The organism is Reyranella sp. (assembly GCF_965279625.1).
In the GTDB taxonomy this organism is placed as follows: Bacteria; Pseudomonadota; Alphaproteobacteria; order Reyranellales; family Reyranellaceae; genus Reyranella.
Genome location: NZ_OZ257251.1, coordinates 283,582 through 514,267 on the forward strand (window position 1 = coordinate 283,582; position 230,686 = coordinate 514,267).

202 protein-coding genes, 4 tRNA genes and 2 pseudogenes (2 of these 208 running past the window's edge) are annotated in these 230,686 nt (G+C 66.1%); 136 read left to right on the forward strand and 72 right to left on the reverse strand.

Features of this window, described 5'->3' with window-relative positions; all coding sequences use genetic code 11:
* Positions 1-1,079: the 3' portion of a flavin-containing monooxygenase gene (locus tag ACQY78_RS01270; RefSeq protein WP_428681999.1), read on the forward strand. Its footprint begins 421 nt before the window's first position; 1,079 of the gene's 1,500 nt are visible here — the last part of the coding sequence; its start codon lies beyond the left edge, outside the window; it ends in the stop codon at positions 1,077-1,079.
* Between the two features lie 34 nt (positions 1,080-1,113).
* Complete coding sequence (locus ACQY78_RS01275) at positions 1,114-2,370, forward strand: MFS transporter (protein ID WP_428682001.1); 1,257 nt, start codon at positions 1,114-1,116, stop codon at positions 2,368-2,370.
* Between the two features lie 159 nt (positions 2,371-2,529).
* Here ACQY78_RS01275 and ACQY78_RS01280 read toward each other — a convergent pair whose 3' ends face one another.
* The 5 genes from ACQY78_RS01280 to ACQY78_RS01300 all read right to left on the reverse strand — a co-directional run bounded on the left by ACQY78_RS01280 (position 2,530) and on the right by ACQY78_RS01300 (position 7,615).
* Positions 2,530-3,507, reverse strand: a complete 978-nt coding sequence (locus ACQY78_RS01280; RefSeq protein ID WP_428682003.1) for a Bug family tripartite tricarboxylate transporter substrate binding protein — start codon at positions 3,505-3,507, stop codon at positions 2,530-2,532.
* Positions 3,504-4,475: an NAD(P)-dependent oxidoreductase gene (locus ACQY78_RS01285; protein WP_428682005.1), complete on the reverse strand. Its 972-nt coding sequence runs from the start codon at positions 4,473-4,475 to the stop codon at positions 3,504-3,506. Before ACQY78_RS01285 ends, ACQY78_RS01280 begins: the two co-directional genes overlap by 4 nt.
* 11 nt (positions 4,476-4,486) lie before the next feature.
* Entirely contained in the window at positions 4,487-5,452 is a 966-nt protein-coding gene (locus tag ACQY78_RS01290) for a peptidyl-alpha-hydroxyglycine alpha-amidating lyase family protein (RefSeq protein ID WP_428682007.1), read from the reverse strand.
* A gap of 11 nt (positions 5,453-5,463) precedes the next feature.
* Positions 5,464-7,167, reverse strand: coding sequence for a GMC family oxidoreductase (locus tag ACQY78_RS01295; RefSeq protein WP_428682009.1), 1,704 nt, complete (start codon positions 7,165-7,167; stop codon positions 5,464-5,466).
* Between the two features lie 187 nt (positions 7,168-7,354).
* The gene (locus ACQY78_RS01300) at positions 7,355-7,615 is read right to left on the reverse strand and encodes a hypothetical protein (RefSeq protein ID WP_428686553.1); all 261 of its coding nucleotides are present in this window, start codon (positions 7,613-7,615) and stop codon (positions 7,355-7,357) included.
* Between ACQY78_RS01300 and ACQY78_RS01305 the strand changes: the two are divergent.
* The 4 genes and pseudogenes from ACQY78_RS01305 (at position 7,539) to pobA (ending at position 13,314) form a co-directional block, all read left to right on the forward strand.
* Positions 7,539-9,069 (forward strand): annotated as a pseudogene (locus ACQY78_RS01305) (N-acyl-D-amino-acid deacylase family protein). The gene ACQY78_RS01300 and the pseudogene ACQY78_RS01305 overlap by 77 nt on opposite strands.
* Before the next feature lie 110 nt (positions 9,070-9,179).
* On the forward strand, positions 9,180-9,896 hold the full coding sequence (locus tag ACQY78_RS01310) for a class I SAM-dependent methyltransferase (protein ID WP_428682011.1): 717 nt from the start codon (positions 9,180-9,182) through the stop codon (positions 9,894-9,896).
* Positions 9,893-12,058, forward strand: coding sequence for a hypothetical protein (locus tag ACQY78_RS01315; protein ID WP_428682013.1), 2,166 nt, complete (start codon positions 9,893-9,895; stop codon positions 12,056-12,058). The genes ACQY78_RS01310 and ACQY78_RS01315 overlap by 4 nt, the downstream gene beginning before the upstream one ends.
* Positions 12,059-12,132: 74 nt before the next feature.
* Complete coding sequence (pobA, locus tag ACQY78_RS01320; RefSeq protein ID WP_428682015.1) at positions 12,133-13,314, forward strand: 4-hydroxybenzoate 3-monooxygenase; 1,182 nt, start codon at positions 12,133-12,135, stop codon at positions 13,312-13,314.
* 177 nt (positions 13,315-13,491) lie between these two features.
* On the opposite strand, the gene ACQY78_RS01325 is transcribed toward pobA, so the two are convergent.
* Entirely contained in the window at positions 13,492-14,523 is a 1,032-nt protein-coding gene (locus ACQY78_RS01325; protein WP_428686308.1) for a 5-methyltetrahydropteroyltriglutamate--homocysteine methyltransferase, read from the reverse strand.
* Positions 14,524-14,590: 67 nt separating this feature from the next.
* Between ACQY78_RS01325 and ACQY78_RS01330 the strand changes: the two genes are divergently transcribed.
* Both ACQY78_RS01330 and ACQY78_RS01335 read left to right on the forward strand, forming a co-directional pair.
* Complete coding sequence (locus ACQY78_RS01330) at positions 14,591-16,381, forward strand: hypothetical protein (RefSeq protein ID WP_428682017.1); 1,791 nt, start codon at positions 14,591-14,593, stop codon at positions 16,379-16,381.
* A gap of 55 nt (positions 16,382-16,436) precedes the next feature.
* The gene (locus tag ACQY78_RS01335) at positions 16,437-16,697 is read left to right on the forward strand and encodes a hypothetical protein (protein WP_428682019.1); all 261 of its coding nucleotides are present in this window, start codon (positions 16,437-16,439) and stop codon (positions 16,695-16,697) included.
* Positions 16,698-16,705: 8 nt separating this feature from the next.
* Here the strand turns inward: ACQY78_RS01335 and ACQY78_RS01340 are convergent, their stop codons facing one another.
* The 3 genes from ACQY78_RS01340 to ACQY78_RS01350 are packed head-to-tail and all read right to left on the reverse strand — an operon-like array spanning position 16,706 to position 19,355.
* The gene (locus ACQY78_RS01340; protein ID WP_428682021.1) at positions 16,706-18,112 is read right to left on the reverse strand and encodes an amidase; all 1,407 of its coding nucleotides are present in this window, start codon (positions 18,110-18,112) and stop codon (positions 16,706-16,708) included.
* A gap of 11 nt (positions 18,113-18,123) precedes the next feature.
* Positions 18,124-18,486, reverse strand: a complete 363-nt coding sequence (locus ACQY78_RS01345) for a VOC family protein (RefSeq protein ID WP_428682023.1) — start codon at positions 18,484-18,486, stop codon at positions 18,124-18,126.
* Entirely contained in the window at positions 18,483-19,355 is an 873-nt protein-coding gene (locus ACQY78_RS01350) for a LysR substrate-binding domain-containing protein (protein ID WP_428682025.1), read from the reverse strand. The genes ACQY78_RS01345 and ACQY78_RS01350 overlap by 4 nt, the downstream gene beginning before the upstream one ends.
* Positions 19,356-19,449: 94 nt before the next feature.
* On the opposite strand from ACQY78_RS01350, the gene ACQY78_RS01355 reads away from it, so the two are divergent.
* Positions 19,450-20,523 carry an NAD(P)H-dependent flavin oxidoreductase gene (locus tag ACQY78_RS01355; protein ID WP_428682027.1) on the forward strand — a complete coding sequence of 358 codons (1,074 nt, stop codon included), beginning with the start codon at positions 19,450-19,452 and terminating at the stop codon, positions 20,521-20,523.
* 12 nt (positions 20,524-20,535) lie between these two features.
* On the opposite strand, the gene ACQY78_RS01360 is transcribed toward ACQY78_RS01355, so the two are convergent.
* Positions 20,536-21,516, reverse strand: coding sequence for a LysR family transcriptional regulator (locus ACQY78_RS01360; RefSeq protein WP_428682029.1), 981 nt, complete (start codon positions 21,514-21,516; stop codon positions 20,536-20,538).
* A gap of 80 nt (positions 21,517-21,596) precedes the next feature.
* Here ACQY78_RS01360 and ACQY78_RS01365 point away from each other — a divergent pair, with 80 nt between their 5' ends.
* On the forward strand, positions 21,597-23,201 hold the full coding sequence (locus ACQY78_RS01365) for an arylsulfatase (protein WP_428682031.1): 1,605 nt from the start codon (positions 21,597-21,599) through the stop codon (positions 23,199-23,201).
* Positions 23,202-23,283: 82 nt separating this feature from the next.
* Entirely contained in the window at positions 23,284-24,237 is a 954-nt protein-coding gene (locus ACQY78_RS01370) for a formylglycine-generating enzyme family protein (protein ID WP_428682033.1), read from the forward strand.
* A gap of 25 nt (positions 24,238-24,262) precedes the next feature.
* Here the strand turns inward: ACQY78_RS01370 and ACQY78_RS01375 are convergent, their stop codons facing one another.
* Positions 24,263-24,856, reverse strand: coding sequence for a TetR/AcrR family transcriptional regulator (locus ACQY78_RS01375; RefSeq protein WP_428682035.1), 594 nt, complete (start codon positions 24,854-24,856; stop codon positions 24,263-24,265).
* 45 nt (positions 24,857-24,901) lie between these two features.
* On the opposite strand from ACQY78_RS01375, the gene ACQY78_RS01380 reads away from it, so the two are divergent.
* Positions 24,902-25,369, forward strand: coding sequence for a VOC family protein (locus tag ACQY78_RS01380; protein WP_428682037.1), 468 nt, complete (start codon positions 24,902-24,904; stop codon positions 25,367-25,369).
* Here the strand turns inward: ACQY78_RS01380 and cutA are convergent.
* Positions 25,366-25,680, reverse strand: a complete 315-nt coding sequence (cutA, locus tag ACQY78_RS01385) for a divalent-cation tolerance protein CutA (protein WP_425065481.1) — start codon at positions 25,678-25,680, stop codon at positions 25,366-25,368. The genes ACQY78_RS01380 and cutA overlap by 4 nt on opposite strands.
* Positions 25,681-25,804: 124 nt before the next feature.
* On the opposite strand from cutA, the gene ACQY78_RS01390 reads away from it, so the two are divergent.
* Positions 25,805-26,257, forward strand: a complete 453-nt coding sequence (locus tag ACQY78_RS01390; RefSeq protein ID WP_428682039.1) for a nucleoside deaminase — start codon at positions 25,805-25,807, stop codon at positions 26,255-26,257.
* A 3-nt stretch (positions 26,258-26,260) separates the two neighbouring features.
* Here ACQY78_RS01390 and ACQY78_RS01395 read toward each other — a convergent pair whose 3' ends face one another.
* On the reverse strand, positions 26,261-27,691 hold the full coding sequence (locus tag ACQY78_RS01395) for a glutamine synthetase family protein (RefSeq protein WP_428682041.1): 1,431 nt from the start codon (positions 27,689-27,691) through the stop codon (positions 26,261-26,263).
* Between the two features lie 4 nt (positions 27,692-27,695).
* Positions 27,696-29,027, reverse strand: a complete 1,332-nt coding sequence (locus ACQY78_RS01400; RefSeq protein ID WP_428682043.1) for a Rieske 2Fe-2S domain-containing protein — start codon at positions 29,025-29,027, stop codon at positions 27,696-27,698.
* 115 nt (positions 29,028-29,142) lie between these two features.
* On the opposite strand from ACQY78_RS01400, the gene ACQY78_RS01405 reads away from it, so the two are divergent.
* The 6 genes from ACQY78_RS01405 (at position 29,143) to ACQY78_RS01430 (ending at position 34,522) form a co-directional block, all read left to right on the forward strand.
* Positions 29,143-29,754, forward strand: coding sequence for a hypothetical protein (locus ACQY78_RS01405; protein WP_428682045.1), 612 nt, complete (start codon positions 29,143-29,145; stop codon positions 29,752-29,754).
* A gap of 83 nt (positions 29,755-29,837) precedes the next feature.
* Positions 29,838-30,725: an alpha/beta fold hydrolase gene (locus ACQY78_RS01410; protein WP_428682047.1), complete on the forward strand. Its 888-nt coding sequence runs from the start codon at positions 29,838-29,840 to the stop codon at positions 30,723-30,725.
* Positions 30,722-31,741, forward strand: a complete 1,020-nt coding sequence (locus ACQY78_RS01415; RefSeq protein ID WP_428682049.1) for a zinc-binding dehydrogenase — start codon at positions 30,722-30,724, stop codon at positions 31,739-31,741. Before ACQY78_RS01410 ends, ACQY78_RS01415 begins: the two co-directional genes overlap by 4 nt.
* A 40-nt stretch (positions 31,742-31,781) precedes the next feature.
* Entirely contained in the window at positions 31,782-32,396 is a 615-nt protein-coding gene (locus tag ACQY78_RS01420) for a glutathione S-transferase family protein (protein WP_428682051.1), read from the forward strand.
* A gap of 22 nt (positions 32,397-32,418) precedes the next feature.
* Complete coding sequence (locus ACQY78_RS01425) at positions 32,419-33,579, forward strand: NEW3 domain-containing protein (RefSeq protein WP_428682053.1); 1,161 nt, start codon at positions 32,419-32,421, stop codon at positions 33,577-33,579.
* A 4-nt stretch (positions 33,580-33,583) separates the two neighbouring features.
* On the forward strand, positions 33,584-34,522 hold the full coding sequence (locus tag ACQY78_RS01430) for an ABC transporter ATP-binding protein (protein WP_428682055.1): 939 nt from the start codon (positions 33,584-33,586) through the stop codon (positions 34,520-34,522).
* A gap of 61 nt (positions 34,523-34,583) precedes the next feature.
* On the opposite strand, the gene ACQY78_RS01435 is transcribed toward ACQY78_RS01430, so the two are convergent.
* Positions 34,584-35,507, reverse strand: a complete 924-nt coding sequence (locus tag ACQY78_RS01435) for an IS110 family transposase (protein WP_428686309.1) — start codon at positions 35,505-35,507, stop codon at positions 34,584-34,586.
* 298 nt (positions 35,508-35,805) lie between these two features.
* Here ACQY78_RS01435 and ACQY78_RS01440 point away from each other — a divergent pair, with 298 nt between their 5' ends.
* On the forward strand, positions 35,806-36,786 hold the full coding sequence (locus ACQY78_RS01440) for an ABC transporter permease (RefSeq protein ID WP_428682057.1): 981 nt from the start codon (positions 35,806-35,808) through the stop codon (positions 36,784-36,786).
* Entirely contained in the window at positions 36,783-37,445 is a 663-nt protein-coding gene (locus ACQY78_RS01445) for a hypothetical protein (protein ID WP_428682059.1), read from the forward strand. The genes ACQY78_RS01440 and ACQY78_RS01445 overlap by 4 nt, the downstream gene beginning before the upstream one ends.
* On the opposite strand, the gene ACQY78_RS01450 is transcribed toward ACQY78_RS01445, so the two are convergent.
* The 3 genes from ACQY78_RS01450 to ACQY78_RS01460 form a co-directional block, all read right to left on the reverse strand.
* Positions 37,417-38,172: an RluA family pseudouridine synthase gene (locus tag ACQY78_RS01450; protein ID WP_428682061.1), complete on the reverse strand. Its 756-nt coding sequence runs from the start codon at positions 38,170-38,172 to the stop codon at positions 37,417-37,419. The genes ACQY78_RS01445 and ACQY78_RS01450 overlap by 29 nt on opposite strands.
* Positions 38,157-39,578: an amidase gene (locus ACQY78_RS01455; RefSeq protein ID WP_428682063.1), complete on the reverse strand. Its 1,422-nt coding sequence runs from the start codon at positions 39,576-39,578 to the stop codon at positions 38,157-38,159. The genes ACQY78_RS01450 and ACQY78_RS01455 overlap by 16 nt, the downstream gene beginning before the upstream one ends.
* A 155-nt stretch (positions 39,579-39,733) precedes the next feature.
* On the reverse strand, positions 39,734-40,909 hold the full coding sequence (locus tag ACQY78_RS01460) for a fumarylacetoacetate hydrolase family protein (RefSeq protein ID WP_428686310.1): 1,176 nt from the start codon (positions 40,907-40,909) through the stop codon (positions 39,734-39,736).
* A 19-nt stretch (positions 40,910-40,928) separates the two neighbouring features.
* Here ACQY78_RS01460 and ACQY78_RS01465 point away from each other — a divergent pair, with 19 nt between their 5' ends.
* The 3 genes from ACQY78_RS01465 (at position 40,929) to ACQY78_RS01475 (ending at position 43,191) form a co-directional block, all read left to right on the forward strand.
* The gene (locus tag ACQY78_RS01465) at positions 40,929-41,870 is read left to right on the forward strand and encodes a dihydrodipicolinate synthase family protein (RefSeq protein ID WP_428682065.1); all 942 of its coding nucleotides are present in this window, start codon (positions 40,929-40,931) and stop codon (positions 41,868-41,870) included.
* Between the two features lie 213 nt (positions 41,871-42,083).
* Positions 42,084-42,539, forward strand: a complete 456-nt coding sequence (locus ACQY78_RS01470; protein ID WP_428682067.1) for a GNAT family N-acetyltransferase — start codon at positions 42,084-42,086, stop codon at positions 42,537-42,539.
* A 133-nt stretch (positions 42,540-42,672) separates the two neighbouring features.
* A complete protein-coding gene (locus ACQY78_RS01475; protein WP_428682069.1) occupies positions 42,673-43,191 on the forward strand; it encodes a hypothetical protein in 519 nt (172 codons plus the stop codon).
* A gap of 3 nt (positions 43,192-43,194) precedes the next feature.
* On the opposite strand, the gene ACQY78_RS01480 is transcribed toward ACQY78_RS01475, so the two are convergent.
* Positions 43,195-43,839: a glutathione S-transferase family protein gene (locus ACQY78_RS01480; RefSeq protein WP_428682071.1), complete on the reverse strand. Its 645-nt coding sequence runs from the start codon at positions 43,837-43,839 to the stop codon at positions 43,195-43,197.
* Between the two features lie 118 nt (positions 43,840-43,957).
* On the opposite strand from ACQY78_RS01480, the gene ACQY78_RS01485 reads away from it, so the two are divergent.
* The gene (locus ACQY78_RS01485; protein ID WP_428682073.1) at positions 43,958-44,311 is read left to right on the forward strand and encodes a cupin domain-containing protein; all 354 of its coding nucleotides are present in this window, start codon (positions 43,958-43,960) and stop codon (positions 44,309-44,311) included.
* Between the two features lie 93 nt (positions 44,312-44,404).
* Here ACQY78_RS01485 and ACQY78_RS01490 read toward each other — a convergent pair whose 3' ends face one another.
* Both ACQY78_RS01490 and ACQY78_RS01495 read right to left on the reverse strand, forming a co-directional pair.
* Positions 44,405-45,937 carry an acyl-CoA synthetase gene (locus tag ACQY78_RS01490; protein WP_428682075.1) on the reverse strand — a complete coding sequence of 511 codons (1,533 nt, stop codon included), beginning with the start codon at positions 45,935-45,937 and terminating at the stop codon, positions 44,405-44,407.
* 52 nt (positions 45,938-45,989) lie between these two features.
* Positions 45,990-47,495 (reverse strand): acyl-CoA synthetase, encoded by a 1,506-nt coding sequence (locus ACQY78_RS01495; protein ID WP_428682077.1) that lies wholly within the window; start codon positions 47,493-47,495, stop codon positions 45,990-45,992.
* Positions 47,496-47,555: 60 nt separating this feature from the next.
* Between ACQY78_RS01495 and ACQY78_RS01500 the strand changes: the two genes are divergently transcribed.
* From ACQY78_RS01500 to ACQY78_RS01520, 5 genes are all read left to right on the forward strand, one after another.
* A complete protein-coding gene (locus tag ACQY78_RS01500) occupies positions 47,556-48,791 on the forward strand; it encodes a cytochrome P450 (protein WP_428682079.1) in 1,236 nt (411 codons plus the stop codon).
* Between the two features lie 30 nt (positions 48,792-48,821).
* Positions 48,822-49,529: a PP2C family protein-serine/threonine phosphatase gene (locus ACQY78_RS01505; protein WP_428682081.1), complete on the forward strand. Its 708-nt coding sequence runs from the start codon at positions 48,822-48,824 to the stop codon at positions 49,527-49,529.
* Entirely contained in the window at positions 49,526-50,527 is a 1,002-nt protein-coding gene (locus tag ACQY78_RS01510; RefSeq protein WP_428682083.1) for an asparaginase, read from the forward strand. Before ACQY78_RS01505 ends, ACQY78_RS01510 begins: the two co-directional genes overlap by 4 nt.
* Positions 50,528-50,558: 31 nt before the next feature.
* On the forward strand, positions 50,559-51,812 hold the full coding sequence (locus ACQY78_RS01515) for a class I SAM-dependent RNA methyltransferase (protein ID WP_428682085.1): 1,254 nt from the start codon (positions 50,559-50,561) through the stop codon (positions 51,810-51,812).
* Positions 51,813-52,484: 672 nt separating this feature from the next.
* Positions 52,485-55,373, forward strand: coding sequence for a DUF4114 domain-containing protein (locus ACQY78_RS01520; RefSeq protein ID WP_428682087.1), 2,889 nt, complete (start codon positions 52,485-52,487; stop codon positions 55,371-55,373).
* Between the two features lie 114 nt (positions 55,374-55,487).
* Here ACQY78_RS01520 and ACQY78_RS01525 read toward each other — a convergent pair whose 3' ends face one another.
* Positions 55,488-56,618: an alpha/beta fold hydrolase gene (locus ACQY78_RS01525; RefSeq protein WP_428682089.1), complete on the reverse strand. Its 1,131-nt coding sequence runs from the start codon at positions 56,616-56,618 to the stop codon at positions 55,488-55,490.
* A gap of 284 nt (positions 56,619-56,902) precedes the next feature.
* On the opposite strand from ACQY78_RS01525, the gene ACQY78_RS01530 reads away from it, so the two are divergent.
* Both ACQY78_RS01530 and ACQY78_RS01535 read left to right on the forward strand, forming a co-directional pair.
* Entirely contained in the window at positions 56,903-57,484 is a 582-nt protein-coding gene (locus ACQY78_RS01530; RefSeq protein WP_428682091.1) for a TetR/AcrR family transcriptional regulator, read from the forward strand.
* Between the two features lie 132 nt (positions 57,485-57,616).
* On the forward strand, positions 57,617-58,384 hold the full coding sequence (locus ACQY78_RS01535) for an SDR family NAD(P)-dependent oxidoreductase (RefSeq protein WP_428682093.1): 768 nt from the start codon (positions 57,617-57,619) through the stop codon (positions 58,382-58,384).
* A 107-nt stretch (positions 58,385-58,491) separates the two neighbouring features.
* On the opposite strand, the gene ACQY78_RS01540 is transcribed toward ACQY78_RS01535, so the two are convergent.
* Positions 58,492-59,280: an exodeoxyribonuclease III gene (locus tag ACQY78_RS01540; protein ID WP_428682095.1), complete on the reverse strand. Its 789-nt coding sequence runs from the start codon at positions 59,278-59,280 to the stop codon at positions 58,492-58,494.
* A gap of 105 nt (positions 59,281-59,385) precedes the next feature.
* Here ACQY78_RS01540 and ACQY78_RS01545 point away from each other — a divergent pair, with 105 nt between their 5' ends.
* On the forward strand, positions 59,386-59,826 hold the full coding sequence (locus tag ACQY78_RS01545; RefSeq protein ID WP_428682097.1) for a hypothetical protein: 441 nt from the start codon (positions 59,386-59,388) through the stop codon (positions 59,824-59,826).
* Positions 59,827-59,838: 12 nt separating this feature from the next.
* Here ACQY78_RS01545 and ACQY78_RS01550 read toward each other — a convergent pair whose 3' ends face one another.
* The 3 genes from ACQY78_RS01550 to ACQY78_RS01560 all read right to left on the reverse strand — a co-directional run bounded on the left by ACQY78_RS01550 (position 59,839) and on the right by ACQY78_RS01560 (position 62,314).
* Entirely contained in the window at positions 59,839-60,819 is a 981-nt protein-coding gene (locus ACQY78_RS01550) for a Bug family tripartite tricarboxylate transporter substrate binding protein (RefSeq protein ID WP_428682099.1), read from the reverse strand.
* Positions 60,820-61,036: 217 nt separating this feature from the next.
* On the reverse strand, positions 61,037-61,369 hold the full coding sequence (gene erpA, locus ACQY78_RS01555) for an iron-sulfur cluster insertion protein ErpA (RefSeq protein ID WP_298309269.1): 333 nt from the start codon (positions 61,367-61,369) through the stop codon (positions 61,037-61,039).
* Positions 61,370-61,426: 57 nt separating this feature from the next.
* Entirely contained in the window at positions 61,427-62,314 is an 888-nt protein-coding gene (locus ACQY78_RS01560) for a DMT family transporter (protein WP_428682102.1), read from the reverse strand.
* 72 nt (positions 62,315-62,386) lie between these two features.
* Between ACQY78_RS01560 and ACQY78_RS01565 the strand changes: the two genes are divergently transcribed.
* From ACQY78_RS01565 to ACQY78_RS01575, 3 genes are read left to right on the forward strand one after another with little or no spacing between them, the layout of a single operon-like run.
* Positions 62,387-64,630, forward strand: coding sequence for a CHASE2 domain-containing protein (locus tag ACQY78_RS01565; RefSeq protein WP_428682104.1), 2,244 nt, complete (start codon positions 62,387-62,389; stop codon positions 64,628-64,630).
* Positions 64,611-65,531, forward strand: a complete 921-nt coding sequence (locus tag ACQY78_RS01570) for a glutamate cyclase domain-containing protein (protein WP_428682106.1) — start codon at positions 64,611-64,613, stop codon at positions 65,529-65,531. Before ACQY78_RS01565 ends, ACQY78_RS01570 begins: the two co-directional genes overlap by 20 nt.
* A gap of 10 nt (positions 65,532-65,541) precedes the next feature.
* The gene (locus ACQY78_RS01575) at positions 65,542-66,708 is read left to right on the forward strand and encodes an acyl-CoA dehydrogenase family protein (RefSeq protein ID WP_422013636.1); all 1,167 of its coding nucleotides are present in this window, start codon (positions 65,542-65,544) and stop codon (positions 66,706-66,708) included.
* Between the two features lie 179 nt (positions 66,709-66,887).
* Here ACQY78_RS01575 and ACQY78_RS01580 read toward each other — a convergent pair whose 3' ends face one another.
* The 4 genes from ACQY78_RS01580 to ACQY78_RS01595 are packed head-to-tail and all read right to left on the reverse strand — an operon-like array spanning position 66,888 to position 69,947.
* Complete coding sequence (locus tag ACQY78_RS01580) at positions 66,888-68,000, reverse strand: aromatic ring-hydroxylating oxygenase subunit alpha (RefSeq protein ID WP_428682108.1); 1,113 nt, start codon at positions 67,998-68,000, stop codon at positions 66,888-66,890.
* Positions 68,000-68,626, reverse strand: coding sequence for an exopolysaccharide biosynthesis protein (locus ACQY78_RS01585; protein ID WP_428682110.1), 627 nt, complete (start codon positions 68,624-68,626; stop codon positions 68,000-68,002). Before ACQY78_RS01585 ends, ACQY78_RS01580 begins: the two co-directional genes overlap by 1 nt.
* A complete protein-coding gene (locus ACQY78_RS01590) occupies positions 68,623-69,486 on the reverse strand; it encodes an HpcH/HpaI aldolase/citrate lyase family protein (protein WP_428682112.1) in 864 nt (287 codons plus the stop codon). Before ACQY78_RS01590 ends, ACQY78_RS01585 begins: the two co-directional genes overlap by 4 nt.
* A 5-nt stretch (positions 69,487-69,491) precedes the next feature.
* Positions 69,492-69,947, reverse strand: a complete 456-nt coding sequence (locus ACQY78_RS01595; protein WP_428682114.1) for a MaoC family dehydratase — start codon at positions 69,945-69,947, stop codon at positions 69,492-69,494.
* A 106-nt stretch (positions 69,948-70,053) separates the two neighbouring features.
* Here ACQY78_RS01595 and ACQY78_RS01600 point away from each other — a divergent pair, with 106 nt between their 5' ends.
* Complete coding sequence (locus tag ACQY78_RS01600) at positions 70,054-71,031, forward strand: NADPH:quinone oxidoreductase family protein (RefSeq protein WP_428682116.1); 978 nt, start codon at positions 70,054-70,056, stop codon at positions 71,029-71,031.
* Between the two features lie 16 nt (positions 71,032-71,047).
* The gene (locus ACQY78_RS01605) at positions 71,048-71,803 is read left to right on the forward strand and encodes an SDR family NAD(P)-dependent oxidoreductase (protein WP_428682118.1); all 756 of its coding nucleotides are present in this window, start codon (positions 71,048-71,050) and stop codon (positions 71,801-71,803) included.
* 310 nt (positions 71,804-72,113) lie between these two features.
* Here ACQY78_RS01605 and ACQY78_RS01610 read toward each other — a convergent pair.
* Positions 72,114-72,293 (reverse strand): annotated as a pseudogene (locus tag ACQY78_RS01610) (helix-turn-helix domain-containing protein); the annotation flags it as partial.
* A 482-nt stretch (positions 72,294-72,775) separates the two neighbouring features.
* Here ACQY78_RS01610 and ACQY78_RS01615 point away from each other — a divergent pair.
* The 9 genes from ACQY78_RS01615 (at position 72,776) to pcp (ending at position 84,535) form a co-directional block, all read left to right on the forward strand.
* On the forward strand, positions 72,776-75,196 hold the full coding sequence (locus ACQY78_RS01615) for a hypothetical protein (protein ID WP_428682120.1): 2,421 nt from the start codon (positions 72,776-72,778) through the stop codon (positions 75,194-75,196).
* On the forward strand, positions 75,177-75,989 hold the full coding sequence (locus ACQY78_RS01620) for a hypothetical protein (RefSeq protein WP_428682122.1): 813 nt from the start codon (positions 75,177-75,179) through the stop codon (positions 75,987-75,989). The genes ACQY78_RS01615 and ACQY78_RS01620 overlap by 20 nt, the downstream gene beginning before the upstream one ends.
* 301 nt (positions 75,990-76,290) lie before the next feature.
* Complete coding sequence (locus tag ACQY78_RS01625) at positions 76,291-77,388, forward strand: M14 family metallopeptidase (protein ID WP_428682124.1); 1,098 nt, start codon at positions 76,291-76,293, stop codon at positions 77,386-77,388.
* Positions 77,389-77,451: 63 nt separating this feature from the next.
* Positions 77,452-79,383, forward strand: coding sequence for a hypothetical protein (locus tag ACQY78_RS01630; RefSeq protein ID WP_428682126.1), 1,932 nt, complete (start codon positions 77,452-77,454; stop codon positions 79,381-79,383).
* A 22-nt stretch (positions 79,384-79,405) separates the two neighbouring features.
* Positions 79,406-79,867, forward strand: a complete 462-nt coding sequence (locus tag ACQY78_RS01635) for an SRPBCC family protein (RefSeq protein WP_298316623.1) — start codon at positions 79,406-79,408, stop codon at positions 79,865-79,867.
* Positions 79,868-80,134: 267 nt separating this feature from the next.
* On the forward strand, positions 80,135-80,620 hold the full coding sequence (locus ACQY78_RS01640) for a (2Fe-2S)-binding protein (protein WP_428682128.1): 486 nt from the start codon (positions 80,135-80,137) through the stop codon (positions 80,618-80,620).
* 3 nt (positions 80,621-80,623) lie between these two features.
* Positions 80,624-83,008 carry a xanthine dehydrogenase family protein molybdopterin-binding subunit gene (locus tag ACQY78_RS01645; RefSeq protein ID WP_428682130.1) on the forward strand — a complete coding sequence of 795 codons (2,385 nt, stop codon included), beginning with the start codon at positions 80,624-80,626 and terminating at the stop codon, positions 83,006-83,008.
* 15 nt (positions 83,009-83,023) lie between these two features.
* Complete coding sequence (locus tag ACQY78_RS01650) at positions 83,024-83,821, forward strand: FAD binding domain-containing protein (RefSeq protein WP_428682132.1); 798 nt, start codon at positions 83,024-83,026, stop codon at positions 83,819-83,821.
* Between the two features lie 72 nt (positions 83,822-83,893).
* Complete coding sequence (pcp, locus tag ACQY78_RS01655; protein ID WP_428682134.1) at positions 83,894-84,535, forward strand: pyroglutamyl-peptidase I; 642 nt, start codon at positions 83,894-83,896, stop codon at positions 84,533-84,535.
* A 92-nt stretch (positions 84,536-84,627) separates the two neighbouring features.
* On the opposite strand, the gene ACQY78_RS01660 is transcribed toward pcp, so the two are convergent.
* Positions 84,628-87,732: an efflux RND transporter permease subunit gene (locus ACQY78_RS01660; RefSeq protein ID WP_428682136.1), complete on the reverse strand. Its 3,105-nt coding sequence runs from the start codon at positions 87,730-87,732 to the stop codon at positions 84,628-84,630.
* A gap of 40 nt (positions 87,733-87,772) precedes the next feature.
* Entirely contained in the window at positions 87,773-88,927 is a 1,155-nt protein-coding gene (locus ACQY78_RS01665; protein ID WP_428682138.1) for an efflux RND transporter periplasmic adaptor subunit, read from the reverse strand.
* 110 nt (positions 88,928-89,037) lie between these two features.
* Here ACQY78_RS01665 and ACQY78_RS01670 point away from each other — a divergent pair, with 110 nt between their 5' ends.
* Positions 89,038-89,700, forward strand: a complete 663-nt coding sequence (locus ACQY78_RS01670; protein ID WP_428682140.1) for a TetR/AcrR family transcriptional regulator — start codon at positions 89,038-89,040, stop codon at positions 89,698-89,700.
* A 3-nt stretch (positions 89,701-89,703) separates the two neighbouring features.
* On the opposite strand, the gene ACQY78_RS01675 is transcribed toward ACQY78_RS01670, so the two are convergent.
* The 4 genes from ACQY78_RS01675 to ACQY78_RS01690 form a co-directional block, all read right to left on the reverse strand.
* Entirely contained in the window at positions 89,704-90,888 is a 1,185-nt protein-coding gene (locus ACQY78_RS01675; RefSeq protein WP_428682142.1) for a TMEM43 family protein, read from the reverse strand.
* A 202-nt stretch (positions 90,889-91,090) separates the two neighbouring features.
* Positions 91,091-91,900, reverse strand: coding sequence for a phytanoyl-CoA dioxygenase family protein (locus tag ACQY78_RS01680; RefSeq protein WP_428682144.1), 810 nt, complete (start codon positions 91,898-91,900; stop codon positions 91,091-91,093).
* Positions 91,897-92,199: a putative quinol monooxygenase gene (locus tag ACQY78_RS01685; protein ID WP_298315586.1), complete on the reverse strand. Its 303-nt coding sequence runs from the start codon at positions 92,197-92,199 to the stop codon at positions 91,897-91,899. The genes ACQY78_RS01680 and ACQY78_RS01685 overlap by 4 nt, the downstream gene beginning before the upstream one ends.
* A gap of 31 nt (positions 92,200-92,230) precedes the next feature.
* Positions 92,231-93,916: an N-acyl-D-amino-acid deacylase family protein gene (locus tag ACQY78_RS01690; RefSeq protein ID WP_428682146.1), complete on the reverse strand. Its 1,686-nt coding sequence runs from the start codon at positions 93,914-93,916 to the stop codon at positions 92,231-92,233.
* 115 nt (positions 93,917-94,031) lie between these two features.
* Between ACQY78_RS01690 and ACQY78_RS01695 the strand changes: the two genes are divergently transcribed.
* Positions 94,032-95,099, forward strand: coding sequence for a tartrate dehydrogenase (locus tag ACQY78_RS01695; protein ID WP_428682148.1), 1,068 nt, complete (start codon positions 94,032-94,034; stop codon positions 95,097-95,099).
* Between the two features lie 35 nt (positions 95,100-95,134).
* Positions 95,135-96,121, forward strand: coding sequence for a tripartite tricarboxylate transporter substrate-binding protein (locus ACQY78_RS01700; protein ID WP_428682150.1), 987 nt, complete (start codon positions 95,135-95,137; stop codon positions 96,119-96,121).
* 107 nt (positions 96,122-96,228) lie between these two features.
* On the opposite strand, the gene ACQY78_RS01705 is transcribed toward ACQY78_RS01700, so the two are convergent.
* A complete protein-coding gene (locus tag ACQY78_RS01705; protein ID WP_428682152.1) occupies positions 96,229-97,164 on the reverse strand; it encodes a hypothetical protein in 936 nt (311 codons plus the stop codon).
* A gap of 137 nt (positions 97,165-97,301) precedes the next feature.
* On the opposite strand from ACQY78_RS01705, the gene ACQY78_RS01710 reads away from it, so the two are divergent.
* Complete coding sequence (locus ACQY78_RS01710; RefSeq protein ID WP_428682154.1) at positions 97,302-101,606, forward strand: M10 family metallopeptidase C-terminal domain-containing protein; 4,305 nt, start codon at positions 97,302-97,304, stop codon at positions 101,604-101,606.
* A 24-nt stretch (positions 101,607-101,630) separates the two neighbouring features.
* On the opposite strand, the gene ACQY78_RS01715 is transcribed toward ACQY78_RS01710, so the two are convergent.
* Complete coding sequence (locus ACQY78_RS01715; protein WP_428682156.1) at positions 101,631-102,680, reverse strand: alkaline phosphatase D family protein; 1,050 nt, start codon at positions 102,678-102,680, stop codon at positions 101,631-101,633.
* A gap of 45 nt (positions 102,681-102,725) precedes the next feature.
* Here ACQY78_RS01715 and ACQY78_RS01720 point away from each other — a divergent pair, with 45 nt between their 5' ends.
* On the forward strand, positions 102,726-103,235 hold the full coding sequence (locus ACQY78_RS01720; RefSeq protein ID WP_428682158.1) for a hypothetical protein: 510 nt from the start codon (positions 102,726-102,728) through the stop codon (positions 103,233-103,235).
* Here the strand turns inward: ACQY78_RS01720 and ACQY78_RS01725 are convergent.
* Positions 103,232-104,137 (reverse strand): LysR family transcriptional regulator, encoded by a 906-nt coding sequence (locus ACQY78_RS01725; protein ID WP_428682160.1) that lies wholly within the window; start codon positions 104,135-104,137, stop codon positions 103,232-103,234. The two genes, ACQY78_RS01720 and ACQY78_RS01725, sit on opposite strands and share 4 nt — an antisense overlap.
* A 103-nt stretch (positions 104,138-104,240) precedes the next feature.
* Between ACQY78_RS01725 and ACQY78_RS01730 the strand changes: the two genes are divergently transcribed.
* The 4 genes from ACQY78_RS01730 (at position 104,241) to ACQY78_RS01745 (ending at position 108,557) form a co-directional block, all read left to right on the forward strand.
* The gene (locus tag ACQY78_RS01730; RefSeq protein WP_428682162.1) at positions 104,241-105,596 is read left to right on the forward strand and encodes an arylsulfatase; all 1,356 of its coding nucleotides are present in this window, start codon (positions 104,241-104,243) and stop codon (positions 105,594-105,596) included.
* Positions 105,593-106,555 carry a Bug family tripartite tricarboxylate transporter substrate binding protein gene (locus ACQY78_RS01735; RefSeq protein WP_428682164.1) on the forward strand — a complete coding sequence of 321 codons (963 nt, stop codon included), beginning with the start codon at positions 105,593-105,595 and terminating at the stop codon, positions 106,553-106,555. Before ACQY78_RS01730 ends, ACQY78_RS01735 begins: the two co-directional genes overlap by 4 nt.
* 95 nt (positions 106,556-106,650) lie before the next feature.
* Entirely contained in the window at positions 106,651-107,490 is an 840-nt protein-coding gene (locus ACQY78_RS01740; RefSeq protein ID WP_428682166.1) for a TauD/TfdA dioxygenase family protein, read from the forward strand.
* A gap of 92 nt (positions 107,491-107,582) precedes the next feature.
* On the forward strand, positions 107,583-108,557 hold the full coding sequence (locus ACQY78_RS01745; RefSeq protein ID WP_428682168.1) for a hypothetical protein: 975 nt from the start codon (positions 107,583-107,585) through the stop codon (positions 108,555-108,557).
* Here the strand turns inward: ACQY78_RS01745 and ACQY78_RS01750 are convergent.
* On the reverse strand, positions 108,554-110,290 hold the full coding sequence (locus ACQY78_RS01750; RefSeq protein WP_428682170.1) for a serine aminopeptidase domain-containing protein: 1,737 nt from the start codon (positions 110,288-110,290) through the stop codon (positions 108,554-108,556). The genes ACQY78_RS01745 and ACQY78_RS01750 overlap by 4 nt on opposite strands.
* A gap of 150 nt (positions 110,291-110,440) precedes the next feature.
* Here ACQY78_RS01750 and ACQY78_RS01755 point away from each other — a divergent pair, with 150 nt between their 5' ends.
* From ACQY78_RS01755 to ACQY78_RS01775, 5 genes are read left to right on the forward strand one after another with little or no spacing between them, the layout of a single operon-like run.
* Positions 110,441-110,692, forward strand: coding sequence for an acyl carrier protein (locus ACQY78_RS01755; RefSeq protein ID WP_428686311.1), 252 nt, complete (start codon positions 110,441-110,443; stop codon positions 110,690-110,692).
* Positions 110,689-111,849, forward strand: a complete 1,161-nt coding sequence (locus ACQY78_RS01760) for an acyl-CoA dehydrogenase family protein (protein ID WP_428682172.1) — start codon at positions 110,689-110,691, stop codon at positions 111,847-111,849. Before ACQY78_RS01755 ends, ACQY78_RS01760 begins: the two co-directional genes overlap by 4 nt.
* On the forward strand, positions 111,846-112,769 hold the full coding sequence (locus ACQY78_RS01765; RefSeq protein WP_428682174.1) for an amino acid--[acyl-carrier-protein] ligase: 924 nt from the start codon (positions 111,846-111,848) through the stop codon (positions 112,767-112,769). The genes ACQY78_RS01760 and ACQY78_RS01765 overlap by 4 nt, the downstream gene beginning before the upstream one ends.
* Positions 112,753-113,724: a DUF1839 family protein gene (locus ACQY78_RS01770; RefSeq protein ID WP_428682176.1), complete on the forward strand. Its 972-nt coding sequence runs from the start codon at positions 112,753-112,755 to the stop codon at positions 113,722-113,724. The genes ACQY78_RS01765 and ACQY78_RS01770 overlap by 17 nt, the downstream gene beginning before the upstream one ends.
* Positions 113,724-116,144 (forward strand): glycoside hydrolase family 2 protein, encoded by a 2,421-nt coding sequence (locus ACQY78_RS01775; RefSeq protein WP_428682178.1) that lies wholly within the window; start codon positions 113,724-113,726, stop codon positions 116,142-116,144. The genes ACQY78_RS01770 and ACQY78_RS01775 overlap by 1 nt, the downstream gene beginning before the upstream one ends.
* On the opposite strand, the gene ACQY78_RS01780 is transcribed toward ACQY78_RS01775, so the two are convergent.
* Genes ACQY78_RS01780 through ACQY78_RS01795 form a run of 4 tightly spaced genes read right to left on the reverse strand, consistent with a single transcriptional unit; the run spans position 116,141 to position 120,093 of the window.
* Positions 116,141-117,334, reverse strand: coding sequence for a CaiB/BaiF CoA transferase family protein (locus ACQY78_RS01780; protein WP_428682180.1), 1,194 nt, complete (start codon positions 117,332-117,334; stop codon positions 116,141-116,143). The genes ACQY78_RS01775 and ACQY78_RS01780 overlap by 4 nt on opposite strands.
* Complete coding sequence (locus tag ACQY78_RS01785; protein ID WP_428682182.1) at positions 117,331-118,254, reverse strand: hypothetical protein; 924 nt, start codon at positions 118,252-118,254, stop codon at positions 117,331-117,333. Before ACQY78_RS01785 ends, ACQY78_RS01780 begins: the two co-directional genes overlap by 4 nt.
* 37 nt (positions 118,255-118,291) lie before the next feature.
* Complete coding sequence (gene glnA / locus ACQY78_RS01790; RefSeq protein ID WP_422036081.1) at positions 118,292-119,698, reverse strand: type I glutamate--ammonia ligase; 1,407 nt, start codon at positions 119,696-119,698, stop codon at positions 118,292-118,294.
* Positions 119,699-119,754: 56 nt separating this feature from the next.
* A complete protein-coding gene (locus ACQY78_RS01795; RefSeq protein WP_324504790.1) occupies positions 119,755-120,093 on the reverse strand; it encodes a P-II family nitrogen regulator in 339 nt (112 codons plus the stop codon).
* A 199-nt stretch (positions 120,094-120,292) separates the two neighbouring features.
* On the opposite strand from ACQY78_RS01795, the gene ACQY78_RS01800 reads away from it, so the two are divergent.
* The 33 genes from ACQY78_RS01800 (at position 120,293) to ACQY78_RS01960 (ending at position 150,690) form a co-directional block, all read left to right on the forward strand.
* Positions 120,293-121,456, forward strand: coding sequence for an aminotransferase (locus ACQY78_RS01800; protein ID WP_428682185.1), 1,164 nt, complete (start codon positions 120,293-120,295; stop codon positions 121,454-121,456).
* Positions 121,457-121,617: 161 nt separating this feature from the next.
* Complete coding sequence (locus tag ACQY78_RS01805; RefSeq protein WP_428682187.1) at positions 121,618-122,277, forward strand: TetR/AcrR family transcriptional regulator; 660 nt, start codon at positions 121,618-121,620, stop codon at positions 122,275-122,277.
* Positions 122,274-122,891: a TetR/AcrR family transcriptional regulator gene (locus ACQY78_RS01810; protein WP_428682189.1), complete on the forward strand. Its 618-nt coding sequence runs from the start codon at positions 122,274-122,276 to the stop codon at positions 122,889-122,891. Before ACQY78_RS01805 ends, ACQY78_RS01810 begins: the two co-directional genes overlap by 4 nt.
* Positions 122,888-123,529 carry a TetR/AcrR family transcriptional regulator gene (locus tag ACQY78_RS01815; protein WP_428682191.1) on the forward strand — a complete coding sequence of 214 codons (642 nt, stop codon included), beginning with the start codon at positions 122,888-122,890 and terminating at the stop codon, positions 123,527-123,529. The genes ACQY78_RS01810 and ACQY78_RS01815 overlap by 4 nt, the downstream gene beginning before the upstream one ends.
* A 55-nt stretch (positions 123,530-123,584) precedes the next feature.
* Positions 123,585-123,661: transfer RNA gene (locus ACQY78_RS01820), tRNA-His, on the forward strand.
* A gap of 32 nt (positions 123,662-123,693) precedes the next feature.
* Complete coding sequence (locus ACQY78_RS01825; RefSeq protein ID WP_428682193.1) at positions 123,694-125,187, forward strand: NAD(P)H-hydrate dehydratase; 1,494 nt, start codon at positions 123,694-123,696, stop codon at positions 125,185-125,187.
* A gap of 88 nt (positions 125,188-125,275) precedes the next feature.
* Positions 125,276-125,360: transfer RNA gene (locus ACQY78_RS01830), tRNA-Leu, on the forward strand.
* Between the two features lie 18 nt (positions 125,361-125,378).
* Positions 125,379-126,725, forward strand: coding sequence for a trigger factor (tig, locus tag ACQY78_RS01835; protein ID WP_428682195.1), 1,347 nt, complete (start codon positions 125,379-125,381; stop codon positions 126,723-126,725).
* Positions 126,726-126,801: 76 nt separating this feature from the next.
* Positions 126,802-127,452 (forward strand): ATP-dependent Clp protease proteolytic subunit, encoded by a 651-nt coding sequence (locus tag ACQY78_RS01840; protein WP_428682197.1) that lies wholly within the window; start codon positions 126,802-126,804, stop codon positions 127,450-127,452.
* Positions 127,453-127,597: 145 nt separating this feature from the next.
* Entirely contained in the window at positions 127,598-128,869 is a 1,272-nt protein-coding gene (gene clpX / locus ACQY78_RS01845; RefSeq protein ID WP_428682199.1) for an ATP-dependent Clp protease ATP-binding subunit ClpX, read from the forward strand.
* 175 nt (positions 128,870-129,044) lie between these two features.
* A complete protein-coding gene (gene lon, locus ACQY78_RS01850; protein ID WP_428682201.1) occupies positions 129,045-131,444 on the forward strand; it encodes an endopeptidase La in 2,400 nt (799 codons plus the stop codon).
* A 149-nt stretch (positions 131,445-131,593) separates the two neighbouring features.
* Positions 131,594-131,866 carry an HU family DNA-binding protein gene (locus ACQY78_RS01855; RefSeq protein WP_425066057.1) on the forward strand — a complete coding sequence of 91 codons (273 nt, stop codon included), beginning with the start codon at positions 131,594-131,596 and terminating at the stop codon, positions 131,864-131,866.
* A 34-nt stretch (positions 131,867-131,900) separates the two neighbouring features.
* Positions 131,901-131,975, forward strand: a tRNA-Val gene (locus ACQY78_RS01860).
* 634 nt (positions 131,976-132,609) lie between these two features.
* Positions 132,610-132,686: transfer RNA gene (locus ACQY78_RS01865), tRNA-Asp, on the forward strand.
* A gap of 45 nt (positions 132,687-132,731) precedes the next feature.
* Positions 132,732-133,097 carry an NADH-quinone oxidoreductase subunit A gene (locus ACQY78_RS01870; protein ID WP_068198877.1) on the forward strand — a complete coding sequence of 122 codons (366 nt, stop codon included), beginning with the start codon at positions 132,732-132,734 and terminating at the stop codon, positions 133,095-133,097.
* On the forward strand, positions 133,088-133,621 hold the full coding sequence (locus ACQY78_RS01875) for a NuoB/complex I 20 kDa subunit family protein (protein ID WP_428682204.1): 534 nt from the start codon (positions 133,088-133,090) through the stop codon (positions 133,619-133,621). The genes ACQY78_RS01870 and ACQY78_RS01875 overlap by 10 nt, the downstream gene beginning before the upstream one ends.
* Positions 133,621-134,250, forward strand: coding sequence for an NADH-quinone oxidoreductase subunit C (locus tag ACQY78_RS01880; RefSeq protein ID WP_428682206.1), 630 nt, complete (start codon positions 133,621-133,623; stop codon positions 134,248-134,250). Before ACQY78_RS01875 ends, ACQY78_RS01880 begins: the two co-directional genes overlap by 1 nt.
* A gap of 1 nt (position 134,251) precedes the next feature.
* Positions 134,252-135,436: an NADH-quinone oxidoreductase subunit D gene (locus ACQY78_RS01885; RefSeq protein WP_428682208.1), complete on the forward strand. Its 1,185-nt coding sequence runs from the start codon at positions 134,252-134,254 to the stop codon at positions 135,434-135,436.
* An 11-nt stretch (positions 135,437-135,447) separates the two neighbouring features.
* Positions 135,448-136,029: an NADH-quinone oxidoreductase subunit NuoE gene (gene nuoE / locus ACQY78_RS01890; RefSeq protein WP_428682210.1), complete on the forward strand. Its 582-nt coding sequence runs from the start codon at positions 135,448-135,450 to the stop codon at positions 136,027-136,029.
* A 4-nt stretch (positions 136,030-136,033) separates the two neighbouring features.
* A complete protein-coding gene (gene nuoF / locus ACQY78_RS01895) occupies positions 136,034-137,317 on the forward strand; it encodes an NADH-quinone oxidoreductase subunit NuoF (RefSeq protein WP_428682212.1) in 1,284 nt (427 codons plus the stop codon).
* A gap of 19 nt (positions 137,318-137,336) precedes the next feature.
* A complete protein-coding gene (gene nuoG / locus ACQY78_RS01900; RefSeq protein ID WP_428682214.1) occupies positions 137,337-139,385 on the forward strand; it encodes an NADH-quinone oxidoreductase subunit NuoG in 2,049 nt (682 codons plus the stop codon).
* A gap of 16 nt (positions 139,386-139,401) precedes the next feature.
* On the forward strand, positions 139,402-140,427 hold the full coding sequence (nuoH, locus tag ACQY78_RS01905; RefSeq protein WP_428686312.1) for an NADH-quinone oxidoreductase subunit NuoH: 1,026 nt from the start codon (positions 139,402-139,404) through the stop codon (positions 140,425-140,427).
* Positions 140,428-140,439: 12 nt separating this feature from the next.
* Positions 140,440-140,928, forward strand: a complete 489-nt coding sequence (gene nuoI / locus ACQY78_RS01910) for an NADH-quinone oxidoreductase subunit NuoI (protein WP_298308953.1) — start codon at positions 140,440-140,442, stop codon at positions 140,926-140,928.
* Between the two features lie 23 nt (positions 140,929-140,951).
* Positions 140,952-141,566 carry an NADH-quinone oxidoreductase subunit J gene (locus ACQY78_RS01915; RefSeq protein ID WP_428682216.1) on the forward strand — a complete coding sequence of 205 codons (615 nt, stop codon included), beginning with the start codon at positions 140,952-140,954 and terminating at the stop codon, positions 141,564-141,566.
* Positions 141,566-141,874 (forward strand): NADH-quinone oxidoreductase subunit NuoK, encoded by a 309-nt coding sequence (gene nuoK / locus ACQY78_RS01920; RefSeq protein ID WP_422013753.1) that lies wholly within the window; start codon positions 141,566-141,568, stop codon positions 141,872-141,874. Before ACQY78_RS01915 ends, nuoK begins: the two co-directional genes overlap by 1 nt.
* Before the next feature lie 12 nt (positions 141,875-141,886).
* Positions 141,887-143,854, forward strand: coding sequence for an NADH-quinone oxidoreductase subunit L (nuoL, locus tag ACQY78_RS01925; protein WP_428682219.1), 1,968 nt, complete (start codon positions 141,887-141,889; stop codon positions 143,852-143,854).
* A 7-nt stretch (positions 143,855-143,861) separates the two neighbouring features.
* Entirely contained in the window at positions 143,862-145,376 is a 1,515-nt protein-coding gene (locus tag ACQY78_RS01930; protein WP_428682221.1) for an NADH-quinone oxidoreductase subunit M, read from the forward strand.
* A 19-nt stretch (positions 145,377-145,395) separates the two neighbouring features.
* Positions 145,396-146,838: an NADH-quinone oxidoreductase subunit NuoN gene (gene nuoN, locus ACQY78_RS01935; RefSeq protein WP_428682223.1), complete on the forward strand. Its 1,443-nt coding sequence runs from the start codon at positions 145,396-145,398 to the stop codon at positions 146,836-146,838.
* A 5-nt stretch (positions 146,839-146,843) separates the two neighbouring features.
* Complete coding sequence (locus tag ACQY78_RS01940) at positions 146,844-147,569, forward strand: biotin--[acetyl-CoA-carboxylase] ligase (RefSeq protein ID WP_428682225.1); 726 nt, start codon at positions 146,844-146,846, stop codon at positions 147,567-147,569.
* An 11-nt stretch (positions 147,570-147,580) separates the two neighbouring features.
* Positions 147,581-148,351, forward strand: a complete 771-nt coding sequence (locus ACQY78_RS01945) for a type III pantothenate kinase (protein WP_428682227.1) — start codon at positions 147,581-147,583, stop codon at positions 148,349-148,351.
* Positions 148,348-150,000, forward strand: coding sequence for a ribonuclease J (locus tag ACQY78_RS01950; protein ID WP_428682229.1), 1,653 nt, complete (start codon positions 148,348-148,350; stop codon positions 149,998-150,000). Before ACQY78_RS01945 ends, ACQY78_RS01950 begins: the two co-directional genes overlap by 4 nt.
* Before the next feature lie 26 nt (positions 150,001-150,026).
* Positions 150,027-150,431 (forward strand): methylmalonyl-CoA epimerase, encoded by a 405-nt coding sequence (gene mce, locus ACQY78_RS01955; RefSeq protein ID WP_428682231.1) that lies wholly within the window; start codon positions 150,027-150,029, stop codon positions 150,429-150,431.
* 13 nt (positions 150,432-150,444) lie between these two features.
* Positions 150,445-150,690 (forward strand): DUF1467 family protein, encoded by a 246-nt coding sequence (locus ACQY78_RS01960; RefSeq protein WP_428682233.1) that lies wholly within the window; start codon positions 150,445-150,447, stop codon positions 150,688-150,690.
* Positions 150,691-150,946: 256 nt separating this feature from the next.
* Here ACQY78_RS01960 and ACQY78_RS01965 read toward each other — a convergent pair whose 3' ends face one another.
* Positions 150,947-152,239 (reverse strand): NCS2 family permease, encoded by a 1,293-nt coding sequence (locus ACQY78_RS01965; RefSeq protein WP_428682235.1) that lies wholly within the window; start codon positions 152,237-152,239, stop codon positions 150,947-150,949.
* A gap of 140 nt (positions 152,240-152,379) precedes the next feature.
* Between ACQY78_RS01965 and proS the strand changes: the two genes are divergently transcribed.
* The 17 genes from proS to gloA all read left to right on the forward strand — a co-directional run bounded on the left by proS (position 152,380) and on the right by gloA (position 172,116).
* Complete coding sequence (gene proS / locus ACQY78_RS01970) at positions 152,380-153,693, forward strand: proline--tRNA ligase (protein ID WP_428682237.1); 1,314 nt, start codon at positions 152,380-152,382, stop codon at positions 153,691-153,693.
* A gap of 19 nt (positions 153,694-153,712) precedes the next feature.
* The gene (locus ACQY78_RS01975) at positions 153,713-155,023 is read left to right on the forward strand and encodes an ABC transporter permease (protein WP_428682239.1); all 1,311 of its coding nucleotides are present in this window, start codon (positions 153,713-153,715) and stop codon (positions 155,021-155,023) included.
* Positions 155,016-156,275 (forward strand): lipoprotein-releasing ABC transporter permease subunit, encoded by a 1,260-nt coding sequence (locus ACQY78_RS01980; protein ID WP_428682241.1) that lies wholly within the window; start codon positions 155,016-155,018, stop codon positions 156,273-156,275. The genes ACQY78_RS01975 and ACQY78_RS01980 overlap by 8 nt, the downstream gene beginning before the upstream one ends.
* The gene (locus ACQY78_RS01985) at positions 156,268-156,951 is read left to right on the forward strand and encodes an ABC transporter ATP-binding protein (protein ID WP_428682243.1); all 684 of its coding nucleotides are present in this window, start codon (positions 156,268-156,270) and stop codon (positions 156,949-156,951) included. Before ACQY78_RS01980 ends, ACQY78_RS01985 begins: the two co-directional genes overlap by 8 nt.
* A 31-nt stretch (positions 156,952-156,982) precedes the next feature.
* Positions 156,983-160,429, forward strand: coding sequence for a DNA polymerase III subunit alpha (gene dnaE / locus ACQY78_RS01990; protein WP_428682245.1), 3,447 nt, complete (start codon positions 156,983-156,985; stop codon positions 160,427-160,429).
* Positions 160,426-161,445: a DUF72 domain-containing protein gene (locus ACQY78_RS01995; RefSeq protein WP_428682247.1), complete on the forward strand. Its 1,020-nt coding sequence runs from the start codon at positions 160,426-160,428 to the stop codon at positions 161,443-161,445. Before dnaE ends, ACQY78_RS01995 begins: the two co-directional genes overlap by 4 nt.
* Positions 161,446-161,608: 163 nt before the next feature.
* Positions 161,609-162,397, forward strand: a complete 789-nt coding sequence (rpsB, locus tag ACQY78_RS02000) for a 30S ribosomal protein S2 (protein WP_428682249.1) — start codon at positions 161,609-161,611, stop codon at positions 162,395-162,397.
* Positions 162,398-162,472: 75 nt separating this feature from the next.
* On the forward strand, positions 162,473-163,399 hold the full coding sequence (gene tsf, locus ACQY78_RS02005) for a translation elongation factor Ts (RefSeq protein WP_428682251.1): 927 nt from the start codon (positions 162,473-162,475) through the stop codon (positions 163,397-163,399).
* A 66-nt stretch (positions 163,400-163,465) separates the two neighbouring features.
* Positions 163,466-164,191 (forward strand): UMP kinase, encoded by a 726-nt coding sequence (gene pyrH, locus ACQY78_RS02010; protein WP_298308890.1) that lies wholly within the window; start codon positions 163,466-163,468, stop codon positions 164,189-164,191.
* Positions 164,192-164,193: 2 nt separating this feature from the next.
* Entirely contained in the window at positions 164,194-164,748 is a 555-nt protein-coding gene (gene frr, locus ACQY78_RS02015) for a ribosome recycling factor (protein WP_298308887.1), read from the forward strand.
* Positions 164,748-165,488 carry an isoprenyl transferase gene (locus ACQY78_RS02020; protein ID WP_428682253.1) on the forward strand — a complete coding sequence of 247 codons (741 nt, stop codon included), beginning with the start codon at positions 164,748-164,750 and terminating at the stop codon, positions 165,486-165,488. The genes frr and ACQY78_RS02020 overlap by 1 nt, the downstream gene beginning before the upstream one ends.
* Positions 165,457-166,161, forward strand: a complete 705-nt coding sequence (locus ACQY78_RS02025; RefSeq protein ID WP_428682255.1) for a phosphatidate cytidylyltransferase — start codon at positions 165,457-165,459, stop codon at positions 166,159-166,161. Before ACQY78_RS02020 ends, ACQY78_RS02025 begins: the two co-directional genes overlap by 32 nt.
* A gap of 8 nt (positions 166,162-166,169) precedes the next feature.
* Positions 166,170-167,360: a 1-deoxy-D-xylulose-5-phosphate reductoisomerase gene (locus ACQY78_RS02030; RefSeq protein WP_428686313.1), complete on the forward strand. Its 1,191-nt coding sequence runs from the start codon at positions 166,170-166,172 to the stop codon at positions 167,358-167,360.
* A 30-nt stretch (positions 167,361-167,390) separates the two neighbouring features.
* On the forward strand, positions 167,391-168,770 hold the full coding sequence (gene rseP / locus ACQY78_RS02035) for an RIP metalloprotease RseP (RefSeq protein ID WP_428682257.1): 1,380 nt from the start codon (positions 167,391-167,393) through the stop codon (positions 168,768-168,770).
* Positions 168,771-168,894: 124 nt separating this feature from the next.
* Positions 168,895-171,186, forward strand: coding sequence for an outer membrane protein assembly factor BamA (gene bamA / locus ACQY78_RS02040; protein ID WP_428682259.1), 2,292 nt, complete (start codon positions 168,895-168,897; stop codon positions 171,184-171,186).
* 17 nt (positions 171,187-171,203) lie between these two features.
* Positions 171,204-171,680, forward strand: coding sequence for a 3-hydroxyacyl-ACP dehydratase FabZ (gene fabZ, locus ACQY78_RS02045; RefSeq protein ID WP_428682261.1), 477 nt, complete (start codon positions 171,204-171,206; stop codon positions 171,678-171,680).
* Positions 171,681-171,702: 22 nt separating this feature from the next.
* Complete coding sequence (gloA, locus tag ACQY78_RS02050) at positions 171,703-172,116, forward strand: lactoylglutathione lyase (RefSeq protein WP_428682263.1); 414 nt, start codon at positions 171,703-171,705, stop codon at positions 172,114-172,116.
* Positions 172,117-172,495: 379 nt separating this feature from the next.
* Here the strand turns inward: gloA and ACQY78_RS02055 are convergent, their stop codons facing one another.
* From ACQY78_RS02055 to gltX, 4 genes are all read right to left on the reverse strand, one after another.
* Complete coding sequence (locus ACQY78_RS02055; RefSeq protein WP_422013803.1) at positions 172,496-173,794, reverse strand: citrate synthase; 1,299 nt, start codon at positions 173,792-173,794, stop codon at positions 172,496-172,498.
* 121 nt (positions 173,795-173,915) lie between these two features.
* Positions 173,916-174,815: a DMT family transporter gene (locus tag ACQY78_RS02060; protein WP_428682266.1), complete on the reverse strand. Its 900-nt coding sequence runs from the start codon at positions 174,813-174,815 to the stop codon at positions 173,916-173,918.
* 82 nt (positions 174,816-174,897) lie between these two features.
* Positions 174,898-176,595 (reverse strand): glutamine--tRNA ligase/YqeY domain fusion protein, encoded by a 1,698-nt coding sequence (locus ACQY78_RS02065; RefSeq protein WP_428682268.1) that lies wholly within the window; start codon positions 176,593-176,595, stop codon positions 174,898-174,900.
* Positions 176,596-176,609: 14 nt separating this feature from the next.
* Positions 176,610-178,013 (reverse strand): glutamate--tRNA ligase, encoded by a 1,404-nt coding sequence (gene gltX / locus ACQY78_RS02070; protein ID WP_428682270.1) that lies wholly within the window; start codon positions 178,011-178,013, stop codon positions 176,610-176,612.
* An 85-nt stretch (positions 178,014-178,098) separates the two neighbouring features.
* Here gltX and ACQY78_RS02075 point away from each other — a divergent pair, with 85 nt between their 5' ends.
* Positions 178,099-180,228 (forward strand): ComEC/Rec2 family competence protein, encoded by a 2,130-nt coding sequence (locus tag ACQY78_RS02075; protein ID WP_428682272.1) that lies wholly within the window; start codon positions 178,099-178,101, stop codon positions 180,226-180,228.
* Between the two features lie 12 nt (positions 180,229-180,240).
* Here ACQY78_RS02075 and lexA read toward each other — a convergent pair whose 3' ends face one another.
* The 7 genes from lexA to trpD all read right to left on the reverse strand — a co-directional run bounded on the left by lexA (position 180,241) and on the right by trpD (position 186,705).
* Positions 180,241-180,990 (reverse strand): transcriptional repressor LexA, encoded by a 750-nt coding sequence (lexA, locus tag ACQY78_RS02080; RefSeq protein WP_428682274.1) that lies wholly within the window; start codon positions 180,988-180,990, stop codon positions 180,241-180,243.
* A 135-nt stretch (positions 180,991-181,125) separates the two neighbouring features.
* Positions 181,126-181,995 carry a sterol desaturase family protein gene (locus ACQY78_RS02085; protein WP_428682276.1) on the reverse strand — a complete coding sequence of 290 codons (870 nt, stop codon included), beginning with the start codon at positions 181,993-181,995 and terminating at the stop codon, positions 181,126-181,128.
* Positions 181,996-182,045: 50 nt separating this feature from the next.
* Positions 182,046-183,140, reverse strand: coding sequence for a helix-turn-helix domain-containing protein (locus tag ACQY78_RS02090; protein WP_428682278.1), 1,095 nt, complete (start codon positions 183,138-183,140; stop codon positions 182,046-182,048).
* 28 nt (positions 183,141-183,168) lie between these two features.
* Complete coding sequence (locus ACQY78_RS02095; RefSeq protein ID WP_428682280.1) at positions 183,169-184,383, reverse strand: molybdopterin molybdotransferase MoeA; 1,215 nt, start codon at positions 184,381-184,383, stop codon at positions 183,169-183,171.
* Between the two features lie 8 nt (positions 184,384-184,391).
* Positions 184,392-184,898 carry a cyclic pyranopterin monophosphate synthase MoaC gene (gene moaC / locus ACQY78_RS02100; protein ID WP_428682282.1) on the reverse strand — a complete coding sequence of 169 codons (507 nt, stop codon included), beginning with the start codon at positions 184,896-184,898 and terminating at the stop codon, positions 184,392-184,394.
* Positions 184,895-185,695 carry an indole-3-glycerol phosphate synthase TrpC gene (trpC, locus tag ACQY78_RS02105; RefSeq protein WP_428682284.1) on the reverse strand — a complete coding sequence of 267 codons (801 nt, stop codon included), beginning with the start codon at positions 185,693-185,695 and terminating at the stop codon, positions 184,895-184,897. The genes moaC and trpC overlap by 4 nt, the downstream gene beginning before the upstream one ends.
* On the reverse strand, positions 185,692-186,705 hold the full coding sequence (trpD, locus tag ACQY78_RS02110; RefSeq protein ID WP_428686314.1) for an anthranilate phosphoribosyltransferase: 1,014 nt from the start codon (positions 186,703-186,705) through the stop codon (positions 185,692-185,694). Before trpD ends, trpC begins: the two co-directional genes overlap by 4 nt.
* A 70-nt stretch (positions 186,706-186,775) precedes the next feature.
* Between trpD and ACQY78_RS02115 the strand changes: the two genes are divergently transcribed.
* From ACQY78_RS02115 to ACQY78_RS02130, 4 genes are all read left to right on the forward strand, one after another.
* Entirely contained in the window at positions 186,776-186,994 is a 219-nt protein-coding gene (locus tag ACQY78_RS02115; protein ID WP_428682286.1) for a heavy-metal-associated domain-containing protein, read from the forward strand.
* Between the two features lie 117 nt (positions 186,995-187,111).
* A complete protein-coding gene (locus ACQY78_RS02120; protein WP_428682288.1) occupies positions 187,112-187,579 on the forward strand; it encodes a MarR family winged helix-turn-helix transcriptional regulator in 468 nt (155 codons plus the stop codon).
* Complete coding sequence (locus tag ACQY78_RS02125; RefSeq protein ID WP_428682290.1) at positions 187,572-188,762, forward strand: HlyD family secretion protein; 1,191 nt, start codon at positions 187,572-187,574, stop codon at positions 188,760-188,762. Before ACQY78_RS02120 ends, ACQY78_RS02125 begins: the two co-directional genes overlap by 8 nt.
* Before the next feature lie 85 nt (positions 188,763-188,847).
* Positions 188,848-190,380, forward strand: coding sequence for a DHA2 family efflux MFS transporter permease subunit (locus ACQY78_RS02130; RefSeq protein ID WP_428682292.1), 1,533 nt, complete (start codon positions 188,848-188,850; stop codon positions 190,378-190,380).
* 9 nt (positions 190,381-190,389) lie between these two features.
* On the opposite strand, the gene ACQY78_RS02135 is transcribed toward ACQY78_RS02130, so the two are convergent.
* Genes ACQY78_RS02135 through ACQY78_RS02145 form a run of 3 tightly spaced genes read right to left on the reverse strand, consistent with a single transcriptional unit; the run spans position 190,390 to position 193,732 of the window.
* Entirely contained in the window at positions 190,390-191,367 is a 978-nt protein-coding gene (locus ACQY78_RS02135; RefSeq protein WP_428682294.1) for a Bug family tripartite tricarboxylate transporter substrate binding protein, read from the reverse strand.
* Positions 191,368-191,387: 20 nt separating this feature from the next.
* Positions 191,388-191,993 (reverse strand): anthranilate synthase component II, encoded by a 606-nt coding sequence (locus tag ACQY78_RS02140; RefSeq protein ID WP_428682296.1) that lies wholly within the window; start codon positions 191,991-191,993, stop codon positions 191,388-191,390.
* A 56-nt stretch (positions 191,994-192,049) separates the two neighbouring features.
* On the reverse strand, positions 192,050-193,732 hold the full coding sequence (locus ACQY78_RS02145) for an AMP-binding protein (RefSeq protein ID WP_428686315.1): 1,683 nt from the start codon (positions 193,730-193,732) through the stop codon (positions 192,050-192,052).
* Positions 193,733-193,820: 88 nt separating this feature from the next.
* Between ACQY78_RS02145 and ACQY78_RS02150 the strand changes: the two genes are divergently transcribed.
* From ACQY78_RS02150 to ACQY78_RS02165, 4 genes are all read left to right on the forward strand, one after another.
* Positions 193,821-194,705: an EamA family transporter gene (locus tag ACQY78_RS02150; RefSeq protein ID WP_428682298.1), complete on the forward strand. Its 885-nt coding sequence runs from the start codon at positions 193,821-193,823 to the stop codon at positions 194,703-194,705.
* A 32-nt stretch (positions 194,706-194,737) separates the two neighbouring features.
* The gene (locus ACQY78_RS02155) at positions 194,738-197,392 is read left to right on the forward strand and encodes a bifunctional acetate--CoA ligase family protein/GNAT family N-acetyltransferase (protein ID WP_428682300.1); all 2,655 of its coding nucleotides are present in this window, start codon (positions 194,738-194,740) and stop codon (positions 197,390-197,392) included.
* A gap of 153 nt (positions 197,393-197,545) precedes the next feature.
* Positions 197,546-198,571, forward strand: a complete 1,026-nt coding sequence (locus tag ACQY78_RS02160) for a divergent polysaccharide deacetylase family protein (protein WP_428682302.1) — start codon at positions 197,546-197,548, stop codon at positions 198,569-198,571.
* 53 nt (positions 198,572-198,624) lie between these two features.
* Positions 198,625-200,220: a gamma-glutamyltransferase family protein gene (locus tag ACQY78_RS02165; protein ID WP_428686316.1), complete on the forward strand. Its 1,596-nt coding sequence runs from the start codon at positions 198,625-198,627 to the stop codon at positions 200,218-200,220.
* Here ACQY78_RS02165 and ACQY78_RS02170 read toward each other — a convergent pair whose 3' ends face one another.
* Together ACQY78_RS02170 and ACQY78_RS02175 are read right to left on the reverse strand one after the other, a co-directional pair.
* Positions 200,221-201,912 (reverse strand): amidase family protein, encoded by a 1,692-nt coding sequence (locus ACQY78_RS02170; RefSeq protein WP_428682304.1) that lies wholly within the window; start codon positions 201,910-201,912, stop codon positions 200,221-200,223. It abuts the gene before it with no gap.
* 85 nt (positions 201,913-201,997) lie between these two features.
* Entirely contained in the window at positions 201,998-202,306 is a 309-nt protein-coding gene (locus tag ACQY78_RS02175; protein ID WP_428682306.1) for an EthD family reductase, read from the reverse strand.
* 165 nt (positions 202,307-202,471) lie between these two features.
* On the opposite strand from ACQY78_RS02175, the gene ACQY78_RS02180 reads away from it, so the two are divergent.
* The 4 genes from ACQY78_RS02180 to ACQY78_RS02195 all read left to right on the forward strand — a co-directional run bounded on the left by ACQY78_RS02180 (position 202,472) and on the right by ACQY78_RS02195 (position 205,541).
* Complete coding sequence (locus ACQY78_RS02180) at positions 202,472-203,443, forward strand: Bug family tripartite tricarboxylate transporter substrate binding protein (protein WP_428682308.1); 972 nt, start codon at positions 202,472-202,474, stop codon at positions 203,441-203,443.
* 37 nt (positions 203,444-203,480) lie between these two features.
* Positions 203,481-204,155: a glutathione S-transferase family protein gene (locus tag ACQY78_RS02185; RefSeq protein WP_428682310.1), complete on the forward strand. Its 675-nt coding sequence runs from the start codon at positions 203,481-203,483 to the stop codon at positions 204,153-204,155.
* Between the two features lie 82 nt (positions 204,156-204,237).
* Positions 204,238-205,098: an alpha/beta fold hydrolase gene (locus ACQY78_RS02190; protein WP_428682312.1), complete on the forward strand. Its 861-nt coding sequence runs from the start codon at positions 204,238-204,240 to the stop codon at positions 205,096-205,098.
* Positions 205,095-205,541 (forward strand): cupin domain-containing protein, encoded by a 447-nt coding sequence (locus ACQY78_RS02195; RefSeq protein WP_428682314.1) that lies wholly within the window; start codon positions 205,095-205,097, stop codon positions 205,539-205,541. The genes ACQY78_RS02190 and ACQY78_RS02195 overlap by 4 nt, the downstream gene beginning before the upstream one ends.
* A 126-nt stretch (positions 205,542-205,667) precedes the next feature.
* Here ACQY78_RS02195 and ACQY78_RS02200 read toward each other — a convergent pair whose 3' ends face one another.
* A complete protein-coding gene (locus ACQY78_RS02200; RefSeq protein ID WP_428682316.1) occupies positions 205,668-206,996 on the reverse strand; it encodes an NAD(P)/FAD-dependent oxidoreductase in 1,329 nt (442 codons plus the stop codon).
* 99 nt (positions 206,997-207,095) lie between these two features.
* On the opposite strand from ACQY78_RS02200, the gene ACQY78_RS02205 reads away from it, so the two are divergent.
* The 3 genes from ACQY78_RS02205 to ACQY78_RS02215 all read left to right on the forward strand — a co-directional run bounded on the left by ACQY78_RS02205 (position 207,096) and on the right by ACQY78_RS02215 (position 210,732).
* Positions 207,096-208,307 carry an acyl-CoA dehydrogenase family protein gene (locus tag ACQY78_RS02205; RefSeq protein WP_324504787.1) on the forward strand — a complete coding sequence of 404 codons (1,212 nt, stop codon included), beginning with the start codon at positions 207,096-207,098 and terminating at the stop codon, positions 208,305-208,307.
* A gap of 109 nt (positions 208,308-208,416) precedes the next feature.
* Complete coding sequence (locus tag ACQY78_RS02210; RefSeq protein WP_428682318.1) at positions 208,417-209,631, forward strand: acyl-CoA dehydrogenase family protein; 1,215 nt, start codon at positions 208,417-208,419, stop codon at positions 209,629-209,631.
* Positions 209,632-209,643: 12 nt separating this feature from the next.
* Positions 209,644-210,732, forward strand: coding sequence for a hypothetical protein (locus ACQY78_RS02215; protein ID WP_428682320.1), 1,089 nt, complete (start codon positions 209,644-209,646; stop codon positions 210,730-210,732).
* Here the strand turns inward: ACQY78_RS02215 and ACQY78_RS02220 are convergent.
* A complete protein-coding gene (locus ACQY78_RS02220; protein ID WP_428682322.1) occupies positions 210,713-211,684 on the reverse strand; it encodes a MerR family transcriptional regulator in 972 nt (323 codons plus the stop codon). The two genes, ACQY78_RS02215 and ACQY78_RS02220, sit on opposite strands and share 20 nt — an antisense overlap.
* A 139-nt stretch (positions 211,685-211,823) precedes the next feature.
* On the opposite strand from ACQY78_RS02220, the gene ACQY78_RS02225 reads away from it, so the two are divergent.
* Positions 211,824-212,846, forward strand: coding sequence for an aldo/keto reductase (locus tag ACQY78_RS02225; protein ID WP_428682324.1), 1,023 nt, complete (start codon positions 211,824-211,826; stop codon positions 212,844-212,846).
* A 324-nt stretch (positions 212,847-213,170) separates the two neighbouring features.
* Here ACQY78_RS02225 and ACQY78_RS02230 read toward each other — a convergent pair whose 3' ends face one another.
* Positions 213,171-213,581: a cupin domain-containing protein gene (locus tag ACQY78_RS02230; protein WP_428682326.1), complete on the reverse strand. Its 411-nt coding sequence runs from the start codon at positions 213,579-213,581 to the stop codon at positions 213,171-213,173.
* Between the two features lie 167 nt (positions 213,582-213,748).
* Between ACQY78_RS02230 and ACQY78_RS02235 the strand changes: the two genes are divergently transcribed.
* Positions 213,749-214,579 carry a hypothetical protein gene (locus ACQY78_RS02235; RefSeq protein WP_428682328.1) on the forward strand — a complete coding sequence of 277 codons (831 nt, stop codon included), beginning with the start codon at positions 213,749-213,751 and terminating at the stop codon, positions 214,577-214,579.
* Positions 214,580-214,586: 7 nt separating this feature from the next.
* Here the strand turns inward: ACQY78_RS02235 and ACQY78_RS02240 are convergent, their stop codons facing one another.
* The 4 genes from ACQY78_RS02240 to ACQY78_RS02255 form a co-directional block, all read right to left on the reverse strand.
* Positions 214,587-215,873, reverse strand: a complete 1,287-nt coding sequence (locus ACQY78_RS02240; RefSeq protein ID WP_428682330.1) for a hypothetical protein — start codon at positions 215,871-215,873, stop codon at positions 214,587-214,589.
* A 5-nt stretch (positions 215,874-215,878) separates the two neighbouring features.
* On the reverse strand, positions 215,879-216,757 hold the full coding sequence (locus tag ACQY78_RS02245) for a TauD/TfdA dioxygenase family protein (RefSeq protein ID WP_428682332.1): 879 nt from the start codon (positions 216,755-216,757) through the stop codon (positions 215,879-215,881).
* Between the two features lie 13 nt (positions 216,758-216,770).
* On the reverse strand, positions 216,771-217,541 hold the full coding sequence (locus ACQY78_RS02250; protein ID WP_428682334.1) for an SDR family oxidoreductase: 771 nt from the start codon (positions 217,539-217,541) through the stop codon (positions 216,771-216,773).
* A gap of 100 nt (positions 217,542-217,641) precedes the next feature.
* Positions 217,642-218,454 (reverse strand): enoyl-CoA hydratase/isomerase family protein, encoded by an 813-nt coding sequence (locus tag ACQY78_RS02255; protein WP_298319022.1) that lies wholly within the window; start codon positions 218,452-218,454, stop codon positions 217,642-217,644.
* Positions 218,455-218,563: 109 nt separating this feature from the next.
* Here ACQY78_RS02255 and ACQY78_RS02260 point away from each other — a divergent pair, with 109 nt between their 5' ends.
* Positions 218,564-220,138: an ABC transporter substrate-binding protein gene (locus ACQY78_RS02260; RefSeq protein WP_428682336.1), complete on the forward strand. Its 1,575-nt coding sequence runs from the start codon at positions 218,564-218,566 to the stop codon at positions 220,136-220,138.
* A 44-nt stretch (positions 220,139-220,182) separates the two neighbouring features.
* Positions 220,183-221,559 carry an amidohydrolase family protein gene (locus tag ACQY78_RS02265; RefSeq protein ID WP_428686317.1) on the forward strand — a complete coding sequence of 459 codons (1,377 nt, stop codon included), beginning with the start codon at positions 220,183-220,185 and terminating at the stop codon, positions 221,557-221,559.
* Positions 221,560-221,687: 128 nt separating this feature from the next.
* Here ACQY78_RS02265 and trpE read toward each other — a convergent pair whose 3' ends face one another.
* Positions 221,688-223,220: an anthranilate synthase component I gene (trpE, locus tag ACQY78_RS02270; protein WP_428682338.1), complete on the reverse strand. Its 1,533-nt coding sequence runs from the start codon at positions 223,218-223,220 to the stop codon at positions 221,688-221,690.
* Between the two features lie 11 nt (positions 223,221-223,231).
* On the reverse strand, positions 223,232-225,160 hold the full coding sequence (locus ACQY78_RS02275) for a peptidyl-prolyl cis-trans isomerase (RefSeq protein ID WP_428682340.1): 1,929 nt from the start codon (positions 225,158-225,160) through the stop codon (positions 223,232-223,234).
* Between the two features lie 139 nt (positions 225,161-225,299).
* Here ACQY78_RS02275 and tpiA point away from each other — a divergent pair, with 139 nt between their 5' ends.
* The 5 genes from tpiA to ACQY78_RS02300 all read left to right on the forward strand — a co-directional run bounded on the left by tpiA (position 225,300) and on the right by ACQY78_RS02300 (position 229,954).
* Positions 225,300-226,055: a triose-phosphate isomerase gene (tpiA, locus tag ACQY78_RS02280; protein WP_428682342.1), complete on the forward strand. Its 756-nt coding sequence runs from the start codon at positions 225,300-225,302 to the stop codon at positions 226,053-226,055.
* A 52-nt stretch (positions 226,056-226,107) separates the two neighbouring features.
* A complete protein-coding gene (secG, locus tag ACQY78_RS02285) occupies positions 226,108-226,488 on the forward strand; it encodes a preprotein translocase subunit SecG (protein ID WP_428682344.1) in 381 nt (126 codons plus the stop codon).
* Positions 226,489-226,587: 99 nt separating this feature from the next.
* Positions 226,588-228,216, forward strand: a complete 1,629-nt coding sequence (locus ACQY78_RS02290) for a CTP synthase (protein WP_425065980.1) — start codon at positions 226,588-226,590, stop codon at positions 228,214-228,216.
* 60 nt (positions 228,217-228,276) lie between these two features.
* A complete protein-coding gene (locus ACQY78_RS02295; RefSeq protein WP_428682346.1) occupies positions 228,277-229,038 on the forward strand; it encodes a hypothetical protein in 762 nt (253 codons plus the stop codon).
* 1 nt (position 229,039) lies between these two features.
* Positions 229,040-229,954 carry a peptidoglycan-binding domain-containing protein gene (locus ACQY78_RS02300; protein WP_428682348.1) on the forward strand — a complete coding sequence of 305 codons (915 nt, stop codon included), beginning with the start codon at positions 229,040-229,042 and terminating at the stop codon, positions 229,952-229,954.
* Positions 229,955-230,098: 144 nt separating this feature from the next.
* Here ACQY78_RS02300 and nthB read toward each other — a convergent pair whose 3' ends face one another.
* Positions 230,099-230,686: the 3' portion of a nitrile hydratase subunit beta gene (nthB, locus tag ACQY78_RS02305; protein WP_428682350.1), read on the reverse strand. The gene runs 30 nt beyond the window's last position; 588 of the gene's 618 nt are visible here — the last part of the coding sequence; the start codon falls outside the window, past its right edge; it ends in the stop codon at positions 230,099-230,101.

The window sequence follows — 230,686 nt, forward strand, 5'->3', positions numbered from 1 at the left end:
GCTTCACCGCCAATTTCCTCTGGATGTGCCAAGGCTACTACCGCCATTCGGTCGGCTACACGCCGGAATGGAAGGACATGGACAGCTTCAAGGGCCAGGTCATCCATCCGCAGACCTGGCCGGAGGATCTCGACTACACGGGCAAGAAGATCGTCGTGATCGGCTCCGGAGCGACGGCCGCTACGGTCATCCCGGCGATGGCGGACAAGGCGGGCCACGTCACCATGCTGCAGCGCTCGCCGACCTATTTCATCCCCGGCCGCAACGCCATCGAGCTCGCGGAGACGCTGCGCCAGCTCGAGGTCGACGAGGAATGGATCCACGAGATCGTGCGCCGCAAGATCCTGCACGATCAGTCGGTCTTCACCCGGCGCGCCTTCGAGGAGTCGGACAAGGTGCGGAGCGAGCTGCTGGCCGGCGTCCGCGCCCATGTCGGGCCGGACTTCCCGCTGGAGCCGCATTTCACGCCGAGATACCGGCCCTGGCAGCAGCGCATCGCCTTCGTACCCGATGGCGACCTGTTCAAGGCGATCCGCGGCGGCAAGGCCTCGGTCGAGACCGACGAGATCGACCGCTTCGTGCCCGAGGGCATCCTGCTCAAGTCGGGCAAGGTGCTCGAGGCCGACATCATCGTGACGGCGACGGGCTTCGACCTGTCGGTGATGGGCGACATTGCCTTCGCGGTCGACGGCAAGCCGGTCGACTTCGCCGATACCGTGACCTATCGCGGCATGATGTTCACGGGCGTGCCCAATCTGATCTGGGTGTTCGGCTACTTCCGCGCGAGCTGGACCTTGCGCGCCGACCTGGTCGGCGACTTCGTCTGCCGCCTGCTGGACCACATGGACAAGCACCAGGCCCGCAAGGTCGAGGTCGCCCTGCGGCCCGAGGACAAGGGCATGCCCTTGTTGCCCTGGATCGATCCGGAGAACTTCAATCCGGGCTATATGATGCGCGGCATGCATCTGCTGCCCAAGCGCGGCGACAAGCCGGAGTGGCAGCACACCCAGGATTACTGGAACGAGAAGAACGTCTTTCCAGCCATCGACCTGGAGGACAAGGCGTTCGTCTACGGCTGATCGTTCGGCCGATCTAAAGCTCGGGGGAGCGAAGATGGAGCAGGGGAATACGCGCCGGGTGATTGCAGCCGGCGCGATCGGCAACGTGCTGGAATGGTACGATTTCGCGGTCTACGGTTACTTCGCCGCCGCGATCGGTCGAGCCTTCTTCCCCAGCGAGGATCCGGTCGCCCAGGTCCTCTCGGCTTTCGGGATCTTTGCCGTCGGCTTCCTGATGCGGCCGATTGGCGGGGCGGTGATCGGGGCCATCGGCGACCGCCTGGGCCGCCGTGCGGCGCTGACCTTTTCCGTCGCCGCCATGGCCGTCCCGACCTTCCTGGTCGGCGTGCTGCCCGACTACCAGACGCTCGGCATCGCCGCGCCGATCCTGCTCACGCTGCTGCGCATGGTGCAGGGTCTGTCGGTCGGCGGTGAGTACACGACCTCGATCATCTTCATCATCGAACAGTCGCCGCCCAACCGGCGGGCCTTCGTTGGTGCGCTGGGCTGTTGCGGTGCGGTCGGCGGCATTCTGCTGGGGTCGGCCACGGGGGCTTTGCTGGCGTCGGTGATGTCCGAGCAGGCGCTCGAAAGCTGGGGCTGGCGGCTGCCGTTCCTGCTCGGGCTGCTGGTCGGCATCGCGGGAGTCGTGCTGCGCCGCCATGTTCACGAGGCGCCGCGTACGGTTTCGGCAGCACGCTCGCCGCTGCTCGACACGGTCCGCAACCACGGCCCGCTGCTGGCCAGGCTGGCGGCGCTCTCGGTATTCAACTCGGTCGGCTTCTACCTGATGTTCGTCTACATCGTGAGCTGGCTGCAGTTCGCCGACAACATCGCGCCCGCCACGGCGCTGGCGATCAATTCGACCAGCATGGCGGTGATGCTGCCGGTCATGGTCCTGATGGGCTGGCTGTCCGACCGGTACGGCAGACGCCCCATGATGCTGGGCGCCGCGGCGCTCGGGTTCGTCGGCGCGCTGCCCTTCTTCTGGTTGATGCACCAGGGGCAGCCCGAACTCGTCCTGCTGGGCCAGCTAGGATTCGTCCTGTCGGTCGGTGCCTTCATCGGCGGCCAGCCGGCGCTCATGGTCGAGTCGGTACCGGCTGAGATTCGCTGCACGGCGATTGCGCTGGGCTACAATGTGACCCTGGGTATCCTCGGCGGCTTCAGCCCGCTGGTTGCCACGTGGCTGGTCCACCGGACGGACAACGACTACAGCCCGGCCTTCATGATCATGGCCGCCGCCGCGGTCTCCTTCGCGGCGATCCTTAGGTTCGAGGAAACCTACAGGGTGAAGCTGCAGACGGCGTAACAACTTTCCTCACCCGTCATACGGGGGGAGGCGACCCGAGGGGCCGGAGGGGGAAGGCCGCAGACCGCGACGCCTCGAAAAACAAAATCCTCCGCGTTGCTTCCTCCCTCCCGGCCTCCTCCGTGTGACGGGGAGGTGGAAGAATTGAGAGGCAAACCGCTACTGCAGCTTGATGCCTGCCTCGGTGATCAGCTTGCCGAGCAGGTCGCGCTGGCCGGCGATCCAGATCTTGAACTCGGCCGGGGTGTTGGCGACGAGGTCGGCGCCGGTCGGATCGAGTCGTTCCTTCACCTTCGGGTCCTTGACCGCCTCGGCCACCACGGCCTGCATGCGGTCGATCAGGACCGGCGGCGTGCCGGTGACGGCGAACAGGCCGTTCCAGTCGTTGAGGTCGAAGCCCGGATAGCCGCTTTCGGCGAGGGTCGGCACGTCGGGGAAGGCCGAGGAGCGCTTGAGGCTGGTGACCGCCAGCACGCGGGCGCGTCCGGCCGCCACGGGCGGGCGGATCGAGTTGGTGGTGATGATTACCGAATCGACGGCGCCCGCGCCTATGTCGCGCGCTGCGTCGGCGCCGCCGCGATAGGGCACGTGGATCAGCTTGATGCCCGCCCGGCGCTGCAGTTCCTCGCCGGCCATGTGCGCCATGCCGGCCGCCGGCGGCGTGCCGTAGCTGATCGTGCCGGGCTTGGCCTTCGCGGCGGCGATGTATTGCTGGATAGTCTGCGACGGGAAATCGTGCTTCACGGCCACGACCTGCGGGAAGCTCGCGAGCTGCGTCACCGGCACCCAGGTCTGCGCATAGTCGAAGGGCAGGTCCTTCATCAGCAGGGTGTTGGTGATCTGGTTGGCGGCATCGACCAGGAAGGTCTGGCCGTCTCGCGGCGCCTGCAGCACGGCATTGGCGGCGACGACGGCGTTGCCGCCGGTGCGGTTGTCGATGATCACCTGCTGGCCGATGATCTCGGCCACACGCACGCCAATGTTGCGGGCCACCGTGTCGGCGGCGCCGCCGGCCGCAAAGGCAACCACCCAGCGGACCGGTCCCTTGGGCCAGTCGCCCTGCGCAAAGCCCTCGCGGGCGATGAAGGGGGCCGCGAGGCTCCCCACAAGGATGCTGCGCCTTGAAGTTCGGCTCATGTCTTCGGTTCCAGCAGTTCGGGCACCACCCAGAGCGCGGGCTCGCCGCGGGCAACCCTCTGGACGTTGTCGAAGCCGTTGCGCAGGCGGGTGATGTTGCTTTCGAAGGTCGGGCCGGCGAGGTGCGCCGTCAGGACGACGTTGTCGAGCTTCAGGAGTGGATTGTCCGGCGGGGTCGGCTCTTCGTCGAACACGTCGAGGCCGGCACCGAACAGGTTGCCGGCTGAGAGCGCGGCGGTCAGCGCCGTCTCGTCGATCACGGGACCGCGCGAGGTGTTCACGATGATCGCCGACTTCTTCATGGCGGCGAGTTCGTCCTTGCCGATCATGTGGCGGGTGGAAGCGTTCAGCGGCACGTGCAGCGACACGATGTCGGAGTGCTTCAGGATCTCGGGCAGCAGGCGGAAGCGGACGCCCAGCGCGTCTTCCTCTTCCTCCTTGAGACGGGCGATGTCGTAGTAGTGAACGGTCATCCCGAAGGCGAGCGCCAGCTTGGCGACCTTCTTGCCGATCGTGCCCAGGCCGATGATGCCCAGCACGCGGTTGCGCACCTCGTGGACGGTTGGCGGCGAATTTCCGTGCCAGCGTCCGGCGGTGACGTTCGAGTGCTGGGTGATCAGGCGGCGCGAGACCGCCAGCATCAGCAGCATCGCATGCTCCGACACGGCGACCGAGTTGGCGCCGCCATTGGCGCACAGCGGCACGCCGCTCGTGCGGGCCGCCTCGAGATCGGCGCGGTCGTAGCCGGCGCTCAGCATCTGGATGAGCTTGAGGTTCGGCGCATCCTTGAAGAGCTGCGGCGTCACGTATTGCTGGATGAAGCCCACGAAATAGTGGGTGCCGGGCAGGGCGGCCTTCTGTTCCGGCGAATTGTGCAGGGCCTTGATGATCTCGTAGCCCTTGGGGGCGAGATCGTCGACCATGGACAGGGTGTCCTTGGGCCCGACGACGAGTACGCGTTCAACCATAACCATTCTCCTCAGACGACTTTCTCGAGTTTCTGCAACGTGCGCAGGTATTTCGGCACCGGAGTGCCGGGGAAGGTGCTCGGCCAGTTGGTGTAGCTCACCTCGCCGACATAGATGTCGCCGCGCGAGTCGACCGCCAGGCCGTGCGGCGACAGGAACCGACCGGTCTCATGGCCGGGTCCATCCTGGCCGCCGAGCCGGGCCAGGGTCTTGCCTTTGCCGTCGACGATCGACAGGCGCGGGCCGAGATTGGTGTGCTTGGTGTTCACAGGCATGCCCGGGCCAAGCTCGCCGATGATGAAGGTCGGGTTCCTTGCGCCGCCGCAGCAATAGAGCGCGCAAGGCCGGTGCATGTTGTTCCATTGCGCCTCGTACTTGCCGTTGCCGTCGAACACCTGCACGCGATGATTCTCGCGGTCGGCGACATAGACCCAGCCGTCTTCGTCGGTGGCTATGTTGTGCGCGATGTTGAATTCGCCGGGATCGGTGCCGGTCGTGCCCCAGCACATCAGGTGCCTGCCGTCGGGCGAATACTTGTGAACGCGGCTGTTGCCGTAGCCGTCGGAGACGTAGATCTCGCCCTTGGGCGAGAGGGCGGTATGGGTGCAGCGGTTGAACGGCTTGCCGCTCAGGAAGGGGGCGGGCTGGTTGGGTACACCGATCGTCATCAGCACCTTGCCGTCGGCCGAAACCTTGCGGACCGTATGGTCCCCGTCGTCGGTGCAATAGAGATTGTCGTCGCTGTCGATGTGGAGGCCGTGGGCGCGGCTGAACAGGCCTTCGCCCCAGGAACGCAGGAAGTTGCCGTCCCTGTCGAACACCATCATCGGATGTTCGCCGCGGTTGAAGACGTAGACGCGGTCCTTGCTGTCACAGGCGACGGCGGCGACATCGCGGAACTCCCAGCCGTCGGGCAGTTTCGCCCAGTTCTCGACCACACGATAGCGGTGCTCGCCGCTGCCCAGCACGACCGACATGGAACTGCTCCTCAGTGTCCGGAGAGGACGGCTTCCGAGATCTTCTCGGCCGTCATCAAGGTTGGGAAATTGGTGTTCGCGCAGGGCACCACCGGGAAGATCGAGGCGTCGACCACGCGCAGCCCCTGCACCCCGCGCACCCGCCCCTGGGTGTCGACGACGGCCATCGGATCGTCGTCGCGGCCCATGCGGCAGGTACAGGACGCATGCCACACGCCGATCGCGGCTTTGCGCACGAAGGCCTCGAGCGCGTCGTCGTCGTTCAGCACCTGGTCGAAGGTGAAGCCCTCGACCACATAATTGTCGATCATGTAGCGGCGCAGGGCCGCCGGTCCGTCGAGCATCGTCGCGACCAGCCGGGTCAGCCACTTGTTCTTGTTGTTGACCACGCCGATCTGGCGCACGCGGTCGCTGTAAGAGGCTGGGAAGGGGACATCGGTCACCTTGCGCAGCGCATCGGTCATCTGCACCGCGGCCATCATCTTGAAGCCGCTCATCAGCCGATCGAGATCGCGCTTGTCGGACAGGAGGTTGAACTCGACGAGGGGCTCGCTGCGCCAGTCGCGCGACGTGAGCTTGACCTGCCCGGTCTCGGAATAGGTCTTGTTGATGAAGGTGAGCAGCGAGGCGATCTGTTCGCCCACGGCATGCCAGGCCGACTTGCTGACCACGGCTACGAACATGTCGCCCTTGGGAATACCGGGCAGGTTCGACGAATAGCGCAGGCCGACATGGATGTGCCGCCGCGTATGCTCGCGCAGGCGCGCGCCGCGCTTGATGAACGACGACAGCGCGATCGAGGGATGGTCCATCAGCCGCTGGCCGACGCCCGGCAGGGCGGACACGACGGGAATGCCGAGCTCGGCGAGTTGCCCGACGGGACCGATGCCGGCGCGCATCAGGTGCGCGGGTGAATGGATGGCGCCGCTCGACAGGATCACCTCGCGGGCGCGGAATTCCTGCTCCTTGCCGCCGACCCGAGCCGTGACGCCGACGCAGCGCGTGCCCTCGAACAGCAAAGAAATGACCTGCGTTTCTGTCGAAATCGTCAGGTTGGGTCGCTTGCGGGTCTCGGCATCGAGATAGCCCATCGCAGCAGAGACACGTCGTTCATCGGCATTGGAATGGGTGACGGGAAAATAACCATCGACGAATTCGCCATTCTGGTCGGGCAGGTATTTGAAGCCCTTTTCCTCGAAGGCGCGGCCGACCGCCTGAGCGTGGCCTGCCCAATGCTCGCGCGGGATGCGCCGGACGGGGATGCGGCCGTCCTTGCCGTGCAGCGGCCCGTCGAAATCGAGGTCGCGCTCGACCTTCTTGAAATAAGGCAGCACGTCGTTCCAGCCCCAGCCAGCGGCGCCGCGACTTTCCCATTCGGCGTAGTCGGTCGGCGCGCCACGGTTGGCCATCTGGCCATTGATCGAGGAGCCGCCGCCCAGGACGCGCGCCTGTTCGTACTTGCGCAGAGGCGGACGATTCTCCTGCGGATTGTTGTGGCTGACGACCTGGGTGTGGACCTTGAGGTCGGTCCAGTGGAAACGCGGATCGAAGTAAGCCGTGCCGGAATAGCTGTCGGCGATTTCCTTCGGTTCCTGCCCGGGCGGCGTATCCGGACCTGCCTCGCACAGCAGCACCCTGTTGGCGCTGCGGGCGGACAAGCGATGGGCCATGACCGAGCCGGCCGACCCGCCGCCGACGATGATGTAGTCGTACACTTGGCGTTTCCCCGTTTATTGCGGCCACGCTAGCACGGTTACGGGCGGTTGTGTCCGTCCGCTTGCGTGACACGAACAAGCCTGCAATCGTCGGCAAAAGCGTCGAGGGCGGTTTCGTATGCCGGACGTTGCGTCCGCGAATTACGCCTTCGCCGGAATCAATCGATCTGGGGAGGCTCGTGATGGCCTACGATCTCGTCATTCGCGGCGGCACGGTCGTCGACGGTTCCGGCGCCCGGCGTTTCACGGCCGATGTCGGCATCAAGGACGGAATGATCGCCGAGATCGGTCGCATCACCTCCACCGCGTCGCCGACGATCGACGCCGACGGGTTGATCATTTCGCCCGGCTTCATCGACGGCCACACGCACATGGATGCGCAGGTCGCGTGGGATCCGCTGGGCAGCTGTTCCTGCTGGCACGGCGTCACGTCGGTGGTGATGAGCAATTGCGGGTTCGCCCTGGCTCCCTGCAAGCCGGAGGATCGCGACCTCTATGCGCGCTGCCTCTCGGCGGTCGAGGATATTCCGACCGAGGCGATGGCCGCCGGCATCGACTGGACCTGGGAGACTTTCCCGGAATATCTCGCGACCGTGGAGCGCCTGCCCAAGGCGATCAACTACGGCATGTATATCGGCCACTCGGCGCTGCGGATGTACGCCATGGGTAAGCGGGCCTTCACGGAGAAGGCGACCGAGGGACGAGATGGTCCGCATGGCCGACCTCGTGAAGGAGGCACTGCGGGCAGGGGCCATGGGGTTCTCCAGCTCGCGGGCGTCGACGCACGTGACGCCCGACAACACGCCGGTCGCCAGCCGTATCGCCGAATGGGAGGAGATCGACCGTATCGTGGCGGCGATGGCCGAACTCGATGCCGGCATCTTCCAGGTCGGCCCCGACATTGCGAGCGGCGCGGCGCACCGCGCCTTCCTCGCGCGGCTGCGGGAGGTGGCGCTGGCCTACAAGCGGCCGGTCATGTTCGGCGTACTGGCGACCAAGCAGGGCGACGACCCGACGGGATGGGCCTATCAGACGCGCTACATCGACGAGACCGTCGCGGCCGGGGGACGCATGTTCGGCCAGGGCACGACGCGTTCGATCAACGCGATCTTCTCGCTGAAATCCTACCTGCCGTTCGACGTGCTGCCGGCGTGGCGCAAGGTCCGCGAGCTACCGATGCAGGAGCAGAAGCGGCGGCTTGCCGATCCCGAGGTGCGGCGAGACCTGGTGGCGGCCGAAGAGCGGATGAAGCCGCGCGACAACGTCTTCCAGGGTGGAGGGGCGGCGACGACTGATCCCCGCAAGCCGGACTATTCCAATCTGTACGCATTGAACGGTGTCGACTGGGACGACCCGACCGTCGAGCAACTCGCCAGGGCGCGCGGCCAGCATCCGGTCGAGGTCATGATCGACCTGTCGCTGGCCAACGAGAACCAAGTCTACGTCCAGCCCCTCGTCAACGAATCGCCGGACGACGTGCTCGGGATCCTGAAACACGACCGCACGCTGGCGACTTTCTCCGATTCCGGCGCCCATGTCGCGCAGGAGATGGGCTCGTCGCTGCAGACGCATCTGCTCAGCTACTGGGTCCGCAAGCGCGGCGCCTTCACGCTCGAAGAGGGGGTGAAGAAGATCACCCGCGACAACGCCCTCGCCTGGGAGCTGACTGACCGGGGCCTCGTCCGCGAGGGCTACCGGGCCGATCTCGTGCTGTTCGAAGAGGCTCGTATCCGGCCGGCATTGCCCACGGTCGAGCGCGACCTGCCGGGGGGCGCACGGCGCCTCGTCCAGAAGGCGGAAGGGATCAGGGCAACCCTGGTGAACGGCGCCGTGGCGTTCGAGAACGGGGAGGCGACCGGCGCTTATGCCGGCACGGTCCTCAAAGGACCGCTTGCCCGCTGACAGGCTCTTGCCACTTCGCCTGCCGAGGTCCAAGACGTTCGCGATGGTCTTGCAGGCGAATGTCCTGCAGCCCGTCTTTGTGCGAGGCCGCGAGACCCTGACAAGCAGCAATGGAAGACGCCGTCTACGACTATGAGAAGGGAATCCCGGCGGGATTCTACGACAAGGTCTACCGGCAGAAAATCGGCGTCCGCTATTGCTGGCACGACTTCAAGTTCCGGACGGTGGCGGCTCTCCTGGGGCGTCCCCGGCGCGTTCTGGACATCGGTTGTGGCCCCGGCACCTTCATCGGCAATTATCTGCCGGGCGTCGAGGCGCTCGGCCTCGACATCAGCGCCGCCCAGGTTGACTACGCAACCCGCACCTACGGAAGTGCGACGCATCGCTTTTCCATCCGATCGCCGGCCAGCCTGTCGGAGAGCGGTGAGCGTTTCGACGCGGTGACGGTGATCGAACTGATCGAGCATCTGGCGCCGGCGGCGGCGATCCGTCTCCTGTCCGAGGCGCGCGCCCTGCTGGCACCCGGCGGCCTCCTCGTCGTGACCACGCCCAACTATAGGTCCCTGTGGCCGCTCATCGAGCTGGGCGTCAACGCCCTCTCGCCGGTGAGCTATGTCGAGCAGCACATCAACAAGTACCGGCGGGGCCTGCTCGCCGACCATCTCTCGGCAGCCGGTTATCGCGACGTCTCGATCAGGACGGCGCTGGGCCTCGCGCCGTTCGCGGCCGTGTTCGGCCTCGGGACGGCCAATGCGCTGCACGCCGTTGAGACAAACATGTATCACTTCGGCGCCGGCAATCTGCTTCTGGCCACGGCCCGGCCGTGACGGTGCTGTACGGTCTGATCTGCCTCGCCGCGGCGGTGCTGATGGTCGTCGAGGTCGCCGTACTAGATTCTAGAGGGGGCTTTCTGATCGCCGGCCTTTTGACGGCGGCGGCGGCGCTCGCACTCGTCCACTGGGTGGCGAGGCGGCGCGGCGAGGGCAGCGGTCCGCTGCTCTATGCTGTGGGACTCCTCGGTGCCATCGGGGGCTACTGCTTCCTGGCGCTGGCGCCCTCGGGCGCGATCGCACCACAGGACGAAGTCATCGACTGGGGCCGGATGGACAAGCGGCCGCTGATTTTCGGCTATCTCGGCATCGCGGCCTTCATCGCCTTCCACTGGCTCTGGGTCGCTTTCCTGCGGGGCGCACCGCCGCCTGCTCGGCCGGCGAGCGCGGGTGCCCTGCGCAAATGGCCGGTCCGGCTTCTGGGCGCTCTCGGCATCGCGGTGCTGGCTTATTGCTGGCTCGGCCTGCCGGCGCTGCGGAGCGCCGGCATCGTCGGGGAAGACGGGCTGGCGACGTTCTACGACCTGCACTCGCACGTCCACCTGAGCGCGCTGCAGCAGATCAGGCTCGGCGCGATACCCTATCTGGAAGCGCAGACACAGTACGGACCGGGCAACCAACTCCTGATGGGCGCCCTCACGGACTTCGTCCACTTCAGCAATCACGGCTTCTTCGCCGCCAACCTTCTGCTCAACGTCGTCTGCGTCATCGTCTTCTTCGTCGTGGTGCAGCAGTTCCTGGGCTTCGGCTGGGCCGTCGCCGGGCTCGTCGGCTGGACGCTGTGGCCCAGCCCCGCCGAGAGGATCGATCTGGCGGGATGGGCCGTGCTCACGCGATGGATGGCGATTCCCATTCTGTCGCTGTGGGTGGCCTGGCTGCTGCTGGGGGCGGGGGCCGCGCGACGCGGCTGGCTGGCAGTTGTGCTGGCAGGAATGTTCTGGGGAACGGGTGGCTTCCTCAGTCAGGAGAATCTGAGCGGCGGCCTTCTCGTCTTCGGCTTTTCGCTCGCCCTGTTCGGCCCCGCGTCAGGGTTGTCGCTCCGACGGCTCGCGAGCTTCGCGGGCCTGTTCGTCCTCGCGGGCGGCGTGACCTTCGTGGCGCTGGTCTCGGCCTTCGTGGGACCGTCGCACCTCTTTGAGGTCGTAGCGCTCGCCAATGCAAAGTCGAGCCTTGTGATGGCCGGCGTCTCCAACTCGATATGGTCGGACAATCTTGGCCTGCAGTTCACCGGGAACATCGTGGACGGCCGGCTGGAAACGCAACTGCTGGCATCCGGCGAATTCAGGGACCTCATTCTCACCTACGCTCTGGTTTTGCCGCTCCTACTGGCGATTGGTCTGCTGGCGGCCTTCCTCGGTCGGCGGTGGAGAACCGCCGACGAGCCGACACGGGTGTTCTGTACGAAATTCGCGGGCGTGGCGGTCGGTGCCTTCGTGCTGCATCTCTTTTCGCTGCTGCGCTCAGACACCTCGCATCTGGCGGGACCGTCGTTCCTGCTGGCGCTGTTCCTGCTGATGCTCCCAGTCTTCCTCTGGCGCGGCCTCGCGTCCGGCAGGGCACGGACCGCGCTGATGGTCGTGTCGGTCGCCATCATCGCCGAGGCCGTCGTTTCCGGTCGGGTCGGGGTCGAGCGGGGTGTGGCCGGTCTCGGCAGCATCCGGCCGGATACTGTGGCGGTGCTCGATCTCTATCGGGAACTGCGCAGCCATCGGGGCGAGGTTTCCGATCTGGCGGCGCTCTATTCACCGCTTCCCCGGTTCCAGGCGGCCTTTCGCGATCACCGGGATTTTGCCGAGGCGGAAGAGTTTTTCGACCTGCTGCGCAAGCGCCTCGAGGGGCGGCGTGTCGAGCTGGGTTCGTACAAGTTCGACGACCTCGTGGCTCATCCCGACACGGCGTACTTCCTGGGCGGACTTCGGTCGCTCTCGGGCATCACCTCGCCGAAGAACAGCCTCTGGCTGCGTTCGGAGCAGCATGCCTGGATCGCCATGGTCGCCGGGGTGCGCAGCGGCTGCCTCTTCTTCAACGCCAATTCGAACCGGGAGCTGGTCGAGGCCTGGATGCGGTCGGTCAAGCCGCCCCAGACCATGGTGACGGAGCCGATCACAGGCCGGCGCGAGTACGGCATCCTTGCCTGCAAGTCGGGTGCCCGGTCGTAGGCCGTGCAGGACAGGCGCGGCTTCTCTTGGCAGACCGGATGCCCCATTCTGATCCCGGGGAAAAGAGGACGCGAATGGCACGTCAGCAGCGCACGCAAGTAGGGATCATCGGCGCGGGACCGGCAGGACTGCTGCTGGCGCGCCTGCTGAAATTGAACGGGATCGAGAGTGTCATCCTCGAGGCCAGGTCGCGTACCTATGTCGAGGCCCGCATTCGTGCCGGCGTTCTCGAACATGGCACTGTGAAGCTTCTGGAGGAAGCAGGCGTCGCGGAGCGCCTGCACCGCGAGGGGCTGGTCCACGAGGGGGTCGAGCTCGGGCTCGACGGCGGGCGCTTCCGCATCGACCTGGCCGGGCTGGCGGGCAAGACCATTACGGTCTACGGCCAGAGCGAGGTCGTCCAGGACCTGATCGCGGCGCGCCTGGCGGGCGATGGACCGATCGTCTGGGAGGCGTCGGACGTCGCCTTGCATGACATCGAGACGGACCTGCCGCGGCTGACCTACCGGGCCGACGGCGTCGAGCACGAACTCGCCTGCGATTTCATTGCGGGCTGTGACGGCTTTCGCGGCGCGAGCCGTCCCTCCCTGCCTGCATCGAGCCTCCGCACCTACGAGCAGGAGTACCCGTTCGGCTGGCTCGGTATCCTGGCCGACGTGCCGCCCTGCAGTGAGGAGCTTATCTACGCCAGCCATCCGCGCGGCTTCGCGCTGGCCTCGATGCGTTCGCCTACGAGAAGCCGTTACTACATCCAATGCGGCCGGCACGAGAAGCTGGAGGACTGGCCCGACGACAGGCTGTGGGATGAGCTGAAGCAGCGACTCGGCCCGGATGTCGCGCCGCACATCACGACGGGGCCCGCGCTCGAGAAGAGTGTTACGGGTCTACACAGCTTCGTCTGTCTGCCGATGCGACACGGCAGGCTCTTCCTCGCCGGCGACGCCGCCCACATCGTGCCGCCGACCGGTGCGAAGGGCCTCAACCTGGCGGCCTCCGACATCTACTATCTGTCGCGTGCGCTGGTCTCACACTATGCCCGCAACGACAGCACGCTGCTCGGCGCCTACAGCGACCAGGCCTCGGCCCGCGTGTGGAAGGCCGAGCGGTTCTCGTGGTGGCTCACCTTGTTGATGCACAAGGTGCATCCGGAGGGCAGCTTTGCCGAGCAGATGCAGCGGGCCGAGATCGACTACCTCCTGTCCTCGCCGGCCGGCCAGACGGTGTTCGCCGAGAACTACGTCGGCCTGCCGTTCTGAGAGGCCGGATGGTCCAACAGGCCGTTGAAAAGTCGGAGCCTGGGCGAATAAACGAAACAAACGAAATAAACGAAACAAACGAAGCGAATGTCGCAGCCCCTGAATCCCGTGCCGTGGTGAGCGTTCGCGCAATAATATTGCTCGTTGGTGCTTCTGGAGGTCTGTTTCAACAGCCTGCTAACCGAGTTCGCGGCGCACGATCGCGGCGCCTTCGCTCAAAGCCTTGAGCTTTCCGAAGGCGGTGGCGCGCGGCAGGTACTTCATGCCGCAATCAGGCGCCGGCAGGAGCTTGTCCGGGCCGACATGCTTCAGGCCGGCACGGATGCGTCCGGCGACCGTTTCCGGCGTCTCGACGGCGGGATCGCTGAGGTCGATCACGCCCAGCATCACCTTCTTGGGCGCCAGGTCCTTCAGCACGCCGAGGTCGAGCTTGGGCTGGGCGGATTCGATCGAGATCTGCTGCGCGATCGTGTCGGAGAGCTGGGGCAGGAAGGAATAACCGGTGGGCTTCAGGCCGGTTACCACGGCGGCATAACCGAAGCAGAGGTGGATGACGGTCGGCACGGTGATGCCCTCCAGCGCCCGGTTGATCGCCTTCACCGCGTAGCGCTTGGCTTCCTCGGGATTGTTGCGCAGCCAGGGCTCGTCGAGCTGGATCACATCGGCGCCGGCCTTGACGAGCGCGTGCGCCTCCTCGTTCACCGCGGCGGCGTAGTCCATGCACATCGCCTCGGCGTCCTTGTAGTACTCGTCCTGGACCTGCTGGCCCATGGTGAAAGGGCCGGGCAAGGTGATCTTGGCCAGCCGATCGGTGTTGGCGCGCAGGAACTGCATGTCGCGCAGCTCGACCGGCCCGGTTCTCCTGATCTTGCCGACGACGCGCGGCACCGGGGTCCGGCTGCCGCTGCGGTTCACGATCTCCGCCGGGTTTTCGTCGTCGATGCCTTCCAGCGCCGTCGCGAATCGGTTGGAGTAGCTCTCGCGGCGCATCTCGCCATCGGTGATGACGTCGATCCCGGCGCGCTCCATGTCGCGGATGGCGAGCAGGGTGGCGTCGTCCTGGGCCTGCTCAAGCCACGGTTCGGAGACGCGCCACATGTCCTTCACGCGGGTGCGCGGCACGCCCTTGCTCAACAGCTGGCGGTCCACCAGCCAGTCCGGCTGGGGGTAGGAGCCGACGACGGTCGTCTGGAGCAGCGTTTCAATCATCATGGGATCCTGTTTCTCGCGAAGCTGTGATTGCGCGTCAGTCTGGGACCCGATTAAGTCCCTGTCCATGTTCAGACGCTTCGTGTTGCTGCTGGTCCTGGCCATCGTCGGTTCCTGCAGCGGAGACCTGCCCAGCAGTGCGCTGACTGACAGCCAGGCCGAGCGCGATTTCGGCGTCCTGCGATCCTCCACCTCCATCGTCGGCCTCATGAAGGACCGCGATCTCCGGCCGCCCGATCTCTCGGCGCCCGACCCGCTGCAGCAGCTCGAGCGCGAGCTCGCCAAGAGCGACCCGGCCGGCGCTTTCGCCGGGATCACCTACGACCTGACACGCGGCAACAGCCTGGCGGTGGACTGGCTGGTCCAGACGCCGAACCGTTGGGGGCGCCGGGCCGACGATCTCACCTGGTTCGAGATGGGCTGCAAGGATTGCGAGGCCGACATCTCGCTGCCGGCCTGCAGTACGAATGCCGACTGTAAGGGCGGCACCTGCACAGCGATCTGGCCGCGCACGCCCGGGCTGCGGAAGGTCGCGCGGAAAGTGTGCCTTGGTCATTCGGATGCGCTGCCGCTGCGGATCCACGACCTGGTGGCCAGCGCCCGCCGGAGCGTCGACATCGTCGAACTGCAACCCGCGCCGAACGGAAGGTTTACCGCCGCGCTTCGGGCCGCCATCGCCGAGCTGGCGCTCAGCCGACGCCCGATCGAGGTGAGGGTCCTGATCGGACATTTTCCGCCCAAGGGCGTCGACGCGGCGGCGTTCCTCGACGAACTCGTCGAACCTGCTCGCACTATCTCAGGATCGCGCATCACCGTCAGCGTCTCGGCCATGAGGACCTGCACGGTCATGGAATCGTGCAACAGCTTCTCCTGGAACCACGGCAAGTTCATCGTGGTGGACGGCCGCGAAGCAATCGTCGGCGGCCACAATCTGTGGACGGAGGATTATCTCACCGACAATCCTGTTCACGACCTCTCCATGCAGGTGCGGGGGCCGGCGGCCGCCAGCGCCTCGCGCTTTGCCAACCGGCTCTGGAGCTACGTCTGCAGCAATCTGAGCTACAAGGACTCGATCTCGCTGGTGAGTTACTCGGCGGGCCAGCCCGCGCTCGGCCAGCGCTGCCCGGCGGCACTGGCGACCCGCCGCGCCGCGGGCGGCTCGGGAGGCGTCGAGATCATGGGCATCGGCCGGCTCGGCGCCGGAATCACCGAAGACTTCGCCAACCAGAGCGAGCTGGCGCGTGATCTGATGTTCGGTGCCGCACGCAAGACCATTCGTGTTTCGCAGCAGGATCTTGGGTTTCGGCTCGGTCGCTCCGACACCTTGTTTCCGGAGAACGCGCTCGACGAAATGATCGACCTGATGGAGCGGGGCGGGGACGTCTATGTCGTGTTGTCCAACCCGGGTTCGATCGGCAATGGCGGGAGCCCCTATCACAACGATGTGCCCCTGCGGGTGCTGTCGAAGCGCCTCAAGGACAATGTGCAGAAGCGCATCGACATGTCCGACCCCCGGTCGCGCTATGCCATCCGCACGGGCCCCGATCCGGTGAATGCGCTGCTGTGCCGCCGCTTCCACCTGGCGCCGTTTCGCTTCGGCCCGGACGATTCCTGGCCCGGTGGCAAGACCATCTCCAACCATGCCAAGCTGTGGATGGTCGACGACCGGATTTTCTACATTGGCTCCGACAACATGTACCCGGTGAACCTGCAGGAGTTCGGCTACATCGTCGACGACCGCAAGGCCGCCGACACTCTGATCGAGTCCTACTGGAACCCGCTTTGGCAATGGTCCAGCCGCGCCGCAGTCTCGGGCGAGGGGGTCGAGAAGTGCATCTTCCGCGACATAATCAAGTGAGCGAAGTCAGGCGTTCGTCAGGCAAAGCGCGCATTCTTGCGGGATGAAAAATCACATGAAGATTCTGATCTCCAGCCTGCTCCTGATCCTGCCGCTCGCCGCGTCGGCTGCCCCGGACGACGTGGCTTACTGCAAGTCGTTGGCCTCGACATACGAAACCCTCCTCATGAAGAGAGGCGCCGGTCGCGGCGGGATCCAAAACGGGCTCGAAACCAGCGTTGCACTCGACCAGTGCAAGAACGGCAACCCCGCGGGCATTCCCGTCCTCGAGCAGAAGCTGCGCGACCTGAAGATCGACCTGCCGCCGCGCAGCTGAGTTCGAGACTAGGCGCCGACCGGATCGATCGGCGTCACGATACCCTCGCAGGCCTCTATCACCTCGCCGGCATCGAGGCAGAGATCCTCGCGGTTGCGCATCGACATGATCTGAACGCCGGTGCGCAGCTTGCCGTGGCTCCCGACCGGCACCGCGAGACCGGGCAGGCCGAGCAGCGGGGCGATCAGCGCCGAGCGCATCGAGTCCAGCACCTCGCGCTGCCCGTCGGGCGTGATGTCGGCCACCTGCTTGGGCGGCAGATCGCACAGGGTCGGGAAGATGACCAGCGGCCATTGCTGGAAGAAGGTCATCCAGCGGAAGGCGAGCGCCTCGCGCTCCGTCAGCGCCGCAACATAGGTCGCGAGATCGACCGGCTTGTGGATCGCGAGCCAGGCCTGCATCGCGGCAATGCCGTCGGGATCGCCCATCTTCTGCATGGCGGGCCACAGCCCGCCGAACACGTCGGTGACGCAGATCTGGTGCCACAGCTCGACGCCACGCTCGATGTCCGGCGGCAGCACTTCCTCGACGACGTAGCCCGCGCCGCGGAGATGCTTGCCCGCCAGCCGCACCGCCTCGACCTGGGCGGGATGGCTCTTGCCGCCCGGCACCTCCGGCACGATCGCGACCCTGATGGGGCGCGCGGGCGCCGGGCCGCGCATCGGCACGTCGTTCCAGCGCCAGTCGCGCCGGTCGCCCCGCGCCATCGCTTCGAGGGCAAGCCGGGCATCGCGCACCGTGCGGGTATGGGGACCCTGCGTCGCCATCAGGATGGCTCCGATGGGACGGCCTGAGGCGACGCCCGTCTGATTGAAGGCGGGGATGCGGGCGAAGCCCGTGCGGAGGCCGACCACGCCATTGCAATAGGCCGGGATACGGACCGAACCGCCGATATCGTTGCCGTGGGCGATGGCGCCGATGCCGGTCGCCGTCGCCGCGCCGGCACCGCCGCTCGAACCGCCCGGCGTCACGCTGGGATCGCGCGGATTGAGTGTGCGGCCATGCAGGGCGTTGTCCGAGAAGATGCGCATCGAAAAGGCCGGCGCATTGGTGCGGCCCACGATGATCGCTCCGGCATGCTTCAGGTTGGCCACGACCGGGCTGTCTTCCTGCGCGATCAGGTCCTTCAGCGGGATGACGCCGTTGTCGGTGGGAAGGCCCGCCTGGTCGACGTTGATCTTGGTGGTGACCGGAACGCCGTGCAGCGGCGGCAGGGCATGGCCGCGCGCGCGGGCGGCGTCGGCTGTCTCGGCCTCGGCGCGGGCTTCGCTCTCCAGCACGCGAACCACGGCGTTGATGGCGGGATTCACCTTGTGCAGGCGGCCGAGGACGGAATCGACCGCCTCCCGTGCCGAGGCCTGTCCGGTGCGGATCAAACGCGCCAGGTCGGTCGCGTCGTACTGCCAAAGCTCCATGATACCCTCGCTCAACTCTTACCCAGTTCCATGGCGAAGAAGATCATGTTGCCGTCGATATCCGCAATGCCGAAGTCGCGCAGTCCGTAATCCTGGTCCTTCGGCGCATTTAAAATCTTCGCGCCGCGTGTCACGAGATCGGCGTGCAGTGCATCGACATCATCGACATGGATGCTGACCGCGCCCTGACCGGGCGGGCGCGGGGCCTGCGCCGCCGCGATCAGGTGCAGCGACACCTCGCCCGAGCACAGGCCGACATAGGAGGTCGGCGTGCCGTACTCGAAGGCGACATCGAAGCCGACACAGTCGCGGTAGTAGGCGAGGCTCGTGGCCACGTCCTTGACGGTGAAGATCGTGGTGCTGCCACGCATCATTTCGTTTGCCCCTTTGTCACGTGTTTCTGGAAGGCGAGGAGGGCGCTGGAGGGGAGGATGTCGCGCCGGCGCACGAAGACGGTCTGCACTTGCGCTTCGGCCGCGGGAAGCCGGTGCGCGCGGATCTGCCCGCCCCGCCAGGCCGGCCCGATCAGGGCGCCGGGCATCAGCGTGATGCCAAGGCCGGCGGCGACGGCGCCCAGGATCGCCTCGAGCGTGCCGAACTCCAGCCGCCGCAGTCCGACCACGCCGCGCCTTGCCAACAGCTCCTCCAGCCGCTGGCGATAGGAGCAGCCGGCCCGCAGGATGACGAGGCGCAGGTCGGGCCGCCGCAGCGCCGCCGCCAGCGTCGTTTCCGTCGGCGCGCTGAGCAGGGCAAGCTGCTCGGTAAAGGCCGAAGTCGAGACCAGCTGCGGATGCACGACCGGGCCGCAGACAAAGGCACCTTCCAACTCGCGTCCCAGCACGCGCTCGACCATTTCGGCCGTCGTGCCGGTTCGCAACACGAGGTCGACACCGGGATGGGCCTGGACATAGGAGGCGAGCAGGGGCGAGAGCCGCAGCGCCGCCGTCGTTTCCAGCGACCCGACGGTGAGCGTGCCGCGGGGCGCGCCATCGTCGCGGGCGGCGCGACCGGCTTCGTCGAGCAGCGCATCGACCCGCGTGGCATAGGGCATCAGCCGTTCACCGGCCGGAGTCAGGCGGGCCCCGGCGCGGCTGCGCTCGAACAGGGAAACGCCCAGCGCCTCTTCGAGGCGTCGCACGCGTTGCGTGACGTTGGATTGAACGGTGTTGAGTTCGCGCGCGGCACGACCCATGCCGCCCAGGCGCGCGACGGCTTCGAACGTGGCGAGGTCCTTGGCATCCATATCATCAGAATATCAGATGACGTCGATTAGGATAAATCGCTGATTGGAATGGTGGAGGATGGCCTAGACTGCAGGCATAGCAAGGAGAACAGCCATGAAATGGCAGGACCGCCGCCTTCTCGACCTCTTCGGGATCGATCATCCCATCCTCCAGGCGCCGATGGCGGGCGTGACGTCGCCGCAAATGGCGATCGCGACATCGGAGGCTGGTGCGCTGGGGTCCATTGCCGGCGCGATGCTGACCCTGGAAGGCCTGCGTCAGGAATTCCAGATGGTGAAGCAGGGAACCTCTCGACCCCTCAACGTGAACTTCTTCGTGCACAAGCCGCCGACGGTCGACGAGGCGCGTGACGCGGCCTGGCGCAATAAGCTCGCGGGCTACTACGACGAGCTGGGCGTGGCGGCCGGGACCAAGGGTCCGTCGCGCGCCGCCTTCGACGCGGCGGCCTGCGACCTGGTGCTGGAGTTCAAGCCCAGGGTCGCCAGCTTTCATTTCGGCCTGCCCGACAAGTCCCTGATGCAGCGGTTGAAGGGGGCCGGCATCCTGGTCATCGCCTCGGCCACGACGGTCCAGGAGGCACGCTGGCTGGAGGCCGAGGGCGTCGATGCCGTCATCGCCCAGGGCGCGGAGGCCGGCGGCCATCGCGGCATGTTCCTCGTGGACGATGTTTCACGTCAGGCCGGGACGATGGCGCTGGTGCCGCAGGTCGTGGACGCGGTGAAAGTGCCGGTGATCGCCGCGGGCGGCATCGGCGACGGTCGGGGCATCGCGGCAGCGCTGGCGCTGGGTGCGGCGGGAGCCCAGATCGGCACGGCCTTCATGTTGACGCCCGAGGCGAAGACGGGGGCTTTGCATCGTGCGGCGCTGAAGATGGCCAACGACAACAGCACGACGCTCACCAACGTGTTCACCGGCCGCCCTGCGCGCGGCATCGTGAACCGGATCGTGAGCGAGGTGGGACCGATGAGCGCGGAGGCGCCGGCTTTCCCGTTGACCGCGGAGGCGACCCAGCCGCTGCGCGGGCCGGCAGAGGCCAGGGGCTCGACCGACTTCACGCCGCTGTGGAGCGGGCAGGCCCCGACCCTGGCGCGCGAGATGCCGGCCGGCGAGCTGGTGAAGACGATGGTGCGTGAGACCGCGTCCTCTCTCGGCCGCTTGGGCGGCTGACCGTCGTCGCAGTCAGGGGCGTCTGGAGGGTCGTCTGCCGGTTTTGGGTGCCACGGACGATTCTGCGGCCTGCGCATTGCGGACGTGTTTGCGAATCAGATCGATGAAGGTGCGCGCGGCCGGCGGCAGCGTGCGCTCTCTCTTCCAGGCTACGCCCATTTCGACCGAGGGCAGCTTCCTGATCCACGGCAGACGCAGGAGCGCGAAGCGCCCGGCGGCGATGCCGGCAGCAATCTGCGTCGCATGGCCGAGGCTGATCGCGTCGGTTTCGGCCACGATGTCACTGGCGCTGCGGAACGACGACACGGCGATCGACGGCAGAACGCCGCCGCCGCGCTCGTCGATCCTCATGCCGCTGTCGATGTCGGCGATGAAGGACATGCGGGACAACGACATGCCCGGCATCACGAGGGGGTAGGTGCGCAGGTCGGCGGGCTGCGGATCGGGCTTCGCGAGCAGCGGATGGCCGGCGCGGCAGAAGTAAACGCCCTGGAGTAGGCCCAGGCTATCGACACGGAGCGACGGCATTTCCCGCAGGGCAAGCACATCGACCACGGCGAAGTCCGCCTGGTCCGACATCAGGGACGACAGCGCCGCCGTCCACTCGCGTTCCAGGATCTCGAGACGGATCGAGGGATTGGCCCTGATGAGTTCGATCGCCGCGGGCTGTACCGCGATGTCATCCATATAGGCGCCGGCGACGACGCGCAGCCGACCGCCGCGACCGTCGCGCAGGAGCTCGAGGCGATTGGACAGCGACTCGGCGCGACCGACCAGTTCCTCGGCCATCCTGAGCACGTCTTCTCCCGCCGGTGTCGGCAACACGTCGCGATGCGAACGCTCGAACACCTTCATGCCGAGCTGCTTTTCGAGGGCGGCGATGTTCCGACTGAGCGTCGGCTGGCTGATGTTCATGGCTGCGGCGGCCTGTCCGAAGTGGCGGTGCCTCGCAAGCACGACCGCGTGATGCAGCAACTTCAGATCTATGTTCATTCAAGAACTGTATCGTTCCGGATATTGTTTTGCATCGTCAATGAGAACAGTTTTCCGCTGATCACCAAAAGGGGGAAGCTATGGCCGGAAACAAGATCGGGCGTCTGTTGTCGGCGGCTGCGCTCCTCGTCGGACTGGCGGGCGGGGCTGTCCCGGCACGAGCCCAGACGCAAGCGAAGCCCAACATCCTCGTCATCATGGGCGACGACATCGGCTACTGGAACATCAGCGCCTACAATCGCGGCATGATGGGCTACCGCACGCCCAGCATCGACCGCATCGCCCGCGAAGGCGCGATCTTCACCGACTATTACGGCCAGCAATCCTGCACCGCCGGCCGCGCCGCCTTCATCACCGGCCAGTCGCCGATCCGCACCGGGCTGCTGAAGGTCGGCCTGCCCGGCGCGCCCGAGGGGCTGTCCGAGAAGGATCCGACCATCGCCGACCTGCTGAAGCCGCAGGGCTACATGACCGGGCAGTTCGGCAAGAACCATCTGGGCGACCGCAACGACTTCCTGCCCACCGTGCACGGGTTCGACGAGTTCTTCGGCAACCTCTACCACCTCAACGCCGAGGAGGAGCCCGAGAACATCGACTATCCCAAGGATCCGACCTTCAAGGCCAAGTACGGCCCGCGCGGCGTGTTGAAATGCGTCGCCACCGCCACCGAAACGCCGGGCGAGGATCCGCGCTTCGGCAAGTGGGGCAAGCAGAAGTGCGAGGATACCGGTCCGCTGACGAAGAAGCGCATGGAGACGGTGGACGAGGAATTCGTCGCGGCGTCCCTCGACTTCATCGACCGCGCCAATCGCGACAAGAAGCCGTTCTTCGCCTGGGTCAATTCCAGCCGCATGCACATCTGGACGCATCTCAAGCCGTCGTCCGAGGGCAAGACCGGACTCGGCATCGTCGCCGACGGCATGGTCGAGCATGACGGCCAGGTCGGTCAGCTCCTGAAGAAGCTCGACGATCTCAAGATCGCCGACAACACCATCGTGATCTACACGACGGACAATGGCGCCGAGGTCATGAGCTGGCCCGACGGCGGCACCACGCCATTCCGCGGCGAGAAGAACACCAACTGGGAGGGCGGCTATCGCGTGCCCGCCATGGTGCGCTGGCCCGGCCTCGTGAAACCCGGCACCGAGATCAACGAGGTGTTCTCGGCCGAGGACTGGCTGCAGACCCTGCTGGCCTCGGTCGGCGAGACCGATCTCGCGGCCAAGCTGAAGCAGGGCGCGAGCTTCGGGCCCAAGAACTTCAAGGTCCATCTCGACGGCTACGACCAGCGCGAGCTGCTGAAGAACGGCACGGGCAGCGCCCGCAAGGAGTTCTTCTACTGGACGGACGATGGCGGCCTGGCCGGGCTGCGCTACGACAAGTGGAAGCTGGCTTTCATGGAACAGCGCAAGCACGGCTTCGACGTATGGCAGGACCCGATGGTGACCTTGCGCGTGCCCAAGCTGTTCGACCTCAAGGCGGATCCGTTCGAGCGCGCCGACCATGATGGCATGGGCTACGGGCGCTGGCGCATCGATCGCATCTACCTGCTGGTGCCGGCGCAGGCCTACGTCACCAACTTCATCAAGACGCTGGTCGAGTTCCCGCCGCGCCAGAAGCCGGGTTCGTTCAACCTCGAAGGTGTTCTGAACAAGCTCACGTCTCCGCCGCAGGGCGCGAACTAGAGAGGGTCAATCCCGGGGAGAGGGCGCCCGGCCGTCCGCGTCGCATAGCGGACGGCCGGCGAGGCGTGTAGGACTGGGGACCATGAATAGCGTCGCTGGAGCCGTTTCGCCGCACCCTGGGCTGGTCAGGATTCCCGGCGGCACTTTCCGTATGGGCTCCGACCATCACTATGCCGAGGAGAAGCCGGCTCACACCGTGACGGTCGGCGGCTTCTGGATCGATGCCACACCGGTCACCAATGCGCAGTTCAAGGCCTTCGTCCAGGCGACGGGGCACGTCACCTGGGCCGAGATCGATCCCGATCCGAAGGACTATCCCGGCTCGCGCCCCGGGATGCTCAAGGCCGGCGGGCTGGTCTTCACGCCTCCCTCGAAGCCGGTCGATCTCACCGACTGGAGCCAGTGGTGGCGGTTCACCTTCGGCGCCACCTGGCGGCGGCCCTACGGCAAGGGCAGCCATATCGGCGGCCTCGACGATCATCCCGTGGTGCAGATCGGGTTCCGCGACGCCGAGGCCTATGCGAAATGGGCCGGCAAGGAACTGCCGACCGAAGCGGAATGGGAGTTCGCGGCGCGCGGCGGGCTCGACGGCGCGGAATTCGCCTGGGGCGATGAGCTGACCCCGGGAGGCCGCCACATGGCCAACACCTGGCAGGGCCGCTTCCCGGCCGAGAACACCCGCGAAGACGGTTTCGCCCGCACCTCGCCGGTGCACGCCTTCCCGCCCAACGGCTACGGCGTCTACGACATGATCGGCAATGTCTGGGAATGGACGGCCGACTGGTATGCCGCCAAGCACGCGCCCGATGCCGCCAAGGCCTGCTGCGTGCCAGAGAACCCGCGCGGCGCGACGCTCGAGCAGAGCTACGATCCGCGCGACTCCGTGCGCATCCCGCGCAAGGTGCTGAAGGGCGGCTCGCATCTCTGTGCCCCCAGCTACTGCAAGCGCTATCGCCCGGCCGCGCGCCACGCCGAGCAGATCGACACGACGACGAGCCATGTCGGCTTCAGGTGCATCGTGAGGGATGCACCGTAGGGCGGCCTCTTAACCGACCCGGATCTCAACCGCGGACGCGGATGACCGTGTCGAGGAGTTGATCGACGAAGCCGCGCGTGATCGGCGCGTGGCCCATCAGCAGGCGGTAGAAGAGGGGACCGAAGACGAGATCGAGCGTGAGTTCCATGTCGTCCGGCGCTTCGATCGCCCCGTCGGCGATGCAGCGCTCCAGCAGGGCGCGCGTGGCATCTCGGTTGCGCGCGATGAACTCGTTGCGGAAGGCCTTCGCGAGTTCGGTCTCCGATTGGGCCGCCGCCACCATGGCCGCGACGCTGCGTCCGGTGGGCGCGGCGAAGGCATCGGCCAGCGCATGGAGCTGGGCGCGCAGGCCGGCGAGCGCGGTTCGGGGTGACTTCGCGGCCTGCTCCGCCCCGGTCGCTTCCAGAAACGCCGCCATCGCGACCGCGGGCGCGTTCGGCCAGTAGCGATAGATCGTCGGACGACTGACTCCGGCCTTCTGCGCGATCGCTTCGATGGTGACGGCCGTCAGCCCGCCGCGTGTCAGCAGATCGCGGGCCGCGACCAGGATCGCGGCTCGGGTGCGTGGATCGCGGGGACGGCCGCGCACCGGTGGGGCTGAGGTAGCTTGACGGGACATCTATTAACGTTACGATACGTAACGTAATATAACACAGGTGATGCCATGGCCGCAAAGACCGCGACATCGGGCCAGACAGTCAAGGCCCACATGACCGTCCACGATGCGAAGGCGGCGATCGATTTCTACGTGAAGGCTTTCGGGGCCGTGGAACTGTTCCGCCTGGTCGAGCCGGCGGGCCGTGTCGGCCATGCCGAGATCCGCATCGGCGACACGGTGCTGATGATGAACGACGAGTATCCCGATTTCGGCGCGCGCAGCCCGGGCGCCATCGGCGGTTCTCCCGTGGCCTTCCACATCGCCGTGCCCGACGCCGACACCGCCGTCGAGCGCGCGGTAGCCGCCGGGGCCACCCTGGTGCGGCCGGTGCAGGATCAGTTCTACGGCGACCGCTCCGGCATGATCGCCTGTCCCTTCGGCTATCGCTGGTTCCTCGCCTCACCGAAGGAAGTCGTGAGCCCGGAGGAGATGCAGAAGCGCTGGACGAAAATGCTGGAGGGCGGGCAGGGCTAGGCGGCCACGCTCTCCTCGATCCAGGCGGCATAGGCTGGCGCGACGTGCATCATCGGGAAGGCGTGGATCGCCGGCACCTCGTAGGGATGCAGGTCGAGGATCGCGCGCTCGACGGCGGCATAGTGCTCGTCGAGTGTCTTGAACAGGATGCGGTACTCCTTGCCGGTCTCGAGGGCGCCCTTCCAGGTGTAGACGCTCTCGATCCGCGAGATCTGGGCGCAGGCGGCGAGTCTGGCTTCGACGATGGCCCGCGCGAGCGAACGGGCATCCTTGCGGCTGGCGACGGTGGTGACGACGGCAATGGCGGTCATGGCAATCTCTTCCGATCCCGGCGTTACGCTTATGGGCGGGCTGACATAAACTGAGAGAGGCATTGGGTAGACCATTTTCCGCTCGGGCGGAAACGGTGCAGCGGGACGCAGGCGGAGAAATCCCATGGTGAGTTCGGTCGAGCTGGAACTGTTCGAGACAGCGCTGGCCGAGGCGCAGCAGGGCTTCGACGAGAAGGGGATCCCCATCGGCTCGATCCTCGTCGAGAATGGTCGCATCGTCGGTCGCGGTCACAACAAGCGCGTCCAGGAGGGCGATGCCATTGCCCATGGCGAGATGGATTGCCTGCGCCAGGCCGGCCGCCGCCGGAGTTACCGCAACACGACACTGTTCACGACGCTCAGCCCCTGCATGATGTGCTCTGGCACGATCGTGCAGTTCAAGATTCCGAGGGTGGTGATCGGCGAGAACCAGACCTTCGGCGGGAACGAGGACTTCCTGCGCTCCCGCGGCGTCGAAGTCGTCGTCCTGAACGACCTGCGCTGCATCGGCCTGATGAAGCGCTTCCAGGACGAGTATCCGGACATCTGGGCCGAGGATATCGGCGAGGACGGCTGAGTCTCAGAACAGCGAGAAATACTCGCGCTGCTCCCAGTCGCTGACCTCGAGTTCGAAGCGGGCGATCTCTGCCTGCTTGAGATGGAGATAGTAGTCCACGAAGAAGTCGCCGAGTCCGGCGCGCAGCACCGCGCTCTCCTTCAGCGCCGCCAGCGCTTCGCCGAGCGACCGTGGCAGCAGCGGCGCCTTGGTCTCATAGGGTTTGTCGGCCGATGGACCGGGATCGAGCTTGCGCTCCAGCCCGTCGAGGCCGCAGACGATCTGGCTCGCCATGTAGAGATAGGGATTGGCGGCGGGCTCGCCGACGCGGTTTTCGAGATGGGTCGCGGGATCGCCGGGGCCGCCCAGCACCCGCACCATGACACCGCGATTGTCGCGGCCCCAGATGGCGCGGTCGGGCGCCAGCGAGAAGGGGCGGTAGCGCTTGTAGCCGTTGAGCGTCGGCGTGCTGAAGGCCGCGGCGGCGCGGGCGTGTTCCAGGAGGCCGGCCATGTAGTGGCTGCCGGTCGCCGACAGGGGCTCGGCCGCATCGGCGAAGGCGTTGGTGTGGCTGCTGCGGTCGGTCAGCGACTGGTGAAGGTGCCAGCCGCTCGACATCACGTTGGCGAGCTTCGGCCGGCACATGAACGAGGCGTGGAAGCCGTTGCGCTGGGCGATCTGCTTGGTGGCGCTGCGGAACAGCACCATCGTGTCGGCCGGATCGAGCCCGGTGCCGGTGCGGAAGGTGAACTCGACCTGGCTGGGGCCGAACTCGACTTCCAGCGTGCGCAGCGGCAGGCCGAGATCGACGAGGTTGGTGCGCAGGATCTCCAGGATCGGGTCCATCTCGTCGTAGCGCTGTTCGGTCAGGTACTGATATCCCTGATTGAGCAGCGACACCTCGGGCGGTTCGCCCGGCTGGCCGGCATCGCCGACACCGAGCCTGGCTTTCTCCAGCTTGAATAGATGGAACTCGACCTCGAGGCCGGCGACGAAATCGTAGCCGCGCCCAGCCAGCGCCCCGAGGGTCCTGCGCAGGACCTGGCGCGTGCAGAGCGGCATCGGCCGGCCGTCGGCGAAGTAGATGTCGCACAGCATCCAGCCGGAATGCGGCGCCCAGGGGAGCGCACGGAAGGTGGTCGGATCGGGCAGCATGACCACGTCGGCCGCGCCTTCCAGCTCCTTCATCCCGAAGCCGCCGCCCGGCTGCCAGACCGGGAAGACCGTGCGGTGCGACGTGTCCTTCAGCAGCATGGTGGTGGTGAAGCCGACGCCGTTCTTCAGCGCCGCATCGACCTCCGAGGCCATCAGCGTCTTGCCGCGCAGGATGCCGTGCTGGTCGGCGAAGGCCAGGCGCACGACCGACATGTCGCCGGCCTTCATGCGCCGCTCGGCCTCGCGAGTCGCGGCCTTGCGGTCCTCGGTCCAGAGGCCCGCGCGTTCGACCAGGCTCATCGGCTCACGCGACCAGTGGCGGGACGGTGTCGGCCGCCCAGCTCGAGGCGCGGCGGCGGCGCACGTCGACATCCTTCCAGTAGGCTTCCCAGCCTTCGGTCGGCCCCATGCCGTCGATCGCCACGGGACCGCGGATCGCGGCGGCGCGCTGCGGGTCGAGCCACATGATGGGCCGTTCGCCGTTGCCGACTTGTCCAATGGCCGACAGCAGCATGCGGCGGTAGGCGACGATCGCCTTGTCGGTCGTGCCGAGATGCTCGCGCGTGCGGTCCTGGATGCGGCCCTGGCTCTCGACCGCCCATTGGTCGTGCACGTTGATGTCGAAGCCCATGCCGGTGAAGGTCTGGTTCTTCTGTTCGGCGACGCTGTAGCCGTAATCGTTGTGACGGCCGATCAGCGGCCGGTAGTCGGGAAGCTGGTAGAGCTTCAGCCGCTGCTCGCGCATCGCGGCATGGTCGACCGGTTTCCCGAAGCTGGTAAAGATCGCGTACCAGTAGCAGCTCGTATCGTCGATCGGCACGTGCCACTGCGTGATCGTCATCTCCGCGCTCATCGGGATCACGAAGGCGTAGGGGAAGACGAGGTTGGTCACCCGTACATGCGTGTGCTGCTCGTTGAGCTTGCGCAGCGCAAACAGGCGCAGGCCGTAGTCGGTGGCTTCGACGTCGAGCTTGGGCCGCGGGAACTCGCGCAGCAGCCGCGTCATCGGGATGTCTGAGTCGGAGGAGGCCGAGCGGAACTGCTTGCCGTAGGCCGCACCGGTGTCCTCGTCCTCGTAGAAGCGGTGCAGGTAGGAGGCGTGGGCGGGATCGATCCCGACCTCCAGCGCCTGCAGCCAGTTGCACTCGATCAGCCCCTTGAAGGCGAAGGCGTGCGTGCCGGGCGCGAGGAAGCAGTCGAAGTCCGGGAAGGCGGGGGCTTCGCCGTCACCCAGATAGGCGAAGATGATGCCGTTCTTCACGACGACCGGATAGCTGCGCTGGCGCACCCTCTGGCACAGCACGCTGCCTTCCGGCTCGGCGGGCGTCTCCAGGCACTTGCCGTCTACATCGAACAGCCAGCCATGGAACAGGCAGCGCAGGCCGCCATCTTCCAGCCGGCCGAAGGCGAGGTCGGCGCCGCGATGCGCACAGTCGCGGTCCAGCAGACCGTGCCGGCCGCGCTCGTCGCGGAACAGCACGAAATCCTGGCCCAGCACGCGCACCGGCTTGGCCGGCCGTTCGGCGGGCAGTTCGTCGGCGAGTGCCACGGGATGCCAGTAATGGCGCATCAGGGCGCCGCATCGCGTGCCCGGACCGACGCGGGTCATCAGCTCGTTCTGCTCGGGGCTCATCATGCACAAAAGATTGGCGTAATCTGGAGACTCGTGGAAGGCCTGATTTATGGGTCTCGAAGCTTTCTGGATGCGGCTAGGATGTAGCTGGCCGGTTTTCGGCAGCAGGTCGACGGATATGCTCAAGCTTGGACCAGAACTCTTCAGGCTATTGAACGAGAAGCAAGTTGTCGGGAATCGGGAACCGGTCATCTACGGCGAAGGTGGCCTGTCGCCCACGGAAATTGCGGCTATCGAAGGTCAACTCGGTTTCCGACTGCCACTAGACTTCGCATATCTCCTGGAGAACGTTCTGGATCCCGGAGCGGTTTTGTTTCCTTGGGCAAACTTCAGAAAGCAGGACTATGACAAGGCGATTGAATGGATTCAGAAGGGAGTCGAATTCGATGTCGGCAACGGCCTGTGGCTGGAGCGTTGGGAGGCGCGGCCAGCGACGCTGCATGCAGCAATTCGAGTAGCCAAGAGAGACTTCGCTACATGGCCGAAACTCTTGCCGCTCTTTGGACATCGTTTCTTGGCGGCGGAGCCGTACCGCTCAGGCAATCCTATATTCTCGATAATGCAGACTGACATCGTCTGCTATGGAGCCAACTTGGCTCATTATCTGGTTAATGAATTCGTCAGCAGTGATCAGCAACGCTACGTTTCCTCTCACGCAACTCAAAAGATCGAAATCTGGAGCGACTTTGCGGACGGCAGCGCAGGAATTAACTGGCTCCGGCCATTTTAGGGGCCAGACCGAGCAAAGGCGGCGCACGGGAGCGTCATTGTCCTCCATTGTGCCGGTGCGACCGTAGCCGGTAAATTGAGACCATGAACCCCTCTCTGAACGGCATGCCGGGGCCCACTTCCCGCGTCTTCTTTTCCCAGCGTCTGCGTTTGCACTATGTCGACTGGGGCAATCCCGAAGCGCCGCCGCTCCTGCTGGTCCATGGCGGGCGCGACCATTGCCGGAACTGGGACTGGGTTGCACAGGCTCTGCGCAAGGACTGGCACGTCATCTGCCCGGACCTGCGCGGGCATGGCGACAGCCAGTGGTCGCCGGACGGCAATTACTCGATGGCGGCCTACATCTACGATCTGGCGCAGCTGATCCATCAGCAGAACCTGGCGCCGGTGACGATCGTGGCGCATTCGCTCGGGGGCAACATCTGCCTGCGCTACACCGGTATTCATCCGGACAAGGTGCGCAAGCTGGTGGCGATCGAAGGGCTGGGACCGTCGCCCAAGGTGATCGAGGAGCGCGGCCACAAGTCGATGAGCGTGCGCATGACAGACTGGATCGACGAGCAGCGCAAGCTGTCGGCCCGCGCGCCGCGCAAGTACCCGACCATCGAGGATGCCTTCAAGCGCATGCAGGACGAGAACAAGCATCTCTCCGCCGCGCAGGCGCGTCATCTGACGGAGCAGGGCGTCAACCAGAACGAGGATGGCACCTACAGCTGGAAGTTCGACAATTATGTGCGCGTCAACCAGCCGTATGACATGAGTTACGAAGCGATCGAGGAACTGTGGTCGCGCATCACCTGTCCGACCCTGCTCGTCTACGGCAAGGAAAGCTGGGCCTCCAATCCGGAGAAGGACGGCCGCATCAAGCACTTCAAGACCGCCAAGGTGGTTGAGTTCGAACGTGCAGGCCACTGGGTCCAGCATGACCGGCTCGACGATTTCGTGGCGACGACGCGGGAGTTCATCAAATGAAGGCGGCGGTTCTGCGTGGCGGCGACATGGTCGTGGCCGAGGTGCCGGAGCCCGTGCCGGCGGCCGGGCAGGTGCTGGTCAGGACGTTGTGCTGCGGCATCTGCGGCTCGGACCTGCACTATGCCAAGCACGCGCCGCACATGGTCGAGATGTCGAAGCGCATTCCCGGCCGCCAGCCGCTCGACCTGTCGCGCGACGTCGTGTTCGGCCATGAATTCTGCGGCGAGGTGCTGGATTACGGTCCCGGCACGGAGCGCAAGCTGAAGCCCGGCACGCTCGTCTGTTCGATGCCGGTGATCCCGCAGGCCGACGGCCATCGCACGGTCGGCTACTCGAACGAGTTTCCGGGCGGCTATGGCGAGCGGATGGTGCTGGCGGCCCCTCTGCTGCTCGAAGTGCCGAATGGCCTGTCGGCCGAGCACGCCGCCCTCACCGAACCGCTCGCGGTCGGCATCCACGCCGTCGAGAAGGCGGCGCTGCAGGACAACGACGCGCCGCTGGTCGTGGGCTGCGGCCCGGTCGGGCTCGCCGCGATCGTCGGGCTGCGGCTGAGGGGCATCCATCCGATCATCGCCGCCGATTTCTCGCCCAAGCGGCGTGAGCTGGCGGCGAAGATGGGCGCCGACATCGTGATCGATCCCAGGGTCGAGTCGGCCTATGCGAAACTGCCGCCGGGCCGGCGCGCGGTGATCTTCGAATGCGTCGGCGTGCCGGGCCTGTTGCAGCAGGTCTTCGAGGCGGCCCCGCGCGACGCGCGCGTCGTCGTCGCCGGCGTCTGCATGGAGCCCGACCGCATCGAGCCGCTGTTCGGCATCCTGAAGGAGCTCTCGCTCCAGTTCGTGCTGGGCTATACGCCCGAGGAGTTCGCGCGCTGCCTTCGCCTGCTGGCGGACGGCCAGGTGAATGCAGACGCGCTGATCACCGGCAAGGTCGGGCTCGACGGCGTGAAGGCGGCGTTCGCGGAACTCGGCAATCCCGAGAACCACACCAAGATTCTCGTGGAGCCGTGGCGCTGACTTTGATAGCGCTTCAGGCCTTCGAGGGAGGAAAAGCAAAGTGAAATTCTATAATTCGGTCGGCCCCAACCCGCATATGGTTCGCATGTTCATGGCCGAGAAGGGTTTCGACGTGCCCAAGGTCGAGGTCGACCTGCGCGGCGGCGAGAACCGGCGCGAGCCCTTTCTCAAGCTAAATCCGTCCGGACAGTGTCCCGCGCTCGAACTCGACGACGGCACCGTGCTGGCCGAGATCACCGCGATCTGCGAGTACATCGACGAGATCAAGAAGGACACGCCGTCGCTGATCGGCGACACGCCGGAGGAGCGCGCCAACACCCGCATGTGGGTGCGCCGCATCGACCTCAACATCCTCGAGCCGGCGGCCAACGGCTTCCGCTTCTCGCAGGGGCTGAAGATCTTCCAGGACCGGGTGCACTGCATTCCCGAGGCCGCCGACGGTCTCAAGGAATCGGCGCGGAAGAAGTTGGTCTGGCTCGACGAGCAGATGGGCTCCAAGCCCTTCGTCACCGGGAACAAGCTCACCATGGCCGACATCCTGCTGTTCACCTTCCTCGAGTTCCTGGCCAAGGTCGGCCAGCCGCTCGATCCGGCGAACAAGAACATCGTGGCCTGGATGGAACGCATGAAGGCCCGGCCTAGCGCCGCGGCCTGATCGCAAGGGCAGGAACACCACGATGCGCACGCTGCTGGCTCTGTTGTTCCTGCTCCTTCTGCCAAGCGTGGGAGCGTATGCCCAGGCCGATCCGCCGGGGGTGAAGGGGCTGTTCCTGCTGACCGACTATCCGTCCCAGACCGTGCGGGCGGGGGAGGTCACGACCATCCGCGTGAAGGTCAACAATGCGGGCCAGATGCCCGAGCCTCTGGCCCTCGCGCTGAGCGGCGTTCCCGCCGGCTGGAAGATCGACCTGCTGGGCGGCGGCCAGCCGGTCGGTGCGGTGATGGTGGGCATCAACCAGGACGTCACCGTCCAGCTCCGCGTCGAAGTTCCGAAGGACGCGCCGATCGGCGCGCAGACCGTCACCCTGACCGCCAAAGGGCCGATGCAGCAGGCCAGCCTGCCGCTCACGCTGAGCGTCGGGACCGAGGCGCCGGCCAAGCTCAGCCTGAAGGCGCGCCTGCCGTCGCTGCGAGGCACCCCGCGCTCGACATTCGAGTACACGCTGACCGTCGGCAACGATTCCGGCAAGGATCTGACCGTGGCGCTGGCGGCGCAGGGGCCGGCCAATTTCCAGAGCAGCTTCGCCGAAGGTTTCGGCTCGAACGAGATCAGCTCGATCCCCATCGAGGCCGGCCAGACCAAGGACATCAAGCTCAAGGTCACGCCGCCGCGCGACGTGAAGGCCGGCGACTATCCCGTGCTGGTCAGGGTCGCGGCCGAGGGCGGGACGGCCGAAATGAGGGTCGCTTTGCAGGTGAGCGGGCAGGGCAAGCTCGCCCTCTCGACCAAGGACGGCCGGCTGAGCGGCGAGGCCGAGATCGGCAAGACCTCGACCTACACGCTGGTCCTGACGAACGAGGGCACCGCGCCGCTCGACGAGGTCGAACTGTCGGGCACCGTGCCGGCCAACTGGAAGATCGAGTTCGACCCGAAGTCGATCGCTGCCATCGCGCCCAATGACCGGAAGGAAGTCCAGGTTATGGTGACGCCGGCCGACAAGGCGGTCGCGGGCGACTACATGGCCTCGTTCCGCGCCGCCGCGCGCGGCGAGCAATCCGCCGCCGACTTCCGCATCTCCGTGACCACCTCGACCCTGTGGGGCATCGTGGGCATCGGCGTCATCGCGGTGGCGCTGCTGGTGTTGCTGGGCGCGGTCGCGCGTTTCGGCCGCCGCTAGACCGATGGCCGACACGGTCATCGAGGCGCGCGGGCTGACCAAGGTCTACGGCAGCCATCGCGCCGTCGATGCGATCGACTTCAGCATCCGGCGCGGCGAGATCTTCGGCCTGCTTGGACCGAACGGGGCGGGCAAGACCACGACCATCCTGATGATGCTGGGCCTCACCGAGACGAGCGGCGGCTCGGTCGACGTGCTGGGCTTCGATCCGGTGCGCCAGCCGCTCGAGGTCAAGCGCCGCGTCGGCTATCTGCCCGATGCCGTGGGCTTCTACGATCACCTGACGGCGCGCGAGAACCTGCGCTACACGGCGCGCCTGCTCGGCCTCCCCCGGCGCGAGGCCGAGACGCGCATCGCCGACGCCATGGAAAGCGTGAAGCTGGCCGACGTGCTCGACAAGCGGGTCTCGACCTTCTCCCGTGGCATGCGCCAGCGGCTGGGCATCGCCGAGATCGTGATGAAGCGGGCCGAGGTCGCGATCCTCGACGAGCCGACCTCCGGCCTCGATCCGCACGCGACCTTCGAGCTGCTGGAGATGATCCGCGGCCTGAAGCGCGCCGGCGTCGCAGTGCTGCTCTCCTCGCACCTGCTCGATCGCGTGCAGAGCGTCTGTGACCGGGTGGCCCTGTTCAACAAGGGACGGATTGCGCTGATGGGCACGGTGGTCGAGCTGGCCAACCAGGTACTGGGGGCGGGACATGCGATCCTGGTCGAGGCCGCAGGCCTGGACATCGCCGCCACCTTGCGCGGCATCGAGGGCGTGCAGAGCGTCATGCCAGAAGGCGAGGGCGTGTGGAGGGTGGTGGCCGACCGCGACGTGCGCGCGGCCGTGGCCCATCGGATCGTCACGTCGGGCGGTGCGCTCACGCGGCTCGCCGACCTGCAGCCCAGCCTCGAAGAGGTCTATACGCGCTACTTCGAGGAGGCGCGTCGTGCCGCCTAGCGTCCTTCCGGGCAGAATGGAATCACACCCCCAACCTCATGCTGAGCGACCGTCGTGGCGGTCAAGCGTTTGCCCATGGCTTTCTGTCCCTGAGGATGGCGTTGAGGATGGTCACGAGCTTGCGCATGCAAGCGACGATGGCGACCTTGGCCGGCTTTCCGGCGGCGCGCAGGCGATGATAGGTCAGCGCCAAGGGCAGCTTGCGGCGGATGGAGACGAGGATGCTCATGTAGAGGGCAGCCCGTACGGCGGGTCGTCCTCCCGCGATGGTACGGCGGCCACGCAAGGTGCCGCTGTCGCGATTGAACGGGGCGACGCCGGTCAACGAAGCGATCTCTCGTCGGCCGAGACGGCCCAGTTCAGGCAGTTCGGCGATCAGGGTGCGAGCGATCCTGGGCCCGATGCCGGGAACGCTGATCAGAAGATCCTCGGCCTCGCGCCAGGCCGGTGTTCCCCGGACGGCGGTATCGATGTCGTCATCGATCTGTTCGAGCTGGGCCTTCAAGGTCGCAAGCACTCGATCGACGCTCTTGAGGGTGCGTCGGACGGTGAGCATGCGCCGGCGGTTGCTCTCGGCCCCGATCATCTCGATGAGCTGACGGCGGCGCGCCATCAGTTCGCCCAACAACCTGGACTGCTCGTCGGCGAGCGGCCGCGCCGGTGGGTTCACCGCCTCGGCGAAGTGAGCGATGACAGCAGCATCGAGGGTATCGGTCTTGGCCAGCCGTGCGGTGGCCCGGGCGAAGTCCCTGATCTGCCGAGGATTGACGACTGCCACGGGCAGGCCCGCCGCGCCCAGACCTGCCGCCACGATCGTCTCGAAGCCACCGGTTGCTTCGAGCACGATCAGAGCGGGCGCCATTTTACTCAACCGCCCAACCAAGTCCTCGATGCCTTCTCCGTCGCGGGCAACGGTGAAGGCTTCGCCGGCAGGGCGAACATGAACATCCAGGTGATCTTTCGCCACATCGATACCTACGAACATGGATCTTGGCTCCCATCCTTGCGCATGCGGGCTCGCGGTTCGGCCCAGGCGACCGTTCGGGATCACAAAATCAACGGTGGAGGCACCACGCTCAGCAACGGGCTTGTAGGCCCCAGGAGCCTCCGGGCTCTCCACCGAGACCGCACCCGCAACTCTACGCCGGCGCGGCCGTCCCTTGATACAAGGAGGCTGCGCAGCAGCCGTCTCGAAGCATGGGCACGAGCACCACGCTTGTTGCCCATCCTTCGAGACGGCGCTTCGCGCCTCCTCAGGATGAGGTCGTGTGTTTGAGGGCCGGATGGGATCGAGAGCGTCATTCGCCGGGCGCCGTCAGGGCTCGCCGTTCATCGGGATCGGCCCGGTCTTCATGAAGGAGCTGGCCGATCACCTGAGCAGCGTCCGCATGATGGTGCTGACGCTGTTCGTGATCGCCTTCGGCGCCTTCCCGGTGGCCTCGTCACTGCAGACCCTGCGCACCGTGGTCGACCCGAATTCGTTCCTGTTCCTGCGCATCTTCACCCTGGAGCCGGAACAGGTCGGCATTTCCTTCGCAGCGGCGCTGAACTTCATCATCCCGCTGCTGGCGATCGGGCTGGGCTTCGATTCGGTGAACAGCGAGTTCAACCGGCGCACCTTGAGCCGTGTCCTGTCGCAGCCGATCTATCGCGACGCGCTGCTGCTCGGAAAGTTCCTGGCAGGCCTCGCGACCTTTGCGGTGGTGCTCGTGGCCTTGTGGCTGATGGTGTTCGGCGCCGGGCTGCTGCTGCTCGGCGTGCCGCCGCGCGGTGTCGAGGTGGTGCGCGGCCTCGGGTTCCTGGTCGTGGCGATCGCTTATGGCGGAGTCTGGCTCGCGATCTCGATGCTGTTCTCGGTGCTGTTCCGCTCGACCGCGACCTCGGCGCTATGCGCGCTGGGGCTCTGGCTGTTCTTCTTCCTGTTGTGGCCGCAACTCGCCTCGGCGATCCTGTCCGGGGTGGCGCCCAGCGAGATCCGCAGTCTGGAGGACTATGCCGCCGTGCAGGATATCGCCATGGCCCTGATGCGCCTGTCGCCCGGCACTTTGTTCAGCGAGGCGGTGCTCGGTCTCCTGAGCCCGGAGACACGGACCCTGGGCCCGATGCTGCCGGCCCAGATGCGCGGCGCGATCATGGGAGCCCCGCTGCCGTTCGACCAGAGCCTGCTCTTGATCTGGCCGCAAATCACCGGTCTCATCGCCGCCATGATCGTGGTCTTCGCCGCCGCCTATGTCGTGTTCCAGCGTGTGGAAGTGCGCGCATGAAGGATTGGACCGTTGCGGCGGCTCTCAACAACGCGCGCTGGTGCGATGCGGTCTGCCGGGCGCATGGCCATCCCGGGCGCATGCTGCCGCACATGTGGGTCAACGCCGCGGTCGTGCCGCGCTTCTATCCCAACGCCGTCACCCTGGCGGTCGGGGAGACGGCGCTGGAAGAGCAGCGGACCACGATCGAGATCCTGCAGACATCGAATCTGCCCGGCCGGTGGTCGGTAAAGGACAGTTTCCACACGCTCGACCTGTCGCGCCGCGGCTTCGAGCTGCTGTTCGACGCGAAGTGGATCCGCAGCGTCATGCCCGCCGAAGGTCCCTCGACCGACATCGTCTGGCAGCGCGAGGACAAGGGCGGCGAAGGATTGCCGGTCGACGATCCGGACTTCGCCATGTTCAAGGGACGCCGCGGCTTCAAGGTCGTGGCCGGCTTCATGCTGTACCGCGCCGAGGAGGTGGTCGGCGTTTCCAACGTCGTCGCCGAGGCCGCCGATGCGCCGGCGGTCTGGCGTTCGCTCACCTTGCTGGCGGCGCAGACCTTTCCGCGCCTGCCGCTGGTCGGCTACGAATCCGGCCGCGAGCTGCAGGCCGCCGTGAAGTCGGGCTTCGAAGCCGGCGACAAGCTCAGAGTGTGGGTGACGGCTCGGGACTGAAGCCGCAGGCCGTCAGCGCGGCCAGCATATGGGCGGGTGGCGGCGCGGTGACGGAGATCGGCGGCTTGCTCTTCGACAGCGGCAGCACGATGCCATGCGACTGCAGATGGAGTTGGCTGTCGGGCACGGCGCGGCCGTAGAGCCGGTCGGCGATGACCGGGCAACCTGCGGCGGCGCAGTGGACGCGGATCTGGTGGGTGCGGCCGGTCTCGGGCTTCAGCTCCAGCCAGGTCATGCCGGGAGCGCGCCCGAGCACCTTGTAGCGTGTCACCGAAGGCTGGCCCTTGTCGGAAACCTTCACCGACCAGCCGGTGCGCGTGTTGAGCTTGAGCAGCGGCATGTCGAACACGCCTTCGTCGGCCGGCGGCGAGCCTTCGACCACCGCCCAGTAGGTCTTCTCGGTGTCGCGGCCGGAGAACAGGCGCCCCAGTTTGGCCAGCGCTTTGGGATGGCGGCCCAGCACCAGCACGCCCGCCGTGTCGGCATCGAGCCGGTGGGCCAGCGCCGGTGGGCGCGGCAGGCCGTAACGCAGATCGTCGAAGCACTCTTCGAGGTTGGGCGCGCCGCTCGGCCCGGCATGGACGGCGAGGCCGGCCGGCTTGTCGATCACCAGGATCAGCCCGTCGCGATGCAGCACGCGGGCCTGGATCTGCTCGGCCGTCAGCGGCGACGGCCTTTTGGGCGGCGCCCTTCGCGGTGCCGTCTGCGGTCTCAAAGGTCGGGCCATCGGTCGAGCCAGTTCTCGCTTGCTTCGTACAGTGCCGCCATGCGCAGCACCGAAGCCTCGTCGCGGAAGCGGCCGACGATCTGCAGGCTGGTCGGCAGGCCTTCAGAGTCGTAGCCGTTGCAGATGGAGAGGGCAGGGTGGCCGGTGATGTTGAACGGCATCGTGTAGGGGAACCAGTTGCGCCGCAGCTCGCCGGCCTCGACCCCGTCGATCGTGATCGGATCGAACAGGTCCTGGTCGATCGGCAGCGCGGTGCGCGACACGGTCGGCGTCACGAGAAAGTCGGCGGTCTCGAACCAACCCTGGACCATGCGGAAGAGATCGCTGCGCTGGAACATGGCACGCTGATAGTCGGCGCCCGACCAGTCTGCCGCCTCGGCCACCTGACGCACCAGCGAGGGCGTCATGCGGTTGCCGTCGCGCCGGATCATCTCGTCGAAGCGCGCCTTCCAGGTCGTGTGGTTGATCACCTTCCACGCCGAGCTGAGATCGGGCAGCTCCTCGGTGAGTTCGACCAGTTCGGCCCCCAGCTCGCGCAGCCGCGCCAGCGACTGCTCGAAGGCGGCGCGCACGTCCTTCGCCACCAGCGTGTTGCCGAGCGTGGCGCTGTAGAGGATGCGCTTGCCCTTGAGATCGCCTTCGGCGCGGGCCGCCGCCAGATAGTCCGGCGCCTCGATGCCGATCGACCAAGGGTCCGACGGATGCGGCCCGGCCATCGCCTGCAGCATCAGGGCGGTGTCCATCACGGTGCGCGTCATCGGTGTCACATAGGTGTAGTTGCCGAACGCGTCGGCCACCTGGCTGTGCGGGATCACGCCGTTGCTCTGCTTCAGCCCGACCATGCCGTTGATCGCCGCGGGAATGCGGGTCGAGCCGCCGCCGTCGGTGGCGATGCCGATCGGCCCGATGCCCGCCGCAACGGCGACCGCCGCGCCGCCGCTCGAGCCGCCGGACGTGTGTGCCGCACTCCAGGCATTGCGCGTGCGGCCAAACAGCGGCCCGTCGGTCAGCGACTTGTGGCCGAACTCCGGCGTCGTCGTCTTGCCGAACAGGATGCCGCCCGCGCCCTTCACGCGCGCCGCGCAGACCGCATCTTCCTTCGGCACATTGTTCTCGTAGAGCAGGGACCCGAAGGTGGTGCGCACGCCCGCCGTGTTCACGAGATCCTTGGCGGCGAACGGGATGCCGTGCAGCAGCCCGAGCGGCTCGCCGCGCATCACGGCGTCTTCCGCCGCCTTGGCCGCAGCGCGGGCCTGATCCGGCACCAGGGTGACGAAGCAGTTCAGCACCGGCTGCAGCCGCTCGGCCCGCGCCAGTACGGCATCGGTGAGTTCGACGGGCGAGATCTTTCTAGCGGCGATCTGCTCACGCAGGTCGGACGCAGGCAGGCGAGTGAGGTCGGTCATGGTCTTCCTTGGCTCGCGGCCCAAGAACCTCATCCTGGGGAGGTCGCGAAACGACCGTCTCGAAGGATGGGATACGCAGGCGCTGTCTGTTGCCCATCCTTCGAGACGGCCTTGCGGGCCCCCTCAGGATGAGGTTTTCATTTCGGTCACGGTTATTACCGCAGCAACCCTCGTGCCGCGAGGTTTCGCATCAAAGCTCCCGTACCGAAGGTCCAGGGCGCGATCTTGTCGCAATGGGCCACCCTGTTGGTCAGCGTGCCGAGCTTGGGCGAGCGGATCGAGACCAGGTCGCCCACCATGTGCGTGAAGCCGGTGCCGCCCGGCTTGCGCGGCTCGGTGGGCGCGAACAGCGTGCCGGTCATCAGCGCCATGCCGTCGGGATATTGATGCGCGCTCATCGCCTGGGCCACGAGATCGGTGGGATCGCGGCTGATCTTCGAGAGGTCGCTCGATCCGCGCAGGCGAAACTGGTCGGGGCCCGTCACTTCGAGATCGACCTTGGCCTGGCGCACGTCGTCCAGCGAGAAGGTGTCGTCGAACAGGCGGATGAAGGGACCGAGCGCGCAGGAGGCGTTGTTGTCCTTGGCGATGCCCAGCAGGAGCGCGCTGCGCCCCTCGATGTCGCGCAGGTTCACGTCGTTGCCCAGGGTCGCGCCGACGATCCGGCCTTTGGCGCTGACGATCAGCGTCACCTCGGGCTCGGGATTGTTCCAGTCGGAATCCGGCCGGATGCCGATCTCGGCACCGTAGCCCACCGCGGCCATGGGCGGCGCCTTGGTGAAGATCTCGGCATAGGGGCCGATGCCCACTTCGAGGTAGGGCGACCAGGCGCCGCGCGCCATCAGCGTCTTCTTCAGCGCCTCGGCCTCGGGCGAGCCGGGCTTGATGGCGCTAACATCGGCGCCGATGATCGCGTTCAACTCGCCGCGCACCTGCTCGGCGCGCGCGGGATCGCCCTTGGCATGTTCCTCGATCAGGCGCTCGAGCAGACTGACCGCGAAGGTGACGCCGGCCGCCTTGAGCGCCTGCAGGTCGACCGGGGCGAGCAGGTCGCCCACCAGTTCCTGCAGGGTGCCGATGCGCTCGCCAGGCGAATAGCGGGCAAGCGCCGTCGGATCGGGCGCGTTGCAGAGATCGGCCATCGTGGGGACGGTCGCTGAGAGATCGAAGACCCCGTCGCCCCGGATTGCGACGACCGAAGGCCCCGCCGGATTTCCCGCGCGCCAGACGCGACCGACCAGGGTTCCGGCCGTGCCGTCCTCGGGCAGGATTTCGCTGAGTGATGCTGACACTGGACGTCTCCGGCGCTTCGTTGCAGAAAGGCGCGCCATTCCCGGGAGAAATAAGATCATGGCCGCAGCACGGATCAAAGGCGTTCTTTCGCCCGTCGTCACGCCCTTCAAGCGCGACCTGTCGCCGGATGTCGGCCGCTTCATCGCCCACTGCAAGTGGCTGATCAGCCAGGATTGCGGCCTCGCGGTCTTCGGCACCAACTCGGAAGCCAACTCCCTGTCGGCGAAAGAGCGGATGAGCCTGCTCGAAGCCGTCGTCGCGGCGGGCGTGCCGACCGTTCGCATGATGCCCGGCACCGGCGCCTGCTCGATCACCGAGGCGGCCGAAGTGAGTGCGCATGCGGTGAAGCTCGGCGTCGGCGGCGTGCTGATGCTGCCGCCGTTCTACTACAAGGGTGTGCCGGAAGAGGGGCTGTTCCGCTTCTACTCGGAAGTCGTGCAGCGGGTCGGTGACGACCGCCTGCGCGTCTATCTCTATCATATCCCCGGGGTCTCGGGCGTGCCGATCACGCACAAGCTGGTCGAGCGGCTGATGAAGGCCTATCCGAAGCAGATCGTCGGCATGAAGGATTCGTCGGACGACTGGCCTCATACCAAGAGCATGATCGACGCCTTCGCCAAGGACGGTTTCGACGTCTTCTCCGGCAACGAGAAGCCGATCCTGGAGAACTTGAAGGCGGGAGGCGTCGGCTGCATCAGCGCCACGGCGAACATCAACCCGGGCAAGATCGCCGAGACGATCAAGGCCTACGGCACGCCGGAAGGCGACAAGCTGCAGGCCTGGATCAACGAGGTCCGCGGCGTCATGCAGGGCTATGTGATGATCCCGGCGCTGAAGTACGTGATCGCGCATTACGGCAGCGACCCGCACTGGAACCCGGTCCGTCCGCCGCTCGTCGAAATCGACGAGAAGACCGGCCGCGACATGATCGAGAAGCTCGACAAGCTCGGTTTCACCATGCCCGGCCTCAAGCAGGCGATGGCCGTCGCGGCGGAATAGGCGCGACGACTCAGCAACGCGTTGACAGGCTCACGAGCCGGAGCTTATAAAATGCACATGTTGAAAACCCTGTCCCACAACGCTTGGTATTTTACGCCCCTGACATAGGCGGCGCGAAGGGTCATGACTCAACGAAGCCGCCGCATCCCGGCGGCTTTCGTGTTCTAGGACTTGGCCTCCGGGCCGCGGCGGAACCCGCAACCGGAGGACGATATGTCGATCATCGAAGCAGAAATTGAACCGCAACACCTGCCGCTCGCCATCCGTGTGAGGCTGGCGGGCCCGCGCGATCTCGATGAACTCAGCGAACTTCTCGGCGACGGCGAATCCGCGCGCGAGCAGGTGCTGACCTGGCTCGAGACGCCCGGCACGACGCTGCTGGTCGCACAGAGCGAGATGGGAGTGCTCGCGGTCGCGGTGCTGATGACGCGGCTTGTGCCGCTCGAAGGCGTGGGCGCCCACAAGGTCATCGAGGTCGACAATCTTGTCGTACGCGCCGACCAGCGCGGCCGTCGGATTGGAAGGCGTCTCCTCGCCGCTGCCGTCGAATGGTCCCGCCAGCGCCGCGCGGTGCAGGTCGAAGCCGTGGTGGGTGAGGGCCCGGCCAAGCGCTTCTACGAGAATTTCGGCTTCGCGGTCGCCAACGATCGCCTGGTGCTGGCGGCCTGAGGGCCGCCACCCGCCCGCCGGGCCGGTCTGGCGGCTGGTTTTCGCGCTGTGAACAATCCGGTTGCACGGCGAACAATGTGGTATGGTGAATTTCTTGCACACCCAGTGCCGGACAAATGTGCAGGAGTTGCCCGTGGCAAAGCGTTCAACGAAGCGTACGAACGTGCCCGTCGAAAAGGCACCCGTCGCGCTGAAGCAGACGATGAGCAAGCCGATCTCCAGCTACACGGATCCGGAGCATCTGCGCACGCTCATGCAGAACGCAAAGCGCATGGGTCGCGAGGATATCTGGCGGCAGGCATTCGACCAGCTCTGCTCGCTCGAAGGGGCCACGCAGACCGACCCTCTCGACCGCGCCTTCTACAGCACGCTGGCGGCCTATGAGCAGTTGCTGACGCAGAAGAACGGTCGCGCCACCCGGGCGAGCCGCACACGCCTCAAGCTGAAGGGCAAGGGCGTGGTCGCCTGCCTGGAGGACTGGGCGAAGAGCAAGGAACCGCCCGAATCCTTCGAACTGCTGGTGGCCAACGGCATGGTCGAGATGACGGGAGAGCAGCTGGTGCTGACCTATCCCGACAGGTTTTCGCCGGAAGCGGTCGCGGGCGCCACGGCGCGTCTTGCGACGTTGACCAAAGCGGCGCCCGAGGCCTGATCTCTAGGCCGGCTCGGCGTCGCGCGCGGCCCACATCTTCTTGAAGGCCGGACGGGCCTGGCAGGCGGCGAGCCAGGCCTTCACGCGCGGCGCGGCTTCGAACAGTTCCGGGGCGGGCTGCGCATAGCGCACAATCTCTGCGGCGTTGAGGTCGGCCACGGTGAAGCGGTCGCCGACCAGCCAGCCGCTGTTTTCCAGCGCCTTGTCGAGCACGGCAAAGGGGCCCTTGAGCGCCTCGACCGCGGCATCGGCGATCTTCGGATCCTTCACGCCGCTCGGATTACCCAGGCGATGATAGAGCACGTTGATGGCGTGCGGTTCGACGCCCGTCGCGGCCCACAACGCCCACATCGCGATCTGGCCCTCCTCGGCGACAGTCGCGCCGGCGACCGGGCCGCCATGCTTGCGGGCGAGATAGAGGTTTATAGCCAGCGATTCGTGCAGCACCAGTCCGTCATCGTCGATCGAGGGGATCAGGCCGCTCGGATTTATCGTCAGGAACTCCGGCGACTGCGTATGCAGCATCCCGGCCGGCACGCTGCGATAGTGCTGGATGACCGCGACGTGCTTGAACGGAAGGCCCAGTTCCTCGGCCAGCCAGATGTTGCGCGAGGCGCGGGACCGGTAGACGCCGTAAATCGTGAGCATGGAAAATCCTCGTTCCTCGAACTGTCTTCTTGACGCGATCGCGCCCGTTCTTAAGGCTTGGTGCGTTCGCGGCACAGACAAAAAACCGGACCGGACACTCCAGCAAGGAGGATCGACGATGTCGCAACTCAGGACACGCGAAGCGGTAAAGGATGCCAGCCACCTCTACGAGGTCGAGCGGCGCGCCTACCACCTGCAGCGGCCGGGCTTCCGGGTCGCCGAGTTGCAGCTCTCGCCCACGCAGAAGGTGCCCTGGCATTTCCACAACAACATCAGCGACACGTTCTACGTGGTCGAGGGAACGATGCGGCTCTTCCTTCAGGGGCCGAAGGAAGAGGTGATCCTGAAGCCCGGCGAAAGTTTCGTCGCCGCGCCGGGAAGGCCGCACCTCGTGACCAACGGCGGCGACGCTTCGCTCACGTTCCTGATCATGCAGGGCGTGGGCGAGTACGACTACGTGCCGTTGGTTTGACCTTCATGTCATCCTGAGCGCAGCGAATCTCGCGCCCGCAACGTAGTCCGCTGATCGCTCCGCAAGGTCCTTCGCGCTGCTCAGGACGACAGCTCAACTGATCGCCGGCGCGTTCTGGCCGACGAACTGGACGCGCAGTTCGCGCTTCAGGACCTTGCCGGTGGCGTTGCGCGGCAGGGCGTCGACGAAGGTGACGGATTGCGGAACCTTGAACTTCGCGAGCCGGGCGAGGCAATGGCGGATCACGTCGCCCTCGGCGAGGTCCTGTTCGGGCTTGCGCACGACGATCGCCATGCCGACCTCACCCCAGCGCTCGTTGGGCACACCGATAATCGCGGCGTCGGCGATGGCAGGGATCTGGAAGAGCACGTTCTCGACCTCGGCGGGATACACATTCTCGCCGCCCGAGATATACATGTCCTTCCAGCGATCCACGATGTAGACGAAGCCCTCCTCGTCGAGCCGCGCGGCATCGCCGGTGTGCAACCAGCCGTCGCTGAAGCTCCTCTCCGTGGCCTCCGGATTGTTCCAGTAGCCCGGCGTGATGTTGGGGCCTTTGATCAGCAGCTCGCCGATGCCGCCCGCCGGCACGTCGTTTCCCTCGTCGTCGACCACGCGGATTGCGGTGTGCATCATCGCCTTGCCGGCCGAGCCCAGTTTGCGGATCGCATCGGCGGCATCGAGCATCGTGCCGGCGGGGCTTGTCTCGGTCATGCCCCAGCCCTGGACCAGCGGCACGCCGCGGGCGGTCCAGGTTTCGAGGATCGCGAGAGCGCAGGGCGCGCCGCCGACGCCGGCGATCCGCAGACGCGAGAGATCGGCCGTCTCGAACTTCGGATGTTGCATCATGAACTGGTAGGGCGCGGGCACGGCGAAGAAGTGGGTGATGCCGAGCGACGGATCGGAGAGGCAGTCGAGCGCCTGTCCGGGATCGAAGGTGCGCATGACCACGATCGAGCCGCCAGCATGCAGCACCGGATTGGCGTAGCAGTTGAGGCCCCCCGTGTGGAACAGCGGCAGCACCACGAGCTGCACGGTCTCGGGTGTGATCAGCGCGGGAATGCCGAGGTTCACGCAGTTCCAGAACACCATCCCGTGGGTGATGATCGCGCCCTTCGGGTGCCCGGTCGTGCCCGACGTGTACATAACCATGCCGATATCGTCGTGCGTCAGGGCCACGGAGGCTGGCGCCGGCCCGGCCTCGGCGAGCGCGCGCTCGTAGGCGCTGTCGGGCCGCTCAGGATCGATCTCCAGCAGGTCCTTCGAGAGGGCGGCGGCCGCTTCGGCAAAGCCCTTGTCGTGGATCAGCAGCTTCGGGCCCGAATCGCTCAGGATATATTCGAGCTCGGGCACCGTGAGCCGCCAGTTGAGCGGCAGCATGATGGCGCCCAGCCGGCCGCAGGCGAACTGAAGCTCGAAATATTCGGCGCAGTTGGGCGCCAGCAGGGCGATGCGGTCACCTTGGGCGATGCCGCGTGCCGCCAGCGCCGCGGTCAGCCGGGAGATGCGCGTATCGAGATCGGCGTAGGAGAGTTTCCGTCCCGTGTGCAGGTCGTGAATGGCGAGGTGACGGGGACGCCGGCCCGCATGGTGGGCGATCCAGTCGAAGTAGGGAATCGTCGGCATCAGTTCACGGCCTCGGTGAAGTTCTTCCAGTACGGCTCGCGCAGCTCGCGCTTCAGCACCTGCCGGCACCGGACAGCGGCAGGGGCATGTCGCGGACGTCGACGCTGCGCGGGCATTTGTAACCCGCGATCTGGTTGCGGCAATAGTCGATCACGTCGTCGGCCGTGAGCGAGGCGCCGTGCCGGGTGACGACGATCGCGTGGACACGTTCGCCCCATTGGTCGTCGGGCACGCCGATCACCGCCACCTCGGCGACACCGGGCATGGTCGAGATCGCATTCTCGACCTCGGCCGAGTAGACGTTCTCGCCGCCGGAGATGATCATGTCCTTCAGCCGGTCGACGATGAAGACGAAGCCTTCCTCGTCCATATAGGCGCCGTCGCCGGAATAGTACCAGCCGTCCTCCAGCACCGCCTCGGTCTCGGCCGGCTTGTTCCAGTAGCCCTTCATGACGTTGGCGCCGCGGACGCTGAGTTCGCCGGCGGTGCCGCGCGGCACTTCCAGCCGGTCGGCGTCGACGATCCTGACCTCGCAGGCGAGCGCCGCCTGGCCGCACGATCTCAGCCGCCCGGCATGGGGACCGTCGAGCACCGTGTAGCGCGGGTCGAGCAGGGTGACGATCGGCGAAGCCTCGGTCATGCCGTAGCCGTGCATCAGGCGAACCTGGGGCATTTGCTCGATGGCCTTGCGCACGATGCCTTCCGGCATCGGCGAGGCGCCATAGAGGATGAACGAGAGGGTGCCGATGTCGAACTCGTCGAAGCGCTCGTGGTTCACCAGCATGTTGATCATGGTCGGCACGAACTGCGCGTGCGTCACTTTCTCGGTCTGAATGGTCAGAAGAACCTCGACCGGTTCGAAGCGCGGCACGAAGGCGTGGCGTCCGCCGGACAGGGTGACGCCAAAGGTCGAGGCGCCGTCGGCAAGATGGAACATCGCCCCCGAATGGAGGTAGGCGGTATCGGAATCGAAGCCCATGCCGGCCACGCCGTTCAGCGCGTTCACCACCAGGTTGGTGTGGGTGAGCATGACGCCCTTGGAGCGGCCGGTCGTGCCGCCGGTGTAGAACAGGCCGGCGAGATCGTCGTCGTGCGCGCCCACATCCTCCATCGCCTCATAGCTCGTGAGGTCCTCGTAATGGAGGATGCCGTCGGGACTCGACAGATCGTCGAGCCAGATCACCTCGCGCACCGACGGTGTCCGGCCGTCGAGCGCCTTCAGATGATGTGACATGCCAGTGTCGACGAACAGCGCCACGGCGCCGGCATCGTTCAGGATGTATTCGATCTCGGGCGCGGCCAGCCGCGTGTTGACCGGCACCATCACCGCGCCCATCCAGGGCAGGGCGTACATAAGCTCGAGATAGCGGTCGGAGTTCAGGGCGAGGATTGCGACCCGGTCGCCGCGGCGCACGCCCAGTGCCGAAAGTGCGCCGGCAACCCGGCTGATCCGGTCGGCGCTCTGCTGCCAGGTCCGGCGGCGGCCGGCGAAGGACGTGGCGAGGCCGTTGGGGCGGGTCTGGACGGCGCGGCGAAGTCCCTGGGTGAGTGCAAACATGGGGCGATGCTAGGGGCTCGTTCGTTCGCGCGGCAAGGGGCTTCGTGGTAGAGGAGAAGGATGGACACCATCGCCCAGCCGACCGCCCCTGCGAAGGACCTCGAGTTCAATCCGCTCGACCCGGCCTTCATCGCCGATCCCTATCCGTTCTATCGCCGGCTGCGCGAGGCCGCCCCGGTGCTGAAGACGCCGCAGGGCTTCTGGCTGATCACGCGCTACGAGGACGTGGCGCTGTCGCTCCGCGACAGGCGCTTCGGCAAGGACTTCGAAGGCAATATGCGGCGCCGCTACGGCGCCGACCGCATGGACGAGCCGGCGGTGGCGAGTCTCGCGAAGACAATGCTGGTGCAGGACCCGCCCGATCACACGCGCCTGCGCGGCCTGGTCACCAAGGCGTTCACGGCGCGCCGCGTCGCCGACATGCGGCCGCGCATCGAGGCGTTGGTCACAGAACAGCTCGACCGGGTCGCCGACAAGGGCGAGATGGATGTGATGCGCGACCTGGCTCATCGCCTGCCGGTCATCGTGATCTGCGACATGCTGGGCATTCCCGAAGAGCATCGCGTCCCGTTCCTGGCGGGGAGCAACGTCAACGGCCGCATCCTCGAACCGGTTCCGATGACACGGGAGGAGCTCGACCAGGCCAACCGCAACACCCAGATGGCCGGCGTCTATTTCAACCAACTGTGCGAACTGCGCCGCCGCGAGCCGCGCGACGATCTCACCACCGAGCTGGTGAGGGCAGAGGAGGCGGGCGACAAGCTTTCGGCCGAGGAGCTGCAGGCAAACATCGGCCTGCTGTTCGGCGCCGGGCACGAGACGACGACCAACCTGATCGGCAATGGCCTGCTGGCGCTGCATCGCAATCCCGATCAGTGGGAGCGGCTCAAGGCCGACCCGTCGCTGATCCCCAACGCGGTCGAGGAACTGCTGCGCTACGACTCGTCGGTTCAGATCACCGGCCGTGTCACCCATGCCGAAGTCGAACTGGGCGGCGTGACGATCGGCGCGGAGCAGAGCATCGTCGCCCTGCTGGGCGCGGCTAACCGCGATCCGGCGCAGTATGCCGATCCTGACCGGCTTGATGTCGGCCGCGAGCATATCCGGCCGATGTCGTTCGGGGGCGGCATCCATCATTGCCTGGGCGCGCAACTCGCGCGGCTCGAAGCCGAATTGGTGTTCGCGGCGCTGATCGAGCGCATGCCGAACCTGACGCTCCCCGAAAAGGACACGCCCGCCTGGCGCCGCAGCTTCACCCTGCGCGGCCTCAGCACGCTCCCGGCGGTCTGGCACTAACTCGCGGCATCACAGGATTTGGCACTGGCTATGGCGACACGCTGGCGAGGCGAGGGCGACCAACATCAGGGCGCCCGCCCGTATCAAGAAGACAGTTGGCGTCTGGTGACGTTGGGCGACGGCTCCCTGCTCGCGGTGGTGGCCGACGGGATGGGCGGACATGCCGGCGGGGCGGTCGCGAGCCAGCTCGCGGTCGACGCCTTTATCCATGCGGTGGAGCAGGGCGGCGATCTGGACGACGGGCTGCACGACGCCAACCAGGCAGTCGGCCGGGGCGCTCTCGCCCGAGGCGAACTCACCGGCATGGGCGCCACCTTGGTCGCGGCTCATCTGCGCGGCGACGAGGTGCGCTGGATCAGTGTCGGCGATTCGCCCTTCTACCTGGTCGAGGCCGGCCGGATCGAACGCCTGAACGCCGATCATTCGATGGCGCCGCAGATCGACGCGCTGGTCGCCCGCGGCATGCTATCGGCCGAGGACGCCGAGCATCATCCCGGCCGGCATACCTTGCGCGAGGCGGTGATGGGCGAGCCGCTCACCCTGGTCGACCGGGGCCGCCGCCGGCTGGGGCCGGACGCGCGCCTGCTGGTGTGCAGCGACGGCGTCCACAGCCTGAAGAACGAACAGATCCTGGCGCAGGCGGCGCTGCCGGCGGACCGCATCGTCGCGGCGGTGCTGGCGACGGCCGCGGAGCATCAGGACAACATCACCGTCGTCAAGCTGGAGCGCGTGCGATGAGCCGGGGCCCTGTCGTCATCGAAGTCACGCGCGGACCGGTCGTCGAAAGCCGTCACGAGGGCATCGCCGCGGTCGTCAAGGCCGACGGCACCGTGGTCGAGTCCTGGGGCGACATCGAGGCGACGATCCTGCCGCGCTCGGCCAACAAGCCGATCCAGGCGATGGCCTTCGTCGAGAGTGGCGCGGTCGAACGCTTCGGCCTGGGCGATGAGCATGTGGCGCTGTCCTGCGCCTCGCACAGCGGCGAGACACGGCATGTAGAGACGGTGCGCGCCTGGCTGACGAAGGTTGGCCTTAGCGAGGCCGATCTCGAATGCGGCACCCATGCGCCGCGCCTGCAGTCGAGCATCGAGGCACTGGTTCGGGCTAACACCCTGCCAACGGCGGCGTTCAACAACTGCTCGGGCAAGCATAGCGGCTTCCTGACGACGGCCGTGCACTATGGCGAGCCGACCAAGGGCTACATCCAGTACGACCATCCGGTGCAGCGCCGGCTGCGCGAGACGATGAGCGCGCTATGCGGCCTCGACGCCAATGCCTTTCCGCACGGCACCGATGGCTGCGGAATTCCCACGCTCGCCACGCCGCTGAAAAGCCTGGCACAGGCGATGGCCTCGATGGCCGATCCGTCGGGCCTGTCGAGCAAGCGTGCCGATGCCGCGGTCCGCATCCGCAAGGCGATCAACGCCGAGCCGTTCATGGTGGCGGGCACGGGCCGCTTCTGCACCCGCATCAACGAGGCCGCGCCCGGCGTGATCCAGGTGAAGACCGGCGCCGAGGGCGTGTTCTGCGGCATGCTGCCGACGCTGGGCCTCGGTGTGGCGCTCAAGGTGTGGGACGGCGCGGGGCGGGCGGCAGAGGTCGCGATGGCGGCGCTGCTGGATCATCTCGGCGTGCTGCCGGCGGGGCAGCGCGAAGAGGTGCTGCATCCACAGATCAAGAATGTCGTCGGCCTGCTGGTCGGCGAGATGAGGCCGGCCAAGAGCTGGCTGGGCTGAGCCCGGCGCCAGAGCCCACAATGAGCCCATCATGAGTATCACGCTCGACATCCTGGAAGTCGGCGCCCGTGGCGACGGCGTCGCCGATCTCGAAGGCAAGCGCTACTTCGTACCCTACTGCCTGCCGGCCGAGACGGTCGAGGCCGAACCGCTCGACAAGCGCGGCGACGGCATCGCCTGCGACCTGCTCGAAGTGCTGGGACCGTCGCGTCACCGCGAGACGCCGCCATGCCCGCATTTCGGCACCTGCGGAGGCTGCGCGCTCCAGCACTGGCGGCGCGATATCTACACCGGCTGGAAGAGCGAGCTTATCGCCAAGGCGCTGACGCAACGCGGCGTGAAGGCCCCGCGCTTCGAGGCGCCCGTCACCTGCGAGCCGGGCGAGCGCCGGCGCGCCGACATCGTGCTGCGGCGCGAGGGCAAGCGGGTACTGGCCGGCTACCACGAACGGGCGAGCCAGAGCGTCGTCGACATCGACACCTGCGTCGTAGCGAGGCCGAAGATCAACGCGGTCCTTGCGTCCCTGCGCACAGCGATGGCCGCCATCCTGCGCGACGGCACCTCGGCCGATGCCGTGGTCAACGAGACCGACACGGGCCTCGACGTGCTGATCCGCCCGCACCGGCGCTTCGACCTGACCCTGCCGATTCGCGAGGCGCTGATCGCGCTGGCCGAAAGCGCCGACATGGCCCGCGTGAGCTGGGGCGATCGCGCGACGGCCGAGCCGGTGCTGGTGCGCCGCACGCCGCAACTCGTCCTGGGCGACGTCACGATCGAGCCGCCGCCGGGTGCGTTCCTGCAGGCGACCAAGCGCGCAGAGCTGGTGATGCGGGCCGGCGTCAACGCCTGGGCGGGGGAGGCCGCGCATCTCGCCGACCTGTTCGCCGGCATCGGCGCGCTGTCGCTCGGCAAGCCGGGCCGTCTCAGCCTGTTCGAGTACGACCGCCCGTCGGTCGCCGCCGTCGACGCTACGGCGCGCAAGCTGGGCGGCAACCGCGTGACCGTGCAACTGCGCGATCTGTTCCGCCGGCCGCTCAGCACCAAGGAACTCGAGGCCTTCGACGCCGTCGTGCTCGACCCGCCGCGCGCGGGTGCGACCGCGCAATGCGCCGAACTTGCCGCCTCGAAGGTCAAGCGCATCGTCTACGGCTCCTGCGACCCTGGCAGCTTCGCGCGCGACGTCCGCACCCTGCAGGACGGCGGCTACCGGCTGGAAAAACTCATGCCCATCGACCAGTTCCTCTGGTCCGCTCATGTCGAGTTGATTGCCCTGCTGACGCGCTAGGGCCCACCGGGCGAGATTGAACCAGGCGGGCTTCACACCAAGGACCTCAGGCGTGGTCGGCCGACGTTGCCCGCGTCTGTCTGATCGGCGGGGACGAGCCGTGACGCGGGGCGCTTCGGTCGAGACGACGGTTTGACCTGAGCCGCCATGTCTAGCTCGCACCAGACCGGCACGTGATCCGACGGGTCGGTCTTGCCGCGCTCGGCCTTTGCAATCGTCCCCGCATCCGGGCGGCCTCGTCCAGATCCCGGCTCTTTGCCGCCGCGCATTGGACCCAAGCGTTGGCCTGCTCGGTGACGCACTTCATGTCAGCCGCAGAAATCTGCGGGGGACGCGGCCGACACCAGCGGGTGGACCGGGGCCTGGGAGGTCGGTTTCGACTCGGGATTACAGGCTGCCACGCAAGCGTTCGATACCACCCACGGGAGAACGCCCAGGTGCATTTCCCTATCCCATTGCAGAAGTTAAACGCCCGGCGAGGGGTCAACGACAAGTATCCGGCTGGCGATCGGACCGCCCGGCGTGGAGCGGCAAGGAGGAGCGCCAGCCTCTCGAAACGCTGCCCCGGCACAAAGAGACTCTTCACTCGCATCGTACGATAAGTTACCCTTTATCGTGCAGTTTCGCTGCGAATAGAGTCCAGTAACCGCTTCCGATCCGCGAGTCTCCACCATGGCTACACAGGTCAACAATTCAACGTTTCTGCAGGCCACCAGCTACGGCCTGGTATCGGACAGCACTGCGGCGTCCAGCACCCTCGATCAGATCAAGGAGGCATTCAGGGCCGACCACTCCTATGACGATCAGAACGCGTCGCTGATCGTCGCCGTGGTGCTCAACCGCGCCGAGGACGCCTCTTCCGTCCTCAACGGAAGCTGGGGAGACCGGCAGACCGCCATCCAGGAAGCCGATCTCTGGACCAAGTACGGTGCCGACGCGACGACCTATACGACGGTCGAGAACGAGCTGGTCAGTCGCGGCGCGGTGGTTCTGGACACGGATGGCTACGTTTCCACGCCGGAATCGCGAACGATCTGGATCAAGGTCGACAGCCAAGCCTTCGAGAACATCTTCGGTACTGATCTCCACGTCCTGAAGGACGCGAACGACAAGAAGATCGCGACCGTCTGGGCCGGTTCGCTCACGCTCCCCGACAGCATCGCCACGGAGGTTGGCGGTTTCTGGGTGGACCAGAACGTGGCCGCCGTCCCGGTACAGGTCGGCGGCACCGGGGTGGTCCTCAATGAGGGGCAGCAGGGCACGGCCAATTACGACTACGGCCAGGACAAATATGGCGTCACCGGAACGCCGACCGCCGTCGCCGACTATTACAACTATCCGCTGAACGCCCAGAATCTGCTGACGACCGTCGAGACCCCGAACATCGGTCTCGTGGAGCCGCAGCTCGACGATGCGACCTACGAGTTGCTGCTGAAGGAGCTGAACGGCTACCGGACGGACATCCTGAACGTCGCCCCGCTGACCGAGGACGAACTGGTCCGAACCCAGTACGCGGACGGCAAAGGCTACACGAAGTCGGAGATGACCCTGGACGTCTCGATCGTCTCGGGCGCCGCGCCCACCAGCGACATGATTTTTTACAGCAAGCTGAAGGACGACGCGACCACCTTCGCGGCAACCCAGCAGGCGATCTGGGACGAGGTCAACAAACCGGTGGTGTTGACCTCTTCCTTCTCGGACGAGGTCCGTTACATCGGCGACAGCCCTTTCTCCTGGGCTTACGAGCAGCTCATGCAGGACGCGGCGCTGCGCAACGTCACCATCGCCATGTCGGCCGGCGACGGCGGCTCGGGGCAGGAATACGCCAACGGCGTCACCAATGGGCGCGACACCCATCTCAACCAGTGGTCGCTCGTGGTCAGCGCGACCTCGCTGTCGCCGATTAACACCGCGGTGCTCGATTCCAGCATATCGACGCTGGTGACCAATGCGCTGAACCTCGATCCCGGCACGTTGTTCGGGCTGGCGCAATCCGGCCTGAAGGTCCTGCCGACGCAACTGCCGTCGCTCGCCCTGATGGAGCCGCTCGGCAGCGTGGCGGCCCTGACCGAGGCGATCTGGAACCAGTATGTCATCACCAACGGCCAGATGGGGGCGCAGGATTATTCGAGCAACTATTCCGGCTCCGGCGGCGTCGACACCACCCAGTCCATTCCGCAGTACCAGATCGATTTCGGGCTGACGCCGGTCAACGTTTCCAACGGCAAGACCGGCCGCGGCATCCCGGACGTGGCGGCGCTAGGCGGCGGCAGCATGTTCTACTACGTGCTGTACTATCTCCAGGGCGACCCGCTCTACAGCGCCAATGCCGGCACCAGCTCAGCCACGCCGATGTGGGCGTCGCTCACGGCCCAGATGGACGCGATCTTCAAAGACATGGGCCTGCCCAATCTTGGCTACTACAACGACATGCTCTACCAGGCAGCCGCCATCTTGCCCGGTGCCTTCAACGACGTCACGCTGGGCAACAACATTTCCAGCTACTACATCGCCGACAAGGACACCCCGTACGCCATCTACGATCAGACGCTCGACAAGTACATCGTGCCGACCGGCCTCGGCTATCAGTCGGGCGAGGGATACGACCTCACCACCGGCCTCGGCACGCCCGACGGTCTGCTGCTCACCCGCGCCCTGGCGACCATTGCCAATCAAGAGCTATACGGCGTTGACGACCCTGTGCTGTCGTCCCACGGCACCATCTCGGGAACCGTGAACACCGACCAGACTCTCCTGGTCCAGTCCACGCTCGCCAACGGCGCCTCCGTGTCGGTGAATGGCGTGGGCGCCCAGTTCCAGTTCGGCGGTTCTTCCAGCATCGCCTGGGACGCACGTCTCGCCGAGAAGGTGATGCAGCCCGATTTCTCGCCGGACCTGGTCCGGCTGCTCGATGGCGCATCGCAGGCGACGCCGGGGTCGATGCAGGTCGCCGCCGGCCAGGAGATGGGCATGTCCATCAACAATTCGCAGGCTGGGCTGTATCAGGCGAACGACACGAACGATTACGGATTCCTCACCTGGGGCTCGTCCAGCGGCGGCGTGACCGTGGCGCGGCCCGTCGTCGTCGCCGAGACGCCGCTCGGCCAGGATGACGTCAACGCCGTCGTGCGGGTGCGCCAGAACGGCGTCTACGACCAACATCTCACGCTCTATCGCGTCGACGACCTGTCGGGGCACATCGGCAACCTCGCGCCGGGCGATGCGGGCTACGCCGCCGCCGCCGCCGGGCGCGCCTATTCGACTGTCGGCGGCGGGACCGTCATCAACGGTCCGGGGTATGGGCAGTACGGGCAGACCGAGATTACGAACGTGGACCACGGCGACATCATCGCCTTTTCGCTGACGTCCAACGGCCAGACCTACTGGGGCTTCTCCGGAGGCAACGAGGTGGTCAACGGCCAGCAGGTGACGCACCTCTGGAGCTATGGCGCCGGCACGTTCGGCTTCGAGGACACGTATGGCGGCGGCGACCGCGACTTCAACGATCTGTTGGTCCAGCTCGACCTGATTAGCCCCGCCGGCAGCGGCTTGCTCGTCTGACGGCGATCGAGGGATCTTCCTCGGGAGAGGCCGGCGTCGCCGAAGACGCCCGGCCTGGGGGCGGGCGAGGCTGAAGGCGGTCGCGGCATGCCGACCGACTGTGCTCTCACCCAACTAGCGTCGGTTCTGGTCCGCCCCGCCAACCTCCTTCACGAAGGCGAGCAGGAGAGTGCCGAGCCGCGCTGGCTGCTCCTGCTGGACCCAGTGACCAGCGCCGTCGATCAAATCGATGCCACTCATCTTCGTCGTCGCCCTGCTCTTCATGAGTTCGATGGCGCCCGGCGACACATAGTTGGCCCAATCGCTCTTTCCGCCGACATAGAGCGAGGGGACATCGATCGTCCGGCCCGAGAACAGGCGCAACTCGGCGTTCAGCGCCGGGTCGGTGAGGACGCGATACGCCTGCAACGCGCCCTGGAAACCCGTGCGGCCATACTCCGCCGCGTACACATCGAGGTCGCGATCGGTTAGCCATTTGCAGGCCAGGGCGTCGGCCGCGGACGGTTGGAACGGCGCCACGGTCTGCGACATCGTCCTGCCGAGGTCCATGATGTAGTAGGTGGGCAATTGCGCGAATTCCATGGGGGTTGGCGCCTTCAACGGATGCGGCTTGTTGCCCGGCCAATCGGCGCTCTTGACGTGGAAGAAGGCCCGAAGAAAAGCGTGCAGACCCTGTGGGGGGTGCCACAGGTCGTCGTTCGCCTCGCGTGTGCTCAAATACTGCTGATAAAGCATTCGCGGCGGATCGAGCGCCGCCAGCGCTGCAGCCAGCCTTTGAGGTCCGGTGTTTGGCGGGACCGGCGCGGGCTGGCCGTCGGCAACGTCGAACGGAAATGCCGGCGTGCCGGGGAACGGTGCGCTCATCAGCACCACCGAGGGAAAAACGTCGGGTCGGGCGATCGCGCAATAGGCTGCGACCGGGGAGCCAAAATCGTGGCCGACGAGCATCGCCGTACGCCGATAGCCCAATGCCGAAACCAAGCCGAGTGCGTCTCTCGTCATGTTCAAGAGGCCGTAGGGCGCCAGTTGAGCGTCATACCTGCCGTCCCAACCGGTGGTACGACCGAACCCGCGCTGGTCGGGCGCGACGACGTGGTAGCCGGCCTCGGCCAGAATCGGGATCAGGTGCCGCCAGCCGTAAGCCAGGTCGGGAAACCCGTGCAGGAGCAGCGCCAGGGGGCGACCTGGGCTCTCGTGACCGGCCTCGAGAACGTGGACATCGAGGCCGTTGATCCCGTGGATCATGCGTGAGCGTACCCCGCTGGGCAGCGTTCCCTCGCCGTATGTCGATGTGGTCGATACGGTTCTTCCTGTGGGAGTTGCACGCGCGGGTTGAAAAGGCGCGCCGACGAGAGTGGCGGCGCCCATCGCCAGGACGGCTCGTCGGGACGTCGATGGCTTGAGACGGGAGGGGGTGGTCATGCTTCCTAGCCTGGGGCTGGGTCGTGCGGGACGACCGGAGATATGGTGATCACCATAGTATGTCGATCGCCATATATACGTCAAGCACTCCGTGTTAGGGTCACGTCATGCCCCGTAAGACTGACGCGCGCGCGAGCGCGATTGCCACGGCCGAACGACTGTTTCGGATCCAAGGCTACACAGCGACCGGATTGATCCAGATCCTCAAGGAAAGCGGCGCGCCCAAAGGATCGTTCTACTTCCACTTTCCGCGGGGCAAGGCACAGCTGGCGGAGGAGGCGATCGATCGATACGTGGCGAACAGGATGGCTGTGCTCCGCGACATCTCTTCAGCTACGGCGGGCGATGCCGTGAAATTCGTTCGTCATATCTTCAGCACGTTCGCGGCCGAGATGGTCGCCTCTGATTTCCAGTATGGATGTCTGATGCAAAACCTGGCGAACGAGCTTCCGGCGCTGGAAGCTGAGCTGACCAAACGGGTCGCGCGCGGATTCGTCGATTCGACCGAGATCGCTGCGGAGCATTTCAGGGGGTGCGGTTTCGCTCCTGCGCGCGCATCCGCCAGCGCCGCCGCACTGGTCGCCGCGGTCGAAGGCGCGCGAACGATTGCGCGCCTGGAACGGACGCCAGCGATATTCGAGGCGCTGGCGGAAGTCAGTGTCCGGGGATGGGCTGCGTCCGAGGGGTGATCCAGGTCCGAATTCCCGATCCGGCGGACGGCGGGTACCGACTGGAGAAACTCATGCCTATCGACCAACTCCCTTGGCCGGTTCATGTTCAGCTCATTGCTCTACTGACGAAATGAATCGAGGAGACGACCGATGATGTTCGACCTTTCCGGAAAGGTGGCCGTGGTGACCGGCGGCAGCCGTGGCATCGGCCGCTCAATCTGCGAACAGATGGCGGCCCACGGCGCCAAGGTCGTGGTGTCGAGCCGCAAGCTGCCGGCCTGCGAGGAAGTGGTGAAGGCAATCAAGGACAAGGGCGGCGAGGCCACGGCGGTCGCCGCCAGCATCTCCGACAAGGCCCAGCTCGAGAACCTCGTCGCCGAGGCGCGCAAGGCCTATGGCCGCATTGACATCATGGTCTGCAACGCCGCCTCCAACCCGTATTTCGGCCCGCTCAGCGGCCTGAAGGACGAGGTGTTCCAGAAGATCATGCAGAACAACGTGATGTCGAACCTGTGGCTGATGAACATGGTCGGCCCGGAGATGGCGGAGCGCCGGGACGGTGCCTTCATCATCGTCTCGTCGATCGGCGCGCTGGTCGGCTCGGCTCATATCGCGGCCTACAACATGAGCAAGGCGGCCGATCTCTCGCTGGTCAAGTCGCTCGCCATGGAGTGGGGCAAGCACAATATCCGGGTCAACGCGATCGCGCCCGGCCTGATCCAGACCGACTTCGCCAAGGCGCTTTGGGACAATCCGCAGATCCGCGCCGCGCAGGAGGGCAAGGCGGCGCTGAAGCGCATCGGCCAGCCCGACGACATCGGCGGCGTGGCGGTGTTCCTCGCGTCCAAGGCCGGCAACTTCATCTGCGGCCAGTGCATCATCGCCGACGGCGGCGTCATTGGTGCCGGCGCGGAGTAGCTACATTCTGTTGTCGTCTTGAGCAGAGCGAAGGACCTGACGGAGCGACCAGCGGACTCCCTGGCGGGCGTGAGGTCCTTCGCGGCGCTCAGGACGACATGATCTTCCTAAGCTGCCACGTCCAGTTCGCACCACACCGGGACGTGGTCCGACGGTTCGGTCTTGCCGCGTTCGGCCTTGTCGATCCCGACCGCGGTGAGGCGGTCGGCGGCCTGCGGCGAGAGCAGCAGGTGGTCGATGCGCAGCCCGTTGCCCTTGGGCCAGGCGCCGGCCTGGTAATCCCAGAACGTGTACTGCTCCCCGTCGGGATGGAACGCCCGCACCGCGTCGGTCAGGCCGAGATTGAGCAGCTTGCGGAACGCCGCCCGCGACTCGGGTTGGCAGAGCGCGTCGCCGGAGAAGGCCTTGGGATCGAAGACGTCCATCTCGGTCGGGCAGACATTGTAGTCGCCGCACAGCACGAACATCTCCTCGCGGGCCAGCAACTCGCGCGCGTGGCCGAGCAGCCGCTCCATCCAGGCGAGCTTGTAGGTGAACTTCTCGGTGCCGAGCGGATTGCCGTTGGGCAGATAGAGGCCGCCCACCGTCAGCGGCCCGCGCGGCGTGTAGACCTTTCCCTCGACATAGCGCGCCGGCTCGTCCTCGGCGGCGCCGGGCAGGGCGCGCGCCGTCACGTCGAACGCGTGGTGGGACAGGAAGGCGACGCCGTTGAACCCCTTCTGGCCCACGATCGCCGCCTTGTAGCCCGCCGCCTCGACCTCGGCCGTCGGGAACTGCGGCTCCTGCGCCTTGATCTCCTGCAGCACGACGATGTCGGGCTTGGCCTCCTGCAGCCACGAGACCAGATTGCCGGTGCGCTTGCGGACGGAGTTCACGTTCCAGGTCGCGATCTTCATTTGGGCAAATTATCTCTACGTATGGTTCTGAGGTCGATGCTACCACACTCGCAGGAGCGCCGACCCTTGGTCGATACAGTCTCTAGGTCTTAAGGAGGTATGCCGATGAGCGGGCGTTATCAGACCTACACTTTTAACAGTCCGACGATCGAAGATCCCTACTTTCTGCTTGTTCAAACAGGCGATGGAAAAATCAGATTTGGAGGAATTGAGCGAGGACCAGACGGTGTGCCGCGCGAAATTTTCGCTATCCAGCTTCCGGGGCGGACACCGATGTATGGTGAGTGGACACAGAAGTTTGCTTCAAACGGCAATGACTTCGATGTCGAGATCGTCAGTTTTGGCTTTCCGCCGCTCTATAGTGTGGCTGGTCCTGCGGGATTGGAGACATTCTGCGTTGTGGAGAGGGAAGCCGTACAGAAACTCATCGCTGCATTGTTCTCTGATGCCGCGGCGACAGGTCAACTCTTTGAATTTGCCCCTGAGCGAAAAGGCCTCTTCCTTAATCGCATCCATTTTCGGCCCGATTGGATTCGTTACTCATAAGCTGAGCACGCCTCAGTCCTGCGGCTCGATCTTCGCCTCCTGCACGACCTTCCGCCATTTCTCGCTGTCGGCGCGCACGAAGGCTGCGAAGTCGGCGGGGCTATTTTCAGTGAAGGTCTCCAGCCCCTGTTCGAGCAGTTTAGCCTGCGCCGCGGGAATGACGGCCTGCAGCGCGCCGTTGAGGCGGTCGACGACCGGGGCCGGCGTCTGGGCCGGGCCGAACAGGCCGACCCAGCCGCCGGCATCCATGCCGCGCAGTTCGGGCAGGCCCGATTCGGCCAGCGTCGGCATGTCGGGCAGGGTGGGCGAGCGCCTGAGGGTCGAGACGGCGATGCCCTTGGCCTGTCCCGCCTTGATGCGGGCCAGTGCGCCGGGGGCGCCGTCGAACAGGAACTGGATGCGCCCGGCCGCGAGGTCGAGCTGCGCCGGGCCGCTGCCGCGGTAGGGGACATGCACCATGTCGAGGCCGAGGCGCAGGCGCAGCATCTCCATGATCAGGTGGTTGAGGTTACCCTGGCCGAACGAGCCGTAGCTGGTCTTGCCGGGATTGGCCTTCACGTAGGCGACGAACTCGGCGGTGGTGCTGACCGGCACGTCCGACGCGGCCAGCAGAACGAGGGCGCCGCGCGCAATGCCGGCGATCGGGGTGAAGTCGCGCTCGACGACGTAAGGCACGTTCTTCGTGACCCACGGGCCGCTGGCGATCGGCGAATTCGAGGTGAGCAGCAGCGTGTAGCCGTTGGGCGCCGAGCGGGCGACGGCGGCGCTGCCCATGATGCCCGAAGCGCCAGCGCGGTTGTCGATGACGAAACGCTGCCCGATCTCGCTCGACAGCGCCTCGAGCAGGAGGCGGCCGCTGATGTCGGCAGCATTGGCCGGCGGATAGGGCACCACGAGAGTGACAGGACGGGCCGGCCAGGCCTCCTGCGCGGTCACGGGGAAGGCAAGAAGGCTGGCCGCCGAGAAGGCGAAGCTGCGTCGTCCGATGTTCATTGAAGCTCCCTGTCGGCCGGGACGCTATCAGCCACGCCGTCAGGGAAGAAGAAGCCGCAGCCGCAACGCGGACGGGATCGACTGCTTCCCCATTCAAAGGGGGAAGTGACCCGTCTTACGGGGCGATGGGGTCGGAGTGGGCGTTCATTCTTCGGCGCTCCCGGACATTGCTACGCAATGTCCTGACGCTCAGCGGCCGAGCTTCGCTCGGCCCGGCTCAAACGCTGAACGAGTTGCCGCAGCCGCAGGAAGACGTCGCGTTCGGGTTCTTCACCTGGAACGCCGAGCCGACCATTTCCTCGACATAGTCGAGCTGGCTCCCCTTGAGGAACTCGAGCGAGGTGGCGTCGACCAGGACGGCGGCGCCGTCATGCTCGATGACGAGGTCGTCGTCGTTGCGCGCTTCCTCGAACGAGAAATTGTACTGGAAGCCCGAGCAGCCGCCACCCAGGACCGCCACCCGCATCATGACGGGCTTGGGCTCCTTGGAGGCCAGGAAGGCGATCCGCTTGGCCGCGTTGGACGTCACGGAGAAGGTGGTGTCGGTCATACCTACAAGATGTGGTGGGAGAGGCGATTCGTCAATCCCGACAAAAACCCTCGGAGATTAGGGCTTTTTGCGCAGTCGCGCCCGGACCCGCTCGCGGTGGAGGATGTAGAGGCCGGAGCCCGTGACCAGCGGCAGGCCGTACCAGACGGTCCAGGACGGCTCTTCCTTGAACCACAGGTAGCCGTAGGCCATGGCGAGCACGATGGCGGTATAGTCGAACGGCGCCAGGATGGCGGCTGGGGCGAGCCGCCAGGCCCGGGTGATGAGCACCTGCGCGCAGCCGCCCAGCAGACCGAGGGTGAGCAGCCAGACCCAGTCGAGCAGCGGCGGCCACTTCCATTCCGGGATGGCGCAGGCGACCGACACGACGGTGCCCACGATCGCGAACCAGAACAGGGTCACGACGTCGGGATCGTGGCGGCTGAGCAGGCGGACCAGCACGGTCGAGAGCGAGTAGCAGAAGGTCGCCGCCAGGATGACCAGCGAGACCAGGTGAAACTCGATCGCAAAGGGATCGAGCATGATCAGCACGCCGGCAAAGCCCACGCCCACGGCGGTCCAGCGCCGCCAGCCGACCTCCTCGCGCAGGATCGGCACGGACAGCGCCACCATGAACAAAGGCGCCGAGAAGGAGATGGCGTAGGCATCCACGAGCGGCATGCGCGGGAAGGCGTAGAAGAAGCCGAACATGCTGCAGAAGCCGATGCCGACCCGGAGCGCCTGCAGTCCCGGCCGGGTGCTACGCACCACCCGGAGGCCGCCGGCATGCCAGATCAGCACCGCGACGGGCACCAAGGCGACGGCGCTGCGAAAGACCATGAGCTGGAAGGAGCCGTAGGTGCCGCCCAGACCCTTGACCATCGCGTCCATCGTGCAGAACAGCACGAGAGCGCTCATCTTGAAGTAGATGCCGTGCAGGGCGGTCTGGCTGGGGGCGTTCGTCAAGGTCGCGCTATTTGGCTTGGGCGCCATCCTCTGTAAAGTGACGTTCGTGGGGGATCAGAGGATCGAAAGCGCGTGAGCTGGCTGTTGCGCCGCATCAATTCGCCTCATGCCCCCGTGCTCATCGCGTTGCTCGTGCTCGTCGGTGCCCTGGCGCTGCGCATTGCCGATCCGGCGGCGCTGACGCGCATCCGCGATTTCGCCTTCGACGGCTATCAGCGTATCGAGCCGCGCGAATACAATCCCGACACCCCGGTGCGCATCGTCGACATCGACGAGGCGGCGTTGCAGGCCTACGGCCAGTGGCCGTGGCCACGCACGATCGTGGCGCGCCTGGTCGACAAGCTGACCGAGAAGGGCGCGGTGGTGGTGGCGTTCGACGCCGTGTTCGCCGAACCGGACCGCTCGTCGATCAGCCGCATGATCCAGGACCTGGTCGTGGTCGCCGATCCCGAGACAGTGGAGAAGCTCGCGGCCGCGGTCGAGGACAACGACAAGGTGCTGGCTGATGCCATGGCGCGGTCGAGGGTCGTCACCGGCTTCGGCTTCGACGTGAAGGGCCTGGGCTCGCCACCGCGTACCTTCCACGGCGTGGCCTTCGCCGGTGACCAGCCCAGCCAGTTCCTGCCGCAGCAGGGCGGCACGGTGAAATCCATCGAGATCCTCGAAGCCGCGGCCAAGGGCAATGGCAGCGTCAACACCGACGTCGACAGCATCGTGATCCGCCGCGTGCCGATGCTGTTCCGCGTCGCCGGCTACGACGGCCTGTTCCCGGCGCTGTCGATCGAGGCGCTGCGGGTGGCGCAGGAGGCCTCGTCCTATCTGATCAAGTCATCGGGCGCGAGCGGCGAGCTGTCGTTCGGCGAGAAGACCGGCATCGTGGCGATCAAGACCGGTGCTCTCGAAGTGCCGACCGACGGTCGCGGCCGCGTCATGCTCTACGATACGGGCCACAAGCCGGAACGCTTCATCTCGGCGCGCGCCGTGCTGCGCGACGAGGTGCCCGCGAAGACGCTGGAAGGTCAGGTGATCTTCGTCGGCACCAGCGCCATCGGCCTCAAGGACCTGCGCAACACGCCCGTTCAGGACGGCGTGCCGGGCGTCGAGGTCCATGCCCAGCTCGCCGAGCAGATGCTCGAGCAGCAGTTCCTCGCCCGGCCTGACTATGCCGACGGCGCGGAGTTCCTCTACCTCGCGGCCATGGGCCTGCTGATGGTGGTGCTGCTGCCGCGGCTGTCGGCGGGCAGGATGGCGTTCGTCGCCGCGATCCTCGTCGGGGCCGGCCTTGTCGTGCCGTGGATCGCCTATTCGCGGTTCCACCTGATGTTCGATCCGATCTATCCGCCGCTCACCCTGGCGGCGATCTATGTCGGCGGCACGGCGCTCGCCTTCATGCGGACGGAGCGGGAGCGTGCGGAGATCCGCGGCGCCTTCGGCATGTACCTCTCGCCCGACCTGGTGGAGCAGCTCGCGCGCAATCCGGGCCTGCTGCAGCTCGGCGGCGAGCAGCGCGAGGTCACGGTGATGTTCACCGACGTGCGCGGCTTCACCACCATCTCCGAACAGTTCGATCCGCAGGGGCTGACGCGTTTCATGAACCGCTTCCTGACGCCGATGACCGACCTGATCCTGGGTCGCAAGGGCACCATCGACAAATACATGGGCGACGCCATCATGGCGTTCTGGAACGCACCCCTGCCGGTCGATCGCCATGCCGCGCACGCCTGCGACACGGCGCTCGCCATGCAGGCCCGCCTCGTCGTGCTGAACGAGGAATGGCGCGTCGAGGCCGAGGCCGAGGGCCGCAAGCACATCCCCGTCAACATCGGCGTCGGCCTGAACACCGGCCTCGCGTCGGTCGGCAATTTCGGTTCGACCCAGCGCTTCACCTATTCCTGCCTGGGCGATGCCGTGAACCTGGCGTCGCGCCTCGAAGGTCAATGCAAGACCTATGGCGTCGGTGTCATCATCGGACACAAGACGCGCGAGGCGATTGAAGGCTATGCGACGCTGGAGATCGACCTCGTCACGGTGAAGGGAAAGACCGAGCCCGAGCGCGTGTACGCGCTGCTGGGAGATGCCTCGCTGGCGAAGTCGCCGGCCTATGCCGCGCTGATCGAGCAGCAGGACGAGTTCCTCCGGCTCTATCGCAGTGGGGCCTTCGCCGAGGCGCTGGAGATGATCGGGACATGCCAGGCGGCGGCTGATGCGGCCGGCTGGCGGCAGCGCTATTACGAAACGATGCGCGGGCGGCTCGACGAGCTGATCGACGATTCGCCGGTGGACTGGAAGGGAGTTTATGTCGCCAAGGACAAGTGAGCAGGACCGCCGCCTCGAAGCCATCGAGGCCCTCGTATGCCGTGACGTCGGTCGCAAGACCCAGGCGCTGATCGATGCCAATCGCGGTGGCCTCGCCGATGCGGCGGCGTCGCTGGCAATTGCCACGCGCGTGGGATTGATCACCGGCTTCTTCGTGCCACGCGGCGACGTGGCGGCGCCGGAGACCGACGGGCCCGTGGGCACCGCGCTGCTGGCGGCCGCGCTGGCGGCCTGCGGCGTGCCGGCCCGCATCGCCGTCGACACGCCCAGCGTCGAGGCCGTACGCGCGGCCGTCCGGGCGACCGGCGAAAACGTGACCGTCGACGAGATCGTGCTGGGAGATGACGGCGCCATTGAAGAACTGACGAATATCTGGCGGCAGGACCATCTTTCCCACGTCGTCGCCATCGAACGCTGTGGCCGCAGCGCCGACGGGAAGCCACGCAACATGCGCGGCGTCGATGTCTCGCCCTGGACTCTGCCGCTCGATGCGCTGTTCGAGGGCGGCGACTGGGCGAAGCTCGCGGTGGGCGATGGTGGCAACGAGGTCGGCATGGGCAAGCTGCCGGCGGGCCTGATCGCCCAGCACGTGCCCAACGGCGCGGAGATCGCCTGCGTGACCTCGTGCGACCACCTCGTGGTCGCCGGTGTCTCGAACTGGGGGGCCTACGGGCTGATGGCGGCGCTTGCCGTACTGCGTCCAGATTGGCACCGGACGATCGCGAAATTCCTGACCGCGGAACGGGACTTCTTCGTCACCGATACGATCGTCAAGGAAGCCGGCGCGGTCGACGGGGTGACGGCGCAGCGCGTCGCCACGGTCGACGGATTCGGGCCCGAAATCCACGGGCCGCTGGTCGACAGGCTCGGTCGCATTGCATGGGGAGAGGGCGCGCATTAGCTTGCGCGCCATGGAAAACCCCTACGCTCCGACGCACCCCGAGATCCGCGACGCGGTTCGCCAGCTCTGCCTGAAGTTCGATGGCGCCTACTGGCGCGATCTCGACCGCGAGCGCGGCTATCCGACGGCCTTCGTGAAGGCGCTGACCGAGGCCGGCTGGCTGTCGATCCTGATCCCCGAGGAATATGGCGGCGCGGGCTTGGGCATCTCGGCGGCGAGCGCGGTCCTCGAGGAGATCCACAAGGCCGGCTGCAACGCCGCGGCCTGCCATGCCCAGATGTACATTATGGGCACGGTGCTGCGGCACGGCAGCAAGGAGCAGAAAGAACGCTACCTGCCGAAGATCGCCACCGGCGAGCTGCGCCTGCAGGCGTTCGGCGTCACCGAACCGTCGAGTGGCACCGATACGCTGAGCCTCCGCACCACGGCGGTTAAGAAGGACAACAGCACCTACGTCGTGAACGGCCAGAAGGTGTGGACCAGCCGTGCCGAACATTCCGACCTGATGCTGCTGCTCGCCCGCACCACGCCGCGCGAGCAGACCAAGAAGAAGACCGACGGTCTGTCGGTGTTCCTGGTCGACATGCGGTCGGCGCTGGGCAAAGGGCTGACCATCCGGCCGATCCGCACCATGATGAACCACAACAGCACCGAAGTGTTCTTCGACAACATGGAAGTGTCGGCCGAGAACCTGATCGGCGAGGAGGGGCAGGGCTTCCGTTACATCCTCTCCGGCATGAACGCCGAGCGCGTGCTGATCGCCTCCGAATGCATCGGCGACGGCAAGTGGTTCATCGAGCGGGCCGTGAACTACGCCAAGGAGCGCAAGCTGTTCGGCCGCCCGATCGGCCAGAACCAGGGCGTCCAGTATCCGATCGCCCGCGCCTACACCCAGATCGAGGCGGCCGACCTGATGGTGCGCAAGGCCGCCGCGATGTTCGAGGCCGGCATCAATGCCGGCGCCGAGGCCAACATGGCCAAGATGCTGGCGTCGGAAGCCTCGTGGGCGGCGGCCGAAATGTGCGTGCAGACCCATGGCGGCTTCGGCTTCGCCGAGGAATACGACGTCGAGCGCAAGTTCCGCGAGGCGCGGCTCTACACCGTGGCGCCGATCTCCACCAACATGATCCTGAACTTCGTGGCCGAGCACGTGCTCGGGCTGCCGCGGTCTTATTAGATGGGAACAGAATAGGTTAGCAGACTGTTGCAACAGGTTTTTGCAGGTACCGGCCAGAAACATCGACCCGTAGACGGTACCAGGATACCTGATCAGGGGCCTGCGACTCTCATTTCGTCGGATTCGTTTATTTCGTTTGTTTCGTTTATTCGCCAGGAACCAGCTTTTTCAACGGCCTGCTAGGACTCGCCCACGGCCTCGGCGATCATCTTCTGGAAGTGGATGACGAGGTGCTCGCTGTTCGTCAGGAAGCGGCCGGTGTTGGGGAGCCCGCCCAGAAGTCCGCGCTGAACCGAATCGGTCAGCGCATCGTCCTCGGCCGCGACCTGCTTGTTGAAGGCGATGAGCGACCTCGCGAAGTCTTCGCTCACACCGGGTCCGAAGAACTGCTCGGAAAGGCCCTTCGTCGCGTTCGGACCGTCGGGCGTCCAGACGTCGATCGAGAGGTTCGGAAAACCCGGATTGATGTTGATCGTCACGTTCGGCCACAGGAAGTGGTACTGCGACTGGGTCACCGTGCCGGCGACATCGTAGAGTTCAATCTTGCTTTTGCCGGCGAGGGCGGCGGGGCGCACCTGGCCGCTCTGGCTGGAAAAATAGCCGTGGGTCTTCAGCCTGTAGGCTTCAGGGCGTACGTCGATCGCGGCATTGAAGCCGGGATGGGCGACGGCGCAGTGGTAGCATTCGAGATAGTTCTCGAGCATCGCCTTCCAGTTGGCGTTCGACTGCCATTCTTCGCGGCTGTAGTGCACCAGCGTATCGAGCACGATGCCGCTTTCGGCGATAAGGTCGAGGACCGGGCCGTAGCAGGACGCCGCCGTCGGCGCGTCCGAGTCGAGGTTGACGAAGACGAACGGTCCTAGCGCTTCGGCGCGGATCGGCAGCAGCGGGAAATCGGCGAGATCGAAGTCCGGCTCCGACTGCGAGCGCGGCACGCGCCTGAGGCCGCCCCCCAGATCGTAGGTCCAGGCGTGGTAACCGCATTGCAGGCTCTTGGCGTTGCCGCGCCCCTTCATGACCTCGTGCCGGCGATGGCGGCAGACGTTCACGAAAGCGGCCAGGCCCTGCTCGTTGCGCAGCACGACGACGGGCACCCGGCCGGCATAGCCGGTCACGTAGTCGCCGATCTCTTTCAACTGCGAGAGCGGGCCGATGTAATTCCAGCTCTTGCGGAAGACCTGCACGATCTCGCGCTCGGTGATCGCGGGATCGGTATACCAGCGCGCCGGCAGCGATTCTCCCCGGTCGAGAGCGGCAAGCAGGCTTCGGGAAGGATCGGCATGGTTCGTCATTAATCGAACATAGCGGCCCGCAGCGTCGAAATTGCGGCCGAGATAGCAGCATGGCCGACCATCAGGAGGAACACGGTCCAGCCGGCTGTGATCGCCGTCATCGCCCAGCCGCACATCGCCATCACGCCGTCATCCTCGATCAGGGCGAAGCAGAAAAACAGGATCGCCCAGGCCGGAAAGAAATTGTCGAAGGGAATCGGAAGAGCGAGGATCAGCACGTCGATCGACAGCGCGATAAGGAGCAGCCGGCGCGGCACGCCGTTCACCCATCCCTCGTAGCGTGCATGCACGGTGTTCTCGAGCCAGCGGATGAAGCGGCGGGCGCGGTTCAGGAAATCCTGCAGCTTGCCGCGCGGCAGACCGCGCCTGCCGATCGTCGCGGGCAGGCACGGGACGGGGTGGCCGCCGAAGTATTGCGCGAGGACGTAGAGCATCGGCACGCCGGTGATCGTCGACAGCCAGGGAATGCCCGAGGGGATGATGTTCGCGATGTTGATCGCCAGAACCGCGAAGGCGTAGGAGCGGCCTTCGAAACCCTCGAGGAATTCGTTCAGCGAGAGGACCGAATTGCGGTCCCCGGCGAACAGCCGGTCGAGGGTCGCGAGAAGGCCGAAATTGTCCTTCATCCCCCTTTCCGCGAGACCAGGCGATGGGCCAGCACGAGATGCGGCTTGTCCAGCATCTTGCCGTCCATCGTGAGGACGCCGGCGCCGGGATTGCCCTCGAAGGTCGCGATGACGCGATGGGCCCAGTCGATCTCGGCCTCGGTCGGCGTGAAGACCTCATGGATGATGGCGACCTGGTCGGGATGGATGGCGATCTTGCCGCCATAGCCCATGCGCCGTGCGTCGTGCGCCTCGGCGCGCAGGCCCTCGACGTTGCGGATGTCGGGATAGACCGTGTCGTAGGCGGTGACGCCGGCCGCGACCGAGGCCATCAGGTTGACCGTGCGCGCCATCTTGAACGTGTCGTCATAGACGCCGGGCGAGGGGCCCTTCGCCAGCGCGCCTAGATCGGCCATCAGATCCTCGCCGCCCCAGGAGTGACCGATCAGCCGCGCATGCCTGGCCGGCGCCGCGGTGAGAGCGAGGATCGCCGCCGCGCTCTCGGTGGCGATGGTGAGGATGCGGGTCGCCCCGGCCTCGATCCCCTCGCGCGCTTCGAGCGCATCGAGATAGTTGGACAGCAAGTCGAGGTCGGCCTGGCCGACGCATTTGGGAAAAACGATCCCGTCTGGCTTGCCCTGCATGACGGTGGCGAGGTCGCCGAGCGTCAGGCCGGTGTCGAGCGCATTGACGCGCACGTAGAGCTTAGGTCCGGCGCGGTCGGCGCTCCTGAGATAGGCCAGCGCCATGTCGCGCGCGATCATCTTGCGGTCGGTGGCGACGGAGTCTTCGAGGTCGAGGATCAACCCGTCGGCGCCGGAGGCGGGGCCCTTGGCGAGCTTGCGCTCCGAATCGGCGGGGACGAACAGGAAAGATCGCACGGTCTTCAGCTCCTGGGCTTCTTGCGCATCAGCGCCTGGCGGGTGCATTCGGCGACGATCTCGTCGCGCTGGTTGATCGCGGTGTGGACGAACTCGACGATGCCGGCATCGGGACGCGACTTGCTCTCGCGCAGGCTGACGACGCGGGTTCGCACCCGCAGCGTGTCGCCGTGGAACACCGGCTTGGGAAAGCGCACGTCGGTCATGCCGAGATTGGCGATGGTTGTGCCGAGGGTCGTGTCGTTCACGGTGATGCCGATCATCAAGCCGAGCGTGAACAGGCTGTTGACGATGCGCTGGCCGAACTCGGTCTTGGAGGCGAATTCCTCGTCGAGATGCAGCGGCTGGACGTTCATGGTGAGCGAGCTGAACAGGACATTGTCCATCTCGGTCACGGTGCGCGTCCATTCGTGCTCGAACACGCGCCCGACGGTGAAGTCCTCGTAATGAAGTCCTGCCATCTTTCTCCTCGCGGAAGGGGGCCTTCCTAGCATGGATGGACGCTGGCCGGCTCGCCATCGTATCAAGGGTGCCACAGGATGAAACACCGGGACGGGGAGTAAGACGATGCGCGCGATGCTGAGCGAAACGCCGGGCGGGCCGGAGAGCCTGAAGCTGGTGGAGATGCCGTCCAAGCCGCTGGGCAAGGGCCAGGTGCGCGTCGCGACCAAGGCGGCCGGCGTCAACTTTCCCGACACGCTGATCATCCAGGACAAGTACCAGTTCAAGCCGCCGCGCCCCTTCGCGCCGGGCCACGAGATCGCGGGCGACATCACCGAGGTCGGCGAGGGCGTCACCGGCTACAAGGTGGGCGACCGCGTGATCGGCATGATCGGCAGCGGCGGCTATGCCACCGAGGCCGTGGTCGACCAGATCCAACTCCTGCCGATGCCGAAGAACATGAGCTACGAGGATGGTGCGGCGTTCACCATGACCTACGGCACTTCGTACTACGCGCTGAAGCAGCGCAGCAGCTACAAGCCCGGCGAGACGCTGCTGGTCACCGGCGCGTCGGGCGGCGTCGGCCTCACCGCGGTCGAACTGGGCGCGTTGATGGGCCTCAAGGTCATCGCCGCCGTCGGCTCCGACGAGAAGATGGAAGTCTGCAAGAAGTACGGCGCCACGATGTTCGTGAACTATGCCAAGGAGAAGATGCGCGACAAGGTCAAGGAACTGACCGGCGGCGCGGGCGCGGACATTATCTATGACGCGGTCGGTGGCGATGCATTCGACGAATCGATCCGCTGCATCGCCTGGTACGGGCGCCTGCTGGTGGTGGGCTTCGCGGCGGGCCGCATCCCGTCGCTCCCGGCCAATCTCGCGCTGCTCAAGAGCTGCGACGTGCGGGGCGTGTTTTACGGCGCCTGGCGCGGCCGCGAGCCCGCCGAGGCGCGCAAGAACTTCGACGAGATGCTGGCCTGGTACGGCGAGGGCAAGCTGAAGCCGCACATCTCCATGCGCTTCCCGCTGGAGAAGGCGGCCGATGCCATGAACGCCCTGCTGTCGCGCAAGGCGACCGGCAAGGTCATCATCGAGGTCGCCTGACAACACGGAGGCTTCGATGAGCAGACTGGCCGGCAAGATCGCAATCGTGACAGGCGCCGCCTCGGGCATCGGGGCGGCGTCGGCCAAGCTGTTCGCGGAGGAGGGCGCCCAGGTGCTGGCGGTCGACCGGCCGGAATCGGCGATCGACACGGTCCATGCCGGGAACACGGCGATCGAGGCCTTCGCGGCCGACATCACCGGCGACGACGCGCCAAAGAGGATCGTGGCGGCGGCCCTGGACCGGTTCGGGGCGCTCGACATCCTGTTCAACAATGCCGGCGTCAGCGGCCGCGCCTTCGTCGAGGAAATGACCGACGAGATGTGGGATCGCGTGAACGCGGTGAACGTCCGCGGGATGTTCCGGCTGTGCCGCGAGGCCATCCCGGCGTTGAAGCTGCGGGCCCGCGAGAAGGGCCGCGCACGCATCGTCAACACCGCCTCGGTCATGGCCTTCGACACCGACTACGGCCTGGCGGCCTATTGCGCGTCCAAGGCCGGCGTCGGCGGCCTGACGCGCACGCTGGCGCTGGAGCTCGGCAAGTTCAACATCACCGCCAACTATGTCTGCCCGGGCGCCATCTATAGCGGCATGACGCAGAGCAACTTCGACAAGCCGGAGATCCGCGAAGTCTGGGAGAAGAAGGCGGCGCTGCGCCGGCTCGGCCAGCCGATCGACATCGCCCGCGGCGCGTTGCTGCTGGCGTCCGACGATGCCGACTTCATCACCGGTCACGAGTTGGTGGTGGATGGCGGCCTCACCTTGCGCACCTGAGACGCAGGCCAGAAGAGTATGAAGCAAGGGCGCTGGAAACTTCCGCCGCTAGGGGTAAGCCCGGGCATCTCATGAGCTGTCGCAAAAGGCGCATCAAGAACTCGCAGCGCCGCTATAAGAAGTGAACCGAGCGCTATCGCGACCAGCAGTAGTAAGCAAACGCACGGCTACGAGGGCGGAGAATCTTTTTTAACGGCCTACTGCGCGGCGCCTTCCTTCCTGGGGTAATGGGCGCGCGGTTGCAGTCACGCCAGGCCCAGCCGCTGCAGGATCTTGACGACCGTGCACTCATCGAGGCAGCGCCATCCGGTTACGCCATGGAGGCCGGGTCCGGACCCGCAAGCACCGGAGCTTTCAGCTCCTCCAGCTGGTCCGCTGACAGAGCCACCGGACGACCGCTGCGCTTGGCATCGCTCAGCCCGCCGACGCCGTCGTGATTGTAGCGGCGAGCCCAGTCGCGCAGCGTCTGACGATCCATCCCGCAGGCCTCCGCCGCCTCCGCGCGTCAGACGAAGCAGCGATGGATAATCCCGGACATCAGAGAGTCGGGAATTGCAGCCGCTGATATGAAAACACATAGCCGATAGCAGTATCGAGTCCGGCCGGCGGCTCGCCTCGAGATTTGACGCTTGCATACTCAAAGTCCGGCTCATCAGTAACTCAAGGGCTCGCTTCTCACAGGAGAGATATCTTTGGGAACATTTGATGCCCCTGGCGATGACACTGCCTATCCCTCGTTGTCGTCGGCCCTCTTGCCGCATGCCTTGTCGCGGCCATTGAGCACCAATCAGCCGGAAGGCTGACCTCGCGACGTAACTGCAGACCGTCGCATCGACCGGATCGAACGCGCCGAAATCGCCAGCCAACGAGCGGACGATGACCGGGGCTGTCCGGGCGGCGGAGCCACTTTCCTTTCCACGCGACAGCAAGAACGCCCTCCAGGCCCCGATGGGCCGCTGAACGGAGACGAACATGGCAAGCATCGAGACAGAAGGGCTGCCCTGGGCAGCGCCTGCCGCGGACCCGTGGCCGCGCAACGAGCTTGGGGACGGCAGCGCGCTGGGCCTCCAGGCCGACGAGATGTTCGCGCGCCAGCTCGACACCCGGTTCGCGGGCGAGGTGCGTGCCCTGGTGACCGATCCGGTGACGGGTCTCGCGGGCCGGGACCCCGAGGGCGCGCTGGCCGGGATTGCCGAGACCACCCGGCTTCTGAGCGTGCTGAAGGACCGCTATCTGGCGCAGGCGATCGGGCCCCGTCGGAAGGCCCTGCTCGAACCGGTGATCGACCGGCGTCTCGACCGCGCCGGTGGCGACCTCGGCCGGATCGCGGAGCAGGCGACGTCGGTGCTGGACGACCGCATCGTGGCCGAGCGTATCGCCGACCTGCAGCAGGACGCGTCGCTGTCCTGGCAAGACCCGGCCCATCTGCGCACGCTGGGCCGCGCTACGGTGGGCGAACTGCGTTACCAGGGCGACCGAAAAGGCTGGGACGCGGGCCGGACCGATACGGCGGTGCGCACCGGCCTGAGCGATCTCTATGCCGGCGCGGTGGAGGCCGCGATCGGCCAGGATCCCGAGCGCGCGGCGAAGCTTTACGACCACGCACGCGACGTAATCCAGCCGGAGCGGCAGGCGGCGGTCGAGCGCAGGATCGAACGGGCGCGCGAGGAGCGTCGCGTAACGGAGATCGTCGGCGGTCTGGCCGACACGCCGGACGATCCGACACGCCGGCCCGACCTCGACGACTACCAGGCGCGCGCCGCCGAGGCGACACCGCCGGACGCCTCGCCCGAGGTGCGAGCGCAGGTGACCCGAATGGCACGGGTCGAACACGCGCGCGCCGACCGGGCGTGGCAGGCAACGCGAGGCCGCGCGGCCACAAGCGCGCTCGATTGGCTCGGCGCCAATCCCGCGGCGCCCCTGATGGCGATGCCTGCGGAGCTGCGCGACGGGTTAAGCCCGGAGCAGACGGACCGACTGGAGGCCGCAGCCACCAACGGCGGCCGCGTCGTTACCGATCAAGACCTCTACGACAGGCTCGACGACCAGGCCGTGCACGAGCCGGAAAGCTTTGTTGGCCTAGATCTCACGCAATACCGGCTGTCGCTCGGCGACAGCGACTACAACCGCCTGACCAAACTCCAGCAGACTCTCGCCGAAGGCAAATCCGATCCGGCCTTCGAGCGTCACCGTCTCGGTCGCCTGTTCCTGGGCGAGGGGTTGCGCGCTGCCAAAGTCGATCCCGACGGCGAGGAGGCCCGGACGGCACGGCAACAGCTCGACAGGCTCTTAGGCGCCTTCGAGCCTGTCGAGGGCAAACTGCCGACGATGGCCGACATTCGCGGCTTGGTCGGCGACGTGCTGCCGCGCGTGGAAGACGATCCAAATATCGTCCGGGTCGGCGATGAGTCGGTCGAAGCGCTGCCGCCAGAGCTTGAGGGGAAGGACGCGCTCGATGGGGCAGAGCCCCTCGTTGTCCATAACGACGACGGCAGCGCGCAGGTAGGCGAAGCCTTCGATCCGCAGAACATCATTCTCGCGCAAGCCGGAGGTGGCGGCGCTCGCGGTGGCGGAGGCGGTCGCGTTCCCCCACCGCCCCGCCCCCCTGCGGCGACAGGCCAACAGCCCGCACCAGGCATCGGGCACAACCGGCCGCCGGTGGCGCCTGGACTGCCACAGGCAATCGAGAATTTGCGGCGTTGGTTTCCACCTTCACCCCAGCCATCGGGCACGCAATCCGCACCCGATACGGCTGGAGCGGCAGCCGCTGCTGAACAGAAACCATCGCCTCAATCTCCCAGTGACTGGCTGGACGAGAGAGCACAACTGGCCAAAAGGGACGAGTATGTCGGTCCTAACGGCATAGACACGGCAATCGGAATCAAACTCGATCCCCGCGTCGGTGAACCGGCGGCAGGACGCGATTACTTGCCCGACAACGAGAACCATCGGAAGGGATTGCGCGGAGAGTTCGGGCTGGCCAACGACATCGCGCGGCATTTCCCGGATCACACGGTGATAGACTTCGGCAGGAAGGCGGGCCAGCGGGGGCCTGATGTGATCTCGGTCGATCGTAACGGCGAGATTCACTTCTGGGATTCCAAATGGCGCGGCTCTGATACGTCGATAGGTCCGAGCGGCCGGGCGCATCAGACGCCGCGGTCTTTGGGTGCCGCCCTGCAACATGCTGAAGACACCATTAATGCGGCGATGAAGAATGGACGCTTGTCACCTGAAGCCGGCGCCAGAGCATTGGAGAATTTAGCCAATAGGAACGTGACCATCGTCACGGTGGGGACTGGAAGCGCCCGCAACGGTGTGGTTGAACGAATCGCAGGTAGCGAGCGCGCTGTCGTCTATCCGCAGGGAGGCCGTGATGCCGAGGATTTTTGAGCCCGAAAGCGATCGCCAGTTCTACCTGGATTTTCTTCTGGCGATTGCAACTAAGTTCGAGCCGGAAACGACCGGGCCATTTAATCGCTCGCACTATATGGCTACTAAACTGAGAAACCTGGTCCACGCCCATCTCCTGGGCTTGCGCGAGCAGGTGTTGCCGCTAGCGCGGGCGCTCGCGGGCTGGATGGAGTCACAATCGGCGTGGCCAGAAGGCAAGGATTCCGAGGAATCATTCTACGCCTATCAGTGGTGGCAGACGCTGGGCCTGTGCAAGTGGCTGATCGATGGCGATTCAGCGGTGGCCGAGTTCGGTCGCGCAAGCGAGGCCGACTGGAGACAATGGGACCAGTTCGACCGCTTCGAGCCCAACGGCGCGAAGCTGCTGATGCTGGAGGGGCTCGAACTCGCCCTACCGCTCAACCTTGCGGCGCGACGCTATGACGTCGGCCTGAAGCTCTGTCAGGAGGCTGGACTCACCACCAGCCCTTCGTCAGCACCGGCGATCGTGCGGGCGGAACTGATGTATGGGCAGTGGGCTTGCCGTCATCTCGCCGCCGGTGGCAAGCCCGACGCGGCCTATGTCGCCAAGGGCGAAGAAATGCTGCGCAAGGTCATGTCGGAATGCTTCATCATGAACGGCTATCATACGAGAATGGCGATGTGGCTGAAGGCGATCTACCACGACAGCGGCGTCACGCGGACGCCGGAGGAGACGATCCTCAAGGCCTACGACACGATGACCGGCGTCGAGAAGCCGGCCTTCGCAAATTTGACGTCGGGAAGAGTCTAGCTGGCAACTGCATCAACAGAAGTGATGCAGGTGAGCCAGGCAATGGCCGTCGGCGCCCACACGCCCGGCCGTATCGATGGCGCGACGGCAAGAACGCGCGTCAGGCCGCGATGGGCCGTTGAACGGAGGTGAACATGACAGGCATCTAGTGTTCCGCAACGTCGTGCTCAAGCCCATCGATTTCCACCCATAAACTAGGCTAATTTGTTATGTGTTCGCCACGTCTCCTTCCCAAACAACAGGGAGGAGTCTGACGGCGTCTTTTGAAATGTGTGTAGCTTTGGACGAGGTATCGTCGACCATGAACAACATTGCCTCCTTCGCCGCCGACTACAGCGAGGCGCGCGAAAAGTTTCTGGCCGCCGCCCGGCTCACCGACGCCCAGACCTTTCGCTACGACAACCCGACCAAGGGTCCGAAGGGAGAGTCCCTGTCGACGGATGTGGCCTGGGTCGGGCCGGCGGACGCCTCGAAGGTGATGGTCACGATCTCGTCGACGCACGGGATCGAGGGTTATTGCGGCTCGGGCTTCCAGGTCGACTGGCTGGCCGGCGTCGGTGTCTCGGGACTGCCGAAGGGCACCGCGGCGCTGTTCGTGCATGCCATCAACCCCTACGGCTTCGCCTGGACGCGGCGCGTCACGGAGGAGGGCAACGACCTCAACCGCAACTATGTCGACCACTCCAAGCCCTATCCGGTGAACGAGGGCTATCTCGAGATCGCCGACGATCTCGTGCCGGCGGATTTCAGCGAGGCGGGGCGGGCGGCGGCCGATGGCAGGCTGGCGGCCTTCCGCCGGAAGGTGGGCGACGTCGAGTTCTTCCGCGCCGTCTCGGGCGGCCAGTACAGCCATGCCGACGGCATGTTCTTCGGCGGCGGCGGACCGGCCTGGTCGAACCGCACCCTGCACGCCATCGTCGACCGATACCTGAAGGGCCGCGATGACGTGGCCGTGGTTGACTTCCATACCGGCCTCGGTCCCTACGGCTACGGCGAACCGATCACCCATTACGACATCGGCACCGGCGGCTCGCGCCGGGTGCGGAGCTTCTGGGGCGAGTCGGTCACGGAATCGAAACGGGGCCAGACGGCCTCGCAGGCGCGCGACGGGCTCGGCCATTACGGGCTGAACCGCGTGCTGATGGAGCCGCAGACCCGGCTCACCATGTGCACCCTCGAATACGGCACCTTCGATCGCGAGAGCGGCCAGAAGGCCTTCCGGGCCGATCACTGGCTGCACAAATACGGCGACCCGCTAGGCAAGGAAGCCGAGGCGGTGCGCAAGGCGATGCGCCGCCAGTTCTACCCGGAGACCGACGACTGGAAGGAGGCCGTGCTGTTCCGCGGCCATCAGGTCGTGCGCCAGGCCATCGCCGGCCTTCAGCGCGGCCCGCTCTAGCTTTTGGGGACAAGCCCTCGAAAAGCCATACGCCCGCTCAGCGATCCTGCTACAAGCCTCCCCATGCGTGCACTCGTGGCGCTGCTGGCTTTCGCGGTCGTGGCGGCTCTCAATTTCCTGTGGTGGTGGGTTCCGAACCGGCCGGTCGAAATAGCCGGTTGGAATGCCGCGCCTCTCCAGAGCGTATCCTTCGCTCCCTACCGGCCGGGCCAGAGTCCGCTCACGCGCACCTTCCCGACGCCCGATCAGATCGAGGCCGATCTCAAGCGCCTCCAGGGCAAGGTCGGGGCGGTCCGCACTTATTCCTCGGGTGAGAATCTCGAGACGGTGCCACAGCGCGCCGGCAAGTACGGGCTCAAGGTCTGGCACGGCGCCTGGCTGAACAACAACGACAAGGAAAATCTCGAGCAGATCAACCTGCTGATCGACCATGCCAACAAGTACAAGGACACGGTCGAGCGGGTGATCGTCGGCAACGAGGTGCTGCTGCGCAAGGACCTCACCGCGAACGAGCTGCGCCGCTACATCCGGCAGGTGAAGCAGCGTGTGACTCAGCCGGTCACCTACGCCGACGTCTGGGAATTCTGGCTGCGCAACCCGTCTCTGGCCGACGAGGTCGACTTCATCACCATTCACATCCTGCCTTACTGGGAGGACGAGCCGATCGGGCTCGACCGCCGCGAGGCCGACGGCCAGCTTTCGATCGAGAAGCACCTGGTCGATATCTACAAGAAGGTCCAGGCGCGCTTTCCCGGCAAGAAGATCGTGATCGGCGAGACGGGCTGGCCCAGCGACGGCCGCATGCGTTCCGACGCGCGGCCGGGCCGTGTCGAGCAGGTGAAGTACTTCTCGATCTTCCGTGGCGCCGCCGAGCGGGAAGGGTTCGACTACAACGTCATCGAGGCGTTCGACCAGTACTGGAAGGCGCGGCAGGAAGGCACCGTGGGCGCCGAATGGGGCCTGCTGGACGCCCAGCGGCACGACAAGTTCGAATTGGGGAAGCCGGTGAGGGCGGAGCCGCACTGGCAGATCCTGTTCACCATTTCGACGATCGCCGGCGCCTTGCTCGTGCTCGCCTTTGCCAGCCGCCGCCAGGGCGGCGACTGGAAGGGCATCTGCCTCTTCGCGTTCTTCGCCCAACTCGTGGCGACCTGTTACGTGCAGGCGACTTGGGTTGACCTGACCCGCAATTTCTACTTCGAGAAAACCCTCGGCATCGCCTTCTGGGCGATCCTGCTGGCCTTGTTCAGCTACGCCCTGCTGCGCGGCATCGCCGACAGCCTGACCGGACGGATGGCTGACCCGTCGCTCTATGGGGCACGCGTGCGCGATTCGTGGCGGGCCTGGCGGGAGCTACCGCGTTACCGCATCGTCCAGCGCGCCGACCTGATGGCGCAGATGCTCTATCTCGTGCTCACGCTCCTCTGCATCTTCTACCTGATCGTGATCAGCATCGACTGGTACGACGGGGTGATCCGCATCGGCGACTGGTTCCGCCAGATCGCGATCGACGGCCGCTACCGCGATTTCCCGATGTGGAGCTTCGTCATCCCGAGCATCGTGCTGATGCTGTGGAAGACGACCACCATCCTGCGCACCGATCCGGTCGTGCGCGATCATCGCGTCGCCAAGGCGCTCTCCTTCGGCCGCCTGCTGGGCTACGACGGCAGCCGCGGCTCCGTGCGGATGGACCGGCGGATGAGCCGGTTCGCGCCGGTCCTGCCCGAGATCGTGCTGGCCTCGATGCTGGTCTTCTGGGCCGTCGTGCTGGTCATCACCGAAGGGGCGATCAAGCTGCATGATGGCGGCGCCGGCGGTTTCGTGTCGACCGATGGTGGCCGCTGGGTCATCCGCACGTTGCTCTGGAACACCCAGGCCAACTGGTTCGCGTTCATGGCGCTGCTGATGGCCGTTCCGTATATCGCCACCATCTATGTATCGGTACGCGAGCCTCTGGCAGAATTGCCGCCGGACTCCTATACGAACAAATGGTAGGCGCTGAGCCGGGAGTTACGAGATGGAAATCAAGGGCGAGTACAGGATTGCGGCATCGCGGGAGAAGGTCTTCGCGGCGCTGAACGACCAGGCCATTCTGCAGGCCTGCATTCCGGGATGCGAGTCGCTGGAGATGCTTTCACCCACCGAGATGACCGCGAAGGTGCGCCTGCGCATCGGACCGGTGAGTGCTGCGTTCTCGGGCAAGGTGACGCTCTCCGACATCGATCCGCCGAACGGCTACCGGATCTCCGGCGAAGGGCAGGGCGGCGTTGCGGGCTTTGCCAAGGGCGGCGCGGTGGTGGCCCTCACGGAAGACGGCAGCGACACGATCCTGAAATACGAGGTCGACGCCCAGGTCGGCGGCAAGATCGCCCAGGTCGGCGCCCGCCTGATCACCGGCACGGCCAAGAAGCTGGCCGATCAGTTCTTCGGCAAGTTCGCGGAGAGCGTCGGCGCGCCGCCGCCCGTCGCGGCTGCGTGATGACGATGCCGCCGTCGAGCCCGTCGGGAGATCTGCCGCCTCCGGTGCCGTCTGCTGCAGCGCAGCGCGGATTTCGTCACTGGACCGTCATCGGTGTCGGCGCCGCCGTGCTGATCCTTGTCTTTCTTGCGAGTCGTTAGCAGTTAGCGACCCGTAACTTGCAATTCCCTTGACCGCCACGTGAAGGGCTTGCGAGAGTCGTGGGCAATGCCCGGCGGCCGCGCATAGCCGCAGCCGCGCGAACCAATACGTGAGGGGAGATTGAGTATGACCATTTCCGTCGCCATGACCGTCAACGGCAAGTCCGTCTCGGGCAAGGTCGAGGCGCGCACGCTGCTGGTTCAGTTCCTGCGTGAAAATCTCGGCATGACCGGGACCCATGTCGGCTGCGACACCAGCCAGTGCGGCGCCTGCGTCGTCCACGTCGACGGCCAGTCGGTGAAGTCGTGCACCATGCTCGCGGTCCAGGCCGAGGGCGCGCAGGTCACGACCATCGAAGGTCTGGCCCCGAGCGCCGACAAGCTGCACCCGATGCAGGAAGCCTTCCGCGACAACCATGCCCTGCAGTGCGGCTTCTGCACCCCCGGCATGGTGATGAGCGCCATCGACATGGTGAAGCGCCACAACTACGTGCTCGACGAGGCCACGGTGCGCCGCGAGCTCGAAGGCAATCTCTGCCGTTGCACCGGCTACCACAACATCGTGAAGGCAATCCTGGCCGCTGCGCCGGCTATGAAAACCGCAGGGGTGTAAGCCATGACCTCCGCCACCGGAATCGGTGCCCGCGTCCTGCGTACGGAAGACAAGCGCTTCCTGACCGGGACCGGTCGCTATGTCGACGATCTGCCCCTCGCCCGGGCGACCTACGCGTATTTCCTGCGTTCGCCGCATGCCCATGCGAAGATCAAGAGCATCGACATTTCGGCAGCGGAGAAGAGTCCTGGCGTCGTCAATATCTTCACCGGCAAAGATCTTGTCGACGCCAAGGTGGGCGGCCTGATCTGCGGCTGGGTGGTGAAGGACAAGAACGGTGAGCCGCACAAGGCGCCGCCGCACCCGGTGATGGCGGTCGATACGGTCCGCTACGTCGGAGACACGGTCGCCATGGTCGTGGCCAACAGCCATGACGAGGCCAAAGATGCGGCCGAGGCGATCAAGGTCGACTACGAGGTGCTTCCGGCCAACGTCGACCTCGCCAGGGCATTCGACAAGGACGCCCCGCAGGTTCACGGCGAGGCGCCGGGCAACCTGATCTACGACTGGGAGATCGGCGTGAAGGCCGATGTCGAGGCGGCGTTCGCCAAGGCGGCGCACGTCACCAAAATGGACATCGTCAACAATCGCCTGATTCCCAATGCCATGGAGCCGCGCGCCGCGGCAGCCGAATACGACAAGGGCACGGGCAACTACACGCTCTGGTCGACCTCGCAGAACCCGCATGTGCTGCGTCTGATCCTGTCGGCGTTCGTGCTGGGCATTCCCGAGCACAAGCTGCGGGTCATCGCCCCGGACGTCGGCGGCGGCTTCGGCAGCAAGATCTTCTGCTACGCCGACGAGACGATGGTGTGCTGGGCGGCCTCGCGGGTCGGCCGGCCGATCAAGTGGACGGCCGAGCGCAGCGAGTCGTTCCAGACCGACTGCCACGGTCGCGACCACGTCACGCACGCTGAACTCGCTCTCGACAAGGAGGGCAAGTTCCTGGCCCTCAAGGTCGAGACGATCGCCAACATGGGCGCCTACCTGTCGACCTTCTCGACAGCGGTCCCGACCTACCTCTATGCGACCCTGCTGGCCGGCCAGTACACGACGCCGCTCATCTACGCCAACGTGAAGGCGGCGGTGACGCACACGGCGCCGGTCGATGCCTATCGCGGCGCCGGACGCCCCGAGGCGACGTTCGTCATCGAGACGATCGTCAGCAAGGCGGCCGCCGAGCTGAGGATGGATCCGGCCGAGTTGCGCCGGAAGAACTTCATCCCGACGACGGCCTTCCCGTACCAGACGCCGGTGGCGCTGCAGTACGATTCGGGCAACTACCCGCCGATCATCGACGAGGCGATGAAGATCGCCGACTATCCGGGCTTCGAGGCAAGGCGGGCGGAAGCCAAGGCGCGCGGCAAGCTGCGCGGCATCGGTTTCTCGTCCTACATCGAGGCCTGCGGCCTCGCGCCCTCGCAAGTCGTAGGCTCCCTGGGGGCCGGCGTCGGCCAGTGGGAATCGGCGCAGATCAAGTTCAACCCGACCGGCAATGTCCAGGTCATGACCGGGGCGCACAGCCACGGCCAGGGTCACGAGACCACCTTCGCCCAGCTGATCCACGACCGGCTGGGCGTGCCGATGGACCAGATCGAAATCGTGCACGGCGATACCGCGACCACGCCCTTCGGCATGGGCACCTACGGCAGCCGCTCGCTGGCCGTCGGAGGCTCGGCGATCATGAAGGCGACTGACAAGATCATCGCAAAGGGCAAGAAGATCGCGGCCCATCTGATGGAAGCCGACGTGGCCGACGTCGTGTTCGAGAACGGCACCTTCAAGGTGGCGGGCACGGACAAGAACGTGCCGCTGGCCCAGGCGGTGTTCGCCGCCTACGTGCCGCACAACTATCCGCACGCCGAGCTCGAGCCGGGCATGGACGAGAACGCCTTCTACGATCCGGCGAACTTCGTCTATCCATCCGGAACGCAGATCTGCGAGGTCGAGATCGATCCGGAGACCGGCATCGTCGAGGTCATCGCCCATACCGCGGTCGACGATTTCGGCAACATCATCAATCCGATGATCGTCGAGGGACAGGTCCATGGCGGCATCGTCCAGGGTGTCGGTCAGGCACTGTTCGAGGGTGCGGTCTACGATAAGGCGACGGGCCAGCTGCTGAGCGGCTCGTTCATGGACTACACGATGCCGCGCGCCGACAACTTCCCGTCGTTCAAGCTCGGCTACAAAGTCACCCCGTGCCCGCACAATCCGCTGGGCGTGAAGGGATGCGGCGAAGCGGGGGCCATTGCGGCGCCCGCGGCCGTGATGAATGCGGTTCACAACGCGCTGGCGCCGGTCGGCGTCAAGCACGTGGAAATGCCCGCCACGCCGCTCAACGTGTGGCAGTCGATCCAGGGCGCCCAGCACGCGGCGGCCGAGTAAACGGAGGAAATCCAGATGTACGATTTTGCCTATCATCGTCCGAAGTCGGTTGCCGACGCGATCGCCCTGCTCAAGGGCAATGAAGAAGCCCGCCCGATGTCGGGCGGCATGACCCTGATCCCGACGCTGAAGCAGCGTCTGGCCCGGCCGAGCGACGTTGTCGATCTCGGCGGCCTCAAGGAACTGGCCGGCATCAAGATCGAAGGCGACAACGTCGTCATCGGCGGCATGACCAAGCATGGCGACGTCGCGACTTCGGCCGACGTGAAGAAGGTCATTCCGGCACTGGCCGACCTGGCCGGCCATATCGGCGATCCGCAGGTCCGCAACCGCGGCACGATGGGCGGCTCGGTCGCCAACAACGATCCGGCGGCCGACTATCCGGCGGCCGTGGTGGCACTGAATGCCACGGTGACGACCAACACCGGCAAGCATACTGCCGACGCTTTCTTCAAAGGCCTGTTCGAGACAGCGCTGGGAGAGGGCGAGATCATCACCGCCATCAGCTTCCCGAAGGCCGAAAAGGCCGCCTATATGAAGTTCCCGAACCCGGCCTCGCGCTACGCGATGGTCGGTGTGTTCGTCGCCAAGACGGCGGCGGGCGTGCGCGTCGCGGTGACGGGCGCCGGCCCCAGCGTCTTCCGCGTGAAGGCGATGGAAGAGGCGCTGTCGAAGAACTTCTCGTCGGACGCCATCAAGGACATCAAGGTGCCGGCCGACGGCCTGAACAGCGACATCCACGGCAGCGCCGAATATCGCGCCCACCTGGTGGGCGTGATGGCCCGCCGCGCGGTCGACAAGGCCAACAAGTAGCTGATTGGCTATCCTGGGACTAACATTAGGGCGCCCCTAACCGGGCGCCCTTTCTTTTGAAGCGGGTACGACATGAAGGCTCTGGTTACAGGCTTCGATCCGTTCGGCGGCGACGCGGTCAATCCGTCGTCCCTGGCGGTGAGCCGGCTCAGGAAGAAGATCGGGACGGTGAGCGTGGTGACCGCGGTGCTTCCGACGTCCTATGCAAAGTCCGCGACTGTGCTGCGCAAGGCGATCGACGAGGCGAAGCCCGACATCGTGCTGTGCGTCGGCCAGGCCGGCGGCCGCACCGAGCTCAGCCTCGAGCGGATCGGCATCAACCTCCAGGACGCGCGCATCCCCGACAACGATCGCAAGCAACCGATCGACGTGCCGGTGCGCGCCGATGGTCCGGCCGCCTATTTCGCGACCCTGCCGGTCAAGGCCTGCGTTGCGGAGATGCGCAAGGCGGGGTTCCCCGCCAACGTGTCCAACACCGCCGGCACCTTCGTCTGCAACCACATCCTCTATTCGCTGATGGACATCATCGCGACCCACCCGGCGAAGATGCGCGGCGGCTTCCTGCACATTCCCTACGTACCCGAGCAGGCGGCGCGGCTGGGCGGTGCGCCGTCGATGGCCGTCGACGACATCGTGCGCGGGATCGCGATCATCGTTGCGACCAGCGCCGACCGGACGACGGACATCCACACCGCCGAAGGCCGGATTTCTTAATGGAGCGCGCCACTCCCGTGGCGCTCATGCTTCGTCAGTAGCCAAGGGACGAGCGCCGCGGCAGTGGCGCGCTCCCTTGGTTCCAGTCTCCGCTACTCCGCCGCGATCGCGAGTGGGGGCGGAGCGTGGTGGGCCGGCGAGGACTGGGCGGCGTCCGCCGGCTTCTTCACCCTGAACCACGCCGCGTAGAGCGCCGGCAGGAACAGCAGGGTGAGGGCGGTCGCGACCAGCAGTCCGCCCATAAGCGCGACGGCCATGGGACCCCAGAAGACGCTGCGCGACAGCGGGATCATGGCGAAGATCGCCGTGCCGGCGGTCAGCAAGATCGGGCGGGCGCGGCGTACCGTGGCGTCGATCACCGCATCCCACTTGCTGTGGCCGGCGGCGATGTCCTGGTCGATCTGGTCCACCAGGATCACCGAGTTGCGCATGATCATCCCGGCCAGCGCGATCACGCCCAGCAGCGAGACGAAGCCGAACGGCTGGTTGAACAGAAGCAGGAACAGCGACACGCCGATCAGGCCGAGCGGGGCGGTGAGCAGCACCAGCGCCAGTTTCGAGAAGCTCTGGAGCTGCAGCATCAGGAACAGGATCATCAGGAAGGCCATCAGCGGCATCATCTTGAAGATCGAGGCCTGGCTCTTGGCCGACTCCTCCTGGTCGCCGCCGACCTCGATGCGGTAACCGGGCGGCAGGCTGGCGCGGACCGGCGCCAGCGCCTTGTCGATGCGCGCGGCGACGTCCGGTCCCTGCACGCCGTCGGCCACACCGGCGCGGACCGTCATCAGCAGGTCCTTATTGCGTCGCCACAGGATCGGCTCCTCGAGCTCGAACTTCAGGGTTGCGAGCTGGGCCAGCGAGACCACGCCGCCCGTCGAGGTGCGCAGGTTGATCGCCTCCAGCCCCTCGACGCTCAGCCGTTCCGGCGCGACGGCGCGGGCGACGACATCGATCGATTCGGTGCGTTCGCGATATTGGGTGACGTTGATGCCCGTCAGAAGGGTCTGCAGCGTGTTGCCCAGCGCCTGCGGATCGACGCCGAGCGCGCGCGCCTTCGCCTGGTCGACTTCGAGACGCACCGTCTTGGCGAGTTCGTTCCAGTCGAAGTTGACGTCGCGTGTCGCCGGATCGGCCTTGAACACCTGCCGCACCTGTTCCGCCACCTGGCGCACCCTCTGCGGGTCGTCGCCCAGCACGCGGAACATGACGGGGTAGCTGACCGGCGGGCCGTTCTGCAGGCGCTGCACGCGGGCACGGACGGCCTCGAAGTCCTTCTTGAAGAGGTCGTCGAGAGCGGCGACGACCCGCTCGCGGGCCACCAGGTCCTTGGTCATGACGATGATCTGGCCGAAATTGGCATTCGAAAGCTCTGGCACCGTGGGCAGGTAGAAGCGCGGGCTGCCGGCGCCGACATAGGCGGTGTAGGAGGCCACGTCGGCGCTGTTGCCGAGCCAGGTTTCGAGCTTGCGGATCTCGGCGTCGGTCGCCGCCCACGACGCGCCCTGCGCCAGCTTCATGTCGACTATCAGCTCAGGCCGGTTGGCGGTCGGGAAGAACTGTTTGGACACCAGTCCGAAGGCCGCGATCGAGCCGACGAAGGCCAGCGCCGTGATGGCGATGGTCGTCTTGCGCCAGGTGACGCACCACGTGACCATCTTGCGGAAGAGCGTGTAGAGCCGGCCGTTGTACGGATCGTGGTGCTGGACCTTGGGCGTCGGCAGCAGGTGGTAGCCCATCCACGGCGTGAACAGGACGGCCACGAACCATGAGATGATCAGCGACAGACCGACCACCCAGAAGATCGAGTTGGTATATTCGCCGGCGCCGGAGCGTGCGAAGCCCACCGGCACGAAGCCCACGGCCGTCACCAGCGTTCCCGTCAGCATGGGGAAGGCGGTGGAGGTGTAGGCGTAGGTCGCGGCCTCCATGCGGCTGGCACCTTGTTCCAGCTTAACCATCATCATCTCGACGGCGATGATCGCGTCGTCGACCAGCAGGCCCAGCGCAATGATCAGCGCGCCGAGCGAGATGCGCTGGAAGTCGATGCCGAGCAGCAGCATGCCGACGAAGGTGATCGCCAGCACCAGCGGCACGGAGAGGGCCACGATCACGCCGGTGCGGATGCCGAGGCTGACGAAGGAGACCACCAGCACGATCGCCAGCGCCTCGAGCAGCGAGGAGCTGAATTCCTCGAACGACTTGGCGACGACCTCGGGCTGATTGGCGATGCGATGCACCGTGATCCCGACCGGCAGGCCGGCCTCAACCTCCTTCATCGTCTTGTCGAGCGCGACACCCAGCTTCTCGACGTTGCCACCCGGCGCCATGACGACGCCGAGGCCGATCACCGCCTTGCCGTTGAAGCGCATGGCGAGCTGGCGCGGATCCTGGTAGCCGCGCTTGATCTCGGCGACGTCGCCCAGGGTGAGCGTCTGGCCGTTGGCGGTGAAGGGTAGCGCCATCAGCTGCTCGGCCGAGGTCGGCGCGCCGTCGACCCTGACGGCCACGCGCTCGCCCTTGGTCTCGACGGTGCCGGTGGCCACGATCGCGTTCTGCCGTCGCACGACCTCGAGGATCTGGTCGACCGGCACACCCAGCATGGCGAGCCTGGTGTGGCTGAACTCGATGTAGATCTTCTCGTCCTGCAGGCCGAACAGGTCGGCCTTGGTGACGTCCGGCACGCGCAGCAGGCGCTGGCGCACCGCCTTGGCGATCTCCTTGACCTCGGCGGCTGAGAACCCGTCGGCCTCGAAGGCCCAGATCATGCTGTAGGTATCGCCGTACTCGTCGTTGAAGAAGGGGCCGACCACGCCCTGCGGCAGCGAGCTCTTGATGTCGCCCACCTTCTTGCGCACCTGGTACCAGAGGTCGGCGACCCGGCCCGGCGGGGTGTCGTCCCGCAGCGAGACGTAGATCACCGTCTCGCCGGGCTTGGTGTAGCTCTGGACGTTGTAGAAGTAGGGGAGTTCCTGAAGCTTGGTCTCGATCTTCTCGGTGACCTGCTGCTCGACCTCGCGCGCGGTGGCGCCGGGCCAGGCCGCCGACACCACCATCTGCTTGATGGTAAAGGGCGGGTCCTCGGCGCGGCCGAGATTGAAGAAGGCATAGAAGCCGGCCAGAGTCAGCGCGATCATGAAGAACACGGTGAGCGTGCTGTACTTCAGCGCCAGCGCCGAGAGATTGGTGCGCGTCGTCATGGATCGTCTCCCCTTGGAGCGTCGTCGGCGGGGCAGGCCGCTAGCGTGCCGCCTGTTGCTGCGGCACGAGCGGCTTCACCTTCTGGCCGGTCTCGAGCTTGTGAACGCCCGCGGTGGCGATCAGCTCGCCCTCCTTGACGCCAGACAGGATCGCGGCCGTGTCGTCGCGCCACCGCGCGATGGTGACGGGGCGGAGTTCGACCGTGCCGGTGTCGCGGTCAACCACCCAGACGGCGGGCTGCGTGCCGCGCTGGAAGATGGCGGAGAGCGGAACCTCGGCGACTGGCGTTGCGTCCGGCCGTTCGAAACCCAGCGTCGCAGTCATGCCGAGCCCGATAAACTCGGGCGGCTCGAGGACGCTGAAGCGTGCGGCATAGGTGCGGGTCACCGGATCGGCGCTGGGCGACAGCTCACGCAGCTTCGCGGCATGATGCCGGCCGGGATCGGACCAGAGTTCGAAAGTAGCCTTAGGGTTTTCGCGCACGACCTTGAGGCGATGCTCGGGGACACCGACCACGATCTCCAACTCGTCCAGTCGGGCGAGCCGGACGACCCCCTGGCCCTGCGCCATGACCTGGCCCACCTCGGCCTGCACGGCCGTGACGACGCCGGCCGCATCGGCGCGCAGCACCGTATAGGCGAGGTTATTCTCGGCCGAGGAGAGCTGGCTCCTGGCCTGGTCGACGCGGGCGAGGGCGGTCGAGGCCAGTGACTGGCGCTGGTCGAGCGTCTGCGGCACGAAGGCCATGCTGCCGCGCAGGTTCAGGTAGCGCTCATGGTCGGCCTTGGCGCGCGCATAGTCGGCTTCCGCCGAGGCGAGGGCAGCGCGCGCATTGTCGACGGCGAGCTTGTAATCGGAGGGATCGAGCGAAGCGATGACATCGCCCGGCTTGACCACGGCGCCGACATCGACCGAGCGCTGGATGATCTTGCCCGCGACGCGGAAGCCCAGGGTGCTCTCGATGCGGGGGACGACCGTGCCGGCCAGCAGGAGAGCCTGGCTTTGTTTCCTGTAGGCGATTTCAGCGACCCGGGCCGGCCGGATGACCGGTTCGCTGCCGGCCGTGGGACGATGCGCCGTCCCCACGAGCGAGACGGCAGCGAAGGCCCCGCCGGCGAGGGCCACGCCGACCGCTCCCAACACGACGAGTTTCAAAGGAAACTTGCGGGGAATCCGAACGTTGGGGAGACGCATGGCGGGGCTTCCTTCGGACGTTTACTATGGGCTTAATAATCTAAACGCCGTTAGCTTACCATTGATAAGTTATCGACGTTCATATAAGAGTCAAGGGTAGGAGAACCCCGGTGAGCGCTTTTTCGACAGCGGCGACCGGCGGCCGGAAGAAACGCGGCGAGGGTCATACCCGGCGCGAGGAGATCCTCCAGGCTGCCAAGGTCCTGTTCCTCGAGCAGGGCTATGAGGCCACGACCATACGCAGGATCGCGGACCGGGTTGGTGTGTCTGCGCCCGCGCTGTACCTCTACTTCCAGGACAAGGAGCAGATGATGCTCGCGCTCTGCGATCAGACCTTCGGGTACCTGATCGGCAGCATCAGCGAGATCGAGGCCACCGTCAGCGATCCGCGCGAGCGCATTCGGCGCTTCGGCGAGGCCTATCTGAAGTTCGGCCTGGCCCATCCCGACGAATACAAGCTGATCTTCCTGGGGACCAACATTCCCGAATCGGTCCGCAAGCTCGGACACCGCATGCCGACGGACGATCCGACGCGGCCCGGCATCGGTGGCGCCCTCGTGTTCCAGCGCCTCGTCGCGATCATCGCCGAGGCCGAGGCGTCGGGCCTCAAGCTCAACTACCCGGCAGACACCTGCGCCGAGCTCTGCTGGATGGCCATGCACGGCGTCGCGTCGGCCCTGATCCTGAAGGCCGACTTCCCGTGGTCCAATCGCGACCTGCTGGGCACGGGCATGCTCGACATCGTGATGAAGGGCATCATCCGCGCCGACTGAGGATCAGGCTGGACGCGTGGCCTTCTTCGCCGCCGCCCGCGTGTGCAGCAGCCGCATCAGGCCCCAGGTCGCCGCCGCCCCGACCCCCAGCACGCCGATCCCGATCAGGGGCCGGTACCACAGCCATCCGAACGCGATCACGATCGGTGCGATCGCTACCGTGCAGACCAGCGCGACCAGGAACGTGCCGGCGCCGATCACGTCGCCCAGCAGCGGGATGACGCTGCCCGCGACGGCCAGCGGCCGCAGCACGAAGGTGAACCCGATCAGCATGAAGATCACGCCGATCAGGCGCAGCACCCAGGTCATGGTGACGTTCTCCTCCTCGGCATGCTGGAACATGACCTTGGCGGGAACGCTGCCGGCCGCGATCAGCTCGACCGTGGTGCCGGTATGGGTGGGGAAGGGCGCGAAGCCGGAGCCGGATTGCGCCGCGACCACGCTGGCGGGCTGCACTGGCACTTCCGAGAAAGAGATGCGCATGTCGCCGATCGCCGGTTCGGAGGGGTCGCGGCCGACATAGAGAATGCCGTCGTTCACCGTGACCGGCTTGGTGACGCGGTTCTGCAGGGCGTTGACCTGGGCATCCGTCGCCGCCAGCCGCCTTGCCTCGCCGAAGCCCCGCAGCAGCGACTCAGGGACGGCGAAGGCGCCGAGGCGCGTGCCCGGCGCCAGCGATTCGCGCGATTGGTAGGTCATCACCGGGTTGGTATGGCCGCGCGTCTCCTTGAAGCGGTCGGAGTCGATGGGCTTGTCCGACCAGGTGCGCACATACTTGTAGGTCGTGGTGCGCTCCTCACCGCCGCCGAGCCGGGTACGGCTCTCGCTGTGGGTTTCTTCCTTCCATTGATAGACCTCGACGTGGCGGTCGAGCCGCACGCCGCGCACCCTCATGGCGAAGTCGGGATCGGACACCGGGCCGGCCGTCGAGAGCATGCCGCTCACATGGATCAGCCGACCGTCGTTCGCGGGGTCGACCGCCTCGGCCGGTACGCTGCGCACGATGCCGGCGCCCTCGGCCAGGCCCTGCGCCGTGCGGATCGCGCGGCCCTCGTTCCAGAACAGCACGCCAATCGACACGACGATGAAGATGAGGCCGATGAGGACTCCGACGATCGCCTGCCCGAGGCGGGCGAACCACGATGTGCTGGTGACCTCGGTGATCTGATCGACGCCGCGCTCTTCCATTGAACCTGCCCTCGGAAACGGGCGCGGAGACTAGAATCACCATCCGCCCCATTCAAATGGGGAGGTGGCGGCGTAGTCACCGCCGGAGCGGTGATTCAGTCGCGCATCCTTCGGCGCTCTCGGACATTGCAAGCTCAGCGGCTTGTAGCCAAGCCGCAGCGCCGCAGCCTGTCGCTCAACGGGCTGGGCTTCGCTCAGCCCACTACCGCCGCGGCCAGACCTTCGGGAAGAGGTCGCAGGTCATCGGGGCGCCGGCGGCGAGATCGGGTGTGTGGGGAAACTGGAAGGTGCCGGGCCGCGGGTCGTAGCGGGCATCGTCGCCGGTATAGCGCAACGACAGGCCGCGGCGCCGTGCGCCCGGCGTGTCGTTGCCCGGCGCGCCGTGCACGATCATGGCGTGGAACACCAGGCAGTCGCCGGGCTCCATCTTCCAGGACCGGATGTCGTACTTGCTCCGGTCGGCATCGATGTCCGGGATCTGGACGAGGTCGCTCGATGTGAACTTGGCTTCGTGTCCCTTGCGGAAGGGCGTTGGCCGGTAGTTGATTCCCCAGCGATGGGACCCGGCGATGAATTCGACCGCGCCGTTGCTGTGGTCGATATCGTCGAGGGCGATCCAGACCGACGTGATCTGCCGGCCTGTGACGGGCCAATAGGGCTGGTCCTGGTGCCACGGCGTGGGATGCGCCGTGCCGGGCTCCTTCACGAAGAGCTGGTCGTAGAAGAAGTCGACCTTCTCCGACTGCATGAGTGCAGCGGCGATTTCACCGGCTGGCGAAGTGGTGGCGGCGAGGCGGAAGTCGTTGTCCCGCCGCCACATGAACATGTCACCGAAGAACCTGCCCGACGAGCTGCCTTCCGCGAAGTTGGTTGCATGGGGCCCCGGCTTGAGGAGGTCGCGCTCGACCGCCTCGCACAGGATTCCGACCCACACGGCATCGAAGGCGCCGCGCAGGCAGACGACGCCGTCGCGTTCGTACGCGGCGACGTCCGTTTCAGTGACGGAGATCAAGCGTTCTGCAGGACGTGGACGGCACGATCGGCGAGCAGGTCCTTGTTCTTGGCCGCATAGGCCTTCATGTGCTCCGACGCGCCGTGGGCCTTGAGGTGGTCCATGCTCTCCCATTTTTCGATGACCACGAACGTGTCCGGACCGAACTTGGCGAACGGACCGCCATCGATGTCGACGGCCGCGCCGTATTCGATGCAGCCCTTCTCGGCATGCACGGCCGGGACGTTGTCCTTGAAATTCTTGAGGACTTCGTCGCGCTTGCCGGGCTTGGCGGTGATGATGGCGATGACGTGGATCATGATTGTCTCCCTCGTGCGAGTCTTCGTGGCCTCAAGCGGCGCGGCCGTGTCTTAGCAGACGACCGGGCAGCTTGTCGTCGGCCGCGACGGTGTCCTTGTTGTTCCGGCGGATGATGCTGCCGTTGACGACGACCGCATCGATGCCGCTGGCCTCGGAGACCAGGCGGTCGGCGCCGGCCGGCATGTCGTAGACGCGCTTCAGCGGGCCGGGGCTCACGGTCTTCGGATCGAAGACGACGATGTCGGCGGGACGGCCCTCGGCCAGCACGCCGCGATCGGTGATGCCGAACATCTCGGCCGGGCGCTGGGTGAGGTTGTGCACCGCCTCCTCGAGCGTGAAGACCTTGCGGTCGCGCACCCAATGGCCGAGCAGGTGGGTCGAGTAGCAGGCGTCGCAGAGCTGGCTGGCATGGGCGCCGGCGTCGGACAGGGCGATGATCGTGTTCGGATCGGTGATCAGCTCGGCCACTTCCTTCTCATCGAAGTTCATGACGGCCATGCGGAAGCGGGTCTTCAGGTCGTCGGCCAGCGAGATGTCCAGGGCGAGATCGACCGGATCCTTGCCCAGCCGGGCGGCCGCGACGGCCAGCGGCATCTCTTCGAGTTCGCGATGCGATGGCGACCACGAGATGACCACGCGGTCCCACCATTTCTGGAAGAGCGGCGTGACCTCGCTGCGCAGCTTCTCGCGCCAGGCCGGGTCGGCATAGGCGCGGCGGCGGGCGCCGGGATCCTTGGCGTCGGCTTTTGCCAGCTCGTTCATGAACGGCATGACGTCGAAGATGAACGGCTCGGCGAAAGTGACCTCGAAGTTGAGCGGCCGGCAGCTCACCTGCGGGATCACCATGGCGCCAGACTTGCGCTGCTCGGCAGCGAGATCGAGCTGCTTGCGATGGCCGCCCGGCCCGTAGAGGTGAGAGAGCAGGGCGGTCCAGGTGACCGGGATATTGTACTTGCGGCTAACCTCGGCCATGTGGCGGGTCGAGAAATCGCGGCCGATCGTGATCTGCATCAGGCCGCGCTTCATCTCGCCCATGACCGAGACGAGGGCATCCATTTCCTCGGGCGTTGCCTGGCGGCTGGGCACCGGCTTGCCCGCATAGCCGTTATGGCTGACCGAGACGGAGGTGCCGAAGCCGATGGCGCCGGCTTCCATCGCCTCCTGGACCAGCTTCTTCATCGCGCCGACCTCGTCGACGGTGGCGGCACGCTCGGTCGATTCCTCGCCCATCACGTAGAGGCGCAGCGGCGTGTGGCCGAACAGGGCGGCCACGTTGATCGCCGAGCCACGCTTCTCCAGCGCGTCGAGATATTGCGGGAAGGTCTCGAACGGCCAGTCCAGGCCGAGGCCCGCCTCGAGCGCCTCGAGGCTCATGCCCTCGACCTTTTCCAGCGTCTGCATGATCATCTTGCGGTGGATTGCCTTGGTCGGCGCGACGCCGAAGCCGCAATTGCCGATCACGGTTGTCGTGACGCCGTGCCAGGGCGAGATGGTGAGCATCCGGTCCCACAGGATCTGGGCGTCGTAATGCGTGTGCACGTCGACGAAGCCCGGTGCGACGACCTTGCCCGTGGCGTCGATCGTCTGGGCGGCCGGCCCGTCGACCTTGCCGAGCGCGACGACCTTGCCGTCCTTGATGCCGAGATCGCCGGCGAAGCCTGGCTTGCCGGTGCCGTCGACGATGGTGCCGCCGGTAATCTTTAGGTCGAAGGTCATGGCCACTCCGGGGTAAACGCTTGTTCATATTGGCGCGGGTGCGTCGCAGGGGCAATGCCGTGCTTGCATGGCAAGGTCGCGCTGCTACGTTCCGCGCGGTTCGGGAGGATTATTGATGGCCAAGCACAAGATCGCGCTCATTCCGGGTGACGGAATCGGTAAGGAAGTTCTGCCGGAAGGCGTGAAGGTTCTGGAGGCCGCGGCGCGGCGCTTCAACTTCGAGCTCGAATTCACCGACTTCGACTGGTCGTGCGACCGTCTGGTGAAGACCGGGAAGATGATGCCGGACGACGGCATGGAGCAGCTCAAGGCCTTCGAGAGCATCTTCCTGGGCGCCGTGGGCTGGCCGGGCGTGCCCGATCACGTTTCGCTGTGGGGCCTGCTGATCCCGATCCGTCGCGACTTCGACGAATACGTGAACCTGCGCCCGGTGCGCCTGTTCGAGGGCGTGCCGTCGCCGCTCGCCAACCGCAAGCCGGGCGAGATCGACTTCTGGGTGGTACGCGAGAACACCGAGGGCGAGTACAGCTCGATCGGCGGCCGCATGTTCCAGGGCACCGACGACGAGATGGCCATTCAGCAGTCGATCTTCACCCGCAAGGGTGTCGACCGCATCCTCAAGTTCGCCTTCGAGTTCGCCAGCACGACGAAGAAAAAGCACGTGACCTCGGCCACCAAGTCGAACGGCATCATCCACACCATGCCGTTCTGGGACGAGCGCTTCGAGGTGATGCGCAAGAAGTATCCGGACATCAAGGCCGACCAGTATCACATCGACATCCTGACGGCGCATTTCGTGCGCAACCCGGACTGGTTCGACGTGGTGGTGGGCTCCAACCTGTTCGGCGATATCCTCTCCGACCTCGGCCCGGCGCTCACCGGCTCGATCGGCGTGGCGCCGTCGGGCAACATCAACCCGGAGCGCAAGTATCCGTCGATGTTCGAGCCGGTGCACGGTTCGGCACCTGACATTGCGGGCAAGGGCATCGCCAACCCGATCGGCCAGATCTGGTCCGGAGCGATGATGGTCCGTCAACTGGGCTATCCGGAGGCTGCCGAGGCGATCGAACGCGCGATCGCGGCCTCCCTGGTCGAGGGCGGTCCCCGGACCAAGGATCTGGGCGGCAACGGCGACACCAAAACCGTGGGCGCTGCCATTGCAGAGCTCGTGAAGACGGTGTAGCAGCCGCGTTACAGTGATTCTTGGGAGGTAAGCCTGTGAAGAGACGCAACCTGCTGACGACCGCCGCCGCCGTTGCCCTGGCGGCCGCGCCCCTGGGCGCGATGGCCCAGACCGCCTATCCGACGAAGCCGATCACCGTCGTCGTGCCGTTCGCGGCCGGCGGCCCGACCGACGCGCTGGCCCGCGTGCTGACAGCCCGCATGGGCGAGGCGCTCGGCCAGACGATGATCGTCGAGAATGTCGGCGGCGCCGGCGGCACGATCGGCGTCAACAAGGCTGCGAAGGCCACGCCGGACGGCTACACGATCCTGTTCACGCACATGGGCACCCTCGCGGTGAACATCGCGCTCTACAAGACGCTGCCCTACGACAGCCAGAAGGACCTCGAGCCGGTCGGTCTCGGCGGCACGAACCCGATGGTGCTGGTCACCAAGAAGGATCTGCCGGCCAAGAACTTCAAGGAGTTCGAGGCCTATGTGAAGGCCAACCAGAAGAAGGCGCAGTACGGCATGGCCGGCATCGGCGCCGCCTCGCATCTCGGCGGCCTGATGCTGAACAGCATGATGAAGGTCGACGTGCTGGAGATTCCCTACAAGGGAACCGGCCCGGCGCTGAACGACCTGGTGAGCGGCCAGTTCGACTACATGGTCGACCAGGCGGTGAACGTGCTGCCGCAGATCCAGGGCGGCAACATCAAGGCCTTGGGCGTCAGCACGCTGAAGCGCCTGCCGCAGCTGCCCGACGTTCCGACGATCGACGAGTCGGGCCTCAAGGGCTACGAGGTCACGATCTGGAACGGCTTCTTCGTGGCCAAGAACACGCCGAAGAACGTCATCGAGACGCTCAACAAGGCGCTGGTCACCGCGCTCAGCGACGAGAAGGTGCGCGCGCGCCTGATCGAGCAGGCGGTCGACCTGCCCGAGCCGAAGGACGCGACGCCCGAAGCGCTGCGCGCCCAGCTCAAGGCCTCGATCGACAAGTGGGTGCCCGCCATCAAGGCGGCCGGCGTCCAGCCGCAGTAACCAAGATCTCGTATGAGGAAACGGGCCGCCTCGTCAGGCGGCCCGTTTTCGTTTGGCCTGGTGGAGGCCGGCAACACAGTCGTCGGTGATCATCAGGGAATGCCGGCTTAGGTTTTCCCCTTGGAAACGGTGAGCCAGTTTCGATCGAACAGGTCGACGAGGGCTCGATGCGTGGTGAGCGGAACGTGGTCCGCGCCGTAGGTGCTGCTGCCGAGGAACTCCTTCAGCTGCAGGTCCACCGCTGAGCGGTCCAGCACCGTCACGCCGACCGCGGCCAGATCATCGGAGATCGATGCATCCAGTGCTAGGTAGGCTTCTGCCGTGCGTAGCCGCACGGGCGTCCCCTTCGCGCGTACCATGACGATCGGGGTGACGGAGGGCTGGGGCTCGGGCCCGATCAACGCCGTTCCCAGCATCAGGCCGCACAGGACGCTGGCCGGCGGCTTGGGCGGAAACAGGCACAGGGTGACGATCTGCGGTCCGCCGGTTCGATCCTGCAGTTCGAAGCGCAGGTCGTTGGGGTTGAGGGCGCCGGTTCCATCCAGCGTCATCGTGCCAGTCGGCAGGACCTCGCTGTAGCTCGCCTTGAGACGATGGGTGGAAGCGTTGGGCGAGACGGACAACTCGCCACGGATCAGCCGGCCGCGGAAGTACGGCGACCAGGAATGCGAGTAACAGACATAGGTGCCGACGATATGAGAGCCCGGCGTGTTCTGTCTGGTCAGGCCCTCGGCCTCGTCGGCGCGCCGGCTTAGTTCCTGCCGATCCCGGCCATGGCGGGCCGAAATCTCCTCGACGAATGCGTCGACCTCGCAGTCCGCGATCCAGCGCCCCGGTCGGTCGATCCCGAGGACCTTTGCCCAGTCGTCGTAAATTTCCATGCCGCGCGGGTTGGCGCGACCCTGCAGCCATTTGTCGGCACGCACGACGTCGAACGCGGTTGCCGGATTGGCCTTGTGGAAGGCCGACGCCAGTTCCTTGCGGGTCCCCGACCCGAGAAGCGCCGCCGTGAGCCGCAGCTTCCTGCCAATGTCACGAGCCAACGCAACTCTCCTCAACGCAATTCGTCTTCGCCCGGGCCATTTTCGCAGAAAGCGCAGACTGTCGCAAAAATGCGGAATTCCGTGGAATTCGGCTCGCCGTCGCTGCCTCGCCCGGTTGGCCTCGCCATAAGGGCTCCATGGCCGATTCAATTATCGAAGACCCCGACGAGATCGCCCGCCTGACCGCCGACGCCACCGCCCTTCCCTCGACCACCGGTGCCATGGGCGGCATTGGCCACTACAGCGGCGCGGGCGCGGGCACGGGCAGCGGCGATACCGCCAATGCCGGCGGCAGGCCTATTTATCTCGCCGCTACCGGCCAGCCCGGCCAGCCGGGCGGCCAGGGCTATGGCGCGGGCGGCCAAGGCGGCGGCACCGCGACGACCGGAACGATGTCCAAAGGCTCGGGTGGCGGGGGCGGCGGCGGCGGCGCCCCCGGACTTCACGACACCGCGGGCGGCGCCTGGAGCGTCGCGGCCGGCAACACCCTGGCCGGCGGCCAAGGCGGGTATGGTGGCTTTGGCGGAGACGCCGATGCCGCCGGCAATGGTGGCAGTGGCGGCAACGGCGGCGGCGGCGTCTGGGGCATGGACTTCTTCCTCGCCAACGATGGCACGATCTCGGGCGGCCTCGGCGGGGGTGGCGGCCTAGGAGGGTACGGCAACGTTCCGGCCTTCTGGAGCGTGAGCGGCGACGGTGGCGATGGGGGCGACGGCGGCCTCGCCGTCGACGGCGTCGACTATGTCCTGGTCAATGCCGGCACAATCATCGGCGGCAACGGCGGTGCCGGCGGCGTACCCTTAGTTCCCAGGCGCGACTTCGGCCATGGCGGCGACGGCGCGGCAGCAATCGCGGGCATCGGTTTCGAACTTCTCAACACGGTTACGGGCACGGTGACCGGCGGAGACGGCTTCTACACGGCCGGCACGATCGGTGGGGCCGGCGTCGTGGGCTCGGATTTCACGATCTCCAACGCCGGCAGCATCCAAGGTGGTGTTGGTGGTACGGGCGAGACCGGCGCAGCGGCCGCCACGGGTGCCGAGGGAGCGCGGGGACGTCAACTCGGCTTTCGCCAACCAGGTGAGGTTGGTGGCGAGGGAGGCGACGGGCAGGACGGCGCGGCGGGAGTCAAGGGAGGCGATGGCGCTGCAGGCATCGACGGTGTGCGCTTCACACTAATCAACACCGGCAAGATCGGTGGCGGCGAGGGATCAGGTGGCACCAATGGTGAAGCCGGCGGCGCAGGCGGCATGGGCGGTTTCGGTGGCTTCGGCTTCGACGGCTATGTAGCCGATGCGGAGGGCGTAGGGGCTATCAACATCTATGGCGCCGATGGGGGCGACGGAGGCGATGGCGGCGACGGCGGCAAAGGCGGCGCAGGCGGCGAGGGCGGCACTGGCGGCGTCGCCGTCGGCGGCATGGATTTCGATCTGGTCAACACCGGCACGATCACCGGGGGCGCAGGTGGCAAAGGCGGGAATGGTGGCAACGGCGGCCAAGGTGGCAGGGGCGGCATCGGAGGTCTGGGCGGGGATTTTGGTCCAAACAACAACGGCGACAGCGGCGATGGCGGCGATGGCGGCTGGGGCAATTACGGTGGCAATGGCGGCGCCGGCGGGGCCGCCGTCGCCGGCACCAGGTTCTCGGTGGTCAACGAGGGGAGAATTACCGGCGGCGACGGCGGCGCCGCCGGTGACAGCGGTGAAGGCGGCCGCGGTGGCAACGGTGGGCCGGGGCTCGCCAACTATGAACAGGGTACCGGCGGCTGGTCCTGGGCAGGCGACGGAGGTAACGGCGGCGACGGTGGCTGGGTCATTGCAGGCAACCTTGAGGCAGGGGATGGCGGTGCGGGCGTCATCGGCTCAGATTTCGATCTGATCAACACCGGTACGATTACCGGGGGCAACAGCAACTCGTCATTCTATTCCATAGTGGCAGGCCATAAGGGTCTGGGCGGCGTGGGTGGCCTTCTTGGCGGCAGCCTCGGCGAAGCAGGCTATCGCGCGACCAGCGGCCGGGACGGCTATGACGGCCTTGGTGGCGGGAGCAGCACCACCTATTATGGAACTCCCGGCGCCGGCGTTGTCTCAACCGGCAATGCGCAGATCACCAATGGCGGCACCATCGCCGGCGGCGTGGCGATGATCGGCACGACTGTCTACGAGCAGGCCAACGCGATCGACTTCTCGGGTGGCGGCAACGTGCTGACCCTTGCCACGGGATACGCATTCGTGGGCGACGTGGTCAGCACCAGCGGCACGACCAACGGCGGCGATGCGCTCTATCTCGGTGGCGCCGAGGAGTCGCAGTTCAATGCCGGCCAACTCGGCGTCTCCTATCGAGGCTTCACCACGCTCGGTCTCATCGGGGGCTACTGGACCGTGAGCGGCAGCAACACGAGCGGCCTCGGCTGGACGGTCACCAACGGCGTGCTGTTGCTGGCTGCGGGAGCGCAAGCCGGCGACGTCACGGTAGGGGGCGATGGCACGCTGGGTGGCAACGGCACGGCGGGCACTGTCGTGGTGCAGAGCGGCGGCACGGTCGCCGCGGGCGCGAGTTCGGGCATCCTGCACACGGGCGATATGGCGTTCGGTGACGGCTCTATCCTCGCCGTCGAGATCGGCGGCACGATGGCTGGCATCGGCGGCTACGATCAGCTCGCCGTTACCGGCACGGTGACGATCGGCGCTGAAGTGAAGCTCACCTTGTCGCGGCTCGGTTCTTTCAAGCCGTCGGCCGGTGAGTATGTGATCGTCGATAATGACGGTGACGATGCGGTAGTGGGTCACTTCGCGGGGCGGGCCGACGGTAGAACGTTCCTGTTCGGCGGACGCGCCTTCACGATCGATTACCAAGGCGGCGACGGCAACGACATCGTCCTCACCGCCGGCGCATTGGCCACGGGCACCACGGGCGACGATACGCTGGTCGGCAGCTCGGCCGGTGACGTGCTGAACGGTGGTCTCGGTGCCGACACGATGACTGGCGGCCTGGGAGGCGACTTCTACTACGTCGACAACGCCGGTGACGTGGTGATCGAGGCGCCCGGCGAAGGCCGCGACACGGTCTATACGAGCGTCGACTTCTCGCTTGCGGCTGGACAGGAGATCGAGGTCCTGCGCGCCAAGACCGGCGCCGCGGGCCTGACGCTGGGCGGCAACGAGTTTGCCAACAGGATCGTGGGCGGCGCCGGCAACGATACGCTGAGCGGCGGCGGCGGCGACGACTATCTGGTGGGCGGCGTCGGCGCCGACACGATGACGGGCGGTGACGGCGACGATAGCTACCATGTCGACGATGCCGGCGACGTCGTGGTGGAGGTTGCGAACGGTGGCATCGACACGGTGCGCACGACCTTGTCGAGCTATACGCTCGGTGCCGAGGTCGAACACCTGCGGTTCGATGGTGTTGGCGATTTCCCCGGGACGGGCAACGAACTCGACAACCGGCTGACAGGCGGCGAGGGCGACGACACGCTGAGCGGCCTCGGCGGCGACGACTATCTGGTGGGCGGGCTCGGCGCTGACACGATGACCGGCGGTGACGGCGACGATAGCTACCATGTCGACCATGCCGGCGACGTCGTGGTGGAGGTTGCGAACGGTGGCATCGACACGGTGCGCACGACCTTGTCGAGCTACACACTCGCCCCAGAGGTCGAGAACCTGAGCTTCCTTGGCACGGGCGATTTCGCCGGCACCGGCAACGAACTCGACAACAAGCTGACGGGGGGCACCGGCAACGACACGCTGTATGGCGGAGATGGCAACGACGTGCTGAACGGTGGCGCGGGCATCGACGTCATGATCGGGGGCGCTGGCGACGACATTTACTATGTCGACAATGCCGATGACTTTATCTTCGAACTGGAAGGTCAGGGCACCGACACGATCTACAGCTCGGTCGACTACATCCTGGGCGACGGCCTCGAGGTCGAGATCTTGCGTGTACGTGGCGCCGACGGCCGCAGCCTGATGGGCAACGAGTTCGACAATAAGCTGATCGGTGGGGCAGCTAACGACCTGCTGCAGGGGGCGGTCGGCAATGACACGCTACGCGGCGGTGCCGGCGACGACACGTTGATCGGTGGTGCTGGAGCCGACACGATGGGCGGAGGGGAAGGCGCTGACGTGTTCGTGTTCCGCGACGTCTCGCACTCGACGCATGGCGCGCGCGACACGATCACCGACTTCCGCGTCGGTGAGGATCGGCTCGACTTCTTCGAACTTGGCGGCGCCGGCTTCAACGATATGGTGACCGTGACGAGCGCTCCCATCACGATCGACGCCCACTCGATCGTGGCCTTCGTCTCGCGTGGCAGCACTGTGCTCTACCTCAACGACACGGGCAGCGCGCAGACCGCCGAGGCTGCCAGCATGGAGATCTTCCTGAAGGGCGTGACGGGCCTCACCGATACCGACCTCGGCTACCATATGGTCTGATACCGAAGGTGGGACGCCCCGGCTCTACGTCGAGATGCCCAAAGTGTCGAAGCGGATTCCGACCGCACGCCGCGTGTCGCCGGCCTCGTCGCGCAGCGCCAATAGGAGGGTGCGGGCCGGCCAGTCGATTTCCACCACGCCGAAATTGGCGGCGGCGAAGAGCGCGCCGAGGCGGTTGGGGCCGGGCTCCTTGGCCGCCCAGTAGACCATATTGAGGCCGCTCGACGTCGCTTCGTACAGGGGATAGAGCCGTTCTGGCGTCTCGCGATAGAGCGCGCCGATGTGGCGGTCGCCGGACAGCAGCACGACACCCTTGGCGCCGCTGGTGCCGATTGTGTCGATGAGCTTCTGCCGTTCGAGCGGGAAATTGCCCCAGCGCTCCCAGCCATGGCCTTCGGCCAGGACCTGCGTGCTCGACACGATCAGGCGCAGTTCGGCCGGCTTGCGCAGCTCCGCCGCCAGCCACGCCCACTGCTCGGCGCCCAGCATCGTCTTCGCCGGATCGGAGTCAGGCAGGTAACGCTGCTTGCCCGGCGCGCCACGCTTGTCCGTGATCTTCAGCGGCGAGCGGAACCAGCGCACGTCGAGCAGGATCACCTGCACGCGCTTTCCCGGCGGACCGATGATGCGCGAATCGTAGATGCCGCCGCGCGTACGGCGGATGTCGTTTGCCGGGGCCTTCCAGAACTCCAGGAAGAGGTCCTTCGACAGGGACTTGTGCGCGAACTCCACGCCGCCGTCGTTGACGCCGTAATCGTGGTCGTCCCAGACGGCAAGATGCGGCACCGCCTCGAGCAGCCTGGCGTAGCCCGCGATCTGCCTGGCTTCATCGTAGGCGCGCTTCAGATCGGCTGCATCCGGCGCATGGAAGTCGCCATAGACATTGTCGCCGGCGAAGATGAAGAGGTCCGGCCGGTAGGCGAGGATGGGTCCCCAGATCGGTTGGGGCAGGGTCTGCTTCGCGCACGAGCCGAAGGCGATGCGTGACAGCGGCTTGGCGGACTGCGCCAACGAGGAAGCTGGAGCCAGTGAAGCGGCGCCCATGAGGCGGGCGAAGGTGCGGCGGGTGAACATGGTAAACACCATAATGACATTTTGTGAGGTTTGGATGGCGGCGCCATGAAACGCCACCTCAAGCGCGCGCTGGAACTGCTGCTGATGCCGTTGGCGGCAGCGGTCGTCTTCTTCGAAGACGTGTTGCTGCATTACCTCGGCGTCGCCATGGCGGCGTTCGCGAACTGGCCGCCGGTCGCCCGACTGGAAGCGTGGTTCGCGCGCCTGCCGCCGTGGGCCGCCCTGATCGCCTTCGTCGCGCCCTCCACGCTGGTGCTGCCGATCAAGCTGGCGGCCGTCGGCTTCGCCCTGCACGGCAAATTCGCCCTGGCGACGGCCAGCATCCTGCTCGGCAAGGTGCTGGCGACGGCCCTGGTCGCGCGTCTCTACAAGATCCTGCGGCCCACGCTGGTGACGATGCCCTGGTTCCTCGCCTCCGAGACCTGGGTCTTCAAATGGCGCGACAGACTCTATGCCTTCGTCCAGTCCCTGCCGGCCTGGCAGAAGACGAAGGCCATGGTGCAGCGCGTGCGCCGCTGGCTCTCGGGATTGCTGGCCGGCCTCTTGGCACGCTAAGCGGAGGCGAGGCGGGCGCCGAGTTCCTTGGCCGCGCGCCGCAGAGCCTCCAGAAACTGCTCGACCGAACGTGAGGGCGGCATCAGCGCCGGCAGGAGCACGCCGACGTGAAACAGGGTCCGCGGCCGCCACGGTACCGTGGAGAGCTGCCCGGCGCCGACAGCGGCGGGCGTCAGCGGATCTGCAATCGTGATGCCCGCGCCCTGTTCCACGAGACGGCAGGCGAACTCGAGCGAATCGACGACGATCCTCGGGCGGATGGCGACGCCTTCAGCCGCGAACATGGCTTCGACGTCGTGGCGGAGCTGGGTGCCCGGGCCGAGCACCACGAGAGTCTCCGCGGCAAGATCGCGGGCGCCCAGCGACTTGCGCCGGGCGAGGGGATGACACGCCGGCAGGACGACCACCGCGGGCAGGCTCAGCAGCGGATGCGCCTCGATGCCGGGATTGTCGAGCGGCAGGGCGCCGATTCCGAGATCGAAGGATTGATTGGCTACGGCCAGTTCGAGTTCGCGTCGATGGATGATCGCAACGTCGACCTCGACCTCGGGATGATCGCGATGGAAGTGGGCCACGGCCGGCGCCAGCAGGCTGGCGGCAAAGCGCGGCATGCTCACGATCCGAAGGCGTACGCGGGTGCCGCCCGCCACGCGCTGGGCGACGCGGGGCAGATCGTCGATCGCGACCAGAACGCGCCGCACCTCGGCAAAGAAGGACGTGCCCTCGGTCGTCGGCACGAGGCGCATGCGATCGCGGTGGAAGAGCCGCAACCCAGTGCCGTGTTCGAGCCCGGAGAGCAGGCGGCTTGCCGCGGACTGGCTCATGTTCAGGGACTGGGCGGCGGCCCCGAGGCTTCCCAGCTCCATGATGCGCAGGAAGAGCCGGAGCGCCTGCAGCTTCATCCAATACCTCTTGCAGATATCGCAACAACCTGTCCGCTGTTTGCATTTTATACAAGAGCGCCCCGCTGTCACTCTTCGTGCGTCTTTCAGAGGAGCGTGACCCGTGACCGTTCGCCCGCCCAACATCCTGCTGATCCTGGCCGACAATCTCGGATGGGGTGAACTCGGCTGCTACGGCGGGGGCGTGCTGCGCGGCGCGCCGACGCCGCGGATCGACGCCCTCGCAGCGGAAGGCCTGACCTGCCTCAACTTCAACGTCGAGAGCGACTGCGTGCCGACGCGCTCGGCGCTGATGACCGGCCGTCATCCGATCCGGACCGGGGCGATGCAGTCTGTTCCGGCCGGTCTCCCCCAGGGCCTGATCCCCTGGGAGATCACGATCGGCGAGCTGCTGCAGGGCGCCGGCTATGCCACCGCCTGCTTCGGCAAATGGCATCTCGGCGACCGCGAGGGGCGACTGCCCAAGGATCGCGGCTTCGACGAATGGTACGGCATTCCGCGCACGTCGAACGAAGCCATGTTCACGGCGGCGCCGGGGTTCGATCCCACGATCGTGCCGATGCCCTATGTGATGGAGGGCGTGAAGGGAGCGCCGGCGCGAGACCTCGCGGTCTACGACCTCGAGCAGCGGCGCCTCATCGACGGGGAGATCACGCGCCGAACAATCGACTTCATGGAGCGCCAGGCGAGCGCCGGCCGGCCGTTCTTCGCCTACGTGCCGCTGACGCAATTGCACTTCCCGACCTTGCCGCATCCCGACTTCGCGGGCCGCACCGGCGCCGGCGACTTCGCCGACGCGATGGCGGAGATGGACCATCGCGTGGGCGAGATGCTGGATGCGATTGACCGGCTGGGCCTACGCGAGGACACGCTGGTTCTCTTCGGCAGCGACAACGGGCCGGAGTTCCGGCGGCCGTGGCGCGGTACCGCCGGGCCCTGGCGCGGCACCTATCACACGGCCATGGAGGGCGGGCTTCGGGTCCCGTTCATCCTGCGATGGCCGGGCCGAATCGCGCCGAGCCGCACGACGGAGGTGCTGCACATCACCGATCTCTATCCGACCCTGGCCAAGGTCGCCGGCGCCCCGCTGCCGGCCGACCGGCCCATCGACGGCATCGACCAGCTCGGTTTCTTCCTGGGCGAGCAGCCGAAGTCGGCTCGTGAAGGGTTTCCCTATTACATCAAGACCGAGCTGCGGGCGGTGAAATGGCGCGACTGGAAGATGCATCTCATGTGGGAGGTCGAGCCCAACGAAGGCCCGATCAAGCTGGAGACGCCCTATCTGTTCAATCTCGTGAAGGATCCGAAGGAGGAGACCGACGCGAACATGGATGAAGGATGGGTGCGCGGCCCGATCCGCCGGCTGATCGAAGCGTTCCAGGAGAGCCTCAAGGCCCATCCGCCGATTCCCCCCGGCGCGCCGGACGGGTTCGTGCCGGGCGGGAAAGCGGGCGCATGAGGCGCGCGCTCCTTCCGCTCCTCGCCGGCTGCCTCGCGCTCTCGGCCTTCGCGGCTGCGGCGCAGGACTGGCCGAGCAAGCCCATCCGCATCGTCGTGCCCTTTCCCTCCGGCGGGACCACCGACACCGCGGTTCGGCCGCTGGCGGACCGGCTGTCGCAGCAGCTCGGCGTGTCGGTCGTGGTCGATAACAAGCCGGGCGCGGCCGGCCGCATCGGCTATGACTTTGCGGCGAAGGCGGCCCCCGACGGCTATACGCTGCTCGCGGGCACGGACAGTCTCGGCCTGCAGCCGCATCTCGATCCGCCGCCCAACTACGATCCCATCCGCGACTTTGCGCCGATTGCCCAGCTCTCGTCGCAGCCTCTGGTGATTGCCGTGCATCCGTCGCTCGGCGTCACCACGCTGCAGCAGCTTGTCGAGCTCGGCCGCACGCAGCGCGAGCCCCTCGGGTACGCCACATCGGGGATCGGCTCGTCGCAGAATTTCGCCGGCGAATGGTTCGCCCGCGTCTCCGGTCTGAAGATGCTGCATGTGCCGTATCGCGGCGGCGGGCAGGCCGTGAACGATCTTCTCGCCGGGCAGGTCCAGCTCGCGGTACTGGGGATCGCGCCGCTGATCCCCTATCAGAAGTCGGGCCGGATTCGCATCCTGGCCGTCACCACGGCCGAGAGATCGCCGGCGCTGCCGGACGTGCCTACCTTGAAGGAGCTGGGTTACGACGTCGTCGTTGACCAGTGGATGGCGCTGCTGGCGCCTGCGAAGGTGCCGCCGGCGATTCTCAGCCGGATCAATGCTGAGGTGAATGCGGCCCTGGGCGATGCGCGACTGCGGGAGATCTACGCGGGCGCGGCGATGCGGCCCGTCGGTGGCAGCGCCCAACACCTCGGCGCCTTGCTCGAGAACGACTATCGCCGTTTCGGCACGCTGACCAAGGAATTGAACTTCAAGGCCGAGTAGGGCGTCCTTCCGCTCTCCGGCTCGCGCCTTTGTGCGGTCGGCCGTTCCTGCGTTAGGCTCATCCGACGCAGTGAACCGACGGGAGACGCAGGACTATGCCGGAAGTCGTTCCCAACGCAGCCGCCCTGGGCGCGCGCATCGAAGGACTCGATCGCGATACGGCCACCCAGCCCGCGGTTGCGGCGCTGCTGAACCAGGCGCTCGCCGAGCATCTGCTGGTCGTGGTTCCGGGAGAACCGATGACTCCCGAGCAGACGCGCGACTTCGCAGCAGCGTTCGGCAAGCCGCAGATCCAGCTGCTGCGCTACAAGCGCAGCGGCGCCGTCCCGGAAGTTTCGGTGATGGTGAGCACGCTGATGGACGACGGGACGACCGACAAGACGGCGATCCGGGCCGAGGACTGGCACACCGACGATTCCTATTTCACCGTCCCGGCCAAGGCGACCCTGCTGCATGGGATCGAGATCCCAAGCAAAGGCGGCGCCACCTGGTTCTGCAACATGCATTCGGTCTACGAGGCGCTGCCCGAGGCCACGAAGAAGCGGATCGACGGCAGGCGCGCCATCCATGGCTACGATACGCCGCGCGCCCGCAACCGACCCTCTCCGCGCACGCCCGAGGAAATTGCCGAGACGCCCGATGTCGAGCATCCGCTGGTACGGACCCATCCCGTCACGGGCCGCAAGGCGCTCTACCTCAACCCCAACCGGCTCGACCGCATCGTCGGGCTGGAGCGGGCCGAGAGCGACGCGCTGCTCGACGAGCTGGCCGACGAAGCACGCAAGCCGCAGCACCATTTCGGCCATGTCTGGAGCCGGGGCGACATCGTCGTCTGGGACAACCGCGCCACCATGCACCGGGTGGTGATCGACTATCCGATGGGCGAGAGCCGCATCATGCAGCGCGTGCTGATCGAGGGCGACCGGCCCTCCTGATGAAGATGCCGGCTTCGGCGCGCCGACCAGCGCGATGGACCGGGCCGGCGCTCGCGGTCCTGACGGTCGTGGTCTGCCTTCTCGCAGCGGAAATGGCGCTTCGTCTCCGGCAGTCGACCGACCTTCTTTGGCGCTTCCCGAACTTCATCCAGCTCGACCTGCAGTCTGACGAATCGGAACGTCCCCAGCTGCGTTACGATCGCGTGCTGGGCTGGGACCTCCAGCCCGGCGCTTCGGGCCTTCTCGCGGGCAGGCCCATCACGATCTCGGCGGAGGGATTTCGTAACCACACGCCGGGCGTCAGGGTCGGCAGAGGAGCTGCGATCCTTGCGGTGGGCGATTCCTACACCGAAGGCTATGCCGTCGCCGATGACGAGACCTGGCCCGCCCATCTCGAGCATCTCAGCGGCCGTCTCGTACTGGCCGCGGGGGTCCGCGACTACGGGTTGGACCAGATGGTCCTGAAGGCCGAGCGCTTGGTGCCTGTGCTGAGGCCTGACACCGTCGTGCTTGCCTTCATCGCGTCCGACATCGACCGCACCGGGCGCGCGGCCCGCAACATGCGACACAAGCCCTATTTCGCGGTGTCCGGCGACGGGCTGGTGCTGCGTAATGTCCCGGTGCCGACAGGGCCGGTCCCGGGCCCGAATACGCCGATACGGCGGGTGCTCGGGCATTCCTATCTGCTTCACTTCATCATGGGCCGAGTGGGTGCCTATGAGCTGTGGCGGGGCGATACCGTCGATACGGGACAGGATAGCGATCTCGTCGCGTGCCGGCTGATGGCCCGGTTCGCGGCGCTCGCGCAACGCGAGAAGGTCGAGGCACTGGTGGTCGGGTTTCCCCGGTATGAAGACTGGGCCTGGCCGAAGAACGGGGAGCGGCAGCACCGGAGGGTGGCTGCCGTTCTCGACTGCGCGCGCAGAGCCGGCCTGAAGACGCACAATACCAAAGAGGCCTTCGTAAAGGCGGGCGTGGCAGAGGATCCGGAATCCTTCTTCTCCGACTGGCATTTCAACGACAGGGCCAATGCGTTGGCCGCGCGTCTGATCGCGTCCGTTCTCTAGAGCCGCGACTTGCGGAGGAAGTCGATCATCTCCACGGCAGCGTCGTGGCGGCTGTCGACAGAGATCAGCGCATGGTCCATCCGCGGAACGATGCGCACCTCGGAGCCGCGATAGCGCGCCAACGCGCGGGGCTCCAGGGTGAACTCGCGCCGGAACGGCTCAAGGTCCTGCTTCGCCGGTGACAGCAGGAAAAGCGTTTTGACGCCCCGTGCACAGAGATCGCCAAGCGCCGACTGAGCGAACGACAGTTTGGGGACGAGTCCGATGAGCCGGCCAATCCCGCGGGCCGTTCGTCTCAGGTAGCGCAGGCCGCGGACCCAGAGCGAATGCAGGGTCATGCCGATGTCGACCCGTCCGCTGACCAGCGCGCGCCAGCTGTTCAGGTTGGACAGCTTGCGGAGATAGAACAGGGGCGTCAGCTGGTCGTGATCGAGGTAGGCGATCTCAGCGAGACTGCGCGGCAGGGTGAAAAGCGGCTGGTTGACGAGAATCAGGGCACCGATCCGATGCTCGGCCAGTGCTGCATGGAAGGCGTGGAAGGCTCCCGAACAAATGCCCTGGATCGTGAAGCGCTCGTGGCCGCGCGCCTCGAGCGCGTCGATCATCGCGCGAATGTCGGACGTCCTGTCGGCAAAGGCATGACTGATAATGTTCTCTCTGCCGCGCGGGCCGAGACTGTCGCCGAGGCCGGCAAAATCGGCGCGCAGGGAGGAGAATCCGCAACGGGCGAGGCGGCGTGCAAATCCAACTCCCTGCCGCGAGGCGCCATAGCGCGGATCTCGCCCACCATTCACGATGATCACGGCGTGCCGCGAAGGCCCGGTCTGCGGATCGCAGACGATCCCGAACAGGCGTCGGTCCGGCCCAAAATGCAGCGTCGTCTCGACACAGTCTTCCGGCAACAGCGTGGCCTCGGCCGGCAGGTCGAGGGGCGGGACCGCTCCTGGGAGCGAGCCTTGTGCGGCCGGAAATGCCGCCGCCATCCAGTCGATCGCTGCGCGATAAGTGGGGAGCTGGACGGCATCGAACGTGGGATGGCCAATGAGGGAGTCGAGATCGCGGCTCCAGCCCCCTGCCGTTACCTCGGCGCCGGCGTGTCTCCAGGCGACCAGGCACTCGTCGACGAGCCGGGTCTCTGCACGGGAAAACACCGCAACTCTCTGTTCCGCGGATGGCGGAAGCGTCCGCAAATCCGTGGCGGCGATCTGTTCGATCGTTGTTCCGCTGAACTCGAATTCACCGACCTCGATTCCGCCGTCCCCAGGCAGGGCGCGTCCGCCATGCAGTTCGGCGTCGAGTTTCAGCTGACGCACATAGGAGCGGCCACTGACGGTGGGTTCGAACAGAAGAAGCCCGGCGACGTCGGTGCGCCGGGCGGCTGCCAGAGCCGCCAGAAGGGCGCCCGCCCGCATGCCGCAGATCACGAGTTTGGGAACGCCACTCGCTCTCCTCAGCCAGTCGGCAGTTTCAGCGATGCTGTCCTGCCACGTCGTCCAGTGGCCGTCCGAGCGTCGGACGGTGTTGTCGCAGGAATCGCCGGTGCCGGGATAGGCAAGGCGAACGGTCCAGAAGCCCGCCCTTGCCAACTCCTCGGCAAGAACCCTGAGGGCGCAATACGCCACGAGTTCGTCCCCGAGCAAGCCGGGGCAAACCAAAACGGCGATGTCGTTGCGGCGATCGTCGACCGGCGTGTGAAGCCAGCCGAAGCAGTTGCCGACCTCAATCGGCCTCATCCTTCCATGGTCTCGATCTGGCATGTCCCGCCACACAAAGGCGCCTGCGAATTAGTTTCTTCCCAAAAGCAGATTATCCTGAGCTATAGGAATTGCTCACGATATTTTGATTCCGATGCGGCTTGTGGAGGAGGGGCGGTGGCTTCGCTGTTGAAAACTCGCATTAGAACTGCGCTGGGGACTGTCGGGTGCCTGCAACTTGGCGCCGATAGCCTCGCAGACGATGCCGATCTCTATGAGGCCGGCCTGACATCGCACGCCACGGTGAGCCTCATGCTGGCTCTGGAGGAAGCCTTCGATGTCGAGTTTCCCGATCGCCTGCTTCGTCGCCGTACCTTTGCCAGTATAGACACCATCGCCGAGGCTCTCGCAGAGATCGGTGTGCGCGACGAGACGCCATGAACCCGTGGCTTGCCGCCGCCCGTGAGGTGGGGATCGAAGTCGCCGCACCGCATGCCGCCGATGTGGATCTGCGGGCACGGTTTCCGACGGAAGCCGTCGCGGAGCTGAAGCAGCGCAAGCTTCTCGGGATCATGGTGCCCGAGACCGACGGCGGTCCCGGTGCCGGTATCGGTGAGGTCGCGTCGATCTGCCTTGAACTCGGACAGCACTGCGCATCCACGGCAATGATCTATGCGATGCACCAGATTCAGGTCTCCTGCATCGTTCGTCACGCCGGGAGCAATCCCTGGCTGCTCGGATTCCTGAGGCGGCTCGTCGAGGAGCAGCTCCTGCTCGCGTCGGCGACTTCTGAAGCCGGGATCGGCGGCGACATAAGGTCGAGCGCCTGCGCGCTGCAGGAAAGCGGGGGGCGCTTCAAGCTGGTCAAGCAGGCGCCGGTGATTTCCTATGGCGAGGAGAGCGATGCGATCCTCGTGACGGCTCGCCGCGCGCCACAATCGCCGGCGTCTGATCAGGCAATCGTCGTTGTCCCGCGTGCCGACGTCGAACTGGAGCCACAGGAGACCTGGAACACGCTGGGCATGCGCGGCACGTGTTCCAGAGGCTACCGGCTGGCAGCGGAAGTCGAGGCGGCACAGGTCATTCCAAAGCCTTTCGCGGACGTATCGGCGCAAACGATGCTCCCGACGTCTCATCTCGTGTGGAGTGCCGTGTGGTTGGGGATCGCCACCGGTGCGTTCGACCGGGCACGCACCTTCGTGCGCATGGAAGCGAAGAAGAAGCCAGGTAAGCCGCCGCTCGGTAGCGAGCGGCTGGCCGAAGCGTCGAGTGACCTGCAATCTGCGAAGAGCAATCTGGAGGGCTGCCTTCGCCGGTATGAGGAGGCGATCGGCTCGGAAGACAGGCTCTCGGCTTTGGCCTTTGTCGTTGCCATGAACAATCTGAAGCTCGGCAGCTCGCGATCGGCACTAAAGATCGTTGACCAGGCGATGTTGATCTGCGGGCTGGCCGGCTATCGAAACGATTCGCCTTTCAGCCTGGGACGCCATCTGCGCGACGCTCATTCGGCGGTCTTGATGGTGAACAACGACCGCATCATCGCGAGCAACGCGAGCTTGGCTCTGGCAGTGCGGGACAATCCGGAGAGTCTGACGTGACGGATAATGCCTCCGCCGCCTATGAGGCCTTCAGGGACGAGCTGCTCGCCCAGGGCCTGCTGATCTCCATGGGCGTCGATGGACTATACGGACGGAGCGGTGCCTTCGAACATGTCGTGGAGCGCCTGAACGAGGCGATCGCCGCAGTGGGAGATCCCGACCGGCCGGAGATCATGCGCTTCCCGCCCGGCATCGGCCGCCTCCAGCTCGAGAAGAGCGGCTATGTCCGGAATTTTCCAAATCTTGCCGGCACGGTCGCAAGCTTTGCCGGCTCCGACCACGATCACGCCGTGCTTCTCCACACGCTGTCGAAGGGCGAGAGCTGGACGAACACGCAACAGCTGACCGAAGTCGCCCTCACACCGGCCGCCTGTTACGGTGTTTATCCGGCGATCGCGTCACGCGGACGGCTGGGCACCGATGGCGCCTTGATCGACGTTTACACATGGTGCTTCCGCCACGAGCCCTCCATCGATCCGGCACGTATGCAGATGTTCCGGCAACGCGAGCATGTCCGGATCGGCACGCATGGGCAGGTCTCGGCGTTTCGTGCTCTGTGGCTCGACCGGGCGCGAGGACTCGTCGATGCGCTCGGACTGCCCGCCGCGATCGAAGTTGCGAACGATCCGTTCTTCGGCCGAGTCGGCAAGCTTCTCGCTGCCAGTCAGCGCGAGGGCAATCTCAAGTTCGAGCTTCTGGTGCCGATCGTCGCCGGGGGACCGCGAACGGCCTGCGTCAGCTTCAACGACCATCAGGATGTCTTTGGCCGCGCCTGGGCAATCGAGACGGAAACCGGGGAGACGGCGCACACGGCTTGCGTCGGATTCGGCGTGGAGCGGCTCACGCTCGCTCTCTTTCGTCATCACGGCTTCGCCCTGGAGAGTTGGCCGGGCAGCGTGCGCCATGTCCTCGGACTCTGATAGCGTCGATCTTCTGGGATTGAGTCCGACAACGTGGCGGCCAAGCACGCTCCATGGCGGCGATCGGGTTTGGCCCGAGACGAATTGCTACGTCGACGTATGGGTCGAACTGCTGACGGCGCTGGATCATCCCGTGGAGGCGGCGCTTGCCTTCACGGTGCTCCAGGATTTCGAGGGCGATCACTTCACCTTCTTCAAATTCCCCCTCGAGGACTTGCAAACGCTCTACGGCCTGTCCGTGCAGGAGCTTGCCATCTACGAGTCGGTCGAGGCCCGGACGATCGTCCAGCTCCGCCGTGGGCGGCCGGTCTTGGTCGAGGTCGATGCCTTCTGGCTACCCGATGCGGTCGAGGCCTATCGGAAGGCGCACGTAAAGACGAGCATCGCCGTGATCGCGCTCGATCCGCGACGGCAGAATCTGGGATATTTCCATGGTATCGGCTACCACGAGGCGAGAGGCGAGGATTACGAGGGCCTGTTCCATCAGCCGATAAGCCTCTTTCCCTATGCCGAGTTCGTGAAGCGCGACAGCCGGGCGCTTGAGGGCGCGGACCTGCGGGAAGCGTCTCTCGCGCTTCTTCGCCGCCATCTGCGGCATCGCCCGGGGGCCAATCCAATCGGTGCTTGGCGTGCCGCTCAGCCGGTGCTGCTGGCGCAGTTGGCAAAGTGCGACATGGCCTATTTTCATCTTCATGCCTTCAACGTCCCGCGCCAGCTCGGTGCCAACTTCGAGATGCTGGCCACCTACCTGAACTGGCTCGGTGCCGGCGGGGTCGCTGGTCTTGCAGATGCCGCGGCGGCGAGCCGGCGCATTGCGGAGGCCGCCAGGGCGGCACAATTCCAACTCGCGCGCATGGTCCATCGCCGCAAATTCGACGCCGGCGCCCTGGCACTGCGCGCCATGGAAAAAGATTACGACTTCGTATTCGCTACGTTGACCGAACGGTTCGCCTGATGAGCGCTGAAGGCGCGCTCGGCGGCGGCTGGCAGCTCGCCGTGACCGCGGCGGGGTCTGCTCGCACTCCCATGGACCTGCCTCCGTCGCTGGACTGGGTTCCCGCCGCCGTGCCGGGAACGGCGGCCGAGGCGCTGCGCAATGCCGGCCGCTGGACGCTCGAGCAGCCGCTTCCGCTGCACGACCAGGACATCTGGTATCGCAACCGCTGCAGCGGCAGCGGACCCCATTCGCTGCGCTTGGAGGGTCTGGCGACTCTGGCCGAGGTCTGGCTCAACGGTCGGTCGATCCTCACCTCCGACAATATGTTCCTGGCGCATGAGGTCGCGGTCGATCTGTCCGGCGACAACGAACTCGCCATCGTCTTTCGCTCGCTCGACGCCGAGCTGGTGCGTCGCAAGAAGAGGGCTCGCTGGCGGACCGCACTGGTCGAGAATAACGCGTTGCGCCAGGTGCGAACGACGCTGCTTGGCCACATGACCGGCTGGCAGCCGCCCGTGCAAGCGGTGGGGCCGTGGCGCGGTATCGCGCTGGTTCAGGAATCCGGCTCATTGCGGGTTCGCGGCAAGCAGGTTCGCGCCACGCTCGACGGCAACGACGGCGTGCTCGAGGTTTCGCTCGATGTCGATTGCCGCGGCGAGCGGCCGCCGGCGCGGCTGGAGGTTGCCGGTGCCGCTGCACCGCTTCAATGGTCCCGCGATGGACGTCTCGAAGGCAGGATGCGGTTGGCGGATGTCGAGAAATGGTGGCCGCACACCCATGGCAGGCCGTTCCTCTATCCCGTCCGCGCGGTCCTGGATGGCGCCGGATTCGATCTCGGCCATGTCGGTTTCCGGTCGATCGACGTCGATCGCGGCAGAGATGGTGGTGGCTTCACGCTCCGCGTCAACGGTCGGGCGATCTTCGCCCGAGGCGCCTGTTGGAGCACCGCCGACCTCTTCACGCTGACGGGTGCGCGCCAGGCACTGGAGCCGTGGCTGCGTCGCGCACGGGATGCAAACATGAACATGATCCGGGTCGGCGGGACGATGCTCTACGAGAGCGACGATTTTTTCGACCTGTGCGACGAGCTCGGGATCCTGGTCTGGCACGACTTCATGTTCGCCAACATGGACTATCCGATCGGCGACGCAGGGTTCCGGGCGACGGTCGAGACGGAAACCGAGCAGTTCGTGATGCGCGTTGGAAGCCGTCCATCGCTCGCGGTCCTGTGCGGCGGCAGCGAGGTCGCCCAGCAGGCGGCGATGCTCGGATTGCCCCCGTCTTTGTGGACCAACCCGATCTATGACGAGCTTCTGCCGCGGATCGTCGAGGCCCACTGCCCGGACGTCGTCTATTTCGCGCATTCACCGGGCGGCGGAGACCTGCCGTTCCAGACCGATAGGGGCGTCTCGCATTATTACGGGGTCGGCGCCTATCTGCGGCCCATCGAAGACGCCCGGCGCGCCGATGTCAGGTTCGCCGCCGAGTGCCTTGCCTTTGCAAACATGCCGTCCAAGGCGACACCTGCCGGGCCTGCGGAGATCGTGCCACGCGATCGCGGCACCGATTGGGATTTTGGCGACGTGCGCGACCACTATCTGACGCTGCTCTACGGCGTCGAGGCCGTGCGGCTTCGAGCCGACGATCCGGAGCACTATCGCCGATTGTCGCGAGCCGTGACGGCGGACGCCATGGACGCCGTCATCGCAGAATGGCGGCGGCCTGCGTCACGTTGCGCCGGAGCGCTGGTCTGGATGCTGAAGGACCTGAGCCCTGGCCCCGGCTGGGGTGTCGTGGATTGGACCGGAATTCCCAAGCTCGCCTGGCACGGTCTGCGTCGCGCCTTCCGGCCGATACAGGTTGCGCTGACGGATGAAGGCGTGAATGGGCTGGGCATACACTTGATCAACGAGAGCAGGGAGCCGGTTCCGGCACGGCTGTCGCTGATCTGCCTGCGGGCGGGCGACGTGGTCGTCATACGACGCGATTGCGAGATCGTGATGCCGGCCCGCAGCAGCCGAACGATGACGTCGGCGGAACTCATCGGCTCGTTCTTCGACGTCACCTATGCTTATCGGTTTGGCCCGGCGCCGCTCGAAGTCGCGGTGGTGACCTTGAACGAGGCGGCAACGGGCGAGCGCCTCGGCGAAGCGGCCTACTTTCCGCAGGGCCGTTCCGTGCTTGCGCACGACCCCGGCCTGTCGGCGAAACTGGAGCGGGAAGGGGGCGACTGGGTGCTCGAGGTCTCGGCCGCCCGTTTCGCGTCCTGCATCCAGATCGAAGCCTCCGATCACTACTCGGAGGATGAGGGCTTCGACCTGCTGCCGGGCGAGCACCGGCGAGTGAAGCTGGTGGCCATCGGCGCGGCCGATGAGGCACCGGCCGGCGAGGTTCTGTCCGTGACGCCCGCACGCTCTGCGGGCTGTCGATTCGGTTAGCGCACGGCGCCCGACGTACGAAGCGCGTCGATCTCGGCGCCACTGTATCCCGCCTCGGCGAGAATCGCGCTGGTATGCTCGCCGAGCCGGGGCGCATGGGTCTCGACTGGACGTTCTCCGCCCGAGAATTTGTTGGCGCGCCTTGAACGGCGGATCCGGCCTTCGCTGGGATGGTCCTCGGGCTGGAAGAAGCCGACATCGACGAGATGCGGGTCGGTGAGCAGATCGTCGATCGTGTTGTAGCGAGCCGCGGGCACGTCGAGCCTGTCGAAGATCTCCAGCCATTCCGCCGTCGTCTTTTGTGCGAGGCCGGTCTTGCGGATCTCGAAATAGGCGGCGGCGTTGTTGGTGCGGGCAAAGGCGCTGTCGAAGCGCGGGTCGGTCTTTAGCTCGGGCCGACCGATCGCCTCGAAGAAGGCGAAGGCCTGCTGGTTGGTGTTAGGTCCGACGGTGATGTAGCCGTCCTTGGTGGGCAGCGGACGATAGTCGGGGCTGAGCAGGCGGCCGTCGCCGCTGGGACCGATCGGCGGATCGAAGGTCGCGGCGCCCAGATGCTCGCTCGATACGAACGAGGCCATGTTCTCGAGCATGGGCACGTCGATGGCTTCGCCGTGGCCGGTCTTCTCGCGGCGGTACAGCGCGAAGCCTATGCACTGGGCGGCGATCAGGCCTGTGGTGTGATCGCTCATCACCATCGGCACGAAGCGCGGCTCGCCGGTGGCGCGTTCCAAGGTGCCGGCGACGCCGGACAGGCTCTGCACGATGGGATCGTAGGCGGGGCGGTTGTAGTAACGGCCGCCGCGGCCGAAGGCCAGGATCGAGCAGTGGATCAGCTTCGGGTTCTTCTTTGCGAGACTGGCATGGTCAAGCCCGGCGCGGGCGAGGGCCTCGGGCCGGACGTTGCTCACGAACACGTCGGCCTTTTCGATCAGGCGATGAAGCGCGGCGAGCCCTTCGGGCTTCTTGATATCGAGCACGATCGACCGCTTGTTGCGGTTGAAGTTGATGAACTTGCCCGACATGCCGGGATTGCGGCTGCCCTGCGCCATGGTGCGCAGGAGATCGCCGCCGGGAGCCTCGACCTTGATGACCTCGGCGCCGTAGTCGGCGAGGGTACGCGTGCAGATCGGCCCGACGACCACCGTCGTCAGGTCTACCACCTTCACGCCAGAGAGCGGACCACCGCTCACGCCGCGAACTCCAGGTCCATCTCGCCGCACAGCACGCCGTTCTTGTCGGCGGCCCAGAGCTTCAGCTTGCTGTCCTTCTGGTCCTCGCCGCGGACCTCGATCAGGTCGCCGACCCAGAGTGGATGGACGAGGCGGGCGCTGTAGCCCTTCAGCTCGCCCCTGGCATGCTTCAGCGCGGCGTCGACCATCAGGTGCATCGACAGGCCGCCGTTGGAGACGATGGCGGGATAGCCTTCCTCGCTGCGCGTGTAGTCGCCGTCATAGTGGATGCGATGGGCGTTCCAGGTGATGCCGCCGTAGCGGAAATTGAGCGTGTTGGTGAGGGACGTCGTCTCGGTCCAGGACTGGTCGGTGCGCGCCGGGGTCGCCACCGTGGCAGTGGTCTTCTGGCCCGGCGGCACGGCGGGACGGTAGATCGCATCGAACGTGTCGGAAGCAATGGTCCTGCCGCCCTGTTCGATCGTGTGACGCATCGTCAGCACGAAGATGTCGCCCGAGCGCCCGGTCTTGGGGACGATGTTCGCCACCTCGGCCTTCTTCAGCGCCGGCTCCCCGGCCTTGAGGCGGCCCATGATCTCGACCTGGCGGCCGGCGCCCATGCGACGCGGCATCGGGATCGGCGGCAGGACGATGCCCTTGTTGGGATGGCCATCGGGACCCAGCTCCCCCTGGCGGACGGTCTCGGCGAAGAAGACGGTGAACCAGTGCGGCGGCAGCTCCTGGCCGCGCTTGATCGAGTCCGGGTCGACGTCGAAGGTCGCGGCGACGCGGCGGACGGCCATCATGCCGATATCGTCCTCGACCGTGCGCACCCGCCCGATCCACGGCCGCAGGGTCTCCATCGCTTCGTCCATCCAGCCCATGTCCGTTCCCTCGAAGGTTTTGCGGCGCGCATCCTCCAACAAAAGAAGGGCCCGCAACAGCGGGCCCTTCCATGATCCGAAAGATCGGAAAAGATCAGATCGAGTAGTACATCTTGTACTCGATCGGGGCCGGCTGGTGTTCCCAGTTGTAGACCTCTTCCCACTTGAGCTCCATGTAGGCGTCGATCTGGTCGTCGGTGAACACGCCACCCTGGGTGAGGAACGAGCGGTCGGCGTCGAGGGCGTTGAGGGCCTCGCGCAGCGAGCCGGCGACGGTCGGAACCTTGGAGAGTTCTTCCGGCGGCAGGTCGTACAGGTTCTTGTCCATCGGGTCGCCCGGATGGATCTTGTTCTTGATGCCGTCGAGTCCGGCCATCAGCATCGCCGCGAAGGCGAGGTACGGGTTGGCCGACGGATCGGGGAAGCGGACCTCGACGCGCTTGCCCTTGGGCGAGGACGCGTAGGGGATGCGGCACGAGGCCGAGCGGTTGCGCGACGAGTAGGCCAGCAGCACCGGCGCCTCGAAGCCCGGGATGACGCGCTTGTAGGAGTTGGTGCTGGCGTTGGTGAAGGCGTTCAGCGCCTTGGCGTGCTTGATGATGCCGCCGATGTAGTACAGCGCCGTCTCCGACAGGTCGGCATAGCCCGAACCGGCGAACAGCGGCTTGCCGTCCTTCCAGATCGACTGATGGCAGTGCATGCCCGAGCCGTTGTCGCCATAGAGCGGCTTCGGCATGAAGGTCAGCGACTTGCCGTAGCTGTGGGCGACGTTGTGCAGCGAGTACTTGTACTTCTGCACGTTGTCGGCGGTCTTCACGAGCGTGTCGAACTTGAAGCCGAGTTCGTTCTGCGCCGGGGCGACCTCGTGATGGTGGATTTCCATGACCAGGCCCATGTCGGTGCAGACCGACATCATCTCGGCGCGCAGGTCGTTGTGCGTGTCGACCGGCTGGACGGGGAAGTAGCCGCCCTTGACGCCCGGACGATGGGCCAGGTTGCCGCCTTCGACGGCAACGCCGGTGTTCCACGGCGATTCGTTGGAGGAGATGCTGTAGAAGCTGCCCTGCATCTGCACGTCATAGCGGACGTCGTCGAACACGAAGAATTCGAGCTCGGGGCCGAACACCGCGGTGTCGCCGATGCCGGACGACTTCATGAAGGCTTCTGCGCGCTTGGCGGTCGAGCGCGGGCAGCGGGCGTAGAGCTGGCCGGTCGAGGGCTCGACGACGTCGCAGCTCACGATCAGCGTGGTCTGCGCGGTGAAGGGATCGAGCACGGCGGTCGAAGGATCCGGCATCAGGATCATGTCGGACTCGTTGATCGCCTTCCAGCCCGCGATCGAGGAGCCGTCGAACATCACGCCGTCCTCGAAGGTGCCTTCGTCGGTGGCGGACGCCATGCGGGCCGTGTGCTGCCACTTGCCGCGAGGATCGGTGAAGCGGAAGTCAACGAACTTGACGTCCTTTTCCTTGATCAGCGCGAGAACCTGTTTGGCATCCATAGTCGATCGTCCCTCTACTTGTGGTTTACTTCTTCAGCCCCCGAAAGGCCGGGTCCTCATACGGCGGCGTCACCACGCTCACCAGTACGAATTCGAATCGCGTCGTCGATGCTCGACACGAAGATTTTGCCGTCGCCGATGCGACCGGTATGCGCGGAGGCGCGGATCGCCTCGACCGCCTTTTCCACCATCTCGTCCTCGATGATGAGTTCGAGCTTCACCTTCGGCAGGAAGTCGACGACGTACTCTGCGCCACGATAAAGCTCGGTATGGCCTTTCTGACGGCCGAAGCCCTTGGCCTCGAGAACCGTGATGCCTTTCAGGCCGATCTGGTTGAGGGCGTCCTTTACCTCGTCCAGCTTGAAGGGCTTGATGATCGCTTCGATCTTCTTCATTTGGCTTGAGACACTCCGCACGCAGGCACCGGGCCCTCCGATCAGAAGAGCCCGTATGAGGATAGGGAAGCACACTTCATGCCAGAATTTTCCACAGGGCGCTGCGGGAAATCTGGCTTCAGTCTGTCTGTTTTGAGGGCGGAATGATCAAAATACAATCAAAATACAGAGCAAAAATTAGACACCGAGAGATGTCCGCATGAAATCCGCAAACTCCACGATGGCCGGGCTCGGCACGACAGTGTTCGAGGTCATGTCGGCGCTCGCGCGTGAGCACCAGTCGGTCAATCTCGGGCAGGGCTTTCCCGACGACAAAGGGCCCGAAGAGGTGAGGGCGGCGGCAGCGGACTATCTGCTGAACGGTCACAACCAGTATCCGCCGATGATGGGGATTGCGGAGCTGCGCCAGGCGGTTGCGGACCATGCCAGGCGTTTCCAGGGGCTCGACATCGACTGGCAAAGCGAGGTGCTGGTGACCTCCGGAGCGACCGAAGCGCTGGGCGACTGCCTGTTCGGCCTGATCGAGCCGGGCGACGAGGTGGTGCTGATCGAGCCTCTCTACGATTCCTATCTGCCGATTGTGCGGCGGGCAGGGGGCGTGCCGAAGCTGGTGCGGCTCGAGCCGCCGACCTGGCGTCTCCCGCGGGAGGAGCTGGCGGCGGCGTTCGGGCCGAAAACCAAGCTCATCCTGTTCAACACGCCGATGAATCCCTGCTCGAAGGTCTTCGACCAGGAGGAACTGGCCTTCATCTCCGAGCTTTGCCTCAAGCACGATGTCTACGCCGTGTGCGACGAGGTCTACGAGCACATCATCTTCGATGATCGCCGTCACGTCTCGCTCATGACCTTGCCCGGCATGCGGGACCGGACGGTCCGCATCGGCTCTGCCGGCAAGAGTTTCAGCCTCACCGGGTGGAAGGTGGGGTACATCACGGCCGCGCCCGAGCTGATGAAGGCGATCGCCAGGACCCACCAGTTCATGACATTCACGACGCCGCCCAACCTGCAATGGGGCGCCGCCACGGGATTGCGACTGGAAGATCGGTACTTTTCGTCACTCGCCGTCGACATGCAGCGCAAGCGGGACCGTCTTGCCGGCGCCCTCGCGACGATCGGCTTCGACGTGCTGCCGTCGCACGGGACCTATTTCGTGACGACCGACTTCCGCCCGCTCGGGTTCAACGGCACGGACGAAGATTTCTGCCGCCACATCACCGTCGAGGCCGGTGTGACGGCCGTCCCGGTCAGCGCTTTCTACCAGTCCGAAGCTGCACCCCGACATTTTGCGCGATTCTGCTTCTGCAAACATGATAGTACGCTGGACAGCGCCATAGATCGCTTGGCGAAATATTTTGCGCGCTAATCTCCTCGTATTTGCAGTAAACTGACCTTAGGATGCAATTGTCGCCTGTTTTTGGGAGGGGCCACCCCCCTTGGGTGGAGGTTTGAGTTGAGAATGCTATTGATTTGCTCCTCGAGTCTCATCGTCGCGGCCTGGGCCTCGGCGGCGAGTTCGCTCTAAGGATGAGCTGGATCGACCCTCCTTCTCGACGCCCGGCTCCCTCGAAGACCATCAGGGTAGATGGCCGTCGACTTCGCAGCGAGCGAACGAAGCAGCTCATCGTCGAAGCCTATCTGGCCCTCATTCGGGAAAACCCGCAGACTCCGTTGCCGACGGCGGCGGAGATCGCGGCCCGCGCAGGCTATTCGGTTCGCTCCATTTTCGAGCGTTTTCCGGATCTCCATACGCTGCGCGTGGCGGCGGCGGACTACGCGCTCGCGCATGCCGCAGCGCTGGCGCCGGCACGCGACGTCGACGGCCACCGGGCGACGCGAATCAAATCACACGTGGAGACCAGGGCCGGAACCTGCGAACGCGGCATTTCCTTGTGGCGGTCGCTGGTCTTCAACATCGACGAGAATGATGATCTGAAGGTCCGAATCAAGCTGGCGCGCGACCGAACGATCGAGCGTATGGAACTCATGTATCGGCCGGAACTGTCGGCGCTTCCGGCGACAGAGCGGCGAGCTGTCCTGATTGCCCTTGAGGCGATCACCGATATCGAGAGTTGGGCGCGGCTTCGCGGGTTCTATGGCCTGTCGTTCGTTGAAGGATGCGCGGCGTGGATTTCGGCCGTCGACCGGATTCTGCCGTCGACGCCGATGGACGCGCCGGTTTTATGAGCACGCGTCCCACCAAGGTCGACGGCCGCCGCCTTCGCAGCGAGCGGACCAAGCAGCTGATCATCGAGGCCTACCTCGCGCTCGCCCAGGACCTGTCGCCGCGTGTGCCGACGGCAGCCGAGATTGCGGAAAAGGCTGGTTATTCGGTGCGATCGATCTTCGAGCGGTTTCCCGATGTCCGCGCCCTCCAAGTCGCGGCCTTCGACTACTGCTTTGCGCAGATATTGGCGCTGGCGCCGCCGCGAGGTGCCGACGGTGATCGCATGAGCAGGATCGAGGCGTACGTCCGGACGCGCGGCCAGACCTGTGAACGATGGGCGCGGCTGTGGCGCTCCCTGGTCGTCAACCAGGGGGACTCGCCGGAGTTGAAGGAACGCATCCGCCTGGGGCGCACCCGCGTAACAGACCGTATAGAGCACATGTTCGCGGCGGAGTTCTCCATGATGGAGGCAGAGCAACGACGTCAGACGCTGATCGTGGTCGAGGCGCTGACGGACGTGGAGAGCTGGGGACGCATGCGCGAGTTCTTCGGCCTGTCCTTCGACGACGCCTGCCACGTCTGGACGCAGACGATCGATCGGCTGCTGCCCAAGAGCTCGGGCGAGGCTGCGTGACCGCCGCGGGTGGAGGGGTGCCCGCGCCGCTGGACAAGCCCGAACCCGTGGATGGCCGCCGCCTGCGCAGCGCGCGGACACGGCAGCTCATCATCGACGCCTACCTGGCGCTTCTTCGCGAAAGGCCGCAGATTCCAACAGCCGCTTCGATCGCCCATCGTGCCGGATATTCGGTAAGATCCGTCTTCGAACGCTTTCCGGACCTTCACGCGCTGCGCGTGGCTGCAACCGACGAGGCGCTGCTCAGAGGAGCCGCGACGGTGGCAGCCCGCCCGGCGATCGGGACGCGCGCGGAACGGCTGAAAGTCCATGTCGAAATGCGCGGTCGCAGCTGCGACGAATGGTTGCCTCTTTGGCGAGCCCTCAATGCGAATCAGGGCGATTCGCCGGAACTGAAGGCGCGCGTGCGACTCATCCGCGAGATGGTGATGCGACGCATCGAGGAGGTCTATGCGCCGGAACTTTCCACGCTGGATGAGCACGCGCGGCGCCAGACGGTCCTGGCCCTCGAGTCGCTTGTGGATTTCGAGAGCTGGGCACGCCTGCGCGGGCAGTTCGAACTGTCGTTCGACGAGGCTTGCGCCGTCTGGGTGCGTGCCATCGATCGGCTGTTGCCTCCAGCCCCTGCTGATTGTTGACGCTACGGTCGCCGGAGCGTAGGAAGGCGCGCTTCGTCGGGAGCGATCCGCGATGGCGGCCGTAGCTCAGTTGGTTAGAGCGCCAGATTGTGATTCTGGATGTCGCCGGTTCAAATCCGGTCGGCCGCCCCAATCGCCCCCGTACAATGCCCCAGATGCCTGACATGCAAGACCTCATTCCCAGCGACGCGCTCGCGCTCCTCGGCTGCGCGCAAATGGCGAGAGCAGACGCCTTTGCCATCGCCGCCGGTGTTTCGGGCGCGACTCTGATGGAGGCCGCCGGAAGGGCAGTGGCCTTCGCGGCGATGGAACGCCATCCGCGCCGTGCCGCCCTGGTTCTGTGCGGGCCGGGCAACAATGGCGGCGACGGCTTCGTCGCCGCGCGATATCTGCACGCGGCGGGCTGGCCGGTCCGAATGGTGCTCTTCGGACAGGCCGAGGCGCTCAAAGGCGATGCTGCCTGGGCTGCCGGGACGTGGAAGGGGCCAATCGAACGCTGGTCGCCGGCGCTGCTCGACGGCGCGCCGCTCGTGATCGACGCGATCTTCGGTGCCGGCCTGAGCCGCCCGGTCGATGGCGAGATTGCCGCCGCCATCGAACTCGTGAACGAGCGGAAGCTCCCGGTCGTCGCGATCGACGTGCCGAGCGGTCTCCACGGCGACACCGGCGAAATCCTCGGGCGGGCCTTTCAGGCGGAAACGACCGTCTCTTTTTTTCGCGCCAAGCCCGGTCACTACTCCGTGGAGGGGTTACGTCGCTGCGGCCGCCTCCGCATCGTCGATATCGGCATTCCGTCGGCCGCGCTGGCGTCGATCGCGCCCCGGGCCTGGTTGAATGCGCCGGCCCTGTGGGCGCACCTGTTGTGCCGGGACGACATTGCCGACCACAAATATGCCCGGGGGCATCTCACCATCCTGGCCGGGCCCCATGCCACCGGCGCGGCGCGCCTTGCGGCGCTGGCGGGCCGCCGTGTCGGGGCCGGACTGGTGACGATTGCGGGATTTCGGTCGACCCTGACCGCGTATCAGGCTGCCGAGCCCGGCAACCTCGTGGTCGAAGCCGACGACGGTGCGATGTTCGCCAACCTGCTGGAAGACGAGCGGCGCAATGCGGTCCTGATCGGTCCGGGATCGGGGGTGATCGATCGAACGAAGGACGCGGTCCTCGCGGCCCTGGGCGCGCGGCGTCACGTCGTCCTGGATGCCGACGCCATCACTGTCTTCTCGGCCGATCCCGAACTTCTCTTCGGGCGCATCGCAGGACCCGCATTGCTCACGCCACATGAGGGAGAGTTTCGGCGGCTTTTCCCCGACCTGGCCGGTACCGAAGGCAAGCTGGAGCGGGTCAGGCGGGCGGCGGCACGAAGCGGGGCGACCATCTTGCTGAAGGGACCGGACACGGTGATCGCTGAACCAGGCGGCCGCGCTGTCATCAACGTCCATGCCTCGCCGGCTCTTGCCACCGCCGGGTCGGGCGACGTCCTGGCCGGGTTGATCGGGGGCCTGCTGGCCCAGGGCCTCACGCCGTTTGCCGCAGCGTCCGCCGCGGCATGGCTGCATGGAGAATGTGCGCTCCAATTCGGTCGTCACGGGCTGATCGCGGAGGATTTGCCCGCTCTTTTGCCGCGCGTGCTTCAGTCGTTGTCGTCCTTCAATTGACCGTTCATCGGGGTCGGGCTAAGAGGCGCGCGATTCGGCCTTCGCGGCACGCCCCGATGGCTCAGGATGTGTTTTGGGCAGGCTTCGGGCGGGCGTGGTGGAATTGGTAGACACGCGAGATTTAGGTTCTCGTGCCGCAAGGCGTGGGGGTTCAAGTCCCTCCGCCCGCACCAGGAAATGGAAGTGAGACAATGCAAGTTACGGAACTCTCGGCTGAAGGCCTGAAGCACCAATTCAAGATCGTCGTCCCCGCGAGCGACCTGTCGGCGAAGATCGACGAGCGCCTGGCCGAAATGGCGAAGACTGCGGCCCTGCCGGGCTTCCGCCCCGGCAAGGTGCCGGTCAGCCTGCTGAAGAAGCAGTATGGCCAGGCGTTGTTCGGCGAGGCCGTCGAGGCCGCCGTCAATACCAGCACGGCGAAGGCGATCGAGGATCGCGGCCTGAAGCCCGCGCTGCAGCCGCGCGTCGACCTGAAGCAGCTCGAAGAGGGCAAAGACGTCGAGTTCGAAGTCGTGGTCGAAGTGCTGCCGGAGATCGGCAAGCTCGACTTCTCGGGCATCGAACTCGAGCGGCTCAAGGCCGAAGTTCCGGAAAAGGATATCGACGAGGCGCTCGATCGCATCGCCAAGGCCAACCGCGAGCAGAAGCCCGTGGATCCCCCGCGTCCGGCGCAGAAGGGTGACGCGATCAAGCTCGACTTCGTGGGCTCGGTCGACGGTGTCGAGTTCCCCGGCGGTACGGCCAGCGACTACACGCTGGAACTCGGCTCAGGCTCCTTCATTCCGGGTTTCGAGGACCAGCTCGTGGGCGCCGAGGTCGGCAAGACCGTCGACGTCAAGGTCACCTTCCCGGCCGAATACGGTGCACCCGAACTCGCCGGCAAGGACGCCGTGTTCAAGTGCACGATCAAGGAAATCCACGAGTTCGTCGACAAGCCGGCAGACGACGAGCTGGCGAAGAAGAGCAACTTCGAGAACCTGGAGGCCATGCGCAAGGCCATCGGCGAGCGCATCGGCCAAGACTACAACCAGATCTCGCGCACTATGATCAAGCGCCAGCTCCTCGACAAGCTTGCGGAAACCCACAAGTTCGAGGTGCCGGAAGGTCTCGTCGAAGGCGAGTTCAACGCGATCTGGCAGCGCATCGAGGAAGCCAAGAAGAAGGGCGAGAAGCTCGAGGACGACGAGGAGAAGATGCGCAAGGAGTACCGCGAGATCGCGGATCGCCGTGTGCGTCTCGGTCTTCTGCTCGCCGACATCGGTCGCTCCAACAGCATCGACGTGACGCCCGAGGAACTCAACCAGGCGGTAATGCGCGAAGCCATGCGCTACCAGGGCCAGGAGCGCCAGGTGCTCGAGTTCTTCAGCAAGAACGCCGAGGCGAAGGACCAGCTGCGCGCGCCGATCTTCGAGGAGAAGACGGTCGACTTCATTCTGGAGCTGGCCAAGGTTTCAGAGAAGTCGGTTACCCCCGAGGAACTGCTCAAGGCCGCCCGCGAGGCGGAAAACGAGGAGCCTGCGGAAGCGGCGGCGAATTGATCCAGGGCCGGTGCCCTTGAACAGGGCCACCGGCGCTGCCACTTTCCGTAGCACTGTCACTCATGGGGGCCACGCGATGATTCGCGACCGCGATCCGCTGGAAGTTCACAACAACTACTACGTGCCGATGGTGGTCGAGCAATCGGCGCGCGGCGAACGCGGCTACGACATCTGGTCGAGACTGCTGAAGGAACGGATCATCTTCCTGAACGGCCCGGTCGAGGACCATGTGGCTGGCGTGCTCTGCGCCCAGCTGCTGTACCTCGAAGCCGAGAACCCGACGAAGGACATTTCGTTCTACATCAACTCGCCCGGTGGCGTGGTGACGTCCGGCTTGGCGATCTACGACACCATGCGGTACATCCGCCCGCACATCTCGACCCTCGTCTATGGCCAAGCGGCGTCGATGGGCTCGCTGCTGCTGACGGCGGGCGAGAAGGGCAAGCGCTTCGCCCTGCCGAACGCCCGGATCATGATCCACCAGCCGTCGGGCGGCGCCCAGGGCCAGGCTACGGATATCGAGATTCATGCCCGGGAGATCCTTGCGACCCGGTCGCGTCTTAACCAAATGTACGTGGAACATACCGGCAAGCCGCTCGAGGTGATCGAGCAGGCCATGGAGCGCGACAAGTTCTTTGCGCCCCTGGAAGCCAAGGAGTTCGGCCTTATCGACGACGTGCTCGAGAAGCGGCCGACCCCCACGACCATCCAGGCGGCTGCCTCCTAAAGGGGCAGCAGCGACCAATTGTTTCCCGTTCGCACGGCGACACACCATATTTTGATGTTGTCGCCGTCCGGGCGGCACGTTTAACATAGGCTTGTGTGCGGGCCCGCAGGTCGTAGGGCCCCCCAAGCGGAGGTGCGTTACCGACATGCCAGCCGCCAAATCCGGGGGTGATTCCCGCAACACCCTGTATTGCAGCTTCTGCGGCAAGAGCCAGCATGAAGTCCGCAAGCTCATTGCCGGGCCGACCGTGTTCATCTGCGATGAATGCGTCGAACTCTGCATGGACATCATCAGGGAAGAGAGCAAGACGACTCTCGTCAAGTCGAAGGATGGCGTGCCGTCTCCAAAGGAGATCCGGCAGATCCTCGACGACTATGTCATCGGACAGGATCGGGCCAAGCGCATCCTGTCCGTCGCCGTGCACAATCATTACAAACGGTTGAGCCACGGCGGCAAGGCGAACGACGTCGAGATCGCCAAGTCCAACATCATGCTGATCGGGCCGACCGGGTGCGGCAAGACCCTGCTGGCCCAGACGCTGGCGCGGATGCTGGACGTGCCGTTCACGATGGCCGACGCCACGACGCTTACCGAAGCCGGCTATGTCGGCGAGGACGTCGAGAACATCATCCTGAAGCTGCTGCAGTCGGCCGATTACAATGTCGAGCGGGCTCAGCGCGGCATCGTCTACATCGACGAGGTCGACAAGATCAGCCGCAAGTCCGACAACCCGTCGATCACTCGCGACGTGTCGGGCGAGGGCGTGCAGCAGGCGCTCCTGAAGATCATGGAGGGCACCGTGGCCTCCGTGCCGCCGCAGGGCGGGCGCAAGCATCCGCAGCAGGAGTTCTTGCAGGTCGATACGACCAACATCCTGTTCATCTGCGGTGGCGCGTTCTCCGGCCTCGACAAGCTCATCGCCATGCGTCGCCAGGGCACGTCGATCGGCTTCGGTGCCGAAGTCCGCGGACCCGAAGATCGCCGGACCGGCGAGATCCTGCGGGACCTTGAGCCCGAGGATCTGCTGCGCTACGGCCTGATCCCCGAGTTCGTCGGCCGTCTGCCGGTCGTGGCGACGCTCGAGGACCTCGACGAGGTCGCGCTGATCGAGATCCTGACACGGCCCAAGAACGCGCTGATCAAACAGTATCAGCGTCTGTTCGACATGGAGAACGTGAAGCTCAAATTCTCCGACGATGCCCTGCGCGCGGTGGCCCAGAAGGCGATCATGCGCAAGACCGGTGCCCGCGGGCTTCGGTCCATCATGGAGACCGTCCTGCTCGACACCATGTACGACCTCCCGTCGCTCGACGGGGTCGAGGAAGTGGTGATCAACCGGGAAGTGATCGAGGGTCGCGCCCAGCCGCTTTATGTGCATGGCGAGCGCAAAGAAGGCGCGGCGGCTGCTCCGGCCTGAGTTTTGCTGCGTCGGCGGTAACCGTCGCCGGCGGTCTCCCCGACGGGGCTTGAACAACCCTCTGTTCAGGCCAATCTCTGATATCGAGTGCGCGCGTTCGCGTGCCGTGAATTGCCCCTAGGGGGATTCACGGCCGAGGCACGGGTAGCTCTAACAGCGTACGTTGCGAGGCATCATGAACGCCCCCATTCAAGGAACCGTCTATCCCGTCCTGCCGTTGCGCGACATCGTCGTGTTTCCCGGCATGATCGTCCCGCTCTTCGTGGGACGTGAGAAGAGCGTAAAGGCCCTGGAAGAGGTCATGAAGGACGACAAGCAGATCCTGCTGATCGCCCAGAAGAATGCCAGCCAGGACGATCCCGGCCCGGAGGACATCTACACGATCGGTACGCTCGGCACCGTGCTGCAGCTGCTGAAGCTGCCCGACGACACCGTCAAGGTGCTGGTCGAAGGCGGCCGCCGCGTGAAGATCACCGGTTATAACGATCGTGTCGATTTCTTCGAAGCGCGCGCCGTCGATATGGAAGAATCCGCCGGCGACAGCGCGGAGTTGCAGGCTGCTGCCCGCACCGTGGTCTCGGAGTTCGAGAACTACGTCAAGCTGAACAAGAAGGTGCCGCCGGAAGTCGTCGTCTCGATCAACAAGATCGAGGAACCGGCGAAGCTCGCCGACACGATCTCCGCGCATCTGGCGCTCAAGGTCGCCGAGAAGCAGCAGCTTCTCGAACTCGACTCCGTGTCGAAGCGCCTGGAGCGGATCCTCGGCCTGATGGAGGGCGAGATCGGCGTCCTGCAGGTCGAGAAGAAGATCCGTAATCGCGTGAAGCGTCAGATGGAGAAGACGCAGCGCGAGTACTATCTCAACGAACAGATGAAGGCGATCCAGAAGGAGCTTGGCGAGACCGAGGACGGTCGCGACGAGGTTTCCGAGCTGGAGAAGCGCATCAAGAAGACCCGCCTCAGCAAGGAGGCGCGGGAGAAGGCCAACGCCGAAGTGAAGAAGCTGCGGACGATGAGCCCGATGTCGGCCGAGGCGACGGTGGTGCGCAACTACCTCGACTGGCTGCTGTCGATTCCGTGGCGCAAGTCGACCAAGATCATCAAGGACCTGAAGTACGCCGAGGAAATTCTCAACGCCGATCATCACGGCCTCGAGAAGGTGAAGGAACGCATCCTCGAGTACCTCGCGGTCCAGCAGCGCGTCGACAAGATGAAGGGCCCGATCCTGTGCCTCGTCGGTCCTCCCGGCGTCGGCAAGACCTCGCTCGGCAAGTCGATCGCCAAGGCCACCGGTCGCAACTTCGTTCGTATGTCGCTGGGTGGCGTGCGCGACGAGGCGGAGATTCGCGGCCATCGCCGGACCTACATCGGCTCGCTGCCGGGCAAGGTCATCCAGAGCATGAAGAAGGCGAAGTCCTCGAATCCGCTGTTCCTGCTCGATGAGATCGACAAGCTCGGCGCGGATTTCCGCGGCGATCCGTCGTCGGCGCTGCTTGAGGTGCTCGACCCAGAGCAGAACACCTCGTTCAACGACCACTATCTCGAAGTCGACTACGACCTGTCTGACGTGATGTTCATCACGACGGCCAACTCGCTGCGCATGGCGCAGCCGCTGCTGGACCGTATGGAGATCATCCGGCTCGCCGGGTACACCGAGGACGAGAAGGTCGCGATCACGCGCAAGCATCTGATCCCGAAGCAGATCGAGGCGAATGGTCTCAAGGAAAGCGAGATCGAGATCCACGACGACGCGGTGCGCGACCTCGTGCGCTACTACACGCGCGAGGCGGGCGTCCGTAACCTGGAGCGCGAGATCGCCAACCTGGCCCGCAAGGCCACCAAGGAAATCCTCATGAAGGGGACAACCAAGGTGAAGATCGGCCCCAAGAACCTCGAGAAGTATGCCGGCGTCCGGCGCTTCCGCTTCGGCGAGGCCGAGCTCGAGGATCTGGTCGGCATCACGACGGGCCTGGCGTGGACCGAGGTCGGCGGCGAGCTGCTGCAGATCGAGGCCGTGCTGGTTCCGGGACGGGGCCGCATGAGCGTGACCGGCAAGCTGGGTGACGTGATGCAGGAGTCGGTGCAGGCGGCCAACGCCTACGTCCGCTCCCGCGCCCACATGTTCGGCATCAAGTCGAACATCTTCGAGAAGCGCGACATCCACATCCACGTGCCGGAAGGCGCGACGCCGAAGGACGGTCCGTCCGCCGGCGTGGGCATGGTCACCTCGATCGTGTCGGCGCTGACCGGCATCGCGGTGCGCAAGGAAGTGGCGATGACCGGTGAGATCAGCCTGCGCGGGCGGGTCATGCCGATCGGCGGCCTCAAGGAGAAGCTCCTGGCCGCGTTGCGCGGCGGTCTCAAGACCGTGCTCATTCCCAAGGAGAACGAGCGCGATCTGCCGGAGATCCCCGACAACGTGAAGAAGGGCCTGGAGATCGTGCCGGTGTCGACCGTGGACGAGGTACTGGCCCGGGCGCTGGTGAAGCCGCTGGTCGCCATCGAGTGGGTGAACGATCTCGATGCGGTGCCCGCCAAGCCCGCCGAACCGACCGAGGTTGCCCGGGCGCACTGACGCCCCTGCGAGAATGGAATGCGAAGCCCCGGTTGATCCGGGGCTTCGTCGTTTCCACCCAAATCCTGTGATCGGTTTCAGCGCGGCTACAAAATATGGTACAAGGCGATCTCCGGTCTTGAGTTGCCGGACCATCGAGAGGCTCGCCCGTGAACAAGCACGATCTGATTGCCGCCGTCGCCGCTTCGACCAACCTTTCCAAGACGGATGCCGCCAACGCCATCGATGCGATGCTCACGGTCATCACCAAATCCCTCAAGAAGAAGGAAAAGGTCCTTCTCGTCGGGTTCGGAACATTCCAGGTGACGAAGCGTCAGGCGGGCGAGGGGCGCAATCCCCAGACCGGCGAGAAGATCAAGATTCCCGCGGCCATCGTGCCGCGTTTCAAGGCCAGCAAGGCTCTGAAAGACGCGATCAACTAGGCTTTTCCCCGGCTGCTGTGCTAGGACCGGCGGCGGGCGATTAGCTCAGCGGTAGAGCATTCCCTTTACACGGGACTGGTCGGCGGTTCGATCCCGTCATCGCCCACCAACTTGCACGGCCGAGCGGCGGCATGGTGCAGATCGAGGCACGCCTCTGGCCGCTGCCTGGGTGGGGTTACCCACCCTACATGCCGTATCCCCAGACCAAACGCCCCACGGTTCTTTTCCAATGGCCTCTACCGGCCGCCGTCCAAAAGCCAGGCCGATCTCTGCCTGCCCGGAGCCAAGCCCTCGTGGAGGCGTTCCAGACGTTCCGGCGCGAGACAAGGGCGTGAGTGGTTTGGAGCGGCATGGGCTCCAGCTGCGATCCTGAAGGCCTTTGTCCCCAGCCAACCCAGCGCCGCGATGCCGCATCGGGGGCGGGGAGCCTCCGGCCGCTGCCGGCAGATTGGCCTGGGTGCCCGATCCGGAGAGGGGCAGGAGAGTAGGGGGAAGCGCATGAAAGTCCGGCCGGCTAGCGTTTTGGGTTTCCCTGGAATGCAGCGATTCGGGCGGGGTGCGTAGGCGGCGATCGATGCGAGCGAGTCGCAACATCGCTCGCGTGACCGCAATTCTGCCGGTCGTCATACGCCACGCGGAAATTCTCTGAAAATTCCGGCACTTACCGACGACTTAGCAGCTGCGGTATGCTTGACACACAATAGGCCGTCCTATATTTCTCCGCGCGCCGTTTGGGGCTGAAAGCGGGCGTAGTTCAGTTGGTTAGAATGCCGGCCTGTCACGCCGGAGGTCGCGGGTTCGAGTCCCGTCGCTCGCGCCAGCCCAAACACTGGCAGCCCATAACAATTGGGCGCAAGGGGTGGCGATGGAAGCTCTTCTGCGGGAATACCTGCCAATCCTGATCTTCCTGGGACTAGCCTTCGGGCTGGTCTGCGCCATGCTCGGCGGGTCGTATCTGATCGCCCGCCAGAATCCGAACTCGGAGAAACTGTCTCCGTTCGAATGCGGGTTCGCACCGTTCGACGATGCGCGCGGCCAGTTCGACGTCCGGTTCTATCTGGTTGCGATTCTTTTCATCATCTTCGATCTCGAGGTCGCGTTCCTGTTTCCGTGGGCCGTGGCGCTGGGCGACATCGGCCTCTTCGGCTTCTGGTCGATGATGCTCTTCCTCGGCGTGCTGACGGTCGGCTTCATCTACGAATGGCGCAAGGGAGCCCTGGAATGGGAGTGATCACTCCGGCCAAGCCCAACACGGCCGCCGAAGCGGCGCTGTCGCGGGCGCTGAACGACGAGCTGGCCGACAAGGGCTTCGTCGTCGCTCAGCTCGACAAGCTGGTCACCTGGGCGCGCACTGGTTCGATGTGGGGATTGACCTTCGGTCTGGCGTGCTGCGGCGTCGAGATGATTCACTGCTGGATGAGCCGGTACGATCTCGACCGCTTCGGCTTCGCGCCGATGCCGAGCCCGCGCGCCGCCGACGTGATGATCGTGGCCGGGACGCTGACCAACAAGATGGCCCCGGCGCTGCGCAAGGTCTACGACCAGATGGCCGAGCCGCGCTACGTGATCTCGATGGGGTCGTGCGCCAACGGCGGCGGCTACTATCACTACAGCTACTCCGTCGTGCGCGGCTGCGACCGCATCGTGCCGGTCGACATCTACGTGCCGGGCTGCCCGCCGACCGCCGAGGCGCTGCTCTACGGCGTGCTCCAGCTTCAGAAGAAGGTCCGTCGTACGGGCACGCTGGTGCGCTGATGAGCGAGGCTCTCAAGGAACTTGGCGCCCATATCGTCCAGGCTCAGGCGGGTGTGGTTTCAAAGGCTGAAGTTCGCCTTGGCGAACTCATGCTCGAGACGACGCCAGACAAGGTGATTGCGCTTCTCACGTATCTGCGCGACGAGCCGAAGTGCCTGTTCAAGCAGCTGATCGACATCTGCGGCGTCGACTGGCCGGAGCGCGAGAAGCGCTTCGATGTCGTCTACAATCTGCTCAGCCTGAAGAACAACCAGCGCATCCGCGTGAAGCTGATGACCGACGAGACGACGCCGGTGCCGTCGGCCGCCTCGGTCTACAGCTCGGCCGGCTGGTTCGAGCGCGAGACCTACGATCTTTACGGCGTATGGTTTTCGGATCATCCCGACCTGCGCCGGATTCTCACGGATTACGGCTTCGAGGGGCATCCGCTGCGCAAGGATTTCCCGCTGACCGGCTTCGTCGAGCTGCGCTGGGACGACGTGCAGAAGCGCGTAGTCTACGAACCCGTGAAGCTCGCCCAGGAATTTCGTCGCTTCGACTTCCTGAGCCCCTGGGAGGGCGCGCCCCAGATTCTGCCGGGCGACGAGAAGGCCCAGGAAGCGGCCGCGGCGCCGGCGAAGGCGAACTGACATGTCCGACGTCGAAATCAAGACACTGACAATGAACTTCGGGCCGCAGCATCCTGCGGCCCACGGCGTGCTTCGCCTCGTCGTCGAAATGGACGGCGAGATCGTCGAGCGCTGTGATCCGCATATCGGGCTGCTGCATCGTGGCACCGAGAAGCTGATCGAATACAAGAGCTACCTGCAGGCGGTGCCGTACTTCGACCGGCTCGACTACGTCTCGCCAATGAACCAGGAGCACGCCTACGCGCTCGCCGTGGAGAAGCTGCTGGGCATCGAGGCGCCGGAGCGCGGTCAGTACATCCGCGTCCTGTTCTCCGAGATCACGCGCATCCTCAACCATCTGCTGAACGTCACGACCTTCGCGATGGACGTCGGTGCGCTGACGCCGCCGCTCTGGGGCTTCGAGCAGCGCGAGTTGCTGATGGAGTACTACGAGCAGGTCAGCGGCTCGCGCATGCACGCGGCCTATTTCCGGCCGGGCGGCGTCCATCAGGACCTGCCGGCGGGCATGCTCGATTCGATGGATGGATGGATCAAGCAGTTCTATCCGTTCATGAAGGACATCGAGAACCTGCTGAACGACAACCGCATCTTCCGCCAGCGCACCGTCGATATCGGTATCGTGTCGGCCGAACAGGCGCTCGACTGGGGCTTTTCGGGACCGCTGATCCGCGCCTCGGGCCTGCCGTGGGACCTGCGCAAGTCGCAGCCCTACGACGTCTACGACCGCATGGATTTCGACATTCCGGTCGGCAAGACTGGCGACTGCTATGCGCGTTACCTCGTGCGCATCGAGGAAATGTACCAGGCCGTCCGCATCATGGAGCAGTGCATCGCAGCGCTGCGCAAGGTCGGCGGCCCGGTGCGCGTCGATGACCGCAAGATCTCGCCGCCGCGCCGGGGTGAGATGAAGGGCTCGATGGAAGCGCTGATCCATCACTTCAAGCTCTACACCGAGGGCTACAAGGTGCCCGCCGGCGAGACCTACACGGCGGTCGAGGCGCCCAAGGGCGAGTTCGGCGTCTATCTCGTGTCCGACGGCACCAACAAGCCCTACCGCTGCAAGATCCGCGCTCCCGGGTTTCCGCACCTGCAGGCGCTCGACATGATGACCAAGGGACACCAGCTCGCCGACATGTCGGCGAACATCGGCTCGCTCGACATCGTGTTCGGCGAGATCGACCGCTAGGAGACGATGCGATGGCGATGATCACCGCCGACCCCAAGGACGTCCCTCAGGTCGCGCACTTTGCCTTCACGCCCGAGTACATGGCGAAGGTCGAGGAGCAGATTGCCCATTATCCGCCGGGCCGTCAGGCGAGCGCCGTGATCGCGGTGCTGGATCTGGCACAGCGCCAGCAGGGCTGGCTGCCGCGCGCGGCGATGAACGAGGTGGCGCGCCTCCTCGATATGGCGCCGATCCGCGTCTACGAGATCGCGACCTTCTATACGATGTTCCAGCTGCGCCCGAAGGGTAAGTACCTGCTGCAGGTCTGCACTACGACGCCGTGCTGGCTGCGCGGCTCGGATGCGGTGATGAAGGCCTGCCAGCATGCCGCCGACGGCGAGACGTTCAGCGTGCAGGAGGTCGAGTGCCTCGGCGGCTGCGTCAATGCGCCGGTCGTGCAGATCAACGACGATTTCTACGAGGACCTCGACGAGGCCTCGATGAACAAGGTGCTCGACGCGTTCCGGCGCGGCGAGACGCCGAAGCCCGGACCGCAGGTGGACCGCCAGACGTCGGCGCCCGAAGGCGGACTGACAACGCTGAAGGGCGAATAGAACGATGCTCGGCGACAAGGACCGCATCTTCACCAATCTTTACGGCGCCCAGGACTGGCGCCTGGCCGGCGCCCGCGCGCGCGGCGCCTGGGACAATACCAAGGCGCTGATCGAGAAGGGCCAGGACTGGATCATCGACGAGATGAAGAAGTCCGGCCTGCGCGGTCGCGGCGGCGCCGGCTTCCCGACCGGCATGAAGTGGTCCTTCATGCCCAAGGAAGTGAAGGACCGGCCGCACTATCTGGTCGTCAACGCCGACGAGTCGGAGCCGGGCACCTGCAAGGATCGCGACATCATGCGTCACGATCCGCACCTGCTGATCGAGGGCTGCCTGATCGCGGGCTTCGCGATGCGCGCCCACGCCGGGTACATCTACGTGCGCGGCGAGTTTTACAACGAGGCGCAGCATCTGATCGCGGCGATCAAGGAGGCCTATGACGCGGGCCTGCTCGGCAAGAACGCCTGCGGCTCGGGCTGGGATTTCGACCTCTACGTCCATCGCGGCGCCGGCGCCTATATCTGCGGCGAGGAAACGGCGCTGCTCGAGAGCCTCGAGGGCAAGAAGGGGATGCCGCGGCTGAAGCCGCCGTTCCCGGCGGGCGCCGGCCTCTATGGCTGCCCGACCACCGTGAACAACGTCGAGTCGATCGCCGTCGCCCCGACCATCCTGCGCCGCGGCGCAGCCTGGTTCGCGGGCATCGGCCGCCCCAACAACACCGGCACCAAGCTCTTCTGCATCTCCGGCCACGTGAACCGGCCGTGCAACGTCGAAGAGGAGATGGGCATTCCCCTCCGCGAGCTGATCGAGCGTCATTGCGGCGGCGTGCGCGGCGGCTGGGACAATCTCCTGGCGGTGATCCCGGGCGGCGCCTCGGTGCCGCTGCTGCCCAAGGCGATCTGCGACACCCAGTTGATGGACTTCGACTCGCTGCGCGACCAGCGCTCGGGCCTCGGAACCGCGGCGGTCATCGTCATGGACAAGTCGACCGACGTGGTTAAGGCGATCGCGCGGCTCAGCTACTTCTACAAGCACGAGAGCTGCGGCCAGTGCACGCCGTGCCGCGAGGGCACCGGCTGGATGTGGCGCGTGATGGAGCGGATGGTAACGGGCAACGCTCGCATCGAGGAGATCGACGCGCTCGAGGACGTCACCAAGCAGGTGGAAGGCCACACGATCTGCGCGCTGGGCGACGCGGCGGCGTGGCCGATCCAGGGCCTGATCCGGCATTTCCGGCCCGAGATGGAGCGCCGCATCCGCGCGCGCACCGAAAAACTGGCAGCCGAGTAGGCGGGGCGGGGAGCAGGCAATGCCCAAGGTCAAGATCGACGGCGTCGAGTTGGAGGTGCCTGCCGGCATCACCGTGCTGCAGGCCTGTGAGCTGGCGGGCGTCGAGATTCCGCGCTTCTGCTACCACGACCGGCTGTCGATCGCCGGCAACTGCCGGATGTGCCTCGTCGAGGTGAAGCCCGGCCCGCCGAAGCCGCAGGCGAGCTGCGCACTGCCGGTCGCCGACAAGCAGGAGATCTTCACCCAGACCCCGACCGTGCAGAAGGCGCGCAAGGGCGTGATGGAATTCCTGCTGATCAACCATCCGCTGGATTGCCCGATCTGCGACCAGGGCGGCGAGTGCGACCTGCAGGATCAGGCGATGGCCTACGGTTTCGACCGCAGCCGGTATCACGAGAACAAGCGCGCGGTGCCGGACAAGGAACTCGGGCCACTCGTGAAGACGTCGATGAACCGCTGCATCCATTGCACGCGCTGCATCCGCTTCGCGACCGAGGTCGCGGGCGTCGAGCAGCTCGGCGCCACGGGCCGCGGCGAGAGCATGGAAGTCACGACCTATGTCGAGCAGGCGCTGTCGACCGAGCTCGCCGGCAACTTGGTCGATCTCTGCCCGGTCGGCGCGCTGACCTCGAAGCCCTACGCCTTCGAGGCGCGCCCCTGGGAACTGACCAAGACCGAGTCGGTCGACGTGCTGGACGCGCTGGGCTCCAACATCCGCATCGACATGCGCGGTGCGCAGGTCATGCGCGTGCTGCCGCGTCTTAACGACGACGTGAACGAGGAGTGGATCTCCGATAAGACCCGCCACGCGATCGACGGGCTGCGCCATCAGCGGCTGGATCGTCCCTATGTCCGCACCAAGGGCAAGCTCGTGGAGGCGACCTGGGATCAGGCATTCGCCGCCATCGCCGCCAAGCTGAACGGTCTGGAGGGGAGCAAGATTGCGGCGATCATCGGCGACCAGTGCGATGCCGAGTCGATGGTGGCGCTCAAGGATCTCATGGCTTCGCTGGGCTCGCCCAACGTCGACTGCCGCCAGGACGGCGCCAAGCTCGACGGGCCGCGCGGAAGCTACATCTTCAATGCGGGCGTTCGCGGCATCGACCAGGCGGACGCCATCCTGCTGATCGGCACCAACCCGCGCACCGAGGCGCCGGTTCTCAATGCCCGCATCCGCAAGCGCTATCTTCACGGCAAGTGCCCGGTCGCGAGCATCGGCACCGCCGAAGACCTGACCTATTCGGTCGAGCGGCTGGGCGCCGGTCCCGCGACCTTGCGGGAGCTGGTTGACGGCAAGCTCGGCTTCTTCGAGAAGCTCAAGGGCGCGAAGAACCCGCTGATCGTCGTTGGCATGGGCGCGCTCGCCCGTAAAGACGGCGCTGCAGTACTGGCGATGGCGTACGAGCTCGCTGGTAAGCTGAACGCGGTACGCGACGACTGGAACGGCTTCGCCGTGCTGCACACGGCGGCGGCGCGCGTCGGCGGCCTCGATCTCGGCCTGGTGCCGGGCGAGGGCGGCCGCGATGTCGCCGGCATTCTGGAAGGCTGCCAGAAGAAGGAGATCGAAGCGGTCTTCCTCCTCGCGGCCGACGAAATCGATACGACCAAGCTCGGCAAGGCTTTCGTGATCTATCAGGGGCATCACGGTGACGCCGGCGCCCATCGCGCCGACGTGATCCTGCCGGGTGCCGCCTATACCGAGAAGCCCGGCATCTACGTGAACACCGAAGGCCGCGTGCAGGTCGGTCGCCGCGCCGGCTATCCGCCGGGCGATGCCCGCGAGGACTGGGCGATCCTGCGCGCGCTTTCGGAGCGGCTGGGCAAGACGCTGCCGTACGACACGCTGCATCAGGTCCGTGCGCGGCTCGTCGCCGTTAACAAGGTCTTTGCGGCGATCGACCAGCAGGCGCCCGGCGCCTGGGGACCGGTCGGCAAGCCGGGCGCGACCAGCGATGCGCCGCTCAAGTCGGCGGTGCCGAACTTCTACATGACCTGCCCGATCAGCCGCGCGTCGAAGACCATGGCCGACTGCATGGTCTCGCGGGCGCATCTCATGGCGGCGGAGTAGGGGCATGTACGCCGATCTGATCAGCTTCTTCACGACGAACTGGCTGGGCATGGCGATCGTCATGCTGGCGCAGTGCCTTGCGGTGACCGTGCCGCTGCTGGTGTCCGTGGCCTACATGACCTACGTCGACCGCAAGGTCTGGGCCTCGATCCAGTTGCGCCGCGGCCCCAACGTGGTCGGTGCGTTCGGTCTGCTGCAGCCCTTCGCCGACGGTCTGAAGCTGGTGCTCAAGGAGACGATCGTCCCGTCGAGCGCCAACGGCGTCCTGTTCATCATCGCGCCGATGATCGCCTTCATGACGGCCCTGGTCGCCTGGGCGGTGGTGCCGTTCGACAACGGCTGGGTCATCGCCGACATCAACGTCGGCATCCTCTATCTCTTCGCCATCTCGTCGCTGGGCGTCTACGGCATCATCATCGCGGGCTGGGCCTCGAACTCGAAGTACGCCTTCCTGGGCGCCCTGCGCTCGGCGGCGCAGATGGTGTCCTACGAGGTCTCGATCGGATTCGTGCTGATCACCGTCCTGCTCTGCGTCGGCTCGCTCAACCTGTCGCAGGTCGTGCTGGCCCAGTCCGGCTGGTTCTGGAACTGGTTCTGGCTGCCGCTGCTGCCGATGTTCGTGATCTTCTTCATCTCGGCGCTCGCCGAGACGAACCGCACGCCGTTCGACCTGCCGATGTCGGAAGCCGAGCTGGTGGCGGGCTTCCACACCGAATATTCGGCCATGACCTTCGGCCTGTTCTTCCTCGGCGAATACGCCAACATGATCCTGCTCTCGGCCCTGGGCGCGGTCCTGTTCCTGGGCGGCTGGCATTCCCCGATCCCCTATGCACCGTTCACGCTCGTGCCGGGCGTGATCTGGTTTGCCCTCAAGATCGCTTTCCTGCTGTTCATCTTCAGCTGGACCAAGGGCACGCTGCCTCGCTACCGCTACGATCAGCTGATGCGGCTGGGCTGGAAGGTGTTCCTGCCCGTGTCGCTGGGCTGGGTCGTCCTCACCGCTGCCGTCCTGACGTTCGGCGGCTGGCTGCCGAAGCCCTAGGAGCAATCGCCAATGGCTTCCCTCGACCGTACCGCGCGCGCCTTCCTGCTCACCGAGCTGCTGGCGGGCTTTGCCCTCACCCTGAAGTACATGTTCAAGCCCAAGGTGACGGTGAATTATCCCTACGAGAAGGGCCCGCTCAGCCCGCGCTTCCGCGGCGAGCATGCGCTGCGCCGCTATCCGAACGGCGAAGAGCGCTGCATCGCCTGCAAGCTCTGCGAGGCGATCTGCCCGGCGCAGGCCATCACCATCGAGGCCGAGCCGCGCGACGATGGCAGCCGCCGTACGACGCGCTACGACATCGACATGACGAAATGCATCTATTGCGGATTCTGCCAGGAAGCCTGTCCGGTCGATGCGATCGTGGAGGGTCCGAACTTCGAGTTCTCGACCGAGACGCGCGAGGAACTCATGTACAACAAGGATAAGCTGCTCGCGAACGGCGACCGCTGGGAAACCTTGATCGCGGCGAACCTCCATTCCGAAGCGGCGTATCGCTGAGCCGGGCGGGGGAGAGACAGATCATGATACTCCAGGCCCTGGCCTTCTACGTCTTTGCCGCGATCACGGTGGCTGCCGCCGCCATGGTCGTGGTTTCGCGCAATCCCGTCTATTCGGTGCTGTTCCTGATCCTGGCGTTCTTCAACGCCGCGGGGCTGTTCCTGCTGATCGGCGCCGAGTTCATCGCGATGATCCTGGTCATCGTCTATGTCGGCGCGGTGGCGGTGCTCTTCCTCTTCGTCGTCATGATGCTCGACATCAACCTCACCGAGCTGCGGGAGGGTTTCCTCGATTACTTCCCGGTGGGCGCGCTGATCGGCGCGGTTCTGTTCGCCGAGCTGCTGCTGGGCGTCGGCATCATTGGCGCCGGCTCGACCACCGTCGCGGGCCTGAACGCGCACGGCGCCCAGGTGATGGCGATCGACAATACGCGGGCCATCGGGCGGGTTCTCTACACCCAGTATTTCTACCTCTTCCAGGTGGCTGGTCTGGTGCTGCTGGTCGCCATGATCGGCGCCATCGTGCTCACCCTGCGCAGCCGGCCGGGCGTCCGCCGCCAGAAGGCGGGCGAGCAGATCAACCGCACCAGGGAACAGTCGATCACCGTGGTCAAAGTGCCGACCCGGGGAGGGGTGTGATGACGATCGGGCTGGGCCACTACCTCACGGTCGCCGCCGTGCTGTTCACGATGGGCATCCTCGGCATCTTCCTCAACCGCAAGAACGTCATCGTGATCCTGATGTGCGTCGAGCTGATGCTGCTCGCGGTGAACATCAACCTGGTGGCCTTCTCGGTCTTCCAGGGCAATGTCGTCGGGCAAGTTTTCGCCCTGCTGGTGCTGACCGTGGCCGCCGCCGAGGCGGCGATCGGGCTGGCGATCCTGGTGGTCTACTTCCGTAACCGCGGAACGATCGAAGTCGAAGACATCAACGCGATGAAGGGCTAGGGCGCACTCATCATGGATCTCGCCATCAAGCTCATCGTCTTCCTGCCGCTGGTCGCGGCAGCGATTGCCGGTCTTTTCTGCCGCGTGATCGGCGCCCGCCCGGCGCAGATCGTGACCTGCGCGGCGCTGCTGATCGCGGCAGCCCTCTCGGTCTTCGTCTTCGTCAAGATCGGCTTCGGGACGGAGAAGCTGATCGTCATCAAGCTTTTCTCCTGGATGGAATCGGGGACGCTCGACATCTCCTGGGCGCTGCGCGTCGACACGCTGACCGCCGTCATGCTGATCGTGGTGACCGGCGTGTCGTCGATGGTCCACATCTACTCCATCGGTTACATGGAGGACGATCCCAGCATCCCGCGCTTCATGGCTTATCTCAGCCTGTTCACCTTCTTCATGCTGATGCTGGTGACGGCCGACAACCTCGTGCAGCTGTTCTTCGGCTGGGAAGGGGTGGGCCTCGCTTCCTACCTGCTGATCGGCTTCTGGTACGACAAGCCCTCGGCCAACGCCGCGGCGATGAAAGCCTTCATCGTGAACCGGGTCGGCGACTTCGGCTTCGCCCTGGGCATCTTCGCGGTCTGGATGCTGTCGGGCTCGGTGGGCTTCGAGGAGATCTTCGGCAAGGCGCCGCAGATGGCGCAGATGCGCATCCAGTTCCTCGGCATGGACCTGCCGGCGCTGGAGACCGCCTGCCTGCTGCTGTTCGTCGGCGCCATGGGCAAGTCGGCCCAGCTCGGCCTGCACACATGGCTGCCCGACGCGATGGAAGGCCCGACCCCGGTGTCGGCGCTGATCCATGCCGCCACCATGGTCACGGCCGGCGTCTTCATGGTCTGCCGCCTGTCGCCGCTGTTCGAGCTGGCGCCGACCGCCTCGATGGTCGTAACGATCATCGGCGCGCTCACCGCGTTCTTCGCCGCGACCGTCGGCCTGACCCAGTTCGACATCAAGCGGGTCGTCGCCTATTCGACCTGCAGCCAGCTCGGCTACATGTTCTTTGCCTGCGGAGTCGGCGGCTACTCGGCCGCCATGTTCCACCTCACGACGCATGCCTTCTTCAAGGCGCTGCTGTTCCTGGGGTCGGGCTCGGTGATCCACTGCCTCCATCACGAGCAGGACATGCGGAAGATGGGTGGCGTGCGCGAGAAGGCGCCCCAGACCTTCATCCTGATGTGGGTCGGCACGCTGGCGCTGTCGGGCATCGGCATCCCGTTCATCCTGGGCAACGGCCTGGGTTTCGCGGGCTTCTACTCCAAGGACATCATGCTGGAGTCGGCCTACGGCACGCATACGACGGTCGGCGTCTTCGCCTACTGGATGGGCGTGGTCGCCGCCTTCATGACAGCCTTCTATTCGACCCGCCTGATGTTCATGACCTTCTATGGCAAGTATCGCGGCGACCATCACACCTGGGACCACGCCCACGAATCGCCGATCGTCATGATGATCCCGCTCTACGTGCTGGGCATCGGCGCGGCGTTCTCGGGCCTGGTCGGCTACGACTGGTTCGTCGGCCACGACTGGCACGCCTTCTGGGGCCATTCGCTCGCCGTGAAGGCCACGGAAGAGGTCCTGCACCACGCCCACGAAGTGCCGCTGTGGGTTAAGCTGATGCCGCTGGCGCTCGCCATCGCCGGCATCGCGCTCAGCTACTACTACTACGTCGTGCGCACCGACATGCCGGCGCGCACGGTCAGGGCGTTCCCGCGCCTGCACGACTTCTTCTACAACAAGTGGTACTTCGACGAACTCTACGATGCGGTGTTCGTGAAGCCCTCGCTGGCCATCGGCCGCTTCCTCTGGAAGAAGGGCGACGGCGCCGTGATCGACGGGCTCGGCCCCGATAATGTCGCGGCGCGAGCGCAGGACATGGCGGGCATTCTGATGCGCTTCCAGAGCGGCTATCTCTATCACTACGCGTTCGTGATGCTGGTCGGCGTCGCCGGTCTCGTCACCTATTTCATGCTGTCGGCGAGGTAAGGCCCCGATGTCGAGCTGGCCCATCCTCTCCCTGGTCACGTTCCTGCCTTTGGTGGGGGCGTTCTTCTGCCTGATCGTCAGCGGCCCGAAAGAGGCCGTCGACCGCAACTGTCGCAGCGTGGCGATCGTCACCACGACGGTAACCTTCCTGATCTCGCTGCTCTTGTGGATCCGGTTCGATCCGACGAAGGCGGGTTTCCAGTTCGAAGAGAAGGTCGCGTGGGTGCCTGCCCTCAATATCGGCTACCACGCCGGTATCGACGGCATCTCGCTGTTCTTCGTGCTGCTCTCGACCCTGCTGACTCCGATCTGCATCCTGGCGAGCTGGGAATCGGTCAAGGTTCGCGTCAAGGAGTACATGATCGCGTTTCTCGTGCTCGAGACCTTCATGGTCGGCATGTTCTGCGCGCTCGACCTGGCACTGTTCTACATCTTCTTCGAAGGCGTCCTCATTCCGATGTTCCTGATCATCGGCGTGTGGGGCGGCAAGCGGCGCGTCTACGCGGCCTTCAAGTTCTTCCTCTACACGCTGCTCGGCTCGGTGCTGATGCTGCTGGCGATCATCGCCGTCTACGGCCAGGTCGGCACCACGGACCTGCCGACGGTCATGGAGAAGCTCGACCTGCCGTTCACCTGGCAGTGCTGGCTGTGGCTGGCCTTCTTCGCCTCCTTCGCGGTGAAGGTGCCGATGTGGCCGGTCCACACCTGGCTGCCGGACGCTCACGTCGAGGCGCCGACCGCGGGCTCCGTGATCCTGGCCGGCGTGCTGCTGAAGATGGGCGGTTACGGCTTCCTGCGCTTCTCGATCCCGTTGTTTCCCGAGGCGACGCAGTATTTCGCGCCGATGGTCTTCGGCCTCTCCCTCGTGGCCGTGATCTACACCTCGCTGGTCGCGCTGGTGCAGGAGGACATGAAGAAGCTGATCGCCTATTCGTCGGTGGCCCACATGGGCTTCGTGACGATCGGCGCCTTCGTCATGAACATGCAGGGCGTGCAGGGCTCGATCTTCCAGATGCTGAGCCATGGCATCGTGTCGGCCGCGCTCTTCCTCTGCGTCGGCGTGGTCTACGACCGCATGCATACCCGCGAGATCGCAGCCTATGGCGGCCTCGTGCATCGCATGCCGCGCTACGCCTTCACCTTCCTGTTCTTCACGCTGGCCAGCGTCGGTCTGCCCGGCCTGTCGGGCTTCGTCGGCGAGTTCCTGGTTCTGCTGGGCGCCTTCAAGGCCAACACCTGGGTGGCCTTCCTGGCCGCCACCAGCCTGATCCTGGGCGCCGCCTACGCGCTGTGGCTCTATCGCAAGATCGTCTTCGGCGAACTCACCAAGGACTCGCTCAAGGGCATCCTCGACATGAACGGCCGGGAGATCGCGATCTTCCTGCCGCTCGTGTTGCTGACGATCTGGATGGGCGTCTATCCCAATTCCTTCCTCGACCCGATGGCGCCGGCGGTGGACAAGCTGATCGGCGACTATCAGGCGGCTTTGAAGCTCGCCCGCACCGCGGCGCTGGTACCGTGAGCGGCCGGGAGTAATGAACATGATCGTCGGTCTCGAATCCTGGACCCTGGCCCGGCCGGAAATCTTCCTCGCGGCGGCCACCGCACTGCTGCTCATCTACGGTGTCGTCCGGGGTGAAATCGCCACGCCGTTCGTCTCGGTGGCGACCTCGGTCGCCCTGCTGGCGACGGCGGCGCTGCTGTTCCTGCCGTATCGTGAAGGGACGGCCTTTTCCTCGCTGTTCATCGTCGACCGGCTGACCGCGACCATGAAGGCGATGGTGCTGGTGGGCTCCGCCATCGCCATCCTGATGTCGCGTGCCTATTTCGAGCAGGCGAAGGCCTGGCGCTTCGAGTATCCGGTACTGGTCGCCCTGGCGACGCTCGGCATGATGCTGATGATCTCGGCCAACGACCTGATGGCGCTGTATGTCGGCCTCGAGCTGCAGTCACTGGCGCTCTACGTCATCGCCGCGTTCCAGCGAGACAGCGTGCGGTCGACCGAGGCGGGCGTGAAGTACTTCGTCCTGGGCTCGGTCGCCTCGGGCATGCTGCTGTTCGGCTCGTCACTGATCTACGGCTTCTGCGGCGGCACGGCCTTCGTGCAGATCTCGGGCGCGCTGGCCGACGGCCGCGCGACGGAAATCGGGGTGATCATCGGCCTGGTGTTCGTGGTTGCCGGTCTTGCCTTCAAGGTCTCGGCGGTGCCATTCCATATGTGGACGCCGGACGTCTACGAGGGCGCCCCGACGCCGGTGACGGCCCTGTTCGCGGTGGCTCCCAAGATCGCCGCCCTGTCTCTGCTGGTGTCGGTCCTGATGGGCCCGTTCAAGCCGCTGTTCGCGCAGTGGCAGCAGATCATCGTCGTGGCCTCGGTGCTCTCGATGGCGCTGGGTGCCTTCGCGGCGCTCCGCCAGCAGAACATCAAGCGTCTGATGGCCTATTCGTCGATCGGCAATGTCGGCTACATCCTGCTGGGCGTCGCCAGCGGCACGGAGATCGGCATCCAGGCGGTGGTCTTCTATCTTGCCATCTACCTGGTCATGACGCTCGGCGTCTTCGCCACCATCCTGATGATGAAGCGCCGCAACATCATGGTCGAGCAGGTCTCCGATCTCGCGGGCCTCGCGCGCAGCCAGCCAATGATGGCGCTGGGCATGCTGATCTTCATGTTCTCGCTGGCCGGCATCCCGCCGCTCGCGGGCTTCTGGGGCAAGCTCTACATCTTCATGGCCGCGGTCGAGGCCAAGCTGTTCGTACCCGCCGTGCTGGGCGTGCTCGCCTCCGTGGTGGCGTCGTACTACTACCTGCGCATCGTGAAGGTGATGTACTTCGACGAACCGGCCGAGGCGATCGACCGGCCGGCGTTCGGCGTCAACCGCGTGGTGGCGCTGGTCGCGGCCTTCCTGATCGCCATCTTCTCCCTGGTTCCCCAGCCCCTCAGCGTGATCGCCGAAGCGGCCGCCAAGGGCCTGTTCCAGTGACCTTGATGCCCGTCCTCCCGGACGGGTGGACGCTGGTTGCGCTTCAGAGCGTCGGCAGCACCAACGACGAGGCCATCCGCCTGGCCGATGCCGGCGCCCCCGAGGGCACGGTCGTCTGGGCGCGCGAGCAGTCGGGGGGCCGCGGACGGAGGGGCCGTAACTGGGCGTCTCCGGTCGGCAATCTCTACAGTTCCACGGTCCTGCGGCCCGGCTGCATGGCGCAGCGCGCCGCCGAGTTGGGCTTCGTCGCGGCCCTCGCGGTCGGCGACCTCGTTCCGGCGGATCGAAGCGTGCGCCTGAAATGGCCCAACGACGTGCTGGTCGACGGTGGCAAGGTCGCCGGCATCCTGCTGGAGAGTGCGATCGGACAGGACGGGCAGGTCGAGCACGTCGTGGCCGGCATCGGCGTGAACGTCACCTTCGCGCCGCAGCTGCCTGAGATGCGCTATCCGGGTGCGGCGCTGGGCGGCACGGTCGAGGCGGCGCTGGAAGGTCTCACACGCGCGCTGGCGAACCGGCTGGCGCAATGGCGCCGGGACGGGTTCGAGACGGTGCGCCGCGAATGGCTGGCCAAGGCAGGGCCGTTGGGGGCGGAGGTCGACGTCCGGCTGGGCGAGGGGCTCGTCCGCGGCCGGTTCGCCGGGCTGGACCGCGAGGGTGCACTTCTGCTCGATACGGCAGAGGGCCCGCGCAAGATCGTCTCGGGTGAATTGCTGGGCCGGGCGGCCTGAGGAGAGCGGGGATGCTGCTGGCCATCGACGTTGGCAATACCAACTCGAAGTTCGTCGTGTTCGACGGGGACCGGATCGTTGCCGCGTGGCGCCTGCGGACCGAGTCCAAGCGCACGTCCGACGAATATGCCGCCTGGGTGACGCAGCTGATGAACCTGCAGGGTTTCGACCCTAGGTCGATCAAGGGCGCGATCCTGGCCAGCGTCGTGCCGGCCGTGAACACGCACCTGCGGCGCCTCTGCGAGACCTATTTCCACACCAGGCTGCTGATCGTCGGCGAGCCCGACTGCACTCTCGGGATCAAGGTCCTGATCGACCGTCCGGCGGAGGCGGGCGCCGACCGCCTCGTTGGCGTGATCGCCGGTCACACGAAGTATGGCGGGCCGCTGATCACGATCGACTTCGGCAGCGCGACCACCTTCGATCTCGCGGACAAGGACGGCAACTTCATCGGCGGCGTGTTCGCGCCGGGTGTCGAACTGACGATCGAGGCCTTCTACCTGATGACGGCGCGCCTGCCGCGCATCCGGGTCGAGAAGCCGGCCCACGTGATCGGCAAGAACACCGTGGCCAACATGCAGTCCGGAATCTTCTGGGGCTATGTCGGGTTGATCGAGAGCCTGATCAGGCGCATCCGGGAGGAGTACGGCGAGCCCATGAAGGTGATCGCGACGGGCGGCCTCGCCAGCGTGTTCAAGGACGAGATCGGGCTGTTCGACTTCATCGAGCCCGACCTGATGTCGCTCGGCCTCCTGGAGATCTGGCGGCGCAACAGCCGATGACGGTTCCGTCGAACGACGAGCTGCTGTTCCTGGCCCTTGGGGGGGCCGGCGAAATCGGCATGAACCTCAATCTCTACGGCACCGCCGGCAAGTGGCTGATGGTCGATCTCGGCATCGGCTTTGCCGACAGTTCGATGGCCGGCGTCGAAGTGGTGATGCCGGATCCGGAATTCATCGTGGAGCGCCGCGACGACCTCGTCGGTATCGTCCTGACCCACGCCCACGAGGATCATCTTGGCGCCGTCGCGGACCTGTGGCCCCGGCTGAAGGCGCCTGTCTATGCAACGCCGTTCGCGGCCTCCGTCCTGAAGCGCAAGCTGATCGACGCGGGTTTGCGTGACGTCGTGCCGGTCACCGAGATCCCGTTGGGCGGCAAGTTCAGCCTCGGGCCGTTCGAGCTCGAGATGATCACCATGACGCATTCGATCCTCGAGCCGAACGCCATGGCGATCCGCACGAAATTCGGCACGGTGTTCCATACCGGCGACTGGAAGATCGATCCCGAGCCGCTGCTGGGCGACGTCACCGACGAGGCGATGCTGAAGCGCATCGGCGACGAGGGCGCGCTCGCCATGGTCTGCGACAGCACCAACGTCTTCGTCGAAGGCGAGGCGGGCTCCGAGTCCAAGGTCCGGAAGAACCTCGAGAAGCTCGTGCAGGGACACAGGGGCAGGGTGGCCGTCACCTGCTTCGCCTCCAACCTCGCGCGGGTCGAGAGCGTCGCGCTGGCTGCGGTCGCGGCCGGCCGCCACCCGGTCCTGTCGGGACGGGCGCTCACGCGCATGCTCCAGGCCGCCCAGGAGTGCGGTTATCTGCTGGATTTCCCGGAATGCGTGCCTGAGCAGCAGGCCGGCTTCCTGCCGCGCGACAAGGTGCTGTTCATCTGCACCGGCAGCCAGGGCGAGCCGCGCGCCGCCATGTCGAAGCTGGCCAGCGGCGAGCATCGCGACCTCGTCCTCGAGGCCGGCGACACCACGATCTTCTCGTCGCGGGTGATCCCCGGGAACGAGCATTCGGTCGGACGGCTGCAGAACGGCCTGATCTCTCGCGGGGTCAAGGTCATTACCGACCGCGAGGCCGACATCCACGTGTCGGGACACCCGGCGCGTGACGAGCTGGTTCGTGTCTATCAGTGGATACGGCCGAAGATCGCGCTGCCCGTCCATGGCGAGGTCCGGCACATGATCGAGCATGCCGAGCTGGCGCGGGCCTGCCAGGTCCCGGAAACGATCGTGGCGCCCAACGGCACCCTGGTGCGGCTGGCGCCCGGTCCGGCCGAGATCATCGACCATGTCTTTTCCGGCCGCCTCGCGCGCGACGGCGACGGGCTGATCCCGCTCGACGGCGAGTCGCTGCGCGAACGGCGCAAGCTCCTGTGGAACGGTGCCGCGGCGGCGACGCTGGTGGTGGACAAGCGCGGCAAGCCGCTGGCGCCGCCGAAAGTCTCGCTGCGCGGGATCGACGACGCCGACGGCGAGCTCGAGGAGGCCATCGAGGACGCATTGTCCGAGATGCTGGCCGACCTCAAGACCGCCGAACGCACCGACGACCGGCGCATGGAGGAGGCGGCCCGCCAGGCCGTCCGGCGCGTCGTGCGGGCGCACCTCGGCAAGAAGCCGTTGACGGACGTGCACATCGTCCGCATCTAAAGGCCGCGCAGCCGCCGGAGAAGACCATGATCGGACGCCTCAACCACATCGCGATCGCCGTGCCCGACCTCGCCAAGGCGAGCGAACTCTACCGCACTGTGATGGGCGCCAAGGTGAGCGCCCCCAAGGAACAGCCGGCGCATGGCGTCACGGTGGTCTTCGTCGAGCTGCCCAATACCAAGATCGAACTCCTGCATCCGCTCGGCGAGAAGTCGCCGATCGCCAATTTCCTGGCGCGTAACGCCGATGGCGGCATCCACCACGTCTGCTACGAGGTCGAGGACATCTACGCCGCCCGCGACAAGCTGAAGGCGCAGGGCGCGCGCGTGCTGGGCGACGGCGAGCCCAAGATCGGCGCCCATGACAAGCCCGTGCTGTTCCTGCATCCGAAGGACTTCACCGGCACCCTGATCGAACTCGAACAGGTCTGAGGAGCGCCGCGCCATGGGCTGGGCTACCGGCGTCATGGTCTACCTGGTGATCTGGTGGATCGCGCTCTTCATGGTGTTGCCGCTGGGCGTGCGCCGAGTCGAGAACCCGGGCAGGGGCCAGGAGCAGGGCGCGCCGGAGAAGCCGGAGCTGCTGCGCAAGGCGATCATCACCACCATCGTCGCGGCGGTGCTGTGGCTCGCCTTCTACGGGTTCTATCAGCTTGATCTGCTGAGTTTCAGGCGTCTCGAAGGGTCCTGAGCCGCACGATCCGCGCGCCTTTCCCACAAAAGGAAACGGCGGACCAGTGGTCCGCCGTCCTCTACCCCCGAAACTCGTCGTAGGCGGCTTCCGCCGCTCTCCTCCCTAAACTCGGGCTACGCCCAACGCGTAGGCTGTTTAGCGTGCCGCCTGGGAATTGCCAAGACCTTTTCTTTCGATCCATGGGGGCCGAACAGAAGAATCTGCAAACCCCAGGTCGCTCAACGACAAACTAATGTCCGTACGATTTCACTGATCATCCGATGACCACATATTTGATCACGAACAGCCCAGCGAGAATTCCGACGGCCGGATGAACGTCGCGATAGCGGCCCGCAGCCACCTTGATTCCGGCGTAGGAGATGAAGCCGAACGCGATGCCGTCGGCGATCGAGAAGGTGAAGGGCATGGCGATCGCGGTGATGACCGCCGGCGCCGCTTCGGTGATGTCGTTCCATTCGATCTCGGTCAGGCCGCGGGCCATCAGGCACGCGACGTACAGGAGAGCTGGCGCGGTCGCGTAGGCGGGGATCGATCCGGCAAGGGGCGAGAGGAACAGCGCCAGCAGGAACAACACGCCAACCGCCGCTGCGGTAAGTCCCGTCCGCCCGCCGGCATTGATGCCCGAGGCGCTCTCGATGTAGCTGGTCGTGGTCGAGGTCCCGAGGGCGGCGCCGATCATCGCGGAGGCGCTATCTGAAATGAGCGCACCGCGCAGGCGCGGCACCGTACCGTCCGGCCGCATGAAGCCGCCGCGATGGGCCAACGCGATCAGCGTGCCGGTATTGTCGAACAGGTCGACGAACAGGAAGGCGAAGACCACCGTCACGAGCCCGACCTTCAGGGCACCGGCAAGATCCATCTGGAGGAAGACGGGCGCGATCGAGGGCGGGGTGGCGACGATGCCGGCGAACTTCTGCTGCCCGGCCAGGATGGAGATCACAGTCACGACCAGGATGCCGATGATCACGCCGCCCATGACGCGGCGGTGTTCGAGGGCGACGATGATGGCAAAGCCCAGGACCGCCATAACCACCGGCCAGCTCGTCATCTTGCCATGGGCCACCAGCGTTGCCGGATTGCCGACGACGATGCCGGCATTCTTGAGCGCGATCAGGGCCAGGAAGAGGCCGATGCCCGCCGCGATCGCCATCTTCAGCGACTTCGGGATCGCGTTGACGATCCATTCGCGGATCGGCAGCACGCTGATGATCAGGAAGATGATGCCGGAGATGAAGACGCAGCCCAGTGCGACCTGCCAGGTGTGGCCCATGCCGCCGACCACGCCGAAGGCGAAGTAGGCGTTGAGGCCCATGCCGGGGGCGAGGGCGATCGGGTAGTTGGCAAGGAACGCCATCAGGAAGCAGCCGACCGCCGCCGCCACGCAGGTGGCGGCGAACACCGCGCCGAAAGGCATCTTGGCTTCGGCCAGGATCGAAGGGTTGACGAAAATGATGTAGGCCATCGTCAGGAACGTCGTGAGGCCGGCCACGAGCTCCGTCCGGACGTTGGTCTTGTTCTCGCTCAGCTTGAAAAGTCGTTCCAGCATTCCGCTCCCCCCGAAAGTCGCGCCCAGTGTGCGGGCACATGGCTGTGAAAAGCCAGCCGTACCGTCCAGGTTTGCCTTTGGCCGACCCGTTCCCTACAGTCCGCCGCCATCCCGATACCCCGACCGAGGACCGATTCCGCATGCGCATGAGCCAGTACTTTCTGCCGACGATGAAGGAGACTCCGTCGGAAGCGCAGATCGTTTCGCATCGGCTGATGCTGCGCGCCGGCCTCGTCCGCCAGACCAGCGCCGGCATCTATGCCTGGCTGCCGCTCGGGCTGCGGGTCCTGCGCAACATCGAGCGGATCGTGCGCGAGGAGCAGGACCGGGCGGGGGCGCAGGAAGTGCTGATGCCAACCATCCAGTCGGCCGACCTGTGGCGCGAAAGCGGCCGCTACGAGGCCTACGGGGCGGAGATGCTGCGCATCAAGGATCGCCACGATCGCGAGATGCTGTACGGCCCGACCAACGAGGAAATGATCACGACGCTCTTTCGCGATGGCGTGAAGAGCTATCGCGACCTGCCGAAGAATCTCTATCACATCCAGTGGAAGTTCCGGGACGAGGTCCGCCCGCGCTTCGGCGTCATGCGCGGTCGCGAATTCCTGATGAAGGACAATTACTCGTTCGACATCGACAAGGCGGGCGCGGTCCATTCGTACAACAGGATGTTCGTGGCCTACCTTCGCACTTTCGCCCGCATGGGCTTGAAGGCGATCCCGATGCGCGCCGACACCGGCCCGATCGGCGGCGACCTCAGCCATGAGTTCATCATCCTGGCCGAGACCGGCGAGAGCGCCGTGTTCTGCCACAAGGGGCTGGTCGACAAGGATATCCTCAGCCGCACGATCGATTATTCGTCCGACCTCCAGGGCATCGTGAACGAATGGACGTCGCTCTACGCGGCGACCGACGAGATGCACGATGCGAAGGCCTTCGAGGCGCTGCCCGAGGGCGAACGTCTCGCCGCGCGCGGCATCGAGGTCGGCCACATCTTCTATTTCGGCACCAAGTACTCCAAGCCGATGAACGCCGTCGTCGCCGGCCCCGGCGGCGAGCAGATCACGGTCGAGATGGGTTCCTACGGTATCGGCGTCTCTCGCCTGGTCGGCGGCATCATCGAGGCGAGCCACGACGATGCCGGCATCGTCTGGCCGGACGAGGTGGCGCCCTTCAAGGTGGCGATCGTCAATCTGAAGCCGGACGACGGTGCCGTCGGCGGCGCCTGCCAGAAGCTCTACGAGGCGCTCACGGCCAAGGGCGTCGCGGTGCTGCACGACGATCGCGACATCCGGCCGGGCGGCAAGTTCGCCGACATGGACCTGATCGGCATCCCCTGGCAGGTCATCGTCGGCCCTAAGGGGCTGGCCGCGGGCAAGCTGGAGGTCAAGAACCGCAAGACCGGCGCCCGCGAGGAGCTGGCACCCGAACAGGTTCTCGCGCGCTTCGCCTGAGCCGCGGACAGGCTCCGCCATGTCCTTCGCCGCCGAACGCCTGATCGCCTTCCGCTTCCTGCGCGCCCGCCGCGAGGAGGGCTTCATCTCGGTGATCGCCGGCTTCTCGCTGATCGGCATCACGCTGGGCGTCGGCACGCTGATCGTCGTGATGTCGGTGATGAACGGCTTCCGCGTCGAGATGCTGGCCCAGATGTCGAGCATCAGCGGCCAGCTGGGCGTGCAGTCCAATGGCGGCGCGCTCGAACCCACGCCCGACTTTCTGAAGCGCCTGGCGGCCGTGCCGGGCGTCGAGTCGGCGACTCCGACGGCCGAGGGACAGCTCATGGCGGTCGCCGGGGATCGCGTGCGCGGGATCGTGCTTCGCGGCATGAGGCCCGACGACATCCGCGATCGCGCGCCTCTGGCTTCCGCGATCGAGGGACCGCCCGAGAGCCGCGAACGCTATCGCGCGCTCTGCAAGGCCGACGACGACAAGCCGATCGACTGGGGAACCCTCAAGGGCTTCGGCGACGACTTTAACGTGGTGATCGGCCGCCGCCTGGCCGACCTCATGAACCTTAAGGTCGGAGACCGGCTGCAGCTCGTGTCGCCGGTGTCGGTGGCGACACCGCTCGGCGTGATGCCGCGCTCCGCCGCCGTCAAGGTCGCCGCGATCTTCTGCACGGGCATGTACGATTACGACTCGAACTTCGTATACGCGCCGCTGCAAGACGCCCAGCACATGCTGAACCTGGGGCCCAACGTCACGGGCATCGAGGTCTTCGTCTCGGACAAGGCCTCGACCGCAGAGACGCGCCGGCTGCTCATGCAGGCGGTGGGGACGCAGGGCTGGGTGTTCGACTGGTTCCAGGCCAATGCCGGCTTCTTCTCGGCGGTGGTCGCCCAGACCAACATGATCTTCCTCGTCCTGACGATGATCGTGCTGGTCGCGGCCTTCAACATCGTGTCCAGCCTGGTCATGCTCGTCCGGACCAAGACGGCCGACATCGCCATCCTGCGCACCATGGGCGCCAGCCGCGCGGCCATCATGCGTATTTTCCTGCTCGACGGGCTTTCGATCGGCGGAGCAGGGACGATCTTGGGCGTCGTGCTGGGGCTCACCTTCGCCCGCAACATCGAGGCGATCCGGCAGTGGCTGCAGCGGACCTTCGACATCGTGCTGTTCGACCAGACCCTCTACCTGCTGGCCGAACTGCCCTCGCGGATCGAATGGAGCGAGGTTGCGGGAATCGCGATCATGGCGCTGGTCTTCGCGTTGCTCGCCTCGATCTATCCGGCGGCCCGGGCGGCGCGCCTCGATCCGGTGGAGGGCCTGCGCCGTGAGTGACCGCGCGCCCGCCGTCGAACGCTGGCTCGCCTGGCGCTACCTCGCCACGCGCCAGCGCGAGGGCTTCGTCTCCTTCATCGCGATGTTCTCCCTGATCGGCGTTGCCCTGGGTGTCGGCACCCTCATCGCCGTGCTCTCGGTCATGGGCGGCTTTCGCGAGCAGCTGCTGGGGCGGATCATCGGCATGAACGGCCATGTCGTGATCGCCGCCCGCGATGGGCTGCTGCAGGCCACGCCCGAACTGCTGGCCAGGCTCAAGGACGTTCCGGGTGTCGAGGCGGTGCGTCTTACCCTGGAGCGCCAGGTTCTCGTCACCGGGCACGGACTGACCCGCGGCGCCCAGCTGCGCGGCGTGCGGCGGGAGGATCTCCTGAACCGGGAGATCGTGTCGAAGAACATCGTCTTCGGCGACCTGGCCGACTTCGGCACCAAGCCGGGCCTGGTGATTGGCGAACGGTTGCGCCAGCAGATGCAGGTGCGGGTGGGCGAGCCGCTGACCGTGGTGACCCACCAGCTGAACGAGAGCGGCACGATCGCGCCGCGCTACAGCGACTACGAGATCCTCGCCACCTTCATGAGCCGTCGCTACGAGTTCGACAGCACCCTGGTGTTCATCCCGCTGTCGGCGCTGCAGGAGGATCTCGAATACGGCAAGGAAACCGTGAGTTCGATCGACCTGTTCCTGAAGGATCCGCAGTCCGCGCCGAGGGTGGCGCAGGAGCTGCGGCAGGCACTCGGCCGCGAGGATTTGCGGGTATCGCACTGGCTGGGCCTCAACGCCCGCTTCGTCGGCGCGCTGCAGGTCGAGCGGGTGATGATGTTCATCATCCTGACGCTGATCGTCGTGGTGGCTGCCATGAACGTGGTCGCGAGCTTCACCATGCTGGTCCGCGTGAAGCGCGGCAGCATCGCCATCCTGCGGACCATGGGCGCCGCGCCCGGGACGATCGTCCGCGCCTTCTTCATGGCGGCGGCGGCGGTCGGCGTCGTCGGGACGGCGATCGGCGCGGCGCTGGGCCTGCTGCTCTGCGCCAACATGCCCACGATCGGCCGCGCGCTCGCGAACGTGACCGGCGGCGCCGGTACCGCCGGGGCCGAGGTCGACTTCATCAGCTCCATGCCGGTGCGCGTGGACCCGGTCGAGGTGGCGTTCATCATCGCCGTCGCGATCGTGCTTTCACTCATCGCCGCAGCCTATCCGGCATGGCGGGCCACCCGGGTCGAACCGGTCGAAGGATTGCGACATGAGTGACACCGCCAAACCGCTTTCGCTGCAGAACATCCGCCGCACCTTCGTGCAGGGCGACCGCCGCCTCGACGTATTGCGCGGCGTCTCGGTCGACCTGCATCCCGGCGAAATCGTGGCCATGGTCGGCCAGTCGGGCAGCGGCAAGTCGACCCTGCTGCACATCGCGGGCCTGCTCGAACGGCCCGACGAGGGCGAAGTGGTGGTCGACGGCAAGGCCACGGTCCGCATGGCCGACAAGGAGCGCACGGGATTTCGCCGCAACTTCCTGGGCTTCGTCTATCAGTACCACCACCTGCTGCCCGAATTCTCAGCCGTCGAGAACGTCATGCTCCCGCAGATGCTGAACGGCGTCGCGCGCCCGGCGGCGCGTCAACGCGCGGCGGACCTTCTCGCATTGGTCGGGCTGGGCGACCGGCTGGACCACCGGCCGGGACGGCTGTCGGGCGGCGAGCAGCAGCGCGTGGCGATCGCCCGCGCCGTCGCCAATGCCCCGCGCGTGCTGCTAGCCGACGAGCCGACCGGCAATCTCGATTCCACGACGGCCGAGACGGTGTTCCAGCAATTGCTCGCGCTGGTGCGTGAAACCGGCATGGCAGCCCTGGTCGCCACCCACAATCCCGAGCTGGCGGCCCGCATGGACCGCACGGTCCGCCTGAAAGATGGCGTGCTCGATACCTGACAGTCCACAGGCCGCGGGGCGATGATGTCCCGTGGCAATCGCTGACTTCATCCATCTCAAGGTTCGTTCCGCCTATTCGCTCACCGAAGGCGCGAACAAGGTCGACAAGATCGTCTCCCTGGCCAAGGAGGCGGAGATGGCGGCGGTTGCCGTCACCGACCGCAACAACCTGTTCGGTGCGCTCGAATTCTCCCAGTACGCCTCCAAGGGTGGCATCCAGCCGATCGTGGGCTGCGACCTTGGCATCAGGCGCGAGGAGGAGGGCGGCGTCGCCACGGCGAGCAAGCTGCCGACCGTCGACTGGCTGACCGTGCTGGTGCAGAGCGAGGAGGGATACCTCAACCTGATGCGACTGGTGAGCCGCGCGCATCTCGAATTCAAGGCGGGATCGGTGGCCGCTCTGCCCCTGGCGGAGCTCGAAGGGTCGACGGCGGGACTCATCGCGATCACGGGCAGCAACGGCAGCAGCGTGGGCCGGCTGCTGGCGGCCGGCCAGACGCCGGCCGCGGAGCATCTGCTCGACCGTCTGCAGGGTCTGTTCGGCGACCGCCTCTATATCGAGCTGCAGCGCCATGGCGAGGAGGCGGAGCGCCGGACAGAGGAGCCACTGATCGAGCTGGCCTATGCCCGCAACCTGCCGCTGGTCGCGACCAACGACGTGCACTTCCCCAAGAAGTCGATGTACGAGGCGCACGACGTGCTGCTCTGCATCGAGCAGGGCGCGCATATCGAGGACCCGAACCGCCGTCGTCTGACACCGGAACACTACTTCAAGTCGGCTGCCGAGATGCGCAGCCTGTTCTCGGACATTCCCGAAGCCTGCGACAACACGCTGGTGATCGCCCAGCGCTGCGCCTACATGCCGGCGCCGCGCAAGCCGATCCTGCCGCGCTACACCAAGCTCGAAGGTCGTACCGAGGGTGAGGCGCTGCGCGACCTGGCGAAGACCGGGCTCGACGAGCTCAGAGCGCTGGGCAGGCTGGCCGAGGGAATCGACTTCACGCGCTATGGCGAGCGGCTGACCTACGAACTCGACATGATCGAGAAGATGGGGTTCGCCGGCTACTTCCTGATCGTGGCCGACTTCATCCAGTGGGCCAAGGACCATGGCGTGCCGGTGGGTCCGGGACGCGGCTCCGGCGCCGGCTCGCTGGTCGCCTGGTCGCTGAAGATCACCGATCTCGATCCGCTGCGCTGGGGGCTGCTGTTCGAGCGCTTCCTCAATCCCGAGCGCGTGTCGATGCCCGACTTCGACATCGACTTCTGCCAGGACAAGCGCGACCGCGTCATCCGCTACGTGCGCGACGAATACGGCCACGACCGTGTCGCCGCGATCATCACCTTCGGCAAGCTGCAGGCGCGGGCCGTGCTGCGCGACGTCGGCCGCGTGCTCGGCATGCCCTACGGCCAGGTCGACCGGATCTGCAAGCTGGTGCCCAACAACCCGGCCAATCCGGTGACCCTGGCCAAGGCGCTGGAGACCGAGGACCTGCTCAAGGAGCAGTACAACGCCGACGAAGAGATCAAGCGCCTGATCGATCTGGCGCTGCAGCTCGAGGGCCTGTTCCGCAACGCCTCGACCCATGCCGCCGGCGTCGTCATCGGAGACCGGCCGCTCGACCAGCTCGTCCCGCTGTTCCGCGATACCGACGGCGTCGACTCGCTGCCGGCCACCCAGTTCAACATGAAGTGGGTCGAGACGGCCGGGCTGGTGAAGTTCGACTTCCTCGGCCTCAAGACCTTGACCGTCATCGAGAAGGCCTGGGACTTCATCGGACGCGAGAACATCGATATCGCGAAACTGCCGCTCGACGACCGCAAGACCTTCGAGCTGCTCTGCCGGGGCGACGGATCGGGCGTGTTCCAGCTCGAAGGCAACGGCATGCGCGACGTGCTGCGCAAGATGAAGCCCGACCGCTTCGAGGACATCATCGCCGTGGTGGCGCTCTACCGGCCGGGCCCGATGGAGAACATCCCGAGCTACATCAAGCGCAAGCACGGCGAGGAGGAGCCGGACTACCTGCATCCGCTGCTGGAAGGGATCCTGAAGGAAACCTACGGCATCATGATCTACCAGGAGCAGGTCATGCAGATAGCCCAGGTGCTGAGCGGCTATTCGCTGGGCGGCGCCGACCTGCTGCGCCGCGCCATGGGCAAGAAGATCCAGGCCGAGATGGATGCCCAGCGGGTGAGCTTCGTCGAGGGCGCCGAGAAGAACAACGTGAAGGCGGACAAGGCCTCGTCGATCTTCGACCAGGTCAACAAGTTCGCGGGCTACGGCTTCAACAAGTCCCATGCCGCAGCCTACGCGCTGGTCTGCTACCAGACCGCCTATCTCAAGGCCAACCATCCGGTCGAGTTCTTCGCCGCCACGATGACACTCGACATGGGCAACGTGGAAAAGCTCAACGGCTATCGCCGCGACCTCGACAAGATCAACGTCGAACTCCTGCCGCCCGACGTGAACAAGTCGACGGCCGAGTTCATCGTCGAGCAGACGCCAGACGGCAAGAAGGCGATCCGCTACGCGCTGGCCGCCATCAAGGGAGTCGGCAAGGAGGCGATGAGCCGGCTCACCGAGGAGCGCGAGGCCAACGGCCCGTTCAAGGACCTGTTCGACTTCGCCGAGCGACTGGACTCGCGCGCGCTGAACAAGCGGTTGCTGGAAAGCCTCGTGAAGGCGGGGGCCTTCGACACGCTCAACAAGAACCGCGCCCAGACCTTCACTGCCGTCGAGGCGCTGACCCGCCATTCCCAGGCGACGCACGAATCGCGCGGCAGCAACCAGAACAACCTGTTCGGCGACGACACCGCCCAGCGGCGCCCGCAGCTTGCCAAGGTACCTGACTGGGCACCGATGGAGCGGCTGCAGAACGAGTTCGCGGCCATCGGCTTCTACCTGTCGTCGCATCCGCTGGCCGCCTACGAGCGCAGCCTGCAGCGGCTCGGCGTCTGTCGCGCGGCCGACCTGCAGGCCCTGCTGGCCCGTGGTACGCCGGGGCGCATCAAGCTGGCCGGTACGGTCATCGACCGCATGGAACGCACCTCGGCGAAGGGCAACCGCTTTGCCTTCCTCCAGTGCTCCGACCAGTCGGGCGCCTTCGAGTGCGTCGTCTTCAGCGAGCTGCTGAACTCGAAGCGCAATCTCCTCGAGGCGGGACAGGCGATCCTGATCTCGGTCGACGGTCGCCTCGACGGCGAGCAGGTCAAGCTGACGGCGCAGACGGTCGAGAAACTCGACGATGCGGTCGCCAATTCGGCGGCGGGCCTGCGGATCGTGATCTCCGATCCCGTCGCCCTGGAGGCGCTGCGCAAGGCGCTGGAGGGCAAGCGGGGGCGGGGACGGGTCACGCTCGTCGTCCCCATGCCGGACGATTCCGAAGCCGAGGTCACCTTGCCCGGCGCCTATTCGATCGCAGGCGGCCTGCGCGACACGATCGGCAGCCTGCCGGGCGTCGCGCAGGTGGAGGAGATTTGAGCCGGCAGCCCGGCCTCTTCGAAACCGGCGCGGCCCCGGCGCCCAGGCGGCGCGCTTCGAGGGCAGGCGATGTCCGGCCGGCGCGGGAGTCGCCGCTGCTCGAGGCGCCGGCGCTGCCCCTCGACATCCGCCTCGGCACATCCTCCTGGTTCTTTCCCGGTTGGCGCGGCCTGGTCTACGACGGCGTTCATCCCCAGGTGACGCTCAGCCGCAAAGGGCTAGAGGCCTATGGCCAGATCCCGCTGCTGCGAACCGTCAGCCTCGACCGGACCTTCTACGCGCCGATCTCGACTGCCGCTTACGCCCAGTATGCCAGCCAGGTGCCGGAGCATTTCAGCTTCGTGGTGAAGGCGCCCGCTCTCGTCTGCGACGCGGTGATGCGCGACGAGGAGGGCCGGGGCAAGATTGCGAACCCGCACTTCCTCGATGCGGCGCTCGCCACCCGTGAGTTCGTCCTGCCCTGCCTTGAGGGGCTGAAGGCCAAGGCGGGTCCCCTGGTGTTTCAGATCTCTCCGCTGCCGCGCGGTCTGGCCGAGGAGTCCTGGCTCCTGATCGACCGGCTGGAGGCATTCTTCGGCGCCCTGCCGCGCGAATTAGCCGGGCAGACGCCTCTTTATGCGCTGGAACTGCGCAATCCCGAGCTACTGACGCCCCGCCTGATGCGCATGCTGGGGAGGGCGGGGGTCCGTTATTGCGTCGGCCTGCATGACCGGATGCCCGAGGTCGAACGGCAGGAGGCGGCGCTCAAGGCGCTCGACGGGGAGGAGGCGGGCCCGCTGGTGGTGCGCTGGAACCTGCACCGCGGGTTCCTGTACCAGACGGCCAAGCAGCGGTACGAACCGTTCGACCGGCTGGTCGACGAGGATGGCGAGACCCGCCGGGTCCTGGCCCGGATGGCTACCGCCGCCTACAAGGCCCGTCAAAGGGTGTGGATAACCGCCAACAACAAGGCCGAGGGCAGCGCGCCTCTCTCCCTCCTCGAATTGGCGCGGGAGATCGCCAAAGCGATCGGCTAAGGCCTTGATTTCACTGGCGCTTGCATTTTCGGCCCCAACCTCCTAGAAACGCGCCACTTCGCACGCGGGTTTGCGGTCGACGGGGAGACATCCCGCCGCTCGCTCCGGTGTTCCCATGTCGGGGACGACGCCCGCGGAGGCTCAACCGGAAAAGGAGAACGGCATGACCATGCCGACATTTACGATGCGCCAGCTGCTGGAAGCCGGCGTCCATTTCGGCCATCACACGCGCCGCTGGAACCCGAAGATGAAGCCGTACCTGTTCGGGGTGCGCAACGGGATCCATATCATCGATCTCACCAAGACGGTGCCGCTGCTGGAGCAGGCCCTTCGCCAGGTTCGCGACGTGGTCGCGAGCGGCGGCCGGGTGCTCTTCGTCGGCACCAAGCCGGCGGCCGCCGAACGCGTCGCCGACGCGGCCAAGCGCTGCGGCCAGTATTACGTGAACCACCGCTGGCTGGGCGGCATGATCACGAACTGGAACACGATCTCGGCGTCGATCAAGCGCCTGCGTGAGCTCGACGAGCGCCTGAAGGGCGACGTCGTCGGCCTCACGAAGAAGGAGCAGCTCGATCTGACGCGCGAGCGCGACAAGCTCGAGCGTTCGCTGGGCGGCATCAAGGAAATGGGCGGCACGCCCGACCTGCTGTTCATCATCGACACCAACAAGGAGTCGATCGCGGTTCTGGAAGCCCGCAAGCGCGGCATTCCGATCGTCGCGATCGTCGACAGCAACTCCGATCCCGATGGCATCGACTTCCCGATCCCGGGCAACGACGATGCGATCCGCGCGGTGACACTGTACTGCGACCTGCTCTCGGGCTCGGTGCTCGACGGCATCCGTGCCGAGATCGCCGCCACCGGCGGCGATGTGGGCGCGATGAGCGAGCTGCCGGCCGAGGAAATTCCCGTCGCCGAGACCCCGGCGGCCGAGGCAGCACCGGCCGAGTAGCCCGGCCCCTCAACAACGAGAAGCAAACGGGGCCGGTCGGAAGACCGGCCCTTGTTGTACCAAACGGAGCAAGACATGGCTGAGATCACTGCATCGCTCGTCAAGGAACTGCGCGAGAAGACTGGCGCGGGCATGATGGATTGCAAGAAGGCGCTGGGCGAGACGGCGGGCGACGTCGAAAAGGCGGTCGACTGGCTGCGCACCAAGGGCCTGTCGGCGGCCTCCAAGAAGGCCGGCCGCGTCGCCGCCGAGGGCCTCGTCGGCGTTGCCGCTGACGGCACGCGCGGCGCCGTCGTCGAGGTCAATGCCGAGACCGACTTCGTCGGCCGCAACGACCAGTTCCAGAAGTTCGTGGCCGCGGCGACCAAGCTCGCGCTCGAGAATGCCGGCGACCTCGCCAAGGTCGCGGCGGCGCCTTTCCCCGGCACCGGTCGTGACGTGCAGGGCGAGCTTACCAACCTGATCGCCACGATCGGCGAGAACATGAGCCTGCGGCGCGCCGCCTCGCTGTCGGTGTCCGACGGCGTGGTCGTGGCCTACACCCACAATGCCGTCGCGCCGGACCTCGGCAAGATCGGCGTGCTGATCGCCCTCGAATCGACGGGCGACAAGCCCAAGCTCGCCGCGCTCGCCAAGCAGCTCGCCATGCATGTGGCGGCGACCAACCCGCAGTCGCTCACCGTTGCCGACCTCGACCAGGCGGCGATCGAGCGCGAGCGCGCGGTCCTCGCCGAGAAGGCCGGCCAGCAGGGCAAGACCCCCGAGATCGTCGCCAAGATGGTCGAGGGCGGCCTGCGCAAGTTCCACCAGGAGGTGGTACTGCTCGAACAGGCTTTCGTGATCGATGGCAAGACCAAGGTCTCGAAGGTCGTCGAGGAAGCCGCCAAGTTGGTCGGTGGGCCGGTCCGTCTCGTGGGCTTCCTGCGCTTCGCCCTGGGCGAGGGCATCGAGAAGAAGTCCGAAGACTTTGCGGCCGAGGTGGCTGCCCAGCTCAAGAAGTAGTATTGAACTCCACCGGCGCGCGGACCAGGTCCGCGCGCCCAAGACAAACGTAATCAGAGGCATCTGATGCCGTCGGGCCCCCAATATCGCCGCGTCCTTCTCAAGCTCTCTGGCGAGGGGCTCATGGGGAATCGAGAATACGGTCTCGATCCCGACATGGTCGGAATGGTCGCACAGGAAGTGAAGACTGTTCACGAGATGGGCGTTCAGGTCTGTCTCGTAATCGGTGGCGGCAATATCTTCCGCGGTGTGTCGGGCGCAGCGTCGGGCATGGACCGGGCGAGCGGCGACTACATGGGCATGCTGGCGACCGTCATCAATTCGCTGGCCATGCAAAGCGCGCTTGAGCGGCAGGGCCTGCAGACGCGCGTCCAGTCGGCCATCCCGATGACCACCGTATGCGAGCCCTACATCCGGCGCCGCGCCGTCCGCCACATGGAGAAGGGCCGCGTTGTGATCTTCGCGGCCGGCACCGGCAATCCCTTCTTCACCACGGACACGGCGGCGGCGCTGCGCGCGGCCGAGATGGGCGTCAACGCGCTGCTCAAGGGAACGCAGGTGGATGGGGTCTATTCCGCGGATCCTCTCAAGGACAAGAACGCCAAGCGTTACGACACGCTCACCTACCTGGAAGTGCTGGCCCGCGACCTGCAGGTCATGGATGCCTCCGCGATCTCGCTTGCCCGCGAGAACCGCATCCCCATCATCGTCTTCGACATCCACAAGCCGGGCGCGTTCGCATCGACGATGCGCGGCGAGGGGACCTTCACGATCATCAAGAACGAGGCCTGAACATGTCTGCTGATCTCAACGAGCTCGAGAAGCGCATGCACGGCGCGATGGATGCGCTGAAGAAGGAATTTGGCGGTCTGCGGACAGGACGAGCCTCGGTCAACCTGCTCGACCCGGTGATGGTCGAAGCCTACGGCCAGCGCATGCCTTTGAACCAGGTTGGTACGGTGAGCGCGCCGGAGCCGCGCCTGCTCACCGTCAGCGTGTGGGACAAGGGCCTGGTGACGCCGACCGCGAAGGCCATTCGTGAGGCGGGTCTCGGCCTCAACCCGTCTCCGGACGGCCAGATGATCCGTATCCCGATTCCCGAGCTGACGACGGAGCGGCGCAACGAACTGGCCAAGCTGGCGCACAAGTATGCCGAGCAGGGCAAGGTGGCCGTCCGCAACATTCGGCGCGACGGCATGGATGCGCTGAAGAAGGCCGAGAAGGATCACAAGATCTCGGAAGACGAGCACCGCCAGAAAGCCGACGAGGTCCAGAAGCTGACCGACCGCTACGTCAAGCTGGTCGACGACGCGCTGGTCCAAAAGGAAAAAGAGATCAAGACGGTCTGATGCCCACTGCGCCGTTGCCCGCCAATCCCGACCAAGGGTCGGGACCTCAGCACGTCGCCATCATCATGGATGGCAACGGCCGGTGGGCGAAGGCGCGCGGTCTGCCACGGGTGGCGGGGCATCGACGCGGCGCCGACGCGGTGCGGCGTGTCGTGCGCGGCGCCGGAGAACTGGGCATTCCGGTCCTGACGCTGTTCGCCTTTTCGACGGAGAACTGGACGCGGCCGGCCGACGAGGTGGCCGATCTCATGGGCCTGCTGCGTCATTACCTGCGCAGCGAACTCGAGGAGCTCCGCAAGAAGGGCGCGCGGCTCCGGGTGATCGGCAATCGCGACGGGCTCGCGGCCGACATCGTGCGCGACATTTCCGAAGCCGAGAGCAAGACGGCGAGCAACACGCGGATCGACGTCAACATCTGCATCAACTACGGCTCGCGCGACGAGATCCTGCGGGCGACGCGCCGTCTGGCGCAGCGGGTTGCGGCGGGCGAGATCACCGCGGATAGCATCGACCAGACAAGCTTCGAGCGCGAACTTCTGACGGCGGGGCTGCCGGATCCGGACCTCCTGATCCGGACCAGCGGCGAGCAGAGGATCAGCAATTTCCTGCTCTGGCAGTGTGCCTACTCGGAGCTGGTTTTCGTCGACACGCTGTGGCCGGACTTCGGCAAGGAACACCTGGAACGGGCCATCGTGGAGTTCCGTCGGCGTGAGCGGCGTTATGGCGGCATCGGAAAGTAGCGCCCCGGCACGCGGCGGTCGCTTCGCCGGCCTTTTGGTTCGGGCGCTTTCGGCCGTGGTGCTGGGGCCGTTGCTGCTCGCGGCGGTCTGGTATGGCTATCCCTGGATCGATCTCGTGGCGGCGATAGCAGCCCCGGTCATGATCCTCGAATGGTCGCGCCTCACGCGCGGCGCCCCCGTCCTTCGCGTTCTGGCCTGGACCTATGGGCTCGCGGCGCTGGTTGCGCTGCTGTGGTTGCGCCATCAGCCGGGGACGGGACGCGAGACGATTCTGTGGGTCTTCGCCTGTATCTGGGCCACCGACATTGGCGCGTATTTCGTCGGACGCACCGCTGGCGGAGCCAAGCTCGCACCGAGCATCAGTCCCGGCAAGACCTGGTCTGGGTTGATCGGCGGAATGGCCTGGGCGGCCGTCGCCAGCGCCGCGATCGGCTATGCCTTCGGCCTGGGAGACACTTTGCATCTCGCCATCGCCGGAGCCGCGCTCGCGATCGTGGGGCAGGCGGGGGATCTTCTCGAATCGGCGGCCAAGCGGCGGGCCGGGGTCAAGGACAGCGGGCGCCTCATTCCCGGACATGGCGGATTGCTCGACCGGATCGACGGATTGATGGCCGTCCTCGTCGCGGTGGGGATCGCCCGGCTGGTCGCCGGTGGCGCGTGGCCCTGGACATGACGAAATGGGTGGCGCCGTCGCCTGAGAATCCGCGCCGCATCACGATCCTGGGCTCAACCGGTTCCGTCGGCCAGAGCACGGTCGATCTCATTGCCCGCGATCCGGAAAGTTATCGGGTCGAAGCGCTGGTCGCCCGCCGATCGGTCGAACTTCTGGCGGAGCAGGCTCGGCGCCTGCGGGCACGCCTCGCGGTCGTCGCCGACCCCGATCAGTATCCCGCCCTCAAGGAAGCGCTGGCCGGTACCTCGATCGAAGTCGCGGCCGGCCCGGACGCCGTTGTGGAAGCGGCGTCGCGTCCGGCCGAATGGGTGATGGCCGCCGTGGTGGGCTTCGCGGGCCTTGCCCCGACCCTGGTGGCGGCCCGGCGCGGCGCCATGGTGGCGCTGGCAAACAAGGAAGCGCTGGTCTGTGCAGGAAGCCTGCTGATGGACGCCATCGACCAGTCGGGCGGCGTCCTCCTGCCAGTTGATTCCGAGCACAACGCCATCTTCCAGGTGTTCGAGCCCGACCAGCATCGTGCGATCGACCGACTCATCCTGACCGCGTCGGGCGGGCCGTTCCGCAACTGGTCGCTGGCCGACATGGCCGACGTAACGCCCGAGCAGGCCTTGGCCCACCCCAACTGGGACATGGGCGATAAGATCTCCATCGATTCGGCCACCATGATGAACAAGGGTCTCGAGCTGATCGAGGCCCAGCTCCTGTTCGGGCTGCCGGAAAAGCAGGTCGACATCGTCGTGCATCCGCAGTCGGTCATCCATTCGATGGTCGCCTATTGCGACGGGTCGGTGCTCGCCCAGCTCGGCACGGCCGACATGCGCATCCCGATCAGCCACGCGCTCGGCTGGCCGTCGCGGATCGACGGGCCGGCCGCGAAGCTCGATTTCATGGGCATTCCGGCGCTGACCTTCGAGCGGCCCGATTCCGGCCGCTTTCCCGCTCTAAGGCTTGCGCGCGAAGCTCTGGTGACGGGCGGCCATGCCCCGATCGTTCTGAACGCGACCAACGAGGCGGCGGTGGCGGCTTTCCTGGCGCGCCGGATCCGCTTCCTCGACATCGCCCGGATCGTCGAGGATGTGATGTCGGGCTGGGAAGGCCTTTCAGACGCCGTCGCCGGCTTGCAGCAGGTCGAAGCCGCCGATCTCGAGGCGCGCAGGCTGGCTGAAGAGATCTGCCGGACCAGAGTGCGGAATGGTTGAAGTATCGTGAAATTTGAGGTCGAGTAGGGCATGCAGAGCATGGTCAGCCTGTTTACGACATATCTGCCGTACTTCGTCCTGGTGTTGACGCTGCTCGTCTTCGTTCACGAATACGGTCACTACTGGGTCGGACGTCGCTTCGGCATCCATGCCGAGGTGTTCTCGATCGGGTTCGGTCCCGAGATTTTCGGCTGGACCGATCGCAACGGAACTCGGTGGAAGGTCTCGGCGATCCCGCTCGGCGGCTACGTCAAGTTCCTCGGCGACAGCGACGCCACGAGCGCCACGGCGAGCGACGAACCGCTGTCGCCCAGCGACCGGAAGCGGGCTTTTTTCAGCCAGCCGCTCTATGCCCGGGCTGCCGTGGTGCTGGGCGGGCCGGTGGCCAATCTCCTGTTTGCCTTTGTGCTGCTGACCGGCGTCTATTTCTTCGCTGGCGAACCCTATACACCGGCGACCGTTGCCGTGCAGGCCGATGGGCCGGCCGCCAAGGCGGGCCTGCGTTCGGGCGACGAAATCGTCCGTCTCGCCGACACGCGCGTCAATCGCTACGAGGATATCCAGGAAGCGCAATTCCTCTACTGGGCCAAGCCGATGGCGGTCGAATACCGTCGGGGCAACGAGCTCCTGCACGGCGAGATCCAGCCGCTCTATTGCGAGCGCACCGATCGTTACAACAACACGATGCGCTACGGCGACCTCGGCATGGATCAGTCCATTCGTCCCGTGGTGGGCGGCTTCACGGCGAACAGCCCGGCCGAGGCGGCAGGCCTGAAGGTCGGTGACCTTCTGGTGGCGATCGACGGCAAGCCGGTCGATTATTTCTCGCGTATCCCGGAGTTGATCGGCAGCCGGGGCGGCCAGCCTGTGACGATCAAGTACGAGCGTGACGGCCGGTTCGGGGAGACGACGGTCGTGCCGATCGTCGACAAGTCGGTCGATTGCGCCGGCAAGGAGCAGATCGTGGGACGCCTGCGCGTCCGTCCGGCGGCGACGACGGAACTTCGCGACCACGGCGTCATCGGCGCCATGGGAGCGGGGGTACGGGCCGTCTGGGGGATGACCTCGATGTTCTACACGTCGATGGGACAAATCCTGACGGCGACCCGCCCTGTGGATGAATTGGGCGGGCCGATCCGCATCGCGAAGGCTGCGGGCGAGGCGTCCTATGCGGGATGGGCGGGAATCCTCAATCTCGTGATCGCCCTGTCGGTGGTGTTGGGCATCTTCAACCTTCTGCCGGTGCCCATGCTCGATGGCGGTCACCTCGCCATGTATGCTTACGAAGCAGTGCGCGGTAAGCCGCTCAGTCTGCGGGCACAGGAGGTCGGATTAAAGCTCGGATTTGCACTCGTGATCGGCATGGCGCTGATCGCAACATTCAATGACATCAGGCTTTTGCTGCGTTGAGTTGATGCGTTGGCGCGACTTCGGAACGGGGGACAAAAGGGGTGGCTTAGTCCCCCTTGCCGGTCTAGAAAGCTGCGTTCACGTCTTTGACCATCGGCAGGTCTGACTGGCGCCGGGGGTAAGTTTGATCGTTCGTTGGGCCGTATTGGCCATTGCTGCAATCCTCGCCTTCACCGCGCCGGCACACGCACAGCGTGGTGCTGCGGCTGGTGGTACGATTGCTGGTATCCAGATCCAGGGTAATGTCCGCTCCGAGCCGGAGACGATCCGCTCGTACCTGCAGCTCAAGGTCGGCGAACCGTTCGACGCGGCCGCGGCCGACCGCTCGCTCAAGGCGCTTTTCGCGACGGGCTTGTTCTCAGACGTCGTGATCGAGATGCAGGGCTCGACCCTGGTCGTGAAGGTCACGGAAAACCCGATCATCAATCGCGTCGCGTTCGAGGGAAACAAGAAGGTCGACGACGACAAGCTGCGCGACGAAGTGCAGTCGAAGCCGCGGCAGGTCTTCACGCGCGCGCGTGTCCAGGCGGACGTCGATCGCATCCTGACCATCTATCGCCGCAGCGGCCGCTACAACGCCTCGGTCGAGCCCAAGATCATCAGGCTCGAACAGGGACGCGTCGACGTGGTCTTCGAGATCAACGAAGGCGACGTCACGGGCGTGAAGCGCATCAGCTTCGTCGGCAATCAGGCATTCGGCGACGGCACCCTGCGGGGCAAGATCCGCACCTCCGAGAGCGCCTGGTGGCGTTTCCTGTCGTCGGACGACCGGTTCGATCCCGACCGCCTGAACCTCGATCGCGAGCTTCTGCGCAAGTTCTACCTCTCGGAAGGGTACGCGGACTTCCGCGTGGTCTCGTCCGTCGCCGAGCTTGCCCCCAATCGCGAAGGGTTCTTCATTACCTTCACGATCAACGAGGGCGACCGCTACAAATTCGGCAAGGTCGATGTGACGAGCCGGTTCCAGGGCCTGAACGTCGACGTCCTCAAGACCTTCCTGACCATCGCGGCAGGCGACTGGTACGACGCGGACGAGGTCGAAAAGTCGGTCTCGAACATTTCCGAGGCGGTGGGATCGCTGGGCTACGCGTTCGTGGACGTGCGCCCCAACATCCGGCGCAACCGCGACAACAACACCGTCGACGTGACCTTCGACGTCCAGGAAGGACCTCGCGTCTACGTCGAGCGCATCAACATTTCGGGCAACACGCGAACGCTCGACAAGGTGATCCGGCGCGAGTTCCGCCTGGCCGAGGGTGATGCCTTCAGCACTGCCAAGGTCCGCCGCAGCCAGCAGCGGCTTCGCAACCTCGGCTTCTTCGAGAAGGTCGACGTCGCGGCGGCGCCGGGTTCGGCGCCGGACAAGACCAATCTCGAGGTTCAGGTCGTCGAGCAGAGCACGGGCGAAATCTCTCTCGGCGCCGGCTATTCGACGACGGCCGGCATCGTCGGCGACATTTCGATCAAGGAACGCAACCTGCTCGGCAAGGGCCAGGAGGCGCGTCTGGGCCTGTCCATCGGCACGTTGAGCACCTCGATCGACCTCGGCTTCACCGAGCCCTACTTCATGGACCGGCAGCTTTCGGCCGGGTTCGATCTGTTCAGGACGTCGAACGATCGCCAGAACATCGCGAGTTACAGTGACCGCAGCCTGGGTTTTGCGTTGCGCGCCGGCTGGGCCTACTCGGAAGAAATTCGCCAGCTCGTCCGCTACACGCTGCGGCAGACCGATATCTACAACGTTCAGTACTGGGCCTCGCCCGTCATCCAGCAGAATGCCGGCACACAGGTCGTGTCCGAACTGTCCGAGACGATCATCTGGGACACCCGTGACCAGCGCCTGAATGCCACCAAGGGGTTTATGGTCCGCAATTCGATTGCTGCCGCGGGCGCAATCGGTACCGAGCAGTATGTCCGCACCACGGCCGACGCGATCTATTACAAGTCGCTGTTCGAGGACATCGTCGTTTCGGTCGGCGGGTCGGCGGGGCTCATCCTGCCGTTCGGCGGCTCCTACGTTCGCCTGAACAACCTGTTCTTCATCGGCGGCGACTCATTGCGCGGCTTCGCCGTCGGCGGTATCGGCCCCCGCGATGCCAACACGACCGACGCCCTGGGCGGTCAGTTCTACTACACGGGTTCGACCGAACTCTCCTATCCGCTGCCCATGGTTCCCAAGGAAGTGGGGCTTCTCGGCAAGGCATTTGTGGACGTTGGATCGCTCTGGGGCGTCCAGTCGCAGAGCTACGGCCTGGCATCCGTGCTCACCAGCCAGCTGATGCGCGCGTCGACCGGCGTCGGCATCCAGTGGATGTCGCCGTTCGGCCCGATCCGCATCGACTATGCGATACCCCTTCAATATGAGTCGTGGGACAAGCAGCAGGCTGTGCGTTTCAGCTTCGGCACGCGGTTCTGAGCGGAGAGGCCACGGTCATGAACGCCCAAATCGAGAATACCAGCCCCGCTGCGGCGACATCCGTCGACATCAAGCGGATACTGGAGATGATCCCGCACCGCTATCCGATGCTCATGGTCGATCGGGTGATCGACATGCAGCTCGACCAGAGCGCAGTGGGCATCAAGAACGTCACGATCAACGAGCCGTTCTTTCAGGGCCATTTCCCCTCCGAGCCCGTGATGCCGGGTGTGCTGGTCGTCGAGGCCATGGCACAGACTGCCTGTGTCCTCGTGGTTTCGACGTTCGGGGCCCAGTCGGAAGGCAAGCTGGTCTATTTCATGTCGATCGACGGCGTGAGGTTTCGCCGTCCCGTGGTGCCGGGCGACCGTCTCGAGCTGCACGTCACGAAGGTGCAGAGCCGCGCCAATGTGTGGAAGTTTTCAGGTAAGGCGATCGTCGACGGCAAGGTGGCGGCGGAAGCGACATTCGCCGCCATGATTCGCGGCCGTTGAACCGCGACCGAGCAGGGAGGGGATGATGCCCGATACCCAGTCCAATTTCCGCATGCTGCACACGATGATCCGCGTCATGGATCTCGACAAGTCGCTTGCGTTCTACACCGGTGCGCTGGGCATGAAGCTGCTGCGCAAGCGCGACGTGCCGGACGGCAAGTACAGCCTGGCCTTCGTGGGCTACGGCGAAGAGCCGGAGCATTGCGTCGTCGAGCTGACCCACAACTGGGATCAGGCGAAGCCTTACGAACTCGGCACCGGGTTTGGCCACCTCGCGATCGGCGTGCCCGACGTCTACAAGCTGTGCGAGGACGTCACCAAGGCCGGCGGCAAGGTCACCCGGCCGGCGGGGCCCGTGAAGTTCGGGACGACCGTCATCGCTTTCGTCGAAGATCCCGACGGCTACAAGATCGAGCTGATCGAGCGTAAGGGCTGAGAGGGCTGAGCGAAGCTCAGCCCCAGGAGCGATAGGACATTGCCTGCGGCAATGTCCGAGAGCGTCGAAGGCAGACCACGCGGATCTTGAACGCACAAAAAAGGCCCGCATCGCGGGCCTTAATTTGTTCTGACTGGCTCACTCCTAGAAGAACCGCCAATTTGCAGCCAGGAGCGCCAATACCGCGCCGGCAAGACCGGCGACCAACATCCATGCCCGCACGCCAGGGCGACGGAAATTGTCATTGGCCGGCCGGCCCACCCGCACGATGTGCGACCGGACCTTCGGTGTCTGGGTGGCCGCCCAGGATGTTTCCCCCTGGCGCGGCCCGAACGATGATCTTGCCATGTATTTCTCGCTTCCCTCCCGGACAGCGATTTCAGCCCCGCATGTGGAGCGGCTTGTACGGGCGCTCGGTCTGCCCATTGTAGAGCTGGCGGGGACGGCCAATCTTCTGGTCCGGATCCTCGATCATCTCGTTCCACTGGGAAATCCAGCCGACCGTACGAGCCACCGCGAAGAGAACGGTGAACATGGAGGTCGGGATGCCAATCGCCCGGAAAATAATGCCCGAGTAGAAGTCGACGTTCGGATAGAGCTTCTTGGAGACGAAGTAGTCGTCCTTGAGCGCGATCTGCTCCATTTCCATGGCCAATTCGAGCAGCGGGTCGTGGGTGATGCCCAGCGAGGTGAGGACCTCGTGGCAGGTCTGGCGCATGACCTTGGCGCGCGGGTCGTAGTTCTTGTAGACGCGGTGGCCGAAACCCATGAGGCGGGTGTGGTCGGCCTTGTCCTTCACGCGGGACAGGAAGCCCGGGATGTTCTGCTTGCCACCGATCTCGTGCAGCATGTTGATGACGGCTTCGTTGGCGCCGCCGTGGCTCGGGCCCCACAACGAGGCGATGCCGGCGGCGATGCAGGCGAACGGGTTGGCGCCCGACGAGCCGGCGAGGCGCACCGTCGAGGTCGAGGCGTTCTGCTCATGGTCGGCATGGAGCATGAGGATGCGATCCATCGCCTTCTCGACGATCGGATTGACCTCGTACTCCTCGGCCGGAACCGAGAACATCATGCGCAGGAAGTTGGCGGCGTAGGACAGGTCGTTGCGCGGATAGACGAACGGCTGACCCACCGAATACTTGTACGCCATCGCCGCGATGGTCGGCATCTTGGCGACCAGGCGATAGGACGCGACCATCCGCTGGTGCGGATCGTGGATGTCGAGCGAGTCGTGATAGAAGGCGGACAGGGCGCCGACCACGCCGCAGCAGATTGCCATCGGATGGGCGTCGCGGCGGAAGCCGCGATAGAACTGGCTGAGCTGCTCGTGAACCATCGTGTGGTTCGTGATGTCTTTGACGAACTTGTCCTTCTGCGCCTTGTTCGGCAGATCGCCCTTCATCAGGAGGTAGGCGACTTCCATGAAGTCGCTCTGCTCGGCGAGTTCGGCGATGTTGTAGCCGCGATGGAGCAGGATGCCTTCGTCGCCATCGATGTAGGTGATCTTCGAACCGCACGAGCCGGTCGAGGTGAAACCCGGATCGTAGGTGAACATCCCGGAGTCGCCGTAGAACTTGCGGATGTCGACCAGGCGCGGTCCGAGTGTGCCGTGGATGATCGGCATCTCGTAGGTTTTGCCGGTTTCGTTGTCGGTCAGCGTCGCGGTCGATTTGGCCATCGGGTGAACTCTTTTCCAGGCTCGATTCAAGCAAGGCGCGCGCACCCCACAGGATGCCGTTCGCCGGTTCGGCGGCACCCTAACAAGCCCCTAAAGAAGGCGCAATTGAACAGCCGGGCTGCTATTCCGCGAAGCGTAGAAAACGCACGATCCGGCCGTCGATCGCGGCCAGGGAAAGGCCGATCAGGATCATGCCGGCGAACTGCCGGGGCGCCGGCCGTTCACCCAGGAGCAGGCCACCGAGAAGGACCGCGGTGACCGGTATCAGGAACGTAACGAGCAGCAGATTGGTCGGCCCGGCTGCGGCAAGAATGCGGAAATACAGGACATATGCGAGGGCCGTCGAAAGCAGCGCGAGGCCTGCAAGTGCCGCCCATGTCGTGGCGCCGGGAGGGGCAGGAAGCTGCCAGGGCTGGTCGACGATCAGCATGATCGGCAGAATCAACATGGCACTCGCGGTGACCTGTCCGGCAGCCGCCTCGAGAGGCGCGACGCCCAGCTTCGCGAAGCGCCGTCCGTAGACACCGGCGAACGCATAGGAGAGGGCGGCCCCCAGACAGGCGATCTGGCCTGCCGTGCCTCGGCTGTCGACGATCCCCGTCGGTCCCATCAGAACCGCAACACCCGCCATTCCAATCAGGAGCGCGCCCAGCTTGAGGCCGCCGATACGTTCATCATGGGTGATGAAGTGCGCAACGAGCAGGGTGAAAAGGGGCGTCGTCGCGTTGAGGATCGACGCGAGCCCGGACGCGATCTGCGTCTGGCCCCAGAAGATCAGGCCGAACGGAACGAGGTTGTTCAGGAGCCCCATCCCGGCGTAGCTGCGAAACGGTGCGCCGGCCCGAACCAGACTCCTGCCGTAAAAGACCAGCACGAGATTGAGGGCGACTGCGGCGAGGGCCACGCGGCAGAACACCACCGTGAGCGGCGCCAGTTCAGCCATAGCCACCTTGGCAAAGAAGAACGAACCGCCCCATAGCACGGACAGCGACAGCAACCAGATCCAGACTCGTGCGCTCATGGCGGCACACTGGCCGCCATATGGCGCGTGTTCTATCCGGCAGCCGCCGGCAATCGCGCCTCGTCTCGGAGCACCGCTAATCTTAACTCTGGACCTGCACCTTTGCCCAAGTGTCCCGCAGTTCGATCGTGCGGTTGAAAACCAGAGCCTTCGACCGGCTGGCGAGGTCCGGGCAGAAATAGCCCAGCCGCTCGAACTGCACGGCTTCCCCTTCAGGTGCCTCTGCCAATGATGGCTCCAGCAACGCGCCCGAGAGGACTTCGAGCGAGCCTGGATTCAAATCGGCGTCGAGATCGCCATCGGTGCCCGGGGCAGGGCGGTTGAACAGCATGCTGTACAATCGGACTTCGGCGGGAAGTGCATCCCGCGCGGACACCCAGTGCAGGGTTGCCTTTACCTTTCGACCGTCCGGCGCGTTACCGCCGCGGCTCGCAGGATCGTAGGTGCAGCGTAGTTCGACCACGTTGCCGTCGGCGTCCTTGATCACCTCGCGGCAGGTGACGAGATAGGCGTAGCGCAACCTGACCTCTCGTCCCACCGCCAGCCGGAAGAATTTGTTCGACGGGTTCTCCATGAAGTCGTCGCGCTCGACGAAGATTTCACGGCCGAAGCGAAGGGTACGCGTGCCGGCGGCCGGATCCCCCGGATGGTTGACGGCCTCCAGCTCTTCGACGTGGTCTTCGGGAAAGTTCTCGATCACGAGCTTGAGCGGCCGCAGGACCGCCATGCGCCGATGCGCCACCTGATTGAGCTGGTCGCGGATCGCGTGATCGAACATGGCGAGATCGACGACGCTGTTGGCCTTGGACATGCCGATGCGCCGAACGAAGTCGCGGATCGCCTTCGGCGGCACGCCGCGGCGGCGGAGGCCTGCGAGGGTCGGCATGCGCGGATCGTCCCAGCCGCTCACAATGCCGCGCCGTACCAGATCCGTCAGGTGGCGCTTGGAAAGGACGGTGTAGCCGATATTGAGGCGGGCGAATTCGGTCTGGCGCGGCCGCGCCGGCACCGGCAAGTGGTCGAGGAACCAGTCGTAGAGGGGACGATGGTCCGCGAACTCCAGGGTGCAAAGCGAGTGCGTGACATGTTCCAGGGCGTCGGACTGGCCATGTGCGAAATCATAGGTCGGGTAGATGCACCACTCAGTGCCGGTGCGCGGGTGAGCCGCGTGCAGGATGCGATACAGGACGGGGTCGCGCAGGTTCATGTTGCCGGACGCAAGGTCGATCTTTGCGCGCAGCACACAGGCGCCGTTGGGAAACTTGCCGGCGCGCATGTCGCGAAACAAGTCGAGATTCGTTTCCGCCGACCGGTCGCGATCTGGCGAGGCGCGGCCCGGTTCGGTCAGCGTGCCACGCATTGCCCGCATCTCGTCGGGCGGCGTGTCGTCGACATAGGCTAAGCCGGCGCGAATGAGGTGCTCGGCCCAGTCGTACAACGTCTGGAAATAGTCCGACGCGTGGTACAGATCTTCGCCCCAGTCGAAGCCGAGCCAATTTACGTCCCGCTTGATGGCGTCGATGAACTCCTGCTCCTCCTTCACGGGGTTGGTATCGTCGAAGCGAAGGTGGCAGCGACCGCCGGTTTCGGTCGCAATTCCGAAATTCAGGCAGATCGACTTTGCGTGGCCGAGATGCAGGTAGCCGTTCGGCTCCGGCGGAAAGCGAGTAACGATGCTTTGCACTTTTCCGCTGGCGAGATCCGACTGAACGAGGTCGCGAATGAAATCCCGCGCCTCTTCGTTCGCAGCGGCCTCCGGCATCGGCTTCTTGTCATCCATTACCTGTCTCCCGTTCAAGCGGCGGCCGCCAGCAAACGAACCTTGCTCTCGGCGGGCCCCAGCACGGCCAGCACTTCGAAGATACCGGGCGAGGCGGTCGAGCCGGTCAGCGCAACGCGGAGCGGCTGAGCGACCTGGCCGAGCTTCAGCCCGTTCGCCTCGGCGAACTCGCGCACGGCTTCTTCAAGCGCCTTTTCGCTCCAGTCGCTCGCCTGCGGCTCCAGCGCCGGCGCGAGCTTCGCTATCACGGCACGGGCGTCGGGTGTCAGCAGCGCGCGGGCCTTGTCGTCGGCGATCGGCGGCGCACCAGCGCGGGCGTAGAAGGCAAGACTGTCCGCGAGTTCAATCAGGGTGCGCGCGCGCTGCTTCACGCCGGAGAGGCCGCGCACGATGCGCTCGCGGCCAGCGGCATCGACGGTGCCCAACTTCTCCTCGATGCGCGGCAACACCAGCGGCAGCAGCTCAGCGTCTGGCGTCTCGCGAAGGTAATGCGCGTTGAGATTGGTCAGCTTGGCCATATCGAAGCGCGAGGCCGAACGGCCGACGCCGTCGAGGTCGAACCATTCGATCGCCTGTGCCGTCGAGATGATCTCGTCGTCGCCATGGCCCCAACCCAGCCGCAGCAGGTAGTTGCGCAGCGCCGCCGGCAGGAAGCCCATGTCGCGATAGGCATCGACACCCAGAGCGCCGTGGCGCTTGCTGAGCTTGGCGCCGTCGGGCCCGTGGATCAGCGGGATGTGGGCATAGACCGGCTCGGGCCAGCCCATCGCACGGATGATCTGGAGCTGGCGGAAGGCGTTGTTGAGATGATCGTCGCCGCGGATGACATGGGTCACGCCCATGTCGTGATCGTCGACGACGACGGCCAGCATGTAGGTCGGCGTGCCGTCGGCGCGCAGCAGGATCATGTCGTCGAGCTGGGCGTTCTCGACCGTGACCTCGCCCTGCACCGCGTCCTTGATGATCGTCTGCCCGGTCTGCGGCGCCTTGAGGCGCACGACCGGCTTCACGTCGCCGGGGGCCTCCTTCGGGTCGCGGTCGCGCCAGCGGCCGTCGTAGCGCATCGGCTTGCCGGCGGCCTTTTGCGCGGCCCGCATCTCATCGAGTTCCTGCGGCGAGGCATAGCAGTGATAGGCATGGCCCTTGGCCAGCATCTCGTGCGCGACCTCGGCATGGCGGGCGGCGCGCGAGAACTGATAGGTGACCTCGCCGTCCCACGGCAGGCCGAGCCAGGAGAGCCCATCCAGGATCGCCGCGATCGCCGGCTCGGTCGAGCGCGCGCGGTCGGTGTCCTCGATGCGCAGCAGGTACTTGCCGCCGTGATGTTTGGCGAACAGCCAGTTGAACAAGGCCGTGCGGGCGCCGCCGATATGCAGGTAGCCGGTGGGCGAGGGGGCGAAGCGGGTAACGACGGTCATTGGCCTGGGAACTGTGCTCGGTAAGCGCGGGTTTTGCCGCAATTTGGGCGGAAAAGCGCGCCGTAGGTAGGGGAGCGTCCGGTTAGTGTCAAACCCGCGCGCCTGGATCCTGGAACAGCTTGAAGCCGAGCGCGGCCGCTGGATGCTGTGGCTGCCCGTCGCGCTGGGGCTCGGCATCGCCATCTACTACGAACTCCCCACCGAGCCGGCTCTCTGGCTGGGTCCGGCCCTGGCGGCGGGATCTGTTCTCATCGCTTTCCTCGCACCGGCCGGCAGCGTGGCGCGCGCCCTGGCCATCGGCGCCGTTGCCGCATCGACCGGCCTCGGTCTCGTCGCGTGGCGGACCGCCAGCCTCGCGGCGCCCACGCTCACCCGGCCGTTGTTCAGCCTCAACGTCGAGGGCCGGATCGCCGACATCCAACGCCTGCCGGACGGCGTGCGCGTCGTGCTTGAAGCCGTCCGGCTCAGGGGCAACGGCGTGCCGCCGCCCGAGATGATGCCGGCCAAGGTTCGCGTGACCCTGAGCCGGGGCGCGCCGCCGCTGGCGATCGGGGACCGGCTGCTCGTGCTCGCGAACCTGTCGCCACCGGCCGGGCCCGCCGCGCCCGGCGCCTTCGATTTCCAGAGGGTCGCCTGGTATCAGCAGCTCGGTGCGGTCGGCTACGCACTGGCGCCCGCGACCGTGATCGAACGCGGCAAGCCCGACGGGTTCGTGCGCAGGATCGACTCGCTGCGCGCCGACCTGGCCGCGCGGATCCTCCACGTATTGCCCGGTCCTGCGGGCGGCGTGGTCGCCTCGCTTCTGGTCGGCGAGCAGACTGCCGTCGACAAGGACGTGGCGCAGGCGATGCGCGATTCCGGCCTGGCGCATATCCTGTCGATCTCGGGGCTGCACATTGTCTTCGTCGTCGGCCTGGTGATGGGCCTCGTGCGTTACGGCATCGCCCTGGTCCCGCCGCTCGCCTTGCGCATCGACGCCAAGAAGGTGGCGGCGGTGCTGGCCCTGATGGCCGCGCTCTTCTACACGGCGCTGGCCGGCGCGCCGGTGCCGGCGCAACGTGCCTGCGCGATGGCGGCCTTCGCGCTGCTCGCCATCCTGCTCGATCGCACGGCGCTGTCGCTGCGCCTCGTCGCCTGGTCGGCTGTCATCGTGCTGGTCATTGCGCCGGAGTCGCTGACCGGCGCGTCCTTCCAGATGTCGTTCGCCGCCGTCGTCGCGCTGATTGCGGGCTGGGAGTCGGCGGCATCGTGGCGGCGGCGCCTGCACGAGCGGGCCGAGATCTCCCGCCACCGCTGGATGTGGCGGCTCGGGGCGGCACTCGGCGCCAGCCTGCTCACGACCCTGATCGCCTCCGTCGCGACCGGCGCCTTCGCGGCCTACCACTTCAACCGCCTGTCGCTACTCGGAGTCGTCGCCAACCTCCTGGGCGTGCCGCTCACCGGCCTCTGGATCATGCCGTGGGGGCTGCTTGCCATGCTCCTGATGCCGCTTGGGCTCGAGGCCGTCGCGCTGGTGCCGATGGGCTGGGGCGTCGACTGGCTCAACGCCATCGCCTTCCGGGTCGCGGCGTGGCCCGAGGCGGCGATGCTGGTGCCGTCGCTGCCCGAGGCGAGCCTGTGGCTTCTGAGCGCCGGCGGTCTGTGGCTCTGCCTCTGGCGGCGACGATGGCGCTATGCGGGACTCCCTGTGGCGGCGATTGGACTGATGCTTGGGCCGCCTCCGGCGCCCGACCTGCTGATGAGCGAGGACGGCCGCGTGCTCGGCCTGCGCGACGAGCGCGGCGTGGTGCACATCGCCTCGGCGCGCGTCGATCGCTACGTCAGCGATTCCTGGGCGCGACGGCAGGGGCAGGAAGGGGCCAAGCGCTGGACGGTCAGCGCCGACGAGCAGGCGGCCGGCCTCGGCTGCAGCACGGGCCTCTGTCGCTGGCGCAAGGGACCGTGGCGCATCGCCCTGGTAAGCGACGACAAACGGCTGGCCGAGGCCTGCGGTTCGGCCGACATCGTTCTGTCGACCGTCGATGCGCAGGCGCGCTGCCGCGGGCCACGGCTCGTCATCGACCGGCGAGATGCCTGGAAGGACGGCGCGCACGCGCTCTGGCTCGACGATCTCAACGTACGGCGTGAGACGGCCAACGGCCGTCGCGGCGATCGGCCGTGGGTGCCCAACAGCTCGATGCGCCAGACGGCGCCGGTTAAAGCGCCGGGGGCGTAACCGGCATCGATGCTAGTGATAGCGACGGTAGAGGCCGGCGAGGCGGCCCTGGATCTTGACCCGGTCGGGCCCGAAGATTCTGGTTTCGTAGGCGGCGTTAGCCGGTTCCAGCGCGACCGACGCGCCCTTCTTGCGCAGCCGCTTCAGGGTCGCTTCGGTGTCATCGATCAAGGCCACGACGATTTCGCCGGACTCGGCGGTGTCGGCGCTCTTGATGATGGCGATGTCGCCGTTCTGGATGCCGGCCTCGACCATCGAGTCGCCTTGGACTTCGAGGCAGTAATGGGCGCCCGCGCCGAGCAGCGAGACGGGGACATCCACAGTCGTCGAATTGTCGCGCAGCGCCTCTATCGGGGTACCGGCGGCGATCCGCCCATAGAGCGGAAGGCTGAGCGCCTGGGCCTCGTTGGCCGCCATGATGGCGCCGGCCAGCGGCACGCGGTCGGCGCGCACGATCTGCGGCACGAACCCTTCGCGGGTTTCGGAGAAACCGGCGCGGCGGGTGTCGGCGAGCAGCGGGGTGACGTTGGGCGCCGGCAGCGCGGCGCTCTCCGGCAGCTTCACGACCTGCAGCGCGCGGGCGCGATGCGGCAGGCGGCGCAGGAAGCCACGCTCCTCGAGGCCGGTGATGAGGCGATGGATACCGGACTTCGACTTGAGCCGCAGCGCTTCCTTCATCTCGTCGAAGGAGGGCGACACGCCGTCGTCGTTCAGCCGCTTGTTGATGAACAGGAGCAGTTCGTTTTGCTTGCGGGTTAGCACCGTCTTCTCCCCAGAACGCCTACCGGATTTAGGAACAAATCCTGAAACCCGACACATGTTCTAGTTTAGTTCCGCCAAAACGTCAACTTATCCCGAGAAAACGGGGGTGAGTTCGCCGGCCTGCCTCCGGATCGATCATCCTTCCGCGGCTTCCGTGAGCGCCCGCGATCCGCGCGGCCGCCAGCCAGGAGGACCGAACAGGTAGCCGATAGCCTCACGCCAGGAACGGCTGCGGCGCAGGTCGTTGGCGAGGTTGAGCCACTCGTGGAACGCGATCCGGATCGGATTGTGGGAGATCAGCGGCTTAGCGAGCCCGTAGCGGCAGGGCAGGTCGGTGCGCTCGGCGACGAAGGTCCCGAACAGTCGGTCGAAGACGATCAGGACGCCGCCGTAGTTGGCGTCGATATAGTCGTGGTTGGAGGCGTGGTGGACGCGGTGATGGGAGGGCGTGTTGAGGATGTATTCCAGCCAGCCCAGTTTGGGCACCCACTCGGTGTGCAGCCAGAACTGATAGAGCAGATTGAGGGCCAAGGCGGCGAAGACGGCTTGCGGCGCGAAGCCCAGCCAGATCATGGGCACGAAGAACAGGGCGTTACCGGCGATCCTGCCGGTCCAGCCGAAGCGGTAGGCAATGCCAAGATTAAACTCGTTCGGTGAGTGATGCACGGCATGCGTCGCCCAGAACCAGCGCACCCGATGGGCGGCCCGATGATACCAGTAGTAACAGAACTCCTGTCCCAGGAAGAGCAAGGCGAAGCTGGCCATGCCGTTCAGAGGGACTGTCGTCAGCCGATGCTGCCAGGCGAACTCGATGAAGGGCGCGGCCATGCTGATGCCCACGAACGCATAGACGAGATACTCCCGCACCAGCACGTCGGTGAGCGACGCGGCGAAGGACAGCCAGTCATAGGGACGCCGGGCGACGAAGGTCAGGATCAGGCCTTCGAGGCTGGCCAGGGCGATGACCGCGGGCAGCGACCAGGTGAGCAGGGTGGACAGCGTCATGGGCAGACCTTTGCGAAGGGCAATGCGCGCAGATTGCGTCCCGTCCACCGTCAGGTCTCGCCGGTTTCAGCACCCCGTTGGCCGATTCCCTGAATCGGCGCGTCATTTCGCGATTCGGCCTGCTTGCGATAGGCCGTCGGCGTCATGCCGGTATGCGCCTTGAAGGCCCGGTTGAAGGGCCCGATGGACTGGAAGCCCGAATCGAGCGCGATGGTCAGGATCGGGACGTCCTCCTGGCCGGGATCGGCCAGGGCCGCCATCGCCTCGGCCAGACGGTAGCCGTTCACGAAGCTGCTGAAGTTGCGATGGCCGAGTCGCTGATTGATCAGCCGGCGCAGCCGGTACTCGGGCACGCCCAGCGCGGCGACCAGCAGGTTCAGTCCAAACCCTTCCTGACGATAGATCTTCTGGTTCTCCATCAGCTGGCGCAGCCGTTCCAGGAGGGCGTCCTCCTGGGCGTCGACGGCAATGCCGGAGGGGGACGCAGCGTCGCGCGCCGGCGGCGAGCCGGTCTCGGTCGGCGAGGGCTCGAAAATGGGGCGGGCGGCTCGCAGCCCGACCATGGCAAAGGCAACGGCGAGAGCGGCCAGGACTGACGCCTCGACGATCCGGCTGGTCGGGTCGAGCGGCTGGCCACGGCCCACCATGTTCATGAGCAGAACACCGCCGGCGTACAGAACGGCCAGCCCCACCAGCACGGGGCGCAGGCGGCGGCGGCGTTCCACCAGATCGTCGCGCAGGCCCGCCATTACGCGCCAGGCGGTAAGCAGGACGAACGACAGGCCGACCACGTCTTCCGCCGGGGCCATCCAGGGACGCCATTGCCAAATCCCCACGGCGCCGACGAGCGGCAGAAGGGCCCATGCCAGGGCGTCGCGCCAGGAGGGACGGAAATCATCGACGAACTGTGCGCCCGCCCAGATCCACAGCAGCGCGGGTGTGCCCATCGCCACCAGCATGACCGGCCACAGCCAGGGAGAGCGCGCGCCGGTGACCGACAGAACCGCGGTGGCTGCCACGCTGAGCGCGAGCAGACCGCCGAAAGGTCCCGTTGTCATGTGCCGCCGGTCGCGCAGCAGCAACAGGCCCGTCAACAGCAGGATGGCCGCCGTACCGGTCTTGAGAACGAGTTCGATCGGCGGCATCGCTCGATTCGCTTTCGAGCCGCCTGCCTCAGTAACCGCCCGGGAGGCCCTGGAGATCGACGACCTGCACCGTCTCGCCTGCCTTGCGCGCGGGATCGTGGGGCGGACGGATCATCAGCCCGTCGCAGGCGGCCAGAACCGACAGCATCGAACTGTCCTGAACCGGGTGCGGATCGACGGTGAGGGTGCCGTCGGACGCGCGGGCGAGGCGTGCACGAACATAGTCCTCTCGCTGGTCGTTCTGCTTCACGTCGACCGCGAGCCGGGCAGGCTGGGTGCGCACCAGGTCGCCCGCCTGGCCCATCATCCGTTCCATCGCGGGCTTCAGGAACAGGAGCGCGCAGACCATGGTCGAGACGGGATTGCCCGGCAGGCCGAGCACGCGGGCGCGGGCGCGCGCGGCGAACATCAGCGGCTTGCCCGGGCGCATGGCGATCTTCCAGAAATCCATGTCGAAGCCCTGGACCTTGAGCGCGCCCTGCACCAGATCGTGGTCACCGACCGAGGCGCCGCCGAGCGTGACGAGCAGGTCGTGCTGCGCGCCGGCTTCGATGCAGCTCTCGATCAGCCCGGCATCGTCGCGCGCGATGTCGAACAGCGTGGCCTCGCCACCCCAGCCGCGCACCAGCGCTGCGACAGCGATGCCGGAGGAGGAGACGATCTGGTTGCGGCCAACCGGTTCGCCCGGCATCACGAGCTCGTCGCCGGTCGAAAGGATGGCGACCCGGGGCTTGCGATGGACCGAGAGCCACGGGTGGTTCATCGCTGCAGCCAGAGCCAGGTCGCGCGTCGTCAGCGTGCGGCCCACCGCGAGCGGCGTATCGCCGACCGAGAAATCCAGGCCGGCCTTGCGCACGTGGCGGCCGAGCCGCGGCGCCTCGAGAATGGCGATGTTCGTGCCATCGGCTTTCGTGTCCTCCTGGATCACGATCGAATCGGCGCCCATCGGCAGCGGGCCGCCGGTGAAGATGCGCACGGCCTCGCCGGCCTTCAGCGCCTGGTCGTAGGAGCCGCCGGCCGGTGCATGGCCCACGAGCGTGAGCTTCGCCGGCGCGGCAGGCACATCGGCTGCGCGCACGGCATAGCCGTCCATCGCCGAAAGATCTGTCGGCGGTTGCGTCAGCCGCGCCTTCGGCGAGACCGCGAGCACGCGGCCCGCGGCTTCGGCGACGGACACGGTTTCCGACGGCAGCGGGGAGAAGGCCGCGATCACGCGGGCATGGGCATCACGAACGGAAAGCATTCCCGGCCTCATTGAGCTTCCCATGTCCCCGACTTGCCGCCGGACTTGTGGAGGAGTTTCACCTCGGAGATCACCATCCCGCGGTCGACCGCCTTGCACATGTCGTAGACGGTGAGGGCGGCGACCGAGGCGGCGGTTAGCGCCTCCATTTCGACACCGGTGCGGCCCTTCAGCTTGCAGGTCGCCTCGATGTCGACCGCCTTGCGCTTGGGGTCGAGCGAGAGCTTCACGTCGACCGACGACAGCGCCAGCGGATGGCAGAGCGGAATCAGGTCCGGCGTCTTCTTCGCCGCCATGATGCCGGCGAGTTGCGCAACCGCCAGCACATCGCCCTTCTTGGCCTTCTTGTCGCGGATCAGCTTCAGGGTCGCGGCCTGCATGGTGACGCTGGCCCGGGCCACGGCGACGCGCTCGGTGATCTCCTTGTCGCCGACATCGACCATGCGGGCATTGCCGCCCTCGTCGAAATGGGTGAGCGCCGCGCCGGTCTTCGGCTTTGTGCCCCCTCGCTTCATGCCGCCTCGCGCACCAGCATCTCGCGCACCGCCGCCTCGACGTCGGGTTTGCGCATGAAGCTCTCGCCGATCAGGAAGGCCGAGGCGCCGACCTTCGCCATGCGTACGAGATCGGCAGGAGAGCCGAGGCCGCTCTCGGCCACCAGCACGCGGTCCTTGGGCACCAGCGGCGCCAGCTTCTCGGTCGTGGCGAGATCGACCGCGAGCGTCTTGAGGTTGCGGTTGTTGACGCCGATCAGGTCGGCATCGACCTGCAGCGCGCGTTCGAGCTCGGGCGCGTCATGCACCTCGACCAGAACGTCCATGCCCCACTTGTGCGCCAGCTTCGCTAGCTCGGCGGCCATCGCGTCGTCGAGGCAGGCCATGATGAGCAGGATGCAGTCGGCACCCAGCGCACGGGCCTCCGGCACCTGGTAGGGATCGATCATGAAATCCTTGCGCAGGACCGGCAGCTTCACCGCTGCGCGCGCCTGCGTCAGGAACTCGTCCTTGCCCTGGAAGTAGGGCTGGTCGGTCAGGATCGACAGGCAGGTGGCGCCGCCGCGCTCATACGACCGGGCGAGGGAAGGCGGGTCGAAATCCTCGCGGATCAGGCCCTTGCTGGGCGAGGCCTTCTTGATCTCGGCGATCAGCCCGTAGCGGCCGTCGGCAATCGTGGCCTTGAGCGCCTTGGCGAAGCCGCGCGGCGAGTCGGTGTCGCGGGCCAGGTTCTCGACGACCCTGAGCGAGCGTTGCGACATGCGCCCGGCCACATGGCGCTTCTTGTCGGCAACGATCCTGTCGAGCGTGTCGCTCATGCGCAAATCCTCTTCAATGTCGCCAGCGCGTCCCTGGCCTTGCCGCTGTCGATCGATTGCGCGGCCATGGCCGCGCCTTCCTTCAGATCCTTCGCCTTGCCCGCGACCATGATCGCGGCGGCGCTGTTCAACAGGACAATGTCGCGGAAGGCGTTCTTCGCGCCGCCCAGCAGCGCGTGGATCGCCTCGGCATTATGCGCCGCGTCACCGCCCTTGAGCTCGTCGAGCGTGGCGCGCTTCACGCCGATCTCCTCCGGCGCGATCTCGATCTCGGTCACCTTGCCGTTCTCCAGCGAGGCGGCCCAGCTCTTGGTCGTCGTGGTGAGCTCGTCCATGCCGTCCTGGCCGTTGACGACCAGTGCGCGCTCCAACCCGAGCTGGCCCAGCGCCTGCGCCACCGGCTTCAGCCAGCGGCGGTCGAACACGCCCACGAGCTGGCGCGTCACCAGGGCGGGGTTCGACATCGGGCCGAGCAGATTGAAGATGGTGCGCGAGGGTGCCAGCTCGACCCGCGGGCCCGCGACGTTGCGCATCGCGCTGTGGTGACGCGGCGCCATCAGGAAGCAGACCTTGGCTTCGACCAGCGCCTGCTCGAGTTTCTCGATGGGCACTTCGAGGCCGATGCCCAGCGCCGACAGCACATCGGCGGCGCCGGACTTGGAGGTGAAGGCGCGGTTGCCGTGCTTGGCCACCGGAATGCCGGCACCCGCCACGACGAAGGCCGAGCAGGAGGAGACGTTGTAGGTGCCGTGATGGTCGCCGCCGGTGCCCACGATGTCGATGGTGCCTTCGGGCGCCTTCACGCGCAGCACCTTGGCCCTCAGCGCCCGCGAGCCGCCGGCCAGTTCCTCGGCCGTCTCGCCGCGGACTTTCAGGCCCATCAGGAAGGCGCCCATCTGGGCAGGCGTCGCGTCGCCCGAGGTCATGATGTCGAAGGCGCGCTCCGCCTCGTCGATGCCCAGGGTCTCGCCGTTCCCCACCTTGGCCAGAAGGCCGCGAAAATCGTTTATGTCGCCGCTCACCAGAACCCCGTGCTTTTGCCTCTTGCCGGTTCGGCCGGCCGGCGCGAAGCTATATCACATGGCTCAAGAACTCATCCTCAAGGTCACTGGCATGGATTGCGACGGCTGCGTAAAGGCCGTCACCCGTGCCGCCACCGGCGCCGGCACGGCACCTCTCTCCGTCGATTTGAAGAGCGCGGAGATGCGCCTTCCAGACGGTGCCGACGTCCCGGCGATCACCAAGGCGATCCAGCGCGCAGGCTTCGGCGTCGCGCCCGTAGTCCGTCTAAATGGATGAGAAGTCAGCCCTAAGGCGCTGATTTACTAACCTTTTTTGTATATCTAGGCCTATTTCTGGGAGTCCTTGCCAAAATAGTAAGCAAGCTTATCTTAAGTATACTCAGAAGATGGGCTCATGGAACTTCCCGAACGAAATCTTGGTTTCCTCCTGCACGACGTGGCGCGCCTGATGCGCAAGCGCTTCGAGCAGAATGCGCGCGGCCTGGGTCTGACGCGCTCGCAGTGCCAGGTTCTGGCGCATCTCGCCCGAAACGAGGGCATCCAGCAGAGCGGGTTGGCCGACATCCTGGAAGTCGAGCCGATCACCCTGACCCGGCTGCTCGACCGGCTGGAGGAGGCGGAGCTCGTGGAGCGCCGGGCCCATCCGACCGACCGGCGCATCCGTCAGCTCTACCTGACCGAGAAGGTCCATCCGCTGCTGGCCGACATTTTCACTATTGGAGCCGCGACCCGCTCCGAGGCGTTGGAGGGCGTGGCCGAAGCGGAGCGCGAACAACTCTTCGCGTTGCTGAGCCGCATGAAGTCGAATTTGCTGGCAAAGGCTTCCGCGCCCGCCGGCGAGAGGAGTACGGGCAATGGCTAACAGGAGTTCTTTCCGTCGCAGTGAGCTTGCCGACGAGGTCGCGGCGCCCGCGCCGGTCGCCAATGATGCCGACCAGATGGCGGCGGAGAAGCTGCTGCAGCGCTTCGACATGGCTGGGAAGCCCACGGAAAAGACCGGCTCGGCGGCCAAGCCGCGCAACCTGCGCCGTATCCTGCTCGTCCTGGGACCCGCGGTCGTCCTGGCCGGCAGCCTGTTCGCCTACATGACGGGGGGCCGCTACATCTCGACTGACAACGCCTATGTCCATGCCGGCAAGCTCACCGTGGCGACCGACGTTTCCGGCATCGTCGCCAACGTCGCCGTGCATGAGAGCCAGAGGGTGGAGAAGGGACAGGTCCTGTTCACCCTGGACCAGGAACCGTTCAGGATCGCGCTGGCGGGCGCCGAAGCCAATCTCGGCACCGTGCGCAACCAGATCGTGACGCAGCAGGCGACCTATCGCCAGAAGCTCGCGCAGATCGAGCAGGCGAAGACCGACATCGGCTTCTTCGAGACCGGCGCGCAGCGTCAGCAGGATCTGCTGAAGCGCGGCGTCTCGGCCCAGGCAACCTTCGACCAGGCCAAGCGCGACCTCGACACGGCGCGCGAGCGGCTGCTGGTGGCGCAGAGCGACGCCGAGGCGACGCTGGGGCAGCTCGGCGGCCGGGCCGACGCTCCGATCGAGCAGAACGCAAACTATCTCTCGGCCAAGGCGCAGGTGGACAAGGCACGCCGCGACCTCACCCGCACGACCGTCGTGGCGCCGATGCCCGGCATCGTCACCAACGTCGATGCGCTGCTGCCCGGCGAATACCTCCCTGCGGCACAGCCGGCCTTCAGCCTCATCTCGACGGCCGACGTCTGGGTCGAGGCCAATCCGAAGGAGTCCGACCTTTCCAATCTGAAGCCGGGCGACAAGGCGACGGTTTCGATCGACGCCTATCCCGGCCACGAATGGAAGGCGACCGTCACCAGCCTCGCGCCAGCGACGGGCGCGGAGTTCTCCGTGCTGCCGGCCCAGAATGCGACCGGCAACTGGGTGAAGGTCGTGCAGCGCGTGCCGATCCGGCTCGGTGTCGAGATGCCGGAGGGCGCACCGCCGCTGCGCACCGGCATGAGCGCCTATGTCGAGATCGACACCGGCCATCACCGCCAACTGAGCGACCTGTTCAGCGGGTTCTGATCCGCTTGGGGCGCGCCACTCCAGTGGCGCGATCTTGTCTTGAACCAGGAGAATGACGCGCCACTGGAGTGGCGCGCCCGCAGCCATGAGTAACGCCACCTCCAAACCCCTCCCTCAGCACATCGTGCCGCTGACGCTCTGCGTCATGCTGGCGACGATCATGCAGGCGCTGGACACGACCATCGCCAACGTGGCGCTGCCCTATATGCAAGGCTCGCTGTCGGCGACGACCGACCAGATCAACTGGGTGCTGACCTCCTACATCGTGGCGGCAGCCATCGCGACGCCGCTGACCGGCTTCCTCGAGGCGCGGCTGGGGCGCAAGCGGCTGTTCCAGATCGCCGTCGCGGGCTTCACCGGCGCCTCGGTCCTGTGCGGCATCGCCACCTCGCTGCCGGAGATGGTGGCCTTCCGCCTGCTGCAGGGCCTGTTCGGCGCCTCGCTGGTGCCGCTGTCGCAGGCGGTGCTGCTCGATTCCTACCCCAAGGAGAAGCATGGCTCGGCGATGGCGCTGTGGGGCATGGGCGTCATGGTGGGCCCCATCCTCGGCCCGACCCTCGGCGGCTGGCTGACCGAGGCCTACAACTGGCGCTGGGTCTTCTACATCAACGTGCCGATCGGCCTCGTAACGTTCCTGGGCCTCTCGGCCTATCTCGAGGAGACGATGACCCGGCGCGATTCGTTCGACTGGTTCGGCTTCCTGATGCTCAGCCTCGCGATCGGCTCGTTCCAGATGATGCTGGATCGTGGCGAGCAGATCGACTGGTTCTCCTCGACCGAGATCGTGGTCGAGGCCGTGCTGGCGGCGCTCGCCTTCTACCTGTTCCTCGTCCAGACCTTCACGGTGAAGCAGCCCTTCATCGATCCCAGCATCTTCAGGGACCGCAATTTCTCGGTCGGGCTGTGCTTCATCTTCGTGGTCGGCATCATCCTGCTGGCCTCGCTGGCGCTGATCACGCCCTATCTGCAGAACCTGATGGGCTATCCGGTGGTTACGGCGGGGCTGATCCTGGCACCGCGCGGCATGGGCACGATGCTGGCGATGATGCTCGTCGGCCGCATGATCAACCGGGTCGATCCGCGGCTGCTGCTGGCGGCGGGGCTGCTGATCACCGCGGCGGTGCTTTGGGAAATGACCGGCTTCACGCCGAACGTGTCCCAATGGACGCTGGTCCGCACCGGCGTGCTGCAGGGCATGGGGCTGGGCTTCATGTTCGTGCCGCTGTCGACGATCACCTTCGCCACCTTGCCGGGCCATCTGCGCACCCAGGGCACAGCGCTCTACAGCCTGATGCGCAACATCGGCTCGAGCATCGGCATCTCGATGGTGATCTTCCTGCTGACGCGCAACACGCAGCTCGTGCATGCCGAGCTGGCGGGCCAGGTGACCCCGTTCAACGACGCGCTGGGCCAGGCGGGGCCGTCGCAGTTCTGGAACATGGCGACCACGCTGGGCCGGGCGACGCTCAATGCTGAAGTGAACAAGCAGGCCGCCGTCATAGCCTATGCCAACGACTTCAAGCTGATGATGCTGGTGGCGCTTCTCGCGCTGCCGCTGATTCTGCTGCTGCGCAAGGCCAAGGGGCAGGGCGGCGCGGGCCACGCGGTGCTGGAGTAGTGTCGCCCGCTACTCGATCTTCACACCAGCGTCCTGGATGATCTTGCGCCACTTGGTGTTCTCGATGGCGATATAGGCCCCGAACTCCTGGCGCGATTCCTTGGCCGGAACGAAGGACAGGCTCTTCATCTTCTCCAAGACCTCAGGATCCTTGAGGATGCGCATGACCTCGGCGCTCAATTTGTCGAGGATCGGCTCGGGCGTCTTCGCGGGCGCGGAGAGGCCGATCCATCCGACGGCGACGACCCCATAGATGCCTTGCTCGGCCACCGTCGGCACATCGGGCAGGAAGGGCGAGCGGCGTTCGTCGGCGATGCCGATCGCCTTCACCTTGCCCGACCGCACCGGGCCGACCGCGCCGGGAACGGCGTCGGACAGGAGCTGGATGTCGCCGCTCTGCAGCGCGAGCTGGGCCTCGGCATTGCCCTTGAACGGCACGTGGGTGAGCTTGATGCCGGCCGCGCTCTTCAGCATCTCGACGGCGAGATGGCTGGCCGAGCCATTGCCCGAGGAGCCGTAATTGAGATCGGCGCCCGCCTTGGCCTTGGCGACGAGGTCGGCGACCGTGCCGATGCCGCTCTTGAGGCTGGTCATCAGCACCTGCGGCGTCAGCCCGATATTGGCGATCGGCGCGAAATCCTTCTGCGGATCGTAGGGCAGCTTCGGATAGAGCGCCGGACTGATCCCGTGCGTGGAGATCGTCACCATCAGCAAGGTGTAGCCGTCGGGGGCTGCCTTGGCGGCGACATCGGCGCCGATCTGCCCGCCGGCGCCGGGCCGGTTCTCCGCGATCACCTGCTGGCCCAGCGCCTTGGTGAGCTGATCAGCCATCATGCGCGCGAGGATGTCGGTCGCCTGGCCCGCCGGAAACGGCACGATGATGCGGATGGGCTTCGCCGGCCATGCCTGCGCGAAGCCCGTGGATGTTGTCAGCGGAGACGCGGCGGTGGCCGCCAGCGAGAGGACAAGCGTGCGGCGATCGATCATGGCGTTTCCTTTTGGGCGGCTCAGGCCGCCTCTTTCTTGTTCTGCTGGCTCGGGTGGTCGCCCGCGATCTTGAGGAAATTCTCGAGGATCTTGTGGCCGTGTTCCGAGGCGATGCTCTCGGGGTGGAACTGCACGCCGTGGATCGGCAGCGTCCGGTGGCGCAGGCCCATGATGATGTCACCGGTCTCGGCGGTGACTTCGAGGTCCTTCGGGAAATCCTTCCTGTCGACGATCAGCGAATGGTAGCGCGTCGCCTGGAAGGGCGAGGGCACGTCCTCGAAGACGCTCTGGTTCTTGTGAGAGACGCCCGACAGCTTGCCGTGCATCGGCTCGGGCGCCCGGACCACGTGGCCGCCGAACACCTGGCCGATCGCCTGATGGCCGAGGCAGACGCCGAAAAGCGGCACCTGTTCCTTTGCGGCGGCCCGGATCAGGTCCATGCAGATGCCGGCCTCGTTTGGCGTGCAGGGGCCGGGCGAGAGCACGATTCCGGCCGGCTTCAGCGCCAGCGCCTGATCGACCGTGATCTGGTCGTTGCGATGCACGACGCAGCGCGCGCCGAGATCGCCCAGGAAGTGGACGAGGTTGTAGGTGAAGCTGTCGTAGTTATCGATCAGGAGAAGCATGGGGGGGATATTAGCGGGCTGTGGGTCGCGCTGATAGGCCTTCTAAAAGTGCCTCGCTACTTTGCCAGCTCCGGGAAGTCCTCCTCCCGGAATTCGCCTGCGCCGCGCTGGTTTTCGGATGCCCGCTTTTCCTCGTCGCGGCGCAGTTCGACCCGGCGGATCTTGCCGGAGATGGTCTTGGGCAGCTCGGCGAACTCGAGGCGGCGGATGCGCTTGAACGGGGCGAGCCGGCCACGCAGGTGCTGGAAGATCGACAGCGCCGTGGCGCGGTCGGGTTTGCCGCTGGCGGTGAGCGTTATGTAGGCCTTCGGGACCGCCAGGCGCATCGCGTCGGGGGCCGGCACCACGGCCGCTTCGGCCACGGCGGGGTGCTCGATCAGCACGCTTTCGAGTTCGAACGGGCTGATCCGGTAGTCCGATGCCTTGAACACGTCGTCGGCGCGGCCGACGTAAGTCAGGTAACCTTCGCCATCGCGCGAGGCGACGTCGCCGGTGCGATAGACCGCACCCGTGAGCGGTGCGATCGAGCCGTCGTCCTGCTGATAACCCTGCATCAGCGCCGCCGGCCGGTGCTTGAGGTCGATGCAGATCTCGCCTTCCTCCGCATCCGTGTCGTCGGCATCGAGCAGCCTGATCTTGTAGCCGGGCAGGGGGCGGCCCATCGAGCCGGGCTTGATCGGCTGGCCGGGCGGATTGCCGACCTGCGTCGTGGTCTCGGTCTGGCCGTAGAAATCGCGGATGGTGAGACCCCAGGCCTTCTCGACCTGCTCGATCACCTCGGGGTTCAGCGGCTCGCCGGCGGCCAGCACCTCGCGCAGCGACGTCCGGCAGGACTTCAGGTCTTCCTGGATCAGCATGCGCCACACGGTCGGCGGTGCGCAGAGCGTGGTCACCTGGTTGGCAACGATGGCGTCGAGCAGGTAGCGGGCGTTGAAGCGCGGCTGGTTGGCGATGAAGATCGTGGCGCCGGCGATCCACGGCGCGAAGAAGCAGCTCCAGGCGTGCTTGGCCCAGCCCGGGGAGGAGATGTTGAGATGCACGTCGCCCGGTCGCAGGCCCAGCACGAAGATCGTTGTCAGATGGCCCACCGGATAGCTGCGATGCGAATGCAGGACGAGCTTGGGTTTCGCCGTGGTGCCCGAGGTGAAATAGAGCAGCATCGGATCGTCGGCATTGGTCGGCCCGTCCGGCGTGAATTCGGCCGGGTGATCGAGCAGCTGCGAATAGGCGTGCCAGCCGGCCGGTGCGTCGCCGACGGCGATGCGCGTCAGGCTCTTGTCGAAGCCATCGAACTTCGCAGCCTCGCCGGCGGCGGCCACGACATGGCGCGCCCGGCCACGCTCGAGGCGGTCGGCGAGATCGACCGGCGTCAGCAGGGTAGTCGCCGGGATGACGACGGCGCCGAGCTTCATCGCCGCCAGCATCACTTCCCAGAGCGGCGCCACGTTGCCCAGCATCAGCAGCATGCGGTCGCCGCGCTTCACACCCCGCGCGCGCAATCCGTTGGCGACGCGGTTGGAGCGTTCCGACAGCTCGGCGAAGGTGAGGCTCGCGGCGCCGTCGCCGACGATCGTCAGTGCCGGTTGGTTGGCCTGCGGTCCGCGCGCCAGCTCGGCATCGAACCAGTCGAGCGCCCAGTTGAAGTGCTGCATCTGCGGCCAATGGAAATCGCGATAGGCCGTCGCGTAGTCGCCGCGATGGGCCAGCAGGAATTCGCGCGCCGCCTTGTACGCCTCGATCGTCATCGCATGCCTCGTCTTCGTTTCCGCCCTTTCTCGATCTTGGGCACGGGCGTAGGTTGAGGGCAACAAGAAGAAAGTAGCCCCCTTGGTCGTCGAGCCCCTGATCGTCGCGCTGTTGCTGGCAGCAGCGCTGATGCACGCCACCTGGAACGCCATCCTGAAGGCGGATCAGTCCGACCGGCTCGCGACCTTCGGCCTGATCATGACGACAGGCACGGTCATGGGCCTCTGCATCGTGCCGTTCGTTCCCCTGGTCGAACCGGGGGCCTGGAAGTTCCTCATCCTCTCGGTCGCGATCCACATCGCCTATTATTTCTTCCTGCTGAAAGCCTATACCTACGGCGATCTCAGCCACACTTATCCGATCGCACGAGGCCTGGGACCGCTGCTGGTGGCGCTGGTGTCGGGCCGCGTGATCGGCGAGCATCTCAGGACGCAGGACATCGTCGGCGTCTTCCTGCTGAGCTTCGGCCTCGTGGCGCTCGCTCTCCCCCTGAAGAACATCGTGCAGAAACCGGGTAGCCGTCATGGGCTGGCAACGCTGTTCGCGGTGCTGACCGGGATCACCATCGCGGGCTACATCATCTCCGACGGCATGGGCGTGCGCGCCGCCGGCGAGACGCTGGAGCATCGCATCTCCTACATCGCCTGGCTGGCCGTGCTCGAGGGGCCGTGGCTGCTGGTGCTGGCCTTCTGGAAACGGCCGGCGACCGTCTGGTCCCACATGAAGAAGACCTGGTATCGCGGGGTCGGCGGCGGCGTGATCGCCAACGTCGGCTACGGCATCGCGATCTACGCGCTGGCGCTGGGGCCGATGGCCCATATCGCCGCGCTGCGCGAGACCTCGGTGCTGTTCGGGGCGCTGATCGGCACGCTCATCCTGGGCGAACCGTTCGGGGGCCGCCGGGTGGCTGCGGCGTTCGTGATCGTTTCAGGGCTTGTGCTGATGAACGGTCCGGCGCTCTTCTAGAGGGTATGTCGACCCGCAATCTCGATAGGCTCATGTCCCCGCGCTCGGTCGTCATGATCGGCGCCACCGAACGCCCCGGCTCTGTAGGCGCGGCGGTCACGCGCAATGTGCTGGCCGGCGGCTTCCAGGGCCAGATCCACCTCGTCAACCGTAAGGGCGGCACGATTGCGGGCCGTACGGCCTTCCGCAGGGTGTCGGACCTGCCCGAGCCGGCGGACCTTGCCGTGATCATGACGCCGGCCGCGACCATCCCCGGGCTGATCGTGGCGCTGGGCGAGGCGGGGACACGCGTCGCCGTGGTGATCAGCGCCGGCCCCGGCAACGGTCCGGATGCCGCGTCGGTCAATGCGCTGTGGCGGCAGCGGCTGCTGCGTGCGGCCCAGCCCTATCTGCTGCGCATCGTCGGACCGAACTGCATCGGCTACGCCGCCCCTGGGCTCGGCCTCAACGCGAGCTTCGGCCCGACACGGTTCAAGGCCGGACGCATCGCAGCGGTCGCCCAGTCGGGCGCCGTGCTGGCGGGCCTGGCCGACTGGGGCGTGGCCCAGGGGATCGGCTTCTCGCACCTGATCTCGATGGGCGACATGGCCGACGTCGATTTCGGCGACGTGCTCGATATGCTGGCGCGCGATTCCGATACGCGCGCGGTGCTGATGTATGTCGAGGGCATCACCCAGGCGCGCAAGTTCATGTCGGCGGCGCGCGGCGTGGCCCGCATCAAGCCGGTGATCGTGCTGAAGGGCGGGCGCCATGCCGCGGCCGCTCAGGCGACGGCCTCGCATACGGGCTCGATGGCGGGATCGGCCGCGGTCTACGACGCCGCCTTCGCGCGCGCAGGCCTCGTGCGCGTGCTGGGCCTCGGCGAACTGTTCGATGCGGCCGAGACTCTGGGCCACAGCATCGCCCCGCGCACCGAGCGGCTGGCGATCCTGACCAACGGCGGGGGCGTCGGAATCATCGCCACCGACCTGCTGATCGACGAAGGCGGCGAACTCGCCACGCTGCTGCCGGCGACCATCGCGCGGCTCGACAAGCAGATGTCGCAGAGATGGTCGCGCGCCAACCCGGTCGACATCGTGGGCGATGCCGACGGGCCACGCTATGCCGTCGCCCTCGACGGGCTGGCCGACGATCGCGGCGTCGGCGCGGTGCTGGCCATGAACGTGCCCACGTCGCTCACCTCGTCGGTCGAGGCGGCGCGCGCCATCACCGGCGCCGCAGGGCGCAAGGTCGTGCCGGTGATCGGCTGCTGGATCGGCGGGCGCGAGGCCCAGGCCGGTCGCGACGTGCTGCACGATGCGGGCATTCCCGCCTACGACACGCCGCTGCGCGCCGTGCGCGGCTTCATGCACATCGTCGAGTATCGTCGTGGCCAGCGTGCCCTGCAGCGCACGCCGCCCTCCGTGCCGGAGCTGCGGTCCGACACCGCGCTCGTGCGTTCGATCGTGCAGGGCGCGCTCGCCGAGAAGCGCAAGGTGCTCACCGAGCCAGAGGCCAAGAGGGTGCTGGCGGCCTACGGCATCCCGGTCGTGCCCACCGAGATCGCGCGCGACGCCGGCGAGGCCGCCGCGATCGCGGTGCGAATCGGCTTTCCCGTCGCGGTGAAGCTGCTGTCGCGCGACATCACCCACAAGAGCGATGTCGGCGGGGTTTCGCTCGACCTGGTCTCCGAACAGGCGGTGCTCGACGCCGTCCGCGAGATGACCGGCAAGGTCCTTGTGCTGGCCAACAAGGCCAGGATCGACGGCTTCGTGGTGCAGCCCATGATCCGGCGCCCGCATGCCGTCGAGCTGATCCTGGGCGCCGCCGAGGATCCGGTGTTCGGACCGATCCTGCTGGTCGGCCATGGTGGCGTGGCCGCCGAGGTGATCGACGACAAGGCGCTCGCTTTGCCGCCGCTCGATCCCGTGCTGGCGGAGGATGCGTTGAGCCGCACCCGCGTCGATCGCCTGCTGCGCGGCTTTCGCGACCGTGCCCCGGCCGACAGGGAGGCGGTGGGCGCGGCCATGGTGCGCCTGTCGCAGCTCATCGCCGATGTCGGCGAGATCGCCGAGCTCGACATCAATCCGCTGCTGGCCGACGCCGATGGCGTGATCGCGCTCGATGCGCGCATCGTGGTGAACCACCCGAAGAAAGGGCAGGAGCGGGCGGCGCGCTTCGCCATCCGGCCCTATCCGGTGGAACTCGAGGCCGAGATCCAGCATGGCGAGGAGAAACTGCGCATCCGTCCGATCCGGCCCGACGACGAACCCACGCTGCAGGCCTTCACGCGGCGGCTGACGCCCGAGGACGTGCGCATGCGCTTCTTCGGCCCCATGCGCGAACTCAGCCACGAACTCGCGGCACGACTGACCCAGATCGACTACGACCGCGAGATGGCATTCGTGCTGCTCGATGGCGACGAGATGGTCGGCGTCGGACGACTGGTCGCCGATCCCGATTTCCAGCAGGCGGAGTTCGCGCTCACCGTCGCGTCCGATCGCCAGGGCCGCGGCTATGGCGAACTGCTGCTGCGCCACGTGCTGCACTATGGCAAGTCGCGCGGCGTGAAGCGGGTGGTCGGTCATGTGCTGCGCGAGAATCGCAAGATGCTGGATCTCGCCAAGCAGGTCGGCTTCCGCCGCGAAAGCGGCCGCTCGGGCGAGCCGGACATTCGGGTAATGAAGTCGCTTTCCAGCCTGGATTGAGGCCAAATAGTGGCCCACGCCAAGAGGTTAGGGCATAACTCTCAGATGGCGTCGAGGAAGAACAGAAGCGGGAAGACGAACAGAAGGAGTCCGAAACGGCCTCCGGGCCTCGCGGATCGTCTTCGTGCCCGTTTCGACGGGCCTTTTACGTGGGTGGCAGCCCATCGCTGGCACTCGGTCGTCATCGCCGTCGTCCTGTTGTTCGCAAGTAGTGTGTTCGGCGGTTACTGGATCGCCGAGCGATTCGATTTGCGAAGCGGCGACCGCGTGGCGCGCGACACGCTGGAGGACATGAAGCGCAGCGCCGCGACGACGGGGCCAGCCGTTGCCCCAAGATATTCGCGCATCGAGGAGCTGCCGGACTTCCCGAAATACTCCGAGGCCGACCCCGGCAAGCCGACGCCGAACGTCGAGGAGAAGCCGCCGGTAAAGAAGGTCGCCGCCGCGTTCCCGGCGGAACAGACCTGGCGCCGCAATGCCGTGCCGTTCCGCGATCTCAAGAGCAAACCCCTCGTCGCGATCGTGATCGACGATGTCGGTCTCGACCGCGCGCGCTCGAAGCGCGCCTGGGAGTTGCCGGGGCCGATGACCATGTCGTTCCTGCCCTATGCCAAGGACCTGCCGGAGCAGGCGCGCGCCGCACGGGCGCGGGGCCACGAACTGATGCTGCACATGCCGATGGAGCCCAACGGCCGCAACGATCCCGGACCGGGGGCGCTCACAGTATCGATGCCCGACGTCGAGGTGCGCCAGAAGCTGCTGATCGCGCTGGAGAGTTTCGGCGGCTATGTCGGCATCAACAATCATATGGGCAGCCGCTTCACCGCCAACCGTCCCGACATGGAACTGGTGATGCGCCAGCTCAAGCCGCGCGGCCTGATGTTCCTCGATTCGCGCACCAGCCCGCAATCGGTCGGCGACCAGACGGCGCAGGAGATCGGCGTGCCGTCGATCGTGCGCCACGTCTTCCTCGACGACGAGGAGACCCTGGAGGCCGTGCGGCGCAAGCTCGCCGAGACGGAGGCGGTGGCGCGACGGCAGGGCTTCGTCGTGGCGATCGGCCATCCGCACGATTCGACTTTGCAAGCGCTCGCAGAGTGGCTGCCGACGGTACAGGGCAAGGGACTGGCACTTGCGCCCTCGACCGCGATATTGCGCAAGCGCAACGGTTGGGATTGAGTCGCGCCAACAAACGAGTTGGAGGAAGCGACGTGCGGTACAAAAAGCAGGCGATGATCGTGGCCCCGCAGCCCGAGCCGACGGAGGCCGGAGCCGACGTGCTGCGCGAGGGCGGCAACGCCGTCGATGCCGGCATCGCCTGCGCGCTGGTCCAGGGCGTGGTCGATCCGCAGATGTGCGGCATCGCGGGCTTCGGCTCCTGCGGCATCTACATGCCGGGCAAGAAATTCCACGGCTATATCGACGCCCATGCGCCGGCGCCGCTCGCCGCGCGGCCCGACATGTGGGCCAACCTGATCGAGAGCGAGGCGCGCGACGGCTACGGCTTCATCCTGAAAGGAAGGGTGAACGACATCGGCTACCAGTCGATCTGTGCGCCGGCCAATCTCAAGATGTACTACGACGCGCACAGGGAGCATGGCAGCCTGCCCTGGTCGCGCATCGTCGAGCCGGCGATCCATTGGGCCGAGAAGGGCTGGACCGTCCGGCCGCACGTCCACTTCTGGTGGGCCGATGACGGAGCCTTCGGCCGCGCGCCCAACTTCGAGCGCACCGGCTTCACCCCGGCCGCGCGCGAACTCTACTGCCGCCCCGACGGCGTGCCGAAGCGGGTGGGTGACCGGGTGATCAACCGCGACTACGGCCAGACCCTGCGCGCCATCGCCAAGGGCGGGGCCGATGTCTTCTATTCGGGCGAAATCGCGCACGCGATCGCCGAGGACATGAGGAAGAACGACGCGCTGCTGTCGATCGAGGATCTCAAGGCCTGGAAGGCCGTGCGCAACGCGCCGCTGTGGGGCGACTATCGCGGCTACAAGGTCTCGACCAACCAGCCGCCGGGCGGCGGCGTGATGCTGATCGAGATGCTGAACATCCTCGAGAACTTCGACATCGGCGCGCTGGAGCACGGCTCATCCGAGCATCTTCGCATCGTGGCTGAAGCGATGAAGCGGGCGACGATCGACAAGGATGCCAAGGTCGGCGATCCGAAGTTCGTCACGGTGCCGGTCGGGGAGCTGACCTCCAAGGCCTACGCCAAGACGATGGCGGCCGAGATCGCGCGCGGCGAGAAGGCCAGCGTCACGCGCTTCAATTCGGGCGCGGTGTCGAAGGACACGACGCACATCTCCGTCCTCGACAAGGACGGCAACTGTTTCACCATGACCCATTCGCTGGGCATGCCTTCGGGCGTGATCACACCGGGCCTGGGCTTCATGTACAATGGCTGTATGGGCGTGTTCGACCCGCGCCCCGGCCGCGCCGGCTCGATCGCGCCCGGCAAGGCGCGCTTCAGCTCGGTCGTGCCGTCCATCCTCTTCAAGGACGGCAAGCCGCACCTGATCATCGGCGCGCCCGGCGCCACGCAGATCGCCATGGGCGTGCTGCATGTGATCCTGAACGCGCTCGACTTCGGCATGACCATGGTCGAGGCGGTGAGCGCGCCGCGCTTCTCGGCGACCTCGGACGCGATTGACATCTCCAACCGCATCCAGGGCCGGGTCGAGCGCGAGCTGCAGGCGCAGGGCTATCCGGTGGTCCGCAGCCCCTATGGCTTCGGCTTCGCCGCCGTGCACGGCATCCGCATCCACGAGGACGGTCTCGACGGCGGCGCCGATCCCGGCCACGACGGCGTGGTGATCGCGGTTTAGCTACAGGGCGGGCAGGTCCGGGGGTGGGCGGCGCGCCTTGGTCGCCTGTTCGTAGGCATAGGCGAAGCGCAGGAGCGTGGCCTCGCTCCAGGCGCGGCCGGCGAAGGTGAGGCCGAGCGGATAGTCGGGCGTTTCCGTCTTGCCCACGCCGGAGATGAAGCCGGCCGGCACCTGCACGCTGGGATAGCCGGGCTTCGCGGCAATGGAGGAGCCGCTGGCGCCGGGGAACACCACGGCATCGAGCCTGTGCTGGTCCATATAGGCATCCATGCCGCGCTCCTTGGCGGCCATCAGGTCCATGGCGCGCGCCGACTTGTATTCCAGCTCCGAGAGGTCGCCCCGCGTGGCTTCCGCCGCCAGGAACAGGTCCTGCCCGTAGCGCAGCGCCTTGTCGGCGTTCTCCGTATTGAACGCGATGACGTCGGCCATCGTCTTCATCTGCGTCGTCGTTGCCCAGTCACGCAGGTAGAGATTGAGGTCCCGCTTCAGTTCGTAGAGGAAGACGACGGAGGCGGGCCCCGGCGTGCCCTTGGCGGGGCTGAGCGGATTGCGATTGAGCACGGGCATGGTCGTGCCCGGGCCGCCGATCCAGCCGATCGCCGGAATGGCCGCGCGCACGACCGTGGCGCCGAGGTCTTCCAGCACCCTGATCGCCTGTGCCATCAGCGCCTTCGCGCGAACGGACAGGGGGCCATAGAACGGATCGTTGAGGGGATCGTCGGGATCGCTGGGGACACCGATGCGCGCGCCCTTCAGACCGTCCTTGTCGAGACCGGCGGTGTAATCGTCCGGCCGCTGCAGGAGGTGCGTCGCCGGATCGTCCGGGTCGCGCGCGGCCAGCACGTTCAGCAGGATCGCGGAATCGCGCACGGTGCGGGTGAGGGGGCCGGCCGTGTCCTGGCTGTGCGAGATCGGGATGATGCCGCTGCGGCTGATCAGGCCGACCGTCGGCTTCACGGTGACGAGGCCGTTCTGGGTTGCCGGGCTCAGCAGCGAACCCGAGGTCTCGGTGCCGATCGCCGCGGCGCAGAGGCCGGCCGCGACGGCAACCGCCGAGCCGGCGCTGGAGCCGCCGGGCAGCACGACCGGCGCGCCATTGGCCATCAGATTGGGTGAGTAGGGGTTCCGCACATAGCCGGCGATCGAGCTGTAGCCCGACGGCATGCCGATCGCGAGGATGTTGGCAAACTCGGTGAGGTTGGCCTTGCCCAGGATCACCGCTCCGGCCTCGCGCAGCCTCTTGATTACGGACGCGTCGTCCTTGGCATGGGCGCCGCCGAGGGCCAGCGAGCCCGCGGTCGTGGGCTGCCGGTCGCCGGTGGCGATATTGTCCTTTACCAGGATCGGCAGGCCGGCCAGCGGCTGGCTAGCGGACGGTTTCACGCCGTCGAGACCCGCGGCGATAGACAGGGCGTCGGGATTGGTCACCCGCACGGAGTTCAGGCCCGGCCCCTGGCGGTCATAGGCCTCGATGCGGGCCAGGTAGGCGCGGGTCAGGTCGCTTGACGTGACGCGGCCCTGCGCCAGGGCCTCCTGCAGGTCCGACAGCGGGGCGTCGTCGAGGGCGGGTGCCGGCTGTGCCGAAGCCGTGCCTGCACCTACCGCGCCGAGTGCGACCGGTATCATCGCCAGCTCGCGGCGCTTGAGGCCGCCGTCTTCGGGCGGTCGCGCGCCTTTCGTGGATTCGGTCACGGCAAATACCCATGGTTTCCGCCGCCAAGATGGTCGGCTCGATCATCTTTACATAATGCAGATGTCGGGCGTCTCGGTTCGGCGCTCAAATCTCGCGGGTATCGAGCATCAGAAGTTGAGCGCCGGCCTGGGCGAAGTTCGCGAGGTCGCCGGCCGTCGCCTGGCCTTCCTGCGAGGCGAAGGCTGCACCGATTGCCGCCATCGAATCGAACGTCAGGATGGCCATCAGGTGATACGGCGCGGGACCTTGCGGCGTACCGACCGGACCATCGTTTACCTCGTAGGAGCGGAGGCCTGGGATCGTTTTCGCCAGCGGTACATGCTTGTTGAAATAGTAGGCGTCGAAGGCCGCCACGTCGGCGGGCTTGTTGTAGAGAACCACGAGCTTTGCCATGGGCTTTCTCCCGTTGAGTGGCGCCATCTGACTAACTCATGCGGGTTACAGTCAAGGGTTCCTGGCGCCCACGTGAGGTTCGCCACGCGACCCGCCTCCATTGCATGCCGCATGCACCCCCTTAAACTCAGGTAAAAGCGGCGCAAAATTCAATAGGGGGAAACGATGAAGTTCACGCGACGGGGCGCGCTCGCAGCGCTCATGGCGACGGTCCTGACAGCGCCGGCCGCTGCGCAGGGGACCTATCCCGACAAGCCGATCCGCATGGTCATCGCCTTCGCGGCCGGCGGCCCGACCGACGTGGTCGGACGCCTGCTGGCGCCGCGCGTTTCCGAACTCCTGGGTCAGCAGGTCGTGGTCGAGAACAAGCCGGGCGCCACGGGCAACATCGGCACCGCGATGGTCGCCGACGCCAAGCCCGATGGCTACACGATCCTGTTCAGCGCTTCGACCATGGCCATGGCGCCGGCGCTCTACGGCAAGCAGCTCGGCTACGATCCGGTGAACGGGCTTGCCGCCATCGCCTATGTCGCCAGCGTGCCGCTGATCCTGCTGGCGCCGATGGACGGCGCGAAGAGCACGCCGGAGCTCGTCGGCATGCTGCGCAAGGATCCCGGCAAGTATTCCTACGCCTCGTCGGGCAATGGCGGGATGATCCATCTGGCCAGCTACCTGTTCGCCACCCGGGCGGGCGGGGACGCGCTGCATGTGCCGTATCGCGGCTCGGCCCCCGGCATGGTCGACATGATCGCCGGGCGGCATGGCTTCCAGATCGACACACTGCAGTCGAGCAAGGGCTTCATCGACGGTGGCAAGGTCCGCGTGCTGAGCGTCGCCTCCGACAAGCGCCTGAAGCAGCTTCCCGACGTGCCGACAATCAAGGAGGCGACCGGCTTCGATTATGCGATCAACACCTGGTACGCGGTCTATGCGCCGGCCAAGACGCCGCGCCCGATCATCGACAGGCTGAACGCCGCCTTCAACCAGGCCCTGAAGCAGCCCGACATGGTGAAGAAGGCCGACGAACTGGCCATCGAGCTGGTCGAATCGACCCCCGAACAGGCCAAGAAGTTCTATGATGACCAGATGGCCTTCTGGGATCCCATCATCAAGCAGTCCGGCGCCAAGCCGGAATGACATCGATGGAAACGAGTTACGAGTAACGGAGAGTGTGATGATCAAGTTCTATTACAACATGGCGCCGAACCCGATGAAGGTGGCGCTCTGCCTCGAAGAGATGGGCCTGCCCTACGAGCTCGTGCCGGTCGACACCCGCAAGGGCGAGCAGCATGCTCCCGAATACCTGGCGATCAATCCCAATGCCAAGGTCCCGGCCATCGTCGACGGCGGCGAGACGGTGTTCGACAGCAACGCCATCCTGCTCTACCTCGGCGAAAAGACGGGCAAGTTCATGCCCGCCAAGAAGGGCGAGATGCTGTCCTGGCTGATGTTCGTGGCGGCGGGCATCGGCCCGTACTCCGGTCAGGCCGTTCACTTCCGCAACTTCGCCCCCGAGCCGAAGGAATACGCCGTCAACCGCTACACGTTCGAGGCGCAGCGTCACTGGGGCATCCTCGAGGCCCGTCTCGGCAAGCAGCAATTCATGTGCGGCGACAATTTCAGCATTGTCGACATGGCGGTGTGGGGCTGGTCGCGCCTGATCCCCTTCGTGCTCGGGGCCGAGGCGCCGAAGCAGTTCCCCAACATCCAGCGTCACCTTGGCGAAATCAACGCGCGCCCGGCGGCGGTTCGTGCTCTCGCGCTGAAGGACAAGCACAGCTTCAAGGCGGAGATGGACGAGGCGGCGAAGCTCGCGATGTTCCCGCACCTGGGCAAGAAGGTCGCCTGACCCGGGCCTGACCCGGGCCTGACCCGGGCCTGACCCGGGATTGTCTCTCGACATCGGCACGCGCCGGGCGCAAATCGGTTCGATGACCGAATCGAGCGTACCGGCGCTGCCGGCCGGATTTCGTGCGCAGCAGATCGCCACGAAGGGTGCAGACATCCACGTGTGGGTGGGCGGCAAGGGACCGGCGGTCCTGCTGCTTCACGGTTACGGCGAGACCAGCGAGATGTGGGGGCCGATGGCCGCCGCGCTGATGGCCAAGCGAACGGTGATCGCGCCCGACCTGCGCGGGCTCGGTCTCTCGTCCAAGCCTGATTCGGGCTACGACAAGGCAACCCAGGCGCAGGACATCCGGACGGTTCTTCAGACGTTGAGGGCAGGCCGCACCGATATCGTGGCGCACGACATCGGCAACATGGTCGCCTACGCCTATGCCGCCCAGTATCGCAACGACGTGGGCAAGCTCGTCGTCATCGACGCGCCGCTGCCCGGCATCGGCCCGTGGGAGCAGATCCTGCGCAGCCCGCTGCTCTGGCACTTCAATTTCCGCGGCCCCGATGCCGAGCGGCTGGTCGAGGGACGCGAGCGCATCTACCTCGACCGCTTCTGGAACGAATTTTCCGCCGATCCGGCGAAGTTCGGCGAGGCGGCGCGCGAGTTCTACGCCGCGCGCTACGCCCAGCCCGGTGGCATGCGGGCGGGTTTCGCGCAGTTCGCGGCCTTCGCCCAGGACGAGATCGACAACAAGCGCTTCGCCGAGACCAAGCTTGCCATGCCGGTGCTGGCGCTGGGCGGCGAGAAGTCGTTCGGACCGACGATGGCCGCCGTGATGCGCTTCGTCGCCAGCGACGTCACGGAAGGCATCGTGCCGAACGCCGGCCACTGGATCATGGAAGAGAATCCCGACGCGACCGTTGCCCTCGCGACGAAGTTCCTCGGCGTATGAAGCGCGCTCTTCTCGCGACCGCGCTGACGCTCGTTGCGACCGGGGCGCTTGCCGATCCGCCAGTCCAGCAACGCAAGCCGCCGGCCGAGTTCGACTTCTCGGTCGCGGCCTCCGCCGGAGCGGGCACCTCCGGCATCGCCGCGATCCAGACGATCGTGCTCAAGGGCGATCCGACCAAACCCGGCCTCTACACGATCATGCTGCGCATCCCGGCCAACACCCGGATCGCCGCCCATACCCATCCCGACGACCGCATCGGCACGGTGATCTCCGGCACCTGGTACTTCGGCTACGGCAAGGTCTTCGATGCTGCCGCGCTGCAGGCCCTGCCGCCGGGCAGCTTCTATACCGAGCCGCCCGCTGACCCGCACTTCGCGGAGACGCGCGACGGTCCGGTCGTGTTGCAGATCACGGGATATGGGCCGACCGGAACGACGTACTAACGCTTCCTGTCGTCCTGAGCTCAGCGAAGGACCTTGCCGAGCGAACAGCGGACTCCGTAGCCAGCGCGAGATCCTTTGCTTCGCTCCAGGGCGGGGGTTACCCCGCCCGCGATGACAAGAGTGGCGCTACATCATCCCGGGCGCGCCGAGATCCGTGCCGTCGATCATGCGGCTGTAGCGGAAGGGCGTGGGATCGACGATCGGGGGATCGCCGGAGATGAGGTCGGCCGCGAGTCGGCCGGCGCCGGGACCGATGCCGAAGCCGTGGCCGGTATAGCCGGTCGAGAGGAAGAGGCCGGACAGGGGATCGACGGCGGAGATTACCGGGATGCCGTCGGGCGTCGAATCGATCAGGCCGCCCCAGGCATGCGCCACCTTCAGTCCCTTCAGGGCCGGATAGTGATCGCCCAGGCGCGTGAGGCCTCGTTCGACCAGCACCGGATCGGCGGCGGGATCGAGCATACGCTGGCGCTCGAAGGGCGATTCCAGATCGAACGACCAGTTGGCGAACGATTCCGGCCCTTCGAGGAAGGAGCGGCCGATGCCGAAGGTGAGGCCGGCGCGGCGCTTCCTGAAGGTTGGCCAGAACTGGCGGGCATAGAGCAGGCCCTGCGGCGACAGCTCGACGAGTCCACGGCCGCCCAGGCCGACCGTATAGCCGCCGTCGAGGCGGCGGCGGATCGTGACGTCGGGCATCGACAGGCCGCCGCCGGTCACCTCGGGCGCTGCCACCGTGGCGAAGGAGGTCGAATGCACGCTGGCCTGCGCCAGGCGCAGATCGTGGCGGCGGCAGAAGAGGGAGCTCCAGGCGCCGCCGGCCAGCAAGACTGTCCGCGTGCGGATGATCCCATGCTCGGTGATGACGCCCGCAACCTTACCGGCGGCGATGTCGAGGCCGCGCGCCGCACAATTCTGGTGAAGCGTGGCCCCGAGCTTGCGGGCGCCCTCGGCGATGGCGGGTCCGGCCAGCGATGGCTCGGCGCGGCCGTCGGTCGGCGAATGGACGCCGCCGATCCACTGGCCGGTGCTGCCGGGCGTGAGCTCCTTGGCCTCGGCACGGCTCAGCACCCGGCTGTGCATCTGGTACTCGCGGGCGCGCAGAGTCCATTCCTCCCACTGCGCGAAATCGCCGGGACGGTCGGTGACGTAGGTGAGGCCGGTGCGGCGGAAGCCGGTCTCGGCGCCCAGCTCACGAGACAGATCGCCCCAGATCTCCAGGCTCTTCATGGCGAGCGGCAGTTCGCGCAGGTCGCGATGCTGCTGGCGGCACCAGCCCCAGTTCCGGCTCGTCTGCTCGCCGCCGATCACGCCCTTCTCGAGCAGCGCGACCCGGTGGCCGCGTTTCGCCAGCCAATAGGCGGCGGTGCTGCCCGCTATGCCGGCGCCGATGACGACGATTTCGGCGGAGGGCGGGAGTTTCTCGTCACTGACGACGGGCTGGACGGGTGGGGACATCGGCTTCCTGCGGGCTGAACGCACTGCGGAACAGTGTATCGCACGCTTTACGCGCCGGAACCCGGCGCGGTACCTTCCGGACCCTAAAAGGAGCCCCCAATGGACCTGACATTCGGCAAGGAAGAACTCGCCTTCCAACAGGAAGTGCGCGACTGGCTGAAGGAGAACCTGACGCCCGAGATCCAGGGCGAGATCAAGGTCGGCCGAAACGCCTACATGCCGAAGGAGCGCCTGGTCGACTGGCAGAAGCGGCTGGCCAAGAAGGGCTGGCTCTGCACCGGCTGGCCCAAGGAATTCGGCGGCCCGGGCTTCACGACGACGCAGAAGTACATCTTCGAGATGGAGATGGCGAAGGCCGGGGCGCCCGGCACCTCGCCGTTCGGCCCCAAGATGTGCGCGCCCGTCATCATGAAGTACGGCTCGGCCGAGCAGAAGGCGCGCCACCTGCCGCCGATGCTGAACTCCGACCTGATCTGGTGCCAGGGCTATTCCGAGCCGGGCTCGGGCTCCGACCTCGCGTCGCTCCGCACCAAGGCGGTACGTGAGGGCGACTTCTACATCGTCAACGGCCAGAAGACCTGGACGACGCTGGCGCAGACCGCCGACTGGATCTTCTGCCTGGTGCGCACCTCGAACGAGGGCAAGCCGCAGGAAGGCATCTCCTTCCTGCTGATCGACATGAAGACGCCGGGCATCTCGGTCGAGCCGATCATCACCGCCGACGGCAACCGCGCCGGCACCCAGGAAGTGAACTCGGTGTTCCTCACCGACGTGAAGGTGCCGGTCGAGAACCTGGTCGGCGAGGAGAACAAGGGCTGGACCTACGCCAAGTACCTGCTCGAGTTCGAGCGCGGCGGCAATCCCTACAGCCCGCGCCTTCGCTCGGGCTTCGAGCGGCTGAAGCGGCTGGCGCAGTCGATGCCGGAAGGCGATGATTCGATCATGGCCGACTCCGCCTGGCGCGAGAAGCTCGCGCGCATGGACATCGAGATCTCCGGCCTCGAGATGTTCGAGCAGGAGTTCTATTCCAAGCTGGCGTCGGGGCAGAATCCGGGCCCGCTCTCGTCGATGATCAAGCTGCGCGGCACCGAGGTGATGCAGCAGGTCCAGGAATACGCCGTCGAGGCCGCGGGCTACTACAGCCAGCCGTTCCCCGAACAGCGCGCCTGGAACGCCAATGTCGAGCCGATCGGCCCCGAGGGCGCCGACGTGCTGGCGCCGCGCTACTTCAACGGCCGCAAGATGACGATCTACGGCGGCTCGTCGGAAGTGCAGCGCGGGATCATGTCCAAGGTGATGCTGGGGCTTTAAACAGTGTCGTCCTGAGCGAAGAAGCGAAGGGCCTCACGGAACGGACACAATACCCTGTCGAAGCGTTAGATCCTTCGCTTCGCTCAGGATGACAAGATAGGGCAAGGAAATGCGTCTAGCCTTCAACGATCAGGAACTGGCCTTCCAGCAGGAAGTGCGCGAGTGGATCAGCGCCAACATGCCGGCGGAAGTGGCCGAGGAAAGCCGGCGCAGCCGCACCAGCCATGTCTCCAAGGAACGGCTGGTCCAGTGGCAGAAGAAGCTGGCCAGCAAGGGCTGGCTCTGCCCCAACTGGCCCAAGGAATATGGCGGGACGGGCTGGACCTCGACTCAGAAGTTCATCTTCGAGATGGAGATGGCGCGCGCCGACTCACCCTATCTTTCGTCGTTCAGCATCAAGATGGTGGCGCCCGTCCTGATGAAGTTCGGCAGCGAGGCGCAGAAGAAGCGCTTCCTGCCCAAGATTGCCGCCGCCGAGGAACTGTGGTGTCAGGGCTATTCCGAGCCGGGCTCCGGCTCCGATCTCGCCAGCCTGCGCACCAAGGCCGAGCGGCAGGGCGACCACTACGTCGTGAACGGCCAGAAGATCTGGACGACCAACGCCCACTTTGCCGACTGGATCTTCTGCCTCGTCCGCACCTCCAACGAGGGCAAGCGCCAGGAGGGCATCTCGTTCCTGCTGATCGACATGAAGACGCCAGGCATCACGCTCGATCCGATCTACATGGTCGACGGTACGCGCACGCCGATGCGGCATGAGATCAACCAGGTGTTTTTCACCGACGTGAAGGTGCCGGTCGAGAACCTCGTCGGCGAGGAGAACAGGGGCTGGACCTACGCCAAGTACCTGCTCGAGTTCGAGCGCGGCGGGCAGGCTTTCGGCCCGCGCCTGCGCAAGGCCTTCCGCCATCTACAGACCCTCTCGAAGACCCAGATGACCGGTGGCGAGCCGCTGTCGGCCAATTCGAACTGGCGCGAGAAGATGGCCGCGGTCGAGATGGAGATCGACGCCGTCGAGATGAACGAGCTCATGTTCTATTCGAGCCTCAAGACCGGCGACGCGCCGGGCAACATGGGCTCGGTCGTGAAGATGCGCGGCACCGAGGTCGGCCAGAAGGTGACCGAACTCGCGGTCGAGGCGGTCGGCTGGTACGGCACGCCGTTCACCGAGCTGCGCAACTACGACAGCAACATCGTGCCGGTGGGCGGCGAGTATGTCGACGACGTCTCGCCGCGCTACTTCAACACCCGCAAGACGACCATCTACGGCGGCTCCTCGGAAGTGCAGCGCAACGTCCTGGCCAAGGCGATGCTCGGCCTCTGAGTCGAGCAGCGCGTGATCGGCCCGAAGAAAGCGATCTTCTACGCGATCCTGGCGGCCATCGTCCTGGTCGCGCTGGAGATCGGCTCCTCGGCGTTCCTCTATGCCGTCAACAAGGACAGGATTGCCGCTCTACCGGGGCCGCCATCGGAGCCCGCGATCCTGCTGGCGCTGCGCACAGGCTTGAGCTGGCTGCTGCCCGGATCGTTTCCCGATCCGGCGACCTACCGGCGCATGACGCGGCTGCCGGCCGGGTTCTTTGCCGAGGATGCCGAGCAGGGGTATCGCGCCAATCCGGGGCGATACATCTTCCGCTACAGCGGCATGCGCCAGGGAAAGGTCGAGCATCTCGACGCGGTGGTGACGATCAACCTGGACGGAACGAGGTTCACCGGCAACGCGCCGGCTGATGCGGCCCGCCGGATCTTCGTGCTGGGCGATTCCTACGTGTTCGGCGACGGCGTCAACGACCAGCAGACCTTCGCCTTCCTGCTGCAGACGGAATTTCCCGGCGCCTCCGTGCAGCTCCACGCGCTGGCCGGCTACTCGTGGGCCAATGCGCTGGTCACGATGCGGCGGATCAAGGACCAGATCCGCCCCGGCGACGTCATCGTCCTGGGCTATGCGCAGTACTACAAGGAACGCCATGTCGCCGCGCCCGCACGCCTGCGCAGCGTCCGCGACTGGATGGCCTCGACCTTTCCCGAGGTCGAACTCGACCCGAAGGACAAGGTGATCCGCGCCCGGCTCGAAACGAGCAACCGCCTGGTCCTCGACACGATCCCGATGCATTGCAAATTCGACCCGGCGTATTGCGCGGGCGAGGAGCCCGCTCCGGACTATGTGGACAGGGTGTCGAGCGAACTCCTGCGGGCGATTGCGGCGAGCACCGCCGAGAAGATCCATCTCCTGCACATGTTCGGCGCGAAGAACGATCCGGTGCTCCAGAACCTGCCTGGTAATGTCGAGATCGTTGCCGCGACCCCGCAGGACTTCACCTATGTCATGCAGGACAACATCATGGGCCTCGACGATCATGGCGGCCCTTATTGGCACTACGCGATGTACTCGAAATTGAGGCCGGTCATCGCCGCACGGCAATGACGCCTTCGCTGCGCGCCCGGACTTCCGGCGTCGCGAGGCAGGAAGCCAGCGCCTCGTAGCCCGGCGTGCCGGGATAGGGCGCGACGCGGAACGGGGGCGCATGGTTGGCCGGGCAGAGAAGCACCGTCTCGTCGGGGCCGAGCGCATCGAGATCCAGGATCGAACTGGATCGCGTCATCACGAACAGCGGCAGCTCGCCGCGACCATGCCGGCGCAGATGGGCGATCAGCGCTTCCTGCGTCGCCCTGTCGAGGCCCTGTTCGATGAGGTCGACGACGACGGGCGTCGACGCTTCCAGACCGCCGAGCAGGGCCCTGAGGGCCGGCGTATCGGTGGCGCCGTCCTGAACGAGCAGGCCGACCGTCGGCTCGATCTTCGACTGAAGCGCCGGATCTGCCGCGCGATCGAGGCCCAGGAAGACACCGTCGAGTTCGTCGGCAATCCGCATCGCCAGCCGGGTCTTGCCGCTGCCCAGGGGGCCGGTGATGTAGGTGAGGGGGCGGATGTTACGCAGCTCGAAGGGCTCGCCGCCCCACGGCCAGGGAAGGTCGAACGCGACGTGGAGCCCGGGCGTCGGGACGAGCGTGCGGGTGACATCGGATGCGCTTGGCGCGCCGCCACGCGCGAGGTCGCCGCGCAGGGCACGCACGCCGTCCAGAGCCGCGACCACCTCGCGCAGCCGCGCCTCGAGCGTTGCCTCGTGGCCGGCGAGCGCCGGTTCGAGGCCGCTCGCATCGCCCTTCAGGATGCGCGCCACCTGGGCCAAGCTGAAACCCAGAGACCGCAGGGCCACGATCTCAGAGCCCCGCTCCAGGTCCGCTGGCCCGTAGGCCCGCCAGCCTGCGTCCGAGCGCACGGGCGCGAGCAGGCCCCGCTGCTCGTAGAGGCGCAGCGCCTTGGCGGAGATACCGAGATGGCGGGCGGCGTCGGATGCGTTCAGGAATTGGCTCACGATCGACCTCGTCTGATGTTGATCGCAAGCCTTATGAGGGCGGTCCCTGGGGCCGGGTCAATACGCATTTCCAGGCACGATCATTCCTTCGTCACCGCAGGACGGCGTAGTCTCTGTGCCGGATGACGGAGGAAAGCGCATGGACTACCGCAATCTCGGCCGTGCCGGCCTGAAAGTCTCGGAGATCTGCCTGGGCACCATGACCTTCGGCAACGGCGCCGACCAGGAGGGCGCCACCGCGATGGTGAACGCCGCCCTGGAGGCGGGCGTCACCTTCTTCGACACGGCCAATTCCTATGTCGGCGGCACATCCGAGACAATGCTGGGCGTGGCGCTGAAGGGCCGGCGCGCCGACGCCATCATCGCCTCGAAGTTCTTCAATCCGATGGGTGGCCGGCCCAACGATTCGGGCATGTCACGACTGCACATCAAGCAGCAGATCGAAGGCTCGCTGAAGCGCCTGCAGACCGACTACATCGACGTCTACTACATCCATCACGTCGACCATCAGACGCCGCTCGAGGAGATGCTGCGCGCCCTCGACGATCTCGTGCGCGACGGCAAGATCCTCTACACGGCCTGCTCGAATTTCGAGGCCTGGCGCCTGATGGAGGCGCTCTGGATCAGCGACACGAAGGGCTGGGAGCGCTTCGCGGCCTACCAGCCGCAATACAGCCTGGTCGTGCGCGACATCGACGAGGAGATCGTGCCGGCGCTGCAGCTCAAGGGGCTGGGCTGCGTGGCTTGGTCGCCGCTCGGCAGCGGCTATCTCGCCGGCAAATACACGCCGGGCAACCTGCAGGTCCAGGGCAGCCGCTCGGCCGAAGGCTGGGGCTTTCAGAGCAAATTCTTCGCGCCCAACCACGGCGAGATCCTGCAGACGCTGCTCGACACCGCGAAGGAACTCGGTAAACCGCCGGCCGAGGTGGCGCTGCGCTGGGTGATGGATCAGCCCTTCATGACCAGCGCCATCGTCGGTGCCCGCAATGTGGCGCAGTTGGAGGAGACGCTGAAGGCGGGCGGCTGGCGTCTTCCGGAGGAGGCGTTGGAGAAGTTGAACGAGGTCTCGGCGCAGCCGCACAAATACCCGCGTGCCTTCGAGGATCCCATGCCTCTGCGGCGGGCGGGTGCGTTGAGAATGCCGGGCCAGAAAGCAGTCTGATAGAGCCGCTGCTGCAGGGCCGTCAGAGGCTAGCGCTCGCGCGCGTCCTCGCGCCGGCGACTTTCGAGTGGCCAGTTGCGTTCGCTACGGTACTGAACGTTGCTGACGTTCGGCCAGAGCGGCTTTGCCATGTAAATCCCCCGATCGAACCCTTGGCGGGTTCGTGTCATCAAGGTGACGACCACCGCTTACGGGCGCCTGACGCCGGGGCGTGACGACAGCTTTTCTTATGTAGATCGTTCGCAGTCGACCGGCCTCTACGCGGCAGAAGCCGCCGTCGCCGATGCCATGGATTGCGGGCCGATCCAAGCCGACTGTTATCGGTCAGTCGCGTTCCGGTTCGACGCGTGACGGATCCCCGGTATCGAGGCGGACATACTCGCTCGTGCCCGGTGTGATGGTCACCAGCGTGATGCCGTCGGGATAGTGGAAGCGGTGCCAGATGCCGGCCGGCACGATCGCCATCTTGCCCTTATCGACCTCGATGGATCGCGTGCCGCTCGCTTCGAAGAGCTGCAGCGTGGCGCTGCCCTCGAGGATGTAGACGAGCTCGTCGCCATCGGGATGACGCTCCCAGGCGCCGCGGCCGGCGGATTTGTTGGCGAAAATCGTCGCGTCGCGATAGGCGGCGAGTCTCGTCGAAGAGCCTTTGCGTTCGGCCGGCGTGGATACGTGCGTGCGGCCTTCGAAGCGCTTGAGCTTCGCGAGTTCCGCCGCGACGTCGATCAATACCAAGGTGCTCTCTCCTGCAATCGCTCTCGTAGGCTACAGAAGCGCGACATCGTTTTGGTTTTGTGACGTCCTCGATCCGCTCGGCTCGTCATGCTTGTCGCGTTGCAGGAGGCACGTTAAGCCAATGGCGGCGGGGGTGATCGCAACTCTATTCGAGAGGCAGGAGCCTGATGGAAATCGTCTTTCTGGGTGTAACAGTTGCCGCTGCCGCGGCCGCCGCCGGCATCGTGGCCTTGCTGACGAGGAACCGGCCGAGCAGGAACCGCTCGCTGCTGGCGGCCCTGGCGGCGGTGATCGTGGGAGGCGCCGCCATCGCCGCACGCCCGGCCATCGAGCTGCACTATTTCAATACCAACGACGACTATGCCTGGTCGCAGATCCGCACGGAGATCCTGAAGCGCTATCCACCCGTCGGCGACATGTTCGCACTCGATACCACCATCGAGCCGGATCTGCGGAAACACCTCGTGCCGGTCTTTCGGGCGCATCGTGCGAACATGGGGGATCCCTCGACCCTGCAGGATGTCGCCAAGGCGACCATGGCGGTCTTCCGCTCGAAGATCGTGCCGGTCGCCGTGACGGGGACCGACGAGGCGATCGTCGCCTGGGGCGACAAGACGGTGCCCACGCTGCAGGCCTTCAAGAACGCCTCGCCCGACGCCTGCGGCGACTATGCGATGACCGGCGTCAACCGGGTCTCGAACAACCCCACGCTCGATGCCGCGCTCGCCGACAGCCAGCGCGCCGTGATTGCGGCCTACAAGTCGGGCAATCCGGACAACAAGATGCCGACGGCGGAAGAGCTGGGCACCGCCTACGAGCAGGCGCGCACCCTGGCAGAGCCTCCCTTCAGCGATGCCGACCTGCGCGCCTTCCAGGACCTGAAGAGCCAGTCGAAGGTCCGCCAGTGCGATATGATGCTCCGGCTGTTCGCCGCCATCGACCGCCTGCCGGTGAAGCAGAAGGCCGCGATCTACCGCTCGATCATGGCGGACAGCTGAAAGCGATCTACTCGATCGCCACCAGCCGCCCGTCGCGCACCTCGCAGAGGCCGCGTTCGGACGTCGAGGGCCGGCCGGCGAGAGCGAGCATATCCGGCACGTAGATCGGGCGGTTGTTGGCGAAGCCGGCGGTCGCGACGAGGCGGGCCTGCTTGCCGGCCTCGGCCTGCGAATAGACGACCGTCACGCCGTTGATCAGGGCGAATTCGTCCGGCCAGGCGAGGCGTAGAACGGTGACGGGGCGACCGCGCTCGTCGCGGGCCGTCCAGCGCTCGACCTTCGGCGGCGCGCTGGGCTTGCCTAGGCCGCGATGGACGGTGCCGTCGAGCGTGACGCCGATCTGGGTCATCTGCCCGAGCGGCGGCATGGTGTTGATCTCCTCGCCGTTCTGGCCGACCCAGATTTCCAGATGCGGCTGATGGATCCACGAGCCACCCGAAGGCGCGGCGGCGGGGACGGGATCGAAGACCTGCACGATCAGCGTGTTGCTGCCGACGCCGATCGTCCTGATCTCGGCCGCTCGGTCGCCGGCCGCAGGCGTGCCCCAGACCATGAAGCCATTGTCTCCAGCCGTCGTCATGCCGGGCACGCAGTTGCCGAGCGCGATGGCCGCCGGAATCGTCGCTTTGCCGGGCAGGCCGGGCGCCACCACCGGATAGGCCCCGACCGTCTCCGCGTCGATCCTTGCGGCAAAGGTCTGCGGTGATTTGGGCCATGAAGGGCAGCCCATGCCGAGATCGCGCCGGGTACTGTCCTTGGCCAGCGCCCGCACGAGGCGCGTGCGGTAGTCGATGTCGGTCAGCGTGCCGCTCTGCTCGGAGACATTGTGGTAGCTGCAATCCCGCTCCGTCAGGGCGCGGAAGGGCACCAGCGAATAGGTCACGTCCATCGACCAGCGCCACGACGAGCCGCCAGACTGGCGATGGACGAGGCGGTCGGGGCCGACCTCGACCTCGTCCTCGCCGACCCCGGCCATGCCGTAGCCGTCGTTGCAAAGCTGCAGGACCCGCCTGGGGGCCGCAGTGCTCTCCAGCAGCCAGTACTCGACGCCACCATCGCGCGCGTTGCCGTCTATGCAGCCTTCGTCCTGATCCTTGGGCTTGTCGGCGAGGCCGAGGTGTATCTCGACGACGGCGAGCGGCGTCCCTGCAGGCGACTTGCCGGCATCCTGGGTCTTCCCGACCTTGCAGCTCGTGCGTGTTCCGCAGATCGCCGCCGTCTGTGCGGCATCAGGGGCGGCGACTGCCGCGACGGGGAGCAGAAGAAGTCCGGCGACGAGGAGCAGGGGCTTCATCGAGCTCAGCCCGCCAGCACGTTCTCGCCGACGATCTGCGTGCGGTGCATGAGGCGGCGCAGGCTCTCGTCGAAGGCGTCGCGGCGGTGCATGACGCAGCGATTGTCCCACATCACCAGATCGCCGGCGCGCCACTTCTGGTACCAGGCGAACTTCTCCTGTGTGGCATGCGCCCAGATCGCGTCGAGCAACGCCTCGCTCTCCTCGACCTCAAGCCCATGGATGTACGCGCCGGGGCGGCGGCCGAGGAACAGTGCCTTGCGGCCCGTCACGGGATGCAGCCGGACCAGGGGATGCACGGCGCCCGGCGTCTGGCGCACGTCGACCGTGCGCTGGAATCCCTTGCGCAATTCGCCGGCCGAATTGCGGCTGGAATCGTGGATGCAGGTCTTGCCCTCGACCGCGCGCTTCAGCTCGGGCGACAGGGTTTCGTAGGCCGCATACATGTTGAGGAAGCCGGTATTCCCGCCATCGGCGGGAACTTCGAGCGCATACAGCAGCGACGCCCGAGGCGGTAGCGCGTTGTAGGACATGTCGGTGTGCCAGACGAGTTCGTAGTTGCCGAGGCTGCCGACGGCCTTGCCGTCCTTCTTCACGCTGGCGATCACCGCCACCCATTCGCGTGCCTCGTCGATCACGTCCGAATCGGCGCGGTCGAGGCTGGCGGCGGCGACGGGCACCCGGTCGAGTTCACCGAAGCGGGCGCTGAACTTCATCAGCATGCGGTCGTCGAGTCTCTGGCCCGAAAAGCGCAGCACCAGATGCTCGCCCCAGGCGTCGGCGATGCGCGCAAACACCTCATCGCTGACCGGCTTCGAGAGGTCGACGCCGTGCACGTCGGCAGCGAGCGCCGCGCCGGTCGGCTGGATCCACAATTCGCTCATCGGGTTTGCTCCTTCATCCATGCATGGTGAGACCACCGGAGACGCTGATCGTCTGCCCGGTAATGAAACTCGCGTCGTCGCTCGCCAGGAAGCAGACGGCGCCGGGTATATCCTCGGGCTGACCGACACGCTTCATCGGGATCGCGCCCACCAGGGCAGCGCGCACCTTCTGGCCGCGCTCGTCGTCGCCGGCGACGGCAGCCAGCAGCGGCGTGTCGGTCGGGCCGGGACAGACCGCGTTGAGGGTGATGCCCTTGCGCGCGACCTCGCGCGCCACGGTCTTGGTGAAGGCGATGATGCCGCCCTTGCAGGCGGAATAGACGGCCTCCTGCGAGGAGCCGACCCGGCCCGCGTCCGAGGCGATGTTGACGATGCGTCCGCTGCCGCGCGCCACCATGCCCTTCAGCACGACGTGGCTCATGTTGAGGGGCCCGCGCAGGTTGATGGCGATCAGCTGGTCCCACAGCTCGGGCGTCGTATCGATGAAATTCGCGAAACGGTCCCACCCGGCATTGTTCACCAGGATGTCGGTCGGGCCGGCGGCGCGTTCGAATTCGGCGATCGCCGCACCGACCGCCTGGTAGTCGGCGATGTCGACGCCGGAAGCGTACCCCTTGATCTCGTCGGCGACTTTCCTCGCGCCCTCGAGGTTCTTGTCGAACACCCCGACCCGCGCGCCGTAGCCCGCGAAGCGCCGGCAGATGGCGCTGCCGATGGCACCGGCACCGCCCGTCACGATGACGTTCTTTCCGTCCAGTCCGCGCATCTCTCTGCCCTTTGTCATCCTGAGCGCAGCGAAGGATCTCCCGTTCGATACGCACCAGGTTTTTGCGGTCAGTGTCTGATCGTTCGGTGAGGTCCTTCGCTGGCGCTCAGGACGACAACTAAATCGGCGAATACGGATCGAATTTCGGCTTGCGCTTCTCCAGGTGAGAGGCGAGGCCTTCCTTCACGTCCGGTCCCAGGAAGCCCAGCATCTCGAGGCCGAGCGATGTGTCGAAGGTCGGGCCCATCATGCGCAGCCAGTTGTTCAGCGCGTACTTGGTGAAGCGGATCGATGTCTGGGCGCCCTCGGCCAGCTTGGTCGCCACCTCCAGCCCCTTGGCTTCGAGTTGGTCGTCCTCGACGCAGAGCGACACCAGGCCGATGCGCTCGGCTTCCTCGCCATCGACGGCTTCGCAGAGCAGCAGGTAGTACTTCGCCTTGGCCATGCCGCAGAGCAGGGGCCAGACGATGCAGGCATGGTCGCCGGCGGCAACGCCGAGGCGGGTGTGGCCGTCGATGATCTTGGCCTTCTTCGAGGCGATCGAGACGTCGGCCAGGATACCGGCGACGAGGCCTGCGCCGACCGCAGGTCCGCGCATCGTACTGACGATCGGCTTGGAGCAGTTGATGACGTTGTAGACGATGTCGCGCGCTTCCTTCCAGGTGCGCAGCAGCGCGTTGTGGTCCCGGATGTTGTTTTCGATGATGTCGAAATCGCCGCCGGCCGAGAACACCTTGCCGCCCGCGCCCTGGATGATCACGCAGTTGACCGTGTCATCGCCGTCGATGTCGCGCCACACGTCGACCAGCTCGCGATGCATGATCGCGTCCGTCGCATTGTACTTCTCGGGCCGGTTCATCGTGACCCGCAGCACCTTGGGGTGAGGGCGGTCGAACAGCAGGCGCTGGTAGCGATTTTGCCAGTCGGACATTGGTTTCCTCCGTTGCCCGCGAGGTTAGCACCGCTCGCGCGGATCGCGGAATGGCATGCTGATTGCGTTCGATATGAAAGGTGATGCGGGAACGAACAGGGGGGCGGACATGCGGGCCATGAAGTGGGCACTTGGGGCGGCGGCAACCGCATTGTTGTCGCTTTCGGTGCAGGCGTCGGCGCACGCGCAGACGATCCGCGCCGTCATGCATGCCGACATCAAGATCATCGATCCGATCTGGACCTCGGCCTACAACGTCCGAAACTACGGCTACATGGTCTACGACACGTTGCTGGCGATGGACGAGAACCTCGTCGTGAAGCCGCAGATGCTCGAAGGCTGGAAGATCAGCGACGACAAGCTCACCTACACCTTCACCCTGCGCGACGGACTCAAGTTCCACGACGGCGCGCCGGTGACCTCGGCCGACTGCATCGCCTCGCTGCAGCGCTGGGCGCCCAAGGACGCGATGGGGCAGAAGCTCTTCTCGCTGGTGAAGGAGCTGAAGCCGGTCGACGACAAGACCTTCACGATGGTCCTGACGGAGCCCTACGGCCTGGTGCTGGAGTCGCTGGGCAAGCCGAGCTCCACCGTGCCCTTCATCATGCCCAAGCGGGTGGCCGCCACGCCGAACAACGTGCAGATCAGCGACCCCACCGGCTCGGGGCCCTTCGTCTTCCGCAAGGACCTGTGGCGGCCCGGCGAGAAGACGGTCTACGACAAGTTCAAGGACTACAAGCCGCGCAGCGAGCCGGCCTCGGGCCTGGCCGGCGGCAAGGTGGTCAATGTCGACCGGGTCGAATGGCTCAACATCACCGATGCCCAGACCGCGGTGAACGCGCTGCTGAACGGGGAGATCGATTATATCGACCAGCCCGAGATCGAGCTGTTGCCGCTGCTCGCGAAGGACAAGAACATCGTCATCGGCAACTACAACAAGCTCGGAGGCCAGATGAACCTCCGCTTCAACACGCTGCACAAGCCGTTCGACAATGCCAGGATACGTCAGGCGGCGCTCTATGCGCTGAACCAGAAGGACTTCCTGATCGCGGGCTTCGGCGACGAGAAGTACTACAAGGAGTGCAAGGCGCTGTTCATCTGCGGCACGCCGTTCGCCACCGACAAGGGTTTCGAGGACAAGCTGAACTCCGACTTCGCCAAGTCGAAGGAGATCCTGAAGCAGGAAGGCTATGACGGCACGCCGGTCGTGCTGCTGTTCGCCACCGATACCCAGACCGGCCGGCTGACGCCGATCGTGAAGTCGCTGCTGGAGCGCGGCGGCTTCACCGTCGACATGCAGGCGATGGACTGGCAGACCGTGCTGTCGCGGCGCACCCGCAAGGAGGCGCCGGACAAGGGCGGCTGGCACGCCTTCATCACCACCTGGGTGTCGGCCGACCTGCTCGATCCGATCATGATGTCGTACATCGCGGCGACCTGCGAGAAGGCCAATGTCGGCTGGCCGTGCGATCCGCAGATGGAAAAGCTGCGCGATGCTTACTCAAGGGCGACCGCCGAGGCCGAGCGCAAGGAACTGGCGATCGCCATCCAGGTGCGCGCGTCGGAATATCCGATGTACGCCAATCTCGGCCAGTACATCATGCCCGTCGCCATGCGCACCACGATCACCGACCAGCTCGACGGGCCGGTGCCGATGTTCTGGAACATGAAGAAGAAGCAGTAGGGCGGACACCGCCGGGGAAACGCCAGGAGGAAACCTTGACCATCGTGATTCACAACGCCGCCATCGTCACCGTCGACGATGCCGACAGCGTCCATTACAACGCCGCCATCGCCATTGAAGGCGACCGTATCGCCGCCATCGGGCCCAGCGCCGAGCTGCTGGCGCGGTATCCCACGGCCGAGAAGATCGACGGCGCGGGCAAGCTGGTGATGCCGGGCTTCGCCAACATCCATACGCATTTCACGATGACCCTGGCGCGCGGCGTGTTCGAGGATCTGTCACCGCCGCACAAGCCGCCCTTCTCGGGCGGCCTGTCGCCGATCCCGCTGCCCGAGATGACGCCCGACGAACGCCGCGCCTTTGCCCTGCTGGGCGCCGTGGAGGCACTGCGCAGTGGCACCACGCATGTGCTGGAGGATTCCAACGACGTCGACCACTATGCCGGCGCCCTGGCCGATACCGGCATGCGCTTCCTGCTGGCCGAGCGCGCCTACGACCGCATCGGCACCTCGATCGGCGATCCCGCGCCCTACCAGCTCGACCGTGCGCTCGGCCAGAACCACATCAAGAATATCGAGCGAAACCATCGTGACTGGAATGGCAAGGCCAATGGGCGGATGCGCATCGCCATCTCGGCCTGGGCGCCCGACATGTGCTCGCCGGAGCTGCTGCAGGATCTGAGCGCGCTGCGGAAGCAGCTCGACACGCGCATCACCATCCATCTCAACCAGATCTGGGGCGAGGTCGCGGCCGTGCGTGCCCATCGCAACCGCCTGCCGACCGAGTATCTCGCCGATCTCGGGTTCCTCAACGACCGCATCATCTGCGCCCATTGCCGCTGCATGGAGCCGTCGGAGGAGAAGCTTTTGGGCGAAGCGAAGGTCAACGTTTCGTTCAACTCGGCCATCGCCGCGCGCCGCGGCCTCAGCCCGCGCATCGCCGATCTGGAAGGCTACGGCTGCAACATCGGCATGGGCTCCGACAATATGGCCGAGGACATGGTCGAGGTGGTCCGCACCGGCCTGTTCATGGAGCGTGTCCGCCGCGAAGATGGCCGCGAGCCGACGCCCGAGCGGGCGCTGCGCTGGGCGACGCGCAACGGCTACCGGGCGCTGGGCGTGCCCGACGGCGGCTGGCTGGCGCCCGGCAACAAGGCCGACCTGATCATGGTCGACCTCCAGCGCGCCCACCTGATCCCGGTGCTGCGCGTCGTCTCCGACTTCGTCCACAACGGCCAGGCGCGCGACGTTCAGTCGGTGATGGTCGACGGCAAATGGGTGATGAAGGACGGCGCCGTGCTGACGATGGACGAGGAGAAGATCCTGCGCGACGCGCAGCGCATCGCCAACGAGGCCTGGTCGCGGACCTTCAAGACCCGCTTCAAGCCGCCGGCGGGCTTCTCGCCGGACGCCCTGCCTTAGGGAGCATCGGTCGTCCTGAGCGCAACGAAGGACCTAGCCGAGCGACCAAGCTACTCCTGGCGGGCGCGAGATCCTTCGCTTCGCTCAGGATGACAACGAGGGCGGACCTTCGATCGGTCCGCTCCGACTCAGCGCCGCGTGTTGCCGGCGCTCCACTGGCCGGCGCTGGCGAAGCGGACGGCTTCGTCGGCGGCGCGGACCAGGGCCTTGGCCTTGGCGACGCTCTCCTGGTACTCGGCTTCGAGGTCGGAATCGGCCACCACGCCGACGCCGGCCTGCACGTACATCGTGCCGTCCTTCACCAGGCCGGTGCGCAGCAGGATGCAGGTGTCCATCGTGCCGTTGGCCGCAAAGTAGCCGGCGCAGCCGGCATAGATGCCGCGGCGGACCGGCTCGACCTCGTCGATGATCTGCATGGCGCGCACTTTCGGCGCGCCCGAGAGCGTGCCGGCGGGGAAGCCCGCCTTGAGCACGTCGATCGCATCGAGCCCGTCCTCGAGCTTGCCCTCGACATGGGAGCTGATGTGCTGGACGTGGCTGTACTTCTCGATGGTGAACTGCTCGACGACGCGGACCGAGCCGATCTTCGAGACGCGGCCGACATCGTTGCGGGCGAGGTCGACCAGCATCAGGTGCTCGGCGCGCTCCTTGGGATCGGCCAGCAGTTCCTCGGCGAGCTGCTTGTCTTCCTCGGGCGTAGCGCCGCGGCGGCGCGTGCCGGCGAGCGGACGGATGGTGACGGTATCGTCGCGCAGCCGGACCAGGATCTCCGGCGAAGAGCCCACGATGGTGAAGTCGCCGTAGTCGAAGAAGATCAGGAACGGCGAGGGGTTGATGCGGCGCAGCGCCCGGTAGAGCGACAGCGGCGGCAGCTTGAAGGGCAGCGAGAAGCGCTGCGACGGCACGATCTGGAAGGCGTCGCCCGCGCGGATGTACTCCTTGCAGGTTTCGACCATCTTCTTGAAATCGTCCTTCGACATGTTGGCCTGCGGCTCGGGCAGGGCGTCGAGGTCGTCGGCGCTGTCGCTGCGGAAGGGTAGCGTGCGCTCGAAGTCGGAGACGGCATCGGCCAGCCGCTCCTGCGCGGCCTCGTAGGCGGCGCGGGCACTGATGTCCTTCTGCGGCCAGACTGGCGTGACCAGGGTCACGTTGTCTTCGAGCCGGTCGAAGATGCAGATCAGGGTCGGCCGCACCATGATCGCGTCGGGCAGGCCGATCGGATCGGGATTGGTGTCGGGCAGCCGCTCCATGTCGCGGACCATGTCGTATCCCAGGAAGCCGAACAGGCCCGAAGCCATCGGCGGCAGGTCCGCCGGCAGCTCCATCTGGCATTCCTTGATCAGGGCGCGCAGCGTTTCGAGCGGCCGGCCCTCGAGCGCCTCGAAGGCCTGGGAATCGGTATGGGCGCGGCGGTTGATCTCGGCCTGCCCCTTGCGGCAACGCCACACGACGTCCGGCTTGAAGCCGATGATCGAATAACGGCCGCGCACCGAACCGCCTTCGACCGACTCGAGCAGGAAGGAGTTGGCGCGGCCGTCGGCCAGCTTGAGGTAGGCCGAGACGGGAGTCTCGAGGTCGGCGACCAGCTTGGTCGAGACGACCTGCGGTGTGCCGGAGTCATAGCGCGCCGCGAAGGCGTCGAAGTCGGGCGAGATCGACATGGGGCAGTCTTCTATTGCTGGGTCGCGAAGGTCGCCTGGAAGGCGGCCTCGTCGACGGTCACGCCGTACTTGGCGCGGAGCGCCGCGATGAGCTGCAGGATCAGGTCGTTGGCGACCATCGTGTCGAGCTGCTTGCCGAAGCGGTCGAGCTGCTCCTTGTCCTTGGTGAGGTCCGGCGGTTCGACGGACTTCACGCGAACCAGCACGCTGCCTTCGCCGGTCCTCACCGACTGGCTCTTGTCGCCCGACAGCTTGAAAAGCTCCTGGACCACCGGCTGGCTGAGATAGTTACCCGCATCGGCCTCGAAGCGGGTGACCGGCTTGGCGATGCGCGCCTCCAGGCCGAGTTCCTTGGCGAGCGCCACGAAGTCGGTGCCGGCATTGGCCTTCTCGACCGCGGCCTTGACCTTTTCGTCGGCCAGCTTGCGGCGCTCCTCGGCCTGCCAGGCGGCCGTGACCCTGGCCTCGACCTCGGAAAGCGCCGGCGTGCGGGCAGGGGTGATGCGGTCGGTGCGCACGATGAAATATTCTCCGCGCTGCGTCTCCAGAAGCTCGCTCTCCGCGCTCTCGCGGGTCGCGAAGGCCGCCTGGATCAGTTCGGAGGCCGCGGGCCCGATCACGACCTGCTTGCCGGCGGCGTCCTGGCCGCGCACGTCGACGTTCTCGTACGTCCTGACCTTGAGGCCAAGATCCTCGGCGGCGGCCTTCATCGACTGGGTCTTGCCCAGCACGCGTTCGAAATCGGTTACCAGCTTGACCAGGAGATCCGGCGCCTGCTGGGCCTTCAAGTCCTTCTCGAGCTTCTCCTTGACCTCTTCGAACGGCACCGACTTGCCGGCCTCGATCTTGTTGATGCGCACGATGTGCCAGCCGAGCGGCGACTGGATCGGTGCGGCCGCGATGCCTTCGGGCAAGCCGAAGATGCCGTCGGCCAGCGGGCCGGGCGGCAGGTCCTTCTTGGTCACGGGCCCGAGCTTGATGACGCCGTCGGCATTACCGGTGACTTCCTTGGCCGCGTCTTCCAGCGACTTGCCGCCCTGGACGGCGGCGATGATCGCCTTGGCCTTGTCCTCGGTGTCGGTCATCGCCTGGTCGACGTCACGCTTCTCGGGCGTGCCGAACTCGGCGGCGCGCGCATCGTATTCCTGCCGCAGGGCGTCGGCGGTGACGGCCACCTGGCTCTCCACGTCGTCGACCGTGATCATGACGTAGGAAAAGGCGCGGAACTCCGGCACCTGGAATTTGGCCTTGTTGGCCTCGAAATAGGTGTTGAGCTGTTCCGGCGTCGGCTTGGGGACATCCACGACGATGGAATCGGGAACGTAGATCGTCTCGGCGGTGCGCTTCTCGCTTTCGAGCTTGAAGATGTCGTTGCGCAGCGTCACCGGCGCGAGGCCGTCGGCGCGAACGACGCCGAACAGCTGGCTGGCGGCGATCTCGCGGCGCATGTCGGCGACGAACTGCGGCTCGCTGATACGGGCCTGCTGCAGGCGGTTGCGATAGAGCAGGGGATCGAACGCCCCACCGGTGCCCTGGAAGGCCGGGTTGCGCGCGATCGCCGCGCGGACTTCCTCGTCGCTCACCGTCAGGCCGAACTCCCGCACGGCGTAGTCGAGGACGGCCCGCTGGATCGTCTCTTCGAGGGCGCGCACATGCAGGCCGTAGCGCAGCGCCTGCTCCTGTTCCGGGCGCTGGCCGGTCTGGCGCTGGATCCCCTCGAGCTGGCGATTGAACTGCTCACGCACCTCGGTCGCATAGACAGGCGCACCACCCACCCATCCGTAGAGAGGAATCTTGGTGCCGCCGACATGCGCCACTTCGGTACTGCGCCCGACCGCCTTCAGCATGTCGCCGACGCCCCACAGGCCGAAGCTGATGATCAGCATGCCGAAGAGGATGGAGAGAACGATGAAGCGAGCGTACTTGCGGAACTGATTCACGGGCCGGACAGGGTTCTTGAAGGGGCGCCATGCCTACCACCCGCCCCATGGACAGGCAACCAAGCGGCCTTTGACCGCAAACGCCACCGCCTTTAGATACGCCCACAACAGATTGGGCCGAACGGGAAGGGGACATTCGATGGCGCGTACGAGGCGGCCGCTGATCGCGGGCAACTGGAAGATGAATGGCCTCAAGGCCGATGCGCTTGCCCTCACCAAGGAACTTGCCGCCGGCGTGAAGCAGGCCGGCTGGAGCGACCGCGAGCTGCTGGTCTGCCCGCCGGCGATCCTGGTCGCCGCGGTCGCCGAGGCGGCCAGCGGAAGCGGACTCCTGGTCGGTGGCCAGAACTGCCATGCCAAGGCGAGCGGTGCCCATACCGGCGACATCTCCGCCGAGATGCTGAAGGATGCCGGCGCGACTCACGTCATCGTCGGCCACTCAGAGCGCCGCGCCGATTGCGGCGAAACCGACGCGATCGTGCGAGCCAAGGCCGAAGCCGCCTGGCGCGCCGGGCTGCTGCCGATCGTCTGCATCGGCGAGACCCTGTCCGAGCGGGAGGCGGGCGACACGCTGTCGGTGCTCGAAACCCAGCTCAAGGGCAGCGTCCCGGTCGGGGCGACGGCCGCCAATCTGGTCGTTGCCTATGAGCCCGTCTGGGCGATCGGCACCGGCAAGACACCGACCGTGGCCGAAGTCGCCGCAGCGCACGCGCATATTCGCAAGGTGCTGGGCGGGCTGACAAGCGAGGCGGCCCGGGTGCGGTTGCTCTACGGCGGGTCGGTAAAAGGCAGCAACGCGGCCGAACTCCTGGCCGCCGGCGACGTCGACGGCGCCCTCGTTGGGGGCGCGAGCCTCAATGCCGCGGAATTTTTGGCTATCGCCAAGGCCGCTTAAAGGAGCTAGAAGCGCCCGCTTGGCGAAGATGCCCTTCTAGCGCTGGACAAAAATGGACGCCGTAAGACACTTTCTCCACGAATGGCGCCTCGTGCTGCTCGTCATCCATGTATGCGTGACGAGCGCGATGATCGTCGTGATCCTCCTGCAACGCAGCGAGGGCGGTGGACTCGGCATGGGTGGCCGGTCGGACGCGCTGTTCTCGGTGCGCGGCCAGGCCAACATCCTGTCGCGGATGACCGCCATCTTCGCCACTATCTTCTTCGTGCTGAGCCTGATCATGGCCTGGAGCATGACCGATCCGGTTCGTGCGACAAGGTCGATCATGGATCGCGTGCCCGCCGGATCGGGTGCGCCTGCCGCCCCCGGCGGCATGGCGCCCGCGCCGACGGCACCTGCCGCCCCGGCGCAACCCGCAGCTCCCACCCGCTAAGGGCCGACATGAAATCAGCTTCCCACCTCCGCCGAAATGTCTCCGGCGGGGCGATATCCCCATGGCTGCGCGCCACAAGCGCTTGTATGCTGTAAGCCCATGACGCGCTTTATTTTCATAACGGGCGGCGTGGTTTCCTCGCTTGGCAAGGGGCTTTCCTCGGCGGCGCTCGGCGCGCTGCTGCAGGCGCGCGGCTACAAGGTCCGGCTGCGCAAGCTCGACCCCTATCTCAACGTCGATCCGGGGACGATGAGCCCCTATCAGCACGGCGAGGTCTTCGTGACCGACGACGGGGCAGAAACCGATCTCGACCTCGGGCACTACGAACGCTTCACGGGGGTCGATGCCCGCCAGAGCGACAACATTACAACGGGACGTATCTATTCGACCGTGATCGCCAAGGAACGGCGCGGCGAGTATCTCGGTGCAACGGTCCAGGTGATCCCGCACGTCACCGACGCCATCAAGGAATTCGTCCTCACCGACACCGACAAGGAAGACTTCGTCCTGGTCGAGGTGGGCGGCACGGTCGGCGACATCGAGAGCCTGCCATTCCTCGAAGCGATCCGCCAGGTCGGCAACGAACTTGGGCGCGAGCGCACGATGTACGTGCATCTCACCCTGCTGCCGTGGGTGCCGACGGCGGGCGAGCTCAAGACCAAGCCGACCCAGCATTCGGTAAAGGAACTGCTGAGCGTCGGCATCCAGCCCGACCTGCTGGTCTGCCGCAGCGGCGACAAGGAAATCCCGCAGAACGAGCAGCGCAAGATCGCACTGTTCTGCAACGTGAAGCCCGAGCGGGTCATCGAGGCGCGCGACGTCGACACGATCTACCAGGTGCCGATCGCCTATCACGACCGCGGGTTCGACCGCGAGGTCTGCCGCTATTTCGGCCTGCCGGCGGAGGAGCCCAACCTCGATCGCTGGCGCGGTATCGTGCGCTCGGTGCGCGAGCCCGAGGGCAAGGTGACCATCGCGGTGGTCGGCAAGTACACGGTGCTGCTCGACGCCTACAAGTCGCTGTCCGAGGCGCTGACGCATGGCGGCTTCGGCAGCAACGTGAAGGTCAGTCTCGAGTGGATGGACTCCGAGATCTTCGAGCGCGACGACGCCGTCAGCCATCTCGAGCATGTCCACGGCATCCTGGTGCCCGGCGGCTTCGGCGAACGCGGCACCGAGGGCAAGATCCACGCGGTCAAGTTCGCCCGCGAGCGCAAGGTGCCGTTCTTCGGCATCTGCTTCGGCATGCAGATGGCGGTGATCGAGGCGGCGCGGAACCTGCTGGGCATCGAGACGGCCTCGTCGAGCGAGTTCGGCCCGACCGACCATGCGGTGGTCGGCCTGATGACCGAATGGATGAAGGGCAATCAGCTCGAGAAGCGCTCTGCGGACGGCGACCTGGGCGGCACGATGCGGCTCGGCGCCTATCCGGCGCATCTGCGGCCCGGCACCAAGGTCCACGAGATCTACGGCCAGGACGTGATCAGCGAGCGGCACCGCCATCGCTACGAGGTGAACGTCAACTATAAGGACCGGCTGGAGCAGGTAGGGTTGCGCTTCTCGGGCATGTCGCCCGACGGCATTCTGCCCGAGATCGTCGAGATTCCCGACCATCCCTGGTTCATCGGCGTCCAGTTCCATCCCGAACTGAAGTCGCGTCCCTTCGCGCCGCATCCGCTGTTCACCTCGTTCATTGGCGCGGCCAAGACACAGAGTCGCCTCGTCTAGACAAGGACGAGGCCGCGGCCGGGTCGCATTTCCGTCACCTTTTTCAGGTGAATTGCCGCCATGTTCCGTATTGCCGCCTTCGTCCTGCTCGCCGTCGTCTCCCTCGGCCCGATCCTGGGGTCGACCGCCTGGGCACAGTCCTATGGCAAGGCCGAACGGCGCGATCCCATCTTCCTGCGCTTTGCTGAGATGGCGAACCGTTACTGGGTGAACACCGAGACCAATTCGGCCAGCCACAAGGTCGTGGCGATTCCGATGCCGAAGCAATGCGCCTTCCTCTATGCCGACGCCTATACGCGCGGGCAGCAGAGCGAGAGCGAGGTGCAGCAGATTGCCGTATCGAACTGCAACCGGCGGCTCGCCGAGCTCGGCCCGCTGGGCGAGAATTACGGCGTCGACTGCCGGTGCCAGGTCGTGATCAGCGACGAGAATTATGTGGTTCCAAAGTCCTCGATGCCGGACGACGCCTACGGGCCCACCTCGATCTTCTATCGCGACGATCGCGGTAACATTGCGCGTCTCAATGGCCTGGTCCGCTACGGCGCGCTGATCGGCCGGGACCGTTCCGTCACCTTCACGGTCGAGAATCCCCGGGGCGAGCAGGTCTGCAACGGCACCATGACCAACGAGACCCCCGGCAGCGGCCAGTTCTCGCTCTCCTGCTTCGGCGGGAAGTTCGCCGGCCGCGGCAGCTACGAAAGCAAGACCGGAGCGCCCAACGACCACATCATCGCCCGCGGGCAGACCGGTCGCGGCCAGCCCGTCGTGATGGTGATCGGCCTCCCGGCGCCGCTCGCCGCCAACACCTATGGCGGCATCTGAGATGCGTCTCGCGGCGAGCCTCGTCTCCCTGGTGCTCCTGGCGCCTGCTGTCGGGCTCGCGCAGAGTGCGGGCGAGGTCGAGCGCTGCTTCCAGAATCCCGGCGCCTGTGCGGGTGGGGGAGGCGGGGGCGCCGCAGCCGCGCCGCCGGCTCAGGCTCCCGCGCCCGTTGCAGCGCGCCCGGCGCCGGCGCCCGACTACACCACCGTACTCAACAGTCCCGATGCCGACCGCAGGAAGATCCAGGAGTCCCTGCGCACCCTCGACAAGTACAATGGCCCGATCGACGGCAACCTGCAGTCCGAAGCCACTGTGAAGGCGATCGGCGACTGGCAGAAGGGACGCAACACGCCGGTCGTCGGCAAGCTCACGCCGCAGGAAGCGGCCCAGCTCAATGCCGAGGCCGCCCGCGCGCCCATCCGCCGCCTCGAATCGCCGCCGCCGCAGACCGCCGCCCCGGTACCTCTGCAGCCCGCGCCGCCCTCCAACGCCGACGCGTTGAAGGCCCTGCAGGCAAGGCTCGCCGAACGCCGCAAGGCCGCCGAGCCGAAAGCCAATGCGGCGGCCCAGGCCCTCGTGCGCGACCTCAAGGCCTACGTTGCCGCCGACGGCAAAGGCGTGGCGGGCGAGCAGTTCGCGGCCTTCGCCAAATGGTACGCCGACAACAAGACGGCCGGCCGCAGCGTGGGCGAGATCACGCCCGTGATCGACGACTACGGCGACGCCAAGGCCGGGGCCGCCACATCGACGGAAGTGAAGTTCGAGACGAAGCAGGGCGACAAGACCTATGGCCAGTGCCTGGTCTTCGCCTGGATCGAAGCGAGCCCGCGCAAGAACCCGCAGGCCTTCACCTGCGACGACGTCGCGGCGGTGGAGAAGTGGAAGACCGACCAGGCGCTGAAGAGCGCCTGGCGCTGATCTCTTGGAGTCGTGATCCTGGCGGAGCCCAAAAAGTCCGTCGTCTCGACCGGAGCCTCGCACAGCGAGGCGTAGCGGAGAGCCTGCCCCGAGCGCTTCCGAGGGGGCGCTTCGGTCGAGACGACGGATCTTAACTCTAACGGTCTACTTCGCGCGCTCCAGGTAGCTCTCGAAGACGCCGACATGGACGAAGGCCGGGTCGGCGGAGTCGGACCATAGGTCGCGGGTGTCGAAGCGGACGTCATAGGTCGGTTCGTCCTCGGCCTCGATGCCGTGGCCATGGGCGTCGGGGAACGGATAGGCCGGCGACACGCCGACCACCACGCCGCTCTTGCCGCGGATGTAGCCCGGCATGCGGACATGGCCCGGGACGTAGTCCGTCTTGACCGTAACCTTGTCGCCGACCTTCAGCGTCTCGCGCGTGACCACGTTGCTGCGGCCGGGGGCGCTGGGCGAGGCGAGGGGGAAGGCGCCCTCGGCGCGCCGTTCCAGCTCCTGCTGGGTGAGGATGCCCTTCTCGACGCACAGCGTGGCGAGGCTGGTCAGCGAGCGTTCGTAGTAGCTGGCCGACAGATAGTGCCGCGGCTCCATGCGCTCGATGGCGTGGCGATACTCGTCCATGTTGAAGATGCCGAGCTTCACCGCCAGCGAATAGAGCGCGTTGACCCGCTTCTCCCACGGCTCGTGGAAGGTCTGGGCGCGGAGCGAATAGCGGACCGGGCCGAAGCCCTG

Coding starts and splice junctions, on each gene's coding strand:
- nuoG (WP_428682214.1), top strand. CDS start 137,337: ATGCCCAAGGTCAAGATCGACGGCGTCGAGTTGGAGGTGCCTGCCGGC.
- ACQY78_RS02120 (WP_428682288.1), top strand. CDS start 187,112: ATGGAACTTCCCGAACGAAATCTTGGTTTCCTCCTGCACGACGTGGCG.
- rseP (WP_428682257.1), top strand. CDS start 167,391: ATGCAGAGCATGGTCAGCCTGTTTACGACATATCTGCCGTACTTCGTC.
- ACQY78_RS02115 (WP_428682286.1), top strand. CDS start 186,776: ATGGCTCAAGAACTCATCCTCAAGGTCACTGGCATGGATTGCGACGGC.
- ACQY78_RS01390 (WP_428682039.1), top strand. CDS start 25,805: ATGGTGAGTTCGGTCGAGCTGGAACTGTTCGAGACAGCGCTGGCCGAG.
- ACQY78_RS01480 (WP_428682071.1), bottom strand. CDS start 43,839: ATGCTCACGATTTACGGCGTCTACCGGTCCCGCGCCTCGCGCAACATC.
- ACQY78_RS02055 (WP_422013803.1), bottom strand. CDS start 173,794: ATGGCCAAATCGACCGCGACGCTGACCGACAACGAAACCGGCAAAACC.
- ACQY78_RS02130 (WP_428682292.1), top strand. CDS start 188,848: ATGAGTAACGCCACCTCCAAACCCCTCCCTCAGCACATCGTGCCGCTG.
- ACQY78_RS01330 (WP_428682017.1), top strand. CDS start 14,591: ATGTTCAGACGCTTCGTGTTGCTGCTGGTCCTGGCCATCGTCGGTTCC.
- tig (WP_428682195.1), top strand. CDS start 125,379: ATGCAAGTTACGGAACTCTCGGCTGAAGGCCTGAAGCACCAATTCAAG.
- ACQY78_RS01795 (WP_324504790.1), bottom strand. CDS start 120,093: ATGAAGAAGATCGAAGCGATCATCAAGCCCTTCAAGCTGGACGAGGTA.
- moaC (WP_428682282.1), bottom strand. CDS start 184,898: ATGAAGCGAGGGGGCACAAAGCCGAAGACCGGCGCGGCGCTCACCCAT.
- gltX (WP_428682270.1), bottom strand. CDS start 178,013: ATGACCGTCGTTACCCGCTTCGCCCCCTCGCCCACCGGCTACCTGCAT.
- rpsB (WP_428682249.1), top strand. CDS start 161,609: ATGACCATGCCGACATTTACGATGCGCCAGCTGCTGGAAGCCGGCGTC.
- ACQY78_RS01275 (WP_428682001.1), top strand. CDS start 1,114: ATGGAGCAGGGGAATACGCGCCGGGTGATTGCAGCCGGCGCGATCGGC.
- ACQY78_RS01460 (WP_428686310.1), bottom strand. CDS start 40,909: ATGGCGCGCCTTTCTGCAACGAAGCGCCGGAGACGTCCAGTGTCAGCA.
- ACQY78_RS02095 (WP_428682280.1), bottom strand. CDS start 184,383: ATGCTTTCCGTTCGTGATGCCCATGCCCGCGTGATCGCGGCCTTCTCC.
- tsf (WP_428682251.1), top strand. CDS start 162,473: ATGGCTGAGATCACTGCATCGCTCGTCAAGGAACTGCGCGAGAAGACT.
- ACQY78_RS01335 (WP_428682019.1), top strand. CDS start 16,437: ATGAAGATTCTGATCTCCAGCCTGCTCCTGATCCTGCCGCTCGCCGCG.
- cutA (WP_425065481.1), bottom strand. CDS start 25,680: ATGACCGCCATTGCCGTCGTCACCACCGTCGCCAGCCGCAAGGATGCC.
- ACQY78_RS01350 (WP_428682025.1), bottom strand. CDS start 19,355: ATGGATGCCAAGGACCTCGCCACGTTCGAAGCCGTCGCGCGCCTGGGC.
- ACQY78_RS01600 (WP_428682116.1), top strand. CDS start 70,054: ATGCGCGCGATGCTGAGCGAAACGCCGGGCGGGCCGGAGAGCCTGAAG.
- ACQY78_RS01440 (WP_428682057.1), top strand. CDS start 35,806: ATGGGATCGAGAGCGTCATTCGCCGGGCGCCGTCAGGGCTCGCCGTTC.
- ACQY78_RS02210 (WP_428682318.1), top strand. CDS start 208,417: ATGCGTCTAGCCTTCAACGATCAGGAACTGGCCTTCCAGCAGGAAGTG.
- ACQY78_RS01530 (WP_428682091.1), top strand. CDS start 56,903: ATGCCCCGTAAGACTGACGCGCGCGCGAGCGCGATTGCCACGGCCGAA.
- secG (WP_428682344.1), top strand. CDS start 226,108: ATGGACGCCGTAAGACACTTTCTCCACGAATGGCGCCTCGTGCTGCTC.
- ACQY78_RS01760 (WP_428682172.1), top strand. CDS start 110,689: ATGAACCCGTGGCTTGCCGCCGCCCGTGAGGTGGGGATCGAAGTCGCC.
- ACQY78_RS01870 (WP_068198877.1), top strand. CDS start 132,732: ATGGAAGCTCTTCTGCGGGAATACCTGCCAATCCTGATCTTCCTGGGA.
- ACQY78_RS02020 (WP_428682253.1), top strand. CDS start 164,748: ATGCCCACTGCGCCGTTGCCCGCCAATCCCGACCAAGGGTCGGGACCT.
- ACQY78_RS01435 (WP_428686309.1), bottom strand. CDS start 35,507: ATGTTCGTAGGTATCGATGTGGCGAAAGATCACCTGGATGTTCATGTT.
- nuoL (WP_428682219.1), top strand. CDS start 141,887: ATGGATCTCGCCATCAAGCTCATCGTCTTCCTGCCGCTGGTCGCGGCA.
- ACQY78_RS01360 (WP_428682029.1), bottom strand. CDS start 21,516: ATGAACATAGATCTGAAGTTGCTGCATCACGCGGTCGTGCTTGCGAGG.
- ACQY78_RS02065 (WP_428682268.1), bottom strand. CDS start 176,595: ATGGATGACAAGAAGCCGATGCCGGAGGCCGCTGCGAACGAAGAGGCG.
- lon (WP_428682201.1), top strand. CDS start 129,045: ATGAACGCCCCCATTCAAGGAACCGTCTATCCCGTCCTGCCGTTGCGC.
- ACQY78_RS01720 (WP_428682158.1), top strand. CDS start 102,726: ATGAAACGCCACCTCAAGCGCGCGCTGGAACTGCTGCTGATGCCGTTG.
- ACQY78_RS02180 (WP_428682308.1), top strand. CDS start 202,472: ATGAAGTTCACGCGACGGGGCGCGCTCGCAGCGCTCATGGCGACGGTC.
- nuoE (WP_428682210.1), top strand. CDS start 135,448: ATGGCGATGATCACCGCCGACCCCAAGGACGTCCCTCAGGTCGCGCAC.
- ACQY78_RS02245 (WP_428682332.1), bottom strand. CDS start 216,757: ATGAGCGAATTGTGGATCCAGCCGACCGGCGCGGCGCTCGCTGCCGAC.
- trpE (WP_428682338.1), bottom strand. CDS start 223,220: ATGTCGATCTCGCCCGACTTCGACGCCTTCGCGGCGCGCTATGACTCC.
- ACQY78_RS01455 (WP_428682063.1), bottom strand. CDS start 39,578: ATGACCGACCTCACTCGCCTGCCTGCGTCCGACCTGCGTGAGCAGATC.
- ACQY78_RS01605 (WP_428682118.1), top strand. CDS start 71,048: ATGAGCAGACTGGCCGGCAAGATCGCAATCGTGACAGGCGCCGCCTCG.
- fabZ (WP_428682261.1), top strand. CDS start 171,204: ATGAACGCCCAAATCGAGAATACCAGCCCCGCTGCGGCGACATCCGTC.
- glnA (WP_422036081.1), bottom strand. CDS start 119,698: ATGGATGCCAAACAGGTTCTCGCGCTGATCAAGGAAAAGGACGTCAAG.
- ACQY78_RS01395 (WP_428682041.1), bottom strand. CDS start 27,691: ATGAGCCTGGTCGAACGCGCGGGCCTCTGGACCGAGGACCGCAAGGCC.
- ACQY78_RS01885 (WP_428682208.1), top strand. CDS start 134,252: ATGTCCGACGTCGAAATCAAGACACTGACAATGAACTTCGGGCCGCAG.
- ACQY78_RS01770 (WP_428682176.1), top strand. CDS start 112,753: ATGTCCTCGGACTCTGATAGCGTCGATCTTCTGGGATTGAGTCCGACA.
- ACQY78_RS01915 (WP_428682216.1), top strand. CDS start 140,952: ATGATACTCCAGGCCCTGGCCTTCTACGTCTTTGCCGCGATCACGGTG.
- ACQY78_RS01660 (WP_428682136.1), bottom strand. CDS start 87,732: ATGACGACGCGCACCAATCTCTCGGCGCTGGCGCTGAAGTACAGCACG.
- ACQY78_RS01930 (WP_428682221.1), top strand. CDS start 143,862: ATGTCGAGCTGGCCCATCCTCTCCCTGGTCACGTTCCTGCCTTTGGTG.
- ACQY78_RS01710 (WP_428682154.1), top strand. CDS start 97,302: ATGGCCGATTCAATTATCGAAGACCCCGACGAGATCGCCCGCCTGACC.
- pcp (WP_428682134.1), top strand. CDS start 83,894: ATGAAGGCTCTGGTTACAGGCTTCGATCCGTTCGGCGGCGACGCGGTC.
- ACQY78_RS01310 (WP_428682011.1), top strand. CDS start 9,180: ATGGAAGACGCCGTCTACGACTATGAGAAGGGAATCCCGGCGGGATTC.
- ACQY78_RS02295 (WP_428682346.1), top strand. CDS start 228,277: ATGTTCCGTATTGCCGCCTTCGTCCTGCTCGCCGTCGTCTCCCTCGGC.
- ACQY78_RS01325 (WP_428686308.1), bottom strand. CDS start 14,523: ATGATTGAAACGCTGCTCCAGACGACCGTCGTCGGCTCCTACCCCCAG.
- ACQY78_RS01805 (WP_428682187.1), top strand. CDS start 121,618: ATGAGCTGGATCGACCCTCCTTCTCGACGCCCGGCTCCCTCGAAGACC.
- ACQY78_RS02240 (WP_428682330.1), bottom strand. CDS start 215,873: ATGAAGCCCCTGCTCCTCGTCGCCGGACTTCTTCTGCTCCCCGTCGCG.
- ACQY78_RS01280 (WP_428682003.1), bottom strand. CDS start 3,507: ATGAGCCGAACTTCAAGGCGCAGCATCCTTGTGGGGAGCCTCGCGGCC.
- ACQY78_RS01515 (WP_428682085.1), top strand. CDS start 50,559: ATGAGTATCACGCTCGACATCCTGGAAGTCGGCGCCCGTGGCGACGGC.
- ACQY78_RS01750 (WP_428682170.1), bottom strand. CDS start 110,290: ATGAGGCCGATTGAGGTCGGCAACTGCTTCGGCTGGCTTCACACGCCG.
- ACQY78_RS01545 (WP_428682097.1), top strand. CDS start 59,386: ATGAGCGGGCGTTATCAGACCTACACTTTTAACAGTCCGACGATCGAA.
- ACQY78_RS02290 (WP_425065980.1), top strand. CDS start 226,588: ATGACGCGCTTTATTTTCATAACGGGCGGCGTGGTTTCCTCGCTTGGC.
- ACQY78_RS02255 (WP_298319022.1), bottom strand. CDS start 218,454: ATGTCCGACTGGCAAAATCGCTACCAGCGCCTGCTGTTCGACCGCCCT.
- ACQY78_RS01965 (WP_428682235.1), bottom strand. CDS start 152,239: ATGCTGGAACGACTTTTCAAGCTGAGCGAGAACAAGACCAACGTCCGG.
- ACQY78_RS01625 (WP_428682124.1), top strand. CDS start 76,291: ATGAACAACATTGCCTCCTTCGCCGCCGACTACAGCGAGGCGCGCGAA.
- ACQY78_RS01940 (WP_428682225.1), top strand. CDS start 146,844: ATGCCCGTCCTCCCGGACGGGTGGACGCTGGTTGCGCTTCAGAGCGTC.
- ACQY78_RS01465 (WP_428682065.1), top strand. CDS start 40,929: ATGGCCGCAGCACGGATCAAAGGCGTTCTTTCGCCCGTCGTCACGCCC.
- ACQY78_RS01595 (WP_428682114.1), bottom strand. CDS start 69,947: ATGGCAGGACTTCATTACGAGGACTTCACCGTCGGGCGCGTGTTCGAG.
- pyrH (WP_298308890.1), top strand. CDS start 163,466: ATGCCGTCGGGCCCCCAATATCGCCGCGTCCTTCTCAAGCTCTCTGGC.
- ACQY78_RS01425 (WP_428682053.1), top strand. CDS start 32,419: ATGCGCACGCTGCTGGCTCTGTTGTTCCTGCTCCTTCTGCCAAGCGTG.
- ACQY78_RS02165 (WP_428686316.1), top strand. CDS start 198,625: ATGATCGTGGCCCCGCAGCCCGAGCCGACGGAGGCCGGAGCCGACGTG.
- ACQY78_RS01485 (WP_428682073.1), top strand. CDS start 43,958: ATGTCGCAACTCAGGACACGCGAAGCGGTAAAGGATGCCAGCCACCTC.
- ACQY78_RS01535 (WP_428682093.1), top strand. CDS start 57,617: ATGATGTTCGACCTTTCCGGAAAGGTGGCCGTGGTGACCGGCGGCAGC.
- ACQY78_RS01520 (WP_428682087.1), top strand. CDS start 52,485: ATGGCTACACAGGTCAACAATTCAACGTTTCTGCAGGCCACCAGCTAC.
- ACQY78_RS01450 (WP_428682061.1), bottom strand. CDS start 38,172: ATGGCCCGACCTTTGAGACCGCAGACGGCACCGCGAAGGGCGCCGCCC.
- ACQY78_RS01400 (WP_428682043.1), bottom strand. CDS start 29,027: ATGATGAGCCCCGAGCAGAACGAGCTGATGACCCGCGTCGGTCCGGGC.
- ACQY78_RS01800 (WP_428682185.1), top strand. CDS start 120,293: ATGAAATCCGCAAACTCCACGATGGCCGGGCTCGGCACGACAGTGTTC.
- ACQY78_RS01975 (WP_428682239.1), top strand. CDS start 153,713: ATGTCCTTCGCCGCCGAACGCCTGATCGCCTTCCGCTTCCTGCGCGCC.
- ACQY78_RS01585 (WP_428682110.1), bottom strand. CDS start 68,626: ATGAAGGACAATTTCGGCCTTCTCGCGACCCTCGACCGGCTGTTCGCC.
- ACQY78_RS01445 (WP_428682059.1), top strand. CDS start 36,783: ATGAAGGATTGGACCGTTGCGGCGGCTCTCAACAACGCGCGCTGGTGC.
- ACQY78_RS02060 (WP_428682266.1), bottom strand. CDS start 174,815: ATGAGCGCACGAGTCTGGATCTGGTTGCTGTCGCTGTCCGTGCTATGG.
- mce (WP_428682231.1), top strand. CDS start 150,027: ATGATCGGACGCCTCAACCACATCGCGATCGCCGTGCCCGACCTCGCC.
- ACQY78_RS01575 (WP_422013636.1), top strand. CDS start 65,542: ATGGAAAACCCCTACGCTCCGACGCACCCCGAGATCCGCGACGCGGTT.
- ACQY78_RS01945 (WP_428682227.1), top strand. CDS start 147,581: ATGCTGCTGGCCATCGACGTTGGCAATACCAACTCGAAGTTCGTCGTG.
- ACQY78_RS01665 (WP_428682138.1), bottom strand. CDS start 88,927: ATGCGTCTCCCCAACGTTCGGATTCCCCGCAAGTTTCCTTTGAAACTC.
- ACQY78_RS01825 (WP_428682193.1), top strand. CDS start 123,694: ATGCAAGACCTCATTCCCAGCGACGCGCTCGCGCTCCTCGGCTGCGCG.
- ACQY78_RS01650 (WP_428682132.1), top strand. CDS start 83,024: ATGTACGATTTTGCCTATCATCGTCCGAAGTCGGTTGCCGACGCGATC.
- ACQY78_RS01950 (WP_428682229.1), top strand. CDS start 148,348: ATGACGGTTCCGTCGAACGACGAGCTGCTGTTCCTGGCCCTTGGGGGG.
- ACQY78_RS01645 (WP_428682130.1), top strand. CDS start 80,624: ATGACCTCCGCCACCGGAATCGGTGCCCGCGTCCTGCGTACGGAAGAC.
- ACQY78_RS01740 (WP_428682166.1), top strand. CDS start 106,651: ATGCCGGAAGTCGTTCCCAACGCAGCCGCCCTGGGCGCGCGCATCGAA.
- gloA (WP_428682263.1), top strand. CDS start 171,703: ATGATGCCCGATACCCAGTCCAATTTCCGCATGCTGCACACGATGATC.
- nuoN (WP_428682223.1), top strand. CDS start 145,396: ATGATCGTCGGTCTCGAATCCTGGACCCTGGCCCGGCCGGAAATCTTC.
- ACQY78_RS02090 (WP_428682278.1), bottom strand. CDS start 183,140: ATGCCGCCGATCGAACTCGTTCTCAAGACCGGTACGGCGGCCATCCTG.
- ACQY78_RS02260 (WP_428682336.1), top strand. CDS start 218,564: ATGCGGGCCATGAAGTGGGCACTTGGGGCGGCGGCAACCGCATTGTTG.
- ACQY78_RS02300 (WP_428682348.1), top strand. CDS start 229,040: ATGCGTCTCGCGGCGAGCCTCGTCTCCCTGGTGCTCCTGGCGCCTGCT.
- ACQY78_RS02085 (WP_428682276.1), bottom strand. CDS start 181,995: ATGACGCTGTCCACCCTGCTCACCTGGTCGCTGCCCGCGGTCATCGCC.
- ACQY78_RS01470 (WP_428682067.1), top strand. CDS start 42,084: ATGTCGATCATCGAAGCAGAAATTGAACCGCAACACCTGCCGCTCGCC.
- ACQY78_RS01570 (WP_428682106.1), top strand. CDS start 64,611: ATGTCGCCAAGGACAAGTGAGCAGGACCGCCGCCTCGAAGCCATCGAG.
- ACQY78_RS01690 (WP_428682146.1), bottom strand. CDS start 93,916: ATGACCTTCGACCTAAAGATTACCGGCGGCACCATCGTCGACGGCACC.
- ACQY78_RS02190 (WP_428682312.1), top strand. CDS start 204,238: ATGACCGAATCGAGCGTACCGGCGCTGCCGGCCGGATTTCGTGCGCAG.
- clpX (WP_428682199.1), top strand. CDS start 127,598: ATGCCAGCCGCCAAATCCGGGGGTGATTCCCGCAACACCCTGTATTGC.
- ACQY78_RS01745 (WP_428682168.1), top strand. CDS start 107,583: ATGGCGCTTCGTCTCCGGCAGTCGACCGACCTTCTTTGGCGCTTCCCG.
- ACQY78_RS02140 (WP_428682296.1), bottom strand. CDS start 191,993: ATGCTTCTCCTGATCGATAACTACGACAGCTTCACCTACAACCTCGTC.
- ACQY78_RS02200 (WP_428682316.1), bottom strand. CDS start 206,996: ATGTCCCCACCCGTCCAGCCCGTCGTCAGTGACGAGAAACTCCCGCCC.
- ACQY78_RS02235 (WP_428682328.1), top strand. CDS start 213,749: ATGGAAATCGTCTTTCTGGGTGTAACAGTTGCCGCTGCCGCGGCCGCC.
- ACQY78_RS01370 (WP_428682033.1), top strand. CDS start 23,284: ATGAATAGCGTCGCTGGAGCCGTTTCGCCGCACCCTGGGCTGGTCAGG.
- pobA (WP_428682015.1), top strand. CDS start 12,133: ATGGCACGTCAGCAGCGCACGCAAGTAGGGATCATCGGCGCGGGACCG.
- ACQY78_RS01685 (WP_298315586.1), bottom strand. CDS start 92,199: ATGATCCACGTCATCGCCATCATCACCGCCAAGCCCGGCAAGCGCGAC.
- nuoI (WP_298308953.1), top strand. CDS start 140,440: ATGGCTTCCCTCGACCGTACCGCGCGCGCCTTCCTGCTCACCGAGCTG.
- ACQY78_RS01375 (WP_428682035.1), bottom strand. CDS start 24,856: ATGTCCCGTCAAGCTACCTCAGCCCCACCGGTGCGCGGCCGTCCCCGC.
- ACQY78_RS01290 (WP_428682007.1), bottom strand. CDS start 5,452: ATGTCGGTCGTGCTGGGCAGCGGCGAGCACCGCTATCGTGTGGTCGAG.
- ACQY78_RS01525 (WP_428682089.1), bottom strand. CDS start 56,618: ATGATCCACGGGATCAACGGCCTCGATGTCCACGTTCTCGAGGCCGGT.
- ACQY78_RS01840 (WP_428682197.1), top strand. CDS start 126,802: ATGATTCGCGACCGCGATCCGCTGGAAGTTCACAACAACTACTACGTG.
- ACQY78_RS01510 (WP_428682083.1), top strand. CDS start 49,526: ATGAGCCGGGGCCCTGTCGTCATCGAAGTCACGCGCGGACCGGTCGTC.
- ACQY78_RS01495 (WP_428682077.1), bottom strand. CDS start 47,495: ATGTTTGCACTCACCCAGGGACTTCGCCGCGCCGTCCAGACCCGCCCC.
- ACQY78_RS01380 (WP_428682037.1), top strand. CDS start 24,902: ATGGCCGCAAAGACCGCGACATCGGGCCAGACAGTCAAGGCCCACATG.
- ACQY78_RS01775 (WP_428682178.1), top strand. CDS start 113,724: ATGAGCGCTGAAGGCGCGCTCGGCGGCGGCTGGCAGCTCGCCGTGACC.
- ACQY78_RS01285 (WP_428682005.1), bottom strand. CDS start 4,475: ATGGTTGAACGCGTACTCGTCGTCGGGCCCAAGGACACCCTGTCCATG.
- ACQY78_RS01410 (WP_428682047.1), top strand. CDS start 29,838: ATGAACCCCTCTCTGAACGGCATGCCGGGGCCCACTTCCCGCGTCTTC.
- ACQY78_RS01345 (WP_428682023.1), bottom strand. CDS start 18,486: ATGATGCGTGGCAGCACCACGATCTTCACCGTCAAGGACGTGGCCACG.
- trpC (WP_428682284.1), bottom strand. CDS start 185,695: ATGAGCGACACGCTCGACAGGATCGTTGCCGACAAGAAGCGCCATGTG.
- ACQY78_RS02185 (WP_428682310.1), top strand. CDS start 203,481: ATGATCAAGTTCTATTACAACATGGCGCCGAACCCGATGAAGGTGGCG.
- ACQY78_RS02195 (WP_428682314.1), top strand. CDS start 205,095: ATGAAGCGCGCTCTTCTCGCGACCGCGCTGACGCTCGTTGCGACCGGG.
- ACQY78_RS02175 (WP_428682306.1), bottom strand. CDS start 202,306: ATGGCAAAGCTCGTGGTTCTCTACAACAAGCCCGCCGACGTGGCGGCC.
- nuoK (WP_422013753.1), top strand. CDS start 141,566: ATGACGATCGGGCTGGGCCACTACCTCACGGTCGCCGCCGTGCTGTTC.
- ACQY78_RS01365 (WP_428682031.1), top strand. CDS start 21,597: ATGGCCGGAAACAAGATCGGGCGTCTGTTGTCGGCGGCTGCGCTCCTC.
- ACQY78_RS01640 (WP_428682128.1), top strand. CDS start 80,135: ATGACCATTTCCGTCGCCATGACCGTCAACGGCAAGTCCGTCTCGGGC.
- ACQY78_RS02155 (WP_428682300.1), top strand. CDS start 194,738: ATGTCCCCGCGCTCGGTCGTCATGATCGGCGCCACCGAACGCCCCGGC.
- erpA (WP_298309269.1), bottom strand. CDS start 61,369: ATGACCGACACCACCTTCTCCGTGACGTCCAACGCGGCCAAGCGGATC.
- ACQY78_RS01430 (WP_428682055.1), top strand. CDS start 33,584: ATGGCCGACACGGTCATCGAGGCGCGCGGGCTGACCAAGGTCTACGGC.
- ACQY78_RS01810 (WP_428682189.1), top strand. CDS start 122,274: ATGAGCACGCGTCCCACCAAGGTCGACGGCCGCCGCCTTCGCAGCGAG.
- ACQY78_RS01540 (WP_428682095.1), bottom strand. CDS start 59,280: ATGAAGATCGCGACCTGGAACGTGAACTCCGTCCGCAAGCGCACCGGC.
- ACQY78_RS01500 (WP_428682079.1), top strand. CDS start 47,556: ATGGACACCATCGCCCAGCCGACCGCCCCTGCGAAGGACCTCGAGTTC.
- ACQY78_RS02225 (WP_428682324.1), top strand. CDS start 211,824: ATGGACTACCGCAATCTCGGCCGTGCCGGCCTGAAAGTCTCGGAGATC.
- ACQY78_RS01415 (WP_428682049.1), top strand. CDS start 30,722: ATGAAGGCGGCGGTTCTGCGTGGCGGCGACATGGTCGTGGCCGAGGTG.
- ACQY78_RS01580 (WP_428682108.1), bottom strand. CDS start 68,000: ATGACGAACCATGCCGATCCTTCCCGAAGCCTGCTTGCCGCTCTCGAC.
- ACQY78_RS01405 (WP_428682045.1), top strand. CDS start 29,143: ATGCTCAAGCTTGGACCAGAACTCTTCAGGCTATTGAACGAGAAGCAA.
- ACQY78_RS01630 (WP_428682126.1), top strand. CDS start 77,452: ATGCGTGCACTCGTGGCGCTGCTGGCTTTCGCGGTCGTGGCGGCTCTC.
- ACQY78_RS02125 (WP_428682290.1), top strand. CDS start 187,572: ATGGCTAACAGGAGTTCTTTCCGTCGCAGTGAGCTTGCCGACGAGGTC.
- ACQY78_RS01550 (WP_428682099.1), bottom strand. CDS start 60,819: ATGAACATCGGACGACGCAGCTTCGCCTTCTCGGCGGCCAGCCTTCTT.
- ACQY78_RS01615 (WP_428682120.1), top strand. CDS start 72,776: ATGGCAAGCATCGAGACAGAAGGGCTGCCCTGGGCAGCGCCTGCCGCG.
- ACQY78_RS01960 (WP_428682233.1), top strand. CDS start 150,445: ATGGGCTGGGCTACCGGCGTCATGGTCTACCTGGTGATCTGGTGGATC.
- proS (WP_428682237.1), top strand. CDS start 152,380: ATGCGCATGAGCCAGTACTTTCTGCCGACGATGAAGGAGACTCCGTCG.
- ACQY78_RS02205 (WP_324504787.1), top strand. CDS start 207,096: ATGGACCTGACATTCGGCAAGGAAGAACTCGCCTTCCAACAGGAAGTG.
- nuoF (WP_428682212.1), top strand. CDS start 136,034: ATGCTCGGCGACAAGGACCGCATCTTCACCAATCTTTACGGCGCCCAG.
- ACQY78_RS02135 (WP_428682294.1), bottom strand. CDS start 191,367: ATGATCGATCGCCGCACGCTTGTCCTCTCGCTGGCGGCCACCGCCGCG.
- ACQY78_RS01635 (WP_298316623.1), top strand. CDS start 79,406: ATGGAAATCAAGGGCGAGTACAGGATTGCGGCATCGCGGGAGAAGGTC.
- ACQY78_RS01880 (WP_428682206.1), top strand. CDS start 133,621: ATGAGCGAGGCTCTCAAGGAACTTGGCGCCCATATCGTCCAGGCTCAG.
- ACQY78_RS01505 (WP_428682081.1), top strand. CDS start 48,822: ATGGCGACACGCTGGCGAGGCGAGGGCGACCAACATCAGGGCGCCCGC.
- ACQY78_RS01715 (WP_428682156.1), bottom strand. CDS start 102,680: ATGTTCACCCGCCGCACCTTCGCCCGCCTCATGGGCGCCGCTTCACTG.
- ACQY78_RS01340 (WP_428682021.1), bottom strand. CDS start 18,112: ATGGAGCTTTGGCAGTACGACGCGACCGACCTGGCGCGTTTGATCCGC.
- ACQY78_RS01355 (WP_428682027.1), top strand. CDS start 19,450: ATGAAATGGCAGGACCGCCGCCTTCTCGACCTCTTCGGGATCGATCAT.
- ACQY78_RS01490 (WP_428682075.1), bottom strand. CDS start 45,937: ATGCCGACGATTCCCTACTTCGACTGGATCGCCCACCATGCGGGCCGG.
- ACQY78_RS01695 (WP_428682148.1), top strand. CDS start 94,032: ATGGCCAAGCACAAGATCGCGCTCATTCCGGGTGACGGAATCGGTAAG.
- frr (WP_298308887.1), top strand. CDS start 164,194: ATGTCTGCTGATCTCAACGAGCTCGAGAAGCGCATGCACGGCGCGATG.
- ACQY78_RS01985 (WP_428682243.1), top strand. CDS start 156,268: ATGAGTGACACCGCCAAACCGCTTTCGCTGCAGAACATCCGCCGCACC.
- ACQY78_RS01735 (WP_428682164.1), top strand. CDS start 105,593: ATGAGGCGCGCGCTCCTTCCGCTCCTCGCCGGCTGCCTCGCGCTCTCG.
- ACQY78_RS02250 (WP_428682334.1), bottom strand. CDS start 217,541: ATGACAAAGGGCAGAGAGATGCGCGGACTGGACGGAAAGAACGTCATC.
- ACQY78_RS01875 (WP_428682204.1), top strand. CDS start 133,088: ATGGGAGTGATCACTCCGGCCAAGCCCAACACGGCCGCCGAAGCGGCG.
- ACQY78_RS01725 (WP_428682160.1), bottom strand. CDS start 104,137: ATGAAGCTGCAGGCGCTCCGGCTCTTCCTGCGCATCATGGAGCTGGGA.
- ACQY78_RS01675 (WP_428682142.1), bottom strand. CDS start 90,888: ATGGAAGAGCGCGGCGTCGATCAGATCACCGAGGTCACCAGCACATCG.
- tpiA (WP_428682342.1), top strand. CDS start 225,300: ATGGCGCGTACGAGGCGGCCGCTGATCGCGGGCAACTGGAAGATGAAT.